This window comes from Mycobacterium seoulense, from assembly GCF_010731595.1.
Taxonomy (GTDB): domain Bacteria; phylum Actinomycetota; class Actinomycetes; order Mycobacteriales; family Mycobacteriaceae; genus Mycobacterium; species Mycobacterium seoulense.
The window spans coordinates 4,860,909-5,085,171 of record NZ_AP022582.1; the positions used below are offsets into that span (position 1 = coordinate 4,860,909).

Annotated in this window: 220 protein-coding genes, 1 tRNA gene, 4 pseudogenes and 1 riboswitch (2 of these 226 only partly in view); of the genes and pseudogenes, 129 read left to right on the plus strand and 96 right to left on the minus strand. The window is 69.2% G+C overall.

The window, feature by feature from the left end:
- The 3 genes in view from G6N37_RS22515 to glnX are tightly spaced (each overlapping or abutting the next) and all read right to left on the minus strand, a layout consistent with a single transcriptional unit that may run on beyond the window.
- A protein-coding gene (locus G6N37_RS22515) for a serine/threonine-protein kinase PknG (protein ID WP_163683611.1) crosses the window boundary here: on the minus strand, nt 1–1,857 show its 5' portion. The gene continues 420 nt to the left of window position 1, outside the view; only the first 1,857 of its 2,277 coding nucleotides appear in the window; it begins with the start codon at nt 1,855–1,857; its stop codon lies off the left edge, out of view.
- Nucleotides 1,857–2,837 carry a glutamate ABC transporter substrate-binding protein gene (locus G6N37_RS22520; RefSeq protein ID WP_163683612.1) on the minus strand — a complete coding sequence of 327 codons (981 nt, stop codon included), beginning with the start codon at nt 2,835–2,837 and terminating at the stop codon, nt 1,857–1,859. Before G6N37_RS22520 ends, G6N37_RS22515 begins: the two co-directional genes overlap by 1 nt.
- Entirely contained in the window at nt 2,834–4,153 is a 1,320-nt protein-coding gene (gene glnX, locus G6N37_RS22525) for a protein kinase G-activating protein GlnX (RefSeq protein WP_163683613.1), read from the minus strand. The genes G6N37_RS22520 and glnX overlap by 4 nt, the downstream gene beginning before the upstream one ends.
- Before the next feature lie 133 nt (nt 4,154–4,286).
- On the opposite strand from glnX, the gene G6N37_RS22530 reads away from it, so the two are divergent.
- A complete protein-coding gene (locus G6N37_RS22530) occupies nt 4,287–4,913 on the plus strand; it encodes an NUDIX hydrolase (protein WP_174813874.1) in 627 nt (208 codons plus the stop codon).
- On the opposite strand, the gene thiE is transcribed toward G6N37_RS22530, so the two are convergent.
- Nucleotides 4,885–5,556, minus strand: a complete 672-nt coding sequence (gene thiE / locus G6N37_RS22535) for a thiamine phosphate synthase (RefSeq protein WP_163683615.1) — start codon at nt 5,554–5,556, stop codon at nt 4,885–4,887. The genes G6N37_RS22530 and thiE overlap by 29 nt on opposite strands.
- A 161-nt stretch (nt 5,557–5,717) precedes the next feature.
- Between thiE and thiO the strand changes: the two genes are divergently transcribed.
- From thiO to G6N37_RS22555, 4 genes are read left to right on the plus strand one after another with little or no spacing between them, the layout of a single operon-like run.
- Entirely contained in the window at nt 5,718–6,734 is a 1,017-nt protein-coding gene (thiO, locus tag G6N37_RS22540; RefSeq protein WP_163683616.1) for a glycine oxidase ThiO, read from the plus strand.
- On the plus strand, nt 6,731–6,928 hold the full coding sequence (thiS, locus tag G6N37_RS22545) for a sulfur carrier protein ThiS (protein ID WP_163683617.1): 198 nt from the start codon (nt 6,731–6,733) through the stop codon (nt 6,926–6,928). The genes thiO and thiS overlap by 4 nt, the downstream gene beginning before the upstream one ends.
- Nucleotides 6,885–7,676 carry a thiazole synthase gene (gene thiG, locus G6N37_RS22550; RefSeq protein WP_163683618.1) on the plus strand — a complete coding sequence of 264 codons (792 nt, stop codon included), beginning with the start codon at nt 6,885–6,887 and terminating at the stop codon, nt 7,674–7,676. Before thiS ends, thiG begins: the two co-directional genes overlap by 44 nt.
- Nucleotides 7,673–8,431 (plus strand): SGNH/GDSL hydrolase family protein, encoded by a 759-nt coding sequence (locus G6N37_RS22555; protein WP_163683619.1) that lies wholly within the window; start codon nt 7,673–7,675, stop codon nt 8,429–8,431. Before thiG ends, G6N37_RS22555 begins: the two co-directional genes overlap by 4 nt.
- A gap of 3 nt (nt 8,432–8,434) precedes the next feature.
- On the opposite strand, the gene G6N37_RS22560 is transcribed toward G6N37_RS22555, so the two are convergent.
- Nucleotides 8,435–8,956 carry a serine/threonine protein kinase gene (locus tag G6N37_RS22560; protein WP_163683620.1) on the minus strand — a complete coding sequence of 174 codons (522 nt, stop codon included), beginning with the start codon at nt 8,954–8,956 and terminating at the stop codon, nt 8,435–8,437.
- Nucleotides 8,957–9,017: 61 nt separating this feature from the next.
- Nucleotides 9,018–9,545, minus strand: a complete 528-nt coding sequence (locus G6N37_RS22565) for a serine/threonine protein kinase (RefSeq protein ID WP_163683621.1) — start codon at nt 9,543–9,545, stop codon at nt 9,018–9,020.
- Nucleotides 9,546–9,937: 392 nt separating this feature from the next.
- Between G6N37_RS22565 and G6N37_RS22570 the strand changes: the two genes are divergently transcribed.
- The 7 genes from G6N37_RS22570 (at nt 9,938) to G6N37_RS22600 (ending at nt 17,350) form a co-directional block, all read left to right on the plus strand.
- Nucleotides 9,938–10,273, plus strand: coding sequence for a CD225/dispanin family protein (locus G6N37_RS22570; RefSeq protein WP_067927030.1), 336 nt, complete (start codon nt 9,938–9,940; stop codon nt 10,271–10,273).
- A 15-nt stretch (nt 10,274–10,288) separates the two neighbouring features.
- Entirely contained in the window at nt 10,289–10,714 is a 426-nt protein-coding gene (locus G6N37_RS22575) for a DUF2752 domain-containing protein (RefSeq protein ID WP_163683622.1), read from the plus strand.
- 53 nt (nt 10,715–10,767) lie between these two features.
- Nucleotides 10,768–12,261, plus strand: a complete 1,494-nt coding sequence (locus G6N37_RS22580; RefSeq protein WP_163683623.1) for a M28 family metallopeptidase — start codon at nt 10,768–10,770, stop codon at nt 12,259–12,261.
- Entirely contained in the window at nt 12,258–13,730 is a 1,473-nt protein-coding gene (locus tag G6N37_RS22585; protein WP_163683624.1) for a M28 family peptidase, read from the plus strand. The genes G6N37_RS22580 and G6N37_RS22585 overlap by 4 nt, the downstream gene beginning before the upstream one ends.
- A 44-nt stretch (nt 13,731–13,774) precedes the next feature.
- Nucleotides 13,775–15,223: an HNH endonuclease signature motif containing protein gene (locus tag G6N37_RS22590; protein ID WP_163683625.1), complete on the plus strand. Its 1,449-nt coding sequence runs from the start codon at nt 13,775–13,777 to the stop codon at nt 15,221–15,223.
- 82 nt (nt 15,224–15,305) lie between these two features.
- Entirely contained in the window at nt 15,306–15,644 is a 339-nt protein-coding gene (locus tag G6N37_RS22595) for a hypothetical protein (protein ID WP_163683626.1), read from the plus strand.
- Between the two features lie 206 nt (nt 15,645–15,850).
- Entirely contained in the window at nt 15,851–17,350 is a 1,500-nt protein-coding gene (locus tag G6N37_RS22600; RefSeq protein ID WP_163683627.1) for a neutral zinc metallopeptidase, read from the plus strand.
- Nucleotides 17,351–17,366: 16 nt separating this feature from the next.
- Here the strand turns inward: G6N37_RS22600 and G6N37_RS22605 are convergent, their stop codons facing one another.
- The 5 genes from G6N37_RS22605 to thiC form a co-directional block, all read right to left on the minus strand.
- A complete protein-coding gene (locus G6N37_RS22605) occupies nt 17,367–18,236 on the minus strand; it encodes an LLM class F420-dependent oxidoreductase (RefSeq protein WP_163683628.1) in 870 nt (289 codons plus the stop codon).
- An 18-nt stretch (nt 18,237–18,254) separates the two neighbouring features.
- Nucleotides 18,255–18,689 (minus strand): MarR family winged helix-turn-helix transcriptional regulator, encoded by a 435-nt coding sequence (locus tag G6N37_RS22610; protein WP_163683629.1) that lies wholly within the window; start codon nt 18,687–18,689, stop codon nt 18,255–18,257.
- Nucleotides 18,690–18,735: 46 nt separating this feature from the next.
- A complete protein-coding gene (locus G6N37_RS22615) occupies nt 18,736–19,359 on the minus strand; it encodes an alpha/beta hydrolase family protein (RefSeq protein ID WP_163683630.1) in 624 nt (207 codons plus the stop codon).
- Nucleotides 19,356–20,195 (minus strand): bifunctional hydroxymethylpyrimidine kinase/phosphomethylpyrimidine kinase, encoded by an 840-nt coding sequence (gene thiD / locus G6N37_RS22620; protein WP_163683631.1) that lies wholly within the window; start codon nt 20,193–20,195, stop codon nt 19,356–19,358. The genes G6N37_RS22615 and thiD overlap by 4 nt, the downstream gene beginning before the upstream one ends.
- Nucleotides 20,192–21,838: a phosphomethylpyrimidine synthase ThiC gene (gene thiC / locus G6N37_RS22625; protein WP_163683632.1), complete on the minus strand. Its 1,647-nt coding sequence runs from the start codon at nt 21,836–21,838 to the stop codon at nt 20,192–20,194. Before thiC ends, thiD begins: the two co-directional genes overlap by 4 nt.
- A riboswitch (TPP riboswitch) is annotated at nt 21,830–21,940 on the minus strand. Its footprint overlaps the gene before it by 9 nt.
- 163 nt (nt 21,941–22,103) lie before the next feature.
- On the opposite strand from thiC, the gene G6N37_RS22630 reads away from it, so the two are divergent.
- The 3 genes from G6N37_RS22630 (at nt 22,104) to G6N37_RS22640 (ending at nt 27,050) form a co-directional block, all read left to right on the plus strand.
- Nucleotides 22,104–22,754 carry a PAS and ANTAR domain-containing protein gene (locus G6N37_RS22630; RefSeq protein ID WP_372514736.1) on the plus strand — a complete coding sequence of 217 codons (651 nt, stop codon included), beginning with the start codon at nt 22,104–22,106 and terminating at the stop codon, nt 22,752–22,754.
- A 97-nt stretch (nt 22,755–22,851) separates the two neighbouring features.
- Nucleotides 22,852–23,208, plus strand: coding sequence for an STAS domain-containing protein (locus G6N37_RS22635; protein ID WP_163683633.1), 357 nt, complete (start codon nt 22,852–22,854; stop codon nt 23,206–23,208).
- On the plus strand, nt 23,205–27,050 hold the full coding sequence (locus G6N37_RS22640) for a SpoIIE family protein phosphatase (RefSeq protein WP_163683634.1): 3,846 nt from the start codon (nt 23,205–23,207) through the stop codon (nt 27,048–27,050). The genes G6N37_RS22635 and G6N37_RS22640 overlap by 4 nt, the downstream gene beginning before the upstream one ends.
- Nucleotides 27,051–27,056: 6 nt before the next feature.
- Here the strand turns inward: G6N37_RS22640 and G6N37_RS22645 are convergent, their stop codons facing one another.
- Complete coding sequence (locus tag G6N37_RS22645) at nt 27,057–27,332, minus strand: hypothetical protein (RefSeq protein ID WP_163683635.1); 276 nt, start codon at nt 27,330–27,332, stop codon at nt 27,057–27,059.
- Nucleotides 27,333–27,395: 63 nt separating this feature from the next.
- On the opposite strand from G6N37_RS22645, the pseudogene G6N37_RS26495 reads away from it, so the two are divergent.
- Nucleotides 27,396–27,473 (plus strand): annotated as a pseudogene (locus G6N37_RS26495) (hypothetical protein); the annotation flags it as partial.
- On the opposite strand, the gene G6N37_RS22650 reads toward G6N37_RS26495, so the two are convergent.
- The 5 genes from G6N37_RS22650 to G6N37_RS22670 all read right to left on the minus strand — a co-directional run bounded on the left by G6N37_RS22650 (nt 27,439) and on the right by G6N37_RS22670 (nt 34,774).
- Nucleotides 27,439–31,845, minus strand: coding sequence for a cation-translocating P-type ATPase (locus G6N37_RS22650; RefSeq protein WP_163683636.1), 4,407 nt, complete (start codon nt 31,843–31,845; stop codon nt 27,439–27,441). The pseudogene G6N37_RS26495 and the gene G6N37_RS22650 overlap by 35 nt on opposite strands.
- 50 nt (nt 31,846–31,895) lie before the next feature.
- Nucleotides 31,896–32,339 (minus strand): hypothetical protein, encoded by a 444-nt coding sequence (locus tag G6N37_RS22655; RefSeq protein ID WP_174813875.1) that lies wholly within the window; start codon nt 32,337–32,339, stop codon nt 31,896–31,898.
- Between the two features lie 169 nt (nt 32,340–32,508).
- A complete protein-coding gene (locus tag G6N37_RS22660) occupies nt 32,509–33,330 on the minus strand; it encodes an exodeoxyribonuclease III (protein ID WP_163683637.1) in 822 nt (273 codons plus the stop codon).
- Nucleotides 33,331–33,332: 2 nt separating this feature from the next.
- The gene (locus tag G6N37_RS22665) at nt 33,333–34,181 is read right to left on the minus strand and encodes a GNAT family N-acetyltransferase, cg3035/Rv0428c family (protein WP_163683638.1); all 849 of its coding nucleotides are present in this window, start codon (nt 34,179–34,181) and stop codon (nt 33,333–33,335) included.
- The gene (locus G6N37_RS22670) at nt 34,181–34,774 is read right to left on the minus strand and encodes a peptide deformylase (protein WP_163683639.1); all 594 of its coding nucleotides are present in this window, start codon (nt 34,772–34,774) and stop codon (nt 34,181–34,183) included. Before G6N37_RS22670 ends, G6N37_RS22665 begins: the two co-directional genes overlap by 1 nt.
- A 203-nt stretch (nt 34,775–34,977) precedes the next feature.
- Here G6N37_RS22670 and G6N37_RS22675 point away from each other — a divergent pair, with 203 nt between their 5' ends.
- The 7 genes from G6N37_RS22675 to G6N37_RS22705 are packed head-to-tail and all read left to right on the plus strand — an operon-like array spanning nt 34,978 to nt 40,130.
- Nucleotides 34,978–35,286 (plus strand): DUF3263 domain-containing protein, encoded by a 309-nt coding sequence (locus tag G6N37_RS22675; RefSeq protein ID WP_007167558.1) that lies wholly within the window; start codon nt 34,978–34,980, stop codon nt 35,284–35,286.
- 18 nt (nt 35,287–35,304) lie between these two features.
- The gene (locus tag G6N37_RS22680; protein WP_163683640.1) at nt 35,305–35,781 is read left to right on the plus strand and encodes a LytR C-terminal domain-containing protein; all 477 of its coding nucleotides are present in this window, start codon (nt 35,305–35,307) and stop codon (nt 35,779–35,781) included.
- Nucleotides 35,782–35,805: 24 nt separating this feature from the next.
- A complete protein-coding gene (gene sodC, locus G6N37_RS22685) occupies nt 35,806–36,525 on the plus strand; it encodes a superoxide dismutase[Cu-Zn] (RefSeq protein ID WP_163683641.1) in 720 nt (239 codons plus the stop codon).
- Nucleotides 36,515–37,657, plus strand: coding sequence for a glutamate--cysteine ligase (locus G6N37_RS22690; RefSeq protein WP_163683642.1), 1,143 nt, complete (start codon nt 36,515–36,517; stop codon nt 37,655–37,657). The genes sodC and G6N37_RS22690 overlap by 11 nt, the downstream gene beginning before the upstream one ends.
- On the plus strand, nt 37,657–38,280 hold the full coding sequence (locus G6N37_RS22695) for an LON peptidase substrate-binding domain-containing protein (RefSeq protein ID WP_163683643.1): 624 nt from the start codon (nt 37,657–37,659) through the stop codon (nt 38,278–38,280). The genes G6N37_RS22690 and G6N37_RS22695 overlap by 1 nt, the downstream gene beginning before the upstream one ends.
- A 21-nt stretch (nt 38,281–38,301) precedes the next feature.
- Nucleotides 38,302–39,324: a TIGR03617 family F420-dependent LLM class oxidoreductase gene (locus G6N37_RS22700; RefSeq protein ID WP_163683644.1), complete on the plus strand. Its 1,023-nt coding sequence runs from the start codon at nt 38,302–38,304 to the stop codon at nt 39,322–39,324.
- A complete protein-coding gene (locus tag G6N37_RS22705) occupies nt 39,321–40,130 on the plus strand; it encodes an enoyl-CoA hydratase/isomerase family protein (protein WP_163683645.1) in 810 nt (269 codons plus the stop codon). Before G6N37_RS22700 ends, G6N37_RS22705 begins: the two co-directional genes overlap by 4 nt.
- Here the strand turns inward: G6N37_RS22705 and G6N37_RS22710 are convergent.
- Both G6N37_RS22710 and G6N37_RS22715 read right to left on the minus strand, forming a co-directional pair.
- Nucleotides 40,084–41,025: an SDR family NAD(P)-dependent oxidoreductase gene (locus tag G6N37_RS22710; RefSeq protein ID WP_163683646.1), complete on the minus strand. Its 942-nt coding sequence runs from the start codon at nt 41,023–41,025 to the stop codon at nt 40,084–40,086. The two genes, G6N37_RS22705 and G6N37_RS22710, sit on opposite strands and share 47 nt — an antisense overlap.
- On the minus strand, nt 41,022–41,804 hold the full coding sequence (locus G6N37_RS22715) for a hypothetical protein (RefSeq protein WP_163683647.1): 783 nt from the start codon (nt 41,802–41,804) through the stop codon (nt 41,022–41,024). Before G6N37_RS22715 ends, G6N37_RS22710 begins: the two co-directional genes overlap by 4 nt.
- Nucleotides 41,805–41,825: 21 nt before the next feature.
- Between G6N37_RS22715 and G6N37_RS22720 the strand changes: the two genes are divergently transcribed.
- Nucleotides 41,826–42,434: a TetR/AcrR family transcriptional regulator gene (locus G6N37_RS22720; RefSeq protein ID WP_163683648.1), complete on the plus strand. Its 609-nt coding sequence runs from the start codon at nt 41,826–41,828 to the stop codon at nt 42,432–42,434.
- On the opposite strand, the gene G6N37_RS22725 is transcribed toward G6N37_RS22720, so the two are convergent.
- The 4 genes from G6N37_RS22725 to moeA form a co-directional block, all read right to left on the minus strand.
- Complete coding sequence (locus tag G6N37_RS22725) at nt 42,408–44,600, minus strand: AAA family ATPase (RefSeq protein ID WP_163683649.1); 2,193 nt, start codon at nt 44,598–44,600, stop codon at nt 42,408–42,410. The genes G6N37_RS22720 and G6N37_RS22725 overlap by 27 nt on opposite strands.
- Complete coding sequence (gene pssA / locus G6N37_RS22730) at nt 44,597–45,460, minus strand: CDP-diacylglycerol--serine O-phosphatidyltransferase (RefSeq protein ID WP_163683650.1); 864 nt, start codon at nt 45,458–45,460, stop codon at nt 44,597–44,599. Before pssA ends, G6N37_RS22725 begins: the two co-directional genes overlap by 4 nt.
- Complete coding sequence (locus G6N37_RS22735) at nt 45,457–46,179, minus strand: phosphatidylserine decarboxylase (RefSeq protein ID WP_163683651.1); 723 nt, start codon at nt 46,177–46,179, stop codon at nt 45,457–45,459. The genes pssA and G6N37_RS22735 overlap by 4 nt, the downstream gene beginning before the upstream one ends.
- A gap of 125 nt (nt 46,180–46,304) precedes the next feature.
- Nucleotides 46,305–47,510 (minus strand): molybdopterin molybdotransferase MoeA, encoded by a 1,206-nt coding sequence (moeA, locus tag G6N37_RS22740; protein ID WP_163683652.1) that lies wholly within the window; start codon nt 47,508–47,510, stop codon nt 46,305–46,307.
- A 73-nt stretch (nt 47,511–47,583) separates the two neighbouring features.
- Here moeA and G6N37_RS22745 point away from each other — a divergent pair, with 73 nt between their 5' ends.
- Nucleotides 47,584–48,057, plus strand: a complete 474-nt coding sequence (locus G6N37_RS22745) for a VOC family protein (protein WP_163683653.1) — start codon at nt 47,584–47,586, stop codon at nt 48,055–48,057.
- The gene (locus G6N37_RS22750) at nt 48,048–49,490 is read left to right on the plus strand and encodes a flavin-containing monooxygenase (protein ID WP_163683654.1); all 1,443 of its coding nucleotides are present in this window, start codon (nt 48,048–48,050) and stop codon (nt 49,488–49,490) included. The genes G6N37_RS22745 and G6N37_RS22750 overlap by 10 nt, the downstream gene beginning before the upstream one ends.
- Nucleotides 49,491–49,738: 248 nt before the next feature.
- Here the strand turns inward: G6N37_RS22750 and G6N37_RS22755 are convergent, their stop codons facing one another.
- The gene (locus G6N37_RS22755) at nt 49,739–50,236 is read right to left on the minus strand and encodes a cupin domain-containing protein (RefSeq protein ID WP_163683655.1); all 498 of its coding nucleotides are present in this window, start codon (nt 50,234–50,236) and stop codon (nt 49,739–49,741) included.
- Between G6N37_RS22755 and G6N37_RS22760 the strand changes: the two are divergent.
- Nucleotides 50,235–50,960: pseudogene (locus G6N37_RS22760) on the plus strand (M24 family metallopeptidase); the annotation flags it as partial. The gene G6N37_RS22755 and the pseudogene G6N37_RS22760 sit on opposite strands and share 2 nt — an antisense overlap.
- 55 nt (nt 50,961–51,015) lie before the next feature.
- On the opposite strand, the gene G6N37_RS22765 reads toward G6N37_RS22760, so the two are convergent.
- Nucleotides 51,016–51,927 carry an SDR family NAD(P)-dependent oxidoreductase gene (locus tag G6N37_RS22765; protein WP_163683657.1) on the minus strand — a complete coding sequence of 304 codons (912 nt, stop codon included), beginning with the start codon at nt 51,925–51,927 and terminating at the stop codon, nt 51,016–51,018.
- Between the two features lie 102 nt (nt 51,928–52,029).
- Between G6N37_RS22765 and G6N37_RS22770 the strand changes: the two genes are divergently transcribed.
- The 3 genes from G6N37_RS22770 (at nt 52,030) to G6N37_RS22780 (ending at nt 55,396) form a co-directional block, all read left to right on the plus strand.
- A complete protein-coding gene (locus G6N37_RS22770) occupies nt 52,030–52,596 on the plus strand; it encodes a TetR/AcrR family transcriptional regulator (protein ID WP_163683658.1) in 567 nt (188 codons plus the stop codon).
- A gap of 203 nt (nt 52,597–52,799) precedes the next feature.
- Complete coding sequence (groL, locus tag G6N37_RS22775; RefSeq protein WP_077099793.1) at nt 52,800–54,425, plus strand: chaperonin GroEL; 1,626 nt, start codon at nt 52,800–52,802, stop codon at nt 54,423–54,425.
- A gap of 140 nt (nt 54,426–54,565) precedes the next feature.
- Complete coding sequence (locus G6N37_RS22780) at nt 54,566–55,396, plus strand: SDR family NAD(P)-dependent oxidoreductase (protein WP_163683659.1); 831 nt, start codon at nt 54,566–54,568, stop codon at nt 55,394–55,396.
- On the opposite strand, the gene G6N37_RS22785 is transcribed toward G6N37_RS22780, so the two are convergent.
- Genes G6N37_RS22785 through G6N37_RS22800 form a run of 4 tightly spaced genes read right to left on the minus strand, consistent with a single transcriptional unit; the run spans nt 55,385 to nt 58,791 of the window.
- A complete protein-coding gene (locus G6N37_RS22785; RefSeq protein WP_163683660.1) occupies nt 55,385–55,945 on the minus strand; it encodes a carboxymuconolactone decarboxylase family protein in 561 nt (186 codons plus the stop codon). The genes G6N37_RS22780 and G6N37_RS22785 overlap by 12 nt on opposite strands.
- 24 nt (nt 55,946–55,969) lie before the next feature.
- Complete coding sequence (locus G6N37_RS22790; RefSeq protein WP_163683661.1) at nt 55,970–56,377, minus strand: pyridoxamine 5'-phosphate oxidase family protein; 408 nt, start codon at nt 56,375–56,377, stop codon at nt 55,970–55,972.
- 30 nt (nt 56,378–56,407) lie between these two features.
- Complete coding sequence (locus G6N37_RS22795; RefSeq protein ID WP_163683662.1) at nt 56,408–57,013, minus strand: PPE family protein; 606 nt, start codon at nt 57,011–57,013, stop codon at nt 56,408–56,410.
- 38 nt (nt 57,014–57,051) lie between these two features.
- Nucleotides 57,052–58,791 (minus strand): N-acyl-D-amino-acid deacylase family protein, encoded by a 1,740-nt coding sequence (locus G6N37_RS22800; protein ID WP_163683663.1) that lies wholly within the window; start codon nt 58,789–58,791, stop codon nt 57,052–57,054.
- Between the two features lie 54 nt (nt 58,792–58,845).
- Between G6N37_RS22800 and G6N37_RS22805 the strand changes: the two genes are divergently transcribed.
- Together G6N37_RS22805 and G6N37_RS22810 are read left to right on the plus strand one after the other, a co-directional pair.
- Nucleotides 58,846–59,370, plus strand: a complete 525-nt coding sequence (locus tag G6N37_RS22805; RefSeq protein WP_163683664.1) for a mycothiol transferase — start codon at nt 58,846–58,848, stop codon at nt 59,368–59,370.
- A gap of 18 nt (nt 59,371–59,388) precedes the next feature.
- On the plus strand, nt 59,389–60,249 hold the full coding sequence (locus tag G6N37_RS22810; protein ID WP_163683665.1) for a hypothetical protein: 861 nt from the start codon (nt 59,389–59,391) through the stop codon (nt 60,247–60,249).
- On the opposite strand, the gene G6N37_RS22815 is transcribed toward G6N37_RS22810, so the two are convergent.
- A complete protein-coding gene (locus G6N37_RS22815) occupies nt 60,246–61,916 on the minus strand; it encodes a cytochrome c biogenesis protein CcdA (protein ID WP_163683666.1) in 1,671 nt (556 codons plus the stop codon). The genes G6N37_RS22810 and G6N37_RS22815 overlap by 4 nt on opposite strands.
- Before the next feature lie 83 nt (nt 61,917–61,999).
- Between G6N37_RS22815 and G6N37_RS22820 the strand changes: the two genes are divergently transcribed.
- The 3 genes from G6N37_RS22820 to G6N37_RS22830 all read left to right on the plus strand — a co-directional run bounded on the left by G6N37_RS22820 (nt 62,000) and on the right by G6N37_RS22830 (nt 66,232).
- Complete coding sequence (locus G6N37_RS22820; protein WP_163683667.1) at nt 62,000–62,686, plus strand: TetR family transcriptional regulator; 687 nt, start codon at nt 62,000–62,002, stop codon at nt 62,684–62,686.
- A gap of 70 nt (nt 62,687–62,756) precedes the next feature.
- Nucleotides 62,757–63,305: an MmpS family transport accessory protein gene (locus G6N37_RS22825; RefSeq protein WP_163683668.1), complete on the plus strand. Its 549-nt coding sequence runs from the start codon at nt 62,757–62,759 to the stop codon at nt 63,303–63,305.
- Nucleotides 63,302–66,232: an MMPL/RND family transporter gene (locus G6N37_RS22830; protein WP_163683669.1), complete on the plus strand. Its 2,931-nt coding sequence runs from the start codon at nt 63,302–63,304 to the stop codon at nt 66,230–66,232. Before G6N37_RS22825 ends, G6N37_RS22830 begins: the two co-directional genes overlap by 4 nt.
- 172 nt (nt 66,233–66,404) lie before the next feature.
- Here G6N37_RS22830 and G6N37_RS22835 read toward each other — a convergent pair whose 3' ends face one another.
- The 4 genes from G6N37_RS22835 to G6N37_RS22850 are packed head-to-tail and all read right to left on the minus strand — an operon-like array spanning nt 66,405 to nt 70,321.
- Complete coding sequence (locus G6N37_RS22835; protein ID WP_163683670.1) at nt 66,405–66,902, minus strand: DUF5078 domain-containing protein; 498 nt, start codon at nt 66,900–66,902, stop codon at nt 66,405–66,407.
- A 51-nt stretch (nt 66,903–66,953) separates the two neighbouring features.
- Nucleotides 66,954–67,871 (minus strand): crotonase/enoyl-CoA hydratase family protein, encoded by a 918-nt coding sequence (locus G6N37_RS22840; protein ID WP_163683671.1) that lies wholly within the window; start codon nt 67,869–67,871, stop codon nt 66,954–66,956.
- Nucleotides 67,872–67,878: 7 nt separating this feature from the next.
- The gene (locus G6N37_RS22845) at nt 67,879–68,190 is read right to left on the minus strand and encodes a hypothetical protein (protein WP_163683672.1); all 312 of its coding nucleotides are present in this window, start codon (nt 68,188–68,190) and stop codon (nt 67,879–67,881) included.
- Between the two features lie 10 nt (nt 68,191–68,200).
- Nucleotides 68,201–70,321, minus strand: a complete 2,121-nt coding sequence (locus G6N37_RS22850) for a prolyl oligopeptidase family serine peptidase (RefSeq protein WP_163683673.1) — start codon at nt 70,319–70,321, stop codon at nt 68,201–68,203.
- A 67-nt stretch (nt 70,322–70,388) separates the two neighbouring features.
- Here G6N37_RS22850 and exaC point away from each other — a divergent pair, with 67 nt between their 5' ends.
- Genes exaC through G6N37_RS22880 form a run of 6 tightly spaced genes read left to right on the plus strand, consistent with a single transcriptional unit; the run spans nt 70,389 to nt 74,957 of the window.
- Nucleotides 70,389–71,912, plus strand: coding sequence for an acetaldehyde dehydrogenase ExaC (gene exaC / locus G6N37_RS22855; protein WP_163683674.1), 1,524 nt, complete (start codon nt 70,389–70,391; stop codon nt 71,910–71,912).
- On the plus strand, nt 71,913–72,392 hold the full coding sequence (locus G6N37_RS22860; RefSeq protein ID WP_163683675.1) for a DUF779 domain-containing protein: 480 nt from the start codon (nt 71,913–71,915) through the stop codon (nt 72,390–72,392).
- Between the two features lie 19 nt (nt 72,393–72,411).
- Nucleotides 72,412–72,690 (plus strand): putative holin, encoded by a 279-nt coding sequence (locus G6N37_RS22865; RefSeq protein WP_174813876.1) that lies wholly within the window; start codon nt 72,412–72,414, stop codon nt 72,688–72,690.
- The gene (locus G6N37_RS22870) at nt 72,683–73,252 is read left to right on the plus strand and encodes a hypothetical protein (protein ID WP_163683676.1); all 570 of its coding nucleotides are present in this window, start codon (nt 72,683–72,685) and stop codon (nt 73,250–73,252) included. Before G6N37_RS22865 ends, G6N37_RS22870 begins: the two co-directional genes overlap by 8 nt.
- A 32-nt stretch (nt 73,253–73,284) precedes the next feature.
- Nucleotides 73,285–74,679, plus strand: coding sequence for a dihydrolipoyl dehydrogenase (gene lpdA, locus G6N37_RS22875; protein WP_163683677.1), 1,395 nt, complete (start codon nt 73,285–73,287; stop codon nt 74,677–74,679).
- A 5-nt stretch (nt 74,680–74,684) separates the two neighbouring features.
- The gene (locus tag G6N37_RS22880) at nt 74,685–74,957 is read left to right on the plus strand and encodes a hypothetical protein (RefSeq protein WP_163683678.1); all 273 of its coding nucleotides are present in this window, start codon (nt 74,685–74,687) and stop codon (nt 74,955–74,957) included.
- 10 nt (nt 74,958–74,967) lie between these two features.
- Here G6N37_RS22880 and G6N37_RS22885 read toward each other — a convergent pair whose 3' ends face one another.
- The gene (locus tag G6N37_RS22885) at nt 74,968–75,522 is read right to left on the minus strand and encodes a carboxymuconolactone decarboxylase family protein (protein ID WP_163683679.1); all 555 of its coding nucleotides are present in this window, start codon (nt 75,520–75,522) and stop codon (nt 74,968–74,970) included.
- Nucleotides 75,519–76,934 carry an acetate metabolism transcriptional regulator RamB gene (gene ramB, locus G6N37_RS22890; RefSeq protein WP_163683680.1) on the minus strand — a complete coding sequence of 472 codons (1,416 nt, stop codon included), beginning with the start codon at nt 76,932–76,934 and terminating at the stop codon, nt 75,519–75,521. Before ramB ends, G6N37_RS22885 begins: the two co-directional genes overlap by 4 nt.
- A 161-nt stretch (nt 76,935–77,095) precedes the next feature.
- Between ramB and G6N37_RS22895 the strand changes: the two genes are divergently transcribed.
- The 4 genes from G6N37_RS22895 (at nt 77,096) to G6N37_RS22910 (ending at nt 81,434) form a co-directional block, all read left to right on the plus strand.
- Complete coding sequence (locus G6N37_RS22895; RefSeq protein WP_163683681.1) at nt 77,096–77,890, plus strand: acyl-[acyl-carrier-protein] thioesterase; 795 nt, start codon at nt 77,096–77,098, stop codon at nt 77,888–77,890.
- A 266-nt stretch (nt 77,891–78,156) separates the two neighbouring features.
- Complete coding sequence (aceA, locus tag G6N37_RS22900; RefSeq protein ID WP_163683682.1) at nt 78,157–79,443, plus strand: isocitrate lyase; 1,287 nt, start codon at nt 78,157–78,159, stop codon at nt 79,441–79,443.
- A 150-nt stretch (nt 79,444–79,593) separates the two neighbouring features.
- The gene (locus tag G6N37_RS22905) at nt 79,594–80,457 is read left to right on the plus strand and encodes a 3-hydroxybutyryl-CoA dehydrogenase (protein WP_142274991.1); all 864 of its coding nucleotides are present in this window, start codon (nt 79,594–79,596) and stop codon (nt 80,455–80,457) included.
- A 116-nt stretch (nt 80,458–80,573) separates the two neighbouring features.
- Nucleotides 80,574–81,434, plus strand: coding sequence for a cyclopropane mycolic acid synthase family methyltransferase (locus G6N37_RS22910; protein WP_163683683.1), 861 nt, complete (start codon nt 80,574–80,576; stop codon nt 81,432–81,434).
- Nucleotides 81,435–81,442: 8 nt separating this feature from the next.
- On the opposite strand, the gene pcaA is transcribed toward G6N37_RS22910, so the two are convergent.
- Both pcaA and G6N37_RS22920 read right to left on the minus strand, forming a co-directional pair.
- On the minus strand, nt 81,443–82,306 hold the full coding sequence (pcaA, locus tag G6N37_RS22915; RefSeq protein ID WP_163683684.1) for a cyclopropane mycolic acid synthase PcaA: 864 nt from the start codon (nt 82,304–82,306) through the stop codon (nt 81,443–81,445).
- A gap of 208 nt (nt 82,307–82,514) precedes the next feature.
- On the minus strand, nt 82,515–83,234 hold the full coding sequence (locus G6N37_RS22920) for a TetR/AcrR family transcriptional regulator (protein ID WP_163683685.1): 720 nt from the start codon (nt 83,232–83,234) through the stop codon (nt 82,515–82,517).
- Between the two features lie 210 nt (nt 83,235–83,444).
- Between G6N37_RS22920 and G6N37_RS22925 the strand changes: the two genes are divergently transcribed.
- The 6 genes from G6N37_RS22925 (at nt 83,445) to deoC (ending at nt 87,431) form a co-directional block, all read left to right on the plus strand.
- The gene (locus G6N37_RS22925; RefSeq protein ID WP_163683686.1) at nt 83,445–84,752 is read left to right on the plus strand and encodes a DUF445 domain-containing protein; all 1,308 of its coding nucleotides are present in this window, start codon (nt 83,445–83,447) and stop codon (nt 84,750–84,752) included.
- Between the two features lie 79 nt (nt 84,753–84,831).
- A complete protein-coding gene (locus G6N37_RS22930) occupies nt 84,832–85,254 on the plus strand; it encodes a helix-turn-helix domain-containing protein (RefSeq protein WP_163683687.1) in 423 nt (140 codons plus the stop codon).
- Between the two features lie 111 nt (nt 85,255–85,365).
- A complete protein-coding gene (locus G6N37_RS22935) occupies nt 85,366–85,971 on the plus strand; it encodes a heparin-binding hemagglutinin (RefSeq protein WP_163683688.1) in 606 nt (201 codons plus the stop codon).
- Nucleotides 85,972–86,048: 77 nt separating this feature from the next.
- Nucleotides 86,049–86,336 carry a DUF2516 family protein gene (locus G6N37_RS22940; RefSeq protein ID WP_040621261.1) on the plus strand — a complete coding sequence of 96 codons (288 nt, stop codon included), beginning with the start codon at nt 86,049–86,051 and terminating at the stop codon, nt 86,334–86,336.
- A gap of 4 nt (nt 86,337–86,340) precedes the next feature.
- Entirely contained in the window at nt 86,341–86,754 is a 414-nt protein-coding gene (locus G6N37_RS22945; RefSeq protein ID WP_163683689.1) for a DUF2599 domain-containing protein, read from the plus strand.
- Nucleotides 86,721–87,431, plus strand: a complete 711-nt coding sequence (gene deoC / locus G6N37_RS22950; RefSeq protein WP_276066473.1) for a deoxyribose-phosphate aldolase — start codon at nt 86,721–86,723, stop codon at nt 87,429–87,431. Before G6N37_RS22945 ends, deoC begins: the two co-directional genes overlap by 34 nt.
- A gap of 4 nt (nt 87,432–87,435) precedes the next feature.
- Here the strand turns inward: deoC and G6N37_RS22955 are convergent, their stop codons facing one another.
- From G6N37_RS22955 to G6N37_RS22965, 3 genes are read right to left on the minus strand one after another with little or no spacing between them, the layout of a single operon-like run.
- A complete protein-coding gene (locus tag G6N37_RS22955) occupies nt 87,436–88,476 on the minus strand; it encodes an LmeA family phospholipid-binding protein (RefSeq protein ID WP_174813877.1) in 1,041 nt (346 codons plus the stop codon).
- The gene (locus tag G6N37_RS22960) at nt 88,473–89,303 is read right to left on the minus strand and encodes a carbon-nitrogen hydrolase family protein (RefSeq protein WP_163683691.1); all 831 of its coding nucleotides are present in this window, start codon (nt 89,301–89,303) and stop codon (nt 88,473–88,475) included. The genes G6N37_RS22955 and G6N37_RS22960 overlap by 4 nt, the downstream gene beginning before the upstream one ends.
- 24 nt (nt 89,304–89,327) lie before the next feature.
- Nucleotides 89,328–89,837 carry a DUF2505 domain-containing protein gene (locus tag G6N37_RS22965; RefSeq protein WP_163683692.1) on the minus strand — a complete coding sequence of 170 codons (510 nt, stop codon included), beginning with the start codon at nt 89,835–89,837 and terminating at the stop codon, nt 89,328–89,330.
- 26 nt (nt 89,838–89,863) lie between these two features.
- On the opposite strand from G6N37_RS22965, the gene G6N37_RS22970 reads away from it, so the two are divergent.
- Nucleotides 89,864–90,961, plus strand: coding sequence for a UDP-N-acetylmuramate dehydrogenase (locus G6N37_RS22970; protein ID WP_163683693.1), 1,098 nt, complete (start codon nt 89,864–89,866; stop codon nt 90,959–90,961).
- A gap of 33 nt (nt 90,962–90,994) precedes the next feature.
- Nucleotides 90,995–92,365, plus strand: coding sequence for a L,D-transpeptidase (locus G6N37_RS22975; RefSeq protein WP_174813975.1), 1,371 nt, complete (start codon nt 90,995–90,997; stop codon nt 92,363–92,365).
- On the opposite strand, the gene G6N37_RS22980 is transcribed toward G6N37_RS22975, so the two are convergent.
- Nucleotides 92,349–93,098 carry an SDR family NAD(P)-dependent oxidoreductase gene (locus G6N37_RS22980; RefSeq protein ID WP_163683695.1) on the minus strand — a complete coding sequence of 250 codons (750 nt, stop codon included), beginning with the start codon at nt 93,096–93,098 and terminating at the stop codon, nt 92,349–92,351. The genes G6N37_RS22975 and G6N37_RS22980 overlap by 17 nt on opposite strands.
- Nucleotides 93,099–93,339: 241 nt before the next feature.
- On the opposite strand from G6N37_RS22980, the gene G6N37_RS22985 reads away from it, so the two are divergent.
- The 10 genes from G6N37_RS22985 (at nt 93,340) to G6N37_RS26715 (ending at nt 105,318) form a co-directional block, all read left to right on the plus strand.
- A complete protein-coding gene (locus G6N37_RS22985; protein ID WP_174813878.1) occupies nt 93,340–94,590 on the plus strand; it encodes an ROK family transcriptional regulator in 1,251 nt (416 codons plus the stop codon).
- Between the two features lie 29 nt (nt 94,591–94,619).
- Nucleotides 94,620–95,921 (plus strand): D-inositol-3-phosphate glycosyltransferase, encoded by a 1,302-nt coding sequence (gene mshA / locus G6N37_RS22990; RefSeq protein ID WP_232075155.1) that lies wholly within the window; start codon nt 94,620–94,622, stop codon nt 95,919–95,921.
- Nucleotides 95,918–96,436: a type III secretion system chaperone family protein gene (locus tag G6N37_RS22995; protein ID WP_163683697.1), complete on the plus strand. Its 519-nt coding sequence runs from the start codon at nt 95,918–95,920 to the stop codon at nt 96,434–96,436. Before mshA ends, G6N37_RS22995 begins: the two co-directional genes overlap by 4 nt.
- A gap of 31 nt (nt 96,437–96,467) precedes the next feature.
- Entirely contained in the window at nt 96,468–97,217 is a 750-nt protein-coding gene (locus tag G6N37_RS23000) for a phosphoglyceromutase (RefSeq protein ID WP_163683698.1), read from the plus strand.
- Nucleotides 97,218–97,370: 153 nt separating this feature from the next.
- Entirely contained in the window at nt 97,371–98,591 is a 1,221-nt protein-coding gene (locus G6N37_RS23005; RefSeq protein WP_163683699.1) for a sensor histidine kinase, read from the plus strand.
- Between the two features lie 49 nt (nt 98,592–98,640).
- Nucleotides 98,641–99,324 (plus strand): two-component sensory transduction protein RegX, encoded by a 684-nt coding sequence (gene regX, locus G6N37_RS23010; protein WP_007167631.1) that lies wholly within the window; start codon nt 98,641–98,643, stop codon nt 99,322–99,324.
- Between the two features lie 881 nt (nt 99,325–100,205).
- Nucleotides 100,206–100,628: an MmpS family transport accessory protein gene (locus tag G6N37_RS23020; protein ID WP_163683701.1), complete on the plus strand. Its 423-nt coding sequence runs from the start codon at nt 100,206–100,208 to the stop codon at nt 100,626–100,628.
- Nucleotides 100,625–103,564: an MMPL/RND family transporter gene (locus G6N37_RS23025; RefSeq protein WP_269475733.1), complete on the plus strand. Its 2,940-nt coding sequence runs from the start codon at nt 100,625–100,627 to the stop codon at nt 103,562–103,564. The genes G6N37_RS23020 and G6N37_RS23025 overlap by 4 nt, the downstream gene beginning before the upstream one ends.
- A gap of 210 nt (nt 103,565–103,774) precedes the next feature.
- On the plus strand, nt 103,775–105,007 hold the full coding sequence (locus G6N37_RS26500; protein ID WP_163683702.1) for a PPE family protein: 1,233 nt from the start codon (nt 103,775–103,777) through the stop codon (nt 105,005–105,007).
- 23 nt (nt 105,008–105,030) lie between these two features.
- Nucleotides 105,031–105,318 (plus strand): PPE family protein, SVP subgroup, encoded by a 288-nt coding sequence (locus G6N37_RS26715; RefSeq protein ID WP_372514737.1) that lies wholly within the window; start codon nt 105,031–105,033, stop codon nt 105,316–105,318.
- Here G6N37_RS26715 and G6N37_RS23040 read toward each other — a convergent pair.
- From G6N37_RS23040 to G6N37_RS23050, 3 genes are read right to left on the minus strand one after another with little or no spacing between them, the layout of a single operon-like run.
- The gene (locus G6N37_RS23040) at nt 105,260–107,134 is read right to left on the minus strand and encodes a GMC family oxidoreductase (protein ID WP_163683704.1); all 1,875 of its coding nucleotides are present in this window, start codon (nt 107,132–107,134) and stop codon (nt 105,260–105,262) included. The two genes, G6N37_RS26715 and G6N37_RS23040, sit on opposite strands and share 59 nt — an antisense overlap.
- Nucleotides 107,131–107,460, minus strand: a complete 330-nt coding sequence (locus tag G6N37_RS23045) for a hypothetical protein (protein WP_163683705.1) — start codon at nt 107,458–107,460, stop codon at nt 107,131–107,133. The genes G6N37_RS23040 and G6N37_RS23045 overlap by 4 nt, the downstream gene beginning before the upstream one ends.
- Complete coding sequence (locus G6N37_RS23050) at nt 107,457–108,419, minus strand: hypothetical protein (RefSeq protein WP_163683706.1); 963 nt, start codon at nt 108,417–108,419, stop codon at nt 107,457–107,459. The genes G6N37_RS23045 and G6N37_RS23050 overlap by 4 nt, the downstream gene beginning before the upstream one ends.
- Nucleotides 108,420–108,461: 42 nt before the next feature.
- On the opposite strand from G6N37_RS23050, the gene G6N37_RS23055 reads away from it, so the two are divergent.
- Nucleotides 108,462–109,184: a FadR/GntR family transcriptional regulator gene (locus G6N37_RS23055; RefSeq protein ID WP_179961866.1), complete on the plus strand. Its 723-nt coding sequence runs from the start codon at nt 108,462–108,464 to the stop codon at nt 109,182–109,184.
- A 6-nt stretch (nt 109,185–109,190) separates the two neighbouring features.
- On the opposite strand, the gene G6N37_RS23060 is transcribed toward G6N37_RS23055, so the two are convergent.
- Nucleotides 109,191–109,976 carry a hypothetical protein gene (locus G6N37_RS23060; protein ID WP_163683708.1) on the minus strand — a complete coding sequence of 262 codons (786 nt, stop codon included), beginning with the start codon at nt 109,974–109,976 and terminating at the stop codon, nt 109,191–109,193.
- A 128-nt stretch (nt 109,977–110,104) separates the two neighbouring features.
- Here G6N37_RS23060 and G6N37_RS23065 point away from each other — a divergent pair, with 128 nt between their 5' ends.
- The 9 genes from G6N37_RS23065 (at nt 110,105) to G6N37_RS23105 (ending at nt 117,615) form a co-directional block, all read left to right on the plus strand.
- The gene (locus G6N37_RS23065) at nt 110,105–111,121 is read left to right on the plus strand and encodes a Ppx/GppA phosphatase family protein (RefSeq protein WP_174813879.1); all 1,017 of its coding nucleotides are present in this window, start codon (nt 110,105–110,107) and stop codon (nt 111,119–111,121) included.
- Entirely contained in the window at nt 111,118–112,086 is a 969-nt protein-coding gene (locus G6N37_RS23070; RefSeq protein ID WP_163683709.1) for a hypothetical protein, read from the plus strand. The genes G6N37_RS23065 and G6N37_RS23070 overlap by 4 nt, the downstream gene beginning before the upstream one ends.
- Before the next feature lie 24 nt (nt 112,087–112,110).
- The gene (locus G6N37_RS23075; RefSeq protein ID WP_163683710.1) at nt 112,111–112,953 is read left to right on the plus strand and encodes a sugar phosphate isomerase/epimerase family protein; all 843 of its coding nucleotides are present in this window, start codon (nt 112,111–112,113) and stop codon (nt 112,951–112,953) included.
- A gap of 15 nt (nt 112,954–112,968) precedes the next feature.
- Nucleotides 112,969–113,811 (plus strand): thioesterase family protein, encoded by an 843-nt coding sequence (locus G6N37_RS23080; protein WP_163683711.1) that lies wholly within the window; start codon nt 112,969–112,971, stop codon nt 113,809–113,811.
- A 27-nt stretch (nt 113,812–113,838) separates the two neighbouring features.
- Entirely contained in the window at nt 113,839–114,714 is an 876-nt protein-coding gene (gene proC / locus G6N37_RS23085; RefSeq protein WP_174813880.1) for a pyrroline-5-carboxylate reductase, read from the plus strand.
- A 139-nt stretch (nt 114,715–114,853) separates the two neighbouring features.
- On the plus strand, nt 114,854–115,108 hold the full coding sequence (locus G6N37_RS23090) for a cell division/environmental response transcriptional regulator (protein WP_046185670.1): 255 nt from the start codon (nt 114,854–114,856) through the stop codon (nt 115,106–115,108).
- A 157-nt stretch (nt 115,109–115,265) separates the two neighbouring features.
- Nucleotides 115,266–115,367, plus strand: a complete 102-nt coding sequence (locus tag G6N37_RS23095; RefSeq protein WP_003402602.1) for a 30S ribosomal protein bS22 — start codon at nt 115,266–115,268, stop codon at nt 115,365–115,367.
- Between the two features lie 50 nt (nt 115,368–115,417).
- The gene (locus tag G6N37_RS23100) at nt 115,418–116,530 is read left to right on the plus strand and encodes an SDR family oxidoreductase (protein WP_163683712.1); all 1,113 of its coding nucleotides are present in this window, start codon (nt 115,418–115,420) and stop codon (nt 116,528–116,530) included.
- A gap of 20 nt (nt 116,531–116,550) precedes the next feature.
- A complete protein-coding gene (locus tag G6N37_RS23105; RefSeq protein WP_163683713.1) occupies nt 116,551–117,615 on the plus strand; it encodes a lysophospholipid acyltransferase family protein in 1,065 nt (354 codons plus the stop codon).
- Between the two features lie 99 nt (nt 117,616–117,714).
- Here the strand turns inward: G6N37_RS23105 and G6N37_RS23110 are convergent, their stop codons facing one another.
- The 7 genes and pseudogenes from G6N37_RS23110 to G6N37_RS23140 all read right to left on the minus strand — a co-directional run bounded on the left by G6N37_RS23110 (nt 117,715) and on the right by G6N37_RS23140 (nt 121,893).
- A complete protein-coding gene (locus tag G6N37_RS23110; protein WP_163683714.1) occupies nt 117,715–118,641 on the minus strand; it encodes a cyclopropane mycolic acid synthase family methyltransferase in 927 nt (308 codons plus the stop codon).
- Between the two features lie 10 nt (nt 118,642–118,651).
- Nucleotides 118,652–119,161: an FAS1-like dehydratase domain-containing protein gene (locus G6N37_RS23115; protein ID WP_163683715.1), complete on the minus strand. Its 510-nt coding sequence runs from the start codon at nt 119,159–119,161 to the stop codon at nt 118,652–118,654.
- Nucleotides 119,162–119,205: 44 nt separating this feature from the next.
- Entirely contained in the window at nt 119,206–120,114 is a 909-nt protein-coding gene (locus G6N37_RS23120; RefSeq protein ID WP_163683716.1) for an HAD family hydrolase, read from the minus strand.
- Between the two features lie 236 nt (nt 120,115–120,350).
- Entirely contained in the window at nt 120,351–121,031 is a 681-nt protein-coding gene (locus tag G6N37_RS23125; protein ID WP_232075158.1) for a hypothetical protein, read from the minus strand.
- 31 nt (nt 121,032–121,062) lie between these two features.
- Nucleotides 121,063–121,297 (minus strand): annotated as a pseudogene (locus G6N37_RS26405) (hypothetical protein); the annotation flags it as partial.
- Nucleotides 121,298–121,301: 4 nt separating this feature from the next.
- Complete coding sequence (locus G6N37_RS23135) at nt 121,302–121,592, minus strand: WXG100 family type VII secretion target (RefSeq protein ID WP_163683717.1); 291 nt, start codon at nt 121,590–121,592, stop codon at nt 121,302–121,304.
- Nucleotides 121,585–121,893 carry a WXG100 family type VII secretion target gene (locus G6N37_RS23140; protein ID WP_163683718.1) on the minus strand — a complete coding sequence of 103 codons (309 nt, stop codon included), beginning with the start codon at nt 121,891–121,893 and terminating at the stop codon, nt 121,585–121,587. Before G6N37_RS23140 ends, G6N37_RS23135 begins: the two co-directional genes overlap by 8 nt.
- Before the next feature lie 59 nt (nt 121,894–121,952).
- On the opposite strand from G6N37_RS23140, the gene G6N37_RS23145 reads away from it, so the two are divergent.
- The 7 genes from G6N37_RS23145 (at nt 121,953) to G6N37_RS23175 (ending at nt 128,284) form a co-directional block, all read left to right on the plus strand.
- The gene (locus G6N37_RS23145) at nt 121,953–122,222 is read left to right on the plus strand and encodes a glutaredoxin family protein (protein WP_163683719.1); all 270 of its coding nucleotides are present in this window, start codon (nt 121,953–121,955) and stop codon (nt 122,220–122,222) included.
- A gap of 102 nt (nt 122,223–122,324) precedes the next feature.
- Nucleotides 122,325–123,695 carry a glutamyl-tRNA reductase gene (locus G6N37_RS23150; RefSeq protein WP_163683720.1) on the plus strand — a complete coding sequence of 457 codons (1,371 nt, stop codon included), beginning with the start codon at nt 122,325–122,327 and terminating at the stop codon, nt 123,693–123,695.
- A 13-nt stretch (nt 123,696–123,708) separates the two neighbouring features.
- A complete protein-coding gene (gene hemC / locus G6N37_RS23155; RefSeq protein ID WP_163685412.1) occupies nt 123,709–124,653 on the plus strand; it encodes a hydroxymethylbilane synthase in 945 nt (314 codons plus the stop codon).
- A 23-nt stretch (nt 124,654–124,676) separates the two neighbouring features.
- The gene (locus G6N37_RS23160) at nt 124,677–126,332 is read left to right on the plus strand and encodes a bifunctional uroporphyrinogen-III C-methyltransferase/uroporphyrinogen-III synthase (RefSeq protein ID WP_163683721.1); all 1,656 of its coding nucleotides are present in this window, start codon (nt 124,677–124,679) and stop codon (nt 126,330–126,332) included.
- A gap of 140 nt (nt 126,333–126,472) precedes the next feature.
- Nucleotides 126,473–127,456 (plus strand): porphobilinogen synthase, encoded by a 984-nt coding sequence (hemB, locus tag G6N37_RS23165; RefSeq protein WP_163683722.1) that lies wholly within the window; start codon nt 126,473–126,475, stop codon nt 127,454–127,456.
- Nucleotide 127,457: 1 nt separating this feature from the next.
- A complete protein-coding gene (locus G6N37_RS23170) occupies nt 127,458–128,024 on the plus strand; it encodes a DUF3093 domain-containing protein (protein WP_232075160.1) in 567 nt (188 codons plus the stop codon).
- On the plus strand, nt 128,021–128,284 hold the full coding sequence (locus tag G6N37_RS23175; RefSeq protein WP_163683723.1) for a hypothetical protein: 264 nt from the start codon (nt 128,021–128,023) through the stop codon (nt 128,282–128,284). Before G6N37_RS23170 ends, G6N37_RS23175 begins: the two co-directional genes overlap by 4 nt.
- Here G6N37_RS23175 and G6N37_RS23180 read toward each other — a convergent pair.
- Complete coding sequence (locus tag G6N37_RS23180; RefSeq protein ID WP_163683724.1) at nt 128,271–128,702, minus strand: STAS domain-containing protein; 432 nt, start codon at nt 128,700–128,702, stop codon at nt 128,271–128,273. The genes G6N37_RS23175 and G6N37_RS23180 overlap by 14 nt on opposite strands.
- Nucleotides 128,703–129,011: 309 nt before the next feature.
- Here G6N37_RS23180 and G6N37_RS23185 point away from each other — a divergent pair, with 309 nt between their 5' ends.
- Together G6N37_RS23185 and G6N37_RS23190 are read left to right on the plus strand one after the other, a co-directional pair.
- Nucleotides 129,012–130,250, plus strand: coding sequence for an acyltransferase family protein (locus tag G6N37_RS23185; RefSeq protein WP_174813881.1), 1,239 nt, complete (start codon nt 129,012–129,014; stop codon nt 130,248–130,250).
- 91 nt (nt 130,251–130,341) lie between these two features.
- Nucleotides 130,342–131,028 (plus strand): Rv0518 family GDSL lipase, encoded by a 687-nt coding sequence (locus tag G6N37_RS23190; RefSeq protein WP_163685418.1) that lies wholly within the window; start codon nt 130,342–130,344, stop codon nt 131,026–131,028.
- Here G6N37_RS23190 and G6N37_RS23195 read toward each other — a convergent pair.
- From G6N37_RS23195 to G6N37_RS23210, 4 genes are all read right to left on the minus strand, one after another.
- Complete coding sequence (locus tag G6N37_RS23195) at nt 131,025–134,336, minus strand: helix-turn-helix transcriptional regulator (protein WP_163683725.1); 3,312 nt, start codon at nt 134,334–134,336, stop codon at nt 131,025–131,027. The genes G6N37_RS23190 and G6N37_RS23195 overlap by 4 nt on opposite strands.
- Before the next feature lie 87 nt (nt 134,337–134,423).
- On the minus strand, nt 134,424–134,609 hold the full coding sequence (locus G6N37_RS23200; protein ID WP_232075630.1) for a hypothetical protein: 186 nt from the start codon (nt 134,607–134,609) through the stop codon (nt 134,424–134,426).
- On the minus strand, nt 134,606–136,753 hold the full coding sequence (locus G6N37_RS23205) for an acyltransferase family protein (RefSeq protein WP_163683726.1): 2,148 nt from the start codon (nt 136,751–136,753) through the stop codon (nt 134,606–134,608). Before G6N37_RS23205 ends, G6N37_RS23200 begins: the two co-directional genes overlap by 4 nt.
- 9 nt (nt 136,754–136,762) lie before the next feature.
- Entirely contained in the window at nt 136,763–137,629 is an 867-nt protein-coding gene (locus tag G6N37_RS23210; protein WP_276066475.1) for an alpha/beta hydrolase, read from the minus strand.
- Between the two features lie 410 nt (nt 137,630–138,039).
- Here G6N37_RS23210 and G6N37_RS23215 point away from each other — a divergent pair, with 410 nt between their 5' ends.
- The 3 genes from G6N37_RS23215 to G6N37_RS23225 all read left to right on the plus strand — a co-directional run bounded on the left by G6N37_RS23215 (nt 138,040) and on the right by G6N37_RS23225 (nt 141,532).
- Entirely contained in the window at nt 138,040–139,194 is a 1,155-nt protein-coding gene (locus tag G6N37_RS23215; protein ID WP_163683727.1) for an LLM class flavin-dependent oxidoreductase, read from the plus strand.
- A gap of 191 nt (nt 139,195–139,385) precedes the next feature.
- Nucleotides 139,386–140,126 carry a class I SAM-dependent methyltransferase gene (locus tag G6N37_RS23220; protein ID WP_163683728.1) on the plus strand — a complete coding sequence of 247 codons (741 nt, stop codon included), beginning with the start codon at nt 139,386–139,388 and terminating at the stop codon, nt 140,124–140,126.
- A gap of 20 nt (nt 140,127–140,146) precedes the next feature.
- Nucleotides 140,147–141,532 (plus strand): amino acid permease, encoded by a 1,386-nt coding sequence (locus G6N37_RS23225; protein WP_163683729.1) that lies wholly within the window; start codon nt 140,147–140,149, stop codon nt 141,530–141,532.
- Here G6N37_RS23225 and G6N37_RS23230 read toward each other — a convergent pair.
- Nucleotides 141,420–142,022, minus strand: coding sequence for a SpoIIAA family protein (locus G6N37_RS23230; RefSeq protein WP_232075162.1), 603 nt, complete (start codon nt 142,020–142,022; stop codon nt 141,420–141,422). The two genes, G6N37_RS23225 and G6N37_RS23230, sit on opposite strands and share 113 nt — an antisense overlap.
- Nucleotides 142,023–142,084: 62 nt before the next feature.
- Between G6N37_RS23230 and G6N37_RS23235 the strand changes: the two genes are divergently transcribed.
- Nucleotides 142,085–143,269: an FAD-binding domain gene (locus G6N37_RS23235; RefSeq protein ID WP_163683730.1), complete on the plus strand. Its 1,185-nt coding sequence runs from the start codon at nt 142,085–142,087 to the stop codon at nt 143,267–143,269.
- 26 nt (nt 143,270–143,295) lie between these two features.
- Here the strand turns inward: G6N37_RS23235 and G6N37_RS23240 are convergent, their stop codons facing one another.
- Nucleotides 143,296–143,688 (minus strand): nitroreductase family deazaflavin-dependent oxidoreductase, encoded by a 393-nt coding sequence (locus G6N37_RS23240; protein ID WP_163685421.1) that lies wholly within the window; start codon nt 143,686–143,688, stop codon nt 143,296–143,298.
- A gap of 191 nt (nt 143,689–143,879) precedes the next feature.
- On the opposite strand from G6N37_RS23240, the gene hemL reads away from it, so the two are divergent.
- The 7 genes from hemL to G6N37_RS23275 are packed head-to-tail and all read left to right on the plus strand — an operon-like array spanning nt 143,880 to nt 151,132.
- A complete protein-coding gene (gene hemL / locus G6N37_RS23245; protein ID WP_163683731.1) occupies nt 143,880–145,211 on the plus strand; it encodes a glutamate-1-semialdehyde 2,1-aminomutase in 1,332 nt (443 codons plus the stop codon).
- Complete coding sequence (locus tag G6N37_RS23250) at nt 145,211–145,819, plus strand: histidine phosphatase family protein (RefSeq protein WP_163683732.1); 609 nt, start codon at nt 145,211–145,213, stop codon at nt 145,817–145,819. The genes hemL and G6N37_RS23250 overlap by 1 nt, the downstream gene beginning before the upstream one ends.
- Complete coding sequence (locus G6N37_RS23255; protein ID WP_163683733.1) at nt 145,816–146,409, plus strand: TlpA disulfide reductase family protein; 594 nt, start codon at nt 145,816–145,818, stop codon at nt 146,407–146,409. Before G6N37_RS23250 ends, G6N37_RS23255 begins: the two co-directional genes overlap by 4 nt.
- Complete coding sequence (locus tag G6N37_RS23260) at nt 146,406–147,185, plus strand: cytochrome c biogenesis CcdA family protein (protein ID WP_163683734.1); 780 nt, start codon at nt 146,406–146,408, stop codon at nt 147,183–147,185. Before G6N37_RS23255 ends, G6N37_RS23260 begins: the two co-directional genes overlap by 4 nt.
- 47 nt (nt 147,186–147,232) lie before the next feature.
- On the plus strand, nt 147,233–148,813 hold the full coding sequence (locus G6N37_RS23265; RefSeq protein ID WP_163685423.1) for a cytochrome c biogenesis protein ResB: 1,581 nt from the start codon (nt 147,233–147,235) through the stop codon (nt 148,811–148,813).
- Nucleotides 148,810–149,787: a c-type cytochrome biogenesis protein CcsB gene (ccsB, locus tag G6N37_RS23270; protein WP_163683735.1), complete on the plus strand. Its 978-nt coding sequence runs from the start codon at nt 148,810–148,812 to the stop codon at nt 149,785–149,787. Before G6N37_RS23265 ends, ccsB begins: the two co-directional genes overlap by 4 nt.
- 43 nt (nt 149,788–149,830) lie before the next feature.
- Nucleotides 149,831–151,132 (plus strand): MinD/ParA family ATP-binding protein, encoded by a 1,302-nt coding sequence (locus G6N37_RS23275; RefSeq protein WP_372514710.1) that lies wholly within the window; start codon nt 149,831–149,833, stop codon nt 151,130–151,132.
- 8 nt (nt 151,133–151,140) lie between these two features.
- Here G6N37_RS23275 and G6N37_RS23280 read toward each other — a convergent pair whose 3' ends face one another.
- Nucleotides 151,141–151,302, minus strand: coding sequence for a hypothetical protein (locus G6N37_RS23280; protein ID WP_163683736.1), 162 nt, complete (start codon nt 151,300–151,302; stop codon nt 151,141–151,143).
- A gap of 84 nt (nt 151,303–151,386) precedes the next feature.
- On the opposite strand from G6N37_RS23280, the gene G6N37_RS23285 reads away from it, so the two are divergent.
- The gene (locus G6N37_RS23285) at nt 151,387–151,716 is read left to right on the plus strand and encodes a DUF4229 domain-containing protein (protein ID WP_163685425.1); all 330 of its coding nucleotides are present in this window, start codon (nt 151,387–151,389) and stop codon (nt 151,714–151,716) included.
- On the opposite strand, the gene G6N37_RS23290 is transcribed toward G6N37_RS23285, so the two are convergent.
- Together G6N37_RS23290 and G6N37_RS23295 are read right to left on the minus strand one after the other, a co-directional pair.
- Nucleotides 151,717–152,724 carry a beta-ketoacyl-ACP synthase III gene (locus G6N37_RS23290; protein WP_163683737.1) on the minus strand — a complete coding sequence of 336 codons (1,008 nt, stop codon included), beginning with the start codon at nt 152,722–152,724 and terminating at the stop codon, nt 151,717–151,719. It abuts the gene before it with no gap.
- Nucleotides 152,725–152,889: 165 nt separating this feature from the next.
- Nucleotides 152,890–153,762, minus strand: coding sequence for a 1,4-dihydroxy-2-naphthoate polyprenyltransferase (locus G6N37_RS23295; RefSeq protein WP_163683738.1), 873 nt, complete (start codon nt 153,760–153,762; stop codon nt 152,890–152,892).
- Nucleotides 153,763–153,836: 74 nt separating this feature from the next.
- Here G6N37_RS23295 and G6N37_RS23300 point away from each other — a divergent pair, with 74 nt between their 5' ends.
- Together G6N37_RS23300 and G6N37_RS23305 are read left to right on the plus strand one after the other, a co-directional pair.
- Nucleotides 153,837–154,613 (plus strand): S-methyl-5'-thioadenosine phosphorylase, encoded by a 777-nt coding sequence (locus G6N37_RS23300; protein WP_232075164.1) that lies wholly within the window; start codon nt 153,837–153,839, stop codon nt 154,611–154,613.
- The gene (locus G6N37_RS23305) at nt 154,610–155,641 is read left to right on the plus strand and encodes an NAD-dependent epimerase/dehydratase family protein (RefSeq protein ID WP_163683740.1); all 1,032 of its coding nucleotides are present in this window, start codon (nt 154,610–154,612) and stop codon (nt 155,639–155,641) included. The genes G6N37_RS23300 and G6N37_RS23305 overlap by 4 nt, the downstream gene beginning before the upstream one ends.
- A 4-nt stretch (nt 155,642–155,645) precedes the next feature.
- Here the strand turns inward: G6N37_RS23305 and G6N37_RS23310 are convergent, their stop codons facing one another.
- Nucleotides 155,646–157,310 (minus strand): DUF7937 domain-containing protein, encoded by a 1,665-nt coding sequence (locus G6N37_RS23310; protein ID WP_163683741.1) that lies wholly within the window; start codon nt 157,308–157,310, stop codon nt 155,646–155,648.
- A gap of 250 nt (nt 157,311–157,560) precedes the next feature.
- On the opposite strand from G6N37_RS23310, the gene G6N37_RS23315 reads away from it, so the two are divergent.
- The 3 genes from G6N37_RS23315 to G6N37_RS23325 are packed head-to-tail and all read left to right on the plus strand — an operon-like array spanning nt 157,561 to nt 160,527.
- On the plus strand, nt 157,561–159,207 hold the full coding sequence (locus G6N37_RS23315) for a hypothetical protein (RefSeq protein WP_163683742.1): 1,647 nt from the start codon (nt 157,561–157,563) through the stop codon (nt 159,205–159,207).
- 7 nt (nt 159,208–159,214) lie between these two features.
- Nucleotides 159,215–159,868 carry a glycosyltransferase family 2 protein gene (locus G6N37_RS23320; protein WP_163683743.1) on the plus strand — a complete coding sequence of 218 codons (654 nt, stop codon included), beginning with the start codon at nt 159,215–159,217 and terminating at the stop codon, nt 159,866–159,868.
- Entirely contained in the window at nt 159,865–160,527 is a 663-nt protein-coding gene (locus G6N37_RS23325; RefSeq protein ID WP_163683744.1) for a TIGR04282 family arsenosugar biosynthesis glycosyltransferase, read from the plus strand. Before G6N37_RS23320 ends, G6N37_RS23325 begins: the two co-directional genes overlap by 4 nt.
- A 6-nt stretch (nt 160,528–160,533) precedes the next feature.
- Here G6N37_RS23325 and G6N37_RS23330 read toward each other — a convergent pair whose 3' ends face one another.
- The 10 genes from G6N37_RS23330 to G6N37_RS23375 all read right to left on the minus strand — a co-directional run bounded on the left by G6N37_RS23330 (nt 160,534) and on the right by G6N37_RS23375 (nt 168,717).
- Nucleotides 160,534–161,895 carry a hypothetical protein gene (locus G6N37_RS23330; protein WP_372514738.1) on the minus strand — a complete coding sequence of 454 codons (1,362 nt, stop codon included), beginning with the start codon at nt 161,893–161,895 and terminating at the stop codon, nt 160,534–160,536.
- Nucleotides 161,892–162,974 (minus strand): o-succinylbenzoate--CoA ligase, encoded by a 1,083-nt coding sequence (menE, locus tag G6N37_RS23335; protein ID WP_232075166.1) that lies wholly within the window; start codon nt 162,972–162,974, stop codon nt 161,892–161,894. Before menE ends, G6N37_RS23330 begins: the two co-directional genes overlap by 4 nt.
- A gap of 68 nt (nt 162,975–163,042) precedes the next feature.
- Nucleotides 163,043–163,345, minus strand: a complete 303-nt coding sequence (locus tag G6N37_RS23340; RefSeq protein ID WP_163683746.1) for a DUF3349 domain-containing protein — start codon at nt 163,343–163,345, stop codon at nt 163,043–163,045.
- 56 nt (nt 163,346–163,401) lie between these two features.
- Nucleotides 163,402–163,701 (minus strand): hypothetical protein, encoded by a 300-nt coding sequence (locus tag G6N37_RS23345; RefSeq protein ID WP_163683747.1) that lies wholly within the window; start codon nt 163,699–163,701, stop codon nt 163,402–163,404.
- Nucleotides 163,701–164,942 (minus strand): inorganic phosphate transporter, encoded by a 1,242-nt coding sequence (locus G6N37_RS23350; RefSeq protein ID WP_163683748.1) that lies wholly within the window; start codon nt 164,940–164,942, stop codon nt 163,701–163,703. The genes G6N37_RS23345 and G6N37_RS23350 overlap by 1 nt, the downstream gene beginning before the upstream one ends.
- Nucleotides 164,943–165,050: 108 nt before the next feature.
- Nucleotides 165,051–165,446 (minus strand): VOC family protein, encoded by a 396-nt coding sequence (locus G6N37_RS23355; RefSeq protein WP_163683749.1) that lies wholly within the window; start codon nt 165,444–165,446, stop codon nt 165,051–165,053.
- Nucleotides 165,447–165,473: 27 nt separating this feature from the next.
- On the minus strand, nt 165,474–166,370 hold the full coding sequence (locus tag G6N37_RS23360) for an SDR family oxidoreductase (RefSeq protein ID WP_163683750.1): 897 nt from the start codon (nt 166,368–166,370) through the stop codon (nt 165,474–165,476).
- Between the two features lie 40 nt (nt 166,371–166,410).
- Nucleotides 166,411–167,313, minus strand: a complete 903-nt coding sequence (locus tag G6N37_RS23365) for a 1,4-dihydroxy-2-naphthoyl-CoA synthase (RefSeq protein WP_163683751.1) — start codon at nt 167,311–167,313, stop codon at nt 166,411–166,413.
- A 13-nt stretch (nt 167,314–167,326) separates the two neighbouring features.
- Entirely contained in the window at nt 167,327–167,782 is a 456-nt protein-coding gene (locus tag G6N37_RS23370) for a nitroreductase family deazaflavin-dependent oxidoreductase (protein ID WP_163683752.1), read from the minus strand.
- 11 nt (nt 167,783–167,793) lie between these two features.
- Complete coding sequence (locus G6N37_RS23375; protein WP_163683753.1) at nt 167,794–168,717, minus strand: aldo/keto reductase; 924 nt, start codon at nt 168,715–168,717, stop codon at nt 167,794–167,796.
- An 81-nt stretch (nt 168,718–168,798) separates the two neighbouring features.
- Here G6N37_RS23375 and G6N37_RS23380 point away from each other — a divergent pair, with 81 nt between their 5' ends.
- Complete coding sequence (locus tag G6N37_RS23380; protein WP_232075168.1) at nt 168,799–169,353, plus strand: TetR/AcrR family transcriptional regulator; 555 nt, start codon at nt 168,799–168,801, stop codon at nt 169,351–169,353.
- An 83-nt stretch (nt 169,354–169,436) separates the two neighbouring features.
- Here G6N37_RS23380 and fadD8 read toward each other — a convergent pair whose 3' ends face one another.
- Complete coding sequence (gene fadD8, locus G6N37_RS23385; protein WP_163683755.1) at nt 169,437–171,038, minus strand: fatty-acid--CoA ligase FadD8; 1,602 nt, start codon at nt 171,036–171,038, stop codon at nt 169,437–169,439.
- Nucleotides 171,039–171,104: 66 nt separating this feature from the next.
- On the opposite strand from fadD8, the gene G6N37_RS23390 reads away from it, so the two are divergent.
- From G6N37_RS23390 to G6N37_RS23420, 7 genes are all read left to right on the plus strand, one after another.
- A complete protein-coding gene (locus tag G6N37_RS23390; RefSeq protein WP_163683756.1) occupies nt 171,105–172,709 on the plus strand; it encodes an amidohydrolase in 1,605 nt (534 codons plus the stop codon).
- The gene (locus G6N37_RS23395; protein ID WP_163683757.1) at nt 172,706–173,677 is read left to right on the plus strand and encodes an o-succinylbenzoate synthase; all 972 of its coding nucleotides are present in this window, start codon (nt 172,706–172,708) and stop codon (nt 173,675–173,677) included. The genes G6N37_RS23390 and G6N37_RS23395 overlap by 4 nt, the downstream gene beginning before the upstream one ends.
- A complete protein-coding gene (locus tag G6N37_RS23400) occupies nt 173,674–174,456 on the plus strand; it encodes an alpha/beta fold hydrolase (protein ID WP_163683758.1) in 783 nt (260 codons plus the stop codon). The genes G6N37_RS23395 and G6N37_RS23400 overlap by 4 nt, the downstream gene beginning before the upstream one ends.
- Before the next feature lie 28 nt (nt 174,457–174,484).
- Nucleotides 174,485–176,110 carry a 2-succinyl-5-enolpyruvyl-6-hydroxy-3-cyclohexene-1-carboxylic-acid synthase gene (gene menD, locus G6N37_RS23405; RefSeq protein WP_163683759.1) on the plus strand — a complete coding sequence of 542 codons (1,626 nt, stop codon included), beginning with the start codon at nt 174,485–174,487 and terminating at the stop codon, nt 176,108–176,110.
- Nucleotides 176,111–176,112: 2 nt separating this feature from the next.
- Entirely contained in the window at nt 176,113–176,649 is a 537-nt protein-coding gene (locus G6N37_RS23410; protein ID WP_163685429.1) for a DUF3592 domain-containing protein, read from the plus strand.
- Nucleotides 176,650–176,687: 38 nt separating this feature from the next.
- The gene (locus G6N37_RS23415) at nt 176,688–177,842 is read left to right on the plus strand and encodes a glycosyltransferase family 4 protein (protein WP_163683760.1); all 1,155 of its coding nucleotides are present in this window, start codon (nt 176,688–176,690) and stop codon (nt 177,840–177,842) included.
- Nucleotides 177,843–178,062: 220 nt separating this feature from the next.
- On the plus strand, nt 178,063–178,689 hold the full coding sequence (locus tag G6N37_RS23420) for an FHA domain-containing protein (protein WP_163683761.1): 627 nt from the start codon (nt 178,063–178,065) through the stop codon (nt 178,687–178,689).
- Between the two features lie 12 nt (nt 178,690–178,701).
- Here the strand turns inward: G6N37_RS23420 and G6N37_RS23425 are convergent, their stop codons facing one another.
- From G6N37_RS23425 to G6N37_RS23435, 3 genes are all read right to left on the minus strand, one after another.
- Nucleotides 178,702–179,463: an RNA polymerase sigma factor gene (locus G6N37_RS23425; protein ID WP_163683762.1), complete on the minus strand. Its 762-nt coding sequence runs from the start codon at nt 179,461–179,463 to the stop codon at nt 178,702–178,704.
- Between the two features lie 245 nt (nt 179,464–179,708).
- Complete coding sequence (locus G6N37_RS23430; RefSeq protein WP_232075170.1) at nt 179,709–179,894, minus strand: cysteine peptidase family C39 domain-containing protein; 186 nt, start codon at nt 179,892–179,894, stop codon at nt 179,709–179,711.
- On the minus strand, nt 179,891–180,346 hold the full coding sequence (locus G6N37_RS23435) for a hypothetical protein (RefSeq protein WP_163683763.1): 456 nt from the start codon (nt 180,344–180,346) through the stop codon (nt 179,891–179,893). Before G6N37_RS23435 ends, G6N37_RS23430 begins: the two co-directional genes overlap by 4 nt.
- Before the next feature lie 156 nt (nt 180,347–180,502).
- Here G6N37_RS23435 and G6N37_RS23440 point away from each other — a divergent pair, with 156 nt between their 5' ends.
- The 3 genes from G6N37_RS23440 to G6N37_RS23450 all read left to right on the plus strand — a co-directional run bounded on the left by G6N37_RS23440 (nt 180,503) and on the right by G6N37_RS23450 (nt 186,228).
- Entirely contained in the window at nt 180,503–183,106 is a 2,604-nt protein-coding gene (locus G6N37_RS23440) for a flavin-containing monooxygenase (protein ID WP_163683764.1), read from the plus strand.
- Between the two features lie 32 nt (nt 183,107–183,138).
- A complete protein-coding gene (locus G6N37_RS23445; protein ID WP_163683765.1) occupies nt 183,139–183,387 on the plus strand; it encodes a hypothetical protein in 249 nt (82 codons plus the stop codon).
- A gap of 180 nt (nt 183,388–183,567) precedes the next feature.
- Entirely contained in the window at nt 183,568–186,228 is a 2,661-nt protein-coding gene (locus G6N37_RS23450; protein WP_232075171.1) for an ATP-binding protein, read from the plus strand.
- Nucleotides 186,229–186,255: 27 nt separating this feature from the next.
- Here G6N37_RS23450 and G6N37_RS23455 read toward each other — a convergent pair whose 3' ends face one another.
- Nucleotides 186,256–187,080: an SDR family oxidoreductase gene (locus tag G6N37_RS23455; protein ID WP_163683766.1), complete on the minus strand. Its 825-nt coding sequence runs from the start codon at nt 187,078–187,080 to the stop codon at nt 186,256–186,258.
- A gap of 55 nt (nt 187,081–187,135) precedes the next feature.
- Here G6N37_RS23455 and G6N37_RS23460 point away from each other — a divergent pair, with 55 nt between their 5' ends.
- Nucleotides 187,136–187,828 carry a demethylmenaquinone methyltransferase gene (locus G6N37_RS23460; RefSeq protein WP_163683767.1) on the plus strand — a complete coding sequence of 231 codons (693 nt, stop codon included), beginning with the start codon at nt 187,136–187,138 and terminating at the stop codon, nt 187,826–187,828.
- A 7-nt stretch (nt 187,829–187,835) separates the two neighbouring features.
- Here the strand turns inward: G6N37_RS23460 and G6N37_RS23465 are convergent, their stop codons facing one another.
- Nucleotides 187,836–188,189 (minus strand): DUF732 domain-containing protein, encoded by a 354-nt coding sequence (locus G6N37_RS23465; RefSeq protein ID WP_163683768.1) that lies wholly within the window; start codon nt 188,187–188,189, stop codon nt 187,836–187,838.
- Nucleotides 188,190–188,292: 103 nt separating this feature from the next.
- Complete coding sequence (menJ, locus tag G6N37_RS23470; RefSeq protein ID WP_163683769.1) at nt 188,293–189,519, minus strand: menaquinone reductase; 1,227 nt, start codon at nt 189,517–189,519, stop codon at nt 188,293–188,295.
- Nucleotides 189,520–189,534: 15 nt separating this feature from the next.
- On the opposite strand from menJ, the gene grcC1 reads away from it, so the two are divergent.
- The 3 genes from grcC1 (at nt 189,535) to G6N37_RS23485 (ending at nt 192,001) form a co-directional block, all read left to right on the plus strand.
- Complete coding sequence (gene grcC1, locus G6N37_RS23475) at nt 189,535–190,551, plus strand: nonaprenyl/(2E,6E)-farnesyl/geranylgeranyl diphosphat synthase (protein WP_163683770.1); 1,017 nt, start codon at nt 189,535–189,537, stop codon at nt 190,549–190,551.
- Nucleotides 190,552–190,633: 82 nt separating this feature from the next.
- On the plus strand, nt 190,634–191,494 hold the full coding sequence (gene htpX, locus G6N37_RS23480) for a zinc metalloprotease HtpX (RefSeq protein WP_163683771.1): 861 nt from the start codon (nt 190,634–190,636) through the stop codon (nt 191,492–191,494).
- 150 nt (nt 191,495–191,644) lie between these two features.
- The gene (locus G6N37_RS23485) at nt 191,645–192,001 is read left to right on the plus strand and encodes a type II toxin-antitoxin system HicB family antitoxin (RefSeq protein WP_163683772.1); all 357 of its coding nucleotides are present in this window, start codon (nt 191,645–191,647) and stop codon (nt 191,999–192,001) included.
- Nucleotides 192,002–192,013: 12 nt separating this feature from the next.
- Here G6N37_RS23485 and G6N37_RS23490 read toward each other — a convergent pair whose 3' ends face one another.
- Together G6N37_RS23490 and G6N37_RS23495 are read right to left on the minus strand one after the other, a co-directional pair.
- Nucleotides 192,014–193,564 carry a SulP family inorganic anion transporter gene (locus tag G6N37_RS23490; RefSeq protein WP_163683773.1) on the minus strand — a complete coding sequence of 517 codons (1,551 nt, stop codon included), beginning with the start codon at nt 193,562–193,564 and terminating at the stop codon, nt 192,014–192,016.
- Nucleotides 193,565–193,806: 242 nt separating this feature from the next.
- Nucleotides 193,807–194,832, minus strand: a complete 1,026-nt coding sequence (locus G6N37_RS23495) for an NAD(P)H-dependent glycerol-3-phosphate dehydrogenase (protein ID WP_163683774.1) — start codon at nt 194,830–194,832, stop codon at nt 193,807–193,809.
- 530 nt (nt 194,833–195,362) lie between these two features.
- On the opposite strand from G6N37_RS23495, the gene G6N37_RS23500 reads away from it, so the two are divergent.
- Entirely contained in the window at nt 195,363–195,665 is a 303-nt protein-coding gene (locus G6N37_RS23500) for a PE family protein (RefSeq protein WP_083171674.1), read from the plus strand.
- Nucleotides 195,666–195,679: 14 nt separating this feature from the next.
- Nucleotides 195,680–196,834: a PPE family protein gene (locus G6N37_RS23505; RefSeq protein WP_456299213.1), complete on the plus strand. Its 1,155-nt coding sequence runs from the start codon at nt 195,680–195,682 to the stop codon at nt 196,832–196,834.
- 3 nt (nt 196,835–196,837) lie between these two features.
- Here G6N37_RS23505 and G6N37_RS23510 read toward each other — a convergent pair whose 3' ends face one another.
- Together G6N37_RS23510 and G6N37_RS23515 are read right to left on the minus strand one after the other, a co-directional pair.
- Nucleotides 196,838–198,319 carry a flavin-containing monooxygenase gene (locus G6N37_RS23510; protein ID WP_163683776.1) on the minus strand — a complete coding sequence of 494 codons (1,482 nt, stop codon included), beginning with the start codon at nt 198,317–198,319 and terminating at the stop codon, nt 196,838–196,840.
- A gap of 94 nt (nt 198,320–198,413) precedes the next feature.
- The gene (locus G6N37_RS23515) at nt 198,414–198,905 is read right to left on the minus strand and encodes a YajQ family cyclic di-GMP-binding protein (protein ID WP_163683777.1); all 492 of its coding nucleotides are present in this window, start codon (nt 198,903–198,905) and stop codon (nt 198,414–198,416) included.
- A 69-nt stretch (nt 198,906–198,974) separates the two neighbouring features.
- Here G6N37_RS23515 and G6N37_RS23520 point away from each other — a divergent pair.
- Nucleotides 198,975–199,058, plus strand: a tRNA-Tyr gene (locus G6N37_RS23520).
- A gap of 18 nt (nt 199,059–199,076) precedes the next feature.
- On the opposite strand, the gene G6N37_RS23525 is transcribed toward G6N37_RS23520, so the two are convergent.
- The gene (locus G6N37_RS23525; protein ID WP_163683778.1) at nt 199,077–200,006 is read right to left on the minus strand and encodes a DMT family transporter; all 930 of its coding nucleotides are present in this window, start codon (nt 200,004–200,006) and stop codon (nt 199,077–199,079) included.
- Between the two features lie 18 nt (nt 200,007–200,024).
- Entirely contained in the window at nt 200,025–200,912 is an 888-nt protein-coding gene (locus G6N37_RS23530; RefSeq protein ID WP_163683779.1) for an oxidoreductase, read from the minus strand.
- 91 nt (nt 200,913–201,003) lie between these two features.
- On the opposite strand from G6N37_RS23530, the gene G6N37_RS23535 reads away from it, so the two are divergent.
- The 5 genes from G6N37_RS23535 to G6N37_RS23555 all read left to right on the plus strand — a co-directional run bounded on the left by G6N37_RS23535 (nt 201,004) and on the right by G6N37_RS23555 (nt 208,645).
- The gene (locus G6N37_RS23535; protein ID WP_163683780.1) at nt 201,004–201,990 is read left to right on the plus strand and encodes a diacylglycerol kinase family protein; all 987 of its coding nucleotides are present in this window, start codon (nt 201,004–201,006) and stop codon (nt 201,988–201,990) included.
- A 458-nt stretch (nt 201,991–202,448) separates the two neighbouring features.
- Entirely contained in the window at nt 202,449–205,688 is a 3,240-nt protein-coding gene (locus G6N37_RS23540) for a thioester reductase domain-containing protein (protein WP_163683781.1), read from the plus strand.
- 30 nt (nt 205,689–205,718) lie between these two features.
- Entirely contained in the window at nt 205,719–206,627 is a 909-nt protein-coding gene (locus G6N37_RS23545) for a metal-dependent hydrolase (RefSeq protein WP_163683782.1), read from the plus strand.
- 19 nt (nt 206,628–206,646) lie between these two features.
- Nucleotides 206,647–207,558: an alpha/beta fold hydrolase gene (locus G6N37_RS23550; RefSeq protein ID WP_174813976.1), complete on the plus strand. Its 912-nt coding sequence runs from the start codon at nt 206,647–206,649 to the stop codon at nt 207,556–207,558.
- A 10-nt stretch (nt 207,559–207,568) separates the two neighbouring features.
- Complete coding sequence (locus G6N37_RS23555; RefSeq protein WP_197745716.1) at nt 207,569–208,645, plus strand: PDR/VanB family oxidoreductase; 1,077 nt, start codon at nt 207,569–207,571, stop codon at nt 208,643–208,645.
- A 25-nt stretch (nt 208,646–208,670) separates the two neighbouring features.
- Here the strand turns inward: G6N37_RS23555 and G6N37_RS23560 are convergent, their stop codons facing one another.
- From G6N37_RS23560 to G6N37_RS23570, 3 genes are read right to left on the minus strand one after another with little or no spacing between them, the layout of a single operon-like run.
- Nucleotides 208,671–209,684: a cation diffusion facilitator family transporter gene (locus G6N37_RS23560; RefSeq protein WP_163683783.1), complete on the minus strand. Its 1,014-nt coding sequence runs from the start codon at nt 209,682–209,684 to the stop codon at nt 208,671–208,673.
- Between the two features lie 47 nt (nt 209,685–209,731).
- On the minus strand, nt 209,732–211,060 hold the full coding sequence (locus tag G6N37_RS26505; RefSeq protein ID WP_163683784.1) for an ATP-binding protein: 1,329 nt from the start codon (nt 211,058–211,060) through the stop codon (nt 209,732–209,734).
- Nucleotides 211,057–211,764 (minus strand): response regulator transcription factor, encoded by a 708-nt coding sequence (locus tag G6N37_RS23570; RefSeq protein WP_306460839.1) that lies wholly within the window; start codon nt 211,762–211,764, stop codon nt 211,057–211,059. Before G6N37_RS23570 ends, G6N37_RS26505 begins: the two co-directional genes overlap by 4 nt.
- A gap of 100 nt (nt 211,765–211,864) precedes the next feature.
- On the opposite strand from G6N37_RS23570, the pseudogene G6N37_RS23575 reads away from it, so the two are divergent.
- Nucleotides 211,865–212,269: pseudogene (locus G6N37_RS23575) on the plus strand (DUF1259 domain-containing protein); the annotation flags it as partial.
- A gap of 86 nt (nt 212,270–212,355) precedes the next feature.
- Here the strand turns inward: G6N37_RS23575 and G6N37_RS23580 are convergent.
- Complete coding sequence (locus tag G6N37_RS23580; RefSeq protein ID WP_276055277.1) at nt 212,356–212,649, minus strand: PepSY domain-containing protein; 294 nt, start codon at nt 212,647–212,649, stop codon at nt 212,356–212,358.
- On the opposite strand from G6N37_RS23580, the gene G6N37_RS23585 reads away from it, so the two are divergent.
- From G6N37_RS23585 to G6N37_RS23595, 3 genes are all read left to right on the plus strand, one after another.
- Nucleotides 212,606–212,800 carry a hypothetical protein gene (locus G6N37_RS23585; RefSeq protein ID WP_163683785.1) on the plus strand — a complete coding sequence of 65 codons (195 nt, stop codon included), beginning with the start codon at nt 212,606–212,608 and terminating at the stop codon, nt 212,798–212,800. The two genes, G6N37_RS23580 and G6N37_RS23585, sit on opposite strands and share 44 nt — an antisense overlap.
- Before the next feature lie 224 nt (nt 212,801–213,024).
- A complete protein-coding gene (locus tag G6N37_RS23590; protein ID WP_083171660.1) occupies nt 213,025–213,246 on the plus strand; it encodes a hypothetical protein in 222 nt (73 codons plus the stop codon).
- Between the two features lie 162 nt (nt 213,247–213,408).
- The gene (locus G6N37_RS23595) at nt 213,409–213,573 is read left to right on the plus strand and encodes a hypothetical protein (protein ID WP_163683786.1); all 165 of its coding nucleotides are present in this window, start codon (nt 213,409–213,411) and stop codon (nt 213,571–213,573) included.
- Between the two features lie 606 nt (nt 213,574–214,179).
- On the opposite strand, the gene G6N37_RS23600 is transcribed toward G6N37_RS23595, so the two are convergent.
- Nucleotides 214,180–214,923: a 2-thiouracil desulfurase family protein gene (locus G6N37_RS23600; protein ID WP_083171658.1), complete on the minus strand. Its 744-nt coding sequence runs from the start codon at nt 214,921–214,923 to the stop codon at nt 214,180–214,182.
- 207 nt (nt 214,924–215,130) lie between these two features.
- On the opposite strand from G6N37_RS23600, the gene G6N37_RS26040 reads away from it, so the two are divergent.
- Both G6N37_RS26040 and G6N37_RS23610 read left to right on the plus strand, forming a co-directional pair.
- On the plus strand, nt 215,131–216,075 hold the full coding sequence (locus tag G6N37_RS26040; RefSeq protein WP_197745717.1) for a ferritin family protein: 945 nt from the start codon (nt 215,131–215,133) through the stop codon (nt 216,073–216,075).
- Entirely contained in the window at nt 216,072–218,630 is a 2,559-nt protein-coding gene (locus G6N37_RS23610) for a cation-translocating P-type ATPase (protein ID WP_163683787.1), read from the plus strand. The genes G6N37_RS26040 and G6N37_RS23610 overlap by 4 nt, the downstream gene beginning before the upstream one ends.
- Before the next feature lie 160 nt (nt 218,631–218,790).
- On the opposite strand, the gene G6N37_RS23615 is transcribed toward G6N37_RS23610, so the two are convergent.
- The 4 genes from G6N37_RS23615 to G6N37_RS23630 form a co-directional block, all read right to left on the minus strand.
- The gene (locus G6N37_RS23615; RefSeq protein ID WP_163683788.1) at nt 218,791–220,140 is read right to left on the minus strand and encodes a hypothetical protein; all 1,350 of its coding nucleotides are present in this window, start codon (nt 220,138–220,140) and stop codon (nt 218,791–218,793) included.
- Nucleotides 220,141–220,243: 103 nt separating this feature from the next.
- Nucleotides 220,244–221,473, minus strand: coding sequence for a cytochrome P450 (locus G6N37_RS23620; RefSeq protein ID WP_163683789.1), 1,230 nt, complete (start codon nt 221,471–221,473; stop codon nt 220,244–220,246).
- 155 nt (nt 221,474–221,628) lie between these two features.
- Nucleotides 221,629–222,822, minus strand: coding sequence for an MFS transporter (locus tag G6N37_RS23625; RefSeq protein ID WP_163683790.1), 1,194 nt, complete (start codon nt 222,820–222,822; stop codon nt 221,629–221,631).
- Nucleotides 222,809–223,708 carry an NYN domain-containing protein gene (locus G6N37_RS23630; protein WP_163683791.1) on the minus strand — a complete coding sequence of 300 codons (900 nt, stop codon included), beginning with the start codon at nt 223,706–223,708 and terminating at the stop codon, nt 222,809–222,811. Before G6N37_RS23630 ends, G6N37_RS23625 begins: the two co-directional genes overlap by 14 nt.
- A gap of 110 nt (nt 223,709–223,818) precedes the next feature.
- Between G6N37_RS23630 and G6N37_RS23635 the strand changes: the two genes are divergently transcribed.
- A protein-coding gene (locus tag G6N37_RS23635; protein ID WP_163683792.1) for an alpha/beta fold hydrolase crosses the window boundary here: on the plus strand, nt 223,819–224,263 show its 5' portion. It continues 440 nt past the right edge of the window; only the first 445 of its 885 coding nucleotides appear in the window; the start codon lies at nt 223,819–223,821; the stop codon falls past the right edge of the window.

A 224,263-nucleotide genomic window follows, 5' to 3' on the forward strand; every position in this document is an offset into this window, starting at 1 on the left:
TCTGGCCAGACCGAAGGCGGCCGAGATCACCCCGTCGTTGGTCTTCCACACCGTTTGGTAGTACTTCTGATCGTCGACGTTCCCGGCCAGCTCGGCGGTGGCCGCCAACGCGAGCTTGGGCGCCAGCTCCCCCGGGAAGGTGTCCAGCACCTCGGTGAAATGCGTTGAGGCGGAGTCGTAGTCGCCGGTGAGGACCTCGGCGACGGCCCGGTACCAGACCAGTCGCCATTGCCAGCCCACCCGCTCGGCCAGGTCGTCCAGCTTCCTGGTGGCCTTGGCCACGTCACCGAGGTCCAGCAGCGCGCGGACCTCCATCAGCGGCAGCTCGATCGACTCGGACACCTCGACGCCCTCGGCGTCCAGCGTGCCGTGGCGGGCCGCGCGCAACGAATCCAGCGTCTGCACCGGCTGGGAGAGCACCGTCGCCTGCAGCACGGAGGCGGCGACGTCGGTTGGATCGACCAGCGGCACCTGCAGCGCGGTCACGATCTCGCGGGCCGTCAGCCGCTCCGAATGCACCTGGCCGTCCAGGTAGACGTCGGTGTGCGCGACCAGCAGGTCCACCCCGAATGTCGAGCGGCTGGGGCTGAAGATGGTCGACAGCCCGGGCCGCGGCACCCCGGTGTCCTGGGCCACCACCTCGCGCAACACGCCCATCAGCTGGGCGGACATCTCCTCGGTGCCGGCGAACCGGCGCCGCGGGTCGGGGTCGATGGCCCGGCGCAGCAACCGGCGGAACGAGTCGTAGGTTTGCAGCACGGGGTCGTCTTCGGGCAGGCCGTCGACGTAGCGGCCGTTGCGGGTGGGCAGGTTCACCGTGAGCGCCGCGAGAGTGCGGCCGACGGTGTAGATGTCGGTGGCGACCGTCGGGCCGGTGCGCACGATCTCCGGCGCCTGGAAGCCGGGGGTGCCGTAGAGGTAGCCGAACGAGTTGATCCGCGACACCGCGCCCAGGTCGATCAGCTTGAGCTGTTCCTCGGTGAGCATGATGTTCTCCGGCTTGAGGTCGTTGTAGACCAAACCGATCGAGTGCAGGTAGGTCAGCGCGGGCAGGATCTCCAGCAGGTAGGCGATGGCCTCGGCGACGGGCAGCTTGTTGTCCTTGCCGTGCTTGAGCGGCTGCCCGCCGATGTACTCCATGACGATGTAGCCGACCGGGTTGCCGTTGCGGTCCTTGTGCTCGACGAAGTTGAAGATCTGCACGATCTGTGGGTGGACCACCTCGGCGAGGAACTGCCGTTCGGCCATCGCGATCGCCTGCGCCTCGGCGTCACCGGAGTGCACCAGGCCCTTGAGGACCACCGGCCGGTCGTTGACGTTGTGGTCGACCGCCAGATACACCCAGCCCAGGCCGCCGTGCGCGATGCAGCCCTTGACCTCGTACTGGTTGGCGACGATGTCTCCCGGATTCAGCTGTGGCAGAAACGAATACGCGCTGCCGCAGGCGGGGCACCAGCCCTCCGACGTGCCCTTGCCCTTCTTGCCGGACCGGCCGACCGGCTTGCCGCAGTTCCAGCAGAACCGCTTGGCCTCCGGCACCACCGGGTTGGTCATCAGGGCCTCGAGCGGGTCGATGTCGCGCACCCGCGGGATCTCGACCAGGCCGCCGCCGAGGTGCCTGACCGGTGGCAGCACCCGCGTCCCGATCGTCACCCGGTCGTGCGGTTCGCTGTCCGGGGTACCGAGCGAGATGTGCGGGAAGTCGTCGTCATCGTCGAAGTCGGGACGGAACAGCGCCTGGGTGGCCTGGATGCGCCCGGTCGTCGCGCCGCCGCCCTGCGTGTCGGGTGGTTGGGTGCCCGGGTTCACGTCTTCGGAGCCGGACTCCGGCTGTTCGATGTCGTCCGGGTCGGTCATCAGTCGGAATACCTCGGCGTGGGCGGGGCGGGAGCGGGCCCGAGCACCGTCAACCACTTGCGGTACAACGTGTTCCACGTGCCGTCCCGGCGGATCCGCTCCAGTGTGCCGTTGACGAACCGGACCAGTGGCGTGTTGTTGAGATTGACCCCGATGCCGTAGGGCTGGGTGGCCATGTTGGGCCCCACGATGTGCAGGTAGGGGTCCTCTTCGACCAGCCCGGCCAGGATCGAGTCGTCGGTGCTGACGGCGTCGATCTCGCGCTGCTGCATCGCCACCAGGCAGTCCGCCCAGTTGACCACCGACACCACGATCGGCGGCGGGTCGATCTGGCGGATCCGGTGCAGCGACGTGGTGCCCTTCGCCACGCAGACCCGCTTGCCGGACAGGTCGCTCACCTTGGCGATGGACGAGTCCCGTGGGGCCAGGATGCGCTGGTTGGCATCGAGGTAGACGGTCGAGAAGTTGACCTGCTTGCGCCGCTCGCAGGTGATGGTCATGGTCTTGACCACCACGTCGACCTCGGAGCTCTGCAGCGCGGTGACGCGCTCGTCGGACGACAGGATGCGGTATTCCACGTGCGACGGGGCGCCGAAGATGTCGCGCGCGATCTCCCCGGCGATGTCGACGTCGAAACCGGTGATCTCACCGGTGATCGGGTCGCGGAAGCTGAACAGGTTGCTGCCGATGTCGAGCCCGACGATCAGCCGGCCGCGGGCGCGGATGTCGGCCACCGCGGCGTCCGCCTGCGCCTTGGTGGGGAAGGGCCGCAGGCTCGCCGTCAGGTCGCAGCCCTGGCTCGGGTCGTCCGCCGGCAGCGGCGGCTCCGGCGGCAGCTGCTGCATGCCGACCGGCGTCGGCGGCGGCAGCGTCGGCACGTTGGCCACGGTCAGCGATTCGGTGTGCGCACACCCGGCCAGCACGGCCGCCGTGGCGAGCACGGCGCCCGCCCGGCGCAACCGGGCCGGCCGCGTCGTCATCGATACTCTCTCAGCCGGGGCCACAGGCCCAGCGCCACCGCGACGGCCGCGCCGAGGCTGAGCACCACGCCGCCGACCTGCGCGCCGGACAGGCCGCTGCGCGCGTTGAGGACGTCGTTGCGCAGGCGGGTGCGGCTCTGGTCGATGGCCTTCACCAGCTGGTCCTCGAGCTTGTCGAACGCCGGGGTGGAGTCGTCTTCGCTGCTGCCCAGCGCGACCTGCGTGGCGGCCCGGTAGTTGCCCACCGAGATGTAGGAGCTGATCCGGTCGTTGGCCTGGCGCCAGCGCAGCAGCAGCTGGTCTGCGCCCTGCAGGTCGGGCTTGTCGACGGCGTCGCTGCGGGCCATGTACTGGTCGAGCTGGGAGTGCATGGCGTCGATGCGCTGATAGAACGATTGCTTGCGCTTCTCCTCGTCCCCACGACGGATCAGCGACAGCGTCTCGTCCGCCCGCGCCTGCTGCGCGGTGATCGCGACGTTGGTCACGATTCGCAGCGAGTCGGCGGCGGTGTCCTTGGCGCTACGGCTGGCGGCCGTGGAGATGGTCAGCGCGGTTCCGACCCACACCACCATGACGAGGATAGCGAGGCCGCCGACGACCAGGCCCGGGTTGATTCGACGCCGGGTGCGCCTGGCCAGCCAGCGATGGGCGAAGATGCCGAAGACCGCGGTGGCGGTGACCACCAGGATGACCGGCGCCGGGATCTGCGTGGAGGCCGTGGTCTCCGCGTCCACCCGCTCCGACGTCGCCTGATACAGCTGCGCGGCGTCCGGCAGGATCGTCGATTGCATCAGGCCCGAGGCCTCCGACAGATACGACGACCCGACCGGGTTGCCCTCCCGGTTGTTGGTCCGCGCGATTTCGATCAGGCCGGTGTAGACGGCCAGTTCGGCGTTGATCCGGCCCAACAGTTGCACCAGCGGTTCGTCCGTCAGCCCGCTCGACGCCCGGGTCACCGCCACCGACGCGTCGGTGATGGCCTGCTCGTAGCGCTGCCGGACGGGCGGGGGCTCGGCTTCGGCGATGAACGCGGTGGCCGCCGCCGCGTCGGCCACCGACAGGGTGGTGTACAGCCGTCCGGCGGCGAACGACAGCGGCTCGGTGTGGTTGAGCACGGTGGTGAGCACCTGCTGGCGGTGGTTGATCGTCGTCGACGTGGCGAAGGCGCAGATGCCGCCCAGCACCGCCAGGACGATTCCGATGCTCAGGATCCGCCCCGGCGTGGTGGAGATGAACCACCAGCGTGGATGGGCTGGCTCGGCCGGCGACCGCGACCCCCGCGGCTCTGTCGACGGGTGCGCCAGCTCAACCGTCACGTGTGATCAGCCCTCATCTTTCGCGGCCACTGGGACGCTGCACGAAACTCTATAAGCGAATTCTAAGAGAATGTTGCGCCGGATGGGTGGAGGCAGACCAATTGACCAGCCGTCGCGTGCATATCCTGAACCCGTGCAGGGCGACGGCGACGGTTGGGTGGTTTCCGACAGCGGCGGCCACTACTGGGGCCGCTACGGCGCGGCGGGTCTGCTGCTGCGGGCCCCGCGGCCGGACGGCGCGCCCGCGGTGCTGCTGCAGCATCGGGCGGTGTGGAGCCACCAGGGCGGGACCTGGGGCCTGCCGGGCGGTGCCCGCGACAGCCACGAGACTCCGGAGGAGACCGCGGTGCGCGAGGCGCACGAGGAGGCGGGCCTGGACGGCGAGCTGCTGACCGTGCGGTCGACGGTGGTCACGGCCGAGGTCGCGGGGCTCGGCGGCGCACGCTGGACCTACACCACGGTCGTCGCCGACGCCACCGAGTTGCTGCAGACCGTTCCCAACGGGGAGAGCGCCGAGATGCGCTGGGTCGCCGAGGACGAGGTGGCCGGGCTGCCACTGCATCCCGGCTTCGCGGCGAGCTGGCACCGGCTGCGCACGGCCACGGCGCTGGTGCCGCTGGAGCGCACGGACGAGCGGCGCCGGCACCTGCCCCGCACCGTCGAGATCGAGGACGGAGTGTTCGTCTGGTGTGTTCCGGGCGAGGCCGATCACGCGCCCCTGCATCCCCGGATCAACTCGCTGCTGCAAGCGCTGACCTGAGCCGATGCGCCGCGGCCCGTGGGTCGGAGGCCGCGGTGATCGCGCGGACCACCACGATGCGGCGGGCGCCGGCCGCGAGCACCTCGGGCAGCCGCTGCTCGTCGATCCCACCGATGGCGAACCACGGCTTCGCGGTGCGCAGGTTCGCGGCGGCCCGCACCAGGCCCAGGCCCGGCGCCGTGCGCCCCGGCTTGGTCGGGGTGGGCCAGCAGGGGCCGACGCAGAAGTAGTCAGGCGCGCCGGCGGCCGCCGCGGCGGCCTGGTCGGCGTCGTGGCTGGACAGGCCGAGCAGCATGTCCGGGCCGACGATCCCGCGCGCGACGTCCAGGGGCAGGTCGCCCTGGCCCAGGTGCAGCACGTCTGCGCCGGCCGCGCGGGCGATGTCCGCCCGGTCGTTGACAGCGAACAGGGCGCCGTGTCGCCGGGCGGCGTCGGCCAGCACCTCGCACGCGGCCAGCTCGTCGCGCGCCTCGAGGGGCCCGAACCGCTGCTCACCGGGGGACCCCTTGTCGCGCAGCTGGATGATGTCGACGCCGCCGGCCAGGGCGGCATCGGCGAACTGGGCCAAATCGCCACGCTCCCGGCGCGCGTCGGTGCAGAGATACAGCCGCGCCGCGGCCAGCCGGGAAACTCGCTGATGCACACCGCGACGCTAGCGCGCTAGCGTGGGACCCAAGAACTCAGTGAGACACGGGAGTCCCGGGTAGCCATCTGCGGGGCTGAGAGTGGGCACAGCCGGGGTCAACAGGGCCTGCCCTTACCGTCACACCTGATCCGGGTCATGCCGGCGAAGGGAGGCCAAGGATGCCGACAGACCATGGGTCGTTGGCCGTCATCGGCGGCGGCGTCATCGGGCTTGCGGTGGCGCGCCGCGCGGCGCGGGCCGGTTGGTCGGTGCGGGTGCATCGCACCGCCGACAAGGGCGCGTCCTGGGTCGCCGGCGGCATGCTGGCCCCGCACAGCGAAGGCTGGCCCGGCGAGGAACGGCTGCTGCAACTGGGCCTGGAGTCGCTGCGGCTGTGGCGGGAGGGTGGCTTCCTCGACGGGCTGCCGCCCGAGGTGGTCACCGCCCGGGAGTCGCTGGTGGTGGCCGTCGACCGCGCCGACGTGGCGGACCTGCACACCGTCGCCGATTGGTTGTCGGCGCAGGGGCATCCGGTGATCTGGGAGTCCGCCGCCCGGGAGCTGGAACCGCTGCTGGCGCAAGGCATCCGGCACGGCTTTCGTGCGCCCACCGAGCTGGCGGTGGACAACCGCGCGGTGCTGGACGCGCTGTCCGCGGAATGCGAGCGACTCGGGGTGAGCTGGGCGCCGCCCGCGCACGACCTGTCCGCGGTCGACGGCGACGCGGTGGTGATCGCCAACGGCATCGACGCCCCCGCGCTGTGGCCGGGCCTGCCGGTGCGTCCGGTCAAGGGTGAGGTGCTGCGCCTGCGCTGGCGGCGGGGCTGTATGCCGGTGCCGCAGCGCGTCATTCGCGCCCGCGTGCACGGGCGCCAGGTGTACCTGGTTCCCCGCAGGGACGGGGTGGTCGTCGGGGCCACCCAGTATGAGCACGGGCGCGACACGGCCCCGGTGGTCTCGGGGGTGCGCGACCTGCTCGACGACGCCTGTGCCGTGTTGCCCGCTCTGGGCGAGTACGAGCTGGCCGAGTGCGCCGCCGGGCTGCGCCCGATGACACCGGACAACCTGCCGCTGGTGCAACGCCTGGACGAGCGAACCCTGGTCGCCGGCGGTCACGGCCGATCGGGGTTTCTGCTGGCGCCGTGGACCGCGGAGCAGATCCTGTCCGAGCTGGCCCCGGTCGGAGCCCGGTCATGATCGTCGTGGTGAACGAGCAGAATGTCGAGGTCGGCGAGCAGACCACCGTGGCCGCGCTGCTGGAGTCGCTGGGCTACCCCGACCGGGGGGTGGCGGTGGCCATGGATTCTGCCGTGCTGCCGCGATCGCATTGGGGCACAACTCTTTTCGATGGTGCAAGAGTCGAGGTCGTGGCGGCGGTGCAAGGTGGCTGACAAACTCACGATCGCCGACCGCAGCTTCGCCTCGCGGCTGATCATGGGCACCGGGGGAGCGACCAGCCTGGCCGCGCTCGAGGAGGCGCTGGTCGCCTCGGGCACCGAGCTGACCACCGTCGCGATGCGGCGGGTCGACTCCGAGGGCGGGACGGGCCTGCTGGACCTGCTCAACCGGCTCGGCATCACGCCGCTGCCCAATACCGCGGGGTGCCGCAGCGCGGCCGAGGCGGTGCTCACCGCGCAGCTGGCCCGCGAGGCGCTGACCACCAACTGGGTCAAGCTGGAGGTCATCGCCGACGAACGGACGCTGCTGCCCGACGCTGTCGAATTGGTCCGGGCGGCAGAGCAATTGGTCGACGACGGGTTCGTCGTGCTGCCCTACACCAACGACGACCCGGTGCTGGCGCGCCGGCTCGAAGACGCCGGGTGCGCGGCCGTCATGCCGCTGGGTTCGCCGATCGGCACCGGCCTGGGCATCACCAACCCGCACAACATCGAGATGATCGTCGCCCGGGCCGGTGTCCCGGTGGTGCTCGACGCCGGCATCGGCACCGCCAGCGACGCCGCGCTGGCGATGGAGTTGGGTTGCGATGCCGTGCTTTTGGCGACCGCCGTGACCCGGGCCGCCGAGCCCGCGACGATGGCTGCCGCGATGGCCGCCGCCGTCACCGCCGGCTACCTGGCCCGCCGGGCCGGGCGAATTCCCAAACGCTTCTGGGCGCAGGCATCCAGCCCGCCAAGATGAAACGTTATGTGGCGCTTGGCAGCTCGATGGCGGCCGGTCCCGGCATCCGGCCCCGGGCCGCGGGGGCCCCGTGGGGTTCTGGCCGGTCGGCGCGCAACTATCCCCACCTGGTGGCGCGGCGCCGCGATCTCGAGCTGGTAGACGTCACCTTTTCCGGCGCGACCACCGCGCACGTGCTCGCCGATCACCAGCGCGGCTCACCGCCCCAGATCACCGCCCTGAACGGCTCGGAAAGCCTGGTGACCATCACCATCGGCGGCAACGACGTCGGCTACATACCGCTGCTGATGGCCGCCTCGCTGCCGCGGCTGGCCCGGCGGCTGCCGCTGCTCGGTGCGCGCATTTCCGAACTGCTGGACTCCGATGCGCGGGTCGAGGCCCTTGACGCGGTGTTCGAATCGTTGTGCGCCGTCGGTCGCGCGGTGCGCCAGCGCGCCCCGCGGGCCCGGGTCTTCTTCGTCGACTACCTGACCGTCCTGCCGCCCGCGGGCACTCCGGCCGCACCGCTCTCGGACGCGGACGCCGGCCTCGGCCGCCACGTGGCCGCGACGCTGGAACGACTCACGGCCGACGCGGCGACGGCAACGGGGTGCGACATGGTCAGCGCGGCCGCGGCCAGCCGTGAACACCACGCGTGGTCGGCCGACCCGTGGACCACGAAACCCGGTGTGCCGCTGCCGGGCCGGGCCGCCCCGTTGCACCCGAACGCCGCCGGGATGCGCGCCGCCGCCGAGCTGGTATGCGCGTTGTGGTGACGGTCAGCCGTTCGTGCGCCACCACTGGTAGAGGGCGTTGACGTCCGAGTTGGACGCGGTGAGGTGGCCCAGCACATTCTTGGCGTCGGTGGTCCAGGTCAACACCGCGTAGTTCTTGTAGGTGCCGCAGGCGATCTGCCCGCCCGTCTGGCCGTTCTGCTTCCAGGTTCCCGGCGACTGCCCGGCGTCGCCGCACGCGGCCAGGGACACGTCCTTGATGGTGGAGCTGAACGCGGAAGCCAGATTCGTGCCGTTGGAGAACAGGGCGTATACGCCGGAGCCCGGCCCGCTGGGGTCGGGGCTCTGCCCGCACAGGAGTTCGGCGAGTTCGCCGGATTCGGTCAACTCCTGCGGCTTGCAGTTGTTGAGGCCGTAGCCCTTCGACAGGTTGGCGGCCAGGGTGTTCATATCGGCGGCGCTGCCGGTGTTGGGTTCGGCGATCGCCGGGCCGCTACCCGCGAGGCCCAAACTGCCGGTGAGGGCTGCGGCCGACACGGCTCGCAGTGCGGTGGTGAGATGTGACATTTCCGTTGACTCCCTGCGGTTGTTGGTTGATACAGAAACCCCTTGCCCCCCAACTGGAACGTCAGCCGTTGGCCCGCCACCACTGGTAAAGCGCCGCGGCGTCGCTGTTGGATCCGCGGATGTAGCTCAAGATGTTCTTGGCCTCCGTGGTCCAGATGATCTCGGCGGCGTTCTGATACGTCCCACACGCCACCTGCCCGGCGTTGCCGCTGTTGCTGCCCTGGTGCCAGCTGGTGGGGGACTGGCCGCTGTCCCCGCAGGCGCCCAGCACGTCGTCTTTGATGCTGGCCTTGAATGAGCCGGCCAGGTTTTCGCCGTTGTTGAACAGGATGTACTTGGCCTGGACCGGACCGCTCGGGTCGGGGCTCTGCGCGCATGTCAGCGACGCCAATTCACCGACGGCGATGCTCTGCGCGGTGCAGTTGTTCAGCCCGTAGCCCTTCGACAGCGACGCCGCGAGCGTGTTGATGTCCGACGGGCTACCGGTATTGGCGGGATCCGCGGTTGCGGTGCCGGTGCCCGCTAAGGTGCAGCCGCCCACGAGCGCCGCGGCCGTGGCGGCCCGCAGCGCGTTGCTGAGGTGGGACATCCTGTGACTCCTAGGCGGTTGTCGGACCGGCGTCGCTCACTGGAGAAACGCGCATCCGTTAAGTAGGGATCGTAGGGCTATGTCGTGACAAAGCAACACATTCCGTGGGAAATTGTCTGTCTGGGCATCCTTTTCGGTGCGGCCGCGCGACGGTGGTTAACCGGCCGTTTCGAAACGCGCTGACCGTCAATTCGTTTCGCGCGGCGGGTCGCGTTCGGCTGGGCGGTGGAGCTTGGCCGGCGGAGGAACGGGGGCCGGACGCGAATGAGGCCGCCCCGGTGCCGCACGTCAGGGGGCGGGAGGGATTTTCAAATTGCTAGTGCCGCCGCGACTCTGGTCGGGTATGGTTAGCACCGCTTCACGCCAGCTAACTTCTCGGGACTGGAGAATCCATGACACAACCGCCGGCACCGCCCCCTCCGCCGCCTGGTTACCCGCCGCAGCAGCCCGCCGGGCAAGCACCCAACAACTACTTGGTGTGGTCCATCCTGGTTACCCTGTTCTGCTGTCTCCCGTTCGGGATCGTGGCGATCGTCAAGTCCAGCCAAGTCAACGGGCTTTGGGCGCAGGGCCGTTACGCCGAGGCGCAGGCATCAGCCGACAGCGCCAAGAAGTGGGTGATCTGGTCGGCGGTCATCGGCGTCGTCGTCGCCATCATCTACGGCATCTTGATGGCGGTCGGCGCGCTGAACACGAACACCAATGCGGCGCTTGCCGCGATGTTCTGAGCCCGGTTCGCGACCATGGTGACCCGCCAAGGGTCGGCGCACGTGAGTCTGGGCGCGCCACTGGTGGTGGCCGCTTCCGCGACGTTGATGTGCGCCGCCATCTGGGCGGGTGACCCGACCACCCCCAACGGTCCGCTGCCGGTGTGTCCCACCAAGGCGCTGTTGGGGATCGACTGCCCGGGATGCGGCAGCCTGCGCATGCTGTACTCCCTGATGCACGGCAATCTGATGGCGGCCGCCAGGTTCAACGCGTTGGGCCTGGCGGCCGTCGTGCTGTTGGCGTGGGCGTACCTTGCCTGGACCTATGGCCGGGTGGCGGGCAGACGGGTCCGCAGCTGGCAACACGGTCGCTGGGCCGCGGCCGTGACGCTCGGGCTGGTCGCGGTGTGGTTTGTGGTGCGCAACATCCCCTTTGCGCCGTTCAATGCGCTCTACGTCTGATACCGCCGTGTCCTGATCCCGGCCGCTCGCCGGGCGGTCTAACCTGGGGCGCGATGGTGAACAAATGCATGACGATCCCGGCGGCGCTCGTCGTGGTCGCCGCGACCGCATTCTCGGCCGGCTGCTTCCATCGGTCCTCGCAACAAGCGGCCGGCAACCCCGACGCGGTCAAGTTCGCCGGCGCGCTGCACGACAAGGTCACCGCCGACGCGATGATGGCCCACCTGGCAAAGCTCCAGGACATTGCCAACGCCAACAACGGCACCCGGGCGGTGGGCACCCCCGGTTACGAGGCCAGCGTCAACTATGTCGTGAACACGTTGCGCGGCAGTGGTTTCGATGTGCAGACCCCCGAATTCTCCGCGCGGGTGTTTCACGGCGACAAGCCGGAGGTGACCGTCGCGGGCAAGCCGGTGGAGGCGCAGGCGCTCGACTTCAGCCTCGGCACCCCGCCGGACGGGGTCAGTGGGCCGCTGCTGACCGTGCCCGCAGGCAACGGCCCCGGTTGCGCGGTCTCGGATTACGGCAATCTCCCCGCGCAGGGGGCCGTGGTCCTGGTGGACCGCGGCACCTGCCCCTTCGCCCAGAAGGAGGACGTCGCGGCGCAGCGCGGTGCGGTCGCGATGATCGTCGCCGACAACGTCGACGAGCAAAAGATGGGCGGCACGCTGGGGCCGGACACGAACGTCAAGATCCCGGTGGTCGGCGTGACCAAGTCCGTCGGCGTGCAACTGCGCACCCAGCCGGGGCCGGCGACCATCAAGCTGAACGCGAGCGTGCAGAGCTTCAAGGCCCGCAACGTCGTCGCGCAGACCAAGACGGGGTCGACGGCCGACGTCGTCATGGCGGGCGCGCACCTGGACAGCGTGCCCGACGGTCCGGGCATCAACGACGACGGTTCGGGAGTGGCCGCGGTGCTGGAAACCGCGCTGCGACTGGGGAGTTCGCCGCAGGTGCGCAACGCGGTGCGGTTCGGATTCTGGGGCGCCGAGGAACTGGGCCTGATCGGATCGCGCAACTACGTCGAGTCGCTGGACTTGACCGCGCTGAAAAGCATCGCGCTGTACCTCAATTTCGACATGCTCGCGTCACCGAACCCCGGTTACTTCACCTATGACGGGGACCAATCGCTGCCGGCGGACGCGCGCGGCCAGCCGGTGGTGCCGGAGGGGTCGGCCGGCATCGAGCGCACTTTGGTCGCCTACCTGAAATCCGCCGGAAAGACCGCGCAGGACACGGCGTTTGACGGCCGGTCCGACTACGACGGATTCACCCTGGCGGGTGTCCCCGCCGGCGGCCTGTTCTCCGGTGCCGAGGGGAAGATGTCCGCGGATCAGGCGAAGCTGTGGGGCGGCGCGGCCGACCAGCCGTTCGACCCCAACTACCACCAGAAGACCGACACCCTCGATCGCATCGACCGGACCGCACTGGGCGTCAACGGCGGTGGGGTCGCCTACGCCGTGGGCCTCTACGCCCAGGACGTCGGCGGCCACAACGGGGTGCCGACGATCCAGGACCGCACGCGTCACGTGCTGACCAAGCCATGACCCGCCGCCTGGGCGCGACATTGCTGCTGGCGACCATGCTGCTGGCGGGTTGTTCGTCGGGGCGCCCGGGATCACCCGGTGCCGCACCGGATCTGGGTCACGGCCTGGCCGGCAAAGTGACCGCGGACCGGATGCTGGCCCACCTGCGCGCACTGCAGAACATCGCGGACGCCAACAAGGGGAACAGGGCGGACGGCACCCCCGGCTACGACGCCAGCGTCGACTATGTCGCTAAAGCCTTGCGCGACAGGGGTTTCGATGTGGTGACACCGCAGTTCGACCGGCTGTATACCGTTTCGCCCGGCAGGCCGGCGATGACGATCGCCGGCCGCAGTTACCCGGTCGACCAGGCCTCGCTGCTGGTGCAGACACCGCCCGGCGGCCTGACCGGCCAGCCGGTCCGGCCCAGCCAACCCTCGGGTTGTGCGGCCGGTGACTATCCGCCGGCGCTGCCCAAGGGTTCGATCGCCATCGTCGACGACGCGCGTTGTTCGGTGGTCGACAAGCAGAACAGCGCGGTGGCCAAGGGGGCGGCCGCCCTGGTGGTGCTCAGCGCGCCGGCCGGCCAGGGCGCCCCGGCCACGTTGTTCAACCCCGGCTACTTCAAGCAGCTGACCGTGCCCGTCGCGGTTGCCAACCCCAACACCGCGACCGCGCTCGCCGGCGCGGGCGCGCCCATCCGCCTGGTGCTGGACGCCCGGAACGTCACGATCACCTCGCGAAATGTGCTGGCGCAGACCAAGACCGGTTCGCCGCACGAGGTGATCATGGTCGGCGCGCATCTCGACAGCCCGCGCGGCGGCCCGGGCATCAACGACGGTGGATCCGGGGTGGCCGCGGTGCTGGAAACGGCCCTGCAGCTGGGTCCGCTGGCGCCGGTGAACAGCGCGGTGCGGTTCGCGTTCTGGGGCGCCGACGAGGACGGGCTCAACGGCGTCATGGACTACGTGTTCGGCATGAACAGCGATCAGCTCAACGACATCGCGTTGTACCTGAACTTCACCACGCTGGGTTCACCCAACGCCGGTTTCTTCACCGACGACGGCGATCAGTCCGGTCCGCCGGCGCCCGGGGTGACCTACGCCGACGTCCCCGACGGGTCGGCCGGCATCGAGCGCACCCTGGCCGGTTACCTGAACCTGGCCGGAAAGCGGCCCGCGGACATGCCGCTGACCACCCGTTCCGATTACCACCCCTTCATGGTCGCGGGCGTGCCGTTCGGGGGCATGACCGCCGGTGCCTCGCAGCTGAAGACCACGGTGCAGGCCCGGCTCTGGGGCGGGCAAGCGGGCGTCCCGTTCGACCCCAACTATCAGGGCCCCCGCGAAACCGTCGACACCATCAATCGGGACGCGTTGGCCATCATGGGTTCCGGCGTCGCATACGCGGTCGGCACTTACGCGCAGTCCGTCGGCGGCGTCAACGGCGTGCCGCCGCACGACAAGCGGCATCGCACCCGGGTGCCGTAACCGCCGCCGGGGACTTGTCGGTGCCCCGCTCTATTCTCGAACCTATGTTCGATAGCCGGCTGCATGAGTCCTGGGAGGCGCCGCCCTGTGCGCGGTCGCGGGCTCTGGTGGATCGAATGTGTGCGTCGTGGCGGTCAGAGGCCCAGGTGGTGGCGGATCGGCTGGATGCGGTGGGTGAGTTGTTCGAGCTGCGCCGCGCCCAACGCGGTGAGGAGGCCGATTGGGCGGTGGATACGTGGGCGGCTGTGGGGGCGGAGATCGCCGCGGCTTTTCGGGTGAGCCTGGCCATGGCAGGCAGCTTCATGCGGTATGCGCTGGCGATGCGTGAACGGCTGCCGCAAGTGGCGGCCGTATTTCGTGCGGGCGAGATCAGTTATCGGCTGTTTCAGACCATCGTGTACCGCACCGACTTGATCACCGACGCCGCGGTTCTGGCCGCGGTCGACGCCGAGCTGGCAGTGCGCGCGGCGCGGTGGCCCTCGATGACCCGGGGCCGGCTGGCCGGTGAGGTCGACAAGGTCGTGGCCAAGGTTGATGTGGATGCGGTGCGCCGTCGTCAGCGGTGTCAGACCGAGCGCGGCATCGGGATTGAGGATCTCCAGGGCGGCATTTCCGAGATCCACGGCAGCCTGTTCAGCCCGGATGCCCACGCGTTAGACCAGCGGTTGGACGCCTTGGCGGCCACGGTGTGTGACCATGACCCGCGCAGTCTCGAGCAGCGGCGCGCCGACGCGCTGGGCGCGCTGGCGGCCTCGGCGGATCGGCTGGGCTGCCGCTGCGGGCGCCCCGACTGTGCGGCCGGAACCCGGCCACCGGCAAGGGCGGTCGTCATCCACGTGATCGCTGAGTCGGCGAGCGTCCAGGGCCGCGGGGCGGCTCCGGCGACGGAGGTGGGCGCCGACGGGCTGATCCCCGCCGAGGTGATCTCCGAGTTGGTGCGCTCGGCCAGGCTGGTCCCCCTCAGCGTCCCCGCCCAGGCTGAACCCCAGTACACGCCGTCGGCCAAGCTGGCCGACTTCGTGCGCTGCCGGGATTTGTCCTGTCGGGCGCCCGGGTGTGACCGGCCGGCCCTCGACTGCGACATCGACCATACGATCCCCTACGCCGGGGGCGGACTGACGCATCCGTCGAACCTGAAATGCCTGTGCCGCCAACATCATTTGCTGAAGACCTTCTGGGGTTGGCACGATCAGCAACTGCCCGACGGCACCGTCATCTGGCGGCTGCCCGACGGGCACACCTACGTCACCACTGCCGGCAGCGCGCTGCTGTTCCCCACGCTGTGCGCGCCCACCGGCGACCTGCCCGCGCCCGCGACACCCGAGCGCTGCACCGAGCGCACCGCGGTGATGCCCCTGCGCACCCGCACCCGCGCCCAGAACCGCGCCACCCGCATCACCGCCGAACGCCATCACAACCGCCGGGCCCGCTCGGCGACCCAAACCGCCCAAACCGGCCCCGCGCCACCGGACGACGAACCCCCGCCGTTCTAAGGCCTGCGCGGTCCCAGCATCCGCCCTTTCTAGGGCCAATGGTCCCTACCCCCGGTGGGTATGCGTGTGAGATCGTTCGGGCATGACGCAAACTCCTGAATCCGGCGTCGAGTATCGATACGGCGCGCACAGTCGGCTCGGTCAAGTGGCGGCGTGGGTGGTGATCGTCGCCGGTGTCGTGTTCGTCGTCGCGGTGATCTTCTTCGCGGGGCTTTTCCTGGGCTGGCATTCGGGCGACCACTACGGATGGCGCCACGGCTACGGCGGCGGCCACAGCGGCACGTGCCCGATGATGGAACCGGGCGGGATGATGGGGCCCGGCGGAATGATGGGCCCCGGTGGACTGGGTCCGGGTGGACTGGGTCCGGGCGGTCCGATGGGACCTCAGCAGACGCCCACGCCCACCGCGCCGCGCCCCTAGGTTCGCAGCGGTCAGGGCCCGGCGGAGTTCGCTGCCTCCGAGGTCAAAACCTGCCCGGCGTTCCTCGTTCCCCAACGGGTGACCCGTGCGACCGTCGGCGGGGCGGGCGCGCAACCGGCGGGTCCATTCCGGCTGTCATAGTTAGCCAACCGCTCTAGAATGAGACCCTTTGGTGCTGCCCTGCACCCGGTCAGGATGAGGTTGGTATGAATAGCCGCGCGCGCAATCGACGTCAGCTGACCGGTGGCCGCCCCCGCAGGGCGGCCGCCTTGTTGTGGGCGGCGTCGTCCTGTGTGGCGGCGGCAATCGTGGTGGCGGGCTGTACATCCTTCGTCGGCGGGCGGGCGTTGTCCATGCTCAACGACCCGTTCCGGGTGGGCGGCCTGCCCGCGACGAACGGCCCGAGCGGGGTCCGCTCGAACGCGCCCGGCCCGACCGGCACGGTGGTCAACACCGACGACGGCGCGATCGACAAGTTGTCGTTGCTGTCGGTCAACGACATCGAGGAATATTGGCAGTCGGTGTACGGCCAATCGCTGAAGGGGGACTTCGTCCCCGTCGGCAAGATGGTGTCGTACAACTCCAAAGATCCGGCCAGTCCCATCGTTTGCCGCAACGACACCTATAAGCTCGTCAACGCCTTCTACACGTCGCGCTGCAACCTGATCGCCTGGGACCGTGGGGTGTTCATGCCCGTCGCCCAACGGTATTTCGGCGACATGTCGGTCAACGGTGTGCTGGCCCACGAATTCGGTCACGCGCTGCAGACCATGGCGAAGCTGGTCACCCGGCGAGACCCCACCATCGTGCGCGAGCAGCAGGCCGACTGTTTCGCGGGCGTCTACCTGTTCTGGGTGGCCGACGGTAAGTCGCCGCGCTTCACGCTCAGCACCGCCGACGGGCTGGACCACGTGCTGGCGGGGATCATCACCACCCGGGATCCCGTAATGGACAACGAAACCGAGAACGACGACGAGCACGGGTCGGCCCTGGACCGGATCGGCGCCTTCCAAATGGGTTTCATCGACGGCGCCTCGGCCTGTGCGGCGATCGACAAGCGAGAAATCGAGCAGCGCCGCGGCGACCTGCCCAACGCCCTGCGGGTCGACAGCAGCACCGGTAACCCGGAAACCGGCGAGGTGCCGATCGACCAGGACACCATGACGACCCTGATGGAACTCATGGGAAAGGTGTTCTCCCCGAAGAATCCCCCCGCGGTGTCCTACCAGCCCGCCGATTGCCCGGACGCCAAGCCCAGCCCGCCGGCGTCGTACTGCCCCGCCACCAACACGATCGTCATCGACCTGGCCAAGCTCGCGGTCATGGGCAAGGTCGCCGACGAGAACGAGCAGACCCTGCCGCAGGGCGACGACACCGCGCTGTCGGTCGTGATGTCGCGGTACGCGCTGGCCGTGCAGCACGAACGCGGGCTGGCCATGCAGAGCCCGTGGACCGCACTGCGCACCGCGTGCCTGACCGGTGTCGTGCATCGCAAGATGGCCGAGCCGATCGAGCTGTCGTCGCAGAAGGAACTCCTGCTCACGGCCGGTGATCTCGACGAAGCGGTGGCGGGGTTGCTCACCAACCACCTCGTCGCCAGTGACGCCGACGGCACCAGCGTGCCGGCCGGTTTCACCCGGATAGCGGCGTTTCGCGGCGGCGTGACGGGCAACATGGACGCCTGCTACTCCCGCTACCCGGGATGACGGGAACGTCGCGCTATCAACCCATCTCGGCGAGCCTGGGCACCACCTCGTCGCCGAGGCGGCGGATGAAGCCGACGGGATCGGGGTTTCCGGGGAACGGGCCGGCATTGACCATCTCGACGCCCAGTTCGGCGTAGCGCTCGACGGTCTTGAAGTACCCGTCGGGATCCTCGAAGGGATTGACGAAAAGGCCGACCGTCTTGCGGATTTCGCCCGGGTCCCGGCCGACCGTCTCGCAGTGGCGGTTCAGCACGTCGATCTTGTGCTGGAGTTCGTCGGCGTCACTCGTCGTGCTGTTCCAGATGTCGGCGTACTGCGCGACCAGGCGCAGCGTCTTTTTCTCGCCATCGCCGCCGATCAGGATCGGGGGGCGCCGAATCGGTTGCGGCTGACAGATCGTCTCGGCCAGCTGGTAATGCCTGCCCCCGTAGGGCCCGTCGTCGTCGCTCCACATCTGCCTGCAGATTTGCAGCGTTTCTTCGAGCATCTCGAAGCGCTCGCTCACCGGCGGATAGGGAAAGCCGAGGGCGGCGTGCTCGCGGTCGTACCAGGCCGCGCCGAGCCCCAGCATCGAGCGGCCCTGCGACAGCACGTCCAGCGTGGTGACCGCCTTGGCCAGCAATCCCGGATAGCGGTAGGTCACCCCAGTGACCAGCAGGCTCAGGTCAATCGTGGTGGTCTGCCCCGCGAGGAAGCCCAGTGACGTGTAGCCCTCGAGGAACGGGTCCTCCGCGCGCCCCATGGCTTCCATCTGGAAGAAGTGGTCGGCCAGCGTGAACAGCGTCGCCCCGCCCTGCTCGGCGGCCTTCGCCGCGTCGGCCAGGGTGGGGCCCAGCGCGGCCGGCTCGCCGGGTAGAAAGTCGATGAAGTGTATTGCCAGTTCCATTGCGGCCCTTGCCCTCTCTTATTCGGTCAAGCGCTCGAGCAGCGTCAAGGCGTCGAGGATGACGCGACGCTCACGTTCGGAATACCGCTCGTGCATGGCGCGCGCCAGCCACTCCTCCCGGACCTGCCGGTTGCTCTCTGCGCGTCGCCGTCCCGCCGTGGTCAGCGAAATCAGTTGCCGCCGACCGTCTTCCGGGTCGGGCGTGCGCCCGATGAGCCCCCGCTGCTCGAGGGCGGCCACTATCGTGGCCATGGACTGTGGACGTACCCGTTCGGCTGAGGCCAGGGCGCTCGCCGATGAGGCCCCCTCCTTCCAGAGCCGATTCAGCACCGCGGTCTGCGAGGGAGTCAGGTCCTCGTCGGTGGCGAGGTCCTTCAACTGGCGCCGCAGCCGGCTGAAGACCACCCGTAAGTCGCGGGCCGCCGTGGCCGCTGACTCGGTGATGCCGTCCACGACACCAGCCTAGATTAGACAGTCCAAACTGTCCAGTTCAAGCTGTCTAATTGCGTCCGAGCAGTTGCAGCGCGGCGTCGACCGCCAGCGCGGGCACGTTCAGGGTCTTGGACCGCAGATCGTGTCGCGCCCCGGCGATTTCGACCACGGCCGTGGTTCCGGTGACCAGCGCGGCGGCCGCGCGCAGTTCGTCGGGCGTGCCGAAGGGGTCCGACGTCCCGTGCGTGAACACCGTCGGCACCCGGATGTCGGGCAGGTGCTCGGTGCGGGCCCGCTCCGGCTTTCCCGGCGGATGCACCGGATACGAGAACAGCGTCAGGAGGTCGACGGGCGCCTCGCGGGCCGCCACCACCATCGACGTCTGCCGTCCGCCGTAGGAATGCCCGCCCGCGATCAGCGGTCCATCGGCGAGCTCGCGGCACAGCGTGATCGCCTCGACGATCCCGGCGCGGTCGGCGGCGGCCGAGCCCGACGGTGGTCCCGTGGGCCGGCGCCGCCGGTAGGGCAGGTTGTACCGGACCGCGAGCCAGCCGCGCCGCGCCCATTCGTCGCAAACCTGATGCAGCAGCGGCGAATCCCGGTTGCCACCGGCGCCATGGGTCAGCACCACCACGCCTGACGGCGACGCCTCCGGCCGGTGCGCGACGCCAGCTATCTCATCGAGGTTCATGAGAGCCTGAACAAGGGGGAGACGGGGCCGTGTCCGTGGCCCAGCGGATAGGAGGCCCGCAGGCATTCGGTGACCCAGCGCTTCCCGAACCCGACCGCATCGGGCACGGAGAAGCCGTGCGCGAGCGCGCAGGCGATCGCCGTGGCCAGCGTGTCGCCGCCGCCGTGGTCATTGCCCCCGGGCAAACGCTCCGAATCGAATTCGTGATAGGAGGCGCCGTCGTAGAGCAGGTCGCAGCTGCGGTCGGACGACCGGAGGTGGCCGCCCTTGACCAGCACCCACCGCGGTCCGAGCGCATGCAGCGCCTTCGCGGCCGCCCGCTGCGACTCCACGTCAACGACGTCGATGCCCACCAGCAGGCGCACCTCGTCGAGGTTGGGCGTCACCAGGGTCGCCAACGGAAACAGCCGGCCGCGAAGGGAATCCAGGGCGGACGTTTCGAGCAGCGCGTCGCCGTGCATGGACGCGCACACCGGATCGACGACGAGCGGGACCGTCACGGCGAGCCGGCGCCAGGTGGCGGCCACCGCGGTGATGATGGCCGACGACGCCAGCATCCCGGTCTTGACGGCCTGGACGCCGATGTCGGTGACCACCGCCTCGATCTGGGCGGCGACCACGTCGGCGGGCACTTCGTGAAAACCCTTGACCCCCAGCGTGTTCTGCACGGTGACCGCGGAGACCGCGACGCAGGCATGCACCCCCAGCAGCGCCATGGTGCGCAGGTCGGCCTGAATGCCCGCGCCACCCCCCGAGTCGGATCCCGCGATGGACAGCACGCGCAGCGGCGTGGTGCCCGGCGGCGGCAGCGGCAGGAGGGGAGGGGGGAAGGTCAAGGCTGCGTGATCGGCAGGTACACCCGGTTGCCGTGCTCGGCGAACTCCTGCGACTTCTCCTGCATGGCAGCCTCGATCGCCTCCTCGCTGTCCAACCCGTGGGCGGCGGCGTAGTCGCGGACATCTTGGGTGATCCGCATCGAGCAGAACTTCGGCCCGCACATCGAGCAGAAGTGCGCCGTCTTGGCGGGTTCGGCCGGCAGGGTCTCGTCGTGGAATTCCCTTGCCGTGTCGGGGTCCAACGACAACGCGAACTGGTCGTGCCAGCGGAACTCGAACCGCGCGGTCGAAAGGGCGTCGTCGCGCTCCTGCGCGCGCGGATGCCCCTTGGCCAGGTCCGCGGAGTGGGCCGCGATCTTGTAGGCGATCACGCCGTCCTTGACGTCCTTGCGGTCCGGCAGCCCCAGGTGTTCCTTGGGGGTGACGTAGCACAGCATCGCCGTGCCGGCCTGGGCGATGATCGCCGCGCCGATCGCCGACGTGATGTGGTCGTAGGCCGGCGCGATGTCGGTGGCCAGCGGCCCCAGCGTGTAGAACGGCGCCTCCTCGCACAGCTCCTCTTCCAGCCGCACGTTCTCCACGATCTTGTGCATCGGGACGTGACCCGGCCCCTCGATCATCACCTGCGCGCCATGAGCTTTCGCGATCTTCGTCAGCTCCCCCAGGGTGCGCAGCTCGGCGAACTGGGCCGCGTCGTTGGCGTCGGCGATCGACCCCGGGCGCAGCCCGTCGCCCAGGGAGAAGGTGACGTCGTAGCGCGCGAAGATGTCGCACAGCTCTTCGAAGTTGGTGTACAGGAACGACTCCCGGTGATGCGCCAGGCACCAGGCCGCCATGATGGAGCCGCCGCGGGACACGATGCCGGTGACCCGCTTGGCGGTCAGCGGCACATACCGCAACAGCACGCCGGCGTGCACGGTCATGTAGTCCACACCCTGCTCGCACTGCTCGATCACGGTGTCGCGGTAGATCTCCCACGTCAGTTCGGTGGGATCGCCCTTCACCTTTTCCAGCGCTTGATAGATGGGCACCGTGCCGACCGGCACCGGGGAGTTGCGCAGGATCCACTCGCGCGTCTCGTGGATGTTCTTGCCGGTGGACAGGTCCATGATGGTGTCCGCACCCCAGCGGGTGGCCCACACCATCTTGTCGACCTCTTCGGCGATCGACGACGTCACCGCGGAGTTGCCGATATTCGCGTTGACCTTGACCGCGAAGGCCTTGCCGATGATCATCGGCTCGCTCTCCGGGTGGTTGTGGTTGGCCGGGATCACCGCGCGGCCGCGGGCGACCTCGTCGCGCACCAGCTCGGCGGGCATGTCCTCGCGGGCGGCGATGTATGCCATCTCGGCGGTGATCTCGCCGGCCCGGGCCCGCTGCAGCTGGGTGCCGCGGTCGCGGACCACGCCCGGCCGCGGCGGCAGCCCGGCCGTCAGGTCGATCACCGCGTCCGCGTCGGTGTACGGGCCGGAGGTGTCATACAGGTCGAAGTGGTCTCCGGTGGACAGGTGCACGCGCCGGAACGGAACCCTCAGGTGCGCACCGGCACCCGGCGCCGCGACCTCGCGGTAGACCTTGCTGCTACCGGCGATGGGCCCGGTGGTGACGGCGGCCTCGACGGCTGAGGAAAGGACATCGGTCATTTCTCATCTCCCTACGCCGGCATTACCCGGTCAGGTTCGTACGGTCGACGGCCCCGAGCCGTCCTCTCAGCGCCTTCGATGTGCGCTCCCGCGTTGTGTTGGATGGTCCGCACGCGACGTTACCCCCACACCGGACCACCCGGCAGGTGGGCGGGCCATTCGGCCAGGGCGGTAGCCGGTGATGCCCCCCTGGTGCGAGGATGCAAACGTGCAAGAGCAAGGCGAAACGAACGGGGAGACACCGGCAGGGCCTCGCGGCCAACAGCTGAGCCCGACCGAGGCGATCGCCCGACATCTCAACGTGGGCACCTTCCGCTTCTGGTTCATCGGTGAGCGCTGGGAGTGGTCCGACGAGGTCGCCAGGATGCACGGCTACGAACCGGGGACCGTCGAGCCCACGACCAAGCTGTTGTTGTCGCACAAGCACCCCGACGACCGCGCGCACGTCCAGGAGGTCCTCGACTACGCCCTGCGGTCGGCGGAGTCGTTCTCCAGCCGGCACCGGTTCCTCGACACCGCCGGCAAGGTGCACGACGCGATCGTCGTGGCCGACCGCATGCACGACGAGTCGGGCGCCGTGGTGGGGACCGCCGGCTATTACATCGACCTCACCGACACCTTCGACGAGACCCGGCGGGAGGTGCTCGACGAGGCGCTCCCGGACCTCTTCGAAAGCCGCGCGGCGATCGAACAGGCCAAGGGCGTGCTGATGTTCGTCTACCGGGTCAGCGCCGACCAGGCCTTTCGCGTGCTGCAGTGGCGGTCCCAAGAGACCAACATGAAGCTGCGGGCGCTCGCCAGGCAACTGCTCGCCGACCTAGCAACCCTGGACGGTTCGACGGCCGCCGTCCAGAGCCAGTTCGACCACCTGCTGCTGACGGTGCACGAACGGGTGTCCGCCGAGTCCGCCGGGTAACCAGGGGAATACGCGAACGCGGCTGCCCGCAAACAGTTAGTGTTCCTAGACGCTGGCGCATCCCGCGCGTCCCCATGAGCGGCGAAAGGCATCGAAGGTGTTGGCGGTGGAACACGAGGCACTCGAGGACGCTGTGGTCGTGCGCGTTAAGGGCGGCGTCGACTCCAGTACCGTCGATGAGGTAACCGCTCATCTGACCGCCGCGCTCAAGCTGGCCGAGACGCACCCGGCCCGGCTGGTCGTCGTCGACCTGCAAGCGGTCGACTTCTTCGGAAGCGCGGCGTTGAACGCCATGCTCGAGTGCCACGAGGCGGGCAAGGAAGCCGGCACGGCGGTCCGCCTGGTCGCAGACCACGACCAGGTGCTCCGACCGATCGAGGTGACCGAATTGGATCGGATCCTCGACATCTATCCCACGCTGCCCGAGGCGCTGCAGCGCAACCGACCGCAATGAACCCGGCGCTGCCGGCCGATCTGGCGGCTGCGGTCTCCTTGGGCGGTGAGATGGGTCGCCGGTTCGCCGAATTCGACTGGGACACCCATCCATTGGGTTCGCCCCGGGACTGGTCGGCCGAGGTGCGGGCGGCGGTGGCGGTAGCGCTGACCTCGCGGTTTCCCATCGTGCTCTGGCTGCGGCCCGGGGATCTGTTCCTGATGTACAACGACGGCTACGCGCAGATACTGGCGGACAAACACCCGGCGGCCCTGGGTTGCCCGGCCAAGCAGGTGTGGTGGGAGATCTGGCCGCAGATCTCCCCGATGCTCACCAGCGTGATCGACACCGGCGTCGCGACCTGGTCCGACGACCTGATGTTGCCGCTGATGACCGGCGGCGTGTCGCAGGAGCGCTACTTCACCTTCACCTACAGCCCCATCATCGGCGGCGACGGCGCGGTCACCGCCGTCTTCTGCGCGGTGATCGAAACGACCGACCGGGTATTGAGCGAGCGGCGGCTCCACCTGCTCAACTCGGTGGCGGCCGCCGTGATGGACGCGCACACCGTCGACGACGCGGTGAGCAGCGCCGTCGCCGTGTGCGACGCGCAGCCACCGGATTTGCCGTTCATCGCCGTCTACGTGGCGGGCGCCGGGAAGGGGGCGCGCGACAGCACGCTGCGCGGGGCCACGCCCGCCGTTCGTTCGCTGCTGCCCGGTTCGCTGGCCGAGCTCACGGATTGGGACACGGCCCCACGCGCCCGCGCCGCGCGCGTCATCGGCCCGCTCGAGGACGTAATCCCGGGCATCACAGAGCTTTTCGGCGAGAACTGTCCCCGGCAGGCCCTGGTGCTGCCGCTCGGGGAAACCCCGGGCGGCGGGGCGGTGGTGATCGGGGTCAACCCGCGGCGTCCCCTCGATGCGATGTACCGCGGCTTCTGTCAACTGCTCGCCGACCAGCTGTCCGCCGCGTTCGCCTCGGCGGTCTCCTACGAGCAGCAGCGGCAGCGGGCCGATGCGCTGGCCGAGATGGACCGGGCGAAGACCGCGTTCCTGACCAACGTCAGCCACGAGTTCCGCACCCCGCTGACGCTGCTGCTCGGGCCGCTCGACGATGCGCTGACCGAAGCGCCGCCGGGAAGCGTGCTGGCGGACCGGCTGAGCACGGCGGGCCGCAACGCGCGCCGCCTGCAGCGCCTGGTGGACTCGCTGCTCGACTTCTCCCGCATCGAGGCCGGCCGTGCGAACGCGAGGTTGGAGTGCACCGACGTCGGCGCGCTGACCGCCCACATCGCGTCGTCTTTCACCGAGCTCTGCCACCGGGCGGGGCTCGAGCTCGTCGTGGACTGCTCGCCGGTGCTGGCCGACGTCGACCCGGGCATGTGGGAGACGATCATCTTGAACCTGCTGTCGAACGCGGTCAAATACACTCTGCGGGGCTCGATTTCGGTCGAGGTGCGCGCCGAATCCGGGCACTGCGTCGTCGCCATGCGCGACACCGGAGTGGGGATCGCCGCCGAGGATCTGGACCGCCTGTTCGACCGCTTCTACCGGGCCGACAACTTTCGCGGCCGCAGCGTCGAGGGCACCGGGATCGGGCTCTCGCTGGTGCGCGGGCTGGTCGAGCTGCACAGCGGGACCGTGGAGATCGACAGCGAATTGGACCGCGGGACGACGGTGACCGTGCGGCTGCCGCAATCCGCCGGCACGGCGGCCGGTCGCTCACCGGCGGGCCCGCTGGACGAGAGCAACCCGTACGTGGCGGAGGCCAGTCAATGGCTAACTCCCGTTCCGGGCCGGGACGGGTCGACCGCCGCACCCGAGAGGTCGCGGCCGCTGGTGTTGATCGCCGACGACAACGCCGACATGCGACACCATCTCGACCGGGTGCTGTCGGCCCAATGGGAGACCGTCCTCGCCGCGGACGGGGAGTCGGCCCTCGCGGCGACCCGGACCTTGCGCCCGGACGCGGTCGTCACCGACGTCATGATGCCGGGCATCGACGGTTTCGGACTGGTGGCGGCCATCCGGGCCGACCCGGAGTTGGCGGCCACACCGGTCCTCATGCTGTCCGCCAGGGCCGGGCCCGAGGCGGTCGACGAGGGCTACGCCGGTGGGGCCGACGACTACCTGCCCAAGCCGTTTCGTTCCCAGGAGCTCGTCGACCGGGTGAGGTCGCGGCTGTCCGCGGTGGCCCGCGAGCGCGATCGCCAGCGTTTGGCCGCCTCCGATCTGGTGCAGCTCGACTCCGCGCTGCAGGCCACCGACTCGGTCGCCGGGATCTTGGACGCGTTGCTGGAATCCTCGTTCGGCTCAGCCGACGCCGCCTCGGTCACCATCGGCGTCCTCGACGGCGAACGCCACATCCGGTTCGAATACTCCGGCCACCTGCCCGGCGAGCTGCGCGACCGCTACCACGTGACCGAGCTCGACTCGCCGGTGGTGGGGGCCGACGTCGTGCGCACCGGCGAGTCGATGGTCATCACCGACACGTTCAACCTGCCCCCGCGCTACGAGCACGCGGTGCAGGACACCGCCGGCAGCGTCCGCGCGTGCGTCGCCCACCCGTTGCGCGACCACTCGGGCCGCGTCGTCGGGGTGCTGGGCCTGCTGTGGCCCACGCCGCGCCAGTTCGATGCCGCCGAACTCGATGCGTTCGGTCGCATGGCCGAGCTGACGTCCTCGGCCCTGGACCGGGTCCGCGTGATGGAGCGCGAGCACCGCATCGCGGTTGACTTCCAGGAGCATCTGCTGGATCTGGACCGGGGATCGACGGCCGCGGTCGTGGCCGCCGTGTATGAGCCCGCCGGTGAGACGATGCGGGTCGGCGGCGACTGGTATTCGGTCACCCCGCTGGATCGCGGCGGCCGGGTCGCGATCTCGGTGGGCGACGTCGTCGGACACGGGTTGGCCGCCGCAATCGTGATGAGCAGGCTGCGCGCCGCGGTGGCCGCCTCGGCCCTGACCGCGGGCGAACCGGGCGCGGTGCTGGGGGCGCTGGACCGGTACGGGGCCAGCGTCGCGGGGGCGCGCTGCGCGACCGTGGCCTACGCCCTCGTCGCGACCGAGCCGGACACCGGCCGCGCCACCGTCACCTACAGCTGCGCCGGGCACCCCTATCCCCTGCTGGTCTTCCCCGATCATCGCGCGGTGTTCCTGACGTCCGGGCGGCGTCTCCCGGTCGCCATCAAGGAACACGATGCGCAAAGCTATCCGCCCGACGCCACCGCGACGGCGGAGATGCCCCCGGGGAGCCTGATTCTGCTGTACACCGATGGCCTCGTCGAGCGTGCCGGCGAGACGCTCGACGACGGTCTCGCGCGCCTCCAGGCCGCGGCCGCCGACTGCGCCGACCTGCCGGTCGAGACGGTCTGCACCGAGCTGCTGTCCCGGATGGCGCCGCGCACCGGTTACCGCGACGACGTCGTCGTGCTCGCGCTGCGGCCGAGCCACCGGGCCCCGCGCAGCTTCGCCACCGTGGTGACGGCCGCACCGAAGCAGATTCCCGTCGCGCGCGAGCGGCTACGCGAATGGCTGGCCGGCCTAGACGTCGCCCCGAAGCGCGAACTGGACATCCTGCTGGCGACCGGCGAAGCCGTGACCAACGCGATCGAGCACGGCAGCGACGGCGAGCCGCGCCGCACCGTCTCCGTGGAGGCCTTCGTGCGCCGGCAGACGATCGCGGTCACGGTGAGCGACACCGGGCGGTGGGTGGGGGATTCCTCGGCCAGCCTGCGCAGCAGGCGCCGCGGCCGCGGGCTTTCCCTGATCGGTGGGCTGGCCGATCACGTCGACACGCTCCGCACGCCGGCGGGCACCCGGGTCACGTTGCGGTTCGACCAGGCCGTCGCGACCGGTTAGGCCACGCTAGGCCTCTTCCATGGCCTCGCCCAGCTCTTCCAGCAGCTTGTTGTGGTGGTTGCTCGCCAGCAAGTGTCCGGCGGCGATGACCACGGCCACCGGCCAGTCGATGAGTTCGAGGGCCGCCAGGGCGGCCAGGCCCCCGAAATAGGCCAGCTGCTCGGGCCGGGGAATCTCCATCTGGCCGATCACCGGAACGTTCACGACGAACGTCTCGCCCTCGCGGATCTTGTCCACCGCCTCGCGCTGCGATGTCCCCCTGCGCGACTTCTTTTCCGCCATCATTTGCCTTTCAGTAACGAAGGGTTTGCCGACCCGCCGGGTGCCGCGGCCACCGTCGGACTTATGTCGACGTTGACCGACACCGGGGGCGATCCGCTGGTTTCATCTATTGCTCTGGTGCTGAAGGTGCCGTTACTGGAACTCTATGCGCTGCTATGGCGCGTCGGGGTCGTCGAGGTTCACCCGCCTCGGCGGGCGCATCGGACGATCTGCCCGGACCCGTCAGCGCACGATTCGCAACCCCGATCGCGACGGTCGCCGCGGCAGCGGATCCCAGCCCCTGCGCCCAGCCGACTGGACCCAGCGGTGTGCAGCCGAGCAACTGGCTGACCACCGGGATGCTGATCAGCGTGCCCATCGCCGCGAGCGAGCCCGCCGCGGTGAACACCACCAGCGGGGCGTGTGAATCCAGCAGCGTCTGACCCAGCTCCGCGCCGACCAGGGCGACCAGCGCGACGGTCGATGCCCGTTGTGGGCGGCCGGTGACGCTTCCCATCGCCCACGCCGCCGTCGTCGCGGCGGCCGTGGTGACGCCGCGGATGGCGACGGCGCGCCACAACGCGGGCTGATCCGGGCCCCGGATGCCCGGGTCGGCCGGGCCGCTGGGCTTGCTCACCGCGAGGGCCGCCGCCGGCAGCGCGTCGGTCATCATGTTCACCAAGAGCAGCTGCCGCGTGTTCAGCGGCGAGGTCCCGGTGATCGCGCTGCCGACGATCGCGAACAACACCTCGCCGGCGTTCCCGCCGAGCAGCACCGACACCGCCGCCTGCACCCGTTGCCAGAGTTGGCGGCCCTCTTCGATGGCGTTGCGCAGGCCCTCGATGCGGGCGTCGACCAGCACTACGTCGGCCGCCATGTGCGCCGGGTCGCTGCCCCCGGCGACGACGCCGATGCCGACCGTGGCGGCCCGGATGGCCGCGGCGTCGTTCGCGCCGTCGCCGACCATCGCGGTGCGCACGCCCGCGCTCTCGAGCGTCTGGACGACCTGGACCTTGTTCTCCGGTGTCATCCGGGCGAAGATCACCCGCTCGGTCACGACACGCTCTTGATCCTTGCGCGACAACGCATCCCACTCGGCGCCGCTGATCACCTGCTCGGCGGTCACGCTCATGCCGAGCTCCTCGGCGATGGCCTTGGCGGTGATCGGATGGTCGCCGGTGATCAGCTTGACGCCGACAGAAAGCCGGCGCAGATCCGCGAGCAGGCCGGCCGCCTCGGCGCGCGGGGTGTCCGACAAGCCGAGGAACCCGGTCAGGGTCAGCCCGTCCCGGGCGAAGTCGGCGATGTCGTCGGGGTCCTGCCGGATCGCCCGCGCCTGGGCGGGGCTCAGCTGCCGCCGCGCGACCGCGATCACCCGCAGGCCGCTGCCGGCCATCCGGGCGACCGTCTGCTCCACGCCGGGGCTCACGTCCTGGCACGCGGCCAGGACCACTTCGGGCGCGCCCTTGACGGCCAGCTCGGTGTCCGTCACGGAGGCCGAGAACGACCGGCCGGATCGGAACGGCAGGTGCGCGACGGGCGCGTTCGAGTTGTGGCCGTTCACGGCGGAAGCGGCCTCGACGATGGCGACGTCGGTGGCGTGCACGTGCGGGCCGCCGTTGGACGCCGGCGCGGCGTGCGCGGCGCAGCGCAACACCTCCTCGCGCGACGTTCCGGGCGCAGCGACGACCTCGGCCACCCGCAGCCGGTTCTGGCTCAGCGTTCCCGTCTTGTCGAAGCAGACCACGTCGATGCGGCCGAGCGCCTCCACCGAACGCGGGACGCGGACCAGCGCGCCGAACTTGGTCAGCCGCCGCGCGGACGCCGCTTGCGCCAGCGTCGCCACCAGCGGCATCCCCTCGGGCACCGCCGCGACGGCGATGGCGATCCCGCTGGCGACCGCCTGGCGCAGGGCCGAACCCCGCAACAGCGCGAGCGCGCCGACCAGCCCGCCGCCCGTCATGCTGACCGGGAAGGCCCGGTTGGTGAGCTGGCTGAGCTGGTGCTGCAGGCCGACGTCTGACGACAGGTCACCCGAGACGAGTTCGGCGGCGCGGCGTTCCTGCGTGTCGGCCCCGACCGCGGTCACCACCGCCACCGCGGTGCCGGCCACCACGGTCGTCCCGGCGTACAGCATGCAGCGGCGTTCGGCGAGGGCGGCGCCGGGCGTCGGCTCGACCTGCTTGTCCACCGACAGCGATTCACCGGTCAGCGTCGACTCGTCGACCTCGACGTCGGCCTCCTCGATGATCCGGGCGTCGGCGGGCACCACCTCGTGCGTGCGCACCTCGATGACGTCGCCGGGCTGCAGCTGCGCGGCGATGACTTCGGCGTACACCCGGTCCCCGGCGACCTCGGAAACGACCTTGCGGGCCGGTGGAATCTGTTGTGCCAGTAGGTGATTGAGCCGGTTCTCGGCGCGCAGCCGCTGGCTGGCGGCCAGCATGGAGTTCCCGGCGAGCACCGAGAACACCAGGACGGCGTCGACCGGCGAGCCGAGCACCGCGCTCGCCGCCGAGCCGAGTGCCAGCACGGGGGTCAGCGGGTCGGTCAGCTCGGCGCGAACGGCGCCCACGAACTGCAGGAAGGCGTGCGCGCGCGATTCGGGCGGCGCGGCGCCCAGGGTGGCCGGCGCCAGGTGCCCCGGATCGCCGGCCGGGTCCGCCGCCGGCGCCGGCAACGCCCGGCGGACCTGCTCGACCGCCATCGCGTGCCATTCCCGGACGGGAGCCGGGCGCGGTGCGTCCGCCTTGACGATGCCGCGCGCCAGCAGATATCCCGACAGCAGTCCGGCGGCCGCGCCGCTGGTCACCGGCCCACGCCCGATGCCGCCGACGCCGGGGATCATCAGCAGCGAGCCCATCGCCGTCGCGCCGGCCGAGATCGCGACCCCGCGTTGGGCGGCGGCCCGCGCCGCCGGCAGCGCGTGCAGCACCCGCCAGGCGGCCGCCAGGTCGGGCAGCAGCAGGTCGGCGTACCACGGCGGCGGGCCGGCCCCGGGTTCGGGCAGCAAACCCAGCGCCACGTAGGCCGACCAAACCCCTTGTGCCCCGGCCGATGACAGCACGGCGACCGTGCGGCCCGCCTCCTGCAGATCCGTCACCGCGCGGGCCAGGGCGTCGTCGACCGACCCCCGCCCCAGCGGCCTGACGTCGTCGAACGCGGGCCGCAGTTCGCCCAGCGAATCGTCCTCGACCGAAACCAATTCGGCTTTCGCCCGGTGCGCCTCGGCGACGACGGCCGACGCCAGCGGGTCGTGCGTGAAGCAGAACAGCGCCTCGGCCTCCGCGTTCGGTTTGCTGGGCGCTATTCCGGGCACCGGGTGCCAGCCGGGGCGTAGGCGATTGTTCTCCAGCATGAGCTGGGCGCGCGACCACGCCGCCGGCAGCTCGGCCTCCGTCGCGCCGCGGATGAGCGACACCCGCAGGCCCCGGGTGCACAACACCCGGGGGTCGATGACGATCGCGTCGACGCGGTCCAGTCGCCGCAGCGCCTCCGGGCGCAACGACAGCACCGCGTGCCGGTCCGCCAACCCCTGGCCGAGCGCGGCGGCGAAGGCCTCCGGCGTGGTGCGGTTGGCCGCCGGGGTGGTCACCAGGACCGCCAGCGCGGCCTGGTTCAGGTTGCGGGTGGTGGCGCCGACGATCCCCGCGCTGACGGCCTGCAGCAGCGCGAATCGATCGGCGTGGCGGTCGGTGGGCCGGCCGCGCGGCGGCTTCGACCCCGCCGACGGGTCGGTGTGCGGGTGATCGGCGTGGCCGGCCAACTGCGGCTCGTGCCGGACCCACGCGCGCGCCTCCGCGCGGCATTCCGCGGCTTTCAGCGACTGCATCAGCAGGCCCACCGACAATGACGCGGGGGACAGGGTGACGGTCTCCGCCGCCGTCACCGCCAGCGCCAGCATGGTGTCGGTCGCGGGTCGGCCGATGCGGTCCTCGACCAGGCGGCGCAGCAACGGTTGGTAGTCGAGGGCGACGACGCCGGCCAGCACGCCGATGGGCATGCGCGGCCAGCGCAGCGCCCGGCCGGTCAGCGCGATGCCCAGCCCGGCCGCGCTGGCGGCCGCCGTGGCCGCCCGGGTCGCCAGCACCACGCCATCGCCGGGCAGGCTCGTCGGGGGCGCCAACGGCTCTGCGGTTGTCCTTGGCGCGCAACGCTTCTCGGCGTCGCCGACGGCGCGGCACAGGTCGCGCAGCGACGTGTCCGCGTCGGCGATGGTGATCACCACCCGCGACAGCGGGTAGTTCAGGGCGGCCGACGCGACCCCGGGATGAGCCAGCACCGCGTCGAGCACCGTGCGGCCGAGTTCGTCGGCCGGATCGTCGGTTGCGGCGCCGTCCAGCCCGCGCACCTCGATCCAGGCGCGCTCCTCGCCGCGCCAACAGCGCCGGCTCAGGGTTGCCGGTGTGCCCTCGGGCAGCTCACCCGTGATCGCCCGGGCGCCCTCGCGCAGCGGTATCGCGGCGATGGTGATGCCGGCCTCGACGAGCGAGGTGGTCGCCTGGAGGGTCGTCGCGACGGCGCGCAACGGCATGGATCGTCGTATCGCGGTCGCAATGGTCAAAGCGTTGTCGAGCGGTCCCGTTAGTTGGTGCTACGCAACTCGGTGCTGCCGGCCCGGCGCCCGGCCGCCTTCTTGGCGGTCGACTTGGCGGCGGCTTTCTGCGGCGCGGCCTTCTGCGGCGCCGGTTCCACCGGCACCGCCTTCAGGCTGGCCTTCGCCGGCTTGGCCGGCTCCTGCTTGCGGCTCAACCGCTGCAACAACAGGGCGCCGCCACCGACCGCCAGCAGCACCGGCCATTCGACCAGTCCCGCGACGCCCAACGCACCGAAGGCCACCGCCGCCGCCGGCGCCGAGTGGCTGCCGCTGCTCATTCCCTTTTTGATGCCCTCGGCGGCTCCGGTGACACCGCCGATGACTCCGTTGACCGCCGCGCCACCCACAGCGCCGGCGGCCGCGGTGGTCGTGTTCGCCGCGCGACTCACCGCCTGACCCACGCCTCGGACCGCTCCGCCGATGACACTCATGCTGACTCCCTGGCCTTGTGCCGTGCCGCGAAACCCGCGCCACCATCGAGGTGTACCCGCTGAACGCATCGTTAACGGCAAAGAAATATTGTATCTGCTTCTAACAAAGGGAAAGCCTGCCACCTCGCAAACCCGCAGACAACGAGCAATCGGAGTTTATTTGCCTGGGCTAGGGGCGCCTTATGTCGATCAGCACGGGCGCGTGATCGCTGGCGGCCTTGCCCTTGCGCTCGTCCCGCACGATCTGCGCGTCCGTCACGCGGCCGGCCAGCTCGGGGGAGGCGAGGATGAAATCGATGCGCATGCCCTGCCGTTTGGGAAACCGCAGCTGGGTGTAGTCCCAGTAGGTGTAGACGCCCGGGCCGGGCGCGAAAGGCCTTACCACGTCGGCGAATTGCGCGTCGACGATGGCGCCGAACGCGCGGCGCTCCGGCTCGGAGACGTGGGTGGCGCCGGCATAGAACTCGGTGCTCCACACGTCGTCGTCCGTCGGGGCGATGTTCCAGTCACCGGCCAGCGCGATCTGGGCGGTGGGATCGTCGCGTAACCAACCGGCCGCCGTATCACGCAGCGCGGCAAGCCATTCCAGCTTGTAGGTGTAGTGCGGGTCGCCCACCGCGCGGCCGTTGGGCACGTAGAGGCTCCACACCCGCACGCCGCCGCAGGTGGCTCCCAGCGCGCGGGCCTCGGCCGTGGCAGCCACCTCCGGCTTGCTGCTCCAGGTGGGCTGGCCGTCGAAGCCGATCTGCACGTCGTCGAGGCCCACCCGCGAGGCGATAGCCACGCCGTTCCACTGGTTGAAGCCGACATGCGCCACCTCGTAGCCGAGTTCGAAGAACGGCAGGGCGGGGAACTGGCCGTCGGAACACTTGGTCTCCTGCATGGCCAGCACGTCGACGTCGGCGCGGCCCAACCAGTCGACGACGCGGGGCAGGCGGCTGCGAATCGAATTCACGTTCCACGTGGCCAGCCGGTAAACACCGTCGGGCATGGCTAGACGGTATCCCAGGCGGGTGAGCGGGCCGGAAAGTAGCGGCGGCGGTGGTGCGCGCGCAAGCCCAGCGCCTCGGTCAGCGTCGGTGCGAGGGTGCCGGCGCCGGTGTCGGGGCCAACCAGGTAGGCGCGGGTCGCGCCGCGCGCCGCGGCCCAGGCCAACAACGCGCGGCATGCGGCCGCCGTGGCGTGCTCGCCGGCGGCGCCCGTCGCCGACAGCCCGACGAACCGCGCGCCGCCCGGGGCATCGGTCACCGCGGCGCGCGCCGCCACCACGCCGGCGTGCAGGCCGACCATCAGCTCGCCCTCGATGACGTCCGGATGAGGCGCCAGGGCGATGGACGGGTCGGGTTCGGCCGGGGCCGGCGCGGACAGGTCACGCACCCAAACCCTTTCGGTGTGTTCGGCGTTCAGGCCCGGCGGCAGCGGCAACAAGCGATCCGGAATCGCCAGCCGCGGCGCCAGGCCGCGCCGCTCATACCAGGCGGCGATCGCCGCAACGGTACTAGCGCGGGCCGAAATATCAAGCGGCACTGCGTAATCGACGCCATCCCCGGCCCGCAGCAGCCAGCCTTCGAGCCAGGCCCGCTCGGCCCCGGGCGACGCCGCGGCGGCCGCGTGCTCGAGCGCGCGGATCTCGGAGGTGCGGACCGGGGCGTCGGTCAGCACCCGCAGCGCGACCACGTCGCCGGCCGCGACTTCGACGATCGCGCCCGTCTTGGTCCGGAGCCGCACCAGCGGGTCGACCGCGAGCAGGTGTCCCACCGCGTCGGTCAGCGGGGGGACCGAGCCTTTCGTGCGCCGGTAGCGAAGCGTCACCCGGGTACCCGGCTCCGGCCACGAGAACATCAGTGACCGAAGGGGTCCGGTCCTTCACCGGGCAGCCACGACAGGCCGGGCACGCCCCACCCGTGCGCCTTGACGGCGCGCTTGGCGCTGCGGGCGTGCCGGCCGACGAGACGGTCCAGGTACAGGAAGCCGTCCAGGTGCCCGGTCTCGTGCTGCAGCATGCGGGCGAACAGTCCGGTGCCCTCGAGCTCGACGGGCTGGCCGTCGGCGTCCAGGCCCGTGACCCGCGCCCAGGTGGCACGGCCGGTGGGGAAGGACTCGCCCGGCACCGACAGGCAACCCTCGTCGTCGGTGTCCGGATCCGGCATGGTCTCGGGCACTTCGGAGGTTTCCAGCACCGGGTTGACGACAACGCCACGCCGGCGGTCGGTCCGGCCGCGGTCGTCGGCGCAGTCGTAGACGAAGACGCGCAAGCCGACGCCGATCTGGTTGGCGGCCAGGCCGACTCCGTGCGCGGCGTCCATGGTGTCGTACATGTCGGCGATCAGCTCCTGCAGGTCCGCCGGCAGCGACCCGTCGGCGGCGACGGGCACGGGCTGCGTCGGGGTGTGCAAGACCGGATCACCGACGATCCGGATCGGTACGACTGCCATGGTCGGCTAAGCTACCGCACGCGTGTGCGTGTCCAAGCCGGCGATCGCCGGTGCGGGCAATCTGAGCCAATCGGCCGACTCGCGGGTCTGGATGACGGCTTGAGGGTTTGCGCCGTGGTTCAATATTCGCCGAAACACGCCCTTAGGTAAGTCAAGTCATCAGAGCAGCCGAGCATTCGCCGGAAGGGTCCAGGGGAAGCTATATGGACAGCGCCATGGCGCGGGCAAATCGATCGGGGGACGATGCCGAGATCGCAGATGGGCTCACCCGCCGCGAACACGACATCCTCGCCTTCGAACGTCAGTGGTGGAAATTCGCGGGCGTAAAAGAAGAAGCAATCAAAGAGTTGTTCTCGATGTCGGCGACGCGCTACTACCAGGTGCTCAACGCGCTCGTCGACCGGCCCGAGGCACTGGCCGCCGACCCGATGCTGGTGAAGCGGTTGCGGCGGCTGCGTGCCAGTCGCCAGAAGGCGCGGGCGGCGCGGCGCCTCGGCTTCGAGGTGACCTGACTCGCTACAGTGGGCTCGATGAAAGAGCGAGTCCCCGACTCCACCGGGCTGCCCCTGCGGGCGATGGTGATGGTGCTGTTGTTCCTGGGGGTCATTTTCCTGCTGCTCGGCTGGCAGGCGCTGGGCTCGTCCGGCAACTCCGAGGACGACTCGGCGTCGGCGGCCTCCACGACCGCCTCCACCAGCGCGTCGCCCACGCCGACGAGCACTAAGCCCGCGGGGAACCACGCCGAGGTGCAGGTGTACAACATCTCGACGAAAGAGGGCGTCGGCGCTCGCACCAAGGATCAGCTCACGGCCGGCGGCTTCAACGTCACCAAGGTCGACAACCTGACCGTGCCCGACGTCTCGGCCACCACGGTGTACTACACCGACGCCGACGACGAGCACGCCACCGCCGACGCGGTGGGCAAAATCCTGGGCGCGCCGGTCGAACCGCGCATCCCCGCCCTGGCCGGCCAACCGCCCGGCGTCATCGTCCTCGTTACGGGCTGAGGCTCGAGCGACTAGGCTTCCGCTATGCCTCAGCTCGCTGGTCACCGCTTCGCCGCCGTCGCCGTTTCCGCGTTCTCCGCGGCCACTTCCGTCGCGCTGCTGGGCGCGTGCTCGTCGCCGCAACACGCCTCGACCTCGCCGGGCACCACGCCCGCGGTCTGGACCGGATCGCCGGCCCCGACGGGAACCGGGACGCACGAGGGCGGGCCCGCCGCCGCGGCCGCGGGAAAGACCATCACCACCCACCTCAAGGCGCCCGACGGCACCGAGGTCGCGACCGCGACCTTCCAGTTCAACAACGGCTACGCCACCGTCACCATCGCGACGAGCTCCGACGGGGTGCTGACTCCCGGCTTCCACGGCGTACACATCCACAAGGTCGGCAAGTGCGAGCCCAACTCCGTCGCCCCGACCGGTGGGGCGCCGGGTGATTTCCTGTCCGCCGGAGGGCATTTCCAGACGCCCGGGCACGCCGCCGAGCCCGCCAGCGGCGACCTGACCTCGCTGCAGGTGCGCAAGGACGGGTCCGGGATGATGATGACCACCACGGACGCGTTCGGCATGGACGACCTGCTGACCGGCGAGAAGACCGCGATCATCATTCACGCCGGCGCCGACAACTTCGCCAACATCCCGCCGGAGCGGTACAACCAGACCAACGGAACCCCCGGTCCCGACCAGATGACGATGACCACCGGTGACGCCGGCAAGCGGGTCGCGTGCGGTGTGATCGGTGCCGGCTAACAGGGCCCCCAACAAGGTCGAGTCGCGCATCGATTTCGCCCGTTCACCGAGGCCGACCCTCGGCGTGGAGTGGGAGTTCGCGCTCGTCGACGCGCAAACCCGGGACCTGAGCAACGAAGCCACGGCGGTGATCGCCGAGATCGGCGAAAACCCGCGGGTGCACAAGGAGTTGCTGCGCAACACGGTCGAAGTGGTCAGCGGGGTCTGCAACTCCACCGGGGAGGCGATGGAGGACCTGCGGCAGACGCTGGGACCCACGCACCGGATCGTGCGGGACCGGGGCATGGAGCTGTTCTGCGCCGGCGCACACCCATTCGGCCAGTGGTCCACCCAGAAGCTCACCGACGCGCCGCGGTACGCCGAACTGATCAAGCGGACCCAGTGGTGGGGGCGGCAGATGCTGATCTGGGGCGTGCACGTGCACGTCGGGATCTCCTCGGCGCACAAGGTCATGCCGATCATGACGTCGTTGTTGAAGTACTACCCGCACCTGCTGGCGCTGTCGGCGTCCTCGCCGTGGTGGACCGGCGTGGACACCGGGTACGCCAGCAACCGGGCGATGATGTTCCAGCAGTTGCCCACCGCCGGCCTGCCGTTCCAATTCCAGACCTGGGCGGAGTTCGAGGGGTTCGTCTACGACCAGAAGAAGACCGGCATCATCGATCACGTCGACGAAGTCCGTTGGGACATCAGGCCTTCGCCGCACCTGGGCACCATCGAGGTCCGCGTCTGCGACGGCGTGTCCAACCTGCGCGAGCTGGGCGCGCTGGTGGCGTTGACGCACTGCCTGGTGGTCGACCTGGACCGCAGGCTGGAGGCCGACGAGTCGTTGCCCACCATGCCGCCGTGGCACAACCAGGAAAACAAGTGGCGCGCGGCCCGCTACGGGCTGGACGCGATCATCATCCAGGACGCCGACAGCAACGAGCGGCTGGTCACCGAGGATCTCGACGACGTGCTGAACCGGCTGGAACCCGTCGCCAGGTCGTTGAATTGCGCCGACGAGCTGGCCGCGGTGGCCGAGATTCCCCGGCGCGGCGCCTCATACCAGCGGCAGCGCCGGGTCGCCGAGGAACACGACGGTGACCTGCGGGCGGTCGTCGACGCGCTGGTGGGCGAGCTGGAAATCTGATGGAGCTGGCGATGTTTCCGCTGGAGTCGGCGCCGCTGCCCGACCAGGACCTGCCGTTGCGAATCTTCGAGCCGCGCTACGGCGCGCTGGTGCGGCACTGCCTGGACACCGGGGATCCGTTCGGCGTGGTGCTGATCGCCCGGGGCCGCGAGGTCGGCGGCGGCGAATCGCGTTGCGACGTGGGCGTGTTGTCTCGGATCACCGAATGCGTCGATCACGGCGCGGGCCGGTACTCGCTGCACTGCCGGACCGGGGAGCGGATCAAGGTGTCCGAATGGCTGCCCGACGATCCCTACCCGCGCGCCACCGTGACGCTGTGGCCCGACCAGCCGGGCGATCCGGTCACCCCGGCCCAGCTGCGCGAGGTGGAGGACCGGGTGCTGGCCCTCTTCGAGCGGATCGCCGACGCGCGGGGGTTGGCGCTGCCGGACCGCGCGGCGCTGCTGGGACCCGCCATGGCCGACCCCGGACAGCGCCTGTGCGCGTTGGCCTCTCGCATCCCGCTCGGCACCGCCGACCGCTACACGGTGCTGGCGGCGCCGTCGGCCGCCGACCGCCTCGCCGCGCTGCGCGAGGCGGTGGACGCGGTCGCCGAGGTGGTGGAGTTCCAGCTCTCCGAATAAGACTGTCCGACAGGGGATTGCATGAAGGTACATCTGCAGGTCGACGGCTCGCCCGTGGACGCGGCGGCGAGCGCGGCCGACATCGCCGCGACGGGCGCCGACGGCCTGTTCACCTTCGAGGGCCAGCACGACGTGTTCTTTCCGCTGATCGTCGCCGCCGGCGCGACCCGCCTGGAGCTGATGACCAACGTGGCGATCGCCCCGCCGCGCAGCCCGCTGCATCTGGCCCACGCCGCCTACGACCTGCAGCTCTACAGCGGCGGACGGTTCCGGCTCGGCCTGGGCTCGCAGGTGAAGGCCCACATCGAAAAGCGTTACGGCAGTAAGTGGGAGCGACCCGCGGCCCGGATGGCCGAGACCGTCGCGGCGATCAAGGCGATCTTCGCGGCCTGGGAAGGGCAGCGCCGCCTGGACTTTCGCGGCGAGTTCTTCACCCACACCATCATGGCGCCCAACTTCAATCCCGGCCCCAACGCGTTCGGCCCGCCGCCGGTGCTGCTGGGCGCCCTGGGCCCGGTGATGACGCGCACCGCCGCCGAAGTGGCCGACGGCCTGCTGGTGATGCCGTTCAACAGCGCCCGGCACTTCACCGAACGCACCGTCCCGGCGGTCGCCGAGGGGCTGCGCCGCGCCGGACGGCCCGCCGACGGATTCCAGATCGTCGCCCAGGCGATGGTCGCCGTCGGCCGCGACGAGGCGGACCTGGCCGCCGCGATCGACGGTGTGGCAGCGCTGATTTCGTTCTACGGCTCGACCCCGGCCTATCTGCCCGTGCTCGAGGCCGAGGGCTGGGCCGACGTCCAGCCCGAGCTCAACGCGCTGTCCAAGCAGGGCCGCTTCGCCGAGATGCGCCGCCTGATCGGCGACGAGATGGTGGCGCGGATCGGGATCGTCGGCACCCCCGAGGAATGCGCGCGGCAGATCGCCGCCCGGTTCGGCGAGTACGCCGCGGAGGTGTGCTGCTACTTCCCGGGTTACACACCGCGCGCCGCGGACGTCGCCGAGCTGATCGGCGCCCTGCACCGCACCCCGGCCGTGCGATGAGTCCCTTGACGGTCGACGTCGACGCGGGCGTGGCGGTGCTCACGCTCAATCGCCCCGAGCGGCGCAACGCCTACACCGCCGAGATGGGCGCGCTGCTGAGCCGGGCGTACTCCGACTGCGACGGCGACGACGCCATCCGGGTCATCGTCGTGACCGGGGCGGGCGACACGTTCTGCGCCGGGGCGGACTTCTCCGGCGGCACAAGCCCGTTCGAGGCCCCGGCCGACGGGTTCTCGGCGTCACCCATCTCCCCGGCCGCGTTCGAGCTGCGCAAGCCGGTGATCGCCGCCGTCAACGGGCACGCGATCGGCATCGGCCTGACCATCGCCTTGCAGGCGGACCTGCGCATCGTCGCCGAGGACGCCAAATACGGTGTGGTGCAGGTGCGCCGGGGCGTGCTACCCGACTGCATGGCGCACTGGACGCTGGCGCGGCTGACCACCCTGGGGGTGGCCGCGGACATCCTGCTCACCGGGCGAACCTTCGCCGGGGCCGAGGCGGTGGCGCTCGGCGTGGCCAACCGGGCCCTGCCCGCCGACCGGGTGCTCGACCACGCGGTGGAGGTGGCCCGCGACATCGCGGTCAACGTGGCGCCGATGTCGGCGGCTCTGTGCAAGCGGCTGCTGTGGGACACCGCGATCAACAACTACACCCCACGGCAGGTCGCCGCGCTGGAAACGCAGCTGCACCATCGCGTGATGGGCACCGCCGACGCGCGCGAGGGGGTGGCCGCGTTTCTCGAGCGCCGGCCGCCGTCGTTCACGTCGCGGCTGTCCCGGGAGTGGACGCCGCTGCCCGAGCCGTGAGCTGCTCGGAGAGCTCCCACCACCGCGCCGCGCGCTCCGCGTCGCGGGCGTAGGGCGCCGCCCTGTCACTGACCCCGCAGTCTTCGAGGTACAGCCCGCCCCGGCCGGAAAGCTCCGCGCTGACCGCCGCCCACACCTGGGTGGCCGCGCCCCGGTCGGGAGTGATCACGTCGAGGGGCCCGGCGGCCACCTCGTGCAGCCGCGCGAAATCGGCGCGGGACATGTGTCGTGCCAGCGACGTCGCGACGGTGCCGGGATGGACGGCGTAGGCGCGGATCCCGGCGTCGCGCAGGCGGCGGTCGGCCTCCACGGCGTGCAGGATGTTCGCCGTTTTCGAGGCGCCGTAGGCGACGAACTTGTCGTATTCGCGACGCTCCCAATGGGGGTCGTCGAAGTCGACGTCGCCCAGCGCGTGGCCCCCGGACGACAGGTTGACGATCCGGGCGTGACCGTGAGTCCGGGCGGCGGCGGCGAGCTGCGGAACGAGGAGCCGGGTGAGTTCGAAATGCCCGAAATGGTTGGTGCCGATCTGCATCTCGAAGCCGTCGCGCGTCCTGCCGAACGGCGTGAACATCACCCCGGCGTTGTTCATCACAACGTCGATGGCGGGCGCGATTTCGCCGATGGCGGCCGCCGCCGCCCGCACGCTGGCCAGCAGGGTGAGGTCGAGCTCGACGGTCGAGGTCCGCGCGCCCGGCGCTTCGGCCGCGATCCACCGGGCCGTCTCCGCCAGGGCGTCGCGGTCGCGGGCGGCCAGGACCACGTGCGCCCCCGCGGCGGCCAGGGCGCGGGCCGACTCGCGCCCCAGCCCGGACGAGGCGCCCGTGATCAGGCAGGCCTTGCCGGACAGGTCGATTCCGTCGACGACGTGCAGCGCGGTCGGATGCTCGGTCATGCCGGTACAGGCTGCCACACCGCGGCGCGGGCCATCAGCCGCGGCGCCACGGCCCGATGCAGCGGGCCGACGACGCCCCAGACCGTTCGGGCGGCGGTCTTGTGGCAGTAGTGCACACGTGTGGTGAGGCTGGCGCGCCGGTCGTCGCGGCGCCGCAGCGTCAGCTCGCCGTGCATCAGCGGCCCGCGCGCGGTCAGCACGAGTTCGTCGTGATCGGAACGCGCGATCGTCCAGCCGATGATGTGCTCGGGCGACGAATACGGCCCGAGGCGGAACCTCAGCACGTGGCGGTGGATCCACGGGACGCCGCCGCCGGGGCCCGCCCCCACCGCGTCGCGGAACGTCTGCTCGGCGGTGCGCGAGTCACCTTGCGGGAGCGGCACTTCGAAGACATCCACGTAGTCGGCCCCCTCGGCCGACGCCGCAACGCGCTTCAGCGTCGATCGGGTGACGACGCGGTGTGCGCCGGTGCCGATGACGAGCGCCCGATACGCCTTCCCGTGCGCGCCCGGGAAGGCCGCCCAGGTGGCCGCGCGCACCCGGGTGCGGCCCGGCGCCTCGTCCTCCAGCTCGAACACCCACCGGTACACCGCGAAAAGGTGCCGGCCCTTCAGCGCGAACCGCACCGGCGGGCGGGCCTCGTCCAGCACGAAGCCGGTCGGCACGGTCGAGGGGTCGTGCGGGTCGCGACACAGCACCCGCAGCAGCGCCGACCACGTGTCGGCACGATTCGCGTCGACGGTTATGGCATGCTCATCGATATAGGGTAATCGTTCCATATAGAAGGACTGTACTAGATCGTGGCACCTCCACGGAAGCACGAAACCGATGTGATCCTCGACGCCGCCCGGGCCCTGGTGCTCGACGGCGGACCCCGCGCGGCCAGCGTCGCGGCCATCGCCAAAGCCAGTGGCGCCCCCGCGGGCACCCTCTATCACCGGTTCGGCAACCGCGACGGCATCCTGACGGCCGCGTGGCTGCGCGCGTTGGAACGCTTTCAGTCGCGGGCCCTGGCCGCGGCCGGCGAAACGCCGGCGGACGCCGCCTTGGAAACGGCGGTGGCGATGGCCGTGTCCGCCGTCAGCTTCGCGCGCGAGCTGCCCGACGACGCGCGGCTGCTGTTGACGATCCGGCCCGCCGACCTGCTCGACGACGAACCCGACGCGGCGTTCCGGGAGACGCTGGCCGCCATGAACGCCCCGCTGACCGAGCGGATCGCGGTCTTGGCCCGCCAGCTCTACGGCAACAACAGGCCCCGGTCGCTGGACGCCGTCGCGCGGGCCGTCGCGGACCTCCCCTATGCCGTGGTCCGGCGTCACGCGCATGACGAGCCGATGCCCAACTGGCTCGAGCGCGACGTGGCGGCGTCGGCGCGGGCCGTGCTACGGGCCTTTGGCGAAGGCGCGTAGCGCCTCCACCTGCACGGGATCCAGTGAGGGGCGCACGACCTGGCGCGCCGCCGCGATGTCCGCGGCGGTCACGTCGGTGGCGTCGATGGATCGCCGCATCGCGGTCAGCGCCGCCTCCCGCAGCAGTGCCACGCAGTCGGCGGCGCTGTAGCCGTCGAGCCCGGCGGCCACCTCGTCGAGGTCGACGTCGTCGCTCAGCGGGACGGATTTGCCCGCGGTGCGCAGGATTTCGCGGCGGGCGGCGGCGTCGGGCGGTTCGACGAACACCCGCCGCTCCAGCCGGCCCGGGCGCAGCAGCGCCGGGTCGATCAGGTCCGGCCGGTTGGTCGCGCCCAGCACGACGACGTCGCGCAGCGGGTTGACGCCGTCGAGCTCGGTCAGCAGCGCGGCCACCACCCGGTCGGTCACGCCCGAGTCGAAGCTCTGCCCGCGCCGGGGCGCGAGCGCGTCGATCTCGTCGAGGAATATCAACGACGGGGCGGAATCGCGGGCGCGCCGGAACAGTTCGCGGACGGCCTTTTCCGAGCTGCCCACCCACTTGTCCATCAGCTCGGAGCCCTTGACCGAGTGCACGGACAGCTGCCCGGTGCTGGCCAGTGCGCGGACGACGAAGGTCTTGCCGCAGCCGGGCGGCCCGTACAGCAGCACCCCGCGGGGCGGTTCGACGCCCAGCCGGGCGAAGGTGTCGGGGTGCTGCAGCGGCCACAGCACGGCCTCGGTGAGCGCCTGCCGGGCCTCGGCCATGTCGCCGACGTCGCCCAGGGTGACGTTGCCGACGACCACCTCCTCGCCGGCCGACCGCGACAGCGGCCGGATGACCGTCAGCGCACCGAGCAGGTCCTCCTGGCTCAGCTCGGGTGGCCGGCCGTCGGCGCTGGCGCGCGACGCCGCCCGCAGCGCGGCCTCCCGCACCAGCGCGGCCAGGTCGGCGACCACGAAACCCGGTGTCCGGGAAGCGATTTCACTGAGATCCAGGGCGGCTGCGGGCACCGATTTCAGCAGCGACTCCAGCAGCGCCTTGCGGGTGCCGGCATCCGGCAGCGGCAGGCTGAGTTCGCGGTCGCACAGGTCCGGCGCGCGCAGCCGGGCGTCGAGCTGGTCGGGCCGCGCCGAGGTGGCGATCAGCGCGACGCCCTCGGTGGCCACCGCGGTGCGCAGCTCGCCCAGGATCAGGGCGGCCACCGGCTCGGGGGTCGCGGGTAGCAGGGCGTCGACGTCGGTGATCAGCAGCACGCCGCCGCCGTCGCGGACGGCCTGCACGGCCGAGCCGACCGTCTTGAGCCGGTCTTCGGCGTTCAGCGCCCCGACCTCCGGCCCGTCCAGCTTCACCAGCCGGCGGCCGTCGCAGACCGCGCGCACCAACGTCACCTTGCCGACACCGGCCGGGCCCGACACCAGCACGCCGAGGTTGGCGCCGGCGCCCAGCGTCTTGAGCAGGTGCGGCTCGTCGAGCGCCAGCTTGAGCCATTCGGCGAGCTTGGCGGCCTGGGGCTGCGATCCCTTGAGCTCCTCGAGGACGGTCTCCGGGCTCGCGACGTCGAGGAGTTCCAGCGACGGCAGGGCGCCGCCGGCCGAGGCGCCGGAGCCGACACCCACGCCCCAGGTGACCAACGTGTTGGGCTGCACGCTGACCGGGCCCGCCGGGTCGACGCCGGTGACGGTCAGCAGCTCCGACGTCCAGCTGATGCCCACCGAGGCGGCCAGCGCGCGGGCGGCGGCCGACGTCGAGAACGGCGGGCCCAGGTCGCGGGGCAGCAGCGACACGGCGTCGCCGACGGTCAGCACCTTGCCGAGCAGGGCCTGCCGCAGGGTGACCGGCGAGATCGACTGGCTGGCCAGCGACGAGCCGGACAGCGTCACCGACCGGGCGCCGTAGACGGTGACCGCGCCGACGATCACCGCGGTGCCCTCGCGCAGCCCGGCGTTGGACAGCGTCACGTCGTCGAGCAGCACGGTGCCGACCGGGGTGTCCGGGCCGGCCAGTCCGGCCACCGCGGCCGTGGTCCGCGAACCCGTCAGCGCCACCGCGTCCCACTCCCGGATGCCGAGCGCGGCGACCGCGCTCGGATGCAGGCGGACGACGCCGCGGCGCGAGTCCACCGCGGAGGTGTTCAACCGCGCGGTGAGCGTGAGCTGACGGGCCGCATCGTCGCCCGGCCGGCTCATCGCAGGCGCCCACCCGGTTTGCGCAGCCCGAGCCGCGCCATCGACCGGCGGTGCGGCTGGGCCCGGCGGATCGCGCGGCGGGCGGCGCGGCGCTGCTTGGGTTCGTCCGACCACGCCTCGGGGTGGGCGGCCAGCCAGCGTTGGTTGCGGACCGCGAACGGGACGTGGCAGAGGTAGGCGATGATGATGACCCAGATCAGCACGTAGGGAGCCAGCACCGCCGCGGCCGCGCAGATCGCCAGCAGCGCGAGCAGCGGCGCCGCCCAGCTGGGGGGAACCGCCGCGGCGTGCATCTTGCGCATCGGGATCTTGCTGATCATCAGCATCGAGGTCCCCGTGATCCAGATGCACAGGAACGTCGTCGACGTCCACCAGCCCTCACCGAACTGCAGCTTGAGCCCGATCAGCCCGATCATCGACACCGCGCCCGCCGGCGCCGGCATGCCGACGAAGAACTCGTGCGTGTAGGCGGGCTGACTGCCGTCGGCCTGCAGCGCGTTGTAGCGCGCCAGCCGCAGCACCACGCACACCGCGTAGAGCAGGATCGCCACCCAACCGGCCGGCGACTTCGTCAGCAGCGCCACGTAGAGCACGATCGCCGGCGTCACCCCGAAGTTCACCGCGTCGGCCAGCGAGTCGATCTCCTCGCCCATGCGCGACTGGGCGTCCAGGATGCGGGCCACCCGCCCGTCCAGCCCGTCCAGAATGGCGGCCGCGGCGATCAGCGCCATCGCGGCCTTGGGCTGGTGCTCGAGGGCGAACCGGATCGCGGTAAGGCCCGCGCAGATGGACAGCACGGTCATCGCGCTGGGCAGGATCTGCAGGTTGACCGACGGCCTGCCGCGCGGCTTGCTGATCATGGCAGCTCGGCCAGCACGGTTTCGCCGGCGACCGCCCGCTGGCCCTGGTGGACCAGCGGCTCGGCGCCCGCCGGCAGATAGGTGTCGAGCCGGGAGCCGAACCGGATCAGCCCGTAGGTGTCGCCGATGGTCAGCTTGTCCCCGACGCGCGCGTCGCAGATGATGCGCCGCGCCAACAGCCCGGCGACCTGCACCGCCACCACCTCCGCGCCGTTGGGCGTCCGGATCCGCAGGCTGGTGCGCTCGTTCTCGGTGCTGGCCGCGGGCAGGTCGGCCGAGCCGAACCGGCCGGGCCGGTGCTGCACCGCGATCACCTCGCCGCTCACCGGTGCGCGCTGCACGTGCGCGTCCAGCAGCGAAAGGAAGATGCTGACCCGCGGCAGCGGTGTGTCGCCCATGCCGAGTTCGGCGGGCGGGGCGGCGGAGTCGATGACGCAGACCACCCCGTCGGCGGGGGCGACGATCGCGCCCGGCCGGGTCGGCGGCACCCGGGGCGGGTGGCGGAAGAACCCCGCGCAGGCGGCCGCCGCCAGCAGGCCGGCCCGCCGCACCCACCGGTGCCTGCGGCCGGCCAGCGCCACGGCGAGCCCGGCGGCGATGAACGGGCGGCCGGCCGGATGTACCGGCGGAACGGTCGAGCGCACCAACTCCATCGCGTGCTGGGGGCTGAACGTCGGATCCTCGGCGGTGGGGCCGATAGGGCGGGGGCGTCGTGCCACGCGGCCATCTTACGAAAGGCGGGGGCCGGTTGGTTCCGGCCCGCAGGGGGAACGCCCGCCTTCGACCGGGCCGACGAGTTCCATCGCCAGGTGGCCACCCCGGCGGCCCAAGCCTGATTGCCCGCCTAGGTCAGGTCCCAGACCTGCAGCTCGGTCCCCTCCGGCACCTCGACGACGTCCTCGGGGATGTCCAGCAACGCGTTCGCCGACGCCAGCCAGCGCAGGTGATGCGAGGCCGGCGGGCCGTAACTGGTGACGGTGCCGGCGTCGCGGTCCAGCACCGCGCGGCGGAATTGCCGCTTGCCGCGCGGCGAGGTCAACGACTCGGTGAGCACGGCGGCCCGGTGTGGGCGCTCGGCGTCCGCCAGGCCCATGGCGTTGCGCAGCGCGGGCCGGATGAACACCTCGAAGGACACCAGGGCGCTCACCGGGTTGCCCGGCAGGGTGACGATTGTCGCGCCGGCCACCCGGCCGATGCCCTGCGGCATGCCCGGCTGCATCGCCACCTTGACGAACTCGACGCCCTGGTCGCCTTCGCGGCCGAAGGCGTCCTTGACCACCTCGTACGCGCCGGCACTGACCCCGCCGCTGGTGATGATCACGTCGGCGTCGGCGGCGTACCGCTCGAGGAGCGCGCTGAACTGCGTGACGTCGTCTTCGGCGGTCACGACGGCGACCACCTCGGCGCCGGCCTCGCGGACCGCCCCGGCCAGCATGATCGAGTTGGACTCGTAGATCTGTCCGGGCCGCAGCGGGTTCCCCGGCGACACCAGCTCCGACCCGGTGGACATCACCAGCACCCGCTGGCGCGGGATCACCGGCAGCTCGGCCATGCCCAGCGCCGCGGCCAGGCCCAGCACGGCCGGTGTCACCGGCTGGCCGCGCCGCAGCACGGTGGTGCCGGCGGCGACGTCCTCGCCGGCCCGGCGGATGTGCGCGCCGGCCGGGCGCGGCGCCCGGATCGACACCACGTCCACCCCGCCGTCGGTGTCCTCGACCGGCACGACGGCCGTCGCCCCGGCGGGCAGCGGCGCGCCGGTCATGATGCGGTGCGCGGTGTCAGGTTGCAGCGTCAGCTCGTCGGTGCGCCCGGCGGGAATGTCCTCGGCGACCTTGAGCACCACCGGATGCTCGGGCGTGGCGCCGGACGTCTCCTCGGCACGCACCGCATACCCGTCCATCGCGGAGTTGTCGAAGACCGGCAGCGCCAGCCGCGCCACCACGTCCTCGGCCAGGGCCAGCCCCTGCGCCTCGGCCAGCGCGGCGGTGACCGCCGGGCGCGCCCGGATGAGTTCGGCTACGACACGTTGATGCTCAGCTACCGACCGCACCCGGCCATTATCGGCCGGTCGGATTCCAACGCCGACCCCGGTGAGGCGTCGGGGCCGACGTAGAGTCGAGAACGTGATTACCGGAGTGGCCCACACCGGGGTGTGCGTTCCGGATTGCGAGGCCGCCGTGGCCTTCTACCGCGACGTGTTGGGCCTGCATGTGCTCTCGCCGCCGTATGTCATGACGGGTAACGCCATTCGCGACGACATGGGCGAGCTGGTCGGCGATCCCAGCATGAAGGCGGCAATCGTGGGATTCGACGGCGACGGCGATCGGGTGCTCGAGGTCATCGAATACCTCGGCGAAGACGGGCGCTCCGGCGGCAGGGCCCTCACCGACCACGGGCTGTCCCACGTCGGGCTGATCTGTACGGACCTCGACGCCACCCGGGCGGAGCTGGAGAGCAAGGGCGTGCGCTTCCTGGTCAGCGGAACCGCGGAGGTCGCGCGGGTCCGCACCACGTGGTTCGTCGACCCGTGGGGTGTGGTGTTCATCCTGGTGGAGAAGAGCCGGCCGCGGCGACCGTACTACGCGCAATGGGACTGAAGCCGACCGTCGGGATCATCGGCGCGGGCGCCGGCGGCATCGCCATGGGCATCCAGCTGGCCGAGGGCGGCTACGAGTTCACCATCTTCGACCGGGCCGACGGCTTCGGCGGGACCTGGCGCCACAACACCTTCCCGGGCGCGGCGTGCGACGTCCCGTCGCACCTCTACTCGTATTCCTTTGCGCCCAACCCGCGGTGGAGCAAGACCTACGCCAACCAGCCCGAGATTCTGGCCTACCTCGAGAAGGTGGCCGCCCGGCACGGGCTGGGCGCGCGCCTGCGGGCGAACACCGCGATCAGCGCCGCGCGCTGGTCGGACACCCGGCGCCGCTGGACGCTGACCGACGGCGACGGCGGCGAGCACGAGTTCGACGCGGTGGTCAGCGCCGTCGGGATGCTCGACGTGCCGCACATCCCCGACATCCCGGGTGCGCAGCGCTTCCGCGGGCGCCGATTCCATTCGGCGCGTTGGGATCACAGCAAGCCGACGGCCGGTGAGCGGGTGGCCTCCATCGGCACGGGCGCCAGCGCGATCCAGTACGTGCCCGCGATCGCGCCAAAGACCGCGCACCTGACCGTGTTTCAGCGGACGCCGATCTGGATCGCGCCCCGGTTCGACTTCCCGTTCACCCCCGAGCAGCAGGAGCTGTTCGAGCGCGACCCGGCGACGGCGCGAAAGCTGCGCGACGAGGCGTTCGACGCCTACGAGTCGTCCAGTTTCGACGTCGATGCGGCGCAGACCCGGGAAGCGACCGAGCTGGCCCGCAGCTACCTCATGCGCAAGGTGACCGACCCCGAGCTGCGCGCGAAGCTGACGCCGGACTACCCGGCCGGCTGCAAGCGGCCGCTGATGTCACGCGACTGGTATCCCACGTTCGCGCTGCCCAACGTCTCCCTGGAGACGGCCGCCATCGCCGAGATCACCGAGCGGGGAGTGCGCACCGCCGACGGCGTCGAGCACCGCGTCGACACCATCATCTACGGCACCGGCTTCACCGCGGCCGACTATCTCGCCAGTATCGACGTGTACGGAACCGGCGGGCGCCGTCTGGCCGACGACTGGAGCGACGGTGCGGAGGCGTACCTGGGCACGCTGGTGACCGGTTACCCGAACTTCTTCACGCTGTACGGCCCCAACACCAACGGCGTCAACTCGATCATCTACATCCACGAGGCGCAGACGACCTTCGTCCGCCGCATCCTCGACGTCATGGACGGCCGCGGCGCGCGCACCGTCGAGGTCACGCAGGACGCGCAGCGCCGCTACAACGACGAGATCCAGGCGGCCATGGCGGGCAAGGTGTGGCTGGCGTGCAGCAACTACTTCCGGCATCGCAGCGGGAAGGTGGTCACCCAATTGCCTTACAGCGGGCGGACCTTCTTCGAGCGCACCCGCGAGCCGGTCGACGCCGACTACCGCTGGGACCGGTAGTTCGCCGAAGGCCTGCGGCGCAGCCGGCGGCGGCCTCTGGTCGAGGGGGCCCGGCCGGGCAACCCGTGGCTCAGGCCCGGGCGCCTCGGTCGCTTGACCCGCTCCGCGGTCCTGATCGGGGCGCTGAACGCCGTCTCGACCTTCATCCGCAACCACGCGGCGGCCCGCTTCGACCTCACCTGCACGGCCAAACCCTACGTCGCGCCCGTGCCGCGAACCGATGCGCGGCGCCTAAAGTTCGCTCACCATTAACCCTGCACCCAGTAGTTGTCGTGGCGGACGAACCACTCCCGGCGTTCGTCGTCGGTCATGTCCGCCAGCGCCGCGAAGCCTTCGAAGTAGGCCTCCCGCGGCGCGCCCGGAGCGAACAGCATCAGGATCGACGCCGGTTCGTCGGCCTCGTTGCGGAAGCCGTGGACGCCGCCGGGCGGCACGTAGAGGAAGTCGCCCTGCCGGCCCTCGGCCCACTGGGTGCCGTCGTAGAGCTTCATCGTGCCCGAGAGCACGAAGAACGCCTCGGACATCGCCCGGTGGAAATGCGGCCCGGGCCCGCCACCGGCCGCGGGGATGTCGACGCGGTAGAGCCCGTAGTCGCCGTCGGTCGCCTGTTGGTTGGCCAGGTAGTGGTACTTGGCGCCGCCGGCTTCGTAGTCGGGCGGCGAGTCGGCGCGCTTCAGCCAGGCGCTGAGCTCGGGCTCGTCCTTGGTGTATCGGGGCGGGGGATAGGGCGGCACGACGAGGGACATGCTTCCAGTGTGCGGCTCTACCATCGCGGGGGTGGGGAAGTCGGCGGCGGAAGAGGTTCGGGCGGAACGGCTCCTGGACGCCCAGGAGAACGCGGAGCGGCTCTTCGACGAAATCGAGCGGCGCGCGATGATCCGCCCCGGCGTCTCCGAGCAGCAGTTGTCCGACGAGATCAACCGGCTCGCCGCCGACATGTTCGGGGTCACCCGGCACTGGCATCGGCGGATCGTGCGGGCCGGTGAGAACACGCTGCAGCCCTTCCACGAGCGGCCGCCGGACCGGGTGGTCGGCGACGGCGACGTCGTCTTCCTCGACCTCGGCCCGATCTTCGCCGAGTGGGAGGCGGACTTCGGCCGGACCTTCGTGCTCGGCGACGACCCCGACAAAACCGCCGTCCGCGACGCGCTGCCCCGGGTGTGGCAGGCCGGCCGCGAGTACTTCCGCCGGCGCCCGGACGTCACCGGCGCCGAGCTGTACGACTTCGTCGTCGGGGTGGCGCACGCCGAGGGTTTCGAGTTCGCCAGTCCCATCGCCGGTCACCTGGTCGGGGAGTTCCCGCACAAGAAGATCGCCGGGCCCGGCGTCCAGTGGTACATCGCGCCGGGGTCGGACAAACCGATGCGGCGCACGGACCCGGCCGGCCGCGTGTGCCATTGGATCCTGGAGATCCACCTGGCCGACCGGGCCCGCGGCTTCGGCGGCTTCTACGAGCAGCTGCTCGACCTCAGCCGATCGCAAGCGCGGCGCATGCGCCGGGCCCGGCGGGTCGGCACCATCGACCTCAGCCGAGGGGATACGTGACGCCGGTGAGCTCCTCGGAGACCGCCCACAGCCGCCGCTGCGTGTCGACGTCGTGCGACTTCTCGCTGGAGCCAACGATTTTCGGGTAGCCGCGTTGCTCGCCGAACCCGTCGGGGCCGTAGTACTGGCCGCCGAGCACACCGGGGTCGGTCGCGGCGCGCAGCGTCGGGAGGGCGCCCATGTCCGCCCCCTGGAACAGTGGTTCGATCAGCGGCGTGATGCGCGCGAGCAGCGGGGGCAGGTTGCGGACGAGTTCGGTCCGCGAGCCGCCGGGGTGGGCGGCGACGGCGATCGTCGTGCCGTGCGGCGCGAGCCGCCGCTGCAACTCGTAGGTGAACAACAGGTTGGCGAGCTTGGACTGGCCGTAGGCCCCCACCCGGCTGTAGCCGCGTTCCCACTGCAGGTCGTCGAAGTGGATGTCGGCGCGGATCCGGTGGCCAAGGCTGCTGACGGTGACGACACGGGAGCCGGCGACGGGCAGGAGCCGGTCCAGGAGCAGGCCGGTGAACGCGAAGTGGCCCAGGTGGTTGGTGCCGAACTGCAGCTCGAAGCCGTCCTTGGTGGTGGACTTCGGCGTCCACATGACACCCGCGTTGTTGATCAACAGGTCGATGCGGTCGTGCGCGGAGCGCAGCTGCTCGGCCGCGGCGCGCACGGACTCCAGCGAGGTCAGGTCGAGCTCCTGGAGCGCGACGTCGGCGTGCGGGCTCTTCGCGGTGATCCGCGCGGCGGCGTCCTTGCCCTTGTCGAGGTTGCGCACCGCCAGCACCACGTGGGCGCCGTGGTCGGCGAGCGCCAGGGCGGTCTCGTAGCCGAGTCCGGTGTTGGCCCCGGTGATGACGGCGACCCGGCCGCTCTGGTCGGGAATGTCCGTGGCGGTCCACTTGGCCATGGAAAGCTCCTAAACTAGTAAGGTAAACGGGGCGAGCGCTCCGGTTGGTGTTCACTATACGGAACGCACGCCCCGCTTTGTCAACCGATTCGAGGTGAACTCATGGCGCAACCCGCACGGCCGCTGCGCGCCGACGCGGCGCGCAACCGTGCGCGCGTGCTGGACGTCGCCTACGCAACCTTTGCGGCCGAGGGCCTGTCGGTGCCGATCGACGAGATCGCCCGGCGCGCCGGCGTCGGCGCCGGCACCGTCTACCGGCACTTCCCCACCAAAGAGGCGCTGTTTCAGGCCGTGATCGAGAACCGGATGCAGCGCCTCGTCGACGACGGGCGCGCCCTGTTGGAGTCCGAGGGGCCGGGGGAGGCGCTGTTCGCCTTCCTGCGCTCCATGGTGTTGCAGTGGGGCGCGGCGGACCGCGGCCTGGTCGACGCCCTGGCCGGGTACGGAATCGACATCGCCTGTGCGGCGCCCGAGGCCGAAGACGCCTTCAAGGCCATGCTCGGCGAGCTGCTGCGCGCCGCGCAGCAAGCGGGCACCGCGCGGCGCGACGTCGACATGCGGGACGTGAAGGCGATCCTGGTCGGCTGCCAGGCGATGCAGGCCTACGACTCGGCGCTGGCCGAGCGGGCGACCGACGTCGTCATCGACGGCTTACGCGCGCAGCGATAAGGCCCGGCTGTTCTTGCACTCGGCATAGGCGAGTGCTAAGAATGACGTTGGCACTCGCGACTGGCGAGTGCTAGGTCGGGACGGTGAGACCAGCAGACACCTGGGGTCGTCCGTCGCGGGCACTGCACCCGGCCAGCGTAAGTAATGGGGTGACCATCCGTGGTCACCCGGTGTCATCCCCGATCCGGAGGAATCACTTCGCAATGGCCAAGACAATTGCGTACGACGAAGAGGCCCGTCGCGGCCTCGAGCGGGGGCTGAACGCCCTCGCCGACGCGGTAAAGGTGACGTTGGGTCCCAAGGGCCGCAACGTCGTCCTGGAGAAGAAGTGGGGCGCCCCCACGATCACCAACGATGGTGTGTCCATCGCCAAGGAGATCGAGCTGGAGGACCCGTACGAGAAGATCGGCGCCGAGCTGGTCAAGGAAGTCGCCAAGAAGACCGACGACGTCGCCGGTGACGGCACGACGACGGCCACGGTGCTGGCCCAGGCCCTGGTCAAAGAGGGTCTGCGCAACGTCGCGGCCGGCGCCAACCCGCTGGCGCTCAAGCGCGGCATCGAGAAGGCCGTCGAGAAGGTCACCGAGACCCTGCTCAAGTCGGCCAAGGACGTCGAGACCAAGGAGCAGATCGCCGCGACCGCAGCGATCTCCGCGGGCGACCAGTCGATCGGCGACCTGATCGCCGAGGCGATGGACAAGGTCGGCAACGAGGGCGTCATCACCGTCGAGGAGTCCAACACCTTCGGCCTGCAGCTCGAGCTCACCGAGGGCATGCGGTTCGACAAGGGCTACATCTCGGGCTACTTCGTCACCGACGCCGAGCGTCAGGAAGCGGTCCTCGAGGACCCGTTCATCCTGCTGGTCAGCTCCAAGGTGTCGACCGTCAAGGATCTGCTGCCGCTGCTGGAGAAGGTCATCCAGGCCGGCAAGCCGCTGCTGATCATCGCCGAGGACGTCGAGGGCGAGGCTTTGAGCACCCTGGTCGTCAACAAGATCCGCGGCACCTTCAAGTCCGTGGCCGTCAAGGCCCCCGGCTTCGGTGACCGCCGCAAGGCGATGCTGCAGGACATGGCGATCCTCACCGGTGGCCAGGTCATCAGCGAGGAGGTCGGCCTGTCGCTGGAGAGCGCCGACGTCGCCCTGCTCGGTAAGGCCCGCAAGGTCGTCGTCACCAAGGACGAGACCACCATCGTCGAGGGTGCCGGTGACACCGACGCCATCGCCGGGCGCGTGGCCCAGATCCGCCAGGAGATCGAGAACAGCGACTCCGACTACGACCGCGAGAAGCTGCAGGAGCGCCTGGCCAAGCTGGCCGGCGGTGTTGCGGTGATCAAGGCCGGGGCCGCCACCGAGGTGGAGCTCAAGGAGCGCAAGCACCGCATCGAGGACGCGGTGCGCAACGCCAAGGCCGCCGTCGAGGAGGGCATCGTCGCCGGTGGCGGCGTGGCCCTGCTGCAAGCGGCTCCGACGCTGGACGAGCTGAAGCTCACCGGCGACGAGGCCACCGGCGCCAACATCGTCAAGGTGGCGCTGGAAGCTCCGCTGAAGCAGATCGCCTTCAACTCCGGGCTGGAGCCCGGCGTTGTCGCCGAGAAGGTCCGCAACTCGCCCGCCGGCACCGGCTTGAACGCCGCCAGCGGTGAGTACGAGGACCTGCTGAAGGCCGGCGTTGCCGACCCGGTCAAGGTGACCCGCTCGGCGCTGCAGAACGCGGCGTCCATCGCGGCGCTGTTCCTGACGACCGAGGCCGTCGTCGCCGACAAGCCGGAGAAGGCGGCCGCACCCGCGGGCGACCCGACCGGCGGCATGGGCGGCATGGACTTCTGAGTCCACCAATCAACGGAAAAGCCCGGCTCCCACCAGGAGCCGGGCTTTTTCGTGTCTCAAGTCGCCGAGCGTGAAGCTAGCCGCGCATTCGACGCCGAGCGTGCGACCAGCTTCACGTTCGGCGTCCGTAGGGTTAAGAAATGGCCCTTCCGACTCCCTCACCCACCAGTACCGCCGTCGTGACCGGCGCGTCGTCGGGCATCGGCGCCGACATCGCCCGCGAGCTGGCCGACCGCGGCCACGGCGTCACGCTCGTCGCCCGCCGCGAAGACCGGCTGCGTGAACTCGCCGAGGAACTCGGCCGCCGCGTCCGCACCGAGGTGATCGCCTGCGACGTCGCGGATCCCGCCGCCCGAGCGGGCCTCCTGGACGAGGTCGGCCGCCGCGGGCTGACCGCCGACATCCTGGTCAACAACGCGGGCATCGGCACCATGGGCTCGGTGACGAAAACGCCCGTCGCCGCGGAGATCGCCCAGGTGCGGGTCAACGTCGAGGCCGTCATCGACCTGACCACCCGCGCGGTCCAGCAGATGGTGCCGCGCGGACGCGGCGCGATCCTCAACGTCGGATCCACCGCGGGCTTTCACCCCATCCCGGGCCAGTCCGGCTATTCGGCCACCAAGGCGTTCGTGAACACCTACACCGAAGGAGTGCGCTCCGAGCTCGCCGGCAGCGGTGTCACGGTCGCGCTGCTGTGCCCCGGACCGGTGCGCACCGAGTTCCTGCAGAACGCCGGCATGGACGAGCGGGACTTCGCCAGCGCGTTTCCGAAGTTCATGTGGATGCCGTCGCGGGACGTGGCGCGCGTGGGCGTCGACGCGCTCGAGCACGACCGCGGAACGGTGATCGCCGGGCTGCCGAGCCGGGTGACCACCCGCGTGTTCCAGTTCATGCCGCGGCGGCTGCTGCTGCCGCTGCTCAAGAGCCAGCACCCCGGCCTCAAACGCGACGCGGACCGGTCACCGGCCTGAGGGCCACCGCCGCATCCAGCCCTCCACCGGGAGCGCCAGGGCGTTGCACAGCGTGCAGATCGTGCGGTACCAGCCGACGGCGGTGAGCAATTCGATACGTTGCTCGTCGTCGAGGTCGCGCCCCAGCGCGCTCCAGGTCGCCTCCGACCACGAGCCGGTGCGCTCCAGTTCGTCCACCGCCTCGATCAGGGTCCGCTCGCTTGCGCTCCAGCGCGGGTCGGACGCCCCGCCGGTCACCAGCGCGTCGCACTCGTCGTCGCTGACGCCCGCGACCGGGCCCCAGAACGCCGCCTGCCCGCCCCACTCGTACTCGCAGCCGACCAGCGCGCACGTGCGAAGAATCGCGATCGTCCGCGTCCGCGGCGGCAAAAGCGCTGCGACATAGAGTGATTCGCCGAGCTTGCGCAGCCGGGTGGCCAGCGCCGGGTGGCGCTGCAGGCAGCGCACCAGCAGCAGCGGCTCATAGCTGCGGTCCGGGTGACCCCAGCTGTTGATTCCAGTGGCATCTTCCTCGCTCCACGGTGGGGGGAGCGGTGCGACGCGGCTCACGGATGAGACTGTACGGCGCGCACTTCAGGCGGGCAGCGAGAAGACCACGCAGTCGTGCAGGCAGCCCCTGGCCGCGCCGGGGGAGTCGGGGTCGGCCTCGCGGTGCAGCAGCGCGCGGGAGGGCACCACCGTGAGGCCAACGGCGTCCCCGGCTCGGTTCTCCGGGCCCACCTCGGCCGTGCCGTCGACGATCAGCGAATAGCCGCCGGGCTCGGTCGGGGGCCACAGCAGGGTGACGTCGCGGCGCTGGGCGAGATTCTGCCGGGTGCGGCCGCCGATGAGTCCGACATCGATGGTCGCTCCGCTCAGCCGCGGTTCGACCGTCACGGTGTGCACGCGGTAGTCGTCGTCCACGGTGACCAGGTAGGCGTACGGGTAGTCGGGGAGGGCGGCGGCGAGCCGCTCGAGGTCCACCTTCTTCTTCGTGCGCATGGTGCTCCAGGATAGGGCGGGGCGGGGCCGCTACAGCGTGCGCGGAACCCGCGCCGCCGGGAGGCCGAACGTGAGCTGGCCGCTGCTGCTGAAGTGGAAACCGAGGTTCTGCAGGACCTGCTGCCAGGGCGCCAGCTTCTCGACGGCCGCCGACGCGTCGGCGTGGTAGCCGTACATCGCCTCCACGTCCGACGCCCACATCTGGTCGTAGGCGGCCTCGATGTCGGCGATCGCGGGGGTGTTCTGGCCCAGCCAGTTGGTCGCCGACAACGCGTGCGCCAGAGCGCGATTGGCCGCGACCACCGCGGGCTGCACCGTGGCCGCCAGCGCCCCCTCGAACGCGGCCGCGACGGCAGACGCCTGGCTGGACACCGCCTCGGCCTGGGCCGCCGCCGCGCTGAGCCAGCTCACGTAGTGCGTGGCGAGGGCCATCATCGCCGCCGAGGAGGGGCCCTGCCAGGACCCGTTGGCGAGGTTTGACGTGACCGAAGAAAACGACGATGCTGACGACGCCAAGTCCTCGGCAAGGCCGTCCCAGGCTTCCGCGGCAGCAAGCAGCGGCCCGGCTCCGGGACCCGAATGGATTCGTGCCGAGTTCACTTCTGGCGGCAACCACGCAAAATGCGGGCTCGTCACCGGCTTAACTTACCCGGGATTCGGCCGATTTGGTGGCGTTATTGCGCGGCTACTGGCCTGGGCCGGCGCCCGCGGACCAACTTGCCCGGGCGAGCCTCGGTCGGCACGCCGTTTTCCGCGATCACTTCGCCGGCGACGATGGTCGCGACGTATCCGTCGGCCGTCTGGTCCAGGCGCCGCCCCCCGGCGGGCAGGTCGTAGCTGATGACCGGCTTGTGCAGCCGCAGCGCGGCGTGATCGATGACGTTGAGGTCGGCCTTGTACCCCACGGCGATGCGGCCCCGGTCGCCCAGCCCGGCGATGCGGGCCGGCACCGACGTGAGCTCGCGGACGGCCTCCGGCACGGTGAACCGTCCCGACTTGCGGTCGCGTGCCCAATGCGCCAGGAAGTACGTCGAATAGCTGGCGTCACAGATCATCCCGTAGTGCGCGCCGCCGTCGCCGAGCCCCAGCACCACGTCCTCGCGGTGCAGCAGCTCCCCGACGGTGTCCAGCGAGTTGCCCTGCAGGTTGCTGGTGGCCACCAGCAGCATGGCGCGGCCCTCGTCGTCGAGCAGGCGGTCGTAGGCCTCCTCCATCGGGTCGACCCCGCGGGCGCGGGCCCTGGCGCCGATGCTGGTCGTCGGGTCCGGCTCGTAGTCGGGGGTGTCGCCCAGCGGGAAGATCCAGTCCCACATCTGCGCCACGTAGAGGATCGGATGACCGACGCCGGGCTTGTCGGCCAGGATGCGCGCGCGCACCTCCGGCTTGCGCATCTCGGCGACCCGCTCGGCCAGCGGCAGGTGCGCGATCTCCCGGTAGCTGGGGTAGAGCACGAACGGGTTGGCGGACAGTTGCAGCCCGATGATCAACCCGATCGGCCGCGGCAACAGCTGCGCGGTGATGTCGCCGCCGGCCGCGTTGGCCTTCTCGATCATGGTGATGGCGTCCGGCCACGTCGGGTCGCCGGCGTTGGCGACGACCAGCGTGAAGGTGAGCGGCAGGCCGACGTCCTCGGCGACGTCGAACACCATCTGCAGCACCGGCTCGTAGCCGCCGGCCGGGATGTCCGGCACGAACTGCAGCAGGCCGCCGCCCCCGTCGACGACACCGCGGGCGATCTCCTCGATCTCCTCGCGGGCGGCGTCGTAACTGGGGATGGGCGAACCGCTTTCGGTCTTGTGGATCGTCAACCGGGACGACGCGAAGCCAAGCGCCCCGACCTCGATCGCCTCCTTCGCCAGCGCCCGCATCCTGGCGAGGTCTTCGGCGGTGGCCGGCTCGCGGTTGGCGCCGCGTTCGCCCATCACGTAGACGCGCAGCGGGGAGTGCGGCAGGTACGCGGCGACGTCGATGTCCCGCCGGCCGGCGTCCAGCGCGTCCAGGTATTCGGGGAACGTCTCCCAGGTCCACGGCAGGCCGTCGGTCATGACCACCCCGGGGATGTCCTCGACGCCGGCCATCACGTCGACGAGCACGTCGTGGTCCTCCTGGCGGCAGGGGGCGAAGCCCACCCCGCAGTTGCCCATCACCACGGTGGTCACGCCGTGCGCGGACGACGGCGTCAGGCGTTCCGACCAGATCGACTGGCCGTCGTAGTGGGTGTGCAGGTCGACGAAGCCGGGGGTGACCAGCAGCCCGGCGGCGTCGATCTCCCGGTGGGCGTTTTCACCGTTGACGTTGCCCACCGGCCCCACCTTTTTGATGACGCCGTCCGCTACGGCGACGTCGCCGACGAACGGTTCACCGCCCAGCCCGTCGACGATGGTGCCGTTGCGGATGATGAGGTCGTAGGTCATCCAAATAATCTACGACCGCGCCCGCGGGTGGTGCCAGGATCTAGTGTCGCTGGTATGGCCAACACCTCCAGCCCCGACGCCGCCGCCCAGGAACTGCTCCGCGACGCCTTCACCCGGTTGATCGAACACGTCGACGACATCGCCGACGGGTTGACCGACGAGGTCGCCAACTACCGAGTCACCCCCGACGCCAACAGCATCGCCTGGCTGATCTGGCACAGCGCCCGGGTGCAGGACATCCAGCTGGCCGACGTGGCCGGCGTCGAGCAGGTGTGGTTGCGCGACGGCTGGGTGGACCGGTTCGGGCTGGACCTGCCGCGCAACGACACCGGCTACGGGCACGGCCCCGAGCAGGTCGCCAAGGTCAAGGCGCCCGCGGACCTGCTGTCCGGCTACTACCACGCGGTGCACAAGCTGACCCTCGAGTACATCGCCGGCGTGACCGACGCCGACCTGGAGCGGGTGGTCGACACCAACTGGGACCCGCCGGTGACGGCCAGCGCGCGGTTGGTGAGCATCATCGACGACTGCGCCCAGCACCTGGGCCAGGCCGCCTACGTCCGCGGAATCGCCCCCTAGGGCTTGGGTTCTCGCAGCGTGCGATTCGTGGCCGCGGTCTTGCGGGCGGTGCTGTGGCTGGCCGCGACCGTCGCGCTGGCGGTGGCGGTCCCGGCGGCGTGGCTGCAGTGCAACGTCGTCAGCGAGGGCGGCTACGCGGCGCTGGCGCAGCGGGCCGCGGGCGATCCCGCGCTGCAGTCCGCCGCGGCCGACGAACTGACCAATCGCGCGATGGCACTCATCGCGGCCCACAACGGCGGACGCCAGCCCGCGGACGGCGCGCAGCTGCACGAGACCGCCGCCGCGTTCACGGCCGGGCCGGCGTTCCCGGCGCTGTTCGCCCGGGCGAACCGGGCGGCGCACCGCTGGCTGTTCAGCACCGACGGGGCGGGCGGGTCGTGGGCGATCGACGTGGCCCCGATGCTCGAGGATCCCTCGCTGCAGCGGATACTGAGCAGCCACAACGTGAAAGCGCCTGCGACCCTGAACGTTCCGCTGACGGCGTCGGCGCCGCGATCGCTGCGGCCCGGGCAACTCGGCCCGCTTGCCACGTGGGGGCCGTGGGTCGCCATCGGTGCGGTCGGCCTCAGCGTCGGCTGCGCCGTGCTGACGCTGGCCGCCGCGCGCCGCCGCGGCAAGGCGCTCACCAGCCTCGGCGTCTCCGCGCTGCTGGTCGGCGCCGGCGGATGGGCGGGCATCGAGATCGCCGGCCGCTACGTCGACGCCGCGCTCAACCGCACCACCGGCGACATCCGCCGCATCGCCGAGGTGATGGTCGGCCACGCCGAGGCGAGCCTGCACGAGTGGCTCAACCTGACGCTGCTCTGCGGCGCCGCCCTGGTGATCGGCGGTGTGGTCGCCGCCATGCTGGGCGGCCTGCGGAAGAAGCCCGCCGGCTAGCCGAAGGTGAACGAAAACACTTGCAGGCCAGGGCTGACCCGCATGTCGAGCCGGTCGCTGTGTGCGGCCCCGCCGGCCACGATCTGGTGCAGGGTGGGCGGCCCGCCGATCGGCGTCGCGGTGGTCTTTCCGTCCCGGGCCACCGTGAGGGTGCCCGTGCCGCCGACGACGACGTAGACGTCCTTGGCCGTGTAGTTCAGCCGGACGGCGGCGTCGTCGCCGTCGGCGGTGGCGCCTTGGTCGTCCAGTTTCCACCGGCCGGCCAGCGCGAACCTGTCGCCCCCCAGCTGCGGCGGATAGCCGAACGTGCCGGTCTTGTAATCGCCTGTGCCGCCGTAATTCACGGCCCGCTCGACCCCGAGGTAGGTCTCGGGGGTGAGCCTGGTGCGCGGCGTGGTGTCCGGCGAGTGCGTCGGCGCGGGCAGCCGGACGTCGGGGCGGGCGTCGACGAGCAGCGCGCGGATCAGGTTCTCGGTGCCGTCGTAATCGCCCTCGCCGAACTTCGTGTGCCGGACCGTCCCGCTCGCGTCGATCAGGTATTCGGCCGGCCAGTAAAGGTTTTGGTAGTTGTTCCACGTGGTGTAGTCGTTGTCCAACGCGATGGGGTAGGTGATGTGCAACGCGGCGGCGCCGCCGGCCACATTGGCGGGCACCCGTTCGAAGGCGTACTCCGGGGTGTGCACACCGATGACGACGAGCCCGGCGTCGTGATACCGGTTGTACCAATCGATCACGTGCGCGATGGCACGTTGGCAATTGATGCACGAGTATGCCCAGAAGTCGATCAGCACCACCTCGCCGCGCAGCGACGCCAGGTCGAGCGGGGCGCCGCCCGGCGTGTTGAGCCAGCCCGTGACGCCGCTGACCGCGGGCGCCGGCCCGCACCGCTCGAGGCGCTCCGCGCCGTCGGCGCAGTCGCCCAGCGCGCCGGCGCCCCCGCTGCCGGCAAGCTGCTGCCGGATCGTGTTGGCGCCGACCGCTTTCTGCATCGCGGCCGTGTAGTCGGGGACCGCGCGTTGCAGCGTCGCGGGCAGGTTGAACACCAGCGCCACGGCCAGCACGATCATCGTGACTCCGCCGGCGACCGACACGACGCGCCGGCGCCGGCGGAACGCGCCGACGCGCTCGGCGACACCTCGCCCGGCCAGCGCGAAAGCCAGCAGCGGCAAGGCGGTGCCGAGGGCGAACGCGGCGGTGAGGATCAGGATGGGCACGCCGATGGACGCGGTGCCGCCCGCGACCACGATCGCGGCCAGCACCGGTCCCGCGCACGGCACGTACAGCGCGCCGAGCGTCAAACCCAGCCCGAAACCGCTTCTGCCCGTGCGTAGTTGACGTTGCGGCAGGCGGGCGAACGGCCGTTCGATCAGGTGTTGCAGGGGCGGGACGATCAGGCCGAGCCCGATCAGCGTCAGCACCACCAGCGCGGCCCAGCGGATCGCGTCCTGAGGCAGGTGCAGCGCCGACAGGATGGCCGAGCCCGCCAGGGTCACCACGCTGAAGCTGCAGACCAGGCCCGCAATGACCGCGTACGGCCGGCTGGTGGCGCCGCGCGTCCCGGTGCCGTCCACGCCCGAGAAGAAGACCACCGGAAGCACCGGCAGGATGCATGGCGAGATGCCGGTGATGAGGCCGCCGAGGAAGCCGATGAGCGCGATGGTGTGCATAGCTACTTACACCTTGTACCTGCCGGAATGGTTCAACTGGCCCGGAACAAATCACATGATGTGCGTTATACAAATCACACAATGTGCGTTACGCTCTGCCGGTGGCGCAACTCACCTTCCAGCGCGCCCGCACCGAGGAGAAGAAGCGCCAACGTGCGGAGGCACTCGTGGAAGCCGCGCGTTCGCTGGCGCTGGAGACCGGCGTCGCGTCCGTCACGCTGACCGCCGTCGCCAGCCGGGCCGGCATTCACTACTCCGCCGTCCGCCGCTACTTCAGCTCGCACAAGGAAGTCCTCCTGCACCTCTCCGCGGAGGGGTGGGTGCGGTGGTCGAACACCGTGTCGGAGAAGCTGGCCGAACCCGGCCCGAAGTCGCCCTCGCAAATCGCCGAGACGCTGGCCAACGCCCTGGCCGAGGACCCGTTGTTCTGCGACCTGCTGGCCAACCTGCACCTGCACCTCGAACACGAGGTGGACGCCGAGCGGGTGATCGAGGTCAAGCGGATCAGCACCGCCGCCACGCTCTCGCTCGCCGATTCCATCGAGAGCGCGGTGCCGGAGCTCGGCCGCTCGGGGTCGCTCGACATTTTGTTGGCGGCGTACTCGCTGGCGGCCACCCTGTGGCAGGTCGCCAACCCGCCCGAGCGCCTCACCGACCTCTACGCCGAGGAGCCCGAAGTGCTTCCCCCGGAGTGGAATCTGGACTTTACTTCCGCCCTGACCCGCCTGCTGACTGCGACGTGCGTCGGTCTCATCGCGGAGAAGGCATGAACAAGGAGGCCGGGGAGCTGTGGCTTGGCGAACTCCAACCGGTGCAGAGGGGGAAGGACTTGGAGTGCCCATGACGACGACTGAGTCAAGGACCGAGCCGCTGATGACGCAGGGCTCCGCCGGCGGGGAGGGCAAAGATGTCGCTCCGCAGCGCGCCACGAAAAAGGGGCTGTTGGGGCGTTTTTGGTTGGTGCTCACGATCGCAGCCGTCGTCGCGGTGTCGGGATTCGTGGTGTACCGGTTGCACGGCGTCTTCGGCGTTCACAAGGGTTCGTTCGGTGGTGGCACCTCGGGCGAGGTCCTCGACCAGTTCAACGCCAAGACGATCACGCTCGAGGTCTGGGGCTCACCGGGCAGCACGGCGACCATCAACTACCTCGACGAAAACTCCCATCCGCAGCAGGCCGCCAACGTGCCCTTGCCCTGGAGCATCGTATTGAGTTCAACGAAACCCGGCATCCCGGCAAACCTGATCGCGCAAGGCGACGGGAGTTGGATTGCCTGCCGATTCGTCGTGAACAACCACGACGGGCACGGTGACGTCATCAAGGCTCCGAATCGCTCAGATTCCATCGAAACCGTGAACCCCTTCGTCTACTGCCTGGACAAGTCCGCATGAGCGAGCCAGGCGGGGCTCCGCCGCGCGTCGATCAGCCGCTGATCCCGCCGTTCCTGCCGCGGATGATCCATCGGCTTGCCCTGCCGATCGTCCTGGTGTGGTTGGGCATTGTCTTTGTCACCAACACCATCTCGCCACAGCTGGAGGTCGTCGCCAAAACCCACTCGGTGTCGATGAGTCCGACTGACGCGGCGTCCTTTCAGTCGATGATGAAGGTCGGATCGACGTTCAAAGAGTTCAACTCCGACAACTCGGCCATGATCTTGCTGGAGGGCGACAAGCCACTCGGGGCCGAAGCGCACCGCTACTACGACGAGATCGTCCGGCGCGCCGAGCAAGACAAGACACACGTTCAGCACGTGCAGGATTTCTGGAGTGATCCGCTGACGGCGGCGGGTTCCCAGAGCCACGATCAAAAGGCCGCGTACGTCCAGGTTTACCTCGCCGGCAACATGGGCGGCGGGCTGGCGAACGAGTCTGCCCTGGCCCTCCGCAAGATCGTGGACTCGGTGCCCGCGCCGCCGGGGATCAAGGTCTACGTCACCGGTGCGGGTCCGCTGTTCGCCGATCAGTCCCATGCGGGCGAGAAGGGCGTCATGGTCGTCACTCTCGTCACCTTTTTGGTGATCGTGGTGATGCTGCTGTTCGTCTACCGCTCGGTCACCACCATGCTGATCATGCTGGCGATGGTGTTCATCGAGTTGGCCGCGGCTCGAGGCGTCGTCGCGACGCTCGGTAACTACGGCGTCATGGGGCTTTCCACGTTCGCCAACAACATGCTGGTGCTGATGGCGATCGCCGCCGGGACGGATTACGCGATCTTTGTGGTCGGCCGATACCACGAGGCGCGCGGTCTCGGCGAGACCCGCGAAGAAGCGTTCTACACCATGTTCCACAGCACCGCGCACGTCGTGCTGGGGTCGGGCCTGACCATCGCCGGCGCGATGTACTGCCTGAGCTTCTGCCGGCTGCCGTACTTCGAGTCGCTGGGGGTGCCTTGTGCGGTCGGCATGCTGGTCGCGGTGTTGGCGGCTTTGACGCTGGCGCCGGCGGTGCTGACGGTGGCATCGTTCTTCAAGCTGCTCGACCCGAAGCGCAAGCTGCAGACCCGGGGCTGGCGTCGCATCGGCACCGCGGTCGTCCGCTGGCCCGCACCGGTTCTCGCGGTGACCATCGGGGTCGCATTGGTTGGTCTGCTCGCCCTGCCCGGTTACAAGACGGACTACGACAACCGCCACTTCCTGCCGGCTGACACCCCGGCCAATGTCGGTTATGCCGCTGCGGACCGGCACTTCGACCAGGCTCGGCTCAATCCTGAGCTGTTGATGATCGAGACCGATCACGACCTGCGTAACCCGGCCGATTTCCTGGTCCTGGACAAGGTCGCCAAGGCGGTCTTCCACATTCCCGGTATCGGCCGGGTGCAGACCATCACCCGGCCGTTGGGCACGCCGCTCGACCACAGCACCCTCGGTTTTCAGATGAGTGCACAAGCCGCAGGGCGGATCCAGACCCAGCACTATCAGGAAGAGCAGGCGAACAACCTGCTCAAGCAGGCGGACGAGCTCCGCAAGACGATGGCAACGCTGCATGAGCAGATGCAGGTGACCCAGGACCTGAGTAACACGACGCACGAAACCACCAGGCTCACCAAAGAAACCGTGAAGATCACCGAGGCATTGCGCGACGACATCGCCAACTTCGACGACTTCTTCCGGCCGATCCGCAGCTTCTTCTACTGGGAGAGGCACTGCTACGACATTCCGGCCTGCTGGGCGCTACGGTCGGTCTTCAACGCGCTCGACGGAATCGACCAGGTGGCTCAGAACATCGTGGAGCTCAGCGCGAATCTGGACAAGTTGGATCAGATCCAGCCGAAGCTGGTGGCGCTGATACCGCCGCAGATCGAGAGTCAGCAGCGCAACCTCGACACCATCATGTCGAACTACGCGACCACGATGGGTCTCAACGAACAGGCGAAAGCGCAGTCCGACAACGCCACCGCCCAAGGCGATGCCTTCGATAAAGCAAAAAATGACGACACGTTCTACCTTCCGCCGGAGGCGTTCAAGAGCCCGGATTTCGCACGGGGTCTCAAACAGTTCATCTCGCCGGATGGGCGCGCCGTCCGGTTGATCATCTCCCATGAAGGCGACCCGGCGACTCCCGAAGGCATCAGCCACATCGAACCGATCAAGCAGGCCGTGCACGAGGCGATCAAGGGCACGCCCTGGGAGGGCGCCAAGGTCTACCTCGGCGGTACCGCCGCGACGTACAAGGACATGCACGACGGCTCTAACATCGACCTGATGATCGCCGGAATTGCCGCGGCCACACTGATTTTCATCATCATGCTGGTGATCACCCGAAGCGCCGTGGCGGCCGTCGTGATCGTCGGTACGGTGTTGCTGTCACTAGGCGCCTCATTCGGACTCTCCGTGCTGCTATGGCAGTACATCCTGGGCTTGAAGTTGCACTGGATGGTGCTGGCGATGGCGATCATCCTGCTGCTGGCGGTCGGCTCGGACTACAACCTGCTGTTGATATCGCGGTTCAAGGAGGAAATCCACGCCGGGCTCAAAACGGGGACGATCCGCGCGATGGCCGGTTCGGGCTCGGTGGTGACCTCCGCCGGTCTGGTGTTCGCCGCGACCATGGCCACGTTCATGTTCAGCCCGCTGCTGGTGATGGCCCAGGTAGGTACGACGATCGCGCTGGGTTTGTTGTTCGACACCTTGATCGTGCGGTCGTTCATGACGCCGTCGCTGGCGACCTTGCTCGGGCGCTGGTTCTGGTGGCCGCAGCACGTGCGCCCACGGCCGGCCAGCACCATGCTGCGACCGTACGGACCGCGTCCCGCTGTGCGCGATTTGCTCCTCAAGAACGTCGAGGAGCGCCCGGCGGGCGGATTGGTGCAGCCACGCTGATCCGACGTGGCACGTGAACGTCGGGATTACCGCTGGCGTGATGGACTGCGAATCGGCCTCAGGGCGTGGTTAAGACTTCGCGGTGAGACGGCACCCGAGCGCTCGATCGCCGCACAAAAAAATCCGCGCGTACCCCTCGGGGACGCGCGGATTTCCCGGCGGCTTCACCGCATTACTGAACCCTGCCTTTGGGAGGCCCAGGCCAGCCGGGAGGACCGGTTGGCTCGGCCCAGTCCCACACCGCCATGTCGCCGGGCGGGTACTGGTTGCACACGTCGGTGGCCTTGGCCACGACGCCCTTGTTGTTGAAGAAGAGCTTCATGTGGTTCGGCCACGCGTACCACAGCGGGTCGTTGTTGAAGAAGTTCTCGGAGTACGTGCGGCGGTCCTCCGGGGACAACGAGTAGAACCAGTGCACCTTGTCGATCGTCGCCTGCTGGACGTTCGGGTGGTTGTCGAAGTCGATCATGTACCGCTGGTAGTACACCGGGCTGGTGTCGCGGGTGGCCGCCATGATCTGCTCGGCGTCGCACGTGGTGTTGATCATCCGGCGTGGAATCGGGAAGTCCTCCGTGGAATCGGCCACGGCGGTCTTCGGGAAGACCGTCGCAGCGATGCCGAGGGCGAGGAAGGCGGCGCCTGCGCGCAAGCCAGTGTTCAGCCGAGACATGGTAGTAACGGTAGCACTTTTGCGCGGCGGGGGGACAGTTCCTAGCTCAGCTCAGCATTGGTCGCGATCAGGCACGATGATGTGCGCCGGGTCGGGCCGCAGCTCGGGCGGCGCCTGGCTGTAGTCGCCGAACGGGCCGTCGCGGCGCTCCACCGCCGCCCGCACGCCCTGGGTCTCGGCGGTCTTGATGAAGTCCAGGGCGTCGGGGGTGTTGCGCATCAGGCCGTCGAGGATGCCGCCCAGCGTCTGGGTGGACGCCAATCCCATGTTCTCGTAGGCCTGGTTGACGATCAGTTTCTGCGCCTGCAGCTGCGACAGCGGGATGCGGGCCAGCTCGGCCGCGATCTCGGCGACCCGGGCCTCGAGGCGCTCGAACGGCACGGCCTCGTTGATCAGCTCGATCTCGGCCGCCTGGGCGCCGGTCAGCGGCCGTCCGGTCAGCGAATGCCACTTGGCCTTGGCGAAGCTGAGCCGGTAGAGCCACATGCCGCTCAGGTATGCGCCCCACATCCTGCTGTAGGGGGTGCCGATCACGGCGTCGTCGCTGGCGATGACCAGGTCCGCGCACAGCGCGTAGTCGCTGGCCCCGCCGACGCACCAGCCGTGCACCTGGGCGATGACGGGCTTGGACGCCCGCCAGATGGCCATGAATTTCTGCGTCGGCCCGGTCTCGCGGGCGGTGACCATCGCGAAGTCCTTGCCGGGGTCCCACCGGCCGTCGGTCATCATCGAATCGGCCCAGTGGGCAAAGCCGCCGCCGAAGTCGTAGCCGCCGGAGAAGGCCCGGCCGGCGCCGCGCAGCACGATGACCTTGACGGCCGGGTCACGCTCCGCCCGGCCGACGGCCGCCTCGATCTCGTCGGGCATGGGCGGCACGATGGTGTTGAGCTGCTCGGGACGGTTCAACGTGATGGTGGCAACCGGGCCGGCCGTCGCGTACAGCAGCGTCTCGAAGGCGGGTGCAGTCATGGCGTCCTTAGGGGTCGGGCTGACGGTTCTCCGGCGATGCCGCGTAGATGCGGTCGCCGATCTTGAGATACGGCGTCGTCAGGTAGGCGGACAGCGCGAGGAGGCCGGAGAAGATCACCGCCACGCAGACGGCGTTGGGCCAGATCCTGCCGGTGCCGATCGCGAAACAGACGGTGCCGATGAGCGCGGTCGCCCAGTAGAACCGCCGGCCGGCGCGGCGGTCGCCGATGAAGCGGTAGCGTGCCTGCGCCGCCGAGACCAGGATGAAGATCAAGCCGGTCACCAGCAGGGTGAGTTCGATGCGTTGGGTCGCTGACACGTCGACGATCCTATGGGCCGGAAGCGGGGCGGCCCAGCATCCGCCACAGGAACGAATAGGTCAGCGCCGACTTGAAGGCGACCTGCTGGTTGTCCGCCGCGCCGGCGTGCCCGCCCTCGATGTTCTCGTAGTAGTACACCGGGTGCCCGGCGGCCTCGAGGGCCGCCGTCATCTTGCGGGCATGGCCCGGATGCACCCGGTCGTCGCGGGTGGACGTGGTCATCAGCACCGGCGGGTAGTGGCGGGTCGCCGAAATGTTCTGGTAGGGCGAATATTCGGAGATGAACGCCCAGTCCTGCGGGTTGTCCGGGTCGCCGTATTCGGCCATCCACGAGGCGCCCGCGAGCAGCAGGTGGTAGCGCTTCATGTCCAGCAGCGGCACGCTGCAGACCAGCGCGCCGAAGCGCTCCGGGTACTGGGTCAGCATGATGCCCATGAGCAGGCCGCCGTTGCTGCCGCCCTGCGCGCCGAGCTGGTCGACGGTCGTGATCCCGCGGTTCACCAGATCGGTTGCCACGGCGGCGAAGTCCTCGGCCACCTTGTGCCGGCCCTCACGCATCGCCTGGGTGTGCCAGCCGGGCCCGTACTCGCCGCCCCCACGGATATTGGCCAGCACGTAGGTGCCGCCGCGGGCCAGCCACAGCCGGCCGAGCACACCGCTGTAGCCGGGGGTGTTGGCGGACTCGAAGCCGCCGTAGCCGTACAGCATGGTCGGCCCGGGACCCTTCGCGTCGGCGGGCCGCACCACGAAGTAGGGGACCTGCGTGCCGTCCTGCGAGGCCACGAAATGCTGTGCCACCGCCAGGCTTTCGGCGTCGAAGAACGACGGTGCGGACTTGACCTGTTCCAGTGGCCCGTCGCCGGTGCCGCGCAGCAGCCGCGAGGGGGTGACGAAGCCGCTGGAGTCGAGGAAGAACTCGTCGCCGGTGTCGTCGGCGGCGACGACGACGGTGTTGGTCGCCGCCGGGATGCCGGCGACCGGCTCGCGCCGCCAGGTGCGCGAGGGCGAAGCCGGGCGCTGGGGGCACCTCCCGCTTGCGGGGGACGGGTCGTCACGCGAGGGCGGCGTGACGATCTCCACCCGGCTCGCCACGTCGGCCAGGGTGACCAGCAGCAGGCGGTCGCGCGTCCACGCGTAGTGATTCAGCGCCGTGTGCTCGTCGGGCTCGAACACCACGGTCAATTCGGCTGTGCCCGATAGAAATTCGTTGTAGTCGGCGGCCAGCAGCGCGCCGGCGGGATAGCTGTCGGCGCCGTAGAACCAGTCGGTGCGCAACTCGATCAGGAGCCACTCGCGGTGTATCGACAAGCTCGCGTCGGTGGGCGCGTCGATCCGGATCAGCTCCGGGTTTTCCGGGAGCCCGCGCAGTTCGTAGACCTCTTCGTTCCAGAAGTCGAGGGCGCGCGCGAGCAGGGTGCGCTCGAAGCCGGGGGTGCGATCCACCGAGGCGGACACCCGGACGTCGGTGCGGGCACCCTGGAACACGGTTTCCGCGTCGGCGAGCGGGGTGCCCCGGCGCCACCGCTTGATCACCCGCGGATAGCCCGAGTCGGTGAGCGAGCCGTCGCCGAAGTCCGTGCCCACCAGCACGGTGTCGGCGTCCACCCAGGCCAGCTGCGACTTGGCCTCCGGCAGCGCGAACCCGTCGGCGACGAATTCGCGTGTCGCCATGTCGAATTCGCGTACGACCGAGGCGTCCGAGCCGCCCCTGGACAGCGCGACCAGGGCGCGCGTGTACTCGGGTTCGATGACGCCGGCCCCGGCCCACACCCAGTTCGTGTCGTCGGTGCGACCGAGCTCATCTGTGTCGATCAGCACGTCCCACTCGGGGGAGTCGCTGCGATAGCTGTCCAGCGTGGTGCGCCGCCACCGCCCGCGCGGGTTGGCGGCGTCGCGCCAGAAGTTGTAGAGGTACCCGCCGCGGCGGACGACGTACGGAATGCGCGCGTCGGTGTCGAGCACCTCGAGCGCCTCGGCGCGCATCCGCTCGAAGTCCGCGTCGCAAAACGTCGCCAGCGTCGGTTCGTTACGGGCTCGCACCCAGTCCAGCGCCTCGTCGCCGGTGACGTCCTCGAGCCACAGGTAAGGATCGCCGTCGTCTTCGGGGGCTTGGGGGGCCTGCGATGTCATGACCGCCATTGTGACCTCCGGCGGTAGTGTGAGGTGTATTACACAGGCGAGCGAGGAGTGAGAGCAGATGACTGTTTTCGCACGTCCAGGTTCCGCTGGGGCGCTGATGTCGTACGAGTCGCGCTACGACAACTTCATCGGGGGTCAGTGGGTCCGGCCCGCGCAGGGCCGCTACTTCGAGAACCCGACCCCCGTCACCGGCCAGCCGTTCTGCGAGGTGGCCCGCTCCGACGAGGCCGACGTCGAAAAGGCGCTCGACGCCGCCCACGGGGCGGCTCCGGCGTGGGGCAAGACCCCCCCGGCCGAGCGCGCGGCGGTTTTGAACAAGATCGCCGACCGGATCGAGGAGAACAAGGCCGCGCTGGCGGTCGCCGAGGTGTGGGACAACGGCAAACCGATCCGCGAGGCGCTGGGCGCCGACATCACGCTGGCGGTCGACCATTTCCGCTACTTCGCCGGGGCGATCCGCGCGCAGGAGGGTTCGCTGTCCCAGATCGACGAGGACACCGTCGCCTACCACTTCCACGAGCCGCTCGGCGTGGTCGGGCAGATCATCCCGTGGAACTTCCCGATCCTGATGGCCACCTGGAAGCTGGCTCCCGCGCTGGCGGCCGGCAACGCGGTGGTGCTCAAACCCGCCGAGCAGACGCCGGTCTCGGTGCTCTACCTGATGTCGCTGATCGGTGACCTGTTGCCGGCGGGGGTGGTCAACGTCGTCAACGGGTTCGGCGCCGAGGCGGGCAAGCCGCTGGCGTCGAGCAACCGGATCGCCAAGATCGCCTTCACCGGGGAGACCACCACCGGGCGGCTGATCATGCAGTACGCCTCCCAGAATCTGATCCCGGTCACCCTGGAGCTGGGCGGCAAGAGCCCCAACATCTTCTTCTCCGACGTGCTGGCCAAGGCCGACGACTACCAGGACAAGGCGCTGGAGGGCTTCACCATGTTCGCCCTCAACCAGGGCGAGGTGTGCACCTGCCCGTCGCGCAGCCTGATTCAGTCCGACATCTACGACGAGTTCCTCGAGCTGGCCGCGATCCGCACCAAGGCGGTGCGCCAGGGCGATCCGCTGGACACCGAGACCATGCTGGGTTCGCAGGCGTCCAACGATCAGCTGGAAAAGGTGTTGTCCTACATCGAGATCGGCAAGGACGAGGGCGCCACGATCGTCACCGGTGGCGAACGCGCCGAACTGGGCGGCGACCTGTCCGGTGGCTACTACATGCAGCCGACGATCTTCGCCGGCAACAACAAGATGCGGATCTTCCAGGAGGAGATCTTCGGCCCGGTGGTGGCGGTGACGTCGTTCTCCGACTACGACGACGCGATCTCCATCGCCAACGACACCCTCTACGGGCTGGGCGCGGGCGTGTGGAGCCGCGACGGCAACACCGCCTACCGGGCGGGCCGCGACATCCAGGCCGGCCGGGTGTGGGTGAACTGCTACCACGCGTATCCCGCGCACGCCGCGTTCGGCGGTTACAAGCAGTCCGGCATCGGCCGGGAGAACCACAAGATGATGCTCGACCACTACCAGCAGACCAAGAACCTGATGGTGTCCTACTCCGAGAAGGCGCAGGGGTTCTTCTAGATGGGTTCCGGGCCTCCTTCAGGAGTTGTCATCACCGCCGGCGCCGCGGAACTGCTGGCGCGCCTGCAGGACCGCCACGGCCCGGTGATGTTCCACCAGTCCGGCGGTTGCTGCGACGGGTCGTCGCCGATGTGCTTCCCGCGCGGGGATTTCCTGGTGGGTGACCGCGACGTGCTGCTGGGCGTGCTCGACGTCGGCGACGGGGTGCCGGTGTGGATTTCGGGCCCGCAATACCAGACCTGGAAGCACACGCAGCTGGTCATCGACGTGGTCCCGGGCCGCGGCGGTGGATTCAGCCTGGAGGCGCCCGAAGGGGTGCGGTTCCTGGCCCGCGGCCGCGTCTTCACCGACGACGAACAGGCCGAGCTGCGGGGGACGCCGGTCATCACCGGCGCCGATTACGAACGGGGCGAACGCCCTTGCGCGCGCGGTCAGGTGGTGACCGACGCGGCGTTGCGCACGTGCCCCCCGGCCCGGTGACCGCAGTAATGTCGAAATCGTGATCCCCCTTCCGCGCCCGCGGTTGCTGGCCGCGGCCATGCTGATCGGCGCCGCGGCCGGGTTGCTGGCCGGGGTGGGATTCGCCGGGACGGCCCACGGGAGCGTGCGCCCGGCCTTCGCGCTCGCGTCGGTGGTCGGGATTCCCACCGCGGCCGGGCTGGTGACGATCCTGTTCTCCGGACGTCGGTGGGTAACGATGCTGGGCGCGTTCATGCTGTCGTTGGCGTCCGGCTGGTTCGGTGTGCTCGTCGCCCTCCAGGTGACCTCCCATGGCTGACGACGACACCCCGTCGAGCCCGGGCACCCAGTCTTGGAAGCCCGACTTCTCCGATTCCGACGAGGACACGGGGACGCAGTCCTGGGTGCCGGATTTCTCGGATGCCGACGGCGACGATGACGAGCCCGCAACCGCGGCGAAGGACGAGCCCGCGACGCCCGCGCCGGCCGCCGGCGAACAGGATGCCGGCGCCGAATCCGCCCTCACCCCGGTGCAACCGGTCACCGTTCCCGGGCGCTACCTCTACCTGAAGTGGTGGAAGCTGCTGCTGGTGACCCTCGGCGTGTGGTCGGTGGCCGCCGTCGTCGGGTTCGGCCTGTTCTATTGGTGGTATCACTCGGCCGACAACACCGCGGCGCTGTTCGCGGTGCTGGTGTACGTGGTGGCCTGCGCCGTCGCCGGCGTGCTGCTCGCGATGGTCGAGGGCAGGCCGCTGGTCTCGGCGCTGTCGCTGGCGGTGATGTCGGGGCCGTTCGCGTCCCTGGCCGCGGCGGCGCCCCTGGACGGCTACTACCACTGCGCGCGGGTGGGCCACTGCCTCCTCGGCCTCATTCCGTATTAACGCCCGACCGGGGCGGCCACTAGGGTAGGGCCGTGACCCATTTTGACGTCGTCGTCCTCGGGGCCGGTCCCGGCGGATATGTCGCAGCAATTCGCGCCGCACAGCTCGGCCTGAACACCGCAGTCGTCGAGCCCAAGTACTGGGGCGGAGTCTGCCTCAACGTCGGCTGCATCCCGTCCAAGGCGCTGCTCCGCAACGCCGAGCTGGTGCAGATCTTCACCAAAGAGGCCAAGACGTTCGGGATGAACGGCGAGGCGACCTTCGATTACGGCGCCGCCTTCGACCGCAGCCGCAAGGTGGCCGAGGGCCGGGTCGCGGGCGTGCACTTCTTGATGAAGAAGAACAAGATCACCGAGATCAACGGCTACGGCAGATTCACCGACGCCAACACGTTGTCCGTGGACCTCAACGACGGCGGGACCGAGACCGTCACGTTCGACAACGCCATCATCGCCACCGGCAGCAGCACCCGGCTGGTGCCCGGGACGTCGCTGTCGGCCAACGTGGTCACCTACGAAGAGCAGATACTGTCCCGCGAGCTGCCCGAATCGATCGTCATCGCCGGCGCCGGCGCGATCGGCATGGAGTTCGGCTACGTCCTGAAGAACTACGGCGTCGACGTGACCATCGTGGAGTTCCTGCCGCGCGCGCTGCCCAACGAGGACGCCGACGTCTCCAAGGAGATCGAGAAGCAGTTCAAGAAGCTGGGCATCAAGATCCTCACCGGAACCAAGGTCGAGTCCATCACCGACAACGGCTCCGAGGTCACCGTCGCCGTCAGCAAGGACGGCGACTCCCAAGAACTCAAGGCCGCGAAAGTGTTGCAGGCCATCGGTTTCGCGCCCAACGTCGAGGGCTATGGCCTGGAGAAGACCGGTGTGGCGCTCACCGACCGCAAGGCGATCGGGATCAACGACTACATGATCACCAGCGTGCCGCACATCTACGCCATCGGTGACGTGACCGGGAAGCTGATGCTCGCCCACGTGGCCGAGGCGATGGGGGTGGTGGCGGCCGAAACCATCGCCGGGGCAGAGACTTTGGCCCTGGGCGACTACCGGATGCTGCCGCGTGCGACGTTCTGCCAGCCCCAGGTGGCCAGCTTCGGGCTGACCGAGCAGCAGGCCCGCGACGAGGGCCACGACGTCGTGGTGGCCAAGTTCCCGTTCACCGCCAACGGCAAGGCGCACGGCCTGGGTGACCCCAGCGGCTTCGCGAAGCTGATCGCCGACGCGAAGCACCTCGAACTGCTGGGCGGCCACCTGATCGGCCACGACGTGTCCGAGCTGCTGCCCGAGCTGACGCTGGCGCAGAAGTGGGATTTGACCGCCACCGAGCTGGCGCGCAACGTGCACACCCACCCGACCATGTCCGAGGCGCTGCAGGAGTGCTTCCACGGCCTGGTCGGCCACATGATCAACTTCTGAGCCGGATGCGCAGCGACGTCGTTCTGGGGGCAGTCGGCGGCCTCGCCGCCGGCTACGTCCTGTGGCTGGCCGCCTATTCGATCGTCGACGACAACGCGGCGGTGGGGCGGTGGGCCCCAACGGTCTTGCTGCTGTCGCTGGCGCTGGCGGTCTGCGCCACGGCGTGGGCGTCGTTGCTGCGCCGCCGCCGGAAATACGCGTGGTCGGGGTTCGGGTTCGGGCTCTCCGTCCCGCCGTTGCTGCTGACCCTGGCCGTGCTCGCCAACGTCTACCTGTGACGGGCAGGGGCTAGCGCGGGTTGTCCAGCGGGATGTCCAGTGCCGCCATCGTCGCGGCGAGCCCGTCGTATTGGCTTGCCAGCAAGCAGAATTCGATCAGCTGACGCCGGTCGAGGTGTTCGGCGAGCTGCCGCCAGGTGGCGTCGGTGATGGTGCGGTCCTTGATGAACTCGTCCGTCGCCGCCAGCAGCGCCTGCTGCCGGACGGTCAGGCGCGCCTCGACACGGTCCAGCCGCTCGGGCCACGCGAAGATCGCGGCCTGCAGGTCCGCGTTCAGGCCCTGCTTGGCGGCCATCCGGCGATGGTGTTGCAGCTCGTATTCGCAGGCGCGCACATGCGCCACCCGCAGGATCACCAGCTCGGTGTCGACCGCCGGGAGCCGACCGCGCAGCACGCGCCCGCTGTACACGCTCCACGCCAAGAACAGCAACCGGTGCTGGCCCAGCGTGGTGAACAGGTGCATCTCGGGAGCCCGGACCGTGCGCGCGGCCAACTTCGCCAGCACCCAGTTGATCGGGCCCAATTCGCGGAACCGCCCCGACGGGATGCGGCCGACGGTGCTCACGGTTGCTTCACCAGATACGGGGACACCGTGCTGCGGTGCTCGTCCAGATCCAGCGCGCGCCCCAAGGCCGGGAACGCCCGCTGCGGGCAGTTGTCGCGTTCGCAGACCCGGCAGCCCGCGCCGATCGGGGTGGCGATATCACCCGACAAGTCGAGTCCTTCCGAGTAGACGAGCCGGTGCGCCTGGCGAAGCTCGCAGCCCAGCCCGATCGCGAAGGTTTTACCCGGCTGACCATACCGGGCGGCGCGGCGCTCCACGGTCCGGGCCACCCACATGTAGTTGCGGCCGTCGGGCATCTGGGCGATCTGGACGAGTATCTTGCCCGGGTTGGCGAACGTTTCGTACACGTTCCACAGCGGGCAGGTGCCGCCGCTGGAGGAGAAGTGAAAACCGGTGGCGGACTGGCGTTTTGACATGTTGCCCGCCCGGTCGACCCGGACGAAGGAGAACGGCACGCCGCGCATCGACGGCCGTTGCAGCGTCGAAAGCCGGTGCGCGATGGTCTCGTAGCTCACCGAGTAGAACGACGACAATCGCTCCACGTCGTAGCGGAAGTTCTCCGCGACGTCGTGGAATTGGCGGTAGGGCAGCACCGCCGCCGCGGCGAAGTAGTTGGCCAGCCCGAGGCGGGCCAACGTGTGCGACTCGTCGCTGGTGAACTTGCCCTCCTCCACCAGGTGATCGATGAGGTCGCCGTACTCGAGATAGGCGAGCTCGGCGGCCATCTTGAAGACCTGCTGACCCAGCGACAGGTGGTTGCTGATCTCCAGCGTTTTGGTTCCGGGGTCGTACCGGTGCAGCACCGTGTCGCCGAGATCGATGCGCCTGTTGATGTGCACCCCGTGCACCTCGGTCAGCCGGCGATTCAGCTCGCGGGCCAGGTCGCCGTGGTGCATCCGCATCTGGATCGTCAGGTCCTCGGCGGCGGTGTCCAGCTCGTGCAGGTAGTTCTGGCGCTGGTAGAAGTAGTCGCGCACCTCCTCGTGCGGCATGGTGATCGAGCCGGTGCCGCTGCCGTCCGTGTACCGCTCCTCGGTGGCGGCGGCCAGCTGCGCGGTGGTGATCCGATAGCGCCGGTGCAGGTTGACCACCGCGCGGGCCAGCGTGGGGTGGGCGCCGACCATCTCGGCCACCTCGGTCGGGTCGACGTCGATGTCCAGGTCGCGGTCCATGGTCACCTCACGCAGCTCGGCGACCAGCCGGGTGTCGTCCTGGGGGGCGAAAAAGGTCGCGTCCACGCCGAACACCTCGGTGATCCGCAGCAACACCGCCACCGTCAGGGGGCGGACGTCGTGCTCGATCTGGTTGAGGTAACTCGGGGAGATCTCGAGCATCTGGGCCAGGGCGGCCTGGGAGAACCCGCGCTCGTTGCGCAACTGGCGGACCCGTGAGCCCACGAAGGTCTTGGACACTTTACCCAGGGTACCGGCCCTGCTAAGCGAAGGTTGGCAGAGTTCGCAGCGGTCGGGTCCGCGTCGCGGTTGGTGTTTGGCCCAGGTCGTTGGCATGATTCGCAACGGAGGCCGCAGGGCTAGCCTGGGGTGCCCACGAGGAGGAAACGGGGAGCGAAGCCGTGAGCCTGGACAAAGAACTGATGCCGGTTCCCGACGGCCACCCCGATGTGTTCGATCGCGAATGGCCGCTGCGCGTGGCCGACATCGACCGCACGGGCCGGCTGCGGCTGGACGCGGCCGCGCGGCACATCCAGGACATCGGCCAGGACCAGCTGCGCGAGATGGGTTTCGAGGAGACGCACCCCCTGTGGATCGTCCGGCGCACCATGGTCGACCTGATCCGCCCGATCGAATTCCAGGACATGCTGCGGTGCCGGCGCTGGTGTTCGGGCACCTCCAACCGGTGGTGCGAGATGCGGGTCCGCGTCGACGGCCGCAAGGGGGGGCTGATCGAGTCCGAGGCGTTCTGGATCAACATCAACCGGGAGACCCAGATGCCGTCGCGCATCTCCGACGACTTCCTGGCGGGGCTGCACAAGACGACGTCCGTCGACCGGCTGCGGTGGAAGGCCTACCTGAAGCCGGGCAGCCGCGACGATGCGGTCGAGATCCACGAGTTTCCCGTCCGCGTCACCGATATCGACTTGTTCGACCACATGAACAACTCGGTGTACTGGAGCGTGATCGAGGACTACCTGGCGTCTCACCTGGCGCTGATGGCGCGGCCGCTGCGCATCACCATCGAGCACGAGGCGCCGGTGGCGCTGGGCGACAAGCTGGAGATCATCTCGCACATCCATCCGGCCGGCTCGACCGAACAGTTCGGACCCGGGCTCACGGATCGGCCTGTTACAACGCTCACATATGCGGTCGGCGACGAGACCAAAGCGGTCGCCGCCCTGTTCAATCGCTAACCGGACAAGCGTCCCATTAATTTGCGGGCTGACCTGCGGATTCCGGTTACCGGCGGGTAGTTTCTGAAACGGTTCAGTTTCCGTTCATCTTCGCAAGATTTGCTAATTCCCGCCGAGTCGTGGCCGAAATTGGCAAATGAAACGTGTGGACCTGCGTCAACAGCTGTGCCATCGTCGAGTTAGCACACCAGCGAAGTTGAGCCTCTAGCTGCCGCTGGTGCAGCGTTCACCAACTCAGTAGTGAAGATCGTTAAGGAGCATGCGCAATGTCTGCCGTTGGCACCCCCAAGAGCGCCGAAGAGATCCAGAAGGACTGGGACACCAACCCGCGTTGGAAGGACGTCAGCCGTACCTACACCGCCACGGACGTCGTCGCCCTGCAGGGCAGCGTCGTCGAGGAGCACACGCTGGCCCGCCGCGGCGCCGAGGTGCTCTGGGAGCAGCTGCACGACCTGGAGTACATCAACGCCCTCGGTGCCCTGACCGGCAACATGGCCGTGCAGCAGGTGCGCGCCGGCCTGAAGGCCATCTACCTGTCCGGGTGGCAGGTCGCCGGTGACGCCAACCTGTCCGGCCACACCTACCCCGACCAGAGCCTGTACCCGGCCAACTCGGTGCCGCAGGTCATCCGTCGTATCAACAACGCGCTGCTGCGCGCCGACGAGATCGCCCGGGTCGAGGGCGACACCTCGGTGGAGAACTGGCTGGCGCCGATCGTCGCCGACGGCGAGGCCGGCTTCGGTGGCGCGCTGAACGTGTACGAGCTTCAGAAGGCAATGATCGCCGCAGGCGTCGCGGGGTCGCACTGGGAAGATCAGCTGGCTTCGGAGAAGAAGTGCGGCCACCTCGGTGGCAAGGTGCTGATCCCGACTCAGCAGCACATCCGCACCCTGACCTCGGCGCGTCTGGCCGCCGACGTCGCCGGCGTGCCGACGGTCGTGATCGCCCGAACCGACGCCGAGGCGGCCACCCTGATCACCTCCGACGTCGACGAGCGCGACCAGCCGTTCATCACCGGTGAGCGGACCAAGGAAGGCTTCTACCGCGTCAAGAACGGCCTCGAGCCGTGCATCGCTCGGGCCAAGGCCTACGCGCCGTACTCCGACCTGATCTGGATGGAGACCGGAACCCCGGACCTCGAGCTCGCGGCCAAGTTCGCCGAGGGCGTCAAGTCCGAGTTCCCCGACCAGATGCTGGCCTACAACTGCTCGCCTTCCTTCAACTGGAAGAAGCACCTGGACGACTCCACCATCGCGAAGTTCCAAAAAGAGCTCGGCGCAATGGGATTCAAGTTCCAGTTCATCACGCTGGCCGGCTTCCACGCGCTGAACTACTCGATGTTCGATCTGGCCTACGGCTACGCCCGCAACCAGATGACCGCGTACGTGGAGCTGCAGGAGCGCGAGTTCGCCGCCGAGGAGCGCGGTTACACCGCGACCAAGCACCAGCGCGAGGTCGGTGCGGGTTACTTCGACCGCATCGCGACCACGGTTGACCCCACCTCGTCGACCACCGCGCTGACCGGCTCGACCGAAGAGGGTCAGTTCCACTGAGGACGAGCTGAGCAGGCGCAAGATCGCACGGCTGCGATCCAGATCGTGCGAGTCTGCGTCTACTCGCCGTGAAGTAGCATTGGCCCCGCCCAGCGAACCTGGGCGGGGCCTATTGCGGTGCAAGACGATACGAAACCGAAAGAGATGACAGTGAGCGACGCAGCGATTCAGCGGGTAGGGGTTGTCGGGGCCGGCCAGATGGGGTCGGGCATCGCCGAAGTCTCGGTGCGCGCCGGTGTCGACGTGACGGTGTTCGAGACCACCGAGGCGTTGATCACGGCCGGACGTAACCGCATCGTGAAGTCGCTGGAGCGGGGCGTCAGCGCGGGCAAGGTCACCGAGCGGGAGCGCGACCGCGCGCTGAGCAAGCTCACCTTCACCACCGACCTGAAGGACCTCGCCGACCGGCAACTGGTCATCGAGGCGATCGTCGAGGACGAGGCCGTCAAGGCGGAGATCTTCGCCGAACTGGACCGCGCCATCGGCGATCCGGACGCGGTCCTGGCGTCCAACACTTCCAGCATTCCGATCATGAAGATCGCTGCGGCAACCAAGAATCCGCAGCGGGTGCTGGGCCTGCACTTCTTCAACCCGGTGCCGGTGCTCCCGCTGGTCGAGCTGGTCAGCACGCTGGTCACCGACGAAGCCGCCGCCGCCCGCACCGAGGAATTCGCGAGCGCGGTCCTGGGCAAGCAGGTCGTGCGCTGTTCCGACCGGTCGGGCTTTGTCGTGAACGCGCTGTTGGTTCCCTACCTGCTGTCCGCAATTCGTATGGTGGAGGCCGGTTTTGCCACCATCGAAGATGTCGACAAGGCCGTTGTCGCCGGGCTCTCACACCCGATGGGGCCGCTGCGGCTGTCCGATCTCGTCGGCCTGGACACCCTGAAGCTGATCGCGGACAAGATGTTCGAGGAATTCAAGGAACCGCAGTACGGCCCGCCGCCGCTGCTGTTGCGCATGGTGGAGGCGGGCCGGCTCGGTAAGAAAACGGGTCAGGGCTTTTACACGTACTGACGCCCCGGCGGCGGTCGTGGCCGGTGTCGTGATGGCCCATTGACCGCATATGACAGCCCCGTGTGGTTCAGTTATTATTCTCGCGTTCAATAACGAAAGGACATTCGGGCGAATCCATGACTACGTTGAGGCCGTTCTACGAAGAGTCGCAATCTATCTATGACATTTCGGATGAATTTTTCGCGTTATTCCTAGACCCGACCATGGGCTACACCTGCGCATTCTTCGAGCGAGACGACATGACGCTGGAAGAAGCCCAAAATGCGAAGTTCGACCTGGCGCTGAAAAAGCTGGACCTCGAGCCCGGAATGACCCTGCTCGATATCGGTTGCGGCTGGGGCGGGGCGATGAAGCGGGCGGTCGAGAAGTTCGACGTCAACGTAATCGGAATCACGCTGAGCCGCAACCAGTTTGAGTACAGCAAAGCCAAGCTGGCGGCGATTCCCACCGGCCGCAACGTCGAGGTGCGGCTGCAGGGGTGGGAAGAATTCGAGGACAAGGTCGACCGAATTGTCACCATCGGCGCCTTCGAAGCGTTCAAGATGGAGCGTTACGCCGCGTTCTTTGAACGTGCCCACAGCATCCTTCCGAACGATGGCCGGATGCTTCTACACACAATTTTGACGTATCACTGGCAAGAGATGCCCGCACGCGGCATCAAGCTGACGATGAGCGATGTGCGATTCGCGCGATTCATCGGCAAAGAGATTTTCCCAGGCGGACAGCTGCCGACGCAGGAGGACATTTTCACGTTCGCGCAGGCCGCCGGCTTCTCGGTGGAAAAGGTGCAGCTACTGCGCGAGCATTACGAGCGGACGCTCAACCTTTGGGCGGCCAACCTGGAAGCCAACAAGGACAAGGCAATCGCCATCCAGTCACAAGAGGTCTACGACCGCTATATGCACTACCTGACTGGATGCGAGAACTTTTTCCGCAAAGGGATCAGCAACGTGGGGCAATTCACGTTGGTGAAGTGAGCCGCTGACTACTTCTCGAGCGTGAACTGGTCGACGTCGGTGTAACCCTGGCGGAACAGCTTCGCGCAACCGGTCAGGTACTTCATGTATCGGTCGTAGACCTCTTGTGACTGGATGGCGATGGCCTCTTCGCGATTGGCCTCGAGGGCGATCGCCCACATCTCCAGGGTCCGCGCGTAGTGCAGCTGCAGCGAGTGGACCCGAGTCAGTTCGAAGCCGGCCGTCACCGCGTACTCTCCGACGGTCTGAGGCGTCGGCAGCCAGCCGCCCGGGAAGATCTCGGTCAAGATGAATTGCGAGAAGTGCACGATCTCGTGGGTCAGCGTCATGCCGCGCGCCCGGGCGTCCTTGAAGGACGGACGAACGATGGTGTGCAGCAACATCACACCGTCGGACGGCAGGGCCTGGTAGGCCATCTTGAAAAAGCGGCCGTAGCGCTGACGGCCGAAGTGCTCGAACGCGCCGATGGAGACGATGCGGTCGACGGGCTCGTGGAACTTCTCCCAACCCTCCAACAGCACCCGCCGGGTGCGGGGGGTGTCCATCTCGTCGAACGTCCTCTGCACATGCTCGGCTTGGTTCTCCGACAACGTCAGGCCCACGACGTTCACGTCGTACTTCTCGATGGCCCGTCGCATGGTGGCACCCCAGCCGCAGCCGATGTCGAGCAGCGTCATCCCCGGCTCGAGCTTCAGCTTGCCCAGCGCCAGGTCGATCTTGGCGAGCTGCGCCTCTTCCAGGGTCATGTCGTCACGTTCGAAGTAGGCGCAGCTGTATGTCTGGGTGGGGTCCAGGAATAACCGGAAGAAGTCGTCGGACAAGTCGTAGTGGGCTTGCACGTTGCCGAAGTGCGGTGTGAGCTGCACGGACATGTCGAAAAGAGCCTTTCGTTAATGCGGAGGCAGGGATGGCCAGCCGGCACGACGCGACCACGACGCGACCCTGCGTCACCCCCGATGCATCCCCTGCATGCTAGTCGCTGCGGCGATGCACGTCGTTCTCCCTAGCGCGTCATAAGCGTCACACGGGACGAGCCGAAATGACAAAAAGGACCAGCTGCGGCTGCGTTCGGGAGCCGATCTAGAGCGCGGACTGATCCGCCTCCTCCCGGGGCGGGACGATCGGCGACGGATGCGGCTCTTCCCGGAACTTCTCCAGCGATCCGCCGACCTCGACGATGCCCTTGAGCGCGTTCCAGCTCAGCATCGTCAGGTAGTCGATCAACTCGTCGCGGCTCATGCGCGGGGACGACATCCACGAGTGCGTCGCCAGCTGCACCCCGCCGACGATCAGGTAGGCCCACGGCTCCGCGCCGCCGGTGTCCATGCCGGCCTGCTGCATGCGGCGCCGCATCATCACCGCGAGCATGCGGGCGATGATCCGCTCGGAGTCGGCGATCACCTTGCTCTTGCTGGCCGAACTGTTGGACATCACAAAGCGATACGGCTCGGGCTCGGACGCGACGGTATCGACGTACACCCGGATGACCTCGCGGGCCAGGTCGAACCCGTCCAGGTTGGACGTCAGCGCCGCGGCCATGTTGGGAATCAGGGTGGTCTGGGTGAACCGCATCATCACGGCGGTGGTCAGGTCGTTCTTGTCGACGAAATAGCGATACAGCACCGTCTTGGAAACCCCGATCTCCGCGGCGATGTCATCCATGCTCAGGGTGCCGCCGCGCCGCCGAATCGCGTCGATCGTGCCGTCTACCAACTCGTTACGGCGCTCCACCTTGTGTTGGTGCCAGCGCCGCTTGCGACCATCCGTCTTGGCCGCCGCAGCCAATGTTCGCTCTGCCACTGTCGCCGATATCCCATTCACTAGACGCACTCGATACTACGGCGTGCGGGCCTGCTTGGGGCTTCGACCGCGCCCCCGGGGAGGGCCGCGCGAACAGTGTCGTCACACTAATCGGCCGGGACGATAGATGATGGAGAGGTGGTACACAGGGCCTCGCCCCGAGGCGAAGCGTCGGGTCCGCGCGCGGCCGGGCCGAAGTCGACGACACCGTTGACCGAAACCGGGCGCTCACACCCGTCGCTGGCCGAATCCTTCGCCGGTGCCGATCCGCAGGCCGACGCGGAGCGCCGGGTGGCGCTGCGCCGGATGAAGGCGGTGGCGCTGGGCTTCCTGGTCGGGGCGACCGTCCTGTTCCTCGGGTGCCGCTGGGCGCAGGCCCACGCCCACCTGGGCGCCTGGGTCGGCTACGTCGGCGCCGCCGCGGAGGCCGGAATGGTGGGCGCGCTGGCCGACTGGTTCGCGGTGACGGCGCTGTTCAGGCACCCGCTGGGCATCCCGATCCCCCACACCGCGATCATCAAGCGCAAGAAGGATCAGCTCGGCGAGGGCCTGGGCACCTTCGTGCGGGAAAACTTTCTGTCGCCGCCGGTGGTCGAGACCAAGCTGCGCGACGCCCAGGTGCCCGGACGGCTCGGCAAGTGGCTGTCGGAGGCGGCGCACGCGGAGCGGGTGGCCGGCGAGACGGCGACGGTGCTGCGGGTGCTGGTCGAGCTGCTGCGCGACGACGACGTCCAGCACGTGATCGACCGGATGATCGTGCGGCGCATCGCCGAGCCGCAGTGGGGTCCGCCGGTCGGAAGGGTATTGGGGACCCTGCTGGCCGAGAACCGGCAGGAGGCGTTGATCCAGCTGCTCGCCGACCGGGCCTTCCAGTGGTCGCTGAACGCCGGGGAGGTCATCCAGCGGGTGGTCGAGCGCGACTCGCCGACCTGGTCGCCGCGCTTCGTCGACCACCTGGTCGGCGACCGCATCCACCGTGAGCTGATGGATTTCACCGACAAGGTACGGCGCAATCCCGATCACGAGCTGCGCCGGTCGGCCACCCGTTTCCTGTTCGACTTCGCCGACGACCTGCAGAACGACGCGGACACCATCGCGCGCGCCGATGCCGTCAAAGAGCAGCTGATGGCGCGCGACGAGATCGCCAACGCCGCCGCGGCGGCCTGGAAGACGCTCAAACGCCTGGTGCTCGAGGGCGTGGACGACCCGTCCAGCACGCTGCGCACCCGCATCGCCGACACGGTGGTCCGGATCGGGGAGTCGCTGCGCGACGACGCCGACCTGCGCGACAAGGTGGACAACTGGATCGTGCGCGCCGCCCAGCACCTGGTCTCGCAATACGGGGTGGAGATCACGGCGATCATCACCGACACCATCGAGCGCTGGGACGCCGAGGAGGCCAGCCGGCGCATCGAGCTGCACGTGGGCCGTGACCTGCAGTTCATCCGGATCAACGGGACGGTGGTGGGGTCCCTGGCGGGCCTGGCGATCTACGCCGTCGCGCAGCTGTTTTTCTAGTAGTGCTAACAAGTGCTTGCAATAGCAAGCACTTGTAGTAGGCTGAGGCCGTCACGATCGTCAGACCAAGGAGCACGCGATGGCGCCCGAGGAGAAGCTCTCCGCCAAGGTGTCCAACGCCGCCTCCGACATGGCCTCCGACATCGGTAGTTTCATCCGGAGCCAGCGCGAACTCGCGCAGGTCTCGGTGCGCCAGCTCGCCGAGAAGTCCGGGGTCAGCAATCCGTATCTGAGCCAGGTGGAGCGTGGATTGCGTAAGCCGTCCGCCGACGTGCTCAACCAGATCGCCAAGGCGCTGCGGGTTTCCGCCGAGGTGCTCTACGTGCGGGCCGGGATCCTCGAGCCCAGCGACAAGAGCCAGGTGCGCGACGCGATTATCACCGATACCGCGATCACCGAGCGCCAAAAGCAGGTGCTGCTCGACATCTACACCTCCTTCACCCAACAAAACGAATCCAGCGAGTCAAGCGACGAGGAGTGTTCAACCGAACTCAACGGCTAGTCCTACCCAGGGGCAAGCCTCCGCCGGCCGCCGGCCAGAGGGAGAACTCGCCTCACGTTTCACCGCAACACCCAAGAACGCCCACAACGGAAAACCATGAAAGGAAAAACCATGGCGGACAACACCAACATCGAAGACTTGAGGGCCCCCCTCTTGGCAGCCCTCGGTGCGGCAGACCTGGCTCTGGCGACGGTCAACGAATTGATCGCCAACCTGCGTGACCGCGCCGAAGAGACCCGCGCGGACACCCGCAGCCGGGTGGAGGAGAGCCGCGCCCGCCTGACCAAGTTGCAGGAGGACCTGCCCGAGCAGCTGGGCGAGCTCCGCGAGCGCTTCACCAGCGAGGAATTGCGCAAGGCGGCCGAGGGCTACCTGGACGCCGCGACCAACCGCTACAACGAGCTCGTCGAGCGGGGCGAGGCCGCCCTGCAGCGGCTGCGCAGCCAGACCGGCCTGGACGACGCCTCCGCGCGCGCCGAGGGCTACGTGGACCAGGCCGTCGAGCTGACCCAGGAGGCGCTGGGCACCGTCGCATCGCAGACCCGCGCGGTCGGTGAGCGCGCGGCCAAGCTGGTCGGCATCGAGCTGCCCAAGAAGTCCGACGAGGCGGCCCAGAAGGCTCAGAAGGCCGTCGCGAAGAAGGCGCCCGCCAAGAAGGCTCCGGCCAAGAAGGCTCCGGCCAAGAAGGCGTCCGCCAAGAAGGTCACCCAGAAGTAAGTCAGGACGTCGGCTCGGAGTTGCCCCCGGGTAACTCTGAGTCGACGTTTGGGATGGCGCCCGCATACGCTTAAGGCGTGAGCCATCTCGTGGGTACCGTCATGTTGGTCTTGCAGATCGCCGTCTTGGTCACGGCGGTATACGCGTTCGTGCACGCAGCGCTGCAGCGGCCCGACGCTTACACCGCCGCCGACAAGCTGACCAAGCCGGTGTGGCTAGTGATCCTCGGTCTGGCTGTTGCCCTGACATCCATCCTGAGTTTTGTTTTCGGGGTACTCGGGATGGCTATCGCCGCGTGCGCGGCTGGCGTGTATCTGGTCGATGTGCGGCCGAAACTCCTGGAAATTCAAGGTAAGTCGCGCTAGCGGGATGAGGGCCCTGCTGACGGCGCCGGCCGCGGTGGTCGTCGCGCTGTGGGGCCCGGCCCCCACCGGGGCGGCGGACCCGGCCTCGACGTCACCGCCGTTCATCGACCACACCGCGTGGGCGCAGTGGCACGGCCTGAGCAGCCTGCGGGTCTTCCCGACACCGTCGGGCCGGCTGGCGTCGCGCCAGCAGGGGAACGCGGCCCTCGCCGACGAGGCGTGGGGCGAGGTGTTGGCGCTGTCGCCGGATGCCGACACCGCGGGCATGCGGGCCCAGTTCAGCTGTCACTGGCAGTTCGCCGAACTGGCGGAGCCCGGCAAGGCCAGCTGGAACCTGGAGCCGTGGCGCCCCGTCGTCGACGATGCCGAAATGGTTGCGTCCGGATGCAACCCGGGCGGACCCGAGGAAAGGTTCTAGTGGCCAGCAAACACACCCGCTCCCAGCTGGCGGCGATGGTCGACCACACCCTGCTCAAGCCCGAGGCCACCGAGGCCGACGTCGCCGCCCTGGTGGCCGAGGCCGTCGAGTTGGGCGCCTACGCGGTGTGCGTCTCGCCGTCGATGGTCCCGGTCGCCGTGGGAGCCGGGGGAGGCCTCCCGGTGGCGAGCGTGGCGGGTTTCCCGTCGGGAAAGCACATTTCGGCGGTCAAGGCGCATGAGGCCGAACACGCGGTGGCGGCCGGGGCGGCCGAGGTCGACATGGTCATCGACATCGGCGCCGCGCTGGCCGGGAACATCGATGCGGTGCGGGCCGATATCGCGGCCGTGCGCGCCGCCGTGCCCGGCGCCGTGCTCAAGGTGATCGTGGAGTCGGCGGTGCTGTTGTCGGGGACGGACGAACGCACGCTGGTGCGGGTGTGTCAGGCGGCCGAGGACGCCGGCGCCGACTTCGTCAAGACGTCGACCGGGTTCCACCCCGCGGGCGGCGCCTCGGTGCGCGCGGTCACCGTGATGAGCCAGACCGTCGGCGGCCGGCTGGGGGTCAAGGCCAGCGGGGGCATCCGCGACGCCGCCGCCGCGCTGGCGATGCTGGACGCCGGCGCCACCCGGCTCGGCCTGTCCGGCACCCGGGCGGTGCTCGACGGGCTCGCTTAGAGCGTCACAGGTTGGCGAAGCAGGGGTCGTTGTTGTTGCCGGTGGGGATGCTCGCGTTCCGGGTGGAGAAGTGGCTCGTCACACCGGTCGACGTGACCTGCACGCTGTCCGCGTGGATGCCCAGCGGGTAGTTCTTGGTGAACTGCGAGGTGAAGTCGTCCAGGGTCGACTGCACTGACTCCTTCGGCATCGTGAAGCCCAGCGCGTTGAAGCTGACGATCTGCAGCTGCAGGCCGGTGCCCGACACCACCGGCTTGGTGGTGAGGTTGTCCAGCATGCCCTTCAGCTCGATGGTGCCGTCGTTGGGATGCGTGGTCACCGTGTTGGTGACGAACGGGCCCAGCACCGGAATCGCGTTCTGAACCGATTCCTTGATCCCGTCCGACGTCCAGGTGACGTTCGCGTCAAGCGATCCGATGGTGCCCTTGGAGTCCTGCGTGTCCTTGAGCCGGACGTCGCGGATGTTGATGTCGATCTTCATGCCCTTGGCGTCACGCACCTGATTGCCTGCCGTCGACACCGAGATGTTGGTGTAGTGCTTGGTGAGTTGCTGCCACAGCATCAACGGCGCCACCCCGAACGACGCGGTCGCCTGGTCCTTGACCTCGCACGCCACCGCCTCGGCGACCTTGCTGTTGGCGACGTGGCGGACGTACAGCTCGGCGCCGACCAGCCCGGCGATCACCAGACACACCACGATGATGCAGACCAGCACGACGGACAGCGGGTCGCGCAGGAAGCGCCGCTTCTTCTTGCCCGGGGCCGGCTCCCCGCCGGGGGTGGCCAGCTTCTCCGTGGGCCCCGCAGGCGGGACGGGCGGCGGCGGCGGCGCGTAATCGGGCCGCTGCATGTTCGGCGGGGGAGTGCTGATCCGTTCGGTCCGGCCCGGCGGCGGACCGGAAGCCGGCGGCGGCGCAGGTGCTGGGCCGCCGGTGCTGATCCGCTCGGTCGGCCGCTCGGTGGGCGGCTGGCCAAAGGGGCCCTGATTGCCGGGACGGCCCCACGGCGACGGGTCAGGGTTCGGCGGTCCTTGTGGGTTCGTCACCCGACCGATTCTGCCCTATCCAGCTGAGCGAAATCTGAGTGGTTGCGTAGCACCGCGAAGCTCTCGCGGGCCTTCGCCACCCGGTCGACGTCGATGTCGGCCACCACCAACTGCGGCCCGGGACCGGCCGACGCGACCACTTCGCCGAACGGCGAGGCCACCAGGCTGCCGCCCACCCCGGTGGGGGCGCCCGAGGCGGTCAGTGGCTCGCCCGGGTCGGCCTGGCCGGTCGCCGCGACGTACGTCATCGAGTCCAGCGCGCGGGCCCGCGCCAACAGCGTCCACTGGTCGAGCTTGCCGGGGCCCGCACCCCACGACGCGCAGACGGCGATCAGCTGGGCGCCGCGGCGGGCCAGCTCGGTGTAGAGCGCCGGGAAGCGGATGTCATAACAGACCGTCAGCCCCACCCGGACGCCTGCGACCGTGATCACCACCGGCTCGTGGCCGGGCGCGACGGTGCGCGACTCGGTGAACCCGAACGCGTCGTAGAGGTGGATCTTGTCGTAGTGCGCGTCCGGTTCGTTGGGACTGCCCGGCCCCGCCGCGATCAACGTGTTCTTCACCCGCCCGTCCCCGGCCGGGGTGAACATGCCGGCGACCACCGTGATCCCGCTGTCCGTGGCGATGCGCCGCACGCTCGTCGCCCAGGGCCCGTCGACCGGCTCGGCGATCGGCGCCAGCGGGACGCCGAACCGGCACATGGTCGCCTCCGGGAACACCACCAGCTGAGCACCCGAGTCGGCTGCCCGGCCCGCGTACTCGCGCACCAGGTCCAGGTTCGCGGCCGGATCGGTGCCGCTGAGGATCTGCGCCAACGCGATTCGCATGGCCGCCAGCTTAGGCTCGACGGGTCACGCGGTTCCGCCGATCCACTCCTCGGTGAACCGTTGTTCCACCGCCACCAGCTCGGCCAGCCGGGCGCCGATGATGTTCTCCAGCTTGCCGCCGATGATCGGGACGCGTACCTGGACGGTGGCCCGAAAGCTGAGCCGGGCACCCCCCGTCTCGTGGATCGGCGACAGCATCGCGGTACCGGTCAGATTCACCGGGGCGTCCAGGATCGAACCGACGACCGAACCCTGCGCGGCGCCGTCGGCGACCGGTCCCCACGTCTCCTCGCGCCTGATTCGCAGGTCGCCGACGTGCAACTGCGTGACCATCCCGGGCAGCTTGTGGCTGTGGATCACCTGGACGGTGACGACCTCGACGGTGTCGCCACCGACCCGGATCGATTCCAACACGGCGACGTCGACACCGGATCCGGCCAGCCGTGCCCGCCAATAGGTCTCGTCCGTGAACGCCCGATGGACCGCTTCAACGCTGCCGTCGTAGTCGGCCGACAAGTCGAATGAACGCGGCATAGCAGGTGAGGCTACCGTTACGGGCCATGAAATCCAGCGATGCCGGTTCGACATTCGCCGGCGCGCACGTCGCCGAGGCGGTGCCCCTCGCGCCGCTGACGACGTTGCGGGTGGGGCCGGTCGCGCGCCGCCTGATCACCTGCACCAGCACGCGACAGGTGGTCGACGTGGTGCGGGAGCTGGATGCCGAAAGCCTTGGGGGAGAACATCGCCCGGTATTGGTGTTCGCCGGCGGCTCCAATCTGGTGATCGCGGACACCCTGACCGACCTGACCGCGGTTCGGCTGGCCAACACCCGCATCGCCGTCGACGGCAACCTGCTGCGCGCGGAGGCGGGCGCGGTGTGGGACGACGTCGTGGTCAGCGCCATCGAACACGGCCTGGGCGGGCTGGAATGCCTGTCCGGGATCCCGGGATCGGCCGGCGCCACCCCGGTGCAGAACGTCGGGGCGTACGGCGCGGAGGTCTCCGACACCATCACCCGGGTCCGGGTGTTCGACCGGGCCGGCGGGGAGGTTCGCTGGGTGCCGGGCGGCGAGCTCGGCTTCGGCTACCGCACCAGCGTGTTCAAGCGGGCCGGCCTCGAAATCCCTTGGGTGGTGCTGGAAGTCGAGTTCGCGCTGGACGCCTCGGGCCGCAGCGCCCCGCTGCGCTACGGCGAACTGGCGGCCGCGCTGGGGGTGGGCGGTGGCGAGCGTGCCGACCCGTCGGCGGTCCGCCGGGCGGTGCTGAGGCTGCGGGGCGGCAAGGGCATGGTGCTCGACCCGGACGACCACGACACCTGGAGCGTGGGTTCCTTCTTCACCAACCCGGTGGTCGCACCCGAGGTGTACGAGCGGCTGGCCGGCGCCGCTGACGGGCCGGTTCCGCACTACCCGGCCCCGGACGGCGTCAAGCTGGCCGCCGGCTGGCTGGTGGAGCGGGCCGGCTTCGCCAAGGGCTATCCCGACGATCCGGCGGCCCGGTGCCGGCTGTCCACCAAGCACGCGCTGGCGCTGACCAACCGCGGCGGCGCCACCACCGAGGAGGTGATCGCACTGGCCCGCACCATCCGCGACGGCGTTCGTGATGTGTTTGGTGTCACATTGATGCCCGAGCCGGTCCTGCTCGGCTGCAGGCTGTAGCTCGGAATCCTGCCGACGACCGCCCCGACCCCGATTTGTCGCGGCGGGGTCGGTGGATTTTGCCCGGTATCTTTGACTTTCGTGAGCACGTCGCAGAACCGGCCGCCGATCAACCGGCGCGTGGCATTGGCGACCCTCGGACTGGGGGTGTTCGCCCCCAGCCTGCTCGCCGCGTGCGGCGGAACCACGGCCAAACAGGCCGAGAAGAAGGAGCAGCCCGCGGCGAAGCTGAAGTTCCAGCCGGCCGACGCCACCGAGAACGTGGTGCCGATCGCGCCGATCAGCGTCGAGATCAGCGACGGCTGGTTCCAGCACGTCACGCTGACGAATTCGGCCGGCAAGGCCGTGGCGGGCAAATTCAACTCCGACCGCACCGTCTACACCACCACCGAGCCGCTGGGCTACGACGCGACCTACACCTGGAGCGGTTCGGCGGTCGGGCACGACGGCAAGGCGATCCCGGTCACCGGCAAGTTCACCACGGTGTCGCCGAGCAAGAAGATCAGTGGGGCATTCCAGCTGGCCGACGGGCAGACCGTCGGGGTGGCGGCGCCGATCATCATCCAGTTCGACGCGCCGATCACCGACAAGGCGGCCGTCGAGAAGGCGCTGACGGTCACGACGAATCCGCCCGTCGAGGGCAGTTGGGCGTGGCTGCCCGACGAGGCGGCGGGCGCTCGGGCGCACTGGCGCACCCGCGACTACTACCCCGCGGGCACGACCGTCAACGTCGACGCCAAGTTGTACGGCCTGCCGTTCGGTGACAGTGCCTACGGCGCCGACGACATCTCGCTGAACATCCAGATCGGTCGCCGCCAGGTGGTCAAGGCCGAGGTCACCTCGCACCGCATCCAGGTGATCAGGGACGAAGGCGTCATCATGGACTTCCCGTGCAGCTACGGCGAGGCCGACAAGGCGCGCAACGTCACCCGCAACGGCGTCCACGTGGTCACCGAGAAGTACGCGGATTTCTACATGTCCAACCCCGCCGCCGGCTACAGCCACGTGCACGAACGCTGGGCGGTCCGGATCTCCAACAACGGCGAGTTCATCCACGCCAACCCGGCGAGCGCGGGCGCGCAGGGCAACACCAACGTCACCAACGGCTGCATCAACCTGTCGACCGGCGACGCCGAGCAGTACTTCCAGTCGGCGATCTACGGCGACCCGGTCGAGGTGACCGGGAGCTCGATCCAGCTGTCCTACTCCGACGGCGACATCTGGGACTGGGCCGTCGACTGGGACACCTGGGTCGCCATGTCGGCGCTCCCGCCACCCACCGCGCGCCCGCCGTCCACCCAGATTCCGGTGACCGCGCCGGTCACCCCGTCGACCGCCCCGACCCTGTCCGGCACGCCGACGACGACCACCACGTCCAGTCCGGGGGCTAACCCCGGCGGTTGAACCGGGTGGCCGACGCCTGGTCGCGCGGCTTCATGACGATCAGGTCGAGGTCGACGTGGGACGGCCGCGAGGCCACGAAGCCGATCACCTCGGCGACGTCCTCGGCAACCAGCGGCGTCATGCCGGTGTAGACGGCGTCGGCGCGTTGTTGATCGCCGTCGAAACGAACCAGCGAGAACTCGGTCTCCACCGCGCCCGGCGCGATCTCGGTCAGCCGCACCGGCTTGCCCAGCAGCTCTCCGCGCAGCGTGCGGTGCAGCGCCCCCTGGGCGTGTTTGGCGGCGGTGTATCCGGCGCCCCCGTCGTAAACCTCAAGTGCCGCAACCGATGTCACTGTGACGATCAGGCCGTCACCGGATTCGATGAGCTTGGGCAGCAGCGCCCGGGTGACCCGCAGCGTGCCCAGCACGTTGGTCTCCCACATCCACCGCCAATGGTCGAGGTCGGTGTCGGCGACCGGTGCCAGCCCGCGCGCGCCGCCCGCGTTGTTGACCAGCACGTCGACCCGGCTCAACTCGTCGGCCAGCGAAGCGACTGCCGCGTCGTCTGTGACGTCGGCCACAATGGCCGTCCCGCCGATCTCCCTGGCCAGGGCGTTGATCCGGTCCGCCCGCCGCGCCACCGCGACCACGTGAAAGCCCTGCGCAGCAAGGGTCTGCGCGGTCGCCTCGCCGATTCCGGAGCTGGCCCCCGTGACCACCGCGACGCGCTCATTCCTGACATTTCCAGCCATCGAAACAACCTTAGTGAACGTGCTAAATTTTCGGAGTGCACCTCAGCGCCCTGTCCAGCACCACCACCGCGTGTCTCTGCGCGGCGGGTGCGTGTTGTTGTCGCGCACTTTGCCGCTCCTGACTTTCAGGTGTGGCCAGTGACGGCCAACAAAATTCGGACAAAGGACGCTCGTGCGCTCGAATACCCTCACCCAAGCTCACCATTCACCCAGTCGCGCCGACTATCAGGGGCACCGTTCGGTGCGCCGTCAGATCGTGCCACCGGCGCTGCACATCCCCGACTCGGCGGCCGCCTCGGTGTTCCGGGCCGTGCGATTGCGCGGCCCCGTCGGCCGTGACGTCATCGCCGGCGTCACCTCGCTGAGCATCGCGACGGTCAACCGCCAGGTCATCGCCCTGCTCGAGGCCGGTTTGCTGCGGGAACGCGCCGATTTGGCCGTCTCCGGGGCGATTGGCCGCCCGCGCGTGCCGGTCGAGGTCAACCACGAACCGTTCGTGACGCTGGGCATCCACATCGGGGCCCGGACCACCAGCATCGTGGCCACCGACCTGTTCGGCCGCACCCTGGACACCGTCGAGACGCCGACACCGCTCAGTCCCGCCGGCCCCGCGCTGGCGGCCCTGGCCGAGAGCGCCGCACGCTACCTGCGGCGTTGGCACCGGCGCCGCCCGTTGTGGGTCGGCGTCGCGATCGGCGGCACGGTCGACGGCGCCACCGGCCACGTCGACCACCCGCGGCTGGGCTGGCGTCAGGCGCCGGTCGGCCCGGTGCTGGCCGACGCGCTGGGACTGCCCGTGTCGGTGGCCTCGCACGTCGACGCCATGGCCGGGGCCGAGCTGCTGCTCGGCATGCGGCGATTCCTGCCCAGCTCGCCCACCAGCCTCTACGTCTACGCCCGCGAGACCGTGGGCTATGCGCTGGTGATCGGGGGCCGGGTGCACTGCCCGGCCAGCGGCCCCGGCACCATCGCCACCCTGCCGGCCCATTCCGAGCTGCTCGGCGGCGCCGGGCAGCTGGAATCCACCGTCAGCGACGGGGCGGTGCTGGCCGCCGCGCGCCGGCTGCGGATCCTCCCGTTCGCCCCGCCGGGCGCCCCCAACGCCCCGGCCGCCGGCATCACCGATCTGCTGCGGGTGGCCCGGGCCGGCAACGAGCAGGCCAAGGACCTGCTCAACGAGCGGGGCCGGGTTCTCGGCGAGGCGGTGGCGTTGCTGCGCGACATGCTCAACCCCGACGAACTGGTGGTCGGGGGCCAGGCCTTCACCGAGTATCCCGAGGCGATGGAGCACGTGGAGGCGGCGTTCGCCGACCGCTCGGTGCTGCCGCCGCGCGACATTCGCGTCACGGTCTTCGGCAACCGGGTGCAGGAGGCCGGTGCGGGGACCGTGTCGCTGGGCGGGCTGTACGCCGACCCGCTCGGTGCGATGCGGCGGGCGGGGGCGCTGAACCCGCGGGTGCGCGAGGCCGCCGCCGACGAGTCTTCCGCTTAACGCGAAGCCATGCCGTGGGCGTTGGGCTGGTGAGCCGGCCGTCCTGTAAAGATGAGAAGGTGCGGCACGATGACGTATTCCGGCTGAAACCGCGCCGCGTCGCAGTGTTGGCGGTGCACACCTCACCGCTGGCCCAGCCGGGCACCGGCGACGCCGGGGGCATGAACGTCTACGTGCTCCAGACCGCGTTGCACCTGGCGCGCCGCGGCATCGAGGTGGAGATCTTCACCCGGGCCACCGCGTCCGCCGACCCGCCCGTCGCGCGGGTGGCGCCCGGCGTGCTGGTGCGCAACGTGGTGGCGGGCCCGTTCGAGGGCCTGGACAAATACGACCTGCCCACGCAGCTGTGTGCGTTCGCCGCCGGGGTGCTGCGCGCGGAAGCGTCGCACGAACCGGGCTACTACGACATCGTGCACTCGCATTACTGGCTGTCCGGACAGGTGGGCTGGCTGGCCCGCGACCGCTGGGCGGTGCCGCTGGTGCACACCGCGCACACGCTCGCCGCGGTCAAGAACGCGGCACTGGCCGCGGGCGACGCGCCCGAGCCGCCACTGCGCACAATCGGCGAACAGCAGGTGGTCGACGAGGCGGACCGGCTGATCGTCAACACCGATGACGAAGCCAGGCAACTGGTTTCGATCCATCGCGCCGACCCGGCCCGAATCGACGTCGTCCACCCGGGGGTGGATCTCGAGGTGTTCCGCCCGGGCGACCGCCGGGCGGCGCGGGCCGCGCTGGGGTTGCCGCTCGACGAGGACGTCGTCGCGTTCGTCGGGCGGATTCAGCCGTTGAAGGCGCCCGACATCGTCCTGCGCGCCGCCGCGAAATTGCCGGGCGTGCGCATCGTGGTGGCGGGCGGCCCGTCGGGCAGCGGCATGGCGTCCCCGGACGGGCTGCGGCGGCTGGCCGACCAGCTCGGCATCGCGGCGCGGGTGACGTTCCTGCCGCCGCAGTCCCGCACGGACCTGGCGACCTTGTTCCGGGCCGCCAGCCTGGTCGCCGTGCCGAGCTATTCGGAGTCGTTCGGCCTGGTGGCCGTCGAGGCGCAGGCGTGCGGCACGCCCGTGGTCGCCGCCGCGGTCGGCGGCCTGCCGGTGGCGGTGCGCGACGGGATCACCGGCACGCTGGTGTCCGGTCATGAGGTCGACCGGTGGGCCGACGCGCTGGATGGGATGCTGCGGCTGCGCGGGCGGAGGGCCGAGGCGATGAGCCGCGCGGCCGCCGCGCACGCGGCCACGTTCTCCTGGGAGAACACCACGGACGCGCTGCTGGCCAGCTATCGCCGCGCGATCAGCGCATACACCGAGGAGCGGCGCGGGGTGGGCGCATGACGTCCACTGTGGAGCGCGTGATCGAGGACGCGCTGCGGGCCAGCGGTCTGGCCTACTCCAAACACGATGGCGCGCACGGCGGTCCGCCCGGGATGGTGGTGGAGCTGCCCGGCGAGCGCAAGCTCAAGACCAACACCATCCTGAGCATCGGCGAGCATTCGGTGCGCGTCGAGGCGTTCGTGTGCCGCAAGCCCGACGAGAACCACGAGGGCGTTTACCGCTTCCTGCTCAAGCGCAACCGCCGCCTCTACGGGGTGGCCTACACGCTCGACAAGGTCGGCGACATCTACCTGGTGGGCCGCATGTCGCTGGCGTCGGTGGACGCCGACGAGATCGATCGAGTGCTCGGACAGGTGCTCGAAGCGGTGGACTCGGACTTCAATACGTTGTTGGAGTTGGGCTTTCGCTCGTCGATACAGAAAGAATGGGAGTGGCGGGTGTCCCGCGGCGAGTCGCTGAAGAACCTGCAGGCGTTCGCTCACCTGATCGATGAAGACGACGACGGGGACGACTGACGCGCCCCGGGGGCGTGAGAGACTTGCCGCCATGGGAGACACTGCCACGCTGGTGCTGCTGCGCCACGGCGAGAGCGACTGGAACGCCCTGAACCTGTTCACCGGCTGGGTGGACGTCGGGCTGACCGAAAAGGGCCGGGCCGAGGCGGTGCGCAGCGGCGAGCTGTTGGCCGAGCAGGGCCTGCTGCCCGACGTCCTCTACACGTCGCTGCTGCGCCGCGCGATCACCACCGCGCACCTGGCGCTGGACGCCGCCGACCGGCTGTGGATCCCGGTGCGGCGCAGCTGGCGGCTCAACGAGCGGCACTACGGCGCGCTGCAGGGCCTGAACAAGTCGGAGACCAAGGAGCGCTACGGCGAGGAGCAGTTCATGACCTGGCGGCGCAGCTACGACACGCCGCCGCCGCCGATCGAGAAGGGCAGCCAGTTCAGCCAGGACACCGACCCGCGGTACGCCAACATCGGCGGCGGCCCGCTGACCGAATGCCTGGCCGACGTGGTGGTCCGGTTCCTGCCGTACTTCACCGACGTCATCGTCCCGGACCTGCGCAGCGGCAAGACGGTGTTGATCGTCGCGCACGGCAACTCGTTGCGGGCCCTGGTCAAGTACCTCGACCGGATGTCCGACGACGACGTCGTCGGGCTGAACATCCCGACCGGGATTCCGCTGCGCTACGACCTGGACTCCGACCTGCGGCCGGTGCTGCCGGGCGGTACCTACCTGGACCCGGAGGCGGCCGCCGCGGGTGCCGCGGCGGTAGCCAGCCAAGGGCGCGGGTGACGCCGCTCGCGGCGCCGTCTGCGCTTCTCATAGGCCTGTTTGCCGAACATCGCGTGAACGGAAGTGGAACACCTGAAGCGGAAAGTGTGACTTGTCCGATTTTGGCCTCGTTCCGCTAGGGCAGCGTTCAGGAAGATTTGTAGGATTTGCTATGTGACTGTGTTCTCGGCGCTGTTGCTGGCCGGGGTGTTGTCCGTGCTGGGGCTGGCCATAGGTGTAGCAGCCGGGACCCGGCTGTCGCCGAGAGCGGCCCAGCGCCGGCAGCGAGTGAGCACCGAATGGACGGGGATCACCGTCGCGCAGATGCTGCAACGCATCGTCGCACTGATGCCGCTGGGGGTCGCGGTGGTGGATTCCCACCGCGACGTCGTCTACCTCAACGATCGGGCTAAGGAGCTGGGCCTGGTGCGCGACCGGCAGCTCGATGACCAGGCATGGGAGGCGGCCCAGCAGGCGCTCGGCGGCGTCGATGTCGAATTCGACCTGCGGCCGCCCAAGCGGGCGGCGGGCCGGTCCGGGCTGTCGGTGCACGGTCAGGCCCGGCTGCTCAGCGAGGAAGACCGCCGGTTCGCCGTGGTGTTCGCCCACGACCAGTCCGACTATGCGCGCATGGAAGCGACCAGGCGCGACTTCGTGGCCAATGTCAGCCACGAGCTCAAGACCCCGGTCGGGGCCATGGCGCTGCTCGCCGAGGCCCTGTTGGCGTCGGCGGACGACCCCGAAACCGTCCGCCGGTTTGCCGAAAAGGTGCTCGTCGAAGCCAACCGGCTGGGGGACATGGTCGCCGAGCTGATCGAGCTGTCTCGGCTGCAGGGCGCGGAGCGGCTGCCCAACGTCACCGAGGTTGACGTGGATACCGTTGTGTCGGAAGCGATCTCACGCCACAAGGTGGCCGCCGACAACGCGCAGATCGAGGTTCGCACGGATGCGCCCAGTGGCCTGCGGGTGCTGGGCGACGAAACGCTTCTGGTCACCGCGCTGGCCAACCTGGTGTCCAACGCGATCGCCTATTCGCCGCCCGGTTCGCCGGTCTCGATCAGCCGTCGCCGCCGCGGCGACAACATCGAGATCGCCGTCACCGACCGTGGCATCGGGATCGCGCTGGAAGACCAGGAGCGGGTCTTCGAGCGGTTCTTCCGGGGGGACAAGGCACGCTCGCGCGCCACTGGCGGCAGCGGGCTGGGCCTGGCCATCGTCAAACACGTCGCGGCCAACCACAACGGCAGCATCGGGGTGTGGAGCAAGCCGGGGACGGGATCGACGTTCACGCTGTCGATTCCGGCCTACAAGGACGATGACGAGCAACCCGAGCCACCGCAGGGTCGCGAGGTGCGGCCCAACAGGTCACAACGAGAGGAAGAACTAAGTCGATGACCCGCGCTTACGACGATGCAGAGCATCGCGATGAGAAGGAGTGGCGCGCATGACCAGTGTGCTGATCGTGGAGGACGAGGAGTCGCTGGCCGATCCGCTGGCATTCTTGTTGCGCAAAGAGGGCTTCGAGGCCACGGTCGTGACCGATGGACAAGCCGCGCTGGCCGAGTTCGATCGTGGCGGCGCCGACATCGTGTTGCTCGATCTGATGCTGCCCGGCATGTCGGGGACCGACGTGTGCAAGCAGCTGCGCGCTCGTTCCAGCGTGCCGGTGATCATGGTGACCGCGCGCGACAGCGAGATCGACAAGGTCGTCGGGCTGGAGCTCGGCGCCGATGACTATGTGACCAAGCCGTATTCGGCGCGCGAGTTGATCGCCCGGATCCGCGCGGTGCTGCGCCGCGGCGGGGACGACGACTCCGAAATCAGCGACGGTGTGCTCGAGTCCGGACCGGTTCGGATGGATGTCGAGCGACACGTCGTCTCAGTCAACGGCGACACAATCACCTTGCCGCTCAAGGAATTCGACTTGCTCGAGTACCTGATGCGCAACAGCGGCCGGGTGCTGACCCGCGGGCAGTTGATCGACCGGGTGTGGGGTGCCGATTACGTCGGCGACACCAAGACGCTCGACGTCCACGTCAAGCGGTTGCGGTCCAAGATCGAAGCCGATCCGGCCAACCCGGTCCACCTGGTGACCGTGCGGGGGCTGGGCTACAAGCTCGAAGGCTAGCCCTTCCGAGCAACGGTTGATCGCATCGGCGTCCCACGTGATGTGTCGACCGCTTTCGACGGCGCGCTCCGGCTGGGCGGAGGCGCGGATTATCGCGCTGCCTTGGAGGCCGGGTGGTGAGTCTTCGCTTTCGCGTGGGTAGAGCAGCAATGCGTCATATCGCAGTGGAACCGGTCACTGCATTCATGCGAACAATAACTTGATGCGGCCGGAAGCCAGCCCGGATCGGACAGGTCCCGCCGGCGGGCGTCGGGATCAAACGTGTGGCCGCAATGTACACAGGTCTTGACCCTGGTCCTGGTAGCCATGCCGGTCAGGGTACGCGCCGCGGCCCCGAATCGGTGCTGGTTTTGAGATCGACGGCGGCAATCGACTCCCGCAAGACGCCCAGTGCGGAGAATTCAACGCGAAATCGCCTGCGCCAGCGAATTACTTTCTGAAACTAACTCGGTCGCCGTCCCTTCTCCCATCACCGCAGTTTTGGCGCGACCGGCGCAGTCATTTCGGTGAAATCGAGGGCGCACCAGGTCAATAGGTGCTAATTGCGCGACGCTGCGGAATGGCCTGCAGCGCGGAATGTTTCCCACGCAACCGGCTCACGGTTTTTCGCCGTGCAACGCGGTCGTGCGTACCGCTCTGTTGATCGTCGCTTCGTCTCGTCCACACGCGAGTGGCCCGCCCCGGTATCCCAGAGCAAGCGGATCAGGTGGGGCACGACGAGCGGTGCGGTGACGGCCGGGCGGCGTAACGACGGCGCACCGCAGGAATGAATTCGGCAGCCATGGTGTTCGGTTAGCCGTGGCGCACGCGACGAAATGCCTGAACGGACGAAGTGTCTTAACATCAGCCCCGTCGGGCAATCGTGATCGGGGAGAACGGTCTTGACGCTTCTGAGGCGGGGATGGGTTCTGCTCGTCGTGCTCGTGGCAGTGATCATCGGCGGCGTTGCGGTGGACCGCCTCAACGGCGTCTTCCCTGGACCGGGCCTACCCAAACCCGATCCGCGGGATGCGACCCCGCCGTATGCGGCCAAGACTGCCATCTACGAAATCCTGGGACCGCCGGGGACGACCGGCGTCGTCAACTGGATGGATGCGGACGCGCAACCGCAGAAGGCCAACTTCACCACGTTGCCGTGGTCGCAGACGATCGTCGCCGAGATGCCCGGCATCTTCGCCTACGTCGTCGCCCAGGGTGACGGTCCCTCGATCGGCTGCCGGATCACCGTCGACGGCAAATTGGTCGATCAACAACAGGTCAACACGCGCGATGCGCAGGTCTCCTGCTTGGACAAATCCGCGTGACCGACGACGACACCAACGACACCGACGAAATCCCCGTCGCGCCGCGCACCGGGGTGGAGCGCAAACCGCGAGTCGCCCACACCATCCGCGTCCTCGCGCTGCCGATCGTCCTGATCTGGCTGCTGATCGCGGTCGGCGTCAACATCTTCGTCCCGCAGTTGGAGAAGGTTGCCGAGGACGTCTCGGTGCCGCTCTCGCCATCCGACGCGCCTTCGGTGACCGGGATGAAGCACATCGGGGAGAAATTCAAGGAGTACGACTCCGACAACCTCGTCCTGGTGACCCTCGTCGGTGACAAACCTCTGGGCCAGGACGCTCACCGCTATTACGACGATCTGGTCAAGAAGCTGAAGCAGGACACCAAACACGTCGAGCATGCGCTCGACTTCTGGGGGCAGCGGTTTACGGCCTCGGGCGTCGAGAGCTACGACCACAAGTCCGCCTACGTCCAGGTCAATTTGCGGGGCGACCAGGGCGGCGCCGTCGGCGACAAGTCGGTTGACGCGGTTCGCAAGATCGTCGAGGACTCGAAGCCGCCGCCGGGGGTGAAGGCCTACGTCGCGGGCCAGGGAGCCCTGACCGACGACACGATCGTGGTCGGTAACGCGAGCCTGTTCAAGATGACGATCATCACCGTCATCATCATCGCGATCATGCTGATGTTCGTCTATCGGTCCATCGGCACGGTGCTGCTGACGATGGTGATTCTGTTCGTCGGCCTGGCCACCGGCCGGGGCGTGGTGGCGCTGCTGGGCGACACCGGCATCATGGGGCTGTCGACGTTTGCGGTCAACTTGCTGACGGCGCTGGCCATCGCGGCCGGGACCGACTACGCGATCTTCATGGTGGGCCGCTACCAGGAGGGTCGCGAGCGGGGGCTCGACCGCGAAGCCGCCTACTATGACACCTTCGCCGGGGTCACCAAGGTGGTTCTGGGTTCGGGTTTGACGATCGTCGGGGCGTTGGCGTGTCTGCATTTCACCCGGCTGCCCTACTTCAGTTCGCTGGCGTATCCGTGCGCAATCGGTCTGCTGGTGGTGGTGGCCGCCGGGGTGACCCTGACGCCGGCGCTGATCGCGTTCGCGAGCGGCTTCGGCCTCTTCGATCCGAAGCGAAAGTTCAACTACACCCGGTGGCGCCGCCTGGCGACGGCAATCGTGCGGTGGCCGGCGCCGATCCTCGCCACCTCCGTCATCCTCGCGATTGTCGGCGCCGTGGGATTGTCGGGCTTCAACCCGCGCTACAACGACCTGTACTACCTGCCGAAGAGTGCGTCCTCGGTTCAGGCGTACACCGCGGCCGATCAACACTTCACCCAGGCCCGGCTGAACCCGGACCTGCTGATGATCGAATCGGACCACGACCTGCGCAATCCGACCGACATGCTGGTCCTGGACAAGATCGCCGGAGCCATCTTCCGGGTGCCCGGCATCGAACGGGTGCAGAGCATCACCAGACCTCTTGGGCCGCCGATCCAAGATGGATCTGTTCCGTTCCAGCTCAGTGTGCAAACCGCGCCGATCCGCAGCAACCTGAACTACCTCAAGGACCGCGTCGGCGACATCAAGAAGATCACCGGCTTCCTCGACACCCAGATCACCCTATTGGAGCGCCAGTACGCGGTGACCCAGAAGCTCGCGGACGCCGCGGATCACAGCGCGAAAACCACGGGGGAGACGGCGGCCATCACGGACGAAATCCGCGACCACATCGCGGATTTCGACGACTTCTGGAGACCGGTTCGCAGCTACTTCTACTGGGAGAGGCACTGCTACGACATCCCGATCTGTTGGTCGCTACGAAGCCTGTTCGACGCCCTCGACGGTTTCGATCTACTGGCCGAGAAGTTCCACGCCCTCACCAGCGACCTCACCAACACGGCCGCGGCCACCCGCGAATTGCTGGCGATCATTCCCGAGAACATCGCCGTCACCAAGGCGATCCGCGATACGACGCTGACCATCTACAGCACGTTCGACAACCTGGTCGATCAGTTCGACCGGCTGACCGACACGAACGCCGTGATGGGCAAGTCCTTCAACGACTCTCAGATCGAGAGCCTGTTCTACCTGCCGCCCGAGATCTTCCAGAACCCGGACTTCCAGCTGGGGTTGAGCTTGATGGTGTCGCCTGACGGCAAGGCCGCTCGCTTCATCATCACCCACGCGGTGGATCCGGCGACGACGGAAGGAATCTCGTCCGTCAATCAGGAGCGCCAAGCGGCCAAGGAGGCGCTGAAACTCACCTCGCTGCAAAACGCCGACATCTACCTCGGCGGCACGGCCGCAACGTTTAACGACATCGCCAACGGCGCCAAGTACGACCTGCTGATCGCCGGGGTGGCCTCGATCGTGCTCATCTTCATCATCATGGTGATCGTCACCCGCGCCCTGGTCGCTGCGGGCGTCATCGTCGGCACGATCGTGATGTCGCTCGGGGCCGCCTTCGGGTTCTCCACCCTGATCTGGCAGCATCTTCTCAATTTCCAGTTGCACTGGGTGGCAACCGAATTCGCGCTGATCGTGCTTTTGGCGGTGGGTTCGGACTACAACCTGATGCTGGTGTCCCGAATCGAGGAGGAGATCGGAGCCGGCCTGAAAACGGGACTCATCCGCGGCATGGGCCTCACCGGGCCGGTGGTGACCGCGGCCGGTCTCGTGTTCGCCGTCACGATGGCCACGATGATCACCAGCGATCTCCGGGCGATCGGCCAGTTCGGCACGACGATCGGGCTGGGCCTGATGTTCGACACCTTCGTCGTCCGATCGCTCATCACGCCTTCGATCATGACGGTGATGGGTCGCTGGTTCTGGTGGCCGAAGCGGGTACGGGTCCGCCCGGCCAGCCAGATGCTTCGGTCCGTCGGGCCGCGCCCGCTGGTTCGTGCCCTGCTGTACCAGCCGCGGCACGCGGTTCCCCGGGATTCGCAGGCGTAGCTCGCAAGCCAATCGTCTAACCCTCGCCGAGCGTCTCGGCGTCGGAGCGATCTCGGCGACCGCCGCGCGAGTGGGGGCGCGGCTTGCTGTCACGCGGGGTTTGCGTCGATTGCTGGTGCCCGACCACGTCCGGCGTTATTCTATCGCCGTTAAAAAAGTATTCTATGACTGTTGAAAATATCCCGGCCCGCCGCTGAGAGGACCGTCGACATGGACTTTGCGTCGTTGCCCCCGGAGGTCAACTCCGGGCTGATGTATGCCGGCCCCGGATCGGGACCGATGCTGGCGGCCGCCGCAGGCTGGGACGCGTTGGCCGCCCAGCTGGAGTCCACCGCCAACGGCTATGCGGCCGAGCTGGCGGGGCTGACCGGCCAGGCGTGGTCCGGCCCCTCCTCGCTGCTGATGGCGGCCGCGGCCACACCCTATGTGGAGTGGCTGTCCGCTGCCGCCGCGCAGGCCGCCCAGACCGGCGCCCAGGCCTACGCGGCGGCGGCGGCCTACGAGGCGGCGTTTGCGATGACGGTGCCGCCGCCGGTGATCGCGGCCAACCGGGCGCAGTTGCTGGCGCTGATCGCGACCAATTTCTTCGGACAGAACACCCCGGCGATCGCGGCCACCGAAGCGCAGTACATGCAGATGTGGGTCCAAGACGCCACGGCGATGTATGGCTATTCCGCCGCGTGTGAGACCGCCAGCACCCTGGCCCCGTTCGACGAACCGCCGCAGACCACCAACCCGTCCGGGCAGGCCGCTCAGGCCCAGACGGTGGCGCAGGCCACCGGCAACGCCACACAGCAGCTGGCCTCGACCAATGCCACGGTCCACACGGTCAGCTCGACCACCGCCAACGCGGTCACGCCCGTCGCTCCCGGCGAAACTGTCGTCGCCCCGCCGGGCAGCACGATCACCATCGGCGCCAACACGGGCATGTACCTCAACAGCGGCTCGATCACGATCACGGGCTCCGGCACCAACCTCATCAGCTTCGGCTCCGTTATCGTCAACCCCGGCAGCACAATTCACACGATTATCGACTGTTCCGAGGGCGGTGTGCTGATCCCCGGCGGCGTTGACGTCACCGCGGGGTCCAGCCCCCTCGTCCTCACGCCCGGATCGTTCCAGGAGGTTCTGGTCGCCCTCGTCAACGGCTCGGCCACACTGCCCGTCGTCGGCGCGGAACAGGTCGCCGTCCAGACGTTCGCGAACACCGCCACCGCTATCGCCGGCCCCGCAGGCGCGTCCATCACCAACGTCTTCGGCACCGTCAGCATCGCCACGGTCACCCCCCTGCCCAGCTCGCCGAGCGCATTGGGTGCCGCATTAGGCGGGCTGGCCTCGCCGGGCCTGGCCGGTACCGCGGGAATTCAGCCTCAGCTCGACGTCGATGGGCTCGTGGAATGGGTCCAGACCGTTACCGGTGCCGACCTGGCGAGTGCCGGTTGAGCGAAGCGCGGCAGGCGGGAAACATGCGGGCGCACAACAAGACCCGGCCGGTATGGCCGTTCCACCCCTCGTCCGGTGTCGGCGCGCCATCCGCGGACTCAGGCAACGCGGCCACGCTCGGGTCACTGGCGGTGCCGCCGGGCTGGACGGTGGTGGACAAGACGGTCGAGTCGGATCGGCCTTCCTTGCCGGACACCGGCGTCGATGCCGCCGCGCCGGGGCGCACGTTCCAGCGGGCCCTGATGGCAACGATCACCGGACGCGCCGGGCGTCCATCACCGCGTCGGAGACACCCAGCGCCAGGGCCATGATCGACACCTGCGGGTTGACCTCCGGACAGCTCGGCAGGATCGAGGCGTCGGCCACCCACACGCCGTCCACGCCGCGCAGCCGCCCCGTCTCGTCGACCGGGCAGAGCTGATCGTCGGTGCCCGCCGCCGCCGTGCCCGTCGGGTGGAACGCGGCCAGGTGCAGGCTTCTCGGGTTGCTGCGGCGCAGCGCATCCTGCAGCGCCGGCAGTGACGTCACCGTCTTGGCCTCGGGCAGACCGGTGAGCACCTCGACGGCGCCCGCGGCGAACAGCAGCCGGCCCATCGCCTCGATGGCGACCATGAGCTTGGCGATGTCGGCCCGGTCGATGGGGTAGCGGATGACCGTTTCGCTGCGCGCGGACGACACCGACCCGACACCGCGGTCGGCGACCATGGCGCCGAATGTGGCCACCCGGGGCGCCCGGTCGAGCCAGCCGAGCAGCTCGGCGCCGTAGCCGGGAAAGACCATCGAGCCCATCCCGGGCGGGGTGGAGGTCGCCTCGATGAGGACGCCGTGCGATTCGTGCAGCTCGTGGACGGCGGCGCTCTGCAGCACCCCGTGCCAGGCGACGACGTCGTCCTCGAACCGCCCGGCGAGCACCGTCGCCGGATGCAGGGCAAGATTTCGGCCGAGTCGCGGGTGCGCACCAAATCCGCTGCGCCGCAATAGGTTCGGCGTCTCGGTGGCGCCTGCGGCCACGACGACCGTGTCGGCCAGGACGTCGAGCGTGGTGCCGTCGGGGCGGCGGACGCGCACCCCGCGGGCGCGTCCGTGCTCGTGCAGCACCCGTTCGACGCGAGCGTGCGAGATGATCCGCGTACCCGCGGCGCACGCCTCGGGCAGCGCGTTGAGGTGCACGCCGAACTTGGCGTTGCGGGGGCAGCCGATCGCGCACTGGCAACAGCCTTCGCAGCCCGGCGCGTTGCGCGGGATGGGCGCCGCGTCCCAGCCCAGGGTGGCGGCGGCGTCGAGCAGCAGCCGCCCGTTGCGGCCCATGATCTCCAGCGGCACCGGGGCGACCCGCAGCGTGCGTTCGACGTCGTCGAGGTGCTCGGCCAGCCGGTCGGGATCGGCCAGGGCGAGCCCGAACTCGTCGCGCCAGCGCCGCTGCACGGCCGCCGGCGGCCGGTAGCAGGTGCCGGAGTTCACCACCGTGGTGCCGCCGACCGCGCGGCCGATCGGCAACACCACCGACGGGCGTCCCAGCGCGATGGTGGCCCCGGCGCCCCGGTACAACCCGGCGTAGCGGTCGATCGGGTGCGTGGTGCGGAATTCCTGGACCGTCCACCGTCGTCCCTCCTCGAGCACGACGACGTCGAGACCCGCACGGGCCAGGGTCCGGGCCGCCATCGCGCCGCCGGCGCCGGAACCGATGACCACGGCGTCGGCGGTGACAAGGGACGGGCTATCGGCCGAAACGGTGACGGTCAGGTCCGCGTCGGGGCGCGCCACGTCGTGCCGGTGGGCGCGGGCGAAGAGTTCCGGCGCGTAGGCGTCGGCGCCGTTGGCCAGCAACACGATTGCCTTCACGGCTTCGATGGCAGCACCGGCCTCCGGGCTGAGCGCCGCGACCCGCCGCAGCACCTGGGCGCGCCGGTCCGGGCTCAGCCGCGCCAGTGACCGGCCGGTGGTGAGATAGCTTGCGGCAGTTGCCGATGCCATCCCGGCCCGGACACCCAGCCGGGACGTCGCCGGGAGCTGGGTGAGGTAGCGCTCGATGCGCTCGACCAGCTGACCCGGCGGGGGGCCGCCGTGCTCCCGCGGCAGCAGCGCGGTGCCGAACGACGCGGTTGCCCGCTCGGCCAGCCGACTCATAGCAGGCGTCCGAGCCGGCGGCCCATCTTGATGAAGAACGGGTAGGTGGCGAAGATGGCCCCGGCGGCGGCGTGCATGGGCCAGTCGAGCTGTTCGGTTTGCACACCGAAAACGCCGCTGTTCCACATGAAGTCGCGGCCGTTGCGGGCGCGGAAGGGCCGCCACAGGACGCCGAGCCCGGGCACGTTGTTGTAGAGCCCGAACGATCCGCCGAAGAAGACGCCCAGGGTGGCGGCCTCGGCGACATCGCGACGATCCGGCGGCACCTGCCGTTCGATCAGCGCCCCCGCGGCGAACAGCAGTGGCGGGTCGAGGAGAAAGCTCATGTCGGAATCCTTTCGTTGAGGTCGGGCGCCTCGGGGCCGCGCAGGCCGACCTCGGCATGTCCGAGCACCGACCACCGCCGATCGTCGATCTCGACGTGGACGTCGGCTTGTTCGGTGTTGGTGCACACCGCTGCGCCGCCGTCGGGGTCGGTGTAGCCCAGGCTCACGCACTTCTCCGCCGGCTGATCGATCCGGATGAGCACCCGGCGACCGCCGATGCGCCCCTCCAGCTGCCAGTGGGCCACGCCGAGCGTCGTCCGCATCCGCAGCGAAGGCAGGAGCCCGGTCAAAGGGCTTGCGGGCCAATCCTTTCCATCGATCCGGAAGCGTACGAAGGCCAGCGGGGCCAGCCTGCGCAGGCCCGGCTTGTGCGAGACGGCGGTGACCGCCTCGAGGACGTCGCCGTTGCCGAGGTCGGCGTGGACCCAGCCCCAGCGTTTGGCGTTGCCGTGCCCGTAGATGTGGGCGACGCCGCCGCGCCACCCCTCGATGGGCGCGGCGGCGTCGTTGATGGTGAGCGAGCCGGTGAAGTCGGCGGTGGGGGCGATGACGACCTGGGCGCCCGGCAGCAGCTCGCGGTCCCAGGCCGCGCGGGGAAACGTCCAGAGCGGAGCGCCGGTGTCCGTCCAGGACAGATCCCAGGCCAGCGACCCGGCACGTCCGCTGAGCTGTTTGTCGCCCACCCGTACGCCCTCGGCGTCGAACCACCAGGGGCCGGTCGCGGGCTGGGTGGGCACGGGTCCGAACCGCCCGGTGCGCGGCGGACCGTCGGGCGCGAACCAGGTGGCCCAGCCGTGCGCGTAGGCCTGGTCGGCACCGGTGACCGGGGCCACCGTCTCGCAGTGCACCCACAGCCCGGCGCGCGTCTGGGGATCCGACAGCGTGGCGTACCAGACCTCCAGGCGGCCCGCCTTGCCGCGCCAGCGTGGCGTCGCCGCCGACCGCGTGTCCTCGTCCATTGCTCACCTCCGGTGGGTCCGTCCACTATATTGGTTGAACCAATGAACCAGTCAAGTCCGCTGCGTCCACTCGATCGTCAACGCGTCGATGAACAGATCGCCGCGTCGATCACCGACGCCATCCTCGACGGCGCGTTCCCGCCGGGCTCGGCCCTGCCGCCGGAGCGTGAACTGGCCGAGCAACTCGGTGTCAACCGCACGTCGCTGCGCCAGGGCCTGGCCCGGCTGCAACAGATGGGTTTGATCGAGGCCCGCCACGGCAGCGGCAACGTGGTCGCGGACCCGCAGGCGCTCACCCACCCGGCGGTGGTCGAGGCGCTGGTCCGCAAGCTGGGGCCCGAGTTCCTGGTGGAGCTCTTCGAGATCCGGGCCGCGCTGGGACCGCTGATCGGGAGGTCCGCCGCGCGTCGCGGCGCCCCCGAGGACGCCGGGATCCTGCGCGCGGCATTGGCCGCGGTCCGGGAGGCCGACGGCCCGGCGGCGCGCCAGGCCGCCGACCTCGCCTACTTCCGGGTGCTCATCCAGCAGAGCGGCAACCGGGCGCTGGCGTTGCTGTATCGCTGGGTCGAGCACGCCTTCGGCGGCCGCGAGCACGAGCTCACCGCCGCCTACGACGACGCTGCGCCGGTGGTGGCCGGGCTCAGTGCGATCACCGACGCCGTGCTGGCCGGCGACGAGGCCGCGGCCGCCGCCGCGGTCGAGGACTACCTGCGGGCGAGCGCGCAGCGAATGGTCTTGTCGTACAACAAGAAGCGCGCGACCTGACGGGGGCTATTCGGCGAGGCGGGTGGCCGGGTGCACCGCGACGAGTCCCAACTTGCCGCGCCGCTTGCACATTGCCGCCAGCTCGGCGTACGCCTTGGCGCCGAGCAGCTCGGTGAGCTCGTCGGCCATGCTCTCCCACACCTGCTTGGCGCCGACGTGGGCGCCCGGGTCGCCGGTGCAATACCAGTGCAGGTCGGCGCCCCCCGAGCCCCAGCCGCGCCGATCGTATTCGGTGACAGTGGTTTTCAGGATCTCGGTGCCGTCGGGCCGCGTCACCCATTCCTGGCTGCGCCGGATCGGCAACTGCCAGCAGACGTCGGGCTTCATGGTCAGCGGCGCGACGCCCAGCTTGAGGGCCTTGCTGTGCAGCGCGCATCCGACGCCGGCGGGAAAGCCCGGCCGGTTCAAGAAGATGCAGGCGTCCTTGTGTTTGCGGGTGCGGTACTGGGGTGTCCCGTCGTGCTCGTCGAGTTCCAGATACCCCTTGCGGCCCAAGCCCTTCTCGCGGAATTGCCAGTCCTCGTCGGTCAGCTGCTTCACGGCGTCGTCGAGGCGGGCGCGGTCGTCGTCGTCGGACAAGAACGCCCCGTGCGAACAGCATCCGTCGTCCGGGCGGCCGGCCACCGTGCCGTGGCAGGCGGGCGTGCCGAACACACACGTCCACCGGGACAGCAACCAGGTGAGGTCGGCCGCGATCAGGTGCTCGGGATTGTCGGGGTCGTAGAACTCCACCCACTCACGGGCGAAGTCCAGCTCGACCTCGTGTCCCGGCTCCGGGTAGGAATTCGCCACGGGTCCACGTTAGACGACGATTCCGGCTCTCCGAGCCGCTGACACTCGGGGCCCGACCGCGCAACGTCGGCAAGCTCCTGCGCGGGCCGCAAAGCGGGGCCCGCCCATACCCGACTAGGTTGTTTTCCGTGCGATTGGGCGTGCTCGACGTGGGCAGCAACACGGTTCACCTGCTGGTGGTTGATGCGCACCGTGGTGGGCACCCCACGCCCATGAGTTCAACGAAGGCCACGCTGCGTCTGGCCGAGTCGATCGACAGCTCCGGCAAGATCACCAAGCGCGGTGCGGAGAAGCTGATCTCCACGATCGACGAGTTCGCCAGGATCGCGGACAGCTCCGGCTGCGCCGAGCTGATGGCCTTTGCGACGTCCGCGCTGCGCGACGCGGTGAACTCCGACGACGTGCTCACCCGCGTCCGCAAGGAGACCGGCGTCGAGCTGGAGGCGCTGAGCGGGGTCGACGAGTCGCGGCTGACCTTCCTGGCCGTGCGCCGCTGGTACGGGTGGAGCGCCGGCCGGATCATCAACCTCGACATCGGCGGCGGCTCGCTGGAGATGTCCAGCGGCGTCGACGAGGAGCCCGAGGTGGCCCTGTCGCTGCCGCTGGGCGCCGGCCGGCTGACCCGCGAATGGCTGCCCGACGATCCGCCCGGCCGTCGCCGGGTCGGCATGCTGCGCGACTGGCTGGACGCGGAGCTGGCCGACTCGGCGGTGACGGTGCTCGAAGCCGGCGCCCCGGACCTGGCGGTGGCGACGTCGAAGACGTTCCGCTCGCTGGCCAGGCTCACCGGCGCGGCGCCCTCAGCCGCCGGACCGCGGGCGAAAAGGACGCTCACAGCAAACGGCCTCAGGCAACTCATATCTTTCATCTCTAGGATGACGACCGCTGACCGGGCAGAACTGGAGGGGGTGAGCGCCGAGCGGGCGCCGCAGATCGTGGCGGGTGCGCTGGTGGCGGAGGCGAGTATGCGAGCGCTGTCGATTGAACAGGTGGATATCTGCCCGTGGGCATTACGGGAAGGTCTCATCTTGCGCAAACTCGACAGCGAAGCCGACGGAACGCCCCTCATGAAGCGATCCGTGCGCGATGCTGGAGGGCAGGCAGGTGATCGGGACGGCAACCGATCGAGAGGCGACAAAGGATGACCGGACCACACTCCGAGACCGAGAGCCCCGGGACTCGGCCGATCTCGGTGGCCGAACTTCTGGCCAGGAATGGAACCATCGGCGCCCCGGCCGTGACGCGGCGGCGGCGCCGGCGGCGCGGCGATAGCGACGCGGTGACCGTCGCCGAGCTGACCGGCGAGATCCCGGTCATCCGGGACGACGACGAGGACCCGCGCACGGCCGGGCAGCGGCGCGCGGAACCCGCCGCCGAGCAACGCGTCGCCGAGCGGGCCGAGCCCGAGCCGCAAACCGAGGACCGGCCCGCGGCCGCGTTCTGGTCGCAGCCGGAGCCGCGCTGGCCCAAGTCGCCACCGCAGCCCAAGAAGGCACCCGGGCCGGAGCGCAGCGCTTACCCGCGCCCCCTGAGCCATCTCGAGGCCGGGGAGACCAACGGCACCGGTCAATCCGGTGCCGAGGGCATGAACCCCGACCCGCTGGACCACTACACCGACCTTCCGGTCGACGTGATGGATTCGGAGGTGCGCGAAGCCGAACCCGCGCTGGAGGACTCCGCCTACGTGCGCTCCTACCTGCGCACCGAGACCGACGAGGCCGACGAGGACGCAGATCCGCTGGCCGCCGGATTCGCCCCGGCGAGCGGCTGGTCCGCCCGGCCAGCCGAGGAGCACCTCGAGGACGAGGCCGCGGCCACCGACGTCCACCCGGCCACCGGCCGGTTCGAGGCGCTGTGGCGCGGCAGCCTGGTCGTATTCCAGTCGATCCTGGCGGTCGCCTTCGGCGCCGGATTGTTCGTCGCCTTCGACCAGCTGTGGCGCTGGAACAGCATCGTGGCTCTGGTGCTCTCGGTGCTGGTGATCCTTGGCCTGGTGGTCGGCGTCCGGGTGGTGCGCAAGACCGAGGACATCGCCAGCACGTTGATCGCCGTAGCGGTGGGGGCGCTGATCACCCTGGGCCCGTTGGCGCTGTCGTTGCAGTCAGGCTAGGCGGACCCGGAACCACATAGACCGTTGCGCCCAGCTATCAAAGTCGGACTCTCCACGGCTTCGGTGTACCCGTTGCGGGCCGAGGCTGCGTTCGAGTACGCGGCCCGGCTCGGCTACGACGGGGTCGAGCTGATGGTGTGGGCCGAGTCGGTCAGCCAGGACATCGACGCCGTGCAGAAGCTGTCCCGGCGCTATCGCGTACCGGTGTTGTCCGTGCACGCGCCCTGCCTGCTGATCTCCCAGCGGGTGTGGGGCGCCAACCCGATTCCCAAGCTGGACCGCAGCGTGCGGGCCGCCGAACAGCTCGGCGCGCAGACCGTCGTCGTGCACCCGCCGTTTCGCTGGCAGCGTCGCTACGCCGAGGGATTCAGCGACCAGGTCGCCGCGCTGGAGGCGTCCAGCGACGTGCTGATCGCTGTGGAGAACATGTTCCCCTTCCGGGCGGACCGGTTTTTCGGGTCGGGCCAGTCGCGCGAGCGGATGCGCCGGCGTGGTGGCGGCCCCGGCCCGGCGATATCGGCGTTCGCGCCCTCCTACGACCCGCTGGACGGCAACCACGCGCACTACACGCTCGATCTGTCCCACACCGCGACCGCCGGCAGCGACTCGCTGGACATGGCGCAGCGGATGGGCGGTGGGCTGGTCCACCTGCACCTGTGCGACGGCAGCGGCCTGCCCGCCGATGAGCACCTGGTGCCCGGACGCGGCACGCAGCCCACCGCCGAGGTGTGCCAGATGCTGGCCGGCAGCCACTTCGCCGGCCACGTCATCCTGGAGGTGTCGACGTCCAGCGCGCGCAGCGCCAACGAGCGCGAGAGCATGCTCGCCGAATCCTTGCAGTTCGCCCGCACGCACCTGCTGCGCTGACATATCCAGGAGACCATGAACGCGCTATTCACCACCGCAATGGCCTTGCGGGAGGTCGCCCCCGGCGTCTTTGACGGCGAACTCGACAAGCACTGGACCATCGGCCCCAAGGTGCACGGCGGCGCCATGCTGGCGCTGTGCGCCAAGGCCGCCCGCAGCGCCTGCGGCGGAGAGCCGGACGGCCTGGAACCGGTCCAGCAACCTGTCGCGGTGTCGGCGAGCTTCCTGTGGGCCCCCGATCCGGGGCCGATGCGGCTGGTGACCTCGATCCGCAAGCGCGGCCGCCGGATCAGCGTCGTCGACGTCGAGCTCACCCAGGGCGACCGCACCGCCGTGCACGCCGTGGTCAATCTGGGGGAGCCGGAGCACTTTCCGCCCGACGGCGCCGCCAAGCCGCTGCTGTCGGCCAATCCGGTGGTGGAGCTGATGGCGCCCGAGCCGCCCGACGACATCGCGCCGATCGGGCCCGGCCATCCCCTGGCCGGCCTGGTGCACTTGGGCGAAGGCTGCGACGTGCGACCCGTCCTCTCGACCCTGGGGCCGTCCGCCGACGGCGGCCCACCGGTGATCCAGATGTGGGCGCGCCCCCGCGGCGTGGCCCCCGATGCGCTGTTCGCGCTCATGTGCGGGGATCTGTCGGCGCCGGTGACCTTCGCCGTCGAACGCACGGGCTGGGCTCCCACCGTCCAGCTGACCGCCTTCCTGCGTGGCCTGCCCGCCGACGGGTGGTTGCGAATCATCGCGACGTGCACGGAGATCGGGCACGACTGGTTCGACGAGGACCACACCGTCGTCGACAGCCTGGGCCGCCTCGTGGTGCAAGCCCGCCAACTGGCGTTGGTCCCTGCCGCCGGGTAGCCGCCGGTGTCTGCGATGCTGTCGGGCATGGCAAGAATCGCGATCGTCGGCGGCGGCAGCATCGGGGAGGCGCTGCTGTCGGGTCTGCTGCGCGCGGGCCGGCAGGTCAAAGACCTGGTGGTGGCCGAACGGGTGCCGGAGCGCGCCGAGTATCTGGCCGCCACCTATTCCGTGCTGATCACCTCGGTGGCCGATGCGGTGGAGAACGCGTCCTTCGTCGTGGTCGCGGTGAAACCCGGCGATGTCGAGCCGGTGATGACCGAGCTGGTCCGGGCGGCCGCCGCGTCCGAGAGCGACACCGCCGAGCAGGTGTTCGTCACGGTCGCGGCGGGGATCAGCATCTCGTACTTCGAGTCGAAGCTGCCCGCCGGCACGCCCGTGGTCCGGGCGATGCCGAACGCGGCGGCCTTGGTCGGCGCGGGGGTGACCGCGCTGGCCAAGGGGCGGTTCGTCACCAACCCGCAGCTCGAGGGGGTCTCGGCCCTGTTCGATTCCGTCGGCGGCGTGCTCACCGTGCCGGAAGCCCAGATGGACGCCGTGACCGCGCTCTCGGGGTCCGGGCCGGCATATTTCTTCCTGATGGTGGAGGCCCTGGTGGACGCCGGTGTCGCCGCGGGCCTGAGCCGGGAGGTGGCGACCGACCTGACGGCGCAGACGATGGCCGGATCGGCGGCCATGCTGCTGGAACGGATGGACGCCGAGCGGCGGCCGGGCGAGGGGGAGGTGCCGGGATTGCGCGTCGACGCCACCCCCACCCAGCTGCGGGCGACCATCACTTCGCCTGGTGGCACCACCGCGGCCGGCCTTCGCGAGCTGGAAAAGGGCGGCCTGCGGGCGGCCGTCGACGCGGCCATTCAGGCCGCCAAAACCCGCTCTGAGCAGCTAAGAATTACATCGGAGTAATCCAAGAATTTTGAACTGATTGTCCCCCACCAGTACCAGTAACCCCATTAGTCCCGCTATTCTCCTCTTTGTATGCACGTGTGGGGCCAGCGGAGGGGAAGCCGCTGGCATTGCGCGGGCCTGACACGATTGGGTTGCGATGACGTCTACGAACGGGCCATCGGCGCGAGATTCTGCTGGTAAGCGGGACACCGGTTCCGGCGAAGGCCAGCAGGGCAGGACACAATTTCTGACCGTCGCCGAGGTCGCGGCGTTGATGCGGGTCTCGAAGATGACGGTGTACCGACTGGTGCACAACGGCGAGCTGCCCGCGGTCCGGGTCGGGCGGTCTTTCCGGGTGCACGCCAAGGCGGTGCACGACATGCTCGAGACGTCGTACTTCGACGCGGGCTGACCTGAATCCGGCGGCGCGCTGAGCGCGCGCGGCCGGCCAGCCATGCGCTTCGCGGCTCCCCGGCGGTCATGACGCCGGTTTGGTGTTCGGTGCGTCCCGCCGGGTAAAGTGTCCCGGTCAATCCTGCAAGCAGGTCACGGGTCAGATAGCGGAGTTCATGGGTTCAGTAATCAAGAAGCGGCGCAAGCGCATGTCGAAGAAGAAGCACCGCAAGTTGTTGCGCCGCACCCGGGTGCAGCGCAGAAAACTCGGCAAGTAGGGCCCCCGCGGCGTCACGCTGCGGTCTCTCCCAGTCGATAGGCTGTTTGGGTGGATCAGTCCAGTGGGGAAGGCGCCGGAACCGGCGACACCGCGAGCAACACGGTGCATTACCCCAAAGTTGTGCTGGTTACCGGTGCGTGCCGGTTCCTGGGCGGCTACCTGACCGCCCGGCTCGCGCAGAACCCGATGATCAAAGGGGTCATCGCGGTGGACGCGATCGCGCCCAGCAAGGACCTGCTGCGCCGGATGGGCCGCGCCGAGTTCGTTCGGGCCGACATCCGGAATCCCTTCATCGCCAAGGTAATTCGTAACGGCGACGTCGACACTGTGGTGCATGCGGCGGCGGCGTCGTACGCCCCGCGGTCCGGGGGCACCGCGGCGTTGAAGGAAATCAACGTGATGGGCGCGATGCAGCTGTTCGCGGCCTGCCAGAAGGCGCCGTCGGTGCGCCGCGTCGTGCTCAAGTCGACGTCTGAGGTGTACGGGTCCAGCGCGCACGACCCGGTGATGTTCACCGAGGACAGCACCAGCCGCCGGCCGCTGCGTGGCGGCTTCGCCAAGGACAGCCTCGACATCGAGGGCTACGCGCGCGGCCTGGGACGGCGCCGGCCCGATATCGCCGTGACGATCCTGCGGCTGGCCAACATGATCGGTCCGGCGATGGACACCACGCTCTCGCGGTACCTGGCCGGGCCATTGGTGCCCACGATGTTCGGCCGGGACGCGCGGCTGCAGTTGCTGCACGAGCAAGATGCGTTGGGCGCACTGGAGCGCGCGGCGATGGCGGGCAAGGCCGGCACCTTCAACATCGGCGCCGACGGGATCGTCATGCTGTCGCAGGCGATCCGCCGTGCGGGGCGAATTCCCTTGCCGGTGCCGGGTTTTGGCGTCTGGGCGCTGGATTCGCTGAGGCGGGCCAATCGCTATAACGAGATCAGCCGCGATCAGTTCGCCTACCTGAGTTACGGCCGGGTCATGGACACCACCCGGATGCGCTCGGAGCTCGGTTTCCAGCCGAAATGGACGACTGCCGAGGCGTTCGACGACTACGTCCGGGGTCGCGGCATGACTCCCATTATCGACCCGCATCGGGTACGCTCCTTGGAAGGTCGCGCCATATCTTTAGCTCAGCGCTGGGGTAGCCGAAATCCAGTTCCGTAGGGTGGGGTCAGGTAGGTATCGTGGCGGGTGAATCCAGAGCCAATGTCATTCCACTGCACACGAATCGGGGCCGGGTAGCCGCGCGACGGAGAGCCGATCAGCGCGCGGAGTCATCTCGCCAGCATCCGTCGTTGCTTGGGGACCCTCACGGTGGGGCGTCGGCCGAACAGCTCGCCGCCGTCGTCCGCGAAATCGATGAGCACCGTCGCGGCGCGGCCGCGGGCTCGGCGGAGGTCCCGCTCAACGAACTGGCCCAGCGCGTCGCCGCGGTCGCCGGATTCCTGCGCCAGCGGATCACGGGTGACTACACCGTTGACGAGTTCGGCTTCGACCCGCATTTCAACAGCGCGATCGTCCGGCCGTTGCTGAGGTTCTTCTTCCGGTCGTGGTTCCGGGTGGAGGTCAGCGGTGTCGAAAACCTGCCCAGCGAAGGGGCCGCGTTGGTGGTGGCCAACCATGCCGGGGTATTGCCGTTCGACGGCTTGATGCTCTCGGTCGCGGTCCACGACGAGCATCCCGCGCAGCGGGACCTGCGGTTACTCGCGGCGGACATGGTGTTCGACCTGCCGGTCGTGGGCGAAGCCGCCCGCAAGGCGGGCCACACCATGGCCTGCACGACGGACGCGCACCGGCTGCTGGCCGCCGGCGAGCTCACCGCCGTGTTCCCCGAGGGCTACAAGGGCTTGGGCAAGCGTTTCGAGGACCGCTACCGGCTGCAGCGCTTCGGTCGCGGTGGCTTCGTGACGGCGGCGCTGCGCACCAAGGCGCCGATCATCCCGTGCTCGATCATCGGGTCCGAAGAGATCTACCCGATGCTGACCGACGTGAAGTTGCTGGCCCGCCTGTTCGGCCTGCCCTACTTCCCGATCACGCCGCTGTTCCCCCTGGCGGGTCCGGCCGGCCTGGTGCCGCTGCCGTCGAAGTGGCGGATCGCGTTCGGCGAGCCGATCTACACCAACGACTACGCCGCCTCGGACGCCGACGACCCGATGGTCACCTTCGAGGTGACCGATCAGGTCCGCGAGACCATCCAGCAGACGCTGTACCGGCTGCTCGCGGGCCGTCGCAACATCTTCTTCGGCTGAAATCCTTCGTTTTCCGGTTCTGAGCGCTTCGCGATACGGCCCATTCGGTGACGCGAAAACGCCCCGGCGCCAATGGCTTCCGGGGCGTTCTCGGGCGAATTACTTGACCAGCGTGAACTGGCAGACGTTGGTGTAGCCGTCGCGGAACAGGTCCGAGCAGCCCCGCAAGTACTTCAAGTAGATGTCGTAGGTCTCCTGCCCCTTCAGGGCAATCGCCTCTTCCTTGTGCGCCTCGAGGGCATCCCCCCAGGCGGTCAGCGTCGGGACGTAGTTCTTGCCGATGAAGTGGTGTCGCTCGATCTTGAAACCCGCGTCAGTCGCGTACTTGTCGACCAGGTCGACCTGGGGCAACTTTCCGCCCGGGTAGATCTCCTTCAAGATGAAGCTGATGAACCGCAGCAGGGTCATGTTCACCTGCAAGCCCATCGCCCTGCCTTCTTCGGCGGAGGGCACGACGATCGAGTGCAGCAGCATGCGGCCGTCGTCGGGCAGCAGGTCGTAGTACTTCTTGAAGAAGGTGGCGTAACGCTCGTATCCGGCGTCGCCCGCTCCGTCGGCAAAGTGCTCGAACGCGCCCAGCGACACGATGCGGTCGATCGGTTCGTCGGGGAATTCCTCCCAGCCCTGGATCCGCACCTCTTTGCGGCGGGGGCTGTCCATCTTCTCGAACTCGGCCACACAGTGGGCGTATTGGTTCTCGCTCAGCGTCAGGCCGATGACGTTGACGTCGTACTCGGCCACCGCGTGCCGCATGGTCGAGCCCCAGCCGGAGCCGATGTCGAGCAACGTCATGCCGGGCTGGAGGTTGAGCTTGTCCAGCGCGAGCTTGCGCTTCGCGTACTGCGCCTCTTCCAGCGTCTTGGTCAGATTCTGCGGGTCCGGATTCTCGTCGAAGTAGCCGCAGCTGTAGGTCATCGACGGGTCAAGCCACAGCTTGAAGAACTCGTTCGATTTGTCGTAATGAGATCGGACCGCCTGGACCGGCGGCTTCAGCTGGGTGCTACCCATTTCCCCCTGTGAAGTCATTAATTTGACCCTACTTTCCGGCTGATATGGATGCAATCGCGGCCACTGTTGCGTCAGTGTCGGCTTGAGTTGTGGCTTCCCCCAGCATCGTCACGACGCTGGTGATAAGCGGCTCCCCATCGGCGTCGGTGACTTCGCTGCGGATCTCAGCGAGCACGGTGCCATGGGATTCGATCACCGAGTCGAGATAGGTGTCGAAGTACAGCTTATCTCCGGCCACGATCGGCCGGTGGAATTTGAACTTCTGATCGCGGTGGATCACCCGGGCGATGTTGATCGGAATGCTGAACTTGGTGAAGATCTCGAGCTGCACGCGCCGTCCGGCGATGGCAAGGAATGTCAGCGGGGCCAGCAGCGAGTCATACCCGGCAGCGGCGGCTTCCTCCTCGCTGAAGTGCGTCGGATGATCGTCCTTGACCGCGAGCGCGAACTCCCGGATCTTCTCGCGTCCGACCAGGAAATAATCCGGTGCCCGGTAGTGGCTGCCGATCAGTCCTTCGGCTTCTTTGGGGGTCGTCATGCCGCTGTCGCTCTCCGCTCGAATAGTCTCAGCGGCGCAGCCTATCAGCGCGATTGTCGCCGGGATGCCACCGCGGCCAGTGCGCCGCCGGCCGCTCCCAGCGCCAATGCCGAGGGCACCCCGATCCGCGCGGCCTTGCGGGCGGTGCGAAAGTCACGGATCTCCCAGCCGCGTTCGCGGGCCAGGGTGCGCAGGCGGGCGTCGGGATTGATGGCAACGGCCGTGCCCACCAGCGACAGCATGGGCACGTCGTTGAAGCTGTCCGAGTAGGCGGTACAGCGTTTGAGGTTGAGCCCCTCCCGGATCGCCAACGACCGCACCGCGTGCGCCTTTCCGGTGCCGTGCAGGATGTCGCCGACGAGCCGGCCGGTGAATACGCCGTCGACGGACTCGGCGACGGTGCCCAGGGCGCCGGTCAGGCCGAGCCGCCTGGCGATGGTCGCCGCGAGTTCGTAGGGCGTTGCGGTGATCAGCCACACCTGCTGGCCCGCGTCGAGATGCATCTGGGTCAGCTCGCGGGTGCCCGGCCAGATCTTGTCGGCGATGATCTCGTCATAGATCTCTTCGCCCAGGGCCACCAGCTGCTCGACCGATCGGCCCTCGATGAAAGCGAGCGCTTTGCGCCGGCCGGCGGCGACATCGTTGCTGTTCTCCTTGCCGAGAATCTGGAATTTCGCCTGGGCGTAGATGAAGCCCAGGACGTCGCGATAGGTGAAGTAGTTGCGCGCCGCGAGCCCGCGGCCGAAGTGCACCGCCGAGGAGCCCTGCACCAGCGTGTTGTCCACGTCGAAGAAGGCGGCCGCGGTCAGGTCTATCGGCGGCTGCGGGCGATCCTCGTCGGCGGCGGTTTCCGCCCGCAGGCCTTCCAGCGCGCGGGCGGCGCTGGCGTCGGCGGTGAGCGACTCCAGGTCAACCCGACCGGCGTCTCCGTTGACCGGGCCAGAGGAAGTCATCGCCAAACCTCCTAGATCGCTGTGTTGCCTGGCGACCCAGTGGGTCCCGACATTCAACCCTATCCGGAGGGGGCGGGGAGTGGTTCATGCCGAGTGTGACGTTAGCTTCACGTTGGGCGCCGAGCGTGAAGCTAGCTTCACGTTCGGCGGGCTGGGTGGTCTTGATCGCTGAGTCCGCGAGACGTTGACGGTGAATCATTCCGACGGGAGTCCATTCTCTCCTGTCTAATTGACGTCTAACTTTCACCGAACCCGGCCATCGAAGTGATGCTTTTAGGCATGCCGTCGAGTAGCGCTGCAGTTAGCTCTTCGAATGACAAAGCGAGGATCTCCATCCTCGGTTCTTCCGAAGGGAACGTATATGCAAACGAGTCGGGGTCGCCCTTGAGCGTGTAACGCTTGAGATACCGTCCGACGGACTCCTTATCGAGGGTGGGCATCTCTGTACACAACAAGTCGATTACGTCTGGGCCCGCCAGGCCGACTTCTAATTGCTGGTTGAGGCCCCGATCGTCCCATTGAATAAATAGCGTATTCAGCCGGAGGCCGCTGCGAAGGCTGTCTCCCATCCGCAAGATCACGTATTTTCCTGCATCAACAAAACGCGAAAATATAGCGGAAATTTCTTCGGATCGCTGGGCGGCACGTTCGTGCTTCAACGACCGTAACACGCGGAAGCAACCTCCACGCATCGGCGCAATAACCCAAGCGGACCAATCGCCAAATTCGGCCCATTGGGGCCATTCTCTTATCTTGTCCCAATAATCTGAACGGAGGTACAAACTGCCCTCATGCCAGTCGGGCTCTTCGTATGGGCCTCGGCCTTCTGAGTTCGCAAGCCTGCGCCAAAGGTCATAATAGGACGCTAGCTCTGCGAAGCCTTCGGAAGCGGCTGTGCCGCCAAATTGCATATTCATTGGGGAGGTTCCTCCTCGTCGGCCGCCTACGGCCGATGCTGCACAGCCCGTTGCGGGTGCCCGCCATCGCCTCGAGCAGCTTGGCCGCTGCGCCGTCATATCTACGGCCCAGCGCTGCGCCCACCGGATCGTCGCCGGCCATGCCGACGTTGCCTGCCAGCGCCGCCGGTCAGGGACGACATCACGGATCCCAGGGACTCACCGGTGGTGAGCACCGTGACACCGGCGCGGTCGATGGCTACCGGGTCACACGCCAGCGGCGCCATCCGCTCACGACCACATACCGAGATTCGTCGACATCGCCCCGGTGTAGTTGCCGTGCGCTGTCGTGGCTGCCTTCTCGAGTTGCGCCAAGGCCTCACGCATCATCGCCTCGCCGCGCACCCAGTGCTGATGCGCCTCAGCATGGGCGGCCGCAGCCTGTCCCGTCCACGTGGTGTGCAAACGCGTTACGCGAGAGTCGATTTCGGTGATCATGTCTTCGGCATAGCGTTGAAACGCCGCCATCCGCTGCACCGCGTCGGCCAACGCCTGGGGGTCCACCCGAAATGCCTCAGCCACCGCGCACCGCCCGTTCCGCGTGGGCGGAGCCTGCCTCGTTGCTCTGATAGCCCTCGCCCGCCTGGCCCACCAGATGCGCCAGCAGCGACAAGCCCTGTTGCACCTCACGAGCGCCCCGGTGCCACAGCTCCCACGCCGAGGCATACGCCGTCCCCGACGCGCCCTGCCAGCCGCCCAACATCTGGCCCACCTGATCGTCGAGGGCGCTCAGCTCGGCCGAAAGATGCTCGGCCGCGCCACCGATGGACGCGGCGTGGCTTTGCATCACCCCCGGATCAACACGCAGCGTCTCGTCGGCCATGACCGGAACATAACGCCTGGTAGGTGGGCCCACAAGTCACCGATGCGACACTGGAGCCCATGACTGAAGCGACCGGCCGACCACGGGTTGAGCTGCTGACCCGCGACGGCTGCACCATCTGCGAGCGGGTCCATGACCGGCTGAAGGAACTGGCGCCCGAGCTGGGCTTCGAGCTGTCGACGACCGACGTCGACACCGCCGCGGCGGCCGGCAATCCGGCGCTGCGGGCCGAGTTCGGCGACCGGCTGCCCGTGATCCTGCTCGACGGCCGCGAGCACAGCTACTGGGACCTCGACGAGCCCAGGCTGCGCGCGGATCTCGCGAGATGAGGGCGGCCGGGCAATTATTTGGTGGCCCACCTGTTCAACGATTACCTTGGAAACCAGTTCAACTACTGGAGGAAGCAAGGGAGCTGGCCAGGTGATGCTGCCGTGAGCGTCTTGCTTTTCGGGGTTTCGCACCGCAGTGCGCCGGTCTCCGTCCTGGAACAACTCACCATCGACGAGTCCGATCAGGGCAAGATCGTCGACCGGGTGTTGCAGTCGCCGCTGGTCACCGAGGCGATGGTGCTGTCGACATGCAACCGGGTCGAGGTCTACGCGGTGGTGGATGCGTTCCACGGCGGGCTGGCCGCAATCGGGCAGGTGTTGTCGGATCACTCCGGAATGTCGATGGGGGACCTGACCAAATACGCGTACGTCCGTTACAGCGAGGCCGCCGTCGAGCATTTGTTCGCGGTGGCCAGCGGCCTGGACTCCGCGGTGGTCGGTGAGCAGCAGGTCCTCGGCCAGGTGCGCCGCGCGTACGCCACCGCGGAAACCAATCGCACTGTCGGCCGGGTGCTGCACGAGCTGGCCCAGCGGGCGCTGTCGGTGGGGAAGCGGGTGCATTCGGAGACCGCCATCGACGCGGCCGGCGCCTCGGTGGTGTCGGTCGCCTTGAGCATGGCCGAACGCCGGCTGGGCGGCCTGGACGGCAAGACCGCGGTGCTGGTCGGCGCCGGCGCGATGGGCGCCCTGGCGGCAACCCACCTGACCCGGGCCGGCATCGGGCACGTGCACGTCTTGAACCGGTCGTCGTCCCGGGCGCAGCGTTTGGTCCGCAAGATCCGCGAGGCCGGCGTGCGGGCCGACGCCATGCCACTCGACCGCTTGGCCGACGCGGTGGCCGACGCCGACGTCATGGTCAGCTGCACGGGCGCGGTCAGCCCGGTGGTCACGCTGGCCGACGTGCACCACGCGCTGGCCGCCGCGCGCCGCGACGAGACGGCCCGTCCGCTGGTGATCTGCGACCTGGGCATGCCGCGTGACGTGGACCCGGCCGTCGCCGGTCTGCCCGGTGTGTGGGTCGTCGACGTGGACCGCGTGCAGCACGAGCCGTCGGCGCACGCCGCGGCCTCCGACGTCCACGCCGCGCGCCACATCGTGGCGGCCGAGGTCGCCGCCTACCTGGCGGGGCAGCGGATGGCGGAGGTCACCCCGACCGTGACCGCGCTGCGTCAGCGCGCGGCCGACGTGGTGGAGGCGGAGCTGCTGCGCCTGGACAACCGGCTGCCCGGCCTGGAGAGCGCTCACCGTGAGGAGGTGGCGCGCACCGTGCGCCGGGTGGTGGACAAGCTGCTGCACGCGCCCACCGTGCGGATCAAGCAACTGGCCAGCGCCCCCGGCGGGGACAGCTACGCCGAGGCGCTGCGCGAACTCTTCGAACTCGACCAGACCGCGGTCGACGCCGTCGCTGCAGGCGAATTGCCCGTCATATCAACGGGATTCGACGCGGGAACCTCAGAAACGTCGGTCGAGTAGCCGATTGCCGAACGTGATCCGGATAGGCACCCGGGGCAGTCTCTTGGCCACCACCCAGGCCGGCGTCGTCAGGGACGCCTTGATCGCCAACGGTCATCCGGCGGAGTTGGTGATCGTCACCACCGCCGGCGACCGCTCGTCGGCGCCCATCGAGACCCTGGGGGTCGGCGCCTTCACCACCGCGCTGCGCGAGGCCATGAGCGACGGCCGCGTGGACGCCGCGGTGCACTCCCACAAGGATTTGCCCACGGCGGAAGACCCGCGGTTCACGGTGGCGGCGATACCACCCCGCAACGACCCCCGCGACGTGGTCGTGGCGCGCGACGGGCTGGTCCTCGCGGAGTTGCCACCCGGTTCGCTGGTGGGGACGTCGTCCCCGCGGCGGGCCGCGCAGCTTAGAGCATTGGGTCTCGGTTTGGAAATCCGCCCCCTACGAGGCAACCTAGATACCAGGTTGAACAGGGTAAGCAATGGTGATCTCGACGCGATCGTGGTGGCTCGGGCCGGACTGGCCCGGCTCGGTCGCCTCGACGATGTCACCGAGACGCTAGAGCCGGTGCAGATGTTGCCAGCACCGGCTCAGGGCGCGCTCGCCGTCGAATGCCGCGCCGGTGATGGATTGGCGGCAGTGCTGGCGGAGTTGGACGACGCCGACACGCGCGCGTCGGTCACCGCGGAGCGAGCCCTGTTGGCCGAACTGGAGGCGGGTTGTTCCGCACCGGTGGGCGCGATCGCGGAGGTGGTCGAGTCCATCGATGAGGACGGCCGCGTCTTCGAAGAGCTGTCGCTGCGCGGATGCGTGGCGGCGCTGGATGGGTCCGACGTGATCCGCGCGTCCGGCATCGGCGCCGCCGATCGGGCGCGAGAGCTGGGGATCTCGGTCGCCGCGGAGTTGTTCGAACTCGGCGCCCGAGAACTCATGGCCGAGGCGCGGCAGGACCCGGCACGGGGAAATTAATTGCGAACGACGTGGGAGCGACAATGACGACGCGAGGGCGTAAGCCGAGACCCGGACGCATCACGTACGTGGGTTCCGGTCCCGGTGATCCGGGACTGTTGACCACCCGGGCCGCGACGGTATTGGCGAACGCCGCCCTGGTGTTCACCGACCCCGACGTGCCGGAGCCGGTGCTGGCGCTGATCGGCAAGGACCTGCCGCCCGTTTCCGGCCCGGCGGCGCCCGCCGACGCAGCCGGTAACGGCGAGGCCGGCGGCGGCGCGGAGCAGCCCGCGGTGATCTCGGCCGGTCCGGACGTCCGCCCGGCGCTGGGCGAGCCCGCCGAGGTGGCCAAGACGCTGACCGCCGAGGCCCGCGCCGGCGCCGACGTGGTGCGGCTGGTGGCCGGCGACCCGCTGACGGTGGACGCCGTCATCACCGAGGTGAACGCCGTCGCGCGAAGCCACCTGCACATCGAGATCGTGCCCGGCCTGGCGCCCACGGGCGCCGTGCCCACCTATGCGGGTTTGCCGCTGGGTTCGTCGCACACCGTCGCCGACGTGCGCGACCCACATGTGGACTGGGACGCGCTGGCCGCGGCGCCCGGCCCGCTGATCCTGCAGGCCACCACGTCGCACCTGGCCGACGCGGCCCGCACCCTCATCCAGCACGAGCTGGCCGAGTCCACCCCGTGCGTGGTGACCGCGCACGGCACCACCTGCCAGCAGCGGTCGATCGAAACCACGCTGGGCGGCTTGACCGACTCGGCCGTGCTGGGCGGGACGGACCCGGCAGGCCCGTTGACCGGGCCGCTGGTGGTGACCATCGGCAAGACGGTGGCCAGCCGGGCGAAGCTGAATTGGTGGGAGAGCCGCGCGCTGTACGGCTGGACCGTGTTGGTGCCCCGCACCAAGGACCAGGCCGGGGAGATGAGCGAGCGGCTGACGGCCTACGGCGCGCTGCCGATCGAGGTCCCGACCATCGCCGTCGAACCGCCGCGCAGTCCCGCGCAGATGGAGCGGGCCGTCAAGGGTTTGGTCGACGGCCGCTTCCAGTGGGTGGTGTTCACCTCCACCAACGCGGTCCGCGCGGTGTGGGAGAAGTTCGGCGAGTTCGGCCTCGACGCCCGCGCGTTCTCGGGCGTGAAGATCGCCTGTGTCGGCGAGTCGACGGCCGACCGGGTCCGGGCGTTCGGGATCAGCCCCGAGCTGGTGCCGGCCGGCGAGCAGTCGTCGCTGGGTCTGCTGGACGACTTCCCGCCCTACGACAGCATTTTCGACCCGGTGAACCGCGTCCTGCTGCCGCGGGCCGACATCGCCACCGAGACGCTGGCCGAGGGGCTGCGCGAACGTGGCTGGGAGATCGAGGACGTGACCGCCTACCGCACGGTGCGCGCCGCCCCGCCGCCGGCCGAGACGCGGGAGATGATCAAGACCGGCGGTTTCGACGCCGTGTGCTTCACCTCCAGCTCCACGGTGCGCAACCTGGTCGGCATCGCCGGCAAGCCGCACGCGCGGACGATCATCGCCTGCATCGGCCCCAAGACCGCCGAGACCGCCGCCGAATTCGGTTTGCGGGTGGATGTGCAGCCCGAAACCGCCGCTGTCGGTCCGCTGGTCGACGCTCTGGCCGAGCACGCCGCGCGGTTGCGCGCCGAGGGCGCGCTCCCGCCGCCGCGTAAGAAGAGCCGCAGGCGCTAGGCCGTGGCTGCCGGACGGCCGAGTTGGGGGTGCTCCCCCACAAGTGGGAGGTGCCCACACCCGCTTGCGAGGGAGCGTGTTTGTACACCGACACGCCGTCGGGGCCGGCATTTTGCGCACGCTCGGGGCGACGTCGCGCGATGAGCGCGTACCCGCGGCAGCGTCCGCGCCGGCTCCGCTCCACCCCCGCGTTGCGTCGTTTGGTGGCGCAAACCTCTTTGGAGCCAAGGCATTTGGTCCTGCCGATGTTCGTGGCCGACGGCATCGACGAACCCCGGCCGATCGCCTCGATGCCGGGCGTCGTGCAGCACACCCGCGATTCGCTGCGCAGCGCCGCCGCCGATGCCGTCGCCGCCGGGGTGGGCGGGCTGATGCTCTTCGGTGTGCCGCGTGACGAGGACAAGGACCCGTCGGGGTCGGCCGGCACCGACCCCGACGGCATTCTCAACCGCGCCCTGCGCGACCTGGCCAAGGACCTCGGCGACGCCACGGTGTTGATGGCCGACACCTGCCTCGACGAGTTCACCGACCACGGCCACTGCGGTGTCCTGGACGCCAGGGGCCGGGTGGACAACGACGCCACCGTGGTCAGGTACGTGAAACTGGCTGTGGCGCAGGCGGACTCGGGCGCACACGTGGTCGGGCCGAGCGGAATGATGGACGGCCAGGTGGCCGCCATCCGCGACGGCCTGGACGCCGCGGGCCACACCGACGTGGCGATCTTGGCCTACGCCGCGAAGTTCGCCTCGGCGTTCTACGGCCCCTTCCGCGAGGCCGTCAGTTGCAGCCTGTCCGGCGACCGGCGCACCTACCAGCAGGAGTCGGGCAACTTCCGCGAGGCGCTCCGCGAGATCCGGCTGGACCTCGACGAGGGCGCGGACATGATCATGGTCAAACCCGCGATGAGTTACCTCGACGTGGTCGCCGCCGCGGCCGACATCTCACCGGTACCGGTGGCCGCATACCAGGTGTCGGGTGAGTACGCGATGATTTGCGCTGCGGCCGCGAACAATTGGATCGACGAGCGCGCGGCGGCCCTGGAGTCGTTGACCAGCATCCGCCGCGCGGGGGCCGATATCGTGCTGACCTATTGGGCCGCGGACGCGGCCGGTTGGCTTTCGTGAGATGGGGCTTGCGTTGAATTCCGATACTGCAGCGAGGGGCGCCGAACCGAGGCGGTTGTTCTACGAGCCCGGCTCCAGCTGGTGGTGGGTCGCATGGGGCCCGGTCGCGGCGGGCGCAATGATCCTGATCGAGGTCTGGAGCGGCGCACCCGTGTCCTTCCTCATTCCGGTGATCTTCTTGGTGCTGGTGTCGGGGTTCGTCGGGTTGCAGGTCAAGGCGGCACGGATCCACGTCTCGGTCGAGCTGACCGAAGACGCCCTGCGGCAAGGCACGGAAACCATCCTGGTGCGCGAGATCCTCAAGGTGTACCCGGAACCGGAACATCACGAAGCCTCCGGGAAGGAGCTGGCGCAGTGGCAGTCGTCCCGGGCGCTCGGCGAATTGGTCGGCGTGCCCCGCGGACGGATCGGCATCGGCCTCAAGCTCACCGGACGTCGCACCGCACAAGCCTGGGCCCGCCGGCACCGTGAGCTCCGCGCGGCGCTCACCCCGCTGGTTCAGGAGCGGGTCGAACCCGCCGATGTCACCGACGCCGATCGTGACGACGACACCGGGTCCGCACCGTGAGCGCCCGATACGGCAGCGCCCGGGCCCTGGTCGAACTCGGCCTGGCCTGCGCGGCGCTCGTCGGCGCGGGGGTGAGTTGGGCGCACTCGCATCACACGGTGGGGGTGGCGCCCATCGCCGACGGGCAGCCGTTCACCAAATCGGTGGTGTACGACCCTCAGCTGCTGTTGCTCACCCTGCTGCTGCTGACGAGCGCGGGTGTGCTCGCGGTGGTCGGGATCGCCAGGCGGCGCCGGGAGCGGCGCGTCAAGACGTCCTGAGTAGCGACAGGGCGAGCCGACGACGCCTGGCGATGGAGTCGGCCACCTCGTGCAGCGCCTCGTGCACCGAGCAGGCGCCGGACAATTCCGTCCCGCCGACGCCCAAGGATTCGGTGACCGCCGGGCTCGCAACCAGTGTCCACTGCACCCCAGCGGCCCGGCAGTCCTCATCGAAGGTTTCCAAGAGCGAGATGCCCGCCTCGGCGAATTGGCTCACATCGCCCATGTCGAGCACCACCCGGTCTTCCCCGAGGATGAAACGACGAATGTGCTCGCCGAGCTGCTCGGCATTGAAGGCGTCGATTTCACCCCGGATGCTCACCACGGTCGCCAGCTGACGGCGATGGGCCCGCACCCGGGCGCCGCCGCAGTGGAAGATGCCGTTTTGCTCTCGCGTCAGCACATCGGCGATCGTCATGGGCACCCCTCATTCTCCGTGCCGCTCGCTATGCCTTCTGACGCTAAACCCCAAGGTTAAGGGGGCTGACAGTCACACCTAACGTTTCGCTAAGAAGCGATTCTCGCCGCGACTTCAGCCGCTTTCGAGCAAAGTTCGCGGGGTGCCGATTTCCGGCGAAAGACCGCGTGCCACACCACAACCGTCCGCGCGTCGAGGCGATTGCGCTGCTAGGCTGCCATGGCTACCGGTTGCGAGGCGGGGGCTGGTGAAATCGCCCGGTCGGCCGAGCTAGTACGTGAACAGCGGAGTCCAGGCGGAAAGAGCATCGTGCGCGGCGCAGAGATCAGGGGAGAGATCAAGGCCCTGACGGGACTGCGCATCGTGGCCGCGCTGTGGGTCGTGCTGTTCCACTTCCGGCCCATGCTCGGCGACGTGGGGTCCGATTTCCGCGACGCCCTCGCGCCGGTGCTCAACTGCGGAGCCCAGGGCGTCGACCTGTTCTTCATCCTCAGCGGATTCGTCTTGACCTGGAACTACCTCGACCGGATGGGCCGGTCATGGTCCACGCGTGCGACCCTGCATTTCCTCTGGCTGCGGCTGGCCAGGGTGTGGCCGGTGTACCTGGTCACCCTGCACCTCGCCGCCCTGTGGGTGATCTTCACCCTGCACGTCGGTCACGTGCCGTCGCCCGACGCCGGTCAGCTCACCGCGATCAGCTACGTGCGCCAGGTCCTGCTGGTGCAGTTGTGGTTCGTCCCGTTCTTCGATGACTCCAGTTGGGACGGCCCGGCCTGGTCGATCAGCGCCGAATGGCTGGCCTACCTGCTCTTCGGCCTGCTGGTCCTGGTGATTCTGCGGATGAAACAGGCGACGCGGGCGCGCAGCCTGATGGTGCTGGCGTTCGCCGCGGCGTTGCCGCCCGTGGTCATGTTGCTGGCCAGTGGCCACTTCTACACGCCGTGGAGCTGGTTGCCCCGGATCGTCACGCAGTTCACCGCCGGCGCACTGGCCTGCGCGGCGGTGCGCAGGCTGCGGCTGACCGATCGCGGCCGCCGCGTCGCCGGGTACGTGTCGCTACTGCTGCTGGCCGCCATGGTGGGCGTCCTCTATTGGTTTGACGCGCACCCCATCTCCGGTGTCGTGGAGAACGACAGCGGCGGGGTGGTCGACATCCTTTTCATTCCGTTGGTGATCACGCTCGCGATCGGCGTCGGCAGCCTGCCCAGGGTGCTCTCAACCAGGTTGATGGTGTACGGGGGGCAGATCTCGTTCTGCCTGTACATGGTTCACGAGCTGGTACACACCGCGTGGGGATGGTCCGTGGAGCAGTTCGAGTTGCGGCCGCAGGACAATCCGTGGAAGTGGAACGTCATTGGCCTGCTCGTGATCGCCGTGGTGATCTCGGTCGTGATGTATCACTTCGTCGAAGAGCCCGCCCGTCGCTGGATGCGCAGGATGGTCGATGTCAAGGCCGTGACGGCCAGAAGCGAACCCGACGAGGCGCCGAGCGGCAAGGTCCATCCGATCGACCGCTCGCTGGAAGCGGTCTCGGTTCGCGCGGTGTGACCGTTGTCTTAGCGCCCGGCCGGGGTCGGCCGGCGGATAATCGATGAAAACGCGGTGGCACATGACGATGCCGTTGACGGGGGAGGTAGTGGTGAGTCGTCTGGCCACCTTTGTCATCGGTCTGACGTTTTTGGTGGGTATCGGCATCGCATACCCGGCTCAGGTGCGTACCTACGGCACCCTGACCCTGGATTTCCGGTTGAACCACGTGGCCGTCGTCGGGGACTCCTACACGACCGGCACCGGCGAGGGTGGGCTGGGCCCGAGGTCGTGGCCCTCCCGTGCCTGGGACGCGCTCGCCGTGCGGGGCGAACGAATCTCGGCCGACGTCGCGGCCGAGGGCAGGGCCGGCTACGGCATGCCGGGCGACCATGGCAGCGTGTTCGAGGATCTGACCGCCAGGGCCGTGCAGGGTGACGATGCGCTGGTGGTCTTCTTCGGCTCCCGCAACGACGAGACCATCGATCCGGGTGTGGTCGCCGAAAAGGCCCGCAGCACATTCGATCTGGCGCGCCGCCTGGCACCGTCCGCCCGGTTCCTGGTGATCGGCCCGCCGTGGCCTACCGCCGATGTGCCCCCTCCCATGCTGCAGGTGCGCGACGTGATCGGGGCGGCGGCCGCGGCCGCGGGGGCGACGTGGGTGGACCCGATCGCCGAACGCTGGTTCGTCGGCAGGCCCGACCTGATCGGCGCGGACGGCGTGCACCCCAACGACGCGGGGCATCAATACATGGCGGACAAGATCGCACCGCTCATTCGGACACAGCTGTCGACCTAGGCGTGGCGGCCGGCTTCCTGAGCGAGCTGCACCCGCGACGACACGGCGAGTTTGGCGTAGACGTGCGTCAGATGAGACTGGACGGTGCGCGCGGAGATGAACATCCGCGCGGCAATGTCCTTGTTGGGCAACCCTTCGCTGACGAGCCGCACCACGTCGAGCTCGGTGGGGGTGAGCGACTCCCAACCGCTGGCCGGTCGCCCGCGCGCACCGTGACCCCGCTGTGCGTAGGCGATGGCCTCGTCGGTCGACAGCCCCGCGCCTTCGGCCCATGCGGCTTCGAAAGCCTGCTGCCCCAGGGCTTCTCGTGTTTTCGCCAGCGACGCGTCATAACTAGCTTGAAAGGCCTTGAAGCGGACCTCGCCATGCCGCCGGCGTAAGGCTTCGGCCGCCCCGAACAGCCGCGCAGCGTGCTCGGGATCGGTGGTGAGTGCCGCGAGGCCTTCGAGGGCATCCGGGACGAAAAGGTATCCACCGGTGCGCTCGGCGACCGCGACGGCATCGTGCAGATCGGTTTGGGCTTGTTGCGGCTCGCCCTGGGCGACGGCGACCCGGGCGCGCGAAGTCAGTGCCAGCATCTGTTGACATCCCGGCGCGACCCCGACCGTGTCGTCCGCCCAGCGGCGAGCGGCCACCGGATCGCCACACCCCAGGGTCGCGTCGGCCATTGTCACCACGGACCTGGTGAGCAACTCCTTCAGCGGATAAGTGTGCCGCCACGCCGCCTCGCAGGCCTGCTTGGACGCGGCGGCGTCGCCCGCCGCCAGTGCGGCCCCGGCCAAGGCGGCGTACGCGCTGTCCTCGTGGAATCCGCCCAGCGCGGCCCCGACTTCCAGGGCGGCCTCGGCCGACTCGCGCGCCGCTCCGGCATCACCGGCGAAGGCGAGTGCGGTCGCCCAGGTGATCAGGCCGAACGCCTCCATCGGGCGGTCCCCGGCCGCGCGGGCCTCCTCGACCAGTGACCGGGCCACAGCGCAGGCCTCCGCCAGCTTGCCCTGCTGGGCCAGCGCGCTGCTGAGGAAGGTCCGGCTGTAGCGGGATATGAAGCTGTCGCCAAGCATGTCGGCCAAATCTCGCCCCTCCTCGCCGGCCGCCTGCGCGGCGATGGGGTCGCCGGCGGCTGCGAAGACGAAGCACTGGTAGGCGCGTAGCTGAGAAAGCGCGGCGTGGTCGTCCGATACGCGAGCAAGATCCGCCGCCTCGGCGAAATATGGCTGTGCGCGTCCGGTGTCGTTGAACGCCAGCATGGCGCAGGTCACCAGGCTTCGCACAGTGAGCGCCTCGTCCTCCACTTGGCGGGCGGCGGCCAGGGCTTCTTCCGCACGTTGCAGGCTGAACGGGACGGAGTACCAGACCGCGAGCAGCCCCGCGTCGGCGACCGCCCGCACCCACACCTCGGGCGCGACGTCCGCGTCGCGGTACCGCTCGTCGTTCAAGACAGCGTCGAACCCGGCCACGCCTTCGCGGAACCGCGCACGCGTCACCCACACCCGCTGCAGCGCGGAGACGAGCCGCAATGCCGGCTCGAACTCCCCGGCGTCGCAACTCCAGGCGTGCGCCGCCCGCAGGTTGGCCATCTCGAGTTCGGCCCACGGGATCAGCGGGGTCCCATCGCCGCGCATCCGCGCCTCCAACGCCACCGCGGCGGCGGTGTAGTGATCGCGGTGACGAATGCGCACGGCCTCGGCTTCGCCCGACTCGGCCAGCTTTTCCAGGCCGTACTGGCGGACGGTCTCCAGCAGGCGGTAGCGCATCATGCCGTCGACTTCCTCGGTGACGATCAACGACTTGTCCACGAGCAGTCCGAGCAGGTCGATGAGCTGAAAGTGCTCCGCGTCGGTGTCGGCGCCGACGGCGTGCGCGGCGTCCAGGTCGAACCCGCCCATGAACACCGCCAGGCGGCGAAACAGGATGCGTTCGGGCTCGGTGAGCATGGCGTGGGACCAGTCGATGGACGCCCGCAGGGTCTGCTGGCGGCGGACGGCGGTGCGCGCCCCGCCCGCGAGCAGGCGGAAGTTGTGGTGCAGGCCGTCGACGATCTGGGTCAACGACAGCGTGCGGATCCGCGCGGCCGCCAGCTCGATGGCCAGTGGCATGCCGTCCAGGCGCCGGCAGATCTCGGCGATGGCGGGCGAATTCCGCTCGGTGAGTTGGAAATCCGGCCGCGTGCGGCGGGCACGGTCGACGAACAATTCGAGGGCTTCACCATCCACCGTCAGCGACGGCACGCGCCAGGTCAGTTCCCCGGCCATGCCGATCGGCTCCCGGCTGGTCGCCAGCACGGTGACGCCCGGGCCCGCGTCGAGCAGAGCGAGCACCAGCGCCGCGCTGGCGTCCAGCAGGTGTTCGCAATTGTCGAGCACCAGCAGCATTTTGCGGCCCGCGACGAATTTTGACACCGTCTCCATGGTGGAACGGCCCGGCTGATCGGCAAGACCCAACGTGCGCGCCACGGTGACGGGCACGACGAGGGGATTGGTGACCGGTGCGAGATCGACAAACCAGATCGCGCCGGGGAAATCGTCCACGACGCGCGAGGCGACCTGCACCGCCAGGCGCGTCTTCCCGACACCGCCCGCGCCGGTCAGGGTCACCAGCCTGTTGTCCCGCAAGATCTGGCCGATGTCGCCGATCTGGCTGTCACGCCCCACGAAGCTGGTCAATTGGACCGGAAGGTGAGCATTGGCAACATCATTCGTCGTGCGCAGCGGCGGAAAGTCGTCACGAAGTCCGGGATGGTTGAGTTGCACGACGCGTTCCGGTCGCGGCAAATCCCGCAGTGGGTGCAGGCCCAGCTCCGTCAGCCAGGCGTCGGCCGGTAGCCGGTCGACGACCAACTGTTCCGTCGCGCCGGAAAGGACGGTCTGCCCACCGTGGGCGAGGTCGCGCAGTCTCGCGGTCCGATTGATCGTGGGTCCGGCGTAGTTGCCGGCATCGCGCAACTGCACCTCGCCGGTGTGCAGGCCGACGCGGATGCGGATCGGCGGCGGCACGGCCAATTGGAGTTGGAGCGCACAGGCTACGGCGTCGCTGGCGCGGGCGAAGGCGATCACGAAGCTGTCGCCCTCGCCCTGTTCGACGGGCCGCACCCCGCCGTGGGTGGCGACGAGACCGTTCACGGTTTGGTTCAGCTGCTCGAGCGCCGCCGTCATGGTGTCGGACTGCGTCTCCCACAGCCGCGTGGAGCCCTCCACATCGGCAAGCAGCAACGTCACGGTCCCAGTGGGCAGCTCGCTCACGCTCTGCTCGCTCCAGTCCAGCAGCGGCGCGTCCGCCGACGCGTCGATCTCGATCATGTTAGCCAGCATGCGACCGCGGTGAGCGGCAATACATCAGCGAAAGCGCGCAGACTCGGGCCGCCGCGACGCGCATTTATGACCCAGCGGAAGGGTGGTTCAGTCCTCGGCGTGCCGCTCGTAGTCCCATCGCTCCAGGCGGGCTTGCAAGTTCAGCAAGCCGAGCCCGGCGATCGGAGCGGCGGCTGCAATGCAGACCAGCAGCAGCGGAGTCATCCCCAAAACCTCCCAAAACCCTTCACTGATATGACGTTCGTCGGCCACCAGAGGTTCATCGCCGTTCACCCACCCGCCAGGGCGCGGTCCGCCAGCGCGCCCATCACCGGGGCCAGCAACTGCGCGTACTCGGTCGTGACGTGGTTGTCGTCGCGGAACACCAGCGTGTTGCCGACGATCATCGGGCAGCGGTCGGGGGTGCAGAACAGGTCGGTGAGATCGGCGTACCGGCCGCCGCCGCCCGTGGTTGCGGCCCGCTCGGCGGCGATGCCGTCGTCATTGACCGCGGCGGAGCGCGCCGGCGCGCAGGCGCCTGCGTCGTCGAGGTGTGCGGAAAGGCAGGCGGGCGACGAGGATTGGGGGTCCGGCGCCGGCCCCAGCACCAGCACCGCCGCGCCGGTGCCGCGCAGCTGCGCGACGGCGCGCCCCAGGGTGTCGATCCACGCCGGGTCGTAGGAGGTGAAGCTGAAGTCCGCGCCGTAGCGCCGGCTCATGTCCACGACGACCAGGCGCGGGCGCTCGGCGGCGACGCGGGCCATGATCTGGCTGCGCCACTGCTCGCACTCGGTGTATTCGCGGCCCAGGTAGGGGCTGATGATGTGCAGGTCCTGCATCGGACAGGTCACCTTCGCCAGGGTCTCCAACCGCCAGTGCCGCTGCTCGGCGACCTGCTGGAAGGCCGGGTCCCACATGGCGGCGTGCGAGTCGCCCATCAGGGCAACCGTCGTCGGCGAAGCGAGATCGCCTGTAGCGCAGTCGTTTTGCCCGACTTCGCGCCAGGATCGCACGCACCCGTTGACGAAGACGGCGGCCTTGTCGGCGGACGCCTTGGCCAGCGGGGGATCCAGGTTGGCCGGTACGGCTTTCAGGTTCGCCGATGCGGCGACGGCCGCGCGCGCCTGCGCGAAGGCCTGCCGGACCGCGGCCTCCTGCGCGCTGAGGGTGGCGGCGGCGCCGGGCGGCGCCGCGACGATGTTGGCGCGCGGGGCGGCGGCCCCGTGGCCGGCCGGCACGGGCACCACGTTCAGCAGCAGCATGCAGGCGCAGGCCGCGACCGCGCTCGCGGCGCCGGCGAGGGCCAGGCTGGCCTTCGCCGATCGGCGCAGCGCGGCGGCGAATCGGCCGGGGTTCTCGACCAGGTGCAGGGTGATGATGGCGAGCCCGGCCGAGACGGCCGTCGCGGCCAGCCGGGCCGGCAGGCCGGCGGGCTCACCGAGCAGCGCGGGCATGAGCAGCAGCACCGGCCAGTGCCACAGATACCAGGAGTAGGAGATCCGGCCGATCGCGCGCATCGCCGGACGGCACAGCAGCCGACCGGGCCCCAGGCCGCGGGTGACGCTGCCGCCGCCGATGACCAGCGCGGTGCCCAGCACGGGCATGAGCGCCGCGGTGCCGGGGTAGGGAGTCCGGGCGTCCAGCTGCGTGCAGGTCAGCGCGATCAGCGCCAGGCCGCCCCAGCCGGCGATCGACGCGGTCAGCAGCGACAGCTGGCGCCAGTGCTGGATCGACAGGGCCAGCAGGCCTCCCGCGGCCAGCTCCCAGGCGCGGGTCGGCAGGGAGAAGAACGCCCAGGGCGGCGACGTGCGGGTCCACAGCACGGCCGCCGCCAGCGACGCCGCCCCGACCACTCCCAGGACCACCGCATAGGGTGTGGCGCCCCGCAGCGGCGGGATTCGCCGGGCCAGCCAGGCCGTGCCGATGATCAGCACCGGCCACACCAGATAGAACTGCTCCTCCACGCCGAGTGACCAGTAGTGCTGGAACGGCGATGCCAGCTGCGGGGCCAGGTAATCGGTGCCCTGGGTGGCGAACCGGTAGTTGCCGACATACAGCGCGCTGGCGATGCCGTCGAGGAACACGCTCCGGGCCTGCAGCGGTGGCAGCACGACCGCCGCGCCGATCGCGGTGATGACGCCGACGACGGCGGCGGCCGGCAGCAGGCGACGGGCGCGCGCGGCGTAAAAGCGGCCCAGCGCAACGGTATTGGCGGTAGTCACCTCGCGGACGAGCAGCCCGGTGATGAGGAAGCCGGAGATGACGAAGAACACGTCCACGCCGATGTAACCGCCGGTGACCCAGGGGATGCCCGCGTGATAGAGCACGACCGCGACGACCGCGACGGCACGCAGGCCCTCGATGTCGGGCCGAAATCCGGTCCGCTTCACCCCCCGCTGCTCTGGGCGGGTGGGGAGTTGGCTCGGCCGGACGGTCATCGCTGCCCGCTAGGTCGCCATCCAGGCGAGCTCGCCGGGCAACTGGGCCCGCCAGTAACCGATGTCGTGTCCGCCCATCGAGAAGCCGCCCGCCGGCGGCGTTTTGAGCTGATTGACGAATTGCCGGGTGGCGAAATAGAACCGGTCGAAGGTGCCGCAATCCACGCGCAACGGAATCTGCGACAACGCCGGCACGCCCAGCACGCTGTTCTGCGTCCAGTCGTCGTAGCTGTCGAAGGCCTTGGGCGCGGTTTCGGCGAACGAGTTGTACAACGCCGGGCTGATGGCGCAGATGCCCGCGGTCCGCGCCGGCCCGAGTTTGGCGCCCAGGTGCAGCGCCCCGTATCCGCCCATCGACCAGCCCATGAAGCCCACCCGGGACGTGTCGAAACCCATCGACGAAAGCATCGGCAGCAGCTCGTCGAGCACCATCGCGCCCGAATCGGTGCCGTCGGCTCGTTTGTGCCAGTAGGAATCGCTGCCGCCGTCGACACCGACGACGGCGAACGGCGGCTTGCCCTCCTTGACCAGTTGGGCCAGGCCCTTCTCGACGCCGCAGTCGAGCATCATGTTCGCGTCGCCGTCCTTGCCGTGCAGGGCGATCACGGGGCGCAACATCCCGGTTTGGCCCGGCGGCAACGCGATCACATAATTCGTCTTCACGCCGCCGCGAGCCGCGGAGACGAACGAACCGGTGATCTTGGTCGGCAGGTTGCTGCTCGCCGCCGAGGGCTCGAACGGGGCGGGCGCCTGCGGCAACGTCGCGGCTAGCGGCCTGACCGGATCGAGCAGGGCGCTCAAGGCGAACACGCCAGCGGCTCCCAGGCCGGTGCCGGCTCCCATCCGCAGCACCGCCCGGCGTGTCAGGTCAGGCATGATCGCAATGATGCCGCGCTGACCGGGCATTCCCGCCCGAGCCACGCCGAAATGGAAGCATTGTGTGATCTGGCGTGATCCATTGGTCATGAACCGGTTACCTGCGCTGCACCCGGAATCGGTGCCCAGTGGCGGGCAGGGCGGCATCGTGCCAGGGCCGGCGGCACGGCGGCGACAGGTGTCGCCGCACCGCCAGAGGGCGAGGCTATCCCCTTGTGCTGCAACATGATTCAGCCGACGAGCGCGCGTCGGCGCGGGGATCGCCTCGCCCCACCCACCGCCCGCCGCCATGGCGCCGGAGTCGCCGGGCGGGAATGCAATCTCGACGGTTTCAACCCTCGCGCGCCCGACGGCAGTTCCGCAGGATGGAGCTTTCGTGCTTTGCGTCGTGGATTGAAAGAGGATTGAGGATGACTCTGGCGTTCCATTGGTTTCTGCCGACGTACGGCGATTCCCGGAACCTGGTGGCCGGCGGACATGGCACGCCGATGTCGGGCGACCGGCCCGCCACCCTGAAGTACCTGCACCAGATCTGCTCAGCCGCCGAAGACAACGGCTTCGAGGCGGTGCTCACGCCCACCGGATTGTGGTGTGAGGACGCCTGGTTGACGACGGCGATGCTGGTCGAGGCCACCGAGACGCTGAGGTTCCTGGTCGCCTTCCGGCCCGGGCTGCTCAGTCCCACCCTGGCCGCCCAGATGGCCGGGACCTTCCAGCGCCACTCGAGCGGGCGGCTGCTGCTCAACGTCGTCACGGGCGGCGAACCGCACGAGCAACGGGCCTACGGCGATTTCCTGGACAAGGAGGCGCGGTACGCGCGCACCGCCGAGTTCCTGCACGTGGTGCGCCAACTGTGGACGTCACCGGAGCCGGTCACCTTCGCGGGCGAGCACATTCGGATCGAGGGCGCGCAGCTGAACAACCCGCCCGATCCCGTGCCTGCGGTGTTCTTCGGCGGATCGTCGGCGTCGGCCGGCCCGGTCGCGGCCCAGCACTCCGACGTCTACCTCACCTGGGGGGAGCCCGTCGGCGCGGTTGCGCAGAAGCTCGACTGGATCCGCGGGCTGGCCGTGGACGCCGGCCGAATCCTGCAGTACGGCCTGCGGATTCATGTGATCAGTCGCGACACGTCCGAGCAGGCGTGGGCCGAGGCCGACCGGTTGCTGGCCGCCGTCGACCCGGCCGACGTGGAGCGGGTGCAAGCCGGCCTGGCCCGTAGTGAATCCGAGGGCCAGCGCCGCATGCTGGACCTGCACGGCGGCAACAGCGGCCGGTTGCTGGTCGGACCCAACCTGTGGGCCGGCGTGGGCCTGGTCCGCGGGGGAGCGGGCACCGCCCTGGTCGGGTCGCACGCAGAAGTCGCCGAACGATTGGCCGAATACGCCAAGCTCGGCATCACCCACTTCATCCTGTCGGGATATCCGCACCTGGAAGAGGCCTACTGGTTCGGCGAGGGTGTGCTGCCGTTGCTCGAGCGAAAGGGCTTGTGGCGCCATCCCAGCCGGCCCAACCGCCAGTCACATCCGGCATCCGCGACGCCGTTCGCGGTCGCCTCGGCCCACTGAGGCCATGGCCGCCACCTTGCCGGCGCGGCTGGTGTTCAACCAGGTCTCCTTTCCGAGCGAGAGCTCCCTGGTCGGACCGCCGTCATCAGCGTGCTCGCGACGGCGCTGATCCGCGAGCAAGACCTACATCTTTGAGCCGACTTCGCACTATTGTCGTTCCCGTCGGGGAGCCGCGAGGAAGCGAGTAGGCAATGAGTGACGCGAACGTCGCCGGTTTCGAACCGCTGTACGACGAGGCGGCGCATCCCGACGGGCGGATCCCCTGGGACATCGGCGGCCCGCAGCCGGCGGTGCAGCAGTTGGTGGCGTACGGGGGCATCAGCGGCGAGGTCCTCGATCCGGGTACGGGCCCCGGTTATCACGCCATTCATTTTGCGGCGCATGGGTATTCGGCCACCGGGATCGATGACTCGCCCTCGGCCATCGAGCGCGCCAAGCGCAACGCCGAGCGGGCCGGGGTCCAGGTCGACTTCCAGGTGGCCGATGCCACCAAGCTGGAAGGGTTCGAGGGCCGGTTCGACACGGTGGTGGATAGCGCCTTCTATCACGTCTTCCTCAACGACGGGGTCATCCAGACGAGGTACGCGCAGGCGCTGCACCGCGCCACCAAGCCGGGGGCGCGCCTGTACATGTTCGAGTTCAGCCCCCACAACGTCAACGGCCTGCAGTGGACCGCCATACCCGCCGACAACTTCGAGCGGGTGTTCGGTGCCAACGGATGGCGCATCGACTACCTCGGCGGCACGACCTACCAGGCCCGCTTCCTCAAGGAGACGTTCGACGCCATGAAGACGTTCGCGTCCGAGCAGCAGGGCGAGATTCTGCAGCGGATGCGGCCGCTGGTGCACCGGTTGGGCGTCATCGACCCCCTGCTGGAAGACCACCGGGTGCACCTCCCGGTGTGGTCCGTGGTGGCCACCCGCCTGGACTGAGTGCCGGCGGCAAGGTCGGCATGGCCAGCACTCCGCAACTGCGCCAAGGGCTGTCGCAGCGCCAACTCAGCATGATCGCGCTGGGCGGCGTCATCGGCGCCGGCTTGTTCGTCGGCTCCGGCGTGGTGATCAAAGACACCGGCCCGGCGGCGTTCCTGACGTACGCGCTGTGCGGGCTGCTGATCGTCCTCGTGATGCGCATGCTGGGCGAAATGGCGGCCGCGGACCCGTCGACCGGATCGTTCGCCGATTACGCGGCCAAGGCCCTGGGCGGTTGGGCGGGGTTTTCGGTCGCCTGGCTGTACTGGTACTTCTGGGTGATCGTGGTCGGCTTCGAGGCGGTCGCGGGCGGGAAAGTCCTCAACTACTGGTTCCACGCGCCGCTGTGGCTGCTGTCGCTGTGCCTGATGGTCTTGATGACGCTGACCAACCTGTTCTCGGTCTCGTCGTTCGGCGAATTCGAATTCTGGTTCGCCGGAATCAAAGTCGCGACCATTGTGATCTTCCTCGTCGTGGGTACGGCGTTCGTCCTGGGTCTGGTGCCGGGCCATGCCGGGGGCCTGGCGAACCTCACTGCGCACGGCGGGTTCTTTCCCAAGGGCGTCGGGGCCGTCTTCGCCGCCATCGTGGTGGTGATCTTCTCGATGGTCGGCGCCGAGATCGTCACCGTGGCCGCCGCCGAAAGCCGGGACCCGCAACTCGCGGTCCAGAAGGCGACGAGGTCCGTGGTCGCGCGGATCGGTGTCTTCTTTGTCGGCTCGGTCTTTCTGCTGGTAGTCGTGTTGCCCTGGGACTCAGTGGAACTCGGCGCCTCGCCGTACGTGGCCGCGCTCAGTCACCTCGGGCTGCGCGGTGCCGATCAGGTGATGAACGCCGTGGTGCTCACCGCGGTGCTGTCCTGCCTGAACTCCGGGCTCTACACCGCATCGCGCATGCTGTTCGTGCTCGCCGACCGGGGCCAGGCACCGATACGGTTGATCAGGTTGAGCGGACGCGGCGTTCCGCACATCGCCATCCTGTGCTCATCGGCGGTGGGTTTCGGCTGCGTCGTCATGGCGCGCGTCGCGCCCAACACCGTGTTCCTCTTCCTGCTCAACTCGTCGGGCGCCATCATCTTGTTCGTCTACTGGCTGATCGCGGCGTCACAGATCGTCCTGCGCCGCCGCACCCCCGCTGAAAAGCTGCGGGTGAAAATGTGGTTCTTTCCGGTGTTGTCGATCCTCACCCTCGCCGCAATCACCGCCGTGCTGGTGCAGATGGCGTTCGACCGCTCGGCGCGCAGCCAGCTGTGGCTCAGCCTGCTGTCCTGGGCGGTGGTGATCGGGCTGTACTTCGCCGCCCGGGCCCGCGGCCGAATACCGTTGGAGCGTATCGCTTTTCGCGGATGCCGTGGCGTCGACTCTTGACCCTGGTGGAGACGACGAGCCTGCCGAGGCTGAGCAGGGCAGCGCCCGTTCCGCCGAAGAAGGCCTCGGCCATGTCGAGGGCGGACACCTCGGTGGCCGCGGGTAGCAGAGTCAGCCAGGCGACGGCGTCGTCGCGTTCTGCGTTGGCGTACAACCGCACCGGCACCGGCATCCACTTGCCGATTGCGCGGCTGGGTGCCCGAACCCAGCCGATGTCAGTCACCACGGCGCAGCCGTCGAGCAGTCGCACGTAGTCCCACCCGAGTCGCGTGTCCGCCCACAACGCTCCCGGTGTGATGCGCTGGAATCCCGGGCCGAACACGTAGAGCAGCCGCAGCCGAGTTCCGGTTCGACGCGCCCGACCGACCAGCGGCGCGAGACCCGCTCGTAATCTGCTGCCGTGACCGTGCCGTCGGCCTCCAGCGCCTGAATGCCGGCTGGCATGCCGGAAAGTTCCTTCAGCACGACGAACCCCTCCGGGATCAATCATTGTCTATAGCAACTATTGCAGAGTAATGTTATTGCCGCAACGCCGTCGGCTGGAAGGTGCGCATGAAAATTGGCATCGTCGGTGCCGGCATCGCCGGGCCCACGCTTGCGTACTGGTTATGGCGGTACGGCCACGAGCCGACACTGATCGAGAAGGCGCCACGGCTCCGCACGGGCGGCTACGTCGTCGACTTCTGGGGTGGCGGCTATGCCGTCGCCGAACGCATGGGCCTTGCCGACGAATTACAGGCCGCGGGATATGCCGTGCAGGAAGTGCGACTCGTGAACGAGAATTCGCGGCGGTTGGGCGGATTTTCGACCGAGTCGTTTCGGCGCAACCTCGATGGCCGGTTCGTTACCGTGCCTCGGGGCGACCTGGCGGCGACGATCTACGGCTTGATCGACCACCAAGTCGAAACCCTTTTCGGAGAGAGTGTCTCGGCCATCACCCAGCATGACTCCGGCGTGCGGGTCACGCTCGAGAGCGGCCGATCACGACAATTCGACCTGCTCGTCGGTGCCGGGGGTATCCATTCACCGGTGCGGAATCTGGTCTTCGGCCCGGAGTCTCGATGTGAGACCGACCTCGGCTACCGCGTCGCCGCGCTGGAAGCCGACGGCTACCAGCCGCGTGATGAACTCGTCTACCTCGCTTACACGATGCCCGGGCGCATGATCGCGCGATTCGCGATGCGCGGCGAAAAGACCCTGCTCTTCTTCATTTTCACCGCTGACCGGATGAGCGGTCCGGATCCACAGGACCTGTCGCAGGCCAAGACCGCCTTGCGGCAGGTATTCGGCGACGCCGGCTGGGAATGCCGGGAGATCCTTCGCCATGTCGACGCGGCCGCCGATGTGTACTTCGACCGCGCGAGCCAAATCATCCTCGACCGCTGGTCGAATGGCCGGGTCGTGCTGATCGGCGATGCCGCCGCGGCGGTGTCGCTGCTGGCGGGCGAGGGAGCGGGTCTGGCGATGGTGCAGGCCTACATCCTGGCGGGTGAGATCAGTGCCGCGGGAGCGGATCATCAGGATGCGTTCCGTCGCTATGAGCGCCGGTTGCGTCCGATCGTCGAGGCCAGGCAGCGGTCGGCGCGCGGATTCGGCGCCATGTTCGCGCCGAGGACGGCGCTCGGCCTGTGGACCCGCAATCAGGCGTCCAGACTGCTCAACATTCCGCAGCTGGCCGACTGGGTCGTCCGGCGGGAATTCCGCGACGACATCGCGTTGCCCGAGTACGTCGGGTGACCTAGCCGTCGCGCCTACCGTCCGGTTCAGTCGGTCCTGGTGAGCAGCACCGCGTCCTCGAACGGCAGCCTGGCGAAAACCGCTTGGCCCCGTACCACGTGCCGCGCCGCCTCCTCCTTGCTGACCACCGTCGGGTCGGCGATGCCGAAGCTCTTGCCGTTGCGGCGCATCCGGCCGCCGCCCGCGGCGGTCAGGTTCTTCAGCCAGTCGCGGTCCGGGCCGTAGGTCAGCAGGATCGCGACCCCGGGCTTGCCGTCGACGTCGGTGCTGAAGACATTCACCGGCGTGCGGTACGGCTTGCCCGAGCGGCGGCCGACGTGCTCGACGATCGCGAACGGCGGCAGCCACCCGGCCCACAGCCGCTGAATCGGATTGGTGACGTGGCGGTTGAACCGGGCCAGCCCCTGCGGCATCTGCATACCGTTATCCAACTCGTCCGCCCCGCCCGGCATCAACCCAACTTTTCGCGACAAACGGGTCCAGTGTCTGAACGGGGGCGACTCCCCGGGTAACGATGCGGCCCAGCGCGCCGCGCGGGAGCCGACCCGGTAAACCCGTCCTGCTACACCCTGTAGTTGAACCGGGCGCGGAGGCTGGGACACTGGTTGTCATGGGTAGCAGTGACCGGGCGACCGCGCACGCCGCGACGACGGCGGCGTCGGCCCGGCTGTTCGAGGACGCGTGCGCCGTCATCCCCGGCGGCGTCAACTCGCCGGTGCGGGCGTTCACCGCGGTGGGCGGTACCCCGCGCTTCATCACCGAGGCGCACGGGTGCTGGCTCACCGACGCCGACGGCAATCGCTACGCCGACCTGGTCTGCTCCTGGGGCCCGATGATCCTGGGACACGCGCACCCCGCCGTCGTCGAAGCCGTCGCCACCGCCGCCGCGTCCGGCCTGTCGTTCGGGGCGCCCACCCCGGCGGAGAGCCAGCTGGCCGCCGAGATCATCGGGCGGGTGGCACCCGTCGAACGGGTCCGGCTGGTCAACTCCGGCACCGAGGCCACGATGAGCGCGATCCGGCTGGCCCGCGGCTTCACCGGCAGGCCCAAGATCGTCAAGTTCTCCGGCTGCTACCACGGCCACGTCGACGCGCTGCTGGCCGATGCGGGGTCCGGGGTGGCGACGCTCGGCCTGCCGTCCTCGCCCGGGGTGACCGGCGCGGCGGCGGCCGACACCATCGTCTTGCCGTACAACGACATCGACGCCGTGCGGCAGACCTTCGCCGAGCTCGGCGACCAGATCGCCGCGGTGATCACCGAAGCCAGCCCGGGCAACATGGGCGTCGTCCCACCCGCGGCCGGCTACAACGCGGCGCTGCGCGCGATCACCGCCGAGCACGGTGCCCTGTTGATCGTCGACGAGGTGATGACCGGGTTCCGGGTGAGCCGAAGCGGTTGGTATGGAATCGATCCCGTCGCGGCCGACCTGTTCACCTTCGGCAAGGTGATGAGCGGCGGGCTGCCCGCCGCCGCGTTCGGCGGGCGCGCCGAGGTGATGGAGCGGCTGGCGCCGCTGGGGCCGGTGTATCAGGCCGGCACGTTGTCGGGCAATCCGGTGGCCGTGGCCGCCGGCCTGGCGACGCTGCGCGCCGCCGACGCCGCCGTCTATGCCGCCCTGGACGCCAACGCCGACCGGCTGGCCGGTCTGCTGACCGGGGCGTTGACCAGTGCCGGTGTGCCGCATCAGCTTTCGCGGGCGGGCAACATGCTCAGTGTGTTCTTCTCGGACACGCCGGTGACCGACTTCGCGTCCGCGCGGGCCAGCCAGACCTGGCGCTACCCGCCGTTCTTCCACGCCCTGCTCGACGCGGGCGTCTACCCACCGTGCAGCGCCTTCGAGGCCTGGTTCGTCTCGGCGGCGCTGGACGACGCGGCGTTCGACCGGATCGCCGACGCCCTGCCCGACGCGGCCCGCGCGGCCGCCGGAGAGGACAAGCCCTGATGGCCGAGCAAACCCGCGTCCACGTCGTGCGCCACGGCGAGGTGTACAACCCCAGCGGCGTCCTCTACGGCCGGCTGCCCGGATTCCACCTGTCCGACCGGGGCCGTGAGCAGGCGGCCGCGGTCGCCGATGCGCTGGCCGGCCGGGACATCGTCGCGGTGGTCGCCTCCCCGCTGCAGCGGGCCCAGGAAACCGCCGCACCCATCGCCGCCGAGCACGACGTGGCCGTGGACACCGACCACGACCTGATCGAGTCGGCGAACTTCTTCGAGGGCCGCCGCGTCGGCCCGGGCGACGGCGCCTGGCGCGACCCGCGGTTCTGGTGGCAGCTGCGCAACCCGTTCACCCCGTCGTGGGGCGAGCCGTACGCCGAGATCGCGGCGCGGATGACCACCGCGGTGGACAAGGCCCGCGCCCGCGCGGCCGGCGGCGAGGTGGTGTGCGTCAGCCATCAGCTGCCGGTGTGGACGCTGCGGCTGCACCTGACCGGCAGGCGGCTGTGGCACGACCCGCGCCGACGGGAGTGCGGGCTGTGCTCGATCACCACCCTGGTGTACGAGGGCGACCGGCTGGTCAACGTCGAGTACGCCGAACCGGCGGCGCCTTGATCCCCCCGCGACTGGTGGTGGCCGGGGTCGTGCTGACGACCCTGCTTGCCGGCTGTTCCTCCGGCCGCGACGCGGTGGCTCAGGGCGGCACCTTCGAATTCGTCTCGCCCGGCGGGAAGACCGACATCCACTACGACCCGCCCTCGAGCCGCGGCCACCCCGGCGCGCTCTCCGGGCCGGACCTGGCGGACCCGGCCCACTCGCTGTCGCTGGACGACCCGATCTTCACCGGCCGCGTCGTGGTCATCAACATCTGGGGGCAGTGGTGCGGCCCGTGCCGGGCCGAGGTCAGCCAACTGCAACAGGTGTACGACGCCACCCGCGACGCCGGGGTCTCTTTTCTCGGCATCGACGTGCGCGACGCCAACCGGCAGGCCGCGTTGGACTTCGTCAACGACCGCCACGTCACGTTCCCCTCCATCTACGACCCGGCGATGCGCACCCTGATCGCGTTCGGGGGCAAGTACCCCACCACCGTGATCCCGTCCACGCTCGTCCTGGACCGCCAACACCGGGTGGCGGCGGTGTTCCTGCGCGAACTGCTGGCCGCCGACCTGCAGCCCGTGGTGCAGAAGGTGGCCCGGGAGTGACCGGATTCACCCAGATCGCCGCCGCCGGACCGCTCCTGGTGGCCCTCGCCGTCTGCCTGCTGGCGGGGCTGGTGTCGTTCGCCTCGCCGTGCGTGGTGCCGCTGGTCCCCGGCTACCTGTCGTACCTGGCGGCCGTCGTCGGCGTGGACGAGCAGCCGCCACCGGGCGCGATCAAGGCCCCACCCTCGGCCCGCTGGCGGGTGGCGGGCTCGGCGGCGCTGTTCGTCGCCGGGTTCACCACGGTGTTCGTGCTGGGCACCGTCGCGGTCCTCGGCATGACGATCACGCTGATCACCAACCAGCTGCTGCTGCAGCGGGCCGGTGGCGTGCTGACGATCGTCATGGGGCTGGTCTTCGTCGGCCTCATCCCCGCCCTGCAGCGGCAGGCCCGGTTCAGCCCGCGGCAGCTGACGACGGTCGCCGGGGCGCCGCTGCTGGGCGCGGTGTTCGCCCTGGGCTGGACCCCGTGCCTTGGGCCGACGCTGGCCGGCGTGATCACCGTGGCCTCGGCCACCGACGGCGCGAGCGTGGCCCGGGGCATCGCGCTGGTGATCGCGTACTGCCTGGGGCTGGGCATCCCGTTCGTGCTGCTGGCCTTCGGCTCGGCGGGCGCCGTGGGCGCTCTCGGCTGGCTGCGCCGCCACACGCGGGCCATCCAGGTCTTCGGCGGCGTGCTGCTCATCGCGGTCGGTGCCCTGCTGGTGACCGGGGTGTGGAACGACTTCGTCTCCTGGCTGCGCGACGCCTTCGTGTCCGACGTGAGGCTGCCGATTTGAGGCAAGTCCTGGCCTGGGGCCGCAACACCTGGCGCGCGTTGACCTCGATGGGCACCGCGCTGGTGCTGCTGTTCCTGCTCGCGCTGGGCGCCATCCCCGGTGCCTTGCTGCCGCAGCGCAGCCTCAACGCCGGCAAGGTCGACGACTACCTGAAGGCCCACCCGGTCATCGGCCCGTGGCTGGATCGGCTGCAGGCGTTCAACGTGTTCTCCAGCTTCTGGTTCACCGCCATCTACGTGCTGTTGTTCGTCTCGCTGGTCGGCTGCCTGACCCCGCGGATGATCGAGCACGCGCGCAGCCTGCGCGCCACCCCGGTGGCCGCGCCGCGCAACCTGGCCCGGCTGCCCAAGCACGCCCGCGCGCAGGTCCAAGCCGGCGCCGACGAGCTGAACGCCCTGGCCAACACGATCACCGGCAGGCTTCGGGGCTGGCGGACGGCCATCCGGCACGAGGGCGAGGTCGTCGAGGTGTCCGCCGAGAAGGGTTACCTGCGCGAATTCGGCAACATCGTCTTCCACTTCTCGCTGCTTGGCCTGCTGGTCGCGGTGGCCGTCGGCAAGCTGTTCGGCTACGAGGGCAACGTCATCGTCATCGCCGACTCCGGCCCGGGCTTCTGCTCGGCCTCGCCGGCCGCTTTCGACTCGTTCCGCGCCGGCAACACCGTCGACGGCACGTCGCTGAATCCCATCTGCATCCGCGTCAACGACTTCCAGGCGCACTACCTGCCGTCGGGGCAGGCCACCTCGTTCGCCGCCGACATCGACTACCAGGCCGGGCATGACCTGGCGGCCAACAGCTGGCGGCATTACCTGCTGGAGGTCAACCATCCGCTGCGCGTCGGCGGTGACCGGGTGTACCTGCAGGGCCACGGCTACGCGCCCACCTTCACCGTGACCTTCCCCGACGGGCAGGCGCGCACGTCGACCGTGCAATGGCGACCCGACAACCCGCAGACCCTGCTCTCGTCCGGGGTGGTGCGCATCGACCCGCCCGCCGGTAGCTACGCGGGCGCCGCCGAGCGCCGCCAGCACGAGATCGCGATCCAGGGCCTGCTGGCGCCGACCGAGCAGCTCGACGGGACGCTGTTGTCGTCGCGCTTCCCGGCCCTGAACGCCCCCGCGGTGGCCGTCGACATCTACCGCGGCGACACCGGGCTGGACACCGGGCGGCCCCAATCGCTGTTCACGCTGGATCCCCGGCTGATCCAGCAGGGCCGGCTGAAAAGGGAGAAGCGCGTCAACCTGCGCGCGGGTCAGGAGGTCCGCATCGATCAGGGCCCGGCGGCCGGCACCGTCGTCCGCTTCGACGGCGCCGTGCCGTTCGTCAACCTGCAGGTCTCCCACGACCCCGGGCAGAGCTGGGTGCTGGTCTTCGCCATCACGATGATGGCCGGGCTGCTGGTGTCGCTGCTGGTGCGCCGCCGCCGGGTGTGGGTCAGGCTCACCGAGATGAGTGGCGAGGCGGCCGGTACCGTGAATGTTGAACTGGGCGGCCTCGCGCGCACCGACAACTCGGGGTGGGGCGATGAGTTCGAGCGGCTGACCGAGCGGGTGCTGACCGGTCTGGGCCGGCCCGGTGTGGCGGAGCCCCCCGCCTCCAGAAGGAGTTCTCAGGTGGACGTCAAATGAACACGGTGCACGTCAACATCGGCTTGGCGCGGTACTCCGACTGGGCGTTCACGTCGGCCGTCGTGGCGCTCGTCATCGCGTTGCTGCTGCTGGCATTCGAGCTGGCCTACGCCGGCGGCCGCCGCGTCGACCAGCGCGAGCGGGTCTTGGCCGGCGCGGTCTCCTCCGACAGCTTCACCCCCGGCATCGTGGACGACGCCCCCCGCCGGCCGCTGGACGAACGCGTCGGGCGGGCCGGGCTGGCCGTGGTCTACCTCGGCATCGGCCTGCTGCTCGCCTGCATCGTGCTGCGCGGCCTGGCCACCCTACGGGCGCCGTGGGGCAACATGTACGAGTTCATCAACCTGACCTGCATGTGCGGGCTGCTCGCCGGCGCCTTCGTGCTGCGCCGCCCGCAATACCGCCCGCTGTGGGTTTTCCTGCTGGTGCCGGTGCTGATCCTGCTCACCGTCTCCGGGCGCTGGCTCTACACCAACGCCGCCCCGGTGATGCCCGCGCTGCAGTCCTATTGGCTGCCCATCCACGTGTCGGTGGTCAGCCTGGGTTCCGGGGTGTTCATGGTCGCCGGCATCGCCAGCATCCTCTTCCTGCTGCGCACCTCCCGACTGGGTGACGAGGACGCCGGCGGCGCGTGGGCCCGCATCGTGCGGCGGTTCCCCGACGCGCAGACGCTGGACCGCGTCGCCTACCGGACCACGATCTTCGCCTTCCCGGTGTTCGGCTTCGGGGTGATCTTCGGCGCGATCTGGGCCGAGGAGGCCTGGGGCCGGTATTGGGGCTGGGACCCCAAGGAGACCGTGTCGTTCGTCGCATGGGTGATCTACGCCGCCTACCTGCACGCCAGGTCGACGGCGGGGTGGCGGGACAGGAAGGCGGCCTGGATCAACGTCGCGGGGTTCGTCGCCATGGTCTTCAACCTGTTCTTCGTTAACCTGGTCACCGTGGGCCTGCATTCGTATGCGGGCGTGGGGTGACCGCCAGCGACCGACCCAGGTAAGAAGACAAGGGGGAGTGCACGTGTCCGACCATCCACAGACGGGCGTGGAGGCGCCCGATCAACCGACCACGCAGTTGCCTCCGCAGGCGCCGCCCGACTCGCCATCGCCCGCACACGACGCTGACGAATCGCCGGCCGAAGACAGCGAAGCGCCCACCCGTGTCTTCGCCGGATTCCGCACCCACGGGCGGGTCCCCGGTCCCGAGCGGCGCGAGGCCGCCCCACCCACCCTGGCCAGGCCCGCGGGGATGCCGCCGTGGGACTCCACCCCGGTGACCGGTATCCCGCGGGTAGACCCGACCGCCTACGGCGCCTACTACACCGGCCCGACCGAGGCGCCGCCCCCGCAGGTCCCGCCGCGGCCCGAGCCCCTGCCGCACACGCCGTACCCGGAGCTGTCCACCGGCATGCTGCTGCGGCCGGTCAAGCCGCCGCCCTCCGAGGGCTGGCGCCGGCTGCTCTACGAACTGTCCGGCCACCTGATCAACCTCGGGGAGAGCCCGCGGGCCGCCCGCTACAACAACCTGGTCGCGCAGGTGAACCGGCCGTTGCGGGGCTGCTACCGGATCGCGCTCATCTCACTCAAGGGTGGCGTCGGCAAGACGACCATCGCCGCGACCATGGGCGCCACGTTCGCCTCCATTCGCGGAGACCGGGTGGTCGCGGTCGACGCCAACCCCGACCGCGGCACACTGAGCCAGAAGATCCCGCTGGAGACGGCAGCGACGGTGCGTCAGCTGCTGCACGACGCGGGGACCATCGAGCGCTACAGCGACGTCCGCCGCTACACCTCGAAGGGACCCAGCGGGCTGGAAGTGCTGGCCTCAGAGTCCGATCCGGCCATCTCGGAGGCGTTCAGCGCCGACGACTACACCCGGGTCTTGGACATCCTGGAGCGGTTCTACGGCCTGGTGCTCACCGACTGCGGGCCGGGACTGCTGCATTCGGTGATGTCCTCGGTGCTGGAGAAGGCCGACGTGCTCGTCGTGGTCAGCTCCGGATCCATCGACGGGGCGCGCAGCGCGTCGGCGACGCTGGACTGGTTGGACGCGCACGGCCACGAGGAAATGGTCCGCAACTCGGTCGCGGTCATCAACGGGGTGCGGCCGCGGACGGGCAAGGTCGACATGAACAAGGTGGTCGACCACTTCTCCCGGCGCTGTCGCGCGGTCCAGGTGGTGCCGTTCGACCCGCACCTCGAGGAGGGCGCGGAAATCGACTTGGATCGGCTCAAGCGGTCGACCCGCGAGGCGCTCACCGAGCTGGCGGCCATCGTCGCCGGTGGATTCCCGGGCGATCAGCGCAACCCTGGAGTCGCGTAGCGCGAGCCTTAACGGGGGTTGTTGTCCCCGTGACCTAACCGCCGCAAGAACTCTGGATCGTCGTCGGGCCCGATAACGCGCGTCTTCGGCCTGTTGATTTGTGACCGCGCCGTCCGCCAGCCAACGTAGATCAGTGTCCCCAACATCAGGACCAGCAGCAGGTAGAGCACTCAACACCTCCTTTGACGAATATACCTGCGTCGTAGGCTCTCCCTGTGTCAGAAGGAGCCGGCGACGACAGCACTGGGGACAACGTGGACGAGGGCCCGGCCCGGGCCCGCCATCGGGCGGTCGTCGACGTTTCGCTCTACGCGGCCGCGCGGTTGCTGCTCGCGGTGGCGCTGGCGGCCGCGATCTACGGGGTGGCGCGCCTGCTCGGGGTCAGCGAGTTCCCGATCGCGGTCGCCGCGTTGTTCGCCCTGATCATCGCGATGCCCCTGGGCATCTGGCTGTTCGGCCCGCTGCGCCGGCGCGCCACCGCGTCGCTGGCGGTCGCCGGGGAACGCCGGCGCCGCGACCGCGATCAGCTGCGCGCGCGGTTGCACGGCGAACCGCCGCCCGACGAGCCGGGCGACGGTGCGTGATCAGAAGTTGGGCATCCGCACGACCTGCGCGGCGTAACTGAGGCCCGCGCCGTACCCGATCAGCAGGGCCAGGTCGCCCGGCTTGGACGCGCCGGTGGCCAGCAGTTCGGCCATCGCCAATGGAATGGAGGCGGCCGAGGTGTTCCCGGTGTGCTCGATGTCGTTGGCGACGACGGCGTCCGGGCGCAACTCCAGGCCCTTGGCCAGGACCTCGTTGATGCGGCTGTTGGCCTGGTGCGGCACGAACACGTCGATCTCGTCGGGCCTGACGCCCGCCGCGTCCATCGCCTGCCGGCCGACCTTGCCCATCTCGAACGCCGCCCACCGGAACACCGCGCTGCCCTCCAGCCGCAGGAACGGGCGCGGGCCGGTGGGGGCGTCCATGTAGTCGATCCAGTCGATGTCCTGGCGTATCGCCAAAGCCTGTTCGCCGTCACTGCCCCAGACGGTCGGGCCGATGCCCTGATCGGGTGTCTCGCCCACCACCACCCCCGCCGCGCCGTCGGCGAAGATGAAGCAGTTGGTGCGGTCCTGCATGTCCACCGTGGGGGACAGCTTCTCCGACCCGAGCACCAGCACCTTGGCGGCGGTCCCGCCGCGGATCATGTCGGCCGCGACACCGAGCGCGTAGCCGAAGCCCGCGCAGCCCGCCGAGACGTCGAACGCGGGCACGCCGGTGGCGCCCAGCGCCGCGGCGACCGCCGGGGCGCAGGCCGGGGTCTGCAGGAAATGCGTGCTGGTCGCGACGATCACGCAGTCGATGTCCGACGGCGTCAGCCCGGCCTTGGCGATCGCCTCTCGCCCCGCCTCGGTGGCCATCGACGCCGCGGACTCGTCGCGGGCGGCGAATCGGCGGGTCTTGATCCCGGTCCGCGAGAAGATCCACTCGTCGGAGGACTCGATGTTCTCGCATATCTCGTCGTTGGTGACCACGCGTTCGGGGCGGTACGCCCCGACGCTGAGCAATCCGATGTTCGTCGGCCCACTGGTCGCGGCGATCTGTTTCATTGCTTGTCCCCGATCGGTGCTCGTGAAACGGTCATCGTCCCGACGCCGGTCTCTCATTGTTATCGGATCCGGCCCCGCTATTGCACTCGAGTGTGCATCTACGGCGGCGACACGCCGACAAACCCCGCCGTAGGCGCACAGTCAACGCCGCCGATGCACCCTCGATCAGCCGGCCAGCGCCAGGGCGGCGGCCACCGCGATCGCCCAGGCGACCATCGCCAGGCCGGTATCGCGCAGCACGGGGATCAGCTCCGGGCCGCCGCGCCCCGACCGCACCGGGCCCGCTGCGCGCAGCGCCAGCGGCGTCGCCACCAGTCCCGCCGCGCACCACGGTGTGGCCGCCATCAGCACCAGCGTCAACACGCCGGCGGTCGCCAGCAGCGCCTGATACAGGACGCGGGTGCGCGCGTCGCCCAGCCGCACCGCCAGGGTGATCTTCCCGGACCGCTCGTCGGTGGGAATGTCGCGCAGGTTGTTGGCCACCAGCACCGACGACGACAGCGCGCCGATCGACACCGCCAGCGCCAGCCCGACCCAGTCCACCCGCAGCGCCTGGGTGTACTCCGTGCCCAGCACGGCCACCAGGCCGAAGAACACGAACACCGCGACCTCGCCGAGACCGGCATAGCCGTAGGGTTTTGCGCCGCCCGTGTACAGCCACGCGCCGGCGATACACACCGCGCCCACCGCGATCAGCCACGGCGCGCTGACCAGCGCGAGCGCCACGCCGGCGGCCGCTCCGGCCGCCAGGCTCGCCACGGCGGCCACCAGCACCGCCCGCGGGCTGGCCAGCCGCGAACCGACCAGGCGCACCGGGCCCGCCCGGTCGTCGTCGGTGCCGCGGATGCCGTCGGAGTAGTCGTTGGCGTAGTTGACCCCGATGGTCAGCGCGAGCGCCACGGCGAGCGCCAGCAGCGCCTTCCACCACACCGCGGATCCCAGCCACGCGGCCGCGCCGGTGCCCGCGACCACCGGCGCCACCGCGTTGGGCAACGTCCGTGGCCGCGCACCCGAGATCCACTGCCCGAAACTGGCCACCCCCGCATCCTGCCAGGAACCGGCCGCGCCCCCGCACCCGCAATCGGGCAAGGGCGATGCACCACAATGGGCGGATGCTCGGAGTCATCGGCGGCAGCGGCTTCTACAGCTTCTTCGAGTCCGACACCCGCGCCGTCGACGTCGACACCCCGTACGGCCCGCCCAGCGCCCCGGTGACGATCGGCGCCGTCGGGGGGCACGAGGTCGCGTTCCTGCCCCGGCACGGGGCCACTCACCAGTTCTCGGCGCACACGGTGCCGTATCGGGCCAACATGTGGGCGTTGCGCAAGCTCGGGGTGCGCCGCATCTTCGGCCCGTGCGCCGTCGGCAGCCTCAAACCCGAGAACGGTCCCGGCGCCATCGTGGTGCCCGATCAACTGGTCGATCGCACCAGCGGCCGCCCCGACACCTACTTCGACACCGGCGGCATCCACGTCGACTTCGCCGACCCGTACTGCCCCACCCTGCGCGCCACGGTCACCGGTCTGCCCGGCGTGGTCGACGGCGGCACCATGGTGGTCGTCCAGGGGCCGCGGTTTTCCACGCGCGCGGAGAGCCAATGGTTCGCTTCGGCCGGGTTCTCACTGGTCAACATGACCGGATATCCGGAGGCGGTGCTCGCCCGGGAACTCGAAATATGTTATGCGGCAATCGCTTTGGTCACCGACCTGGACGCCGGCGTGAGCACCGGGCAGGGCGTGTCGGCGGTCGAGGTGTTCGCCGAATTCGAGAAGAACATCGGTCCGTTCAAAGAGTTGGTGCGCGAGGCCATCGGGCGCGTCGCCGGCGAGCGTGACTGCACACACTGCCTGCCGCACACCGGCGTCACGTTGCCCGTCGAGTTGCCATGAGGGTGTTGCTCACCGGGGCGGCCGGCTTCATCGGTTCGCGGGTGGACGCGGCGCTGCGGGCGGCGGGGCACGACGTGGTCGGCGTCGACGCGTTGCTGCCGGCGGCGCACGGCCCGAATCCGGTGCTGCCGCAGGGATGTCACCGTGTCGACGTCCGCGACGCGGATGCGCTGGCGCCCCTGCTGGACGGGGTGGACCTGGTCTGCCATCAGGCGGCGATGGTCGGGGCGGGCGTGGACGCCGCCGACGCCCCCGCCTACGGCGGCCACAATGACTTCGCCACCACCGTGCTGCTGGCGCAGATGTTCGCCGCCGGCGTGCGCCGCCTGGTGCTGGCGTCGTCGATGGTGGTGTACGGCCAGGGCCGCTACCACTGCGGGCAACACGGGCTCGTCGACCCGCTGCCGCGGCGGCGCGCCGACCTCGACGCCGGGCTGTTCGAACACCGCTGCCCCGTCGGCGGCGAGGAACTCACGTGGCGCCTCGTCGACGAGGACGCGCCGCTGCGGCCCCGCAGCCTGTACGCGGCCAGCAAGACCGCGCAGGAGCATTACGCGCTGGCGTGGTCGGAGGCCACGGGCGGATCGGTGGTGGCGCTGCGCTATCACAACGTCTACGGCCCGGGGATGCCGCGCGACACCCCCTACTCCGGGGTGGCCGCGATCTTCCGGTCCTCACTGGAAAAGGGTCAGCCACCAAGGGTTTTCGAGGACGGCGGGCAGATGCGCGACTTCGTCCACGTCGACGACGTGGCCGCCGCCAACCTCGCGGCCGTCACGTCGGCGCTCGACGGCTTCACCGCGGTCAACGTCTGTTCGGGGCGGCCCGTGTCGATCCTGCAGGTGGCCGGCGCGCTGTGCGGTGCGCGGGCCGGTGCACTGTCGCCGGTGATCACCGGCCAGTACCGCAGCGGCGACGTGCGCCACATCGTCGCCGACCCGTCGCGGGCGGCCGACGTGCTGGGTTTCCGCGCGGCCATCGACCCGGCCGAGGGGCTCCGCGAATTCGCGTTCGCCCCCCTTCGCTGAGCGTCTACCCCTGCGGCGGCCGGTAGATCTTGGGCTTCTGGACGGGTATCTGGCGCGTCGCGGAGTCGTCGCCGCGGAAGATCCGCGGACCGGTGCTGATCCGGGTGGTCGCCGCGGCCGACGGCGCGGCGGCGTGGCCCACCGGGACGCGCGGCCTGGGCGCGGCGGGGGCGCCGCCCGCCGGGGGAACGGGCCGCCGCGCCACCCGGCGGCGGCGCAAGCGCCGGCCGCGCAGCTGCCCGGTGACGATGGCCGCCCCCAGGATGCACAGCGCCAGCCCGCACAGCGTCACGTCGAAGGTGCTGGTGATCTGCTGGGCGAGATTGTTGCCGTAAACCGGGTGCTGCGCAGGCGAATTGGGCGAGTCCGCGAACCGCGGCGCCAGCACCACGCCCACGACGACGCGGGCGACGCTCAGCGTGGCGACCAACCCGCACAGCGACGAGATCAGTCGCGCGGAGCGGGCGGCGTTGCCCAGGTTGGTGCGCAGCCAGATCGCAAGGACGGCGGTGACCAGATCGAACGCGGCCAGCACCACGCTGTTGTACCGGGAGAACGGGTAATCCAGGCTCACCGCGACGAAGAGATCGGTGAATCTCATCAGCATCGAGCCCAGACCCCATACGGCGATGAGCAGCAAGCCGTTTCGGGCCGCCACCCGCCAGGCGCCCTCCTCGGCCCCGGTCGTGTTCCGGTGACCGAACAGCGTCCCGGGTGTGAACATCGCCGCGGCCGCCGCCCACGCCAGATAGCCCTCGAACCCCACCCCGGCGGTCGACGTGTTCTGCGCGATGCCGTGGAACGCGTCGACGTCGCGGCCCAGCGGCAGGATCCACACCACGATCCCGGCGACCAGCGTCGACGCGCCGAGCGCGACGGTGGCCAGCCGAGCGGCCCTGGTGCCGCGCAGCAACCACCTGGCGGCGATCAGCACGGCGATCAGCGCCACCACCCCGTACACCACCGCCGTCACGATGACCGCGACGTTCTGCTTGCCGAACGCGCCCGCGCCGCCGGTGTTCTGCAGCGCGTAGCGCACCCGCCAGTACAGGTTGAAGCCAAAACTGAGCACCGCCAACACCATCGACGCGTAGCCGATGAGCCGGGCCGACCTCAGCCAGCCGGCGTACTCGTCGCCCTCGGGAACCGGTCCCGAACGGGCGCCGGCGGCCACCGCTTGCGCGCTCAGCATGCAGCCGGCGATCCCCACCCACGCCCCCGGCCCCACACCGCCCGGCACGTTCACCGTGCCCCCGAACCGGACGGTCTCGAACGCGTCGAATCCCACGAACGCCAGCACCAGCAGCGCGTAGGGGATGTTGAGCCCCAGGCGGAGCCGGCCCGCCGTCGCGGGGTTGAACCGCGCGCCGGAGGACCGCCAGGAACCGGCCGCGGCGACGGCGATGACGGACAGCACGGTCGCCGCGAGCAGCACCGCGAAGAGGGCCGGGCTGCTGCCGGGAATCCCGACGCCGAAATACAGATTCCACGGCAGGAATATGGCGACGATGAGCAGAGCGACCGCGGTCAGGTCGCCGAGGACGTGCCGGCGTCGCGTCGAACTCCCCGCCGCGGCCGGCTCGCTCGCCGCGGGCGCGATGATGCGAGTGGTTTGCTGCGCCTGTCCGCCGATGGGCCCGGTGGGCGCGTCGTCACTGCTCTGGTGCACCCTGCCCCCCGGAAATCACGCGGCAGGTCAACACTCTGCCGAGTCGGTCGCACTGCTCGCTTGCGAACATGTTCTCCGTTCGGACGCGGCGGAGGATTCCGCGGCGCCCGTCCTGTAGTCCGTGAAGCTGGTTACGCTGCGCTATAGGCGAACCTTGTCGCCCGAATAACGGATACTGCCAACGGTATCGCAAGTGTAATGATGCCGGGACATTGCTGGTCGTGGGGTGACCAGCCGAAGGAGAACCGGGATGGACGTCGTGTTGGGGGTCGCGGTCACGGGCCCCGTTGCCCGCTTGGCACTCGTCGGGCCGGGCGCCGACGTGATCGACCAGTCCGTCGTCAACCTGGAGGAGAACCCGGTCGGGAAACTCACCGAGACCGTGGTCGGCACCAATCGGCTCCTGGCGGACGAGAACCACCGGCTGGTCGGCACCCGGGTGTGCTGGAGCGACGGTCCGCTGGCAGGACAGCTGCAGCAGGAGCTGGAGCAGTCGGGCGTTGCCAACGTTGCCGTGCTCCCGGAGTCGCAGGCGGTGGCCGCCCTGATGCGCGCGGCCGGCCGGCCGGGCGCCGCCCTGGTGATGGACGGCGCGACGGCGACGTTGTCGGTGCCCGGTGCCGGCGACGACGAGAACGCTCCGCCGACCGTGCTGGCCAGCGAGCCACTCGCGGGCGGTGACGCGACCGCCACGCTCGACACGATGATGGCCCAGCTCAACGCCGGGCCGGACACCCCGGGCGAGGTGTACCTGGTGGGCGCTTCTCCCGAGCTGGCCCAGGTCGCCGACCAGATTCGGGATGCGTCGACCATGCGGGTGCAGGTGGCCGACGACCCCGCCTTCGCGCTCGCCCGCGGCGCGGCCATGGCGGCGGCCGCGCTGACGGCATTGCCGGCCGGGGATGCCACCGCGATGGCGCCGGCCGTCGGCCTGACCGGGGACGAGACCGCCATGGCCCCCGGACTCGGCGACCAGACCGCGATGGCGCCGGCGGCGGGGCTCACCGGGGATGAGACGACGCTGGTGCCGCCGCCGGAGGTGGAGGAGCCGCAGCTGGCGTACTCGATGACCGAGGACGGCGAGCCGCTCCCCGAGCTGGAGGACTACGGCCCCGACTACGACGACTTCGACGAGACCGAGGCCATCCCGTCGCGTCTCAGCCGCCGGTCCTTGGTCCTCGGCAACGCCGTGATCGCCTTCGCGGTCGTCGGATTCGCATCGCTGGCCGCGGCGGTGGCGATCGCGGTCCGTCCCACCGCGAGTCAGCAGCCGGTGGTTGGGCACCAGAACGCCGCCCCCGGCAAGTTCATGCCGTTGTTGCCGACGCAGCAGCAGGCGCCGGTGCCACCGCCCCCGGCCGACCAGCCCAACGCCGGTTTCCAGGGCGGCGTCATTCCGGACGCCAATGGCCTTCTCCCGGCTACGGCGCCCGGCGCCGGTGGGCCTGCCGTCCCCGCGGCCCCGGTGCCCGCCAATCCCGGCTTCGTGCCCAACCCGAACCCCGCCGTCCCGGTTCCGGTGCCGATCATCGTCCCGGTCCCGGGATGGAACCCCGGGTACCCGACGCCGCCCTACAACCCGCCGACGACCACGACGACGCCGACGACGCCGACCACGCCGACGTCCACGACGCCGACGACCGCAACGACCCCGACGACGCCCAGCACGACACCGCCGTCCACCACGACCCCAACGACGACGGAGCCGACGACCACGACAGCTCCGCCCGTGACGACGACGACGCCGCCGCCCAGCACCAAGACGCCGTTCACCTCGACACAACCGCCGACAACCGTGGCGCCGCCCAGCACGCACGAAACCACGGTGGCGCCACCGCACACGCAGACCCAGGAGACCCTCGTCCCGCAGCAGCCGCGGTCCCGTCGCGGGTTCTGAGACGCCGATGCCCGAGGCCGTCACGGTGGTCCTGCCCTGTCTCAACGAAGAGGAGTCGCTGCCCGGCGTGCTGGCGGGCATACCCGCCGGATATCGGGCGCTGGTGGTCGACAACAACAGCACCGACGACACCACCGGGGTCGCGCGGCGGCACGGCGCCCAGGTCGTGGCCGAGCCGCGGGCCGGGTACGGCTCGGCGGTCCATGCGGGCGTGGTGGCCGCGACCACCCCGATCGTGGCGGTCATCGACGCCGACGGCTCGATGAACGCCGGCGACCTGCCGCGGCTGGTCGCCGAGCTCGAGCGGGGCGCGGATCTGGTGATCGGGCGGCGCCGGCCGGTGGCCGGACTGCATTGGCCGTGGGTCGCGCGGGTCGGGACCGTGGTGATGAGCTGGCGGCTGCGCACCCGCCACGGGCTGCCCGTGCACGACATCGCGCCGATGCGGGTGGCCCGCCGCGACGCGCTGCTGAACCTCGGCGTCGCCGACAGGCGGTCGGGTTATCCGCTGGAGCTGCTGGTGCGCGCCGCGGCCGCCGGCTGGCGCGTGGTCGAGCTCGACGTCAGCTACGGCCCGCGCACGGGCGGCAAGTCGAAGGTCAGCGGCTCGCTGCGGGGGAGCATCACCGCGATACTCGACTTCTGGAAGGTGATCTCGTGAGCGTCCTGCCGGTGACGCTGCTGGTGGTCGCCAAGGCGCCGGAGCCGGGCCGGGCCAAGACGAGGCTCGCCGCGACCGTCGGAGACGTCGCCGCCGCCGAGATCGCCGCGGCCGCGCTGCTCGACACGCTGGACGCGGTGGTTGCCGCGCCGGTGGCGAGGAGGGTGGTGGCCATGACCGGCGACCTCGACGCCGCGGCCGGCGCCGGGGAGATCCGGCAACGGTTGGAGGCGTTCTCGGTCATCCCCCAGCGCGGCGACGACTTCGCCGACCGGCTCGCCAACGCCCACCACGACGCGGCGGACGGCCATCCGGTGGTGCAGATCGGGATGGATACGCCCCAGGTGACCGCCGAGCTGCTGACGGATTGCGCGCGCCGCCTGCGGGAGGCGCCGGCCGTCCTCGGGCCGGCCGACGACGGCGGCTGGTGGGTGCTTGGCCTACGGAGCCCCGCGGCGGCCGACTGCCTGCGCACCGTCCCGATGTCTCAGCCCGATACCGGATTGCTGACCTATAGGGCGTTGCACGACATGGGAATTGCGGTCTACCCGGCGCCCCGGCTGGCCGATTTCGACTTCGCCGCCGACGTGGCCGCGGTGCGCCAGGCATGCGGGCAGGCCAGCCGCTTCGCGACGGTCACCCGCGCGGCCGGCCTGTAACCGCGCCTACCAGTTCGTGACGATGAGCGTGTTGAGCAGCACCGCACCGGCGGCGTTGAGCCCCAGCCACGCCCGGTGCGACCGGACGGGCAGCAGCGCGGGCGCCGCGGTGAGCCAGATGGTGAAGGGCAGCCAGATCCGCTCGACCTCGGCCTTGCTCAGCATGCTCAAATCCGCGCAGGCGATGGCGGCCAGCGCTGCCAGCAGCAGCAGGTGGAACCCGGAGCGGCGCCGGATGGCCGCCCAGTCGAATACCCGGCTGACGCCGGCGACGCTGCCCAGCCCGATCGCGCACACCACGGACGCCAGGTTGGCCCAGCTCCAGTAGGTGAACGGCCGGTCCTTGGCGATGCCCTGCCAATAGCGTTGCTGCACAAGGGTGTAGCCGTCGAACCAGTAGAACCCCGCGACCGCGAAGCTGGAGGCCACCGCCACCGCGGCCAGCGTCGCCGGGCCGAGCGCCCGCAGCGCCGCCCGCCAGTCCGCGGCCGATGCCAGCACCGCCAGGGCCGGCAGCCCCATCAACATCAGGCCGTAGTTGCAGAACACGCCCCAGCCCAGCAGCAGGCCCGCGGCGGCGGCCGCCCACGCGGGGAACCGGACGGGCCGGTGTACCGCCACGGCCAACAGCGCGATGCCCCAGGCCGCGATCCCAGCGAAATATCCGTCGGCCGACACCGCGACCCAGATCGCCGTCGGCGCCACCGCCACGAACGGCGCGGCGCGGCGCGCGGTCTGCTCGTCCGCCAGCGCGCGGACCGCGATCAGCACCGCGGCAGCCGCGCTGCTCCCGACCAGCAGGCACAGCAGCCCGGCCCAGGCGCCCCCGTGCAGGCCGATCCGGTCCAGCCACACGAACGTCAGCAACGCGCCGGGCGGATGGCCGGAGACGTGCGTGGTCCAGGAGTTCGGCTGGTAGTCGACGATCCGGCTCGAGAACGTGCGCACCGTGGCGGGGATGTCGGCGATGCCGGGCACCTGTGACAGGTATTCGTCCCGCGTGGTCAGCCGGCCGGCGAAGCCGCGCTGCCAGCCGTCGATCATCGCCAGCGCGAACGCCCATCCGCAGGCGGCGGCCCAGGCGCTCAGAGTCAGAGCCCGCCACGAAAGGCGTTGCGCCAGAACCGGTCCCCATACCACCGCGGCGACCGCGATGGCGACGGCCGGTCCGGTGCCCCAGCTGGCGTGGACCTCCCAGGCCCCGAAAATCGGGGCGGCCCCGGCGTGGGTGCCGAATCGCTCCTGCGCGACGTCGGTGCGCGGCCGGACGCCCCAGTGCAGGCGCGGCAGCAGGAACGCCGCCGCCACCAGAACCGCCCCGGCCGCGACGGCCGGCACCTCCCGACGTGCCACGGTCGACCAGCCTATTGGTCGTCCGAACCGGCGAAGCGGCGCGCCAAGGCCGTCCGGTCGACCTTGCCGATGCCGCGTCGCGGCAACGCATCGACGACGTGCAGCTCGCGCGGTGCGGCGGTGGCGTCCAGGGTGCGCGCCACGTGCGCGCGCAGCGCGTCCAGTGTGGGCGCCGTGCACCCCTCGGACACCACGATCGCGGCAACCACCCGCTGGCCCAGCCGGTCGTCGGCCAGGCCGAAGACCGCACAGTCCCCGACGGCGGGGTGGCTGCCCAGCGCGGCCTCGACCAGCTGCGGCAGCACGGTCAACCCACCCGTGCTGATCGCGTCGTCGGCGCGGCCCAGCACGGTCAGCACGCCCGCCCCGTCGAGGACGCCGAGATCGTCGGTGCGGAACCAGCCCGGCTCGGCGAACGGGTCGGGGTCCACCGGGTTGCGGTAGCCCTTGGCCAGGGTCGCGCCGCCGAGCGCGATGCGCCCGCCGTCCGCCACCCGGACCAGCACGCCGTCCAGGGGCACGCCGTCGTACACGCAGCCGCCGGCGGTCTCGCTCATGCCGTAGGTGCGGACCACGGCGATGCCGGCCGCCGCGGCGGCGTCGAGCACGCCCTGCGGGGCCGGCCCGCCGCCGAGCAACACGGCGTCCAGTTCGGCGAGGGCGGCCGCGGCCGCCGGGTCGGTCAGCGTCTTGGCCAACTGCGCGGCGACCAGCGAGGCGTAGCGTCGGCCCGAGCCCAATCGCCTTATCGCACCGGGCAATTCGGCGACGTCGAAGCCGTCGGTGACGTCCAGCTCGACGGGCGCCGACCCGGCCAGCGCGCTGCGCACCAGCACCTGCAGCCCGGCGATGTGCTGCGGGGGCAATGCCAGCAGCCAACTGCCCGGCCCGCCGAGGCGGTCATGGGTGGCCCTCGCGCTGGCCGTCAGCGCGGCCGCGGTGAGCAGCGCCCCCTTGGGTGTACCGGTGGTTCCCGACGTCGTCACCACCAGGGCCACGTCGTCGTCGATGTCCTCCCCGACCCGCAGGGCCGCCCGCAGCGCGTCCGAGCCGGGGGGGAGGGCGACCAGTGCGGCCTCGCGGCCGTCGAGCACCCGCTCCAGCGCGGGTAGCAGCGACGAGACGGCCGAGCCCGGCGGGACCGTGAGGGCGCGCAGTACGGCTATGCGGGGTCCTCTGCCTGCTCCGCGTCGTCGAACGGCCAGCCCTGGGCCGCCAACCGGAGCCGTACCCGCTCGACGTCGTCGGGCGTCGGGAGCTCGTCGGTGATCTGGGTGATCAGCACCCCGATGTCCACGTCGTCGAACTCGCCGCGCCGGATCAGCTCGCAGGCCACCTCTTTGACCGCGTCGTTGGACATCCGGCGGGCCAGCAGCGCGAGCACCGGAAAGGTGTCCGTCGGTGGGACGCCTTCCGGGTATCCCGCGCGAAGCCACGAGACGATCGAGTTGAGAAATCCGTTCACGCTGGTACAACTCCCCCCGGTGTACGGCGCGGTAACGCGGTGGGCATCCGTCGATGCTACTTGGGTTTTGCTCCGAGGAACGCCGTGCCGGTGTGGTGGGCGATGAAGTCCCTGGAGATGTAGAGCAGGGCGAAGACAATCACCAGCAGCACTGCCGCATAGATCAACCAGGCGACCGCGAGCAGCGCCGGGTTCTTCTGCGACGAGCCGCCGTCGGTGCCGGCCTGCCCGGCGCCGACCGCGTGGAATCGGAGCCCCAGGGCGAACAGCCCCGGCAACGCGGCCCCGGCCAGCATGGAGAAGAGCAGGATCTTCAGGGATGCCTGGTAGTTGAACCAATCGCTGAAGTGACTCATCAAGCGTTCGCCTTCATCGTGGGGTCGTCGGAGTCGTATCGGCCGGCCACGCCGCTGCCGTTGGTCGGGTGAATGTCCGATGGCGGCCGGTGCTCGGCGGACTCTTCCAGCCCGGCGGTCAGGTCGCCCTTCCATTCGGCGTTGACGTTGTTGTGGTCCACCTTGACCTTGCGCGACCGGATGTAGATGGTCGCCGAGACGGCGATCAGCAATCCGAAGCCGACGATCGCGCCGGGGTACCCGCCGATGTAGTGCACGATCCAGTAGGTCACCGCGCCGACCAGCCCGGCCAGCGGGAGCGTCACCAGCCAGGCGACGCCCATGCGGCCGGCGACGCCCCAGCGCACCTCGCCGCCGGGCTTGCCGAGCCCACTGCCGAGCACCGAGCCCGTGCAGACCTGGGTGGTCGACAGCGCGTAGCCGAAGTGGGTGGACAGCAGAATCACCGCGGCCGAGGACGACTCGGCGGCCATGCCCTGGGGAGACTGGATCTCGACCAGTCCTTTGCCCAGGGTGCGGATGATCCGCCAGCCGCCCAGGTAGGTCCCCGCAGCCATCGACACCGCGCAAGCGACGATGACCCACAGGGGTGGCATCGCGGCGCTTCTGCTGATCGAGCCGTAGGACATCAGTGCGAGGAAGATGATGCCCATCGTCTTCTGCGCGTCGCCGGTCCCGTGCGCCAGCGAAACCAGCGACGCCGAGCCCCACTGGCCGTATCGGAATCCGGACTCGGTGCGTTGGGTCGGGATGCCGCGGGTGATCCGGTACACGAGCCAGGTCGCGATCGCCCCCACGGCGATGGCCAGGATCGCGGCCACCACGGCCGGGATGAGTACGTGGGATACCAGGCCCTTCCAGATCACCCCGTGCCCGCCGACCGCGGCGATCGTGGCACCGACGATGCCGCCGATCAGCGCGTGCGATGAGCTGGAGGGGATGCCGAAGAGCCACGTCAGGAGGTTCCACACGATGCCTCCGACCAAGCCGGCGAACACCAGCTCCAGCGTCACGATGTGCCCGTCGATCAAGCCCTTGGCGATCGTGGCGGCGACAGCGGTGGACATGAACGCGCCCACCAGATTCAGCACCGCGGACAGCGCGACCGCCACCTTGGGCTTGAGTGCGCCGCTGGCGATGGAGGTCGCCATCGCGTTGCCCGTGTCGTGGAAGCCGTTGGTGAAATCGAAAGCGAGTGCCGTGATTACGACAATGGTCAAGAGGAACAATTGGATGTTCACAGCGCCTGATTCTCGTTGTTGGGAGATTCGATTGTCGAATGGTGGAACGGTCGAATCGCGGGTGTACCTCGACTTGTCGTCAGATGTTAGCCCCTAGTTAACCGGTGATTACTCCTGATCACGGCGGGTGTCGCGGCGTAGCGGGTGGTCCGGTGGGATCTGAATGAAGATCAGCGTGACACCGTCGGGATCCGTCACGTGCATCTCGTATAGGCCCCACGGTTCCCGGCGCGCCTCGCGGGCGATCTCGACGCCCCGGCTCCGAAGCTCGGCCTGGGTCGCCTCGATGTCGCGGACCTGCAGCCACAGCGCGCCGGGGAAGGGGCCCCGGGAGTGGTCCGGGGAGCCGTAGCCCGCCAGCTCCAGCAACGACTGGCCGGCGAAAAAGACTGTGCCCCCGCCGTATTCGCGGGCTATTGCGAGCCCGATCCGGTCCCGGTAAAACGCCAACGACTGCTCATAGTCGGCCGGCCGGAACAACATCCGGCTGGCCAGGATCTCCATGACCTCGTGTCTATCACATGCGCCGGTTCAGCAACCGGTTTCGCGGTTGGGCTGAATTCGCTGGCGTTGCATGAGCGCGTTGACGAAGCGCGGCCCGAAGGTGTCCAGCGCCTTGGCGGCGATCGCCATCCGCGGCGCGATCCGCACCGGCCGGGTGCGCGCGGCGGTCAGCATCCACTCGGCGGCCTCCTCCGACGTGAGCGCGGGCATGCCCTCGTAGGCCTTCGTCGGCGCGATCATCGGCGTGGCCACCAGCGGGTAGTACAGCGTCGTCGAATGCACACCCTTTTGCCCCCACTCGGTTTCCACGACGCGACTCACCGCCGAGAGCGCCGCCTTCGACGCGTTGTACACGGCGAACAGCGGCGACGCCTCCGACAGCACGCCCCACGTGGAGACGTTGATGATGTGGCCGTCGCCGCGCTCGAGCATCCCGGGCGCCAGCCCGCGGATCAGCCGCAGCGGTGCGTAGTAGTTGAGCACCATGGTCCGCTCCACGTCGTGCCAGCGCTGCAGCGACTCGGCCAGCGGCCGGCGGATGGACCGGCCGGCGTTGTTGATCAGGATGTCCACCCCGCCCAGACGGTTTTTGACGTCGGCGACCAGCGCGTCGACCGCGTCCATGTCGGAGACGTCGCACGGCATCGCCAGCGCGGTGCCGCCCGACGCGGTGATCCGATCCGCGAGCGCGTCCAGCAGTTCCTGCCGCCGGGCGACGACGGCCACCGTCGCGCCCTCGCGGGCCAGCAGCTCGGCCGCGGCCTCGCCGATGCCCGACGACGCCCCGGTGAGCAGGATGCGCTTGCCGTCGAGGTCGACCGGCTTCATGGCGGGGCGGTTGACCAGCACTTGCGGGGCCATCGGGGGCCGCATCGTGGCCAGCACGAGTTGATCGGTCAAACGGCGCAGGGGACTCTTGCTCACGTGGGGAGTCTAGGGGCGACGCTCGCCGCCCCCGTCGACGCTAGAAGTAGCGGGGGAACCGGCTCCAGTCCGGCGGCCTCTTCTCCAGGAAGGCGTCGCGGCCCTCCACGGCCTCGTCGGTCATGTAGGCGAGCCGGGTGGCCTCGCCCGCGAACAGCTGCTGACCGACCAGCCCGTCGTCAAGCAGGTTGAAGGCGAACTTCAGCATCCGTTGGGCCTGTGGGGATTTGGCGTTGATCTCCGCCGCCCACGCGATCGCCTCCTTCTCCAGGTCGGCGTGGTCGACGACCGCGTTGACCGCCCCCATGCGGTGCATCTGCTCGGCGGTGTAGGCGCGGCCGAGGAAGAAGATCTCGCGCGCGAACTTCTGGCCCACCTGACGCGCCAGATACGCGCTGCCGTAGCCGCCGTCGAAGCTGCCGACGTCGGCGTCGGTCTGCTTGAAGCGGGCGTGCTCGCGGCTGGCCAGGGTGAGGTCGCAGACCACGTGCAGGCTGTGCCCGCCGCCGGCCGCCCACCCGTTGACCAGGCAGATGACCACCTTGGGCATGAACCGGATCAGCCGCTGCACCTCGAGGATGTGCAGCCGGCCGGCACGGGCGGGGTCGACGGTGTCCGCGGTCTCGCCGCTCGCGTACTGGTAGCCGCTGCGGCCGCGGATGCGCTGATCGCCGCCGGAGCAAAACGCCCAGCCGCCGTCTTTGGGGGAGGGGCCGTTGCCGGTCAGCAACACCACGCCCACGTCCGGGGACATCCGGGCGTGGTCGAGCACCCGGTACAGCTCGTCGACGGTGTGCGGCCGAAACGCGTTGCGCACCTCGGGGCGGTCGAACGCCACCCGCACGGTCGCGTCGGTGACGTGGCGGTGGTAGGTGATGTCGGTCAGCTCGTCGAAGCCGGCCACCGGCCGCCAGGACTGCGCGTCGAAAGGGTTGTCTGTCAAGGTGTTTGAACTCCTATACCGGGTCAAGGCGGAACACGGCGCAGCGGCCGGCCAGGGCCTCGAACTCCTCGGGGCGGCCCTCGGTGACGAGCCCGGCCCGCTTCATGAAGCCGACGCCCGTCGGCACCTCGGCGGGGAAGGCCCGCAGGATCGGCCGGGCGTCGTCGGCGGGCAGCTCGGCCATCCGCACCCGCTGGACGTGACGGCCCCGCGCGATCGTCGCCTCGGGCGTGGCGCGGGCGTTGGCAACCCAGTCCGCCCCCGGGAACCCGGCGACGACGTACTGCCGCCCGTCGACCGTCATGGGCGTCACCGGGGTCGAGCGCGCCACGCCCGACTTGCGGCCCGTCACCGTCAACACGACGGGACTCTCGCCGCCGAAACTCAGTCCCAGCCGCGACATCTGGATGAAGACCTTGTTGGCCGGCTTCAACCACCACGGCGGCTTGATCGATTTGCCGCTTCCCATAGGCAGCGACGTTACCTCTGAAATGGCTCGACCCCATGGGGCTGGGGTTCCGCCGTGCCGACGGCGTCCAGCCTTTCCCGCGCGTCGGCGCCGAGGGTGACGGTCCCCGCGGCGAGGTTCTCCTGCAGGTGCGTGAGGGATCGCGTGCCCGGGATCAGCAACGTGTTCGGCGCGTGCGCCAGCAGCCACGCCAACCCGACCTGGGCGCCCGTGACGCCGAGCTCGCCGGCGATCTCGGCCACCACCGGGTGGTCGGCGACCTTCGGGAAACCGGGAAATGACGAGCCCAGCGGGAAGTAGGGCACCCACGCGACGCCTTCGGCCGCGCACAGCTCGAGCGCGTCCTCCTGCGAACGGTCGAGCAGGCTGTAGGCGTTCTGCACGCAGACGATGCCCGCGGGCAGCGCCCGCCGCACCACATCGAGCGGCACGGCGCTGATGCCGATCGCGCCGATCTTGCCCTCGTCGCGCAGCGCGATCATCTCGGCGAGTTGGTCGTCGACGTCGACGACCTGGTCACCTTCGGCGGCCACGCCGGGCCCGAGGTCCATGCGCCGCAGGTTCACCACCGGAACGCGCTCGAGGCCGAGCTGGCGCAGATCGTCCTCGACCGCGGCGCGCAGCTCCGCGGGCTTTTGCGCGGCGGCCAGGGGTATCGGTTGTTCGCCGGTGTATCGCGCACCGACCTTGCTGACGATCACGAGGTCGTCGGGGTAGGGGGCCAGCGCCGCGCGGATCCGGCGGTTCACCTCGCCGGGACCGTAGAACGACGCGGTGTCGATGTGGTTGACGCCGAGTTCGACCGCCCGGCGCAGCACCGCCGCCGCGTCCTCGGCCGACGGCGTCTCGAACAGCTGCATCGCGCCGTAGCCGACGCGAGCGACGGTCGACGCGCCGATGATTCCGAGACCGCCGGGCTGTGGTTTGTCCGTCATGGTGCTCCCTCGTGTCACACTGGAGAAATGCGGAGGATCCTCCGCTTACCCGAGCGTAGCAGAAACGGAGGAACCTCCGGTTTGGCCGAGATCCGATCGGACGCCCGCCGCAACCGCGAGCGGCTGCTCGAGGTCGCGACGGCGGCGTTCGCCGCCGCGGAGGGGCGGTCGGTGTCGCTGGAGGCCATCGCGCGCGAGGCCGGCGTCGGGATAGGCACGCTTTACCGCCATTTCCCGAATCGGGAGGCGCTCGTCGAGGCGATCTACCGAGCCGAGCTCGCCGAAGTGGCCGCGGCCGCCGAACGGCAGCTCGAGCGGCATCCGCCCACGATCGCTCTGCGCCACTGGATGGACCGCTACGCCGCCTTCGTCGCTGCCAAGCGAGGAATGGCCGAGTCGCTGCACGCGATGTTCGACTCCGGTGCCATGCAGCCCAGCCAGACCCGCGACAGCATCGTGGGCGCCGTCGACCTGCTGTTGCGGGCCGGCGCCGACGATGGGAGCCTGCGCCCCGACGTGCGGGCCGACGACGTGGTGTCGAGCCTGATCGGCATCTTCCTGGCCAGCGGTTCGCCAGAGCAGACGGGCCGGATGCTCGACCTGCTGGTGGCGGGCATCTCTGCGCCTCGAACGTGAAGCTCGCCGCGCGCCCCGCCAGCCGGGCGCTGGTTCACGAGTGCCCGATGAGCCGGGCGCTCGGCCAAGGCAAGGCCGGGCCGCTAGCCGACGGCGCGCTCGGCGCCCTCCCAGAACTGCGCGCGCACGGCCTTCTTGTCGGGCTTGCCCAGCGCGGTCACGGGGACGGACTCGACGACGATCACCTGCTTGGGCGACTGCACCGAACCCTTGCGCTCCTTGACCGCGGCCTGGATCTCGACGGTCACCCGTGCCACCGACTCCTCGTCGGATGGATGGTCGGGTCGCAGGACGATCACTGCGGTGACGGCTTCGCCCCACTTCTCGTCCGGCGTACCGATAACACACACCTGCGCGACGGCCGGATGCTCGGCGACGACGTCCTCCACCTCGCGCGGGAACACGTTGAACCCGCCGGTGACGATCATGTCCTTGACCCGGTCGACGATGAACCAGAAGCCGTCCTCGTCCTCGCGGGCCATGTCACCGGTGTGCAGCCAGCCGTCTTTGAACGTCTTGGCCGTCTCCTCCGGCAGATTCCAGTACCCGCCGCTCAGGAGCGGCCCGGACACGCAGATCTCGCCGACCTCGCCCTGCGGCACCGGCTCACCATCGGCCCCCAGCAGTGCCGTGCGGGCGAACAGGGTAGGCCGCCCACAGGAGGTGAGCCGCTTCTCGTCGTGATCCTTCTTTGCCAGGTAGGAGATCACCATCGGGGCCTCGGACTGCCCGTAGTACTGGGCGAAGATCGGCCCGAAGCGCCGGATGGCCTCGGCCAACCGCACCGGGTTCATCGCCGAGGCGCCGTAATAGACGGTCTCCAACGAGGACAGGTCACGGGTGTGCGAATCGGGGTGGTCCATCAGCGCGTAGATCATCGACGGCACCAGCATGGTGGCGGTGATCTTCTGTTCCTCGATCACCCGCAGCACCTCGGCCGGGTCGAACTTGGTCAGCACGACCAGCTCGCCGCCCTTGACGATCGTCGGCACGAAGAACGCCGCCCCGGCGTGCGACAGCGGGGTGCACATCAGGAAACGCGGGTTTTCCGGCCATTCCCATTCGGCGAGCTGGATCGTGGTCATCGTGGTGATCGACTGCGCGGTGCCCAGCACACCCTTGGGCTTGCCGGTCGTGCCGCCGGTGTAGGCCATCCCGCCGATGTGATCAGGCGGAAGGTCGGCCGCCACCAACGGCTTTGGCGGATACTTCGCGGCCTCGGCGACGAGATCCACCGCGGAATCGCCCAACGCTTCGGGGGCCGGGCCGATAGTCAGGACCTGCTTGAGGGCGGGCACCTTCTCCAGCAGGCCCAGCGCCCGCTCGACGAACATCGGGTTGGGATCGATGATCAGCGACGTCACGCCGGCGTCGCCCAGCACGTAGGCGTGGTCGTCGAGGGAGCCCAGAGGGTGCAGTGCCACGCGCCGGTAACCCTGGGTCTGGCCGGCGCCGATGATCATCAGCACCTCGGGCCGGTTCAGCGACAGCAGCCCGACGGTAGCGCCGGTGCCCGCGCCGAGCGCCTCGAAAGCCTGAATGTACTGGCTGATGCGCTCGGCGAGCTGACCACCGGTCAACGTGGTGTCGCCGAGATGCAGCACCGGCTTGTCCTTGTTGCGCTTGAGCGCACCGACCGTCAGGTGTCCGGAATGAATGGGATGGCGCAGCAGATCGTCACTCATGGGGCAAGACTAGAACGTGTTGCAATTCGGGTGACCCGGACCCTCGGACCACTAGCATCCCAGCCTATGGCCCCCGCAGATCTCGTCGTCAACGGAACCGTACTGACCGTGGACGAGAATCGGCCCACGGCCGAAGCGCTCGCCGTCACCGACGGCAGGATCGTCGCCGTCGGCAGCCGCTCCGATGTCGCCGACCACATCGGCCCGGACACCGAAACGATCGACATCGGCGACGGCTGCGTCATGCCGGGATTCGTCGAGGCGCACGGACATCCCCTGATGGAGGCGATCGCGCTCTCGGACCGGATCGTCGACATCCGGCCCGTCACTGTCCGCAATCCCACCCAGGTGGTCGACATCATTCGGGGCGAGGCCGCGCGCCGGGGACCCGAAGGCGCCTACCTCAATGGCTGGGACGCCCTGCTGCAGCCCGGCCTGCCCGACCCCACTCTGAGTTGGCTGGACGAGATCGCCCAAGACGGCCCGCTGGTCATCATCCACAACTCCGGCCACAAGGCCTACTTCAACTCGCGCGCCGCGGAAATCAACGGGCTCACGCGCGACACCCCCGACCCCAAAGGGGCCAAGTACGGCCGCACCGCCGAAGGTGAGCTCGACGGCACGGCCGAGGAGATCGGTGCCGTGTTCCCGCTGCTGGGCGGCGCGGTTCAGGGCGGCACCTATCCGGACATGTTGCGCGCCGAGTGCGCCCGGCTGAACCGTGCCGGCCTGACCACGTGTTCGGAGATGGCCTTCGACCCGAAGTTCAAGCCGCTGGTCGAGCAGCTGCGCAAGGACCTGACGGTGCGGCTGCGCACCTACGAGGTCTCCAACGCGCAGATGTCCACCGATGCCAGCCCGGGCGAGGGCGACGACATGCTGCGCCAGGTCGGTATCAAGATCTGGGTGGACGGCTCGCCGTGGATCGGCAACATCGCGTTGTCGTTTCCATACCTGGACACCGCCGCCACCCGCTCGGCCGGCATCACGCCCGGTTCCTGTGGCTGCGCCAACTACACCCGCGAGCAGCTCGCCGAGATCGTCGGCGCATACCTGCCGCGGGGCTGGCAGATGGCCTGCCACGTGCAGGGCGACGCGGGCGTCGACACCATCCTGGACGTGTACGAAGAAGCCCTGCGCCAGCACCCGCGCCCCGACCACCGGCTGCGGCTCGAGCACGTCGGCGCCATCCGGCCCGAGCAGCTGCAGCGCGCCGCCGACCTCGGGGTCACCTGCAGCATCTTCGTCGACCAGCTCCATTACTGGGGCGACATCCTCGTCGACGGCCTGTTCGGGCCCGAGCGCGGATCCCATTGGATGCCGGCGGGTTCCGCCGTGGCCACCGGGATGCGCATCTCGCTGCACAACGACCCCCCGGTCACGCCCGAGGAGCCGCTGCGCAACATCAGCGTCGCCGTCACCCGCACGGCGCCCAGCGGCCGGGTGCTGGCGCCCGAGGAACGCTTGACGGTCGAGCAGGCGATCCGCGCGCAGACCATCGACGCGGCCTGGCAGTTGTTCGCCGACGACGTGACCGGCTCGCTGGAGGTGGGCAAGTACGCCGACCTGGTGGTGCTGTCGGCCGACCCGCGAACGGTGCCGCCCGGGCAGATCGCCGACCTCGAGGTGCGTGCGACGTTCCTGGCGGGCCGCCAGGTCTACGGCCGGTGACGCCGACGCTGCGGGACCTGCTCGACCGGCTGCACGTGGTCGCGCTGCCGATGCGGGTGCGCTTCCGCGGCATCACCACCCGGGAGGTCGCCCTCATCGAGGGGCCCGCGGGCTGGGGGGAGTTCGGGGCGTTCCCCGAATACGCGCCGCCGGAGGCCGCGCACTGGCTGGCGTCGGCCGTCGAGGCCGCCTACCACCGCCCGCCGCCGCCCCGGCGCGACCGCATCCCGATCAACGCCACCGTGCCGGCCGTCGACGCCGCCCGGGTGGGCGAGGTGCTGGCCCGGTTTCCGGGGACCCGCACGGCCAAGGTGAAGGTCGCCGAGCCCGGCCAGACGCTGGCCGACGACGTCGACCGCGTCAACGCCGTGCGCGAACTCGTGCCGACCGTGCGGGTGGACGCCAACGGCGGCTGGAGCGTCGAGCAGGCGGTGCGGGCGACGGCCGCCCTGACCGCCGACGGCCCGCTGGAATACCTCGAACAACCCTGCGCGACCGTCGACGAACTGGCGGCCCTGCGCCGGCGGGTCGACGTGCCGATCGCCGCCGACGAGAGCATCCGCAAGGCCGACGACCCGCTCGCCGTCGTCCGCGCCCGCGCCGCCGACATCGCCGTGCTGAAAGTCGCTCCGTTGGGCGGCGTTTCGGCCCTGCTGTCGATCGCCGCGCAGATCGACATCCCGGTCGTGGTCTCCAGCGCGATCGACTCCGCGGTGGGAATCGCCGCGGGGCTGGCCGCCGCGGCCGCCCTGCCGGTGTTGGACCACGCCTGCGGGCTGGGCACCGGCGGGCTGTTCGTCCACGACGTCGCCGAGGTCGCCCCGCCCGTCGAGGGCGCCCTGGCGGTCGGGCCGGTCACGCCCGATGCGGCGCGGCTGCGGGCCCTCGCCGCGCCCCCGGAGCGGCGGCAGTGGTGGATCGACCGGGTCGAGGCCTGCCACCGGTTCCTTGTACCGTCGTCCGGGTGATCAACCTGGCTTACGACGACCGCGGCTCGGGTGAGCCGGTGGTGTTCATCAGCGGTCACGGCGGCGCCGGTCGGACCTGGCACCCGTATCAGGTTCCCGCGTTCCTGGCGGCCGGTTACCGCGTCATCACCTTCGACAATCGCGGGATCGGCGCCACCGAGAACGCGCAGGGCTTCACCACCCAGACGATGGTGTCCGACACCGCGGCGCTGATCGAAGGGCTCAACGCCGCTCCGGCCCGCATCGTAGGGATGTCGATGGGTGGGTTCATCGCCCAGGAGCTCATGCTCGCCCGGCCCGAACTCGTCAGTTCCGCGGTGTTGATGGGCACCCGGGGCCGCATGGACAAGACTCGCGAGTTCTTCCGCGACGCCGAGGCCGAGCTGGCCGACGCCGGCATCCAGCTGCCGAGCTCATACGAGGCGAAAATCCGCCTGCTGGAAAACTTTTCGCACAAAACGCTCAACGACGACGTCGCGGTCGCGGACTGGATCGCGATGTTCTCCATGTGGCCGGTCAAGTCCACCCCGGGCATGCGTTGCCAGCTGGACATCGCCCCGTACACCAACCGGTTGCCGGCCTACCGCAGCATCGCGACGCCGGTCCTGGTGATCGGCTTCTCCGACGACGTGTTGACGCCCCCCTACCTGGGGCGTGAGGTCGCCGACGCGCTGCCCAACGGCCGGTACGTGCAGATCGCCGACGCCGGCCACCTCGGCTTTTTCGAGCGCCCGGACGCCGTCAACGAGGCGGCGCTGAAGTTCTTCGCCAGCAACTAGTTCTTTCGGGTTGTGACAGGCTGTAGGAGTGAACCCCTCGACGACGCAGGCCCGGGTCGTCGTTGACGAGCTGATTCGCGGCGGCGTCCGCGACGTGGTGCTGTGCCCCGGGTCGCGGAACGCGCCGCTGGCGTTCGCGCTGCAGGACGCCGACCAATCCGGCCGGATCCGGCTGCACGTCCGCATCGACGAGCGCACCGCCGGTTACCTGGCCATCGGACTGGCCATCGCCGCCGGCGCGCCGGTGTGCGTCGCGATGACGTCCGGCACCGCCGTGGCCAACCTCGGGCCGGCCGTGGTGGAGGCCAACTACGCGCGGGTGCCGCTCATCGTGCTGTCCGCCAACCGGCCCTACGAGATGCTGGGCACCGGCGCCAACCAGACCATGGAGCAGCTGGGCTACTTCGGCACCCAGGTCCGCGCCGCCATCAGCCTGGGCCTGGCCGAGGACGCCCCCGAGCGGCTGGACGCCCTGAACGCCACCTGGCGCTCGGCCACGTGCCGGGTCCTGGCCGCCGCCACGGGATCTCGCACCGCCAACGCCGGCCCCGTGCAATTCGACATCCCGCTGCGCGAACCGCTGGTGCCCGGCCCCGAGCCGCACGGCGCCGCGGCCCCGCAGGGCCGGCCCGGCGGCCGGCCGTGGACCTACACCCCGCCGGTCATGTTCGACCAGCCACTGGACATCGACCTGACGCCCGACACCATCGTCATCGCCGGACACGGCGCGGGCGCGCAGCCCAACCTCGCGGAGTTGCCGACGGTCGCCGAGCCGACGGCGCCCGCCCCCACGAACCCGCTGCACCCGCTGGCCCTGCCGCTGCTGCGCCCCAAGCAGGTGATCATGCTCGGCCGCCCGACCCTGCACCGGCCGGTGTCGGCGCTGCTCGCCGACCCCCAGGTGCCGGTGTACGCGTTGACCACCGGACCGCGCTGGCCCGACGTCTCGGGCAACTCCCAGGCCACCGGCACGCGGGCGGTCACCACCGGCACCCCGAATCCGGCCTGGCTGAAGCGCTGCGCGGAGGTCAACCGGCACGCGAACGAGGCGGTGCGCGGCCAGCTCGAGGCGCACCCGCTCACCACCGGTCTGCACGTCGCGGCGGCGGTGGCCGACGCGCTGCGGCCCGGCGACCAGCTGGTACTCGGCGCGTCCAACCCGGTCCGCGACGCGGCGCTGGTCGGCCTGGACACCCACGGCATCCGGGTGCGCTCCAACCGCGGTGTGGCCGGCATCGACGGCACCGTCTCCACCGCGATCGGGGCCGCCCTGGCCCACGAGGGGCGCACCGTCGCACTGATCGGCGACCTGACGTTCGTCCACGACAGCTCCGGGCTACTGATCGGCCCCACCGAGCCGACGCCGCGCCGGCTGACCATCGTGGTCTCCAACGACAACGGCGGTGGCATCTTCGAACTGCTCGAGCAGGGCGACCCGCGGTTCTCCGACGTGTCGTCGCGAATCTTCGGCACACCGCACGACGTCGACGTCGGCGCGCTGTGCCGCGCCTATCACGTCGAGAGCAGGCAGATCGAGGTCGACCAACTCAGCGCGGCCCTCGACGAGCCCGCGGCCGGCATGCGGGTGCTCGAGGTCAAGGCCGACCGCTCCTCGCTGCGCCAGCTGCACGCCGCCATCAAGGCGTCCCTGTGAGGATCCGGAACTACCCGAAAAGGGTGCTCCACATACTCATTCACGGCCGCAGCGACCACCCGCCGCACACCCCCTCCCGGATTGCGTTGCGCTGGGCCCGCATCGCGGTGCTCATCGTGACCGGCCTGGTGACGTTGCAGTCGATCCTGCTGGTCGCCGGGGCCTGGCGCGACGACCTTGCGATTCGACACAACATGGGGGTGGCGCAGGCCGAGGTGCTCAGCGCCGGGCCGCGGCGCTCCACCATCGAATTCGTCACACCCGAGCGGGTCACCTATCGCCCCGAGCTCGGCGTGCTGTACCCGTCACATCTGGCCACCGGGATGCGGATCTACGTCGAATACAACAAGAACGACCCCAATCTGGTTCGCGTGCAACACCGCAATGCCGGGCTGGCGATCATCCCGGCCGGGTCCATCGCGGTGGTGTGCTGGCTGGCGGCGACGGTGCTGCTGATCGGGCTGGCGGTGCTGGACAGGCTGCTGGATCGGCGCACCGACGCTGCCGACCAGCAGATTTCGCGCGACGTATGCCCCTAGGAAACCTTCTCGAAAGTCGGTGCTGACACCGTGGTGTTGTGCGCGTTGCCATCGTCGCCGAATCGTTCCTGCCGGAAGTCAACGGTGTCAGCAACTCGGTGATCCGGGTGCTCGAGCACCTGCGCCGGACCGGTCACGAAGCCCTCGTCATCGCCCCGGACACCCCGCCCGGTGCGCCCCCCGCGGATCGCGTCTACGACGGAATCCGCGTGCATCGGGTGCCGTCGCGGATGTTTCCCAAGGTGACCACACTGCCGCTCGGTGTGCCGATGCCCCGGATGGTCAAGGTGCTGCGCGGATTCGACCCGCACGTCGTGCATTTGGCCTCGCCGGCGTTGTTGGGCTACGGCGGGGTGAAGGCGGCGCGGTGGCTGGGGGTGCCGACGGTCGCGGTGTATCAAACGGACGTACCGGGTTTCGCGGCGAGCTATGGCATTCCGATGACGGCACGGGCCGCGTGGGCCTGGTTCCGCCATCTGCACAGCCTCGCCGACCGCACCCTGGCGCCGTCCAGCGTGACGATCGAATCGCTTGTCGCGCACGGCTTCCCCCGGGTACACCACTGGGCACGGGGGGTCGACGTGCTCCGGTTCGCGCCATCGGCGCGTGACGAGACGCTCAGGCGGCAATGGTCGCCCCAGGGCAAGCCGATCGTCGGCTTCGTGGGCCGGTTGGCGCCCGAGAAGCACGTCGAGCGGCTGATTCCGCTCGCGGCGCGGGACGCGATACAACTCGTGATCGTCGGTGACGGGGTGGACCGGAACAAGTTGCAAAAGGCAATGCCGACAGCGGTTTTCACCGGAGCTTTGTACGGTGACGAACTCGCGGCGGCGTACGCCAGCATGGACGTCTTCGTGCATCCCGGCGAGCACGAGACGTTCTGCCAAGTCGTGCAGGAAGCGCTCGCGTCGGGGTTGCCGGTGATCGCCCCCGACGCCGGCGGCCCACGTGACCTCGTCACGCCGTGGCGCACCGGTTTGTTACTGGGCGTCGACGAGTTCGAGGCGAAGTTGCCCGCGGCCGTCGCCCATTTGATCGACGAACGCCAGCGTTACGCGCTGGCCGCCCGGCGCAGCGTGCTCGGCCGCAGCTGGCCCGTCATCTGTGACGAGCTGCTCGGCCACTACGAGGCCGTGCTGTCGCCGTTTGCCCGCAGGCGGATGTTCGCCAAGCGGTACGCGCAGGGCCAGTGAGCCAGCGATCGACCCAGCGCCGGCCCTCGCCGCGGGATGATTTGCTGTCGCATCTTGGCTGAACGCTTCTCGCGGCCGTGTGTCGCGCTCTAACATCCAAGTTTGGTGCCGGATCGGCGGGGCAAGGTCGGCGACTTGATCACCGGCTGCGTCGATGAATGGGCGATGCCGGCCAAGCTCTGAGTCGCAGGGCAGGATTGGCCTGATAGGAGGGGTCAGTATGTCTTCCCACTTGGAGGTTTGGAAACCATCGGGACGGGAGCTGATCGCGCTGAGCGGTGAACGAATGACCCTCGGCAAGGCCTTGACCAATGCCGTGTCATTGGAGCACGACCCGACCGTGTCCCGCGTGCACGCCGTCTTGGAGAACTTCGGGCAAGCGTGGTCCGTGCGGGATCTAGGTAGCCGCAATGGGACCTATGTCAACGGAGAAAAGATCGCCGCAGAACGGATCCTGCGTTCTGGAGACGAATTACGGCTCGGCAGTTCACGGTTGATCTTCTGGATGACAAGGGGGGCCGGCGAAGCGCCGGGTGAGCAAGAAACCGAAACTGGCAAGTCCATCTTGCGACCGCCTCGGATGACCCAGCGCGAGCTCGACGTCCTCAAGGTGTTGTGTCGGCCTTTCGTCTCCGATGACCCGTTTCCCGAGCCCGCGTCGGTTCGTCAGATGGCCCAGGAGCTGTTCGTTACGGAGGCAGCCGTCAAGCAACATCTGCAACACCTGTACGACAAGTTCGGTATCAACGCCGATGGAGATCGTCGAGTCCGGCTGGCCAACGCGGCCATCCGGCTCGGGGCTGTCAACCGCTCCATGCTGCGTGAGCGTCGTCCACGGCAACGGTGAGCGGCCGCGTGACTAGGAGACCTTGTCGAGCACCCCGCCGCCGAGCATGGCGACGGCGTTGAGGGCGCTGCGGCGGTATTCGTCGCATGTGGAGCACGACTCGATATGGCGCGCAATGCGTTTCCGCATCAGGACGGTGAACTGTTCGTCCCAGCCGGACAGCTCCGCGGCCAGGCGCGGGCATCCGTTCCGGGGAGCGCGGCGGGCCACCAACAGCGCCCCCAACGAGCGTTCGATGGTGTCGCGCAGCCGCTGCAGCAGCTTCTTGGTCGAGTCATAGCTCATGCCGAGCGTCTGCGCGAGCTCGGCTCCGGTCATGCCACGGCGGTAGGCGAGCTCCAGCACGTGGCGGTCGCGCTCGGACAATCCGCCGGCCGCCTGGGCGATCAGTTGACGGAGTTCGTTCTGGGCCGTGAGCGTAAACGGCCCCGGACCGGTGGCCGCATTGTCGGGCAACTCGTCGGAGGCGGCCTCGCGGCGGCGTTCGGACAGGGCGCGCAGCGCGCTGCGACGGGCGATGGCGTAGAGCCACGGCCTGAGCTTGTCCGCGTCACGAAGCTTCGGCAACTCCGTCGTCGCGGTGCAGAAGACCTCTTGCACGCAGTCAGAGGCCGCGTGCCGATCGCGCAGCATGCCGACGCAGTAGGCGTGCAGTGGGGCGGCGTAGCGGTTGTAGATCGCGGCCAACGCCGCGCGATCGCCGGCCGCCGCCGCGCGGGCGAGGTCGGCGTCGCTCACGATGGGGCGGTTCGGCAGTGTGGTCGTGAAAGTCATGACTGAAATGCTCGGCGATCGCAGGTGATCGCGTAATTACCGCGGAGGCCAGTTTCCGCTCCCGAAAGGGAAGGGTTTCCTATCCGTTTGGTAAGGGTCTGTTTGGCAAGGGCCGGTGGGCCGACTCGGGTACCTGCAGCACGGCTACGACCACCGCCTGCGCAATCGCATCATCAGGTCGCCCGACGAGCGCTTGAGGAAGAACGCGTACGGCAGGTCCACCAGGTGCTCGAGAAAGTCGAGCGTCATGTCGACGTCCAGGCGAGCCGCAGGGCGTCGACACCGTCGCGCCCGGTCCCGGTGGCCTCGTGCATCTCGGCGAGCGAAACGTGGCGGCCGTGATAGCCGAGCGCCATGGCAAGCGCGGCGGCACCGCAGTCGGCCATCTCTGCTTGCGCGATATAGGGGATCGCGCGCCCCCACCCCTTCACCGCAGCCTCGGCATTAACACGCTGATCAGCCGCTGCCGTCCTTGCGGAACAACAAGTTCACCGGACGGCGCCGAAACGGGCCGGTCCAACTCGGCCTTCACCTCGGTCGCGGTCACGTCGACGACGACGGCGCCGTGCGTTGTGCCGGAAGCATCCCGAAATTGGACGGCAGCACCCCGGGCAGGCGGTATGTCGCCGGCACGGCTCGCCGTGACAGTCATGCCTTGCGTGACGGCCGGCAGCGCCTCGGTCCGCGCAATGCTGACCGTGCCGGCGATCAGAGCGCCGGCTGCCAACAGCACACCGAGCATGACGAGTCCCGCCTCGGTCCGCTCCTGCTGCTTGATCAGTTCACCGGGGCGGCTCGCCGCGGATTGGCGGTCGCGCCATCGCTCACGAAACGCCGGCTCATGCCGGGTCTCGCCGTCGTCGCCATTTCGCTCGGTTTTCATCCGTCGCTCCTATCTGCCGGTCGGTCCCAGAAGGGCCACTCTCACGGGTGGGAGCTCCAGCGGCGCGAAACGGTGACACATTTCGGGGATGCTCGGTAGCGAATCAAGTAGTGCGGTATCCATGACAGCCGGTCGCCATGGCGTGATGATCGGATGATGACCGATACAGCCGGGACAGACCGACCGACGCCGGACGTCGACGTCGTCGTAGTGGGCGCAGGTATCGCAGGCCTTTATCTCGCCTATCGCCTCAGCCGCGCCGGATATCGATTTCGCGTATTCGAGGCGGCCGACGACATCGGCGGCACGTGGTACTGGAACCGGTATCCGGGCGCCCGGGTCGATGTGCCGAGCGTCGACTACATGTTCAGCTTCGATCCCGACTGGCGGCGTGACTGGCAGTGGTCGGAGAAGTACGCCACCCAGCCGGAGATCCTGCGTTATCTGAACCATGTCGCCGACAAGCACGACCTGCGCCGCCACATCACCTTCTCGACGCGGGTCCAGCAGGCACGCTGGGACGACGATGCGTCGCTATGGCGTGTGCGGACCGACGGCGGCGACGTCACCTCGCGTTTCGTCGTGATGGCCACGGGCTGTCTCTCCATGCCCAAGCCGGCCGAGATCGACGGACTCGAGCGGTTCGCCGGTGAGGTCTACTTCACCAACCGCTGGCCACACGAGCGGGTCGATTTCACGGGTAAGCGGGTGGCAGTGATCGGCACGGGTTCTTCTGGCGTTCAATCGATTCCGGTCATCGCCCAGGAAGCGCGAGAGCTGGTGGTGTTTCAGCGCACGCCGAATTTTTCGATCCCGGCGCGCAATGGTCCGTTGTCGCCCGAGAAGCTCGCGCAACTCGCGAATGAGTCGGAATACCGCGCGGCGGCGCGGGTGTCGTGGGGCGGCATTCCAGGGGAACGCAGCATCGTCCCGACATTCAGCGTCTCGGAGTCCGAACGACAAGAACGCTTTGAGCGCGCGTGGGAGGGTGGCCTGCTGTTCGACACGTTCACTGTTTTCGCCGACGTGTTGAGCAATCCCGCGGCCAACCACGAGTTCGCCGAGTTCTTCCGGAACAAGATCCGCTCCATCGTCGACGATCCGCAGACGGCGGCCGATCTGTGCCCAACCGATCACCCCATCGGAACGAAACGGCCCTGCCTGGACACGAACTATTACGCCACTTACAACTTGCCGCACGTGCGCCTGGTCAACGTCCGGAAACATCCGATCCGACAGGTCACGGAAACCGGCATCGATACCGCCGGCGAGTCGTTCACCTTCGACGCGATCGTCTTCGCCACCGGTTTCGACGCCGTGACGGGTGCGATAACGGCCGTCGACTTCAGGGGCCGTAACGACTTGTCGCTGAAGGACAAATGGGCGAACGGGCCGCAGACTTACCTCGGGTTGACCACGGTCGGCTTTCCCAATCTGTTTTTCATCACCGGTCCTGGGAGTCCCTCGGTGCTGTCGAATATGGCCGTGTCGATCGAAACGCACGCGGACTGGGTGCTCGATTGCCTCGGTTACCTGGGTGCGGGCGGCTTCGATGTCATCGAGCCCACCGAAATGGCCGAGGCCGGGTGGACTCAACACGTCAACGACTGCGCCGACATCACCCTCTACCCGGCCGCGAACTCCTGGTACATGGGCGCCAATGTGCCGGGCAAGCCACGGGTTTTCCTGCCCTACTGCGCGGGCGTCGACTTCTATCGCCTCAGCTGCGACGAGGTGGTCGCCCGCGATTACTTGGGCTTCCGGCTGTCTGGTCCCGACGGGTCGCGGTGCACCGACGGAGTGGTGCGCCGGTTGCAACCGGACGTCGAGATGGTCCTCATGGAGGCGGTGGCGCTGGATCTGCCGCCGATGGAATCGATGCCCGTGGCGGATGCCCGTGCGTTCTACGCGCAGATGTCAGAGGCCCTGCCGCCGGGACCGGACGTCGGCGAGATCGTCGACGGTGTGCTGCCAGGCGCTGCAGGCGATTTGGCGTACCGGCTTTACCGGCCGCCGACCCCGGGCCCGCACCCGATCGTCGTGTATTTCCATGGCGGCGGCTATGTTCTGGGCGACGCCATCTCGGATGATCCGCTGTGCCGGGACCTTTGCGTGCGCAGCGGCGCGGCGCTCATCTCGGTGGACTACCGGCATGCGCCCGAGCACCGCTTCCCTGCGGCGGTCGATGACGGCATGGCCGCGGTGCGGTGGGTCGCCGACAACGCCCGGGCGCTCGGCGGCATACCGGGGGAGCTCGCGGTGTGCGGCTGGAGTGCGGGCGGCGGGATCGCGGCGGTGGTATGCCAGCTAGCGCGGGACCTGGGCGGACCGAACATCGTCGGGCAGGTGTTGTTGGCGCCGTGCACGTCCGGCGATACGGTGCGCGCATCCTTCGCCGAGAATGCGGACGGCTATGGGCTGACGACGCCTTTGATGCAGTGGTTCTACGACCACTACATCGACGTGGCGGATCGCAGCGATCCCCGCTTCGCGCCCTTGCTTGCCGCCGATCTGTCCGGGCTGCCGCCGGCGATCGTCGTCACGGCGGAGTTCGATCCCGTGCGTGACGACGGCGAGGCGTACGCCGCCGCGCTCAAAGCGGCCGGCGTCCCGACGAAGTATGTGTGCGCGCGCGGCCACACCCACCAGTCGCCGGCGATGGTCGACGTGGTCATCTCAGGCGCACCGGTACGCGCGCAGATGGCGGACGCCCTGCGCCGATTCTTCGCGGAGACAAGGGTTTCGCAGCCAGCGTCGTAACGGCTGTGCAGCACAGAAGGGATTCGGCAAGGATGGTCACGACGCGTGCGGAAGCGGCGCAGTACGTCAAGGATGCGGGAGGATTGAAGCTTGTGATATTCGGGGCCGATGGGCACGAGGTCGCAGCGATGTTCGTGCAAGGGTCGGTGACTTACGACCCGGAGGAAGCGACTTTCATTGCAGTCGCTGAGGACGGTCACTCGGTTGGCGAACTGTTCGTGGATGAATCGGTCGATTATGACGAGGGCATAGACGCCTTCGTCATCCGCGCCGCGCGATAGTCACGGTGTCAGCTACATCGGGTCGAATTCGATTGGCAGCGTGGCCGGACCGCTCAGCTCGGTGAGGGCTTCCACGGAACGAGACCGGTGCGGCGGGGCTTTGGGCATCACTAATGACCCCTGACGTCCGCGGGGTTTGTCGCCGTTTGCTGAGTGGCGGTGGGGTCGGTGTGACATCCTGTGCGGGTGTCCGCAGGGGACCCGCCTTCTGGGGTGGTGACGTTTCTGTTCACCGACATCGAGGGTTCGACCCGTCGGTGGGAGGCCGACGCGGGCGCTATGCGGATCGCCCTCGCCGTTCATGACGCGGTGCTGCGCTCTGCGATCGGCGGGCACGGCGGCTTCATGTTCAAGCACACCGGCGACGGTGTGTGTGCCGCGTTCTCATCGCCCAGGAGTGCCGTTGATGCCGCAGTCGCCGCGCAGCAGCAGCTGGAACTGCCGGTGCGGATGGGGCTGGCGACCGGCGAAGCCGATCTGAGAGACGGCGATTATCTCGGAGCGGTTCTGAATCGGGCCGCACGGGTGATGGCCGCCGGACACGGCGGTCAGATCCTCTTGGCCGACTCGACGGCGGGTCTTATCACCGGCGTCGATCTCATCGATCTGGGACCCCGCCGGTTGCGGGATCTCCCGACTCCGCTTCACCTGTTCCAGGTCCAAGCCTCCGGCCTGCGCTCGGAATTTCCCGCGTTGCGTGCACTTGATTCGAGTCCCGGAAATCTACGCCCCCAGGCGACCAGCTTCATCGGCCGCGAGTCCGAGGCCGCAAAGGTTCAAGCCGCTGTGAAGGCTCATCGCCTCGTGACGTTGACCGGGGTGGGCGGGGTCGGAAAGACGCGCCTGGCAACCGAGGTGGCGGTGCGGCTGGCTGATGAGTTCCCCGACGGGGCTTGGTTTTTCGAGCTGGCCGCCGTCACCGACCCCGCGGCGGTCGCCGACGCGGTGGCGGCGGTGTTGGGGATTACCCAGCAACCGGGAAAAACAGTGACCGAGTCGGTGGCGTCCGCGTTGGAGGGCAGAGTCCGGCTGTTGGTGTTCGACAACTGCGAGCACGTTGTCGACAGTGTCGCGGACCTGGTCGAGGCGATCCTCGGCGCCTCGGCGACGGTGACGATCCTGGCGACCAGCCGCGAAGGGTTGGGCGTCAGCGAAGAACAGTTGTGGCGCGTCCCGTCGCTTGACGTCAACTCGGGAGCCGATTCCGCCGCGGTGACACTTTTCGTCGACCGTGCCCGAAGCGTCGTCACGGACTTCTCGCTAACGCAGCCCGACGCGATGGACGCGGTGGTGGAAATCTGCCGCAGGCTGGATGGGATCCCGTTGGCAATCGAGCTGGCGGCCTCGCGGATGGCATCCATGACCGCCGGTGAAGTGCGAGACCGTCTTGATCAGCGGTTCCGGCTGCTGGTCGGCGCCCGGCGTGGCCTGTCCCGCCACCAAACCCTGCGCCATGCGGTGGCATGGTCCTACGAGCACCTCGATGAGGCGGAAAAGGTGCTGCTGGAGCGGTGCTCGGTGTTCGCCGGGGGATTCGACCTCCAAAGCGCCTGTGCGGTCATGGGTTCCGGTGACGACTATGCCGTCCTCGACCTGCTCGACGCCCTGGTGCACAAATCGCTGCTGGTCGCCGACCGGTCGTCGGGGCGGACCCGATATTCGATGCTCGAAACGATCCGCCAGTTCGCCGAGGACCAACTCGTCGCTCGCGGGGAAGCGTTCGAGATCCGGGCCGCCCACTCGAGGTACTTCGCCGGACGTGAAGCCGACATCATGGCCCTGTGGGACAGCCCCCGCCAACATGAGGCCTACGCCTGGTTCAGCGTCGAGCTGGCCAATCTGCGCACCGCGTTTCGGTGGGCCGCGGACCAAGCCGATCTGGACACCGCTGCCGCCATCGCCGCCTATGCGGCGCTCCTCGGCGCTCTGGTCGCCAATTATGAGCCAATGGCCTGGGCCGAGGAGCTCATCGAGCCCGCCCGCGCCCTCGACCATCCCCGGCTCGCGACGCTGTACGTGAACGCGGCACAGTGCTACTGGACTGGCCGGATCGAGGAGGCTGTCGGCCATGCCGACGCCGGCCAGACAGTGATCGATGGTGGCGGCCAGGTGCAGATCGGCGCCGAGGGCGCGCTCACCGCTGTCTACCCGTTCATCGGCCAGCCCGAACGAAACGTCGACTGGTGCCGCGCCCAGCTCGCACGCGGCCGCGACACCCATACGGTCACCCAGGCGATGCTGGTGGTCGGACTGGCGGTCGCCGGGGCCGGTGCGGAAGCGAGGGCCGCCGCTAACGGGCTGGTCTACGCCGCCGAAGCCACCCACAACCCGTGGGCGCTCGCGAACGCGCTCTACGCCTACGGCTTCGCCTTCCGCGACGCTGACCCCGCCCGCGCGCTAGAAGCGCTGCGCCGGGGACTGGTGATCGCCCAAGACAGCGGTAGCCGCGCGGCCGAATCACTGCTGGCAACCGTTTTGTCTCGGCTTGAGGCCGATCACGGCGACCCGGTGGCGGCCCTAGATCACATCACTCTGGCAATTCGCAACTTCCACGACGCTGGCAATGTCGCATATATCCGTTTCGCCCTGGCGACTCTCGCGGTACTCCTCGACCGCCGCGGGCGCCTCAAACCGGCGGCCATCATCGCCGGTTTCGCATTCGATCCCCTCAACGCATCGGAAGTCAGCACCGCTATCACCCACCTGCGCGATGTTCTAGGCAACCAAAGCTACGAATCGCTCACCCGCAAGGGAGAAGCGATGACCATCGCCGAAATGGTGACGTACGCATATGAGCAAATCGACCAAGCCCGAATGGACCTGAACGCCGTCTCGGAATAGACCGTCGGCGAGAGGGCCCCGGGCCGATCAGCCCTGCGCGAGCTCGGCGACCGGCTGCCATTTCGCCCAGGTGCGTAGCCGGTTCTCATAGTCGGCCTTGGCCGTTTCCAGCGGGGACGCGCCGAAAAACACTCGCAGTGGCGGCTTTTCGGCGTCGACGACCTTCAGGAGCGCCGCGGCGGATGCCTCCGGGTTGCCCGGGCTGGCCCAGCGCTTGCTGCGCTCGGCCTGCACGGCGGCGCGAACGTCGTCGTAGGCCGGCAGCGGATCGGCGTGCCTGGCGGAATCTCCCGCCCAGTCGGTGTCGAAACCGCCCGGCTCGATCAGCGTGACGTGCACCCCGAACGGGGCGACCTCCTGCGCCAGCGCCTGTGAGAAGCCCTCGAGCGCCCACTTGGACGCGTGGTACATGCCGACCAAGGGGAACGCGGTGATGCCCCCGATCGAGGACACCTGGATGATGTGCCCGCTGCGCTGCGCGCGCAGGTACGGCAGCGCGGCCTGGGTGATCCACAGCGCCCCAAAGACGTTCGTTTCGATCTGGTCGCGTGCGTCACGCTCGGAGAGCTCTTCGACGAACCCGAACTGCCCGTAGCCGGCGTTGTTCACCACGATGTCCAGGCGCCCGAAGTGGTCGTGCGCCTGCTTGACCGCGGCGAAGTCGGCGTCTCGATCCGTGACGTCCAACCGGATCGGCAGCAGCGCGTCGCCGTATTTCTCGGCCAGGTCGTCGAGTGAGGCCGTGTTGCGGGCCGTGGCCGCCACTTTGTCGCCGCGCTCCAGCGCCGCGATCGTCCATGCCCGTCCGAAACCGCGCGATGTACCGGTGATAAACCAAACTTTTTCAGTCACGCAGCGTTGCAACGCCGATGGCGCCTGCTAATTCCCGAGAGGTAGCGTCTCCTTCATGAGTCGCGCGGCCTTGGACAAGGACCCCCGGGACGTCGCGTCGATGTTCGACGGCGTGGCCCGCCGCTACGACGTGACCAACACCGTGCTGTCGCTGGGTCAGGACCGGTACTGGCGGAAAGCCACCCGGTCGGCGCTGGACATCGGGCCGGGCCAGCAGGTGCTGGACCTCGCCGCGGGCACGGCGGTATCCACCGTCGAGCTGCAGAAGTCCGGGGCATGGTGTGTGGCGGCCGACTTCTCGGTGGGGATGCTCGCGGCGGGTGCGGCTCGCGACGTGCCGAAGGTCGCCGCCGACGCGACCCGGCTGCCGTTTGGTGACGACGTATTCGACGCCGTCACAATCAGTTTCGGGTTGCGCAACGTCGTCGACCCGAAGGCGGCGCTGCGTGAGATGGCTCGGGTCACCCGGCCGGGCGGCCGATTGGTGGTGTGCGAATTCTCCACGCCGACCAATGCGCTGTTCGCCACCGCCTACAAGGAGTACTTGATGCGGGCGCTGCCGCGGGTGGCGCGCGCGGTGTCCAGCAACCCGGACGCGTACGTGTACCTCGCGGAGTCGATCAGGGCCTGGCCCGACCAGGCAAACCTGGCGCGCGAAATCGCGGGGGCCGGATGGGCGGCGGTGCGGTGGCGCAACCTGACCGGCGGAATCGTCGCCCTACACGCGGGCTACAAGCCGCTGCGCTGAGAACGCCCTAGTGGGTACCGGCCCGCTGCACGAAGCCGACCTGGTCGGGGCAGTAGTGGTCCACCGCGGCCCCGAGGAACTGGAACGCCTGCCCCTGCGTGGTACCCCGCGGGAGGTTGCGCTGAATGAAATTGGCCGACTTGTACGGGTCGCCGTCCACGCCCCTGCCGATCCGCTCGCAGGTGATCTTGCCCAACCACGCCAGCTGGTCCTGCGGCTGATAGATGCCGAAGCCGTTGACCGTGTTCTTGAACGGGGCGTCCTGGTCGCTGGGCGGCGGCGGCGAGGCCAGTGCCGGCGCGGCCAACGCGATGGCGGCGGCGGCCAGGCCGCCGATAGTAGCCAGCTTCGTTCCCTTCATTAGCCGGACTATACACCGCTCGCCCGAACTGTGCGGAAAATTCTCGCCGGCCGTAATCGGGGCGCAACGCCGTTTGCGCACGTCAATGGCGTGAGCGGTGCGCTTAACTGAACGGCACCCGGCGATCGACCAGCCGGGACAGCCGTCCGGCGCCCCGCCAGGCCCGCGCCACCCAGTCGGCGTCATCGTCGGTGACGAGGTTGGCCATCACCCGCACGGCGATCGTCATCAGCCTCGGGGAGCGCATCGCGATCGGCCCCGTCGCGGGCAGGAACCGCTGGAACGTCAGCAGCAGCGCCAGCCTTCGGGCGACCGAGAACCCCCGGCCGTAGTGCTCCTGCAGCAGCGCCGGCCACACCCGCGACAGGTCGCGGCAGTCCAGCAGCTGGGCGGCCAGCCGCCCCGTCTCCATCCCGTAGTCGATGCCCTCGCCATTCAACGGGTTGACGCAGGCCGCGGCGTCGCCGATCAGCATCCAGTTGGGCCCGGCCACCCCGGACACCGCGCCGCCCATCGGCAGCAACGCCGACGACACGGCCCGCGGCGGCCCGTCGAAGCCCCACTCGTCGCGGCGCAGGTCGGTGTAGTAGTTGATCAGCGGTCGCAGCGCCAGGTCGGCCGGCCGTTTCGATGTCGACAACGCCCCGACACCGATGTTCACCTCGCCGTTGCCGAGCGGGAAGATCCAGCCGTAGCCCGGCAGCACCGCGCCGTCGGGGGAGCGCAGCTCCAGATGTGACGTCAGCCACGGGTCGTCGGCGCGCGCAGAGGCCAGATAGCCGCGGGCCGCGACGCCGTACACCGTCTCCTGGTGCCAACGCCGCCCCAGCTTGCGGCCCAGCGAAGACCGGGCCCCGTCGGCCACGATCAGCTGCCGGCAGCCCACCTCCGTGCCGTCGGCCAACGTCAGCGACACCACGCGCCTGGACGAGTCATGATGTACGGCAACGGCTTTCGTGCCCAACATCATCCGGGCGCCGGAATCCTCGGCGACCTTGCGGATCCGATCGTCCAACTCGACTCGGGCCACCGCACTGCCGGTCGAGGGAAACGACGGGCCCGGCCAGCCGACTTCCACCTCGCCGCCGAACCCGCTCATCCGCAGGCCCCGATGCCGGATGCGGGTGTCCAGCCAGTCGCCCAGCCCGAGGCGCTCGCACTCGGCGACCGCGCGCGGCGTCAGCCCGTCACCGCATGGCTTGTCCCGCGGAAAGCTCGCGGAGTCGATGACCAGCACGTCGCCGCCGGCGCGTGCCGCCCACGCGGCGGCCGCCGAGCCGGCCGGTCCGGCGCCGACGACCACCAGGTCGGCTTTGGTCTCCACGCTCACCAGTATGTTGGTCGGGTGAGTACTCCGGCGACGGTGGTGGCGGGCGTTGACTTCGGCGACGCCGCGTTCGCGGCGGCCGTGCGCGACGGCGTCGGGCGGATCGAGCAGCTCATGGACACCGAACTGCGCAGCGCCGACGACGTGATGACCGACTCGCTGACGCACCTATTCAAGGCCGGCGGCAAGCGATTCCGGCCGTTGTTCACGGTGCTGTCCGCCCAGATCGGGCCGGATCCGGATGCGCACGACGTGACCATCGCCGGCGCGGTCATCGAGCTGGTCCACCTGGCCACGCTCTACCACGACGACGTGATGGACGAGGCGGAGGTGCGCCGCGGCGCGCCGACCGCGAACGTCCGCTGGGGGAACAACGTCGCGATCCTGGCCGGGGACTACCTTTTCGCCACGGCGTCGCGGCTGGTCTCCCGGCTGGGACCGGAAGCGGTGCGGCTGATCGCCGAGACGTTCGCCCAGCTGGTGACGGGCCAGATGCGCGAGACGCGTGGCTTGACGGGAGCACCCGAAGGGGCGGACGCGATAGAGCACTACCTGAAGGTGGTGTACGAGAAGACGGCCTGCCTGATCGCCGCGGCGGGCCGGTTCGGCGCCATGTTCTCGGGCGCCGACGCCGAGCAGGTCGAGCGGCTGAGCCGGCTCGGAGGCATCGTGGGCACCGCGTTCCAGATCTCCGACGACATCATCGACATCGACAGCGACTCGCACGAGTCGGGCAAGCTGCCCGGCACCGACGTGCGCGAAGGCGTGCACACGCTGCCGATGCTTTACGCCCTGCGCGAACCCGGGGCGGACGCGGCGCGGCTGCGCGAGCTGCTGGCCGGCCCCATCGACGACGACGACGCGGTGGCCGAGGCGCTGACGCTGCTGCGGGCGTCCCCCGGCATGGCGAAGGCCAAGCAGACGCTGGCGGAATATGCGGCCCAGGCACGCGCCGAGCTGGCGCTTTTGCCCGACATCGCCGGCCGGCGCGCGCTGCAGACGCTGGTGGACTACACCATCAGCCGCCACGGCTAGCGAGTCGCGGAACTAGGCGGCCCGTCTCGGACGTTCAATTGGCGGTAGTAGTCAATTCCTGAGTGCTCCGAGGAGGACACCGATGACCTGGCATCCCCAAGCCAACAGGTTGAAGACTTTCGCCCTGTTGGTCGGTATGTCCGCGTTGATCGTGTTTGTCGGGTCGCTGTTCGGCAGGACGGCCATGTTCCTGGCGGTGCTGTTCGCCGTCGGGATGAACATCTACACGTACTACAACAGCGACAAGCTCGCGTTGCGGGCGATGCACGCGCAACCGGTGTCCGAGCTGCAGGCGCCGGTGATGTACCGGATCGTGCGCGAGCTGGCCACCGCCGCGCACCAGCCCATGCCCCGCCTCTACATCAGCGACACCAACGCGCCCAACGCCTTCGCGACCGGGCGCAACCCGCGCAACGCGGCCGTCTGCTGCACCACCGGCATTCTGGGGATCCTGAACGAACGTGAGTTGCGCGCGGTGCTGGGTCACGAGCTCTCCCATGTCTACAACCGCGACATCCTGATTTCCTGCGTCGCCGGTGCGATGGCCTCGGTCATCACCGCCCTGGCCAACATGGCCATGTGGGCCGGCATGTTCGGCGGTAACCGGGACGGCGAGAATCCTTTTGCGCTGCTGCTGGTTTCGTTGCTGGGCCCGATCGCGGCGACCGTGGTGCGGCTGGCGGTGTCCCGGTCGCGGGAGTACCAGGCCGACGAGTCGGGCGCGGTGTTGACCGGTGATCCGCTGGCCCTGGCCTCGGCCCTGCGCAAGATCTCCGGCGGTGTGCAGGCCGCCCCCCTGCCGCCCGAGCCGCAGCTGGCCAGCCAGGCGCACCTGATGATCGCCAACCCGTTCCGCGCGGGTGAGCGGATCGGGTCGCTGTTCTCGACGCACCCGCCGATCGAGGATCGTATCCGCCGGCTGGAGGCCATGGCGCGGGGCTAGTGTCGGCGCTCTCCGCAAGGATGCGGGCGTTGCCGATTTTGATATCGCCCGCGCTATCAAATCCGCGAAGCTTCACATGCCCTGGAGCGCCGAGGCCCCTGGGGATGAGTGACTCCCGGATTTGATATCGCCCGTGCTATCAAATGCCGCGTGGACCGCTACACCTACCGCGCGCAGTGGTTGCCCGACTACAACGAATACCTCGGCGTGTGTATCGAATTGCCCTACATGAGGCGCGAAGCGCCGACGGCGCCCCAGGCCGTGGCTGCCATCGAGGACGCCGTCAAGGAGCACGTGGAAGCCCTGCGGGCAACCGGAGAATCGCCACCCGAACCGCTTTCCGAACGGCGCTACAGCGGGAAATTTCTTGTCAGAACCTCGCCACAACTGCATGCCCGCCTGGCGCTGGAAGCCATCGAGCAGGGTGTGCCGATGAACCAGTGGATAGTCCAGAAACTCAGCGGGCGGGCGCCCAGCGAAACCTTCGGCCTCTCCGGCTATGACTAGCTTGGCGCCCGATTAGGCGGCTGCTTCCGGCCTTTCGGGTTCGACGGGCTCTGTTCCCCTGCGGGGCGAATGACCCGTTTCCAGCCTGCCCCGGATGTGGACCGTGCCGTCGTTGGCCTCGTGCTGGCGCTGCCAGTCGCTGATCGCCTGATGCGCCGCGTGATCCAGGTAGTGCACCCAAACGTCCACGGTGACAACACTTCCGGCGGGGATGGAGGCCAGCACCCGGGTCAATCGCGGGAGCGCCAGAAAGGTGCACGCCGCACCTTCGATGACCACCTGCCATTCGTCGTCGACCGGCTTGGCCTCGACCTTGGCCCGGATCACCCGCCACCCGGTCAGCGCGATGGCCAGCGCCAGGCCGATCATGACGCCGTGCAAGAGATTCAGGAAGACGACGCTGACGGCGGTCACGACGTACACGGCGAGATCGCCGTGCTTCATTGCGGTCTCGATGTGGGCCGGCTTGAGCAACTGAATACCGATGACGATGAGCAGCCCGGCAAGCGCTGCCGTGGGAATCTCTTCGACCAACTCCGCAAACGGAACCGTGAACAGCAGGATCCACACGCCGTGCAGGAGTGCCGAGGCGCGGGATTTGGCGCCCGCGTTGACATTGGTTGAGCTGCGCACGATGACACCGGTGATCGGCAGTCCGCCGACGGTGCCCGAGACGATGTTGGCGGCGCCCTGTCCCACCAGCTCGCGGTTGAAGTCGGTGCGCGGCCCGTTGTGCATCCGGTCGACCGACACTGCCGACAGCAGGCTCTCGACGCTGGCGATGAGCGCGACGGTGATCACCCCGATGGCAACCGCACCCCAGTTGCCGTGCGGGAGGTCGGGCAGCTGCAACGCGTCCAGCGGCGACCCGTCCAGGTCGATCCGGCGCACGTCGAAGGGGAAGACGATCGACACCACGGTCACGCCCACGATCGCGACCAGTGGGCCCGGAATGCGGCGCACCTTGGCCGGAACCCAACGCCAGCCGACGAGGATGACGATCACCAGCACGCCGAGGATGGCCCCCGGCCGGTGCGCCCCGATGAGCTGGCCCGGCAGCCCGATGAGGTTGTGCCAGGCCGTGCTCTTGGATTTTCCGCCGAGCAACACGTGCGCTTGCTGCAGCGCGATCGTGATGCCGATGCCCGCCAGCATGGCGTGCACCACCACCGGTGAGATCGCCAGAGCCGCCCGCGCGACGCGGCTGAGGCCGAACAGGACCTGCAGGGCGCCGGCGGCGACGGTGATCAAACAGGTTACGCCCCAGCCGAAGTCGGAGATCAGGTCGGCGACGACGACCGTCAGTCCCGCCGCGGGGCCGCTGACTTGCAGCGGTGACCCGCCGAGGGCGCCGACGACGATGCCCCCGACGATCGCGGCGATGAGGCCGGCGAGCACGGGGGCGTTGGAAGCGATCGCGATCCCCAAGGACAACGGGAGTGCGACCAGGAAAACGACGAGCGACGCAGGCAGGTCGTGCCGGATGATCGATCGCACCCGGTCTTTGCGTGGGTTCGTGGTCTGGTCGTGAGGTTGATTGCCGAGCTGTTCGATGTCTTGCATCGGGCGCGTCCCTCGTTAGGCGTTTGCGGGGGATGTTCCGATATCCGGCCCATCATGCGCGCCATTACGTCGTCGTAAACACTTGGCGCACAAACGGTTACAACCCGGCCTGGCCCACAGAACCTTGGCCGGGAACCCCTGGCTGCGTGACTGACGCTATTTTGCTGGCAAACGCCGGTCAAGCGGACGGGCTCGGCACATAGAGAATGCAAAGATTTGAATTTGACGGCGTCCTACGGCCGTCAGAACCCCGAGCCGTGCACCTCGTGGCCGGGGACCTCGGCGATCAGGCCCCGATAGGCCTCCTCGACGGTCGAACCGTGGTTGATCACCGCATCGACTTCGCGGGCGATCGGCATGTTCAGCCCGAACTCGTTGGCGAACTCCATGATCACGCTGGCGGCTTTGACGCCCTCGGCGACCTGGTTCATCGAGGCGATGATCTCGTCGATCGGCTTGCCGGCGCCCAGCTGTTCACCGACGTGGCGGTTGCGGCTGCGCTGGCTGGTGCACGTCACGATGAGGTCGCCCAGCCCGGCCAGGCCGGGGAAGGTTTCGGGATTGCCGCCCATGGCCACGCCCAGCTTCGTCATCTCGCGCAGCGCACGGGCGATCACCAGCGCGCGGGTGTTCTCCCCGATGCCCAGCGAGTAACCCATCCCGACGGAGATGGCGTAGACGTTCTTCAGCGCGCCGGCCATCTCGACCCCGATGACGTCGTCGGTGGTGTACACGCGGAAACGCCGGGTGCGGAACAGCCCCGACAGCCGGGTCGCCAGATGCTGGTCGGGCATGGCCAGCACCGCCGCCGCGGCGTAGCCCTCGCCGACCTCGCGCGCGATGTTCGGCCCCGCCAGGATGCCCGCCGGATGACCGGGCAGCACCTCCTCGATGATCTGCGACATCCGCATGTTGGTGCCCTGCTCGAGCCCCTTGACCAGCGAAACCACCGGAACCCAAGGCCGCAGTTCCCTGGCCAGCTCGGTCAGCACGCCCCGAAAGCCGTGCGAGGGAACGCCCATCACCACGACGTCGGCGGAGTTCGCGGCCTCGGCGAAGTCGGTCGTCGCGCGCAGCGTGTCGCTCAGCACCGCATCGTCGCCGAGGTAGCGGCTGTTGCGGTGATTTTCGTTGATGTCCTTCGCCGTCTCCTCCGAGCGCACCCACTGCAGCGTCGGTCCGCGGCGCGCACAGATCGACGCCACCGTGGTTCCCCAGGAACCGCCACCGAGGACAACGACTTTGGGTTCGCGCATCTGAGCTGCCATGGCGATCAGCGTATTGCCGACACCTCACATTTAGTAGCAGTTCACGCGGCACCGATTCGCGTCGAGTGCGGCCTTGGCTCGGCGGACGCCTGACAGCGAAGCTTCCGCTCGGCCCTGCGCCCGTTTCATGCGAAATTCACAAAGTGCATTTATCCGGGGATGGGCAGCGAATGCGCGACCAGCCGCCCATGGCCCGATAAACGCGTGCAGGTCGAAATACATAGACATTTCATAACATTGCCATTCCGGGCCGCGGCGGGCCGGTCCGGTTCATGCCAAACTCACAAATTGTGCGGAAAAGACTGATGCGCGGGCGGGTCGAAAGCCCTGGACAACGGGCCTACTGCGGGGGCGGTTCGGACGGTGGGCCCGCGGAAAAGAATGCCGCCGCCGGCAAATTAAAAATCAATGTGAGCGTTGCCAAAATGGCGAGCTCACGGGGATTGCGGAGCCATCGGTCGCCTTGATGCGCTCGACCCGTGTTTATAGCGTTTCGCGGCAATCGTCCAATTCGCCAGAGGGGAAGCCGCGTGTCCTATGTAAATGTCGATCCGGAGAAGCTGTCGGCGGCGGCCAGCAATCTGCAGTCCATCACCGCCGCGTTGAGTGCCGGCAATGCCGCGGCGGCCGGACCCACCACCGCGGTGGTTCCCGCGGCTGCCGACGAGGTGTCCGCCCTGACGGCGGCGCGCTTCGCCGTCCACGCGCAGCGGTACCAGATCCTCAGTGCCAGAGCCGTTGCCATCCACGAGCTGCTTGCCGCCGCCTTGGCGTCGGGTGCGGGTTCCTATGCCGGCACCGAGGCCGCCAACGCCGCGGCTTCGGCGCTCTGAACGTGTCAGCCAACGTGGACTACGCGCTGTTGCCCCCGGAAATCAACTCGGGGCGGATGTACACCGGCCCGGGGGTCGGTTCGTTGCTGGCGGCCGCGACGGCCTGGGCTGAACTGGCCGCGCAGTTGCACGCCAGCGCCGCGTCGTACCGGTCGGTGATCTCCGCGTTGACCGGCGGGCCGTGGTTGGGTCCGGCGTCGCTGGCGCTGGCCGCGGCCGCCGCCACCAATGTGGCTTGGCTGCGCAGCAGCGCTGAAAGCGCCGAGCTGACCTTCGAACGGGCCGGCGCGGCCGTGGCCGCCTACGAGACGGCGTTCGGGTTGACGGTGCCCCCGCCGGTGATCGCGGCCAACCGCGCCGTGCTGGCGTCGCTGATCGCGACGAATGTCTTGGGGCAGAACAGCGCCGCCATCGCGACCGTCGAGGCGGAGTACTTCGAGATGTGGGCTCAGGACGCCGCGGCCATGTATGGCTATGTGGCGGCCTCCGCGACCGCCACCCAGCTGACCGATTTCGCGGAGCCCGAGGAGGTGACCGACCCGGCCGGATCGGCCCGGCAGGCCGCCGCGGTGGCGAAAGCCGTCGGCAATTCGGCCCACACCGGTGCGCAAGACGTCGCGGCGAACGACCCCGCGACCCCCACCTTCGGCAACCTCAAACCGATCGACGAGTGGATTTCGGAGAACACACCGTTGGACGACATGGCCGCGATGTACTCGAAATACGTTGTCCCGTATGTGTCGTCGGGACAGGTGGGGGTTCAGACCGCCCAATCCTTCGGGCAGATCAGCAATGGCATCACGGCCATGACCACGTTCGGAAAGGGCCTGCTACCCGCCGCCTCGTCGGCGGCTCAGGCCGCCGGGGGTGGGACCAACGCGCTGGGCGCCGCCGGCGCCGGGCTGGGCAACGCCGGGTCGGCCGCGGCGGGGCTGGGGCGCGCGCTTCCGATCGGCGCACTGTCGGTGCCGCCGAGCTGGGCCCCGGTAACCGCGGTGACCAACCCGGGGGTCACAACCCTGACGAGCGCGGCCCCGGCCGCGGCCGACGGGCTGCACCCTTTCCCGATGGCGCCCTTTGGGCCAATGACCGGGCACACCGGCTGGCGTCAGACTCCGACGTATGGGTTCAAGCCGTCGGTCATGACCAAACCACCGGCGGCCGGCTAGCGCTCAACCGGCCAGTGGCGCCCGGTCGGCGGCCCGCCCGAACACCATCGCCTCTTCGATGCGGTCGAAGCGGTAGTCGATGGCGTCGGCCAGGTAGTTCTGCCGCACGTTCCACGGCCGCCTGGTTCCCGACTTGGGCAGGGCATGCACCGACCGCAGCACGTAGCCGGCGTTGATGTCCCACGACGGCTTCTCGGTCATCGGCTCGTTGCCGCGATGCGGGTAGGCATGCGTGTAGCCGTGAGCGGCCATGTGCGCCAGCAACTTCGCGGTTGCCCGGGCGGTGATGTCGGCGCGCAGGGTCCACGAAGCGTTGGTGTAGCCGACGCACCAGAACAGGTTGGGCACGTCTTCGAGCATGTGCGCCTTGTAGACGAAGCGGTCGTTGGTCTTGATCTCGTTGCCGTCCAGGCTGATCGCGGTCCCGCCCAGCGCCTGCAGCTGCAGGCCGGTGGCGGTGACGATGATGTCGGCGTCGAGGTGCCCGCCGGATTTCAGCGCGATGCCGCCCGTGTCGAAATGGTCGATGTGGTCGGTGACCACGTCGGCGCGGCCGGCGCTGATGGCGTTGTACAGGTCGGCGTCGGGTATCAGGCACATCCGCTGGTCCCACGGGTTGTACCGCGGCTTGAAGTGGGTGTCGACGTCGTACCCGTCGGGCAGGCTACTGATCGCCTTGCGCCGCAGCAGCCAGCGCACCAACCCCGGCGCCTTGCGGGACAGCGCGAAGAACACCGCCTCGGTGAGCGCGCTGTACATCCGGACGACGAGATGAGCCGGCTTGCGGGGCAGCACTTTCCGCGCGACGGCGGCGACCTTGCCGTACTTCGATGCGGAGATGAGATAGGTGGGCGAGCGTTGCAGCATGGTCACTTTGGCGGCCCGCTCCGACAGCGACGGAAGCAGCGTCACCGCGGTGGCCCCGCTGCCGATCACCACGATCTTCTTGCCGGTGTAGTCGAGGTCTTCCGGCCAGTGCTGGGGGTGCACGACGACGCCGCCGAACGTTTCGATGCCGGGGAAGTCGGGTGTGTACCCCTCGTCGTAGTTGTAGTAACCGCTGCCGAAGAACAGGAATCGGCCGCGCAAAAGCTTCCGCACCCCGTCCTGCTCGACCGTGACGGTCCAGGTGTCGGTGGACGAGTCCCAGTCGGCTGAGCGCACGTAGCTGTTGAATCGGATGTGGCGATCGATGCCGTACTTGCGCGCCGTGGCGACCAGGTACTCGCGGATGTGGACACCGTCGGCCACGCCCTCCTGCCGCGTCCACGGCTCGAACGGGAAGGACAGCGTGAAGATGCTGCTGTCCGAGCGCACGCCCGGGTAGCGGAACAGGTCCCACGTGCCGCCGATCTGCGCGCGCCGTTCCAGGATGGTGTACGTCAGCTGCGGGTTGCGCTCGCCGATCCGGTAGGCCGCGTCGATGCCGGAGATGCCGGCGCCGACGATGATCACGTCGGAGTAGTCGGCTTCGCTAGGGGCCATCGTGAACCTCGCTCACATCGTGGGGCTGGTCACTACATTAGGCACCCACCGGTTGGCCGGGCCAGCGATTCTCACCGAGCGTTCGACGTGCGGGCTACCGGTAATTGACGAACTGCAGCGCCACGTCCAGGTCGGCCTGCTTGAGCATCGAGATGACGGCCTGCAGGTCGTCGCGCTTTTTGCTGCTGACGCGGATCTCGTCGCCCTGGATCTGCGTCTTGACGCCCTTGGGCCCCTCGTCGCGGATCAGCTTGGTGATCTTTTTGGCGTGCTCACTGTCGATGCCCTGCTTCAGGGTGCCGCTGACCTTGTAGGTCTTGCCGGACGCCTGCGGTTCGCCGGCGTCGAAGGCCTTCATCGAGATGTCACGCCGGATGAGCTTCTCCTTGAAGACGTCGACGGCGGCCTTGACGCGTTCCTCGGTGGACGATGTCAGCTCGATAGCCTCGTCGCCCTTCCACGCGATCATGGTGTCGGTGCCGCGGAAGTCGAAGCGGGTGGCCAGCTCCTTGGCGGCCTGGTTGAGTGCGTTGTCGACCTCTTGGCGCTCGACTTTGCTGACAATGTCGAACGATGAGTCCGCCATGCGATCCGTCCCTTCATCCGGTGATGGCCGTTTGTGCTTTGTCTACCCCCTCGTTGTAACCTGTCTGGCGGCAGGTTGCCCGAGCGGCCAATGGGAGCGGACTGTAAATCCGTCGCGAAAGCTTCACAGGTTCGAATCCTGTACCTGCCACCAAGGTCAGAGCGCCAGGCGTCAGCCGCTCAAGCGTTGTGGCGATGACGGTTTCGGCTCGTCGGCGATTCTGATGTCGCGCCCGGCGCCCGCCGACACGGTGGCGGCCTCGCCGTGGGCCAGGCCCACCGTCGCGACGATCACCAACACCGCCGCCACGGTCAGCACCACCCAATCAAAGCCGTGGGCGTCCAGTGTCTCGCCGAGCACGGTGATGCCCAGGACCGCACCCACGATCGGCTTGGCGGCGATGATCGTCGGCAACGAGGCGGTCAAAGCGCCTGCGCGGTAAGCGGATTGGTGGAAGATCATCCCGGCTGCCCCGCAGAACACCCAGCCGTACAGCTCGGGTCTTGTCCACAACTGGTCGGGGTTGTGTTCGAGGATGTCGACGACGCCCTTCATCAGCACCGCGAAGACCGCCAGCAACGATCCGGCGACCGCCGCGAGCAACAGCGCGGCCAGCGGACGGTCCGACCAGATCCGGGCGCCCAGCAGTCCCAATAGCAGCGGCGGGGCCATCACGAGGGCCACCACGAGCCAGACGTGGGCCGGCGCGCGTTCCTGACCGCCCACCGGAGCGCCGACCGAGATGACGACCACCAACGCCGCCGTCAGCAACACCGCCCATATCCACTCGCCGCGGGTGACGGGGTGGCGGCTCATCCGCGCGTAGATCGGCAGGGCGAACAGCAGCGCGGTCACCTGCAGCGACATCACCAACAGCACGGAGCCCTTGTCCAGGGCCGCGGCGAGCAGGCAGTAGCTGGCGATGTCTCCGAGACCGCCCATCCACCAACGCCTATCGCGCAACAGCATGCCGAACAGCGCCAGGTGGCCGACCGGTTTGTCGGTTACCTCCTGCGCGGAGCGCTGCCGCACCACGTTCCCGATCGCCGACGCGAGCGCGGCGCACAGGGCGAGGATCGCCGCCATATCAGCCCTCGACATGTGACCAATCTAGTCGTGTCACGGCAAACCGCTCGCCGAGAGCGGGAAGGCGGTGCCGGTGAGCTCCTCGGAAAGGTCCCACAGCGCCGTCGCGGTGCCCGCCCGCTTGGCGGGCCAGTTACGCCAGGTCGGCTGGGTGCGGCCGTAGAGGCCGAAGCGCGGGCCGACGTAGGTGTCGCCCGGCAGATCCTGTGACACCGCGTACAGCGTCTGCCGGGCGCCGAAGTCGGCGTCGGTGGACACGATGCGGTCGACGGCCAAGACCGCGGCGTCGCCCAGCCTTCGTCCGGAGTTGCCTTGCAGGTTCGTGTGCGACCAGCCGGGATGGGCGGCCAGCGCGCGCAGTGGGGAGCCGACGGCATTCAGGCGTCGCTGCAGTTCGCTGGTGAACAGCAGGTTGGCCAGCTTGGATTGGCTGTAGGCCAGCCACGCCGAATACGGGCGCGACCGCCAGTTCAGGTCTTTGAGGCTGATGTAGCCGAAGTGGTGCATCAGCGACGACACCGTCACCACCCGGTCGGTGAGCTTGGGCAGCAGCAGGTTGGTCAACGCGAAGTGGCCGAGGTGATTGGTGCCGATCTGGCCCTCGAAGCCGTCGGCGGTCACCGCGTGTTTGGTCGCCATGATGCCGGCGTTGTTGACCAGCACGTCGACCGTGCCCAACTCCTCGGCGAAGCGCCGCACGGAGTCCAGGTCCTGCAGGTCGAGCTGGCGCACCTCGACATCACCGGCCATCCGCTCGGCGGCGGCCTTGCCCTTGTCCGTGTTGCGCACCGCCAGCACGACGCGGGCACCGACCCGCGCCAATTCGCGCGCGGTGACCTCGCCGAGGCCGGCGTTGGCCCCGGTGATCACGACGGTGCGTCCGGCGAACGAAGGCAACTCCGCGGCGGTCCAACCTGGCATGCAGCCCACCCTAACTAGGTGATCTGGTCCATCGGAACGCCGCAGGTATCGTGCGTGGGATGGCCAGCGGAACCTCACCAGGACGCCACGGATGTATCTAGGGGTCATCGTCAATCCGGCCGCGCGCAGGAATCGCCGCGCGCGGGGCGACCGCGTCGCCGAGTTGCGCCGCATCGTCGGCCCGTGGGGCGAGGTGCACGAGACCGCGTCGACCGAGGACCTCGCCAAGACCCTGGACGAGATCCATTCGCGGGTCACTCACCTCGTCGGCGACGGGGGAGACGGCGCGCTGCACTGGTTGATCAACGAGATGGAGCGCTGCGAGAGCGACCCGGAACGCTGGCCGGCCTTCGTGCCCACCAACGGGGGCAGCGTCAACGCCGTCGCCCGCAAGGCGGGGGTGCGCGGGCGGCCCGACGCCGTCATCCGCGCGCTGGCGGCGGCCGCGGCGGCCGACCGGCCCCCGCCCGAGATACGCCTGGACACCTTGCAACTCGACGGCGAAACCGCCGACGGCGCGGCGTTTCACCGCCTGTGCTTCGGGCTGGCCGCCGGGGGTGTCGGAAACCGGTTCTACGACATGTACTACGGAAAGCCCGACCACGGCCGCGGCGAAGTCGCGAAGGTGATCGGGCGTTCGTTCCGCGACTACCTCGCGTCCAAGGTCGGCCGCTCGCAGGCCACCAATTACGCGTCCGTGCTGTTCGCCCCGACGTCCGCCCGAGTCGTCATCGACGGCGAGGAGCTCCCGACGCGGACGCACCGCCTGCTGCACGCCGGCGCCATCGACCTGAGGATCGGTGGGCCGTTCCGGCTTTTCCCCAAGGCCGAAGACCCGGGCGCGCTGCACTTCCAGGCCGGCGAGATAAGGCCCTCGAGGATCGTCGCGCAGCTTCCCGCGGCGCTCACCAACGGGACGGTGCGCGGTCGCCGGGTGCGCGACGTCAACGGGCGCGAGATGATCATCGAGGCCGATGGCGAGCCGCTCTCGCCGATCATCGACGGCGAACGGTTCGTCGGCATCACCAAGCTGGTGGTCCGCGCCGGCCCGCTCATCCGGGTCGCCAGGACCGGCTGACTCCGTACGTCAGTAGATCAGCACCGCGGGCCGGGAACGGTGCCGGAAATCACTGTCCGGCACGAATGGGGATAGCACCGATTCGACCCGCTTTGGGCCGGTTTATGTCGTTTGCGGTGTCGATGCGAAATGCGGCCGGAGAACCGAACCGTGGCTCCGCCGATAAATCAGGATAAGCATAATTCCGTACGTCAGTATCCACGGGTCTACGGGCCGCAGGCGGCGACTAAATGCCGAGCTAGACGTGATAATCGGAGATACTGATGTACGCATTTGCGGACGGGTCGTCCGTGATTCGGGGCGGTTGATGTGCCTTGCCTGTGTGGTGAATGTGCAATGCCCAACAATGTCCCCGCACGCTTTGCCTGGTATCGGTCAGCGGCGTTACATTGGGCTTTATCAATTGATACGAAACTTCTTATGGCTGATAGTTGACCCGGAAGGGGGTGGCTCCTGCGATGGAGACGCTCATCGATCATCTGCACAAGTGGGAAGCGCTGACGCCGGACAAGACTCTCTTCCGGTTCGTCGACGACGAAGGCCGGGAACAGGAGCACTACACCTACCAGGCTTTCGCCGAGCGGACGCGTGAGCTGGCCGCATACCTGACGACGGAAGCCGGTCTGCGCCGGGGAGATCGCGCGCTGCTGGTCTATCCGCCCAGTTTGGAGATGGTGGCGGCGTTCTACGCGTGCGCCCGGATCGGGGTGATCGCCGTGCCGGTCAGCCCCCCGCTGCCGATGTCGTTCGAGTCGGGGCTGGCCAAACTCGCCTTCATCGCGCGGGACTGCCAAGCCAAGGCGGTGCTGTCGACCAAGCAGTTCGAGTACGACTACCGCCTGCTGCTCAACCACCTCGACAGCGGGTCGCCCTGGCCGGACGCCCAGCGTCCCCCGGAATTGCCGTGGTTCGGAACCGATGGCACGCAGGAGTTCGGCGGCGCGCCCGTCCCCGACACACCCGGGCCGGTGCTGTTCCTGCAATACACCTCCGGCTCCACCAGCGACCCGAAGGGCGTGGTCGTCACCCACGCCAACGTCATCGCCAACGCGTCGGCCTTCACCGGCGGCGAAGTCCTGGTCAGCTGGCTGCCCCAGCACCACGACATGGGCTTGATCTCCGCCTACCTGTTCATCCTGCTGATCGGGGGGACCACGCACGCGATGTCACCGCTGGACTTCCTCAAGCGGCCGTCGGCCTGGCTGCGGCTGATCAGTGACGTGCGCGCCACCCACACGCCGGTGCCCAACTTCGCGCTGGAGTTGTGCCTGCGCGAGGACAAGCTGCCCACCTCCGAGCTGGCCGGGATCGACCTGAGCTGCCTGGAGAGCATCGTCGTGGGCGCGGAGCCGCTGCGCGCCAGCACATTCACGCGGTTCCGGGAGCGCTTTGCCCCCTACGGCCTTGACCCCAACGCGCTCACCGGCGCCTACGGCATGGCCGAAAACACCCTGATCGTCTCGCTGCGCGGGCGCCAGACCCTGGCCCTCAACAAGCGCGCGCTGGAGCAGAATCTCGCCCGGGTCGAAAAGGCTCAGCCCCAGAACAGCAACCAGGCCCCGGTGGTGAGTTGCGGCAAGCCCATCGACGGCAACGTGGTCCGCATCGTCGACCCGGAGTCCGGGCGGGCGCTCGGCGAGGGCCGGGTCGGCGAGGTCTGGCTGGACGGGCCGTCCAAGGGCGGCGGCTACTGGAACCGCCCCGAGCTGACCGCCGAGGCCTTCGCGGCCCGCATCCCCGGCGACGACGAGCACACCTACCTGCGGACCGGTGACCTCGGCTTCCTGTACGAGGGCGAGCTGTTCGTCTGCGGCCGCAGCAAGGACCTCATCATCGTCCGCGGCGTCAACTGCTACCCCTCGGACATCGAGGGCATCGTGGAGCGGTCGGCGCCCGAGGTCCGCGGCGGCTGCGTCGCCGCGTTCGCGGTGGAGCACGACGAGCAGGAAGCGCTGACCGTGGTGGCCGAGGTCCGCGACGCACAGGCGCTGCCGGACGGCAAGGCGTTGGCGCGGGCCATCCGCCGGCACGGCCACGTCGACCCGCATGCCATCGCGTTCGTGCCCGCGCACAGCATTCCCAAGACCACGTCGGGGAAGATCAGGCGCTCCTCGACGCGCCAGCTCTGGCTGGACGGCGAGCTTCCCGTGCTGTCGACCTACACGCATCAGCCCCACGAGCGGCCGGACGCGACCAACGGCCCGCTGGACCGGTTCCGCAACCTCATCGAGAGTTACGACCTCACGGGCGAGGAGGACTGCTCCTTCGCGGACCTCGGCATCGACTCGCTGGCGCTCGCCGAGCTGCGCGCCGACCTGCAGGCCCTCCTGGAAGAGCACGGCGCCGGGGACCTGGCCGAGGAGGTCAACACGCGCCTGCTGCAGCGGCTGACGGTGGCCGAGTTCTTCCGGCTCGTCGGGCAGTTCGGTGCGGGGTCCGGGCAGCCGCTGGACGCGCTCCGCCGGGCGCTGGACCAGATCTCGGCCGAGTACGAGGCCTACGAGGTCGCCCGGATGCGGGCCGACGCGCAGCTGCCACTGCCGGCCCTGCCGCCGGCGCGGTCGGGTGCGCCCGACGGCATCCTGTTGACGGGGGCGACCGGGTTCCTGGGCCCGTTCCTGGTGGCCAGCCTGCTCGGCCGGACGTCCCACACCGTGCACGCGCTGGTGCGCGCCACGGACGAGACCCACGGGCTGGACCGGATCGTCGCGTCGCTGCGCAAGGCCCGGCTGTGGTCCCCGGCTCTGGAAGCCGAGGTCCGCGAGCGGGTGCGGGTGGTCTGCGGTGACCTCGCCGAGCCGCAGCTGGGCCTCGGCGAGGCGGGGTTCCGGCGGCTGGCCGAGAGCGTCGGCACCATCGTCCACAACGGCGCCCTGGTCAACTACGTGCGGACCTACGACGCCCTGCGACCCGCCAACGTGATCGGGACGCACGAGCTGCTGCGCCTGGCCATGACCGCGCACCGCAAGACCTTCCACCTGGTCTCCAGCACCTTCATCTACGGCTGGAGCGTCAAGCCGGTGGTCGGGGAGTCCGACGCGAACCCGGAGATGAACGCCCTGGACTTCGGCTACTCGCAGACCAAGTGGGTCGCCGAGCAACTGACCTTCGCCGCCCAGCGGCAGGGGCTCGACGTGCGCATCTTCCGGCCCTCGCTGATCGCACCGACCGGCGCGGGCTTCGGCAGCCAGGACGACATCCTGGTGCGCACCGTGGCGTTCATGATCGAGCACGGCGTCGCCGCCGACGCGCTCAACCAGCTCAGCCTGCTGCCCGCGGACCTGATCGCCGACCACATCGTCGCGCTGATGGACCTACCGGCCGACGCGGGCACGGTGTTCAACATGACGGCCGACGACTACTACAACCTGACCGACCTCACCCGGATCCTGTCCGAGCGCTACGGCTACCGCTTCGACTATCACGACATCGGATCGTTCGCGGCCGAGATGAACCGTCGGTGCACGACCCGGGACCCGATCTACCCGCTGGTCGACTTCCTCACCCGCTCGGCGGACAAGATCGCGGCGATGCGGGACAAGCGCTACGGCAACTCCCAATACCGACGCGCGCGCGAGCTGGCGGCGGTCCGCCTGCGTGAGCCGGCGTTGACCGAGACGGTCGACAATCTCGTCCGGTTCTTGCGCAGTGAGCGCCTGATCACCGAGGCTGAGGCCGAGGAGCAACGCAGCGCCTGACCCGCGCGACAACCAAGCAAGGGGGTCACCATGTTCACCGTCGACGACCAGGCGACGGGGCCGCATGACGCCTCGCTCGACCACGAGCGGATCGTCCTGCAGGCGCGTGACGTCGACTTCGACTGGGCGGAGCTGCCGTTCTACTACGTGCCCAACGAGCCCTTCACCACCCACTTCTGCAACGTCTTGCACCTGCTGCTGCCCGCCGGCGAGGAGTTCATCGTCGACGCGTTCAAGAACGCGCTGCCGCTGATAAAAGACGATCAGCTGCGGCTGGACGTGCAGGGGTTCATCAGCCAGGAGGCCATGCACTCCCAGGCCCATTCCGGGGTGCTGGACCACTTCGCGGCCAAGGGCATCGACGTCACCCCCTTCACCGACCAGATGGCCTGGCTGTTCGGCAAGCTCATCGGGGACCGGCCCGGGTGGGGTTGGCGGCGACGGCAGAGCTGGCTGCTCGAGCGGGTGTCGATGGTGGCGGCCCTCGAGCACTACACGGCCATCCTCGGCGAGTGGATCCTCGACACCCCGCAACACGACGCCTTCGGCACCGACCCGGTGATGCTGGACCTGCTGCGCTGGCATGGCGCGGAAGAGGTCGAACACAAGGCGGTCGCGTTCGACACCATGAAGCATCTGCGTGCCGGGTACTGGCGGCAGGTGCGCACCCAGCTGCTGGTGACGCCGGCGCTGCTGTGGTTGTTCGTCCGCGGCGTGCGGTTCATGTACTCGGTCGACCCGCACTTGCCGCCCGGCACCAAACCGCGCTGGCGCGACTACTTCAGCGCGGCGCGCCGCGGCCTGGTGCCCGGGCCGTTCCAGTTCCTGCGGGTCATCGCCGCCTACTACACGCCGAGTTTCCACCCGTCCAAACTGGGCGGGGTGGGCCGCGCGGTCGACTACCTGGCCCGCTCGCCGGCGGCGCGTGCGGCGCACTGAGATTCCGGACATGCCAGAGATGACTCACTCCAGCACCGTGATCGCCTCCGACGGCGTATCCCTCGCCGTACACGCCTACGCGGACATCGACCGCCGGCGCCCCACCGTTCTGGCGATTCACGGCTACCCCGACAACCATCACGTGTGGGACGGCGTCGCCGGCGCACTGAGCGGCCGCTTCAACGTCGTGGCCTACGACGTGCGCGGGACCGGTGCATCGTCGAAGCCGGCGAGGCGCTCGGGATACCGCCTGCCCCAACTGGTTTCGGATATCGGCGCGGTGATCGACAGCCTCGGCGCGGGCCGGGTGCACCTGGTGGCCCACGACTGGGGTTCCATCCAGGCCTGGGCGGCCGTCACCGACGACGCGGTGATGTCCAAGGTCGCGTCGTTCACGTCGATCTCGGGCCCGCACCTGAATTACGCGGGCAGGTTCCTGCGGTCCCCGCGCACGCCCCGCGGGGTGTTCGACGTGCTCAAGCAGGCCCTGGCGTCGTCCTACATCTGGTTCTTCCTCTGCCCCGGTGTGCCGGAGCTGGCGATCTGGTCGCGGGCCAGCGTGGCCGTCTTCGCCGCGGTGGAACTCATCGGCCGCCCACGCGGCGCCGGCCGGGCGCGCGCGGCGACCGCCCGGTCGACCCGCGACTACGTCAACGGGCTCAACCTGTATCGCGCCAACATGCCGGGACCGTTCCTGGCCCCGGGAAGGGAGTTGCCGCAGACGGCCGTGCCGGTGCAGGTGCTGGTGGCGCGCAGAGATTATTTCGTCTCGCCGCCGCTGCAGCGGTTCACCGGTGCGATACCGCCGAACGGCAGGGTCGTCGACATCGAAGGTGGGCACTGGGTGGTGTCCTCCCATCCCGAGGTCATCGCCGAGCTCACGGCCGAATGGGTCAACCAGGTCGCCGGCACGGACATTCGACAGGCCTAGGACACTCGCTGTGGCACATGCGATTTGGAGTAGCAGACCGGCTGACCTGTACGGCCGCCGCAAGCGCGATCGCCTCTACACGGCGTTGTGGGGAGTGGGCACCTTGTTCGGCGGTTTCGCGTCCGCGTCGCGGTGGAGTCCGTCGCGGGTCGTGCCGGTGCAACGGAGCAACACCGCAGTGGTCACCAGGCGAGAACTCGTCGCTCCCGACGTGGTCGCGTTGACGCTCGCCGACGCGGAAGGCGGATTGCTGCCGACGTGGACTCCCGGTGCGCACATCGACATCCGGCTGGCTTCGGGCCGTCGCCGCCAGTACTCGCTGTGCGGCCCGCCCGGGCGGCGTACCGACTACCGCATCGCCGTGCGCCGGATCGCCGACGGTGGCGGCGGCTCGATCGAAATGCACGACGCCTTCGACGTGGGGAGCACGGTCGAATTCGAAGGCCCCCGCAACGCGTTCTATCTCGTCACCGACGAGCGAGAGGTGTTGTTCGTGATCGGCGGCATCGGCGTGACACCGATCCTGCCCATGATCTCACTCGCCCAGCAGCGCGGAATCGACTGGCGCGCAGTGTATGCCGGGCGCAGCCGGGAGTACATGCCGCTGCTCGACGAGGTGCTGGCGGTGGCGCCCGAGCGGGTGACCGTCTGGGCCGATGACGAGCGTGGCCGCATCGCCACCGTCGAGGAACTGCTCGCCGACGCCGGGCCGGCGACGGCCGTCTACGTGTGCGGCCCGGCCGCCATGCTCGAAGCGGTGCGCACGGCGCGCGATCAACACGCCGACGCTCCGCTGCACTACGAACGGTTCGGGCCGCCGCCCGTCGTCGGCGGCACCCCCTTCGAGCTGGAACTCGCCCGTTCGCGGCGCGTGCTCAGCGTGCCGGCGAACCGCTCGGCGCTTGACGTCATGCTCGACGGCGACCCGACCACCGCGTACTCGTGCCAGCAAGGCTTCTGTGGCACGTGCAAGGTGAGAGTGCTTGCCGGACAGGTCGATCGGCGCGGCCGCGCCGGCGAGGGCGAGGGCGAAATGCTGGTCTGCGTCTCGCGCGCCCAAGGCGACCGCCTGGTAATCGACGCCTAGCAACGAGAAGCGGCAGCGGCCGGGCCTAAACGCCGTGTTCGCCGTGGTGCGCGGGGTAGGCGTGGACGAGCGCGCCGTTGAGCCTTGGCACGGCGTGCGTCAGTTCGTGTTCGGCGTCATGGGCGATACGGTGGGCGTCCTCGAGGCTGGTGCCGGGATCGATGTCGAGTTCGGCGTCGGCGTGCAGTTGGTGCCCGATCCAGCGCATCCGGATGCTTCGCACGCTGCGGACGCCGGGCCGGGCGGCAAGGCATGCTTCGGCGGTGTCGACGAGCTTGGGGTCCACCGCGTCCATCAGCCGGCGGAAGATCTCGCGCACGGCGCGGAAGAGCACCGCGACAATCGCCACCGTGATGATCATGCCCACGACCGGGTCAGCGACCGGGTAGCCCAGAGCAACGCCGATCGCCCCGAAAAGCACTGCCAGCGAGGTGAATCCGTCGGTGCGGGCGTGTAGGCCGTCGGCGATGAGGGCGGCCGAGCCGATTCGGCGGCCGACCCGGATGCGGTAGGTTGCGACGCCCTCGTTGCCGAGGAAGCCGATCACGCCGGCGGCGGCGACCCAGCCGACGTGCTCGACGGCGACGGGGTGGATGAGCCGCAGCACGGCTTCGTAGCCGGCGATGATCGCCGACAGCGCGATCATGCCGATGACGAACAAACCGGCGATGTCTTCGGCGCGCCCATAGCCGTAGGTGTATCGCCGGTTTGCCGCGCGCCGTCCCAGCGAGAACGCGATCCACAGCGGGACCGCGGTGAGCGCGTCCGAAAAGTTGTGGATGGTGTCGGCGGCCAGCGCGATCGACCCGGAGATGACGGCGATCACCACCTGTATGGCGGCGGTGGCGGCCAGGCCGAACAGGCTGACCTTGACCGCCCGGATGCCGATGGCGCTGGATTCCAGGGCGGTGTCGACGCTGTCGGCGGCGTCGTGGCTGTGCGGCACGAACAGTTGCGTCACGATGCCGCGAAGTCCGTGGGCATGGTCGTGGCCGGGCCCATGGTGGTGGTCGTGGTCGTGCCCGCCGGGGGTGCTCATCCGGGCACTGGCAGCTTACCTGCATGCATACGCAGATAATAAATCACTCAGCTCGCGCCCGACAACCTGACGGTGATCTCGGCACCGCCTTCCGCGTGATTCTCGGCGGTGACCGTGCCATGGTTGCGCCGCGTGAGGGCGTCGACGATGGCCAATCCGAGGCCGGTGCCGCCGGCGGTCCGCGCGTTGTCTGCGCGGGTGAATCGGTTGAAAGCGTGGGGGAGGAAATCGGGCGGAAATCCCGGACCGTGGTCGCCGACGTGGATCTCGACGCCGTCGGCGGTCGCCTGGGCGCGGACGGTGATCGGCGGGGCTCCGTGCTGGGCGGCGTTGTCGATGAGGTTGCCGACGATCCGGTCCAGGTCGTCTGGCTGGACGCGGACATGTTGGCCTGCGGGGCAGTCAATCTCAAGCTGGGCGCCTAGGCTGTGGCGGTATCGCTCGCCGATGCCGGCCAGGCTCCCACCGAGGTCAATGGTCGGCGGGTCGGCCCGTCTGCCGGTGTCTGCGACCGCGAGCAGGTCGCGCGCCAATCGGGACAGCCGAGTGGTTTCGTGCAGGGCCGAGTGCATTGCGGCGACCAATTCGGGATTGCTTCGTGGGCGCCGTAGTGCGAGTTCGAGTTCGGTCGTCAGCAGGCTCAGCGGGGTGCGCAGTTCGTGGCCCGCATCGGTGACGAATTGACGTTCCCGCTCCAAGGCGACCTGCAGCCGCTGCAGGAGCTCATTGAAAGTCGTTCCCAGGTCTCGGATCTCATCACGGGCCGGCGGGACGGGCAGTCGGGCGTCCGCGTCGGTCGCGCTGATGCCTGCGGCACGGACGCGCATGCGTTCGACCGGTCGAAGGGCGGCCGCTGCCAGCAGGTAGGCGCCGACGGCGGTGGCCAACAGAAGGAGCGGGAAACTGACGGCGAGCTCGTTGCGCAGATCCGCGACCGCGGCGTCCCGGTCGGCCAGGCTTTGGGCCGCGACGACGACGCGTCCACCGGCCGCCGGGCCCGCGGCCAGCCGCACCGGTCCCTGCAGGTTGCCGAGCCGCGGCTGATCGGTTACCAGTTTCCCTCGCTGGGCGGTCCCCAACTGGGAGGGTGACAGCGCGGTCTGCCCGCCCAGATTGGAGGTCGCGGCGAGCACGTGGCCCCCGGGGGCGACGATCTGCTGTGCGGTGTCGGGATCGCCTCCGGCCAGCAACGGATCGTCATCCGCTGCGATCGGGCGGAGGTTGGCCAGCTGAGTGGACAGGGACTCGGTGATCGCCGCGTCGAGCGATTCTTTGGTGTGGGCAACGGTGAGGGTCGCCACGACCAACAGCACCAGCCCCGTCGCGGCGGTGAAGGCGGCGGTGAGCCTGATCCGAATCGGCCAGCGTCGAATCATCTGCCCGTTTTCTCGGGCACACCGCCGTCGGTGCGCATTCGGTAGCCGATCCCGCGGACGGTTTCGATGGAGCGCAGCCCGAACGGCCGGTCAATCTTGTCGCGTAGCGCGCGGATGTGGACGTCGATGACATTGGAACGTGATTCGTAGGCGAAGTCCCAGCAGTGCTCCATCAACAGGTCTCGGCTAAGTACCGCGCCGGGCCGACGCAGCAGCAGCTGCAGTAATCCGAATTCCTTGGTGGTCAAGGAAATCTCAACTTCGCCGCGCCAGCATCGGTGGCTGGCGGGGTCGGCACGCAGCGATCCGGCGGTCAATACCGTTGGTCGTGGCGTGGGCCCGCGGCGGATGAGTGATCGCAGCCGGGCAAAGAGTTCGTCGAGGTGAAACGGTTTGGTGAGGTAGTCGTCGGCGCCGCCGTCAAGACCGGCGACCCGGTCTGTGACCGCCCCGCGGGCGGTGAGCATCAGCACCGGTACCCACTTCTGCCGATTGCGCCATTTCCGGCAGATATCGAAGCCGGACATGCCTGGCAGCATCACATCCAGCACCACCGCGTCGTAGTCATAGGCCATCGCGGCCTGGTAGCCGCTGGGGCCGTCGGCGGCGATGTCGACGGCGTAGCCGTCTTCGATCAGACCGCGGCGCAGCAGGTCGGCCATCTTGGGCTCGTCTTCGACCACCAGCACTCGCACCGTTGCCACCACCCTCTCTGCACTCGGAGGTGCCACCAGGCCCACACCCATCATCGTCTCTAGTTGAGGTAAAGCAGGTGTAGTTGGCGTTGATGAAGCTGCGATGAGGAAAGCGGCGCTGGACGCGACATCGATCGGGCCGGCCACCCCGGCGCCGACGGTGCAGCCGCCGGTCGACATCGATGTCGCCGGAGTCCAACAAGCGTTGGGCCGCAAGGGGACCGCCGACGGCGGCTTGTTCAAGTGCAGCATCCCCCGCAAGGACACCATCGTCGAGGACGGGCGCATCCTTCCGCCGGCGTCACTCAACTTGACGACCGTCGTCAATTTCCAACCCGTCGGCGGCGGTCGCGCAGCGATCAACGGGGGACTTCAGATCGTCGAATTGCAGAACCACGGACTCACCGAGCAACCCAGGCTGTTCTATATGCACTATTGGGGCGTCGATGACGCGGTCACCCTGGCGAAGGCGTTGCGCCCGGCGCTCGACGCCACCAATCTGCGGGCGGCGTAGAGCCGGCCCAAGCCACGAGGTTTGACTTACGCGATCGGTTGATCACCATGGCTGGTGCTCGGCGACAACGTCATTCGTCCTCCCGGTCAGTCATTATCCGGGGCTTCAGTCCCTACGAAGTGGAAGCCCTGGTCTAGGTGAACTTCGACCTGAGTGCCGTCGGGTTTGGTGACGACTACCCCGTAATACGCGGCGCCCTCGTTGGTTTCCTTTTCGACCTTCCCGGCTTTGCCCGGAATGGCTTGCACCGCCGCGGCGCGGGCCTGATCGGCGGGCGGCCCGGTGATCTCCTGGTCGTCGGCGGCGGCGACGCCGACGCCAATGGCCGCTAGGACGGTGGCACTGGCCACGCCGATGCCGATTTTCGTTCTGGCCCTCATCGATTTCGTCCCTTCTCGTCTTGACCTGATCATGGAAGCGACGCTAGCGCCGGCACATGAAGCCAGGATGAATGTGCTCGAAGTCGTTTGCCCGCAGGCACGTCTTCGTGCTGAGTCGGGCATGCAGGCTTTGAACTTGGCGACGCAATGACCGCCGAGGTGGAGGATTCGGACCTGCGAGCGGCGGCATCGCCTCGATGGTGATCGCCATGGCCCGTTGCCCGCTCGGTCCGTTGGGTTGCGGGCGTCGCGCTCAGCTGGGCCGACGGTTCAACGGCGCAGGTACGCCCCGACAAGGAATCTATTCATCCGGAACCTTGCCGGCCGGTCGTTACGAGGACGATGATCGTGACTGACGGCTAAGGAGGCTCTGTCATGATGCTCAATAGATTCGCCGCCTGGACCGGGTGGTTTGCCACACTCCTTGCGTTCGCGGCGCTGCCGATGGCCCTCTTCGCGGCGGGCACCGGCCACCCGGGTTGGGCGATGGTGGCGGCCGCCGCCCTGCTGTCCTGCGTCGGCGTCGGGGCCGGCGTGGTCGGGGCGGTCGTGCATTACGACCACCGGCATCACCGAAGCACGCCTCACCTCTTCTAGCGACGAGACGCCTCGAGGCCGGCCGAGAGCCCGGCGCGGTCGGCCTAGCAGTTGATATGGGGAATGCAACCCGTGTCGCCTCCGGGGCCGTTGAAGCCCCTCGTGGGCTGACTGGCCGCGGGTGCTCCGGGACCGGCAGTGGTCGGGGGCGCCGGTGCAACGGTGGACGTCGGGGTTGCAATCGATGTGGTTGTGGTGCTGGGTGATTCGCTGCCGAAGGCTGCCGCCAGGGTCAGCACTGCCGCACCGCTGGACAGCGCGATCGCCGTCATCGCTCGAGATTTCATCACAGTCTCCGCTCTCGATTTGTGCGTATCACCCATTTGACGTCGTTATACCCCTACGGGGTAGGGCCATAGGTCCTCTGCGTTGCCGGGCGGCCTCGCGTCAGGGTCGGGCAGGTGATGAGTCGCCTCGATGGGCCTGCAGTCGAGAGAGGCCGTCGCGGATTCCCCCGGCGATCTGACCGGTGACGTCAGGACCGAGGCCCGGTGGTTGCTGGCAATAGCAGCTCAGATTGCCGAATGGGTTCGGGTCGGCACTGGCCCCCGGCGCGAGGTCAATGCCCAAGCCGAGGGCGATGGTTGCACTGGCGCAGAGGATCGAAATCGCAGGGAAATTAATCACTATGGCCTGGGGCTGGCATCGATGACGGTCTGCCTAGGCAGGGTTGAGGCCTTTTCTTTGCAGGCGACTAGTCGTTACACGTGCACGCGGGGTGGCCGCAGGCGCAGCCGCCGGCCTGGGTGCAGGCGGAGTCGCCACAGGTGCATCCGGTGGATTTGCAGTGGCAGGTCTCTGTCTCGTTCATGCCCGGAACCATACCCCCGTAGGGTAACTATGGCAAGCGTGTTCAGGCCGTGCCGCGCGAGCACGTGCCCCGAATTGCGTGCCCTGACCTGTGCTTGTGCCAGCTGAGCATCCGGAAGCAGATCAGTGGCTTGCGATGTCGTGGGAAGGGGTCTTTGAATTCCCGAGTGCCCTCACCGTCCGCAACGCGCCCGCGGCAAGCAGGGTCTGCTGGGAACCGCGAAGCTCCGCCGCGAGGTCGTGCTCTAACGCCGGAACCTCCACCCCTCGGCGGCGCAGCTGCCGGTCCAGCGCGGCGATGAACAGGCCCTCGCCCTTGCGGCGGCACCCGAGCACGGCGCGCTCGTTCATGACGTCGCGGGTGAGGGCGGCGGCCGGGCAGGATGCGACCACCTCGAGCGATGCCCGCATGTCCAAGGTCGTGGTGACCCCACACGATGGCGAGGCGCCGATTCCGACCATGCCCGCGACGGTGATCCCGGACCGCTCGTAGTCGGCGACGTCGCGCGCGACCCGCCGCGCCAGCCGCCGGTAGACCAGGCGGGTCCAGGCGACGAATCCGCGCAGCAACGGACCGCGCAGCGGGTACAGCAGTCCGCCCTTGGAGTGGTACAGGTGCAGGCTGTGCGGCTTGAGGGTCCCGCCCCAGGCCAGCCGCTCCGGGCACGGCAGCTGGTGAATGCCGTAACCCTCGCTGATGAGCTCCTCGACCGACTCCGACACCGCACCCGGTCGGGTGGCGCCGCCGGCGTAACGCGTGTTCTCGTTCAGCAGACAGTGCGACACGAGGACAATCCGCCGACCGCGCTCATCGCGCAGCTGGTCGAGCAGCAGCTGCGCTTGGGACGGTGTCCGTCTACGGCGCATGGTCGACACGTTATCTCGGCTCGTCCGGTGCGGAGCAGTTTCGGCCGCCACCCGCCCTGATCGATCGGCGGAGGTGAGCCGCCCGGGCGAAAACAGCGCCGCCAGGCGATGCAAACACAGGACTTCCGCCCCTTGGCCTGACGCGGCACCGAAAACTACCGTCGGCGTTACAGCGAGACGATCGACACATCGACTGCGAGGTTCACCATGTATCAGGCGAAGTGGTTCCAGGTTGTGGTCTGCACTGCCGCGCTGCTGGTGACCGCATGCTCGAGTCACCCGGCGCCACCGGCATCGTCATCCCCCTCCCCCCTGGCCGATTCCACCCGATCAAATGCGTTGTCAGCCATGCACGGTGAGGCGCTCGCCCATGCGAAGTATCTGGCTTATGCGACTCAGGCGCAGCAGGCCGGGCGGGCGCAGGCCGCGCAGGACTTCACCAACGCCGCCCAGACCGAGCACATGGATCACTTTGCCCGCGAGGCCGATCTGGTCGGGCTGGGCAGCGACATCGCGGCCAACCTGCGCGACGCGATCAACGGCGAGACCACCGAGACCAACTCCATGTATCCGGGCTTCGCCAAGCAGGCCACCGCTGACAACGATCCGGCCGCGGCATCCGCCTTCAGCGAGATCGGCACCGACGAGGCAGCCCACCTCAAGGACTTCCAGGCCGCACTGAACGCGGTGAGCAACCCTGGCGGTGGCGCGTCGGTTCCGGCCGGCGCAACGCCGGCACCGGCGGCCATCACGGCCGGGCCCGCGCGGTCGTCCGGGGCCACGCTGGCGAACCTGCGGACAGCGATGCAGGGCGAGGCGTTCGCCTACGCGAAATACATGCGCTACGCCGATCAGGCACGACGAGACGGTAACCCGGCGGTGGCGCAACTCTTTACCAACGCCGCCAACTTTGAGTTGAACGAGCATTTCGCGATGCTGGCCACGTTGGCCGGGTTGGTGGCCACCGACACCAACGCAAACCTGCAAGACGCGATCAACGGTGAGCAGCACGAGGCCGATGTCATGTATCCCGACTATGCCCGCCAAGCCGATCAGGCGGGAAACCCTCAGGCCGCCAACCTGTTCCGGGAAATCGCCGGCGACGAGAAGATCCACCAGCAGACCTTTCAGAAGGCGCTGACTGCGTCATGACCCTGGCGGAGGCAGGAACCGGCGCGGCCCTGTCCGGGCTAACAGCCCAGGAGGCCGCGCGTCGGCTCGCCGCCGACGGACCAAATGAGCTCGCGGCCCAGATGCGGCGGAACCTGCTGCAGGAAGCCTGGGATGTCGTACGCCAGCCCATGCTGCTCCTGCTCCTCGGCGCCGGCCTGGTGAACTTCCTGGTGGCCGAGCCGCTGGACGGCATCATGCTGTTGGGTTTCGTCGTCGTGGTCATCACGATTTCGATCTATCAGGAGCACAGAACTGAACGGGCGCTGGCCGCGCTGCGTGACCTGTCGTCGCCCCGGGCGCTCGTCGTACGGGACGGGACGCAGGTACGCATTGCCGGCCGCGACGTTGTGCGCGGCGATGTGGTCCTTCTCGCCGAGGGGGACCGGGTCCCCGCTGACGCCGTCCTTCTTGAATGCGCGAACTTTTCGGTTGACGAGGCAGCGCTGACGGGCGAATCCGTGCCGGTGCGGAAGGCGTCGATCGAGCCGCCGGCGATGTCGGCGGCCATGGGCCGACCCGGTGGGGACGCGACGCCGTGGGTCTTTTCGGGAACCCTGGTGGTCAAGGGCCACGGCGTTGCGGTGGTCAGGGAAACCGGCGCAGGCACCGAGCTGGGAAAGATCGGAACGGCGCTGCGCACGATAGAGCCGGAGCGCACTGCGCTGCAACGGGAAATCGACCGCCTCGTAGGAATTCTCGCCGTTTTCGGTCTTGCCGTCGCGGTCGTCGTCGTGATTGTTTACGGGCTGACACGAGGCAATTGGCTTACGGGTGTGCTCGCGGGCATCGCGACCGCGATGGCGCTGCTGCCGGAGGAGTTTCCGGTGGTTCTGACGGTGTTTCTGGCGCTGGGCGCCTGGCGAATGTCGCGTAAGCAGGTCCTCACTCGGCGTCCCCCGGTGATCGAAACGCTGGGATCGGCGACGGTCCTGTGCGTCGACAAAACGGGCACCCTGACGCTGAACCGAATGACCGTGTGCCAGCTCATCGTTGACGGGCATGCTCATACCCTCGGCGAGGACCCGCTACCCGAGGCGTTTCACACCATCGCGGAGTTTGCCGTGCTGGCCTCGCCCGTTGATCCGTTCGATCCGATGGACAAAGCGTTCAGGGAACTTGGCGAGAAGTACCTGTCCGGAACCGAACACGTCCACGCCGCGTGGGAACTGGTGCGCGAATATCCGCTCTCGGAAAGGTTGTTGGCGCTGTCGCACGTCTGGCGCTCGCCCGACGGCGGCAAGTTCGTCATCGCCGCCAAGGGCGCACCCGAGGCGATCGCTGACCTGTGCCACTTCACCGCCGACCAGCTCGCCGCACTGACCGCCGATGTGGAGCGCGCCACCGCCGGCGGCCAACGGGTCCTCGCGGTGGCGTGCGCCCGCTTCGACGACCACACCGCATTGCCGGCCGAGCAGCACGACTTCGAATTCGCATTCCTCGGGCTGGCTGGTCTTAATGACCCGGTGCGCCCGGGCGTGGCCGGTGCGGTCGCTGAATGCCGGCGCGCCGGCGTCCGCACGATCATGATCACCGGCGACTATCCCGGCACCGCACTGGCGATCGCCCGCGACATCGGCTTAGACCATGCCGCCGGCTGCATCACCGGCCGGGATCTCGAAGTGATGTCGGATGATGAGCTGGCTCGCCGCATCCGATCCGTCAGTGTTTTCGCCCGAATGGTGCCAGAGCAGAAGCTCCAACTCGTCCGCGCCCTGCAAGCCAACGGTGAAGTGGTCGGAATGACCGGTGACGGCGTCAATGACGCTCCGGCGTTGCGCGCGGCCAACATCGGCATCGCAATGGGGGCGCATGGCACCGACGTCGCCCGCGAGTCCGCTGGGCTCGTCATCACCGACGACGACTTCACGTCGATCGTTGGTGGAGTGCGGCAGGGCCGCGGCATCTTCGACAATTTGCGGAAAGCGATGGCCTATGTGATCGCCGTGCACATCCCGATCGTTGGCATGTCGCTCATCCCGGTTTTCGTCGCCGGCTGGCCCCTCGTGCTGCTGCCCGTCCAGATCGCATTCCTCGAACTCATCATCGATCCTGCGTGCTCGGTGGTGTTCGAAGCCGAGGAGACCGACCCTAAGATCATGGAATCGTCGCCGCGCGGGCCGAACGAGCGGATGTTCGGTGCACGCGTATTGACAATTGCCGCTCTGCAAGGGCTTTCGGTGCTCGCCGCTACCCTCGGCGTTTTCCTGTGGGCAGCGCTCAACGATCGCCCCGACAATGTCGTCCGCTCGGTGACGTTCGTCGCGCTCGTCGTCGGCAATCTCGCGTTGATTCTGGTGAATCGGTCATGGCGGCTTCCGATCTGGCGAACGTTCCGGGAGCGGCGCAACCGCGCCCTGAAGTGGATACTCGCCGCGGCGGCTTCGCTGCTCGTCATGGTGCTGGTGGTTCCCGGACTGCGCCGCGCCTTCAACTTCGGCCCGATCACACCGCGGGACTGGATCATCGCCGTCGCGGCCGGCGTCATCGGGGTCGCGTGGTTCGAGATCTACAAGACCGCCGCAGCGCGGCGCTAGCACCCGGTGGCAGCGACCGTGCCCAGAGTTGTGCCCAACCCCGGCTATTCGATTGCCGGTCAGACGGTGATCGTCCACCGCTTACGCCGGCGGCATCGGCATCTGCATGGACGTTCATGAGGGGCCAAAGTCATCGACGTCTTTTTCGAGGCTGACGGGTTCAGGACCACGGGCCGGGGAAGTGGCCGTCCTGGTCCTGCACCATCACGATGTCCTTGCACTCCCCGTTGAGGGCCGCGGCATTCTCACCGCGACACACCAGGGTCCAGCCCGAGATCCGCGCGAAGGGCCGGACGGACCAGGTGGTCGCGATCGGATCGGTGCCCGGCAGGGCGAGGACGGCGAACGTGTTGCCGACGTTGGTGATGTAGAGGTGGTCCTCGAAGAACGCCAATTTGGCGATCGGCATCTTCTTCGCGTCCTCGCGCGCCTTCAGCAAGTCCCACTGCTGGGTGCGCAGGTTCCACACCCCGAACCCGAACTGCGAAGTATCCGAATTGCGGCCGTCGATGAAGAGCTTCCCGTCCGACAACGTGGCGGAGAGCCCGCCGCCCGAAACCTTTTCGGAATCACCGACTTTGATGACGGATTTGGCGTTCAGGTCGTAGAACATCGTCGAGACCACCGGGGGATTGTAGGAATCCCAGTGCGTCATCTTCACCAGTTTGTCTGGGCCGTCGGATAACTCGCCGTCGACCGTCCAGATGTCGTTGTCCTGATAGATCGCTTCCCCGCTTGGCCGGCGCAGCTCGGCACCGGACGTCTTGGCGGCGTCGGTGTTGCGCTGGAACGACAGCACGTCCTGCCACGCGTGACCCGGCTGCGGGTCGTCCCACATCGGCGAAAGATCGGAACCGGAAAGGATCACGGTCCTCGGCGCCGAGGTGGCGCTGTGCCCGTCGGTAAAGGCGTTCACCCACGCGACACCCGACGCGGTCGCCGCCAGGCTCCAGTCGTCGGGTGGGGTCAACTTCAGGTCGGGGTTGGGCGGCTGCAGCTCTTTGGTCACCAACGGGTGGTTGGTCTTGAGGTCAAAGGCGTATGCGGTGGCCTTGGCGACCTCGGGGTCCGGGCCGTGCGCCGGCTTGACGGTCGTGGTCAGATAGACGACCTTCATGTCGTCGGCCGTCCCGGTCAGCGCGCAGATGCCCCCGGTCAGATTCTCGCCGGCGGGGACCGTAGGGACCCCGGGCGCCACGTATTGCCCGGTTTTCGTATCGAATACTTTGGGCCGGATGCCCTCGAGCGCGGATTTGCCCGGCGAGAATTTCTCGGGACAACCGAAGTACGCCGTCGCGCCGTAGGTTTTCCAGTCCTTCTCCAGCGGACCGGTCACCGGAGGCGGCTGGGGAGCCGACCGGGCGGTCGTTTTACCGGCAGAAGTCGAGGTGGTCGGGACCGCCGCGGGCGGCGACGCGGTTTCCGAGCAGGAAACGACCGCCAGGCAGACAACGGACGTGACCAGGGCAAGCCCCCATTTGGGCACAGTTTGCCCCGTAAACGCCCGCATCAAAAAACCCCCGTTAAGTTCGTGTAACCAACGAGCGTAAAGCGGGCCGGGACCCACCGCGACTTGTGTCAGGCGGTCTTCGTCACACCCGGCCGCGGACCTGCTACCGGTCGAACTCGATGGGCAGGCTCTTGGGGCCGCTCAGGCTCACCATCGGTTTCCACGGAACCGGCCCGGCGGTGCGCGGGTTGAGCAGGCGCCTCGCGATGACGTTCAGCGCTTCGGCGATCTCGCGGCGGGCCAGGTTGGCCCCCAGGCAGTAGTGCACGCCGCCGCCGAAGGTCAAGATGGGCGGCGCGCCCGCACGCGTGATGTCGACGCGGTCGGGGTCGTCGTACACCGCCGGGTCGCGGTTGGCCGCGGCGGTGTTCACCAGGACCATCGTGCCGGCGGGAAAGAGGTAGCCGTCCAGCTCGGCGTCCTCGATCACCAGCCGCAGGGTTCCGCACGCGATCGGCGAGTGGCGCATCGTCTCCTCGACGGCGGGCATCGCCAGTTCGGGGTGCGCCTTGAGCAGGTCCCACTGCTCCGGGTGCTCGCAGAGGATGTGCACCGAGGCGGCCACCTGGTTTCGGGTGGTGTCCGTCCCCGCCAGGAGCAGGCCGCCTGCGAGCATCCGCAATTCGGCCGTGTTCAGGCGATCGCCGTCGTCCTCGGCGCGGATCAGGTCGGAAAGCAGGTCATCGGTCAGGCTGTGCCGCCGCCGCGCCACCATCTCGTCGACGTAGTCGTCGAGCTGCCGCCAGGCCTCCATGACGACGGGCTCGACCTGCCGGAGGTCGACGCTGAAGCTGAAGGCCTTGAAGACGTCGTCCGCCCACAGGGAGAACTGTTGCCAATCCTCGGGGGGAGCGCCGAGCAACGCGCAGATGATCGGGACGGGATAGGGGCGCGCGAGATCGGTGACGACGTCGCAGCGGCCCGCGTCGACGACCCCGTCGACCAGCTCGTTCATCACCTTGGCCATGGTGTCGTGCAGCCTCAGGGTCGCGCGCGGCGTGAACGCCTTCGAGGTCAGGCTGCGCAGCCGATGGTGCGCGTCGCCTTCCAGGCACAGCAGGCTGTTGACCACCTTGTCCCACAACGGACCCGACGTGAGGCCCTGGGCGAGCAGATTGATCCCGGGCGGGATGTGGAATCGGCCGTCGCGCAGCACGGAGCGGACGAGCTGGTAGGACAGGACTTCGGGGCCGTGCGGTCCGATGGCGACAGGGGCATGCCGTTGCGCCGCCTGAATGCGGGGGTAGACCTCGGCGGGGGTTTCCTCGGGGCCGTACGTGAGCGTCGGCAGATCGGCATCGAAAACGCTTGTGGCAGCGGTACCGACGGTCATGACGGTCTCCTCGGCGTTGCGCGAATAGTTCGCGACAACTTGCACACAATGTATGGCCGCGCCCGTTGGCTGTCAACGACGTCGCGCGTGGTTGCGGTCGTTCGACGCGGCCGGCCATACAAAAAGCATCGACCGTGTGGCCACCCGCGCGGTGGCTAGCGGCTCCTCATGGCGCGGGTCAACTGGCCGCCGAGCAGCACCACCGCGAACACGCCACCGGAGATCCCCGAAATAAGCAGTGGCAGTTGACCTTTCGAGCCCCATAGCAAGCCCGCCCACAACCCCGCGACCAGGACGGCAAAACCGATCGCGCCCTGGAACACGCCCTGCGCACTGGCCTGGTGTTCCTGATCGACGAGCCCGGAAATCCACGCCTTGCCGACGCCGTCGGTGCACCCGGTGAACAACCCATAGGCGCCGATCAGCAGCCAGGCGGTCACGACGTCGGTGGTCAGTCCCAGCCCGATGTAACCAACCGCGAAGAAGGTCAGTCCGAGGCCGAACAAGGCGGGGCGGCCGACGCGGTCGGCCAGCGATCCGGCCGGGTAGCTGGCCAGGGCATACACCGCGTTGTACCCGACGTACGCCAGGATCACCTCCGCCACCGAGAAGCCGATCTCGTTGAGCCGCAACAGCAACAGGGCGTCGGGGAAATTCACCACACTGAAGACCACCAGGAGTACGGTCACCCGCCAGTACGGCCGCGGCAACGAGCGCACGCCGGACCACATCGACGGCCGCTGCGCTCGCGGGGCACCACGGGCCCGCTCGCGCACCAGAAAGACGAGCGCCACGGACAGCACAGCGGGCACGATGGCGATATACAGCAGCGGGGCGATTCGGTGGTCCAGCAGCTCATAGCCGACCAATCCGAGCAACGGACCGGCGACGGCCCCCAGGGTGTCCATCGCGCGGTGGAAGCCGAAAACCCGCCCGCGCAGCGCTTCGTCCACGTCGTCGACGAGCAGTGCGTCCCGCGGTGCGCCGCGAACCCCCTTGCCGAGCCGGTCGACGACGCGACCCGCCAGCACACCGGGCCAGGCCGCCGCCACCGCGATGATGACCTTCCCGAGCGCGGCCATCCCGTAGCCGCCGGCGATCAACGGGCGGCGCTGGAACCTGTCGGCGAGCGGGCCCGCGGCGAGTTTCGTCAGCGACGCCGCACCCTCGGCGGCGCCCTCGACGGCTCCCACCACCGACGGGGGCGCGCCCAACACGGCCGTCAGGTAGATCGGCAACAGCGGATACAGCAGCTCACTGGCGGTGTCCTGCAGGAACGAGACCCCGGAGAGCACCCGAACGTTGCGGGTGAGCCAGCGGGGGCCCGAGTCGGTTTCAGTCTTGGGCACGAGGCCGCACCATCCGGGTCGTCGACGTCTCGTCCAACTCGACCACATCGGAACGCGAACGCAGGAAATCGCTGAATGACCGGAATCCCAAGGACCTTTCGCTGAACGACGGGTCCATCCGCTTCATCTGTGCCTTCACCGCGGAGTTGTGCAGCCAGTCGACGTCGTCCTTCTCCAGGCCGATCTGCAGCGCGCGCGTCAGCAGCGCCGTGGCGGCGGCCTGCGGATCGGGCGGCTCCGGTTCCTCGGGCTGCGCCGTCTTGGCGCGCCCGGCAGGTCGCTTCGGACGCTTCGCCTCGTCGCCGGTGTCGGGGACCGCGGGCCCCGGTTCGAGAGCCGGCACGCCCGGCAGCGAGTCGTAGATGACGAACTCGTCGCAGGCCGCCGCCAGCGCCCGGCTCGACGCACCGGCCACCCCGATGCCCACCACGTACCGGCCCAGCCGCTTGCAACGCTGCGCCAGCGGGATGTAGTCGGAGTCGCCGGCCACGATCACCACGTGGGTGAGATCGGGCAGCCGGAACATGTCCTCGACCGCGTCGACGGCCAGCCGGATATCGGCGCCGTTCTTGCCGTAGGCCGCCGCGGGGAACAACTGCACCAGGTCCACCGCGCGGGCGACCAGCTGCCCGCGGTACCCGGCGTTGATATCGGCCGACCAGTCCGCGTAGGCGCGGGTGAGCACCAGGGTGCCGAACGACGACGCGAAGTCGAGGATCGCGCCGACGTCGACGGTGGCCCGATCCAGCCGCTCGGCGTACTGCTCGAGCCCCTTGGCCTTGTCCCGCTGGAACGAGCTGCGGCCATGTACCTGGTCATATCGTGAAATCACGATGTTGTCGAAGTCGAGGTAGACGGCCACGCGGGCCGCGACGGGTTCCGTCATGGGCTAAATCATCGCTGAGGCGTCCGGCACTGTGGCGGTCGGAAGCGTTTTCCGTCACGATTCGGCCCGCCGGGGCCCTAAACAGCAGCCAGATCGGGTACACCAGGGCAATGAACGAGTTGAAGTTCCTCGAGTTGCACGGCGATCGGGTCGCCTACCGCGACGAGGGCGACGGCGAGGTGCTGCTGCTCATCCACGGCATGGCGGGCAGTTCGGAGACGTGGCGGTCGGTGATCCCGCCGCTGTCGAAGAAATTCCGGGTCATCGCCCCGGACCTGCTCGGCCACGGCGAATCGGCGAAACCCCGCACCGACTACTCGCTGGGCGCCTTCGCGGTCTGGCTGCGCGACCTGCTCGACGAACTCGGCGTCAGCCAGGCCACCCTGGTGGGTCAATCCCTCGGCGGGGGCGTCGCGATGCAGTTCGTCTATCAGCACCCCGACTACGCCAAGCGGTTGATCCTGATCAGCAGCGGCGGCCTGGGCCCCGACGTGGGTTGGGTGCTGCGGCTGCTCTCGGCGCCCGGGGCGGAGCTGGTATTGCCGATCATCGCGC

What these genes read in the sequence shown, in the direction of transcription:
- G6N37_RS22520 (WP_163683612.1), bottom strand. Translation starts at nt 2,837, where the DNA reads ATGACGACGCGGCCGGCCCGGTTGCGCCGGGCGGGCGCCGTGCTCGCC.
- thiO (WP_163683616.1), top strand. Translation starts at nt 5,718, where the DNA reads ATGCCGACAGACCATGGGTCGTTGGCCGTCATCGGCGGCGGCGTCATC.
- thiS (WP_163683617.1), top strand. Translation starts at nt 6,731, where the DNA reads ATGATCGTCGTGGTGAACGAGCAGAATGTCGAGGTCGGCGAGCAGACC.
- thiG (WP_163683618.1), top strand. Translation starts at nt 6,885, where the DNA reads ATGGTGCAAGAGTCGAGGTCGTGGCGGCGGTGCAAGGTGGCTGACAAA.
- G6N37_RS22555 (WP_163683619.1), top strand. Translation starts at nt 7,673, where the DNA reads ATGAAACGTTATGTGGCGCTTGGCAGCTCGATGGCGGCCGGTCCCGGC.
- G6N37_RS22560 (WP_163683620.1), bottom strand. Translation starts at nt 8,956, where the DNA reads ATGTCACATCTCACCACCGCACTGCGAGCCGTGTCGGCCGCAGCCCTC.
- G6N37_RS22565 (WP_163683621.1), bottom strand. Translation starts at nt 9,545, where the DNA reads ATGTCCCACCTCAGCAACGCGCTGCGGGCCGCCACGGCCGCGGCGCTC.
- G6N37_RS22570 (WP_067927030.1), top strand. Translation starts at nt 9,938, where the DNA reads ATGACACAACCGCCGGCACCGCCCCCTCCGCCGCCTGGTTACCCGCCG.
- G6N37_RS22575 (WP_163683622.1), top strand. Translation starts at nt 10,289, where the DNA reads ATGGTGACCCGCCAAGGGTCGGCGCACGTGAGTCTGGGCGCGCCACTG.
- G6N37_RS22580 (WP_163683623.1), top strand. Translation starts at nt 10,768, where the DNA reads ATGGTGAACAAATGCATGACGATCCCGGCGGCGCTCGTCGTGGTCGCC.
- G6N37_RS22585 (WP_163683624.1), top strand. Translation starts at nt 12,258, where the DNA reads ATGACCCGCCGCCTGGGCGCGACATTGCTGCTGGCGACCATGCTGCTG.
- G6N37_RS22590 (WP_163683625.1), top strand. Translation starts at nt 13,775, where the DNA reads ATGTTCGATAGCCGGCTGCATGAGTCCTGGGAGGCGCCGCCCTGTGCG.
- G6N37_RS22595 (WP_163683626.1), top strand. Translation starts at nt 15,306, where the DNA reads ATGACGCAAACTCCTGAATCCGGCGTCGAGTATCGATACGGCGCGCAC.
- G6N37_RS22600 (WP_163683627.1), top strand. Translation starts at nt 15,851, where the DNA reads ATGAATAGCCGCGCGCGCAATCGACGTCAGCTGACCGGTGGCCGCCCC.
- G6N37_RS22605 (WP_163683628.1), bottom strand. Translation starts at nt 18,236, where the DNA reads ATGGAACTGGCAATACACTTCATCGACTTTCTACCCGGCGAGCCGGCC.
- G6N37_RS22615 (WP_163683630.1), bottom strand. Translation starts at nt 19,359, where the DNA reads ATGAACCTCGATGAGATAGCTGGCGTCGCGCACCGGCCGGAGGCGTCG.
- thiC (WP_163683632.1), bottom strand. Translation starts at nt 21,838, where the DNA reads ATGACCGATGTCCTTTCCTCAGCCGTCGAGGCCGCCGTCACCACCGGG.
- G6N37_RS22640 (WP_163683634.1), top strand. Translation starts at nt 23,205, where the DNA reads ATGAACCCGGCGCTGCCGGCCGATCTGGCGGCTGCGGTCTCCTTGGGC.
- G6N37_RS22645 (WP_163683635.1), bottom strand. Translation starts at nt 27,332, where the DNA reads ATGGCGGAAAAGAAGTCGCGCAGGGGGACATCGCAGCGCGAGGCGGTG.
- G6N37_RS22650 (WP_163683636.1), bottom strand. Translation starts at nt 31,845, where the DNA reads ATGCCGTTGCGCGCCGTCGCGACGACCCTCCAGGCGACCACCTCGCTC.
- G6N37_RS22655 (WP_174813875.1), bottom strand. Translation starts at nt 32,339, where the DNA reads ATGAGTGTCATCGGCGGAGCGGTCCGAGGCGTGGGTCAGGCGGTGAGT.
- G6N37_RS22660 (WP_163683637.1), bottom strand. Translation starts at nt 33,330, where the DNA reads ATGCCCGACGGTGTTTACCGGCTGGCCACGTGGAACGTGAATTCGATT.
- G6N37_RS22665 (WP_163683638.1), bottom strand. Translation starts at nt 34,181, where the DNA reads ATGTTCTCGTGGCCGGAGCCGGGTACCCGGGTGACGCTTCGCTACCGG.
- G6N37_RS22670 (WP_163683639.1), bottom strand. Translation starts at nt 34,774, where the DNA reads ATGGCAGTCGTACCGATCCGGATCGTCGGTGATCCGGTCTTGCACACC.
- G6N37_RS22675 (WP_007167558.1), top strand. Translation starts at nt 34,978, where the DNA reads ATGGACAGCGCCATGGCGCGGGCAAATCGATCGGGGGACGATGCCGAG.
- G6N37_RS22680 (WP_163683640.1), top strand. Translation starts at nt 35,305, where the DNA reads ATGAAAGAGCGAGTCCCCGACTCCACCGGGCTGCCCCTGCGGGCGATG.
- sodC (WP_163683641.1), top strand. Translation starts at nt 35,806, where the DNA reads ATGCCTCAGCTCGCTGGTCACCGCTTCGCCGCCGTCGCCGTTTCCGCG.
- G6N37_RS22695 (WP_163683643.1), top strand. Translation starts at nt 37,657, where the DNA reads ATGGAGCTGGCGATGTTTCCGCTGGAGTCGGCGCCGCTGCCCGACCAG.
- G6N37_RS22700 (WP_163683644.1), top strand. Translation starts at nt 38,302, where the DNA reads ATGAAGGTACATCTGCAGGTCGACGGCTCGCCCGTGGACGCGGCGGCG.
- G6N37_RS22705 (WP_163683645.1), top strand. Translation starts at nt 39,321, where the DNA reads ATGAGTCCCTTGACGGTCGACGTCGACGCGGGCGTGGCGGTGCTCACG.
- G6N37_RS22710 (WP_163683646.1), bottom strand. Translation starts at nt 41,025, where the DNA reads ATGACCGAGCATCCGACCGCGCTGCACGTCGTCGACGGAATCGACCTG.
- G6N37_RS22715 (WP_163683647.1), bottom strand. Translation starts at nt 41,804, where the DNA reads ATGGAACGATTACCCTATATCGATGAGCATGCCATAACCGTCGACGCG.
- G6N37_RS22725 (WP_163683649.1), bottom strand. Translation starts at nt 44,600, where the DNA reads ATGAGCCGGCCGGGCGACGATGCGGCCCGTCAGCTCACGCTCACCGCG.
- pssA (WP_163683650.1), bottom strand. Translation starts at nt 45,460, where the DNA reads ATGATCAGCAAGCCGCGCGGCAGGCCGTCGGTCAACCTGCAGATCCTG.
- G6N37_RS22750 (WP_163683654.1), top strand. Translation starts at nt 48,048, where the DNA reads ATGGGACTGAAGCCGACCGTCGGGATCATCGGCGCGGGCGCCGGCGGC.
- G6N37_RS22755 (WP_163683655.1), bottom strand. Translation starts at nt 50,236, where the DNA reads ATGTCCCTCGTCGTGCCGCCCTATCCCCCGCCCCGATACACCAAGGAC.
- G6N37_RS22765 (WP_163683657.1), bottom strand. Translation starts at nt 51,927, where the DNA reads ATGGCCAAGTGGACCGCCACGGACATTCCCGACCAGAGCGGCCGGGTC.
- G6N37_RS22770 (WP_163683658.1), top strand. Translation starts at nt 52,030, where the DNA reads ATGGCGCAACCCGCACGGCCGCTGCGCGCCGACGCGGCGCGCAACCGT.
- groL (WP_077099793.1), top strand. Translation starts at nt 52,800, where the DNA reads ATGGCCAAGACAATTGCGTACGACGAAGAGGCCCGTCGCGGCCTCGAG.
- G6N37_RS22780 (WP_163683659.1), top strand. Translation starts at nt 54,566, where the DNA reads ATGGCCCTTCCGACTCCCTCACCCACCAGTACCGCCGTCGTGACCGGC.
- G6N37_RS22790 (WP_163683661.1), bottom strand. Translation starts at nt 56,377, where the DNA reads ATGCGCACGAAGAAGAAGGTGGACCTCGAGCGGCTCGCCGCCGCCCTC.
- G6N37_RS22800 (WP_163683663.1), bottom strand. Translation starts at nt 58,791, where the DNA reads ATGACCTACGACCTCATCATCCGCAACGGCACCATCGTCGACGGGCTG.
- G6N37_RS22805 (WP_163683664.1), top strand. Translation starts at nt 58,846, where the DNA reads ATGGCCAACACCTCCAGCCCCGACGCCGCCGCCCAGGAACTGCTCCGC.
- G6N37_RS22815 (WP_163683666.1), bottom strand. Translation starts at nt 61,916, where the DNA reads ATGCACACCATCGCGCTCATCGGCTTCCTCGGCGGCCTCATCACCGGC.
- G6N37_RS22825 (WP_163683668.1), top strand. Translation starts at nt 62,757, where the DNA reads ATGACGACGACTGAGTCAAGGACCGAGCCGCTGATGACGCAGGGCTCC.
- G6N37_RS22830 (WP_163683669.1), top strand. Translation starts at nt 63,302, where the DNA reads ATGAGCGAGCCAGGCGGGGCTCCGCCGCGCGTCGATCAGCCGCTGATC.
- G6N37_RS22835 (WP_163683670.1), bottom strand. Translation starts at nt 66,902, where the DNA reads ATGTCTCGGCTGAACACTGGCTTGCGCGCAGGCGCCGCCTTCCTCGCC.
- G6N37_RS22840 (WP_163683671.1), bottom strand. Translation starts at nt 67,871, where the DNA reads ATGACTGCACCCGCCTTCGAGACGCTGCTGTACGCGACGGCCGGCCCG.
- G6N37_RS22850 (WP_163683673.1), bottom strand. Translation starts at nt 70,321, where the DNA reads ATGACATCGCAGGCCCCCCAAGCCCCCGAAGACGACGGCGATCCTTAC.
- exaC (WP_163683674.1), top strand. Translation starts at nt 70,389, where the DNA reads ATGACTGTTTTCGCACGTCCAGGTTCCGCTGGGGCGCTGATGTCGTAC.
- G6N37_RS22860 (WP_163683675.1), top strand. Translation starts at nt 71,913, where the DNA reads ATGGGTTCCGGGCCTCCTTCAGGAGTTGTCATCACCGCCGGCGCCGCG.
- G6N37_RS22870 (WP_163683676.1), top strand. Translation starts at nt 72,683, where the DNA reads ATGGCTGACGACGACACCCCGTCGAGCCCGGGCACCCAGTCTTGGAAG.
- G6N37_RS22880 (WP_163683678.1), top strand. Translation starts at nt 74,685, where the DNA reads ATGCGCAGCGACGTCGTTCTGGGGGCAGTCGGCGGCCTCGCCGCCGGC.
- aceA (WP_163683682.1), top strand. Translation starts at nt 78,157, where the DNA reads ATGTCTGCCGTTGGCACCCCCAAGAGCGCCGAAGAGATCCAGAAGGAC.
- G6N37_RS22910 (WP_163683683.1), top strand. Translation starts at nt 80,574, where the DNA reads ATGACTACGTTGAGGCCGTTCTACGAAGAGTCGCAATCTATCTATGAC.
- pcaA (WP_163683684.1), bottom strand. Translation starts at nt 82,306, where the DNA reads ATGTCCGTGCAGCTCACACCGCACTTCGGCAACGTGCAAGCCCACTAC.
- G6N37_RS22930 (WP_163683687.1), top strand. Translation starts at nt 84,832, where the DNA reads ATGGCGCCCGAGGAGAAGCTCTCCGCCAAGGTGTCCAACGCCGCCTCC.
- G6N37_RS22935 (WP_163683688.1), top strand. Translation starts at nt 85,366, where the DNA reads ATGGCGGACAACACCAACATCGAAGACTTGAGGGCCCCCCTCTTGGCA.
- G6N37_RS22945 (WP_163683689.1), top strand. Translation starts at nt 86,341, where the DNA reads ATGAGGGCCCTGCTGACGGCGCCGGCCGCGGTGGTCGTCGCGCTGTGG.
- deoC (WP_276066473.1), top strand. Translation starts at nt 86,721, where the DNA reads ATGCAACCCGGGCGGACCCGAGGAAAGGTTCTAGTGGCCAGCAAACAC.
- G6N37_RS22960 (WP_163683691.1), bottom strand. Translation starts at nt 89,303, where the DNA reads ATGCGAATCGCGTTGGCGCAGATCCTCAGCGGCACCGATCCGGCCGCG.
- G6N37_RS22965 (WP_163683692.1), bottom strand. Translation starts at nt 89,837, where the DNA reads ATGCCGCGTTCATTCGACTTGTCGGCCGACTACGACGGCAGCGTTGAA.
- G6N37_RS22970 (WP_163683693.1), top strand. Translation starts at nt 89,864, where the DNA reads ATGAAATCCAGCGATGCCGGTTCGACATTCGCCGGCGCGCACGTCGCC.
- G6N37_RS22980 (WP_163683695.1), bottom strand. Translation starts at nt 93,098, where the DNA reads ATGGCTGGAAATGTCAGGAATGAGCGCGTCGCGGTGGTCACGGGGGCC.
- G6N37_RS22995 (WP_163683697.1), top strand. Translation starts at nt 95,918, where the DNA reads ATGACGTCCACTGTGGAGCGCGTGATCGAGGACGCGCTGCGGGCCAGC.
- G6N37_RS23000 (WP_163683698.1), top strand. Translation starts at nt 96,468, where the DNA reads ATGGGAGACACTGCCACGCTGGTGCTGCTGCGCCACGGCGAGAGCGAC.
- regX (WP_007167631.1), top strand. Translation starts at nt 98,641, where the DNA reads ATGACCAGTGTGCTGATCGTGGAGGACGAGGAGTCGCTGGCCGATCCG.
- G6N37_RS26500 (WP_163683702.1), top strand. Translation starts at nt 103,775, where the DNA reads ATGGACTTTGCGTCGTTGCCCCCGGAGGTCAACTCCGGGCTGATGTAT.
- G6N37_RS26715 (WP_372514737.1), top strand. Translation starts at nt 105,031, where the DNA reads ATGCGGGCGCACAACAAGACCCGGCCGGTATGGCCGTTCCACCCCTCG.
- G6N37_RS23040 (WP_163683704.1), bottom strand. Translation starts at nt 107,134, where the DNA reads ATGAGTCGGCTGGCCGAGCGGGCAACCGCGTCGTTCGGCACCGCGCTG.
- G6N37_RS23045 (WP_163683705.1), bottom strand. Translation starts at nt 107,460, where the DNA reads ATGAGCTTTCTCCTCGACCCGCCACTGCTGTTCGCCGCGGGGGCGCTG.
- G6N37_RS23050 (WP_163683706.1), bottom strand. Translation starts at nt 108,419, where the DNA reads ATGGACGAGGACACGCGGTCGGCGGCGACGCCACGCTGGCGCGGCAAG.
- G6N37_RS23055 (WP_179961866.1), top strand. Translation starts at nt 108,462, where the DNA reads ATGAACCAGTCAAGTCCGCTGCGTCCACTCGATCGTCAACGCGTCGAT.
- G6N37_RS23070 (WP_163683709.1), top strand. Translation starts at nt 111,118, where the DNA reads ATGACCGGACCACACTCCGAGACCGAGAGCCCCGGGACTCGGCCGATC.
- G6N37_RS23080 (WP_163683711.1), top strand. Translation starts at nt 112,969, where the DNA reads ATGAACGCGCTATTCACCACCGCAATGGCCTTGCGGGAGGTCGCCCCC.
- proC (WP_174813880.1), top strand. Translation starts at nt 113,839, where the DNA reads ATGGCAAGAATCGCGATCGTCGGCGGCGGCAGCATCGGGGAGGCGCTG.
- G6N37_RS23090 (WP_046185670.1), top strand. Translation starts at nt 114,854, where the DNA reads ATGACGTCTACGAACGGGCCATCGGCGCGAGATTCTGCTGGTAAGCGG.
- G6N37_RS23095 (WP_003402602.1), top strand. Translation starts at nt 115,266, where the DNA reads ATGGGTTCAGTAATCAAGAAGCGGCGCAAGCGCATGTCGAAGAAGAAG.
- G6N37_RS23110 (WP_163683714.1), bottom strand. Translation starts at nt 118,641, where the DNA reads ATGACTTCACAGGGGGAAATGGGTAGCACCCAGCTGAAGCCGCCGGTC.
- G6N37_RS23115 (WP_163683715.1), bottom strand. Translation starts at nt 119,161, where the DNA reads ATGACGACCCCCAAAGAAGCCGAAGGACTGATCGGCAGCCACTACCGG.
- G6N37_RS23120 (WP_163683716.1), bottom strand. Translation starts at nt 120,114, where the DNA reads ATGACTTCCTCTGGCCCGGTCAACGGAGACGCCGGTCGGGTTGACCTG.
- G6N37_RS23125 (WP_232075158.1), bottom strand. Translation starts at nt 121,031, where the DNA reads ATGAATATGCAATTTGGCGGCACAGCCGCTTCCGAAGGCTTCGCAGAG.
- G6N37_RS23140 (WP_163683718.1), bottom strand. Translation starts at nt 121,893, where the DNA reads ATGGCCGACGAGACGCTGCGTGTTGATCCGGGGGTGATGCAAAGCCAC.
- G6N37_RS23145 (WP_163683719.1), top strand. Translation starts at nt 121,953, where the DNA reads ATGACTGAAGCGACCGGCCGACCACGGGTTGAGCTGCTGACCCGCGAC.
- G6N37_RS23160 (WP_163683721.1), top strand. Translation starts at nt 124,677, where the DNA reads ATGACGACGCGAGGGCGTAAGCCGAGACCCGGACGCATCACGTACGTG.
- hemB (WP_163683722.1), top strand. Translation starts at nt 126,473, where the DNA reads ATGAGCGCGTACCCGCGGCAGCGTCCGCGCCGGCTCCGCTCCACCCCC.
- G6N37_RS23170 (WP_232075160.1), top strand. Translation starts at nt 127,458, where the DNA reads ATGGGGCTTGCGTTGAATTCCGATACTGCAGCGAGGGGCGCCGAACCG.
- G6N37_RS23180 (WP_163683724.1), bottom strand. Translation starts at nt 128,702, where the DNA reads ATGACGATCGCCGATGTGCTGACGCGAGAGCAAAACGGCATCTTCCAC.
- G6N37_RS23195 (WP_163683725.1), bottom strand. Translation starts at nt 134,336, where the DNA reads ATGCTGGCTAACATGATCGAGATCGACGCGTCGGCGGACGCGCCGCTG.
- G6N37_RS23205 (WP_163683726.1), bottom strand. Translation starts at nt 136,753, where the DNA reads ATGACCGTCCGGCCGAGCCAACTCCCCACCCGCCCAGAGCAGCGGGGG.
- G6N37_RS23210 (WP_276066475.1), bottom strand. Translation starts at nt 137,629, where the DNA reads ATGCCTGACCTGACACGCCGGGCGGTGCTGCGGATGGGAGCCGGCACC.
- G6N37_RS23215 (WP_163683727.1), top strand. Translation starts at nt 138,040, where the DNA reads ATGACTCTGGCGTTCCATTGGTTTCTGCCGACGTACGGCGATTCCCGG.
- G6N37_RS23220 (WP_163683728.1), top strand. Translation starts at nt 139,386, where the DNA reads ATGAGTGACGCGAACGTCGCCGGTTTCGAACCGCTGTACGACGAGGCG.
- G6N37_RS23225 (WP_163683729.1), top strand. Translation starts at nt 140,147, where the DNA reads ATGGCCAGCACTCCGCAACTGCGCCAAGGGCTGTCGCAGCGCCAACTC.
- G6N37_RS23230 (WP_232075162.1), bottom strand. Translation starts at nt 142,022, where the DNA reads ATGATTGATCCCGGAGGGGTTCGTCGTGCTGAAGGAACTTTCCGGCAT.
- G6N37_RS23235 (WP_163683730.1), top strand. Translation starts at nt 142,085, where the DNA reads ATGAAAATTGGCATCGTCGGTGCCGGCATCGCCGGGCCCACGCTTGCG.
- G6N37_RS23240 (WP_163685421.1), bottom strand. Translation starts at nt 143,688, where the DNA reads ATGCAGATGCCGCAGGGGCTGGCCCGGTTCAACCGCCACGTCACCAAT.
- hemL (WP_163683731.1), top strand. Translation starts at nt 143,880, where the DNA reads ATGGGTAGCAGTGACCGGGCGACCGCGCACGCCGCGACGACGGCGGCG.
- G6N37_RS23250 (WP_163683732.1), top strand. Translation starts at nt 145,211, where the DNA reads ATGGCCGAGCAAACCCGCGTCCACGTCGTGCGCCACGGCGAGGTGTAC.
- G6N37_RS23265 (WP_163685423.1), top strand. Translation starts at nt 147,233, where the DNA reads ATGGGCACCGCGCTGGTGCTGCTGTTCCTGCTCGCGCTGGGCGCCATC.
- ccsB (WP_163683735.1), top strand. Translation starts at nt 148,810, where the DNA reads ATGAACACGGTGCACGTCAACATCGGCTTGGCGCGGTACTCCGACTGG.
- G6N37_RS23290 (WP_163683737.1), bottom strand. Translation starts at nt 152,724, where the DNA reads ATGAAACAGATCGCCGCGACCAGTGGGCCGACGAACATCGGATTGCTC.
- G6N37_RS23300 (WP_232075164.1), top strand. Translation starts at nt 153,837, where the DNA reads ATGCTCGGAGTCATCGGCGGCAGCGGCTTCTACAGCTTCTTCGAGTCC.
- G6N37_RS23305 (WP_163683740.1), top strand. Translation starts at nt 154,610, where the DNA reads ATGAGGGTGTTGCTCACCGGGGCGGCCGGCTTCATCGGTTCGCGGGTG.
- G6N37_RS23315 (WP_163683742.1), top strand. Translation starts at nt 157,561, where the DNA reads ATGGACGTCGTGTTGGGGGTCGCGGTCACGGGCCCCGTTGCCCGCTTG.
- G6N37_RS23320 (WP_163683743.1), top strand. Translation starts at nt 159,215, where the DNA reads ATGCCCGAGGCCGTCACGGTGGTCCTGCCCTGTCTCAACGAAGAGGAG.
- G6N37_RS23345 (WP_163683747.1), bottom strand. Translation starts at nt 163,701, where the DNA reads ATGAGTCACTTCAGCGATTGGTTCAACTACCAGGCATCCCTGAAGATC.
- G6N37_RS23355 (WP_163683749.1), bottom strand. Translation starts at nt 165,446, where the DNA reads ATGGAGATCCTGGCCAGCCGGATGTTGTTCCGGCCGGCCGACTATGAG.
- G6N37_RS23370 (WP_163683752.1), bottom strand. Translation starts at nt 167,782, where the DNA reads ATGGGAAGCGGCAAATCGATCAAGCCGCCGTGGTGGTTGAAGCCGGCC.
- G6N37_RS23375 (WP_163683753.1), bottom strand. Translation starts at nt 168,717, where the DNA reads ATGACGGACAAACCACAGCCCGGCGGTCTCGGAATCATCGGCGCGTCG.
- fadD8 (WP_163683755.1), bottom strand. Translation starts at nt 171,038, where the DNA reads ATGAGTGACGATCTGCTGCGCCATCCCATTCATTCCGGACACCTGACG.
- G6N37_RS23390 (WP_163683756.1), top strand. Translation starts at nt 171,105, where the DNA reads ATGGCCCCCGCAGATCTCGTCGTCAACGGAACCGTACTGACCGTGGAC.
- G6N37_RS23420 (WP_163683761.1), top strand. Translation starts at nt 178,063, where the DNA reads ATGTCTTCCCACTTGGAGGTTTGGAAACCATCGGGACGGGAGCTGATC.
- G6N37_RS23425 (WP_163683762.1), bottom strand. Translation starts at nt 179,463, where the DNA reads ATGACTTTCACGACCACACTGCCGAACCGCCCCATCGTGAGCGACGCC.
- G6N37_RS23435 (WP_163683763.1), bottom strand. Translation starts at nt 180,346, where the DNA reads ATGAAAACCGAGCGAAATGGCGACGACGGCGAGACCCGGCATGAGCCG.
- G6N37_RS23440 (WP_163683764.1), top strand. Translation starts at nt 180,503, where the DNA reads ATGACCGATACAGCCGGGACAGACCGACCGACGCCGGACGTCGACGTC.
- G6N37_RS23445 (WP_163683765.1), top strand. Translation starts at nt 183,139, where the DNA reads ATGGTCACGACGCGTGCGGAAGCGGCGCAGTACGTCAAGGATGCGGGA.
- G6N37_RS23460 (WP_163683767.1), top strand. Translation starts at nt 187,136, where the DNA reads ATGAGTCGCGCGGCCTTGGACAAGGACCCCCGGGACGTCGCGTCGATG.
- G6N37_RS23465 (WP_163683768.1), bottom strand. Translation starts at nt 188,189, where the DNA reads ATGAAGGGAACGAAGCTGGCTACTATCGGCGGCCTGGCCGCCGCCGCC.
- htpX (WP_163683771.1), top strand. Translation starts at nt 190,634, where the DNA reads ATGACCTGGCATCCCCAAGCCAACAGGTTGAAGACTTTCGCCCTGTTG.
- G6N37_RS23490 (WP_163683773.1), bottom strand. Translation starts at nt 193,564, where the DNA reads ATGCAAGACATCGAACAGCTCGGCAATCAACCTCACGACCAGACCACG.
- G6N37_RS23495 (WP_163683774.1), bottom strand. Translation starts at nt 194,832, where the DNA reads ATGGCAGCTCAGATGCGCGAACCCAAAGTCGTTGTCCTCGGTGGCGGT.
- G6N37_RS23510 (WP_163683776.1), bottom strand. Translation starts at nt 198,319, where the DNA reads ATGGCCCCTAGCGAAGCCGACTACTCCGACGTGATCATCGTCGGCGCC.
- G6N37_RS23515 (WP_163683777.1), bottom strand. Translation starts at nt 198,905, where the DNA reads ATGGCGGACTCATCGTTCGACATTGTCAGCAAAGTCGAGCGCCAAGAG.
- G6N37_RS23525 (WP_163683778.1), bottom strand. Translation starts at nt 200,006, where the DNA reads ATGTCGAGGGCTGATATGGCGGCGATCCTCGCCCTGTGCGCCGCGCTC.
- G6N37_RS23530 (WP_163683779.1), bottom strand. Translation starts at nt 200,912, where the DNA reads ATGCCAGGTTGGACCGCCGCGGAGTTGCCTTCGTTCGCCGGACGCACC.
- G6N37_RS23535 (WP_163683780.1), top strand. Translation starts at nt 201,004, where the DNA reads ATGTATCTAGGGGTCATCGTCAATCCGGCCGCGCGCAGGAATCGCCGC.
- G6N37_RS23540 (WP_163683781.1), top strand. Translation starts at nt 202,449, where the DNA reads ATGGAGACGCTCATCGATCATCTGCACAAGTGGGAAGCGCTGACGCCG.
- G6N37_RS23545 (WP_163683782.1), top strand. Translation starts at nt 205,719, where the DNA reads ATGTTCACCGTCGACGACCAGGCGACGGGGCCGCATGACGCCTCGCTC.
- G6N37_RS23550 (WP_174813976.1), top strand. Translation starts at nt 206,647, where the DNA reads ATGACTCACTCCAGCACCGTGATCGCCTCCGACGGCGTATCCCTCGCC.
- G6N37_RS23560 (WP_163683783.1), bottom strand. Translation starts at nt 209,684, where the DNA reads ATGAGCACCCCCGGCGGGCACGACCACGACCACCACCATGGGCCCGGC.
- G6N37_RS26505 (WP_163683784.1), bottom strand. Translation starts at nt 211,060, where the DNA reads ATGATTCGACGCTGGCCGATTCGGATCAGGCTCACCGCCGCCTTCACC.
- G6N37_RS23580 (WP_276055277.1), bottom strand. Translation starts at nt 212,649, where the DNA reads ATGAGGGCCAGAACGAAAATCGGCATCGGCGTGGCCAGTGCCACCGTC.
- G6N37_RS23590 (WP_083171660.1), top strand. Translation starts at nt 213,025, where the DNA reads ATGATGCTCAATAGATTCGCCGCCTGGACCGGGTGGTTTGCCACACTC.
- G6N37_RS23600 (WP_083171658.1), bottom strand. Translation starts at nt 214,923, where the DNA reads ATGCGCCGTAGACGGACACCGTCCCAAGCGCAGCTGCTGCTCGACCAG.
- G6N37_RS26040 (WP_197745717.1), top strand. Translation starts at nt 215,131, where the DNA reads ATGTATCAGGCGAAGTGGTTCCAGGTTGTGGTCTGCACTGCCGCGCTG.
- G6N37_RS23610 (WP_163683787.1), top strand. Translation starts at nt 216,072, where the DNA reads ATGACCCTGGCGGAGGCAGGAACCGGCGCGGCCCTGTCCGGGCTAACA.
- G6N37_RS23615 (WP_163683788.1), bottom strand. Translation starts at nt 220,140, where the DNA reads ATGCGGGCGTTTACGGGGCAAACTGTGCCCAAATGGGGGCTTGCCCTG.
- G6N37_RS23620 (WP_163683789.1), bottom strand. Translation starts at nt 221,473, where the DNA reads ATGACCGTCGGTACCGCTGCCACAAGCGTTTTCGATGCCGATCTGCCG.
- G6N37_RS23630 (WP_163683791.1), bottom strand. Translation starts at nt 223,708, where the DNA reads ATGACGGAACCCGTCGCGGCCCGCGTGGCCGTCTACCTCGACTTCGAC.